Genomic DNA, 230,686 nt, shown 5'->3' on the forward strand with positions numbered 1-230,686 from the left:
GTTCAGCTGGTTTAGATGGTTCTACTGGAGCAGCAGGTTCTTTCGTTCCTACTTCAATGATTTTATCAACTGCATCAACCTTGTCTGTTGAAACGACTTTACGTTCTTTTTCAACTCCGTCAACAATGACAATTTTTACAACTGTTGTGATGCGACCAGCTTTCCCTTCCTGGACAACTTTTTCTTTACCTTTTTCAAGGTCAGCGTTGTCACGACGGACAGTCTTGTATGGAACAACTTCTACTTTTGTTTCTTCTTTTTCGACTACCTTAGATTCTGGTTTAGATGGTTCTACTGGAGCAGCAGGTTCTTTCGTTCCCACTTCAATGATTTTATCAACTGCATCAACCTTGTCTGTTGAAACGACTTTACGTTCTTTTTCAACTCCGTCAACAATAACAATTTTTACAACTGTTGTGATGCTTCCAGCTTTTCCTTCTTGGACAACTTTTTCTTTACCTTTTTCAAGGTCAGCATTGTCACGACGGACAGTCTTATATGGAACAACTTCTACTTTAGTTTCTTCTTTTTCGACTACCTTAGATTCTGGTTTAGATGGTTCTACTGGCTTAGCTGGATCAGCTGGTTTAGATGGGTCAGCTGGAGCCGCAGGTTCTTTCGTTCCCACTTCAATAATTTCATCTACTGCATCAACTTTATTAGTCGAAACAACCTTACGTTCTGTCTCTTTACCATCAACAATAACTACGTGTTCTACTGTTGTGACGCTACCATCTTTACCTTTTTGAACAACGTTTTCTTTACCTTTTTCAAGCTCAGCGTTGTCACGACGGACAGTCTTATATGGAACAACTTCTACTTTAGTTTCATCTTTTTCGACAACCGTAGGTTTTGGTTTTTCTGCTTGTTTTTCAACTAGAGCAGATTTAGCTGTCTCTACTGCTTTAATAGCTGCAGTTAGATCTGTCACCGTCTGGTCAACTTTTGGCTGATCTACACTTGTATCTACTTTAACTGCTTCAGCTTTAGCTGTTTCAGTAGTTAGGGCTGTCAAAGCTTTTTGATATGCTGCAACACTATCTTCTGTTTTATTACTTGTATCAGCCGGTTTAAGAGTTTCTAGAGCTTTAGTAATTGCTGCTTCAAGAAGGGCCTTTTTAACTTCAGGTTTTGGAGTTGGTGCTGGTGTGTCGTTTGACTCAGCAATCGCTACCTCAGTCAAAGGAAGTCGTGTGATAGATTTGTCATCATAAGTGATGATTGCATTTGTTTGATCATACGAAATTGATGGTGACAGTGGAGCAAGATTGAAATGATCTTCTATTAATGAAGAAATCTTAGCTTGGTCATCAGAAGTCAAGCTTGCAAAACTCTTCACTTTAATTTTTGAAGCTTCTGGAACTTTATCATTAAAAGTTCCATCTCCAGCTAGTTCCTTAGCTTGTGATTCGACCAAACCTTTAACTGCATCTTTAAGGCCTTTATGTGATTTGCTGAGTGCAGCTGTTGCATCAGTATAAGTAGTTCGGTAATTAACTTCTGTATACATTTCTTTAAAACGGTTATTTATTGCACGTTTTTGTTCTTGCGTTACAACGTTATAGTTAATATCCTTACGAATTTCAGGAGGGAGGAGTTCTGCCATTTCTTTTCGAAGGCTTTCAGATTTTCCTTGAATTTCTTCAGCCTTTTGCACTGCTTGTTCTGCAGCTGGAATAGAAGCTTCTGCAACTTTTACTGTTTCTGTATATTTTTGGAAACTATCTTGAGTGTAGTCGTTAGGATTACGAACAACTTCTTTTTCTGATTTAATTTCAGCAATTTGTTCATTTACTTGATTGATTGCTGGAGTAGGGTTGTCAAAGAAATCCAACATTACTTTGACGTTAGTTTCGTTACCGAGAACTTCCTCTCCCATAACAGTAGGTTCTTCAGCTTGAACTGTTTGAGCTGCTAAACCAAACACAGAGGCTCCAACTACTACGGAAGCAGCTCCAACTGAAAATTTACGAATAGAGAAATGATCTTTTTTCTCTTTATTATTTGCCATTATAGACTCCTTCTAATTTAATTCCTTCATAATCTCTCTGATTACGCGTGTTCCTTTTTTAAAGACATCTAATAGTACTTCAAAATCATACGGTGTTACTTGAGTTACATAGCGAGCAAAGATACGGTTATCAACATCAAGAACTAGATAATAATACAGACCATGAGTACGATTGAGTTCATTAATTTTTTCAAGTACCTCAGCGCGACTATTTTGATCATCTACTACGGTTAGATTATTAAAAATAATTTGTGCCGCACCAGATTCACTAGCATTTTCCAACCAAAAAGCAAAATCAACTAACTGTTCCTCTGAAACAGATAAACGCCCCTTGTAGATTGTACCGTCTTCACGTTCAACCTTTTGGAGTTGTATTCGCCGCTTTCTAAGTAAGTCTTGAAAAGCAGTATTGATGTTAGCCATACGCCTCCCTTTCTAGAATGAATCCATAGTAAATACAGGTGGTTCCTTCATATCAATTGCAACATTATTAGTATCTGGAGTCAAGTAGGCAACTTTAGACTTTTCATTTTGAAGAGTATTTACTGGAATTGGATCTTCATTAGTAAGAATACGTCCTACACCATCGATACGTTCATGACTCATTGTAAGAAGATCGTCAATAATATGACCAACATGATGAACACCACCTGTATCGATATTATCGATCATGTTGATTTGATTTTCAAGAAGTTGTTTAAGTTCATGTTTAATGTACTCAGTACGGTTCATGATATCTTGTTTAGTAGCTTCAAGATGCTCAAGTTCTTCTTCTGATTTTTCGATACGATTATTAACTTCATTAACAAGTTGTTCAGAATGAACTTCTGCCTCGGAAACAATACCAATTGAAACACGTTTAGCTTCTACGATAGCCTCTGAAATCAATTGTTCTTTATTCTTAAGATCTTCAATAGTTTGAAGCAACTGTGAGTTACGAATTTCCAACTCACGAACTTGTGATTTAAATTCATTAATCACAGCATGTACTGATGAGCGCGAATATCCGAAAAATAGAGATTTTTTAAGTTTTCTCATATAAAACTCCTCCAAAAAGATATAAATTTTATTGTTCGCTAAACAAGACAGACCAGGACTCCGGTGACAGACTTCACCTATTCTCTTTTATTTAACGTACTTTACTAAATAGTATTATATGTCTTTAATTTCATTTGTCAAGCAATTTTACCCCTAAAAACCTTAATTTTTAACGTTTTTTTTACTTATCCACACGTTTTCCACAAGAGGTGTGTATAAAGGTATTGTTATACACAGAAATCGAACTTATTATAATATTTTTTCCACAAAAATCCGCTTTTTTAATTTGCTTAATTTTGATTTCTAAAACCAAATTTTTAAAATTTTGTACCTAAGGTACATAAAATGTATTTACGGTCGCAGTTAGTGTTTATTTTTATCTTTCTATTTACTGTGATTTCATATAATTTTTTCTTTTATAAACCTTTACCTTCAATATTTTACAGAGATTTGTTTTAATTTTTAAGTTCCCAATTTATAAAACTCTTCTATTATATGTACACATATTTCGAATTTTTAAATTATAAAAAAAGCGAGAATATTCCCGCTCTTTTTACTTCCCTGATTTAAAAGCATCTACCATCACTTGAAATTCTTCGTTTGATAGTGTAATTCCCTTACCCATTTTCGTATGATCAGGACTCCAACTACGAATATCAAACTTAGCTGGTGCACCATTAAAGCTAACACGATTGATCTCTTTTGTCCACCCTTTTTCATTTTCAGATAGAGTCAAAAGATGTTCTTCAATTTCAAATGTAAATTCTGCCATAATTTCTCCTTATTTTGTCTTCAATTAGTTATTCGAAAAATATTGTAGATTTATTAAAATTTGTATATAATATATAATAATGGTAGGAAAGAAGGGAGTCTCTCATGAAACTTTTAATGAAACAAGTAGTTGAAAAAGTCAAAAGCTTCCTTGATGGACGTGATGAACCCATCTCAAGCACATCAGATCCATTAATTGAGGCCATTCAAAAAGCCCTTCAGAAAAAAACTGCAGTCCATATTATTTTTTCTGAAACAAGCTTTACTGGTGATATCATCAAGTACGATACAGAGCGCCAGCAACTGATTGTCAAAAATTTTACTAAAAACATGTCACGGATTATCCGGATTTCTGATATTCGGAGAATTAGCTTTGTTCCCACAACCGTTCAGACAGCTCAAAAAAACCGGTTTAAGAAAGAGTGAGATGCTTCTATCATCTCACTCTTTTTTATAATTAGCGGATTTGCTCAAAATGAAGGTGTACCGCAATATGGTCTCCATAACCACTTCTCTCCAAATCACGTTGCAAACGATAAGAGATATAGTGTTCCGCAATTGTAATATAGCCAGCACCTAGCAAACGATGCTCTACCATTGATTGGATCATGCTGATGGTTGCGCGCTCTACCTTTGCTTCTTCAAGGTCCAAAACAACTTTCTTAGTAACTTGAGCTAAATTTTGACGCAAATCATCCGTCAAAACGTAAACTGTTTGAGCTGCTTTAAGGATAGCTTGATAAATTTTATCTGGATCAAAATCTGCGACTTGTCCATCACGTTTAATTACTTGCATAAGATTCTCCTTTATTGGTTATTGTTTTTAATTTCTATTAGCATTTTTTCTGCTTCTACTGTTAATTCATAATCTTTCAGCAAATCAGGTCTACGTTCATAAGTTTTTTTGAGACTTTCATATAGTCGCCATTGTCGAATCTTCTCATGGTGACCACTCATAAGTACATCTGGAACTACCATTCCACGATAATCATAAGGACGCGTGTATTGAGGATATTCCAGAAGACCTGATGAAAAACTATCATCTTGATGACTAGATTCTTTACCAATCACTTCTGGAATCAATCGAACCGTCGCATCAATCATAGTCATTGCTGCCAGCTCTCCACCAGTCAGGACGTAATCACCAAGGGAAATCTCATCTGTCACCAAAGTTTTAATCCGTTCATCATAGCCCTCGTAGTGACCACAGATAAAGATAAGCTCTTCTTCCTGGGCCAAATCTTCGGCATAGGCTTGGTCAAATTTCTTACCCGCAGGATCCAAAAGAATCACGCGCGGATTTTTCTTTTCAATGGCATCAAAGGCATCAAAGATTGGTTGCGCCCGTAACAGCATTCCTTGACCACCACCGTAAGGTTCATCATCGACATGGCGAGCTTTTTCTGCATATTCCCGAAAATTATGGTACTGAATATCTAAAAGTCCCTTTTCACGTGCTTTCCCAACGATGGAATGTTCTAAAGGTGAGAACATCTCTGGAAAGAGGGTTAAAATATCAATCTTCATCGTCTAACCCTTCTAATAGTTCAACATCCACACGGTTATTAGGAATATCAACATTGAGAACAACAGGTGGGATATAAGGTAAGAGCAAGTCACGTTTGCCTTTTCGCTTGACCACCCAAACATCATTAGCTCCTGGTTGAAGGATTTCCTTAATGGTGCCGATTAGCTGACCGTTTTCATATACCTCTAATCCAATAATCTCATGGTAGTAAAACTCACCTTCATCAAGATCATTGAGATTTTCTTCAGCAACCTTTAGACTAAAGCCCTTGAATTTTTCAATATCATTGATATGGTACATATCTTTGAATTTGACAATATCAAAATTCTTTTGCTTACGGTGGCTGGCAATAACCACTGTCCGAACAAACTGATCTTTTTCATCAAACAAGGCTAACTCTGCACCTTTTTTAAAGCGTTCTTCAGAAAAATCTGTCACAGACAAGACCCGCATTTCACCTTGCAAACCCTGCGTATTGACGATTTTCCCAACATTAAAGTAGTTCATCTTGTCTCCTGTATATCTTTCTTCCTTTATTCTATCATGTTAGAGGGATTTTCACAAGTTGAATAGGTCCTATCTTACAAGGCTACTACTTCTTCAAAAAAATCACCAACTATCTGATTAAACTCTTTAGGATGGTCATTCATCGGTTGGTGTTTGCTATCTGAAATCGTTACTTGACGCGCATTGGGATTAAGAGCAATGATACCATCATAGATTATTTTTAGGTGTTTGGGAAAATCATTTTCGCCTCTTACTAAAAGCATGGGAGGATTTCCTTGATATCCTTCTATCTCATGGACTGCCAAGAAACCTGTGATTCCAAGGTTCAAAAAAACATCTCTCCCAGTCTCTATAATGGCAGTCTTGACTAATTCTCTTGTGATAGGATTATCTGTACACATTTTTGAGTTCTTATCTGCAATCACCTTCCAAGGAATCGTTTTATACATAAGAGAACTATATTTGATTCGACCTCTTTCTTTATCTGATAGGTAACGATGCTGTCCCCAACTATCTACCATGGCCAAGGCTAGGACTCTTTCTGGATGGCGATAGGTGTACTCTTGAAGTGGATTTCCTCCCCAAGAATGACCAACCAATATCACCTTATCCAACTGGAAATAGGACAAAATAGCATCTACATCTTGAACAGCGCCTTCCAAGTCGGGAAGGCCAACTTTCATAGGTGATTCACCCTGCCCTCGAACATTGACAAAGTAAAGGTCAAATCCATCAAAAGCATCATACTGGTGGGCCCACATCTGACTACGGCCACAAGCTCCATGATAGAAAATAATGTGGCCTTTATTTGCGTTCCCAGGACGATGATAAACAACCAAATCACAATCTAATACTGGTATAATGTGGCGTACCAAAGTCTCAGGTTTTCTGTTATAAAAAGCAATAGCTTCAGCAATATCATTTGGCTTCATTTCTACACTCTCTCTTCTTTATCCTAATATCATTCTTTTTATCTATTTTATCATGCTATATTAAAATCATGGTTTTCCAAGCCTAATTTCATTAAAAATTTTGAATTTTCTGCATTATTTAGATAAAGAAAAAGACTGCTAAGCAATCTTTACTTTTTTCTCATCAGATTCATGCCTAAAATTCCAGCAATAATCATGGATGCACCAAGCAAGTGATAACTATAAATTGGCTCCTGCAGAATTACCGCTCCTGCTACAATGGTTAAAACAGTTCCTAGATTTCCAAAAACACTAACTGTTGATGCTCCTAGTCTAACAATAGCATAAATAGATAAAGCCGCTGTTACGATTGAGGCTAGAATTCCTAAATAGAGGATAGAAAAGATATAGCTAACATGACCAAGGGGTTCAAAGTAACCCATTGGATTGCCACTAGAGATGTGATAAAAGAGACTTAAGCTATTAAAAGCAATAAAGCCGACTAGAATCACAACTACAGTCAGGTCCATAACCTTGTACTGGCCTCCCTTGTACTTGCTAAGGATATTATTAATGGCATTTGAGAAGACAGATCCAAGCATCAAGACATAGCCAAAGATAGCTGTCCCTGCATCGAAATTAGCACCCTTACTAAGGAAAATATAAACAACCCCTGCAACAGAAAGAAAAAGAAAGAACTTCTGAACCATCGTGGTTTTTTCCTTTAAAAAAATAGAGGCCAAAATGAGGGTAATGATGGGCACCAGGGCTTGAAAAATTCCAGCTTCGGAGGATGAGATATACTGGAGAGCAAAAGATTGGAACATGAAAAAGAGAAGGGGATAAAAGATGCTCATTGGTAGAATAGAAAGAATGTCCTCTTTTGAAAGCTTTACCTGAATCAGTTTGCTTTGCTGCAATATGAATAGCACAATAGCTGCGACTGTATAGCGATGGGCTAAGTTGGTCAAAGGACTAGCGTAGCCTAAGGCAAGCTTGGTAAATAGAAAAGAAAAACCGATAATTGTAGAAAAAGCTAAGGCAGCCAAATAGGCTTTTGTTTTTTCGTTCATAAATTATAACTCCCTTTAGTTATAAAATCTATAGCCTAAGTGTTAGACTTATTTAGATGAATAGTTACTATGGCTTTATGATGGATTCTTCTTTAAAAAACCTTCTAAATCATTCTCGTGGTGGTACTTGATGGCAGCCTTCTTGTCTTTTTCAAAGATGGTTCTTGTCAAGTCAATGTCATTAATCGCTACAATTGCAACTGTATAGTGTATGATATCAGCAAGTTCTCTAGCTAGCTCATCATTTGAGTCTTGAACCCCTGCTTTTCGCCCAGAACGTCCATTCAAAGCTTCAGCTACTTCTCCGACTTCTTCCACTAGCTTGATAAAGAGGTCTTCTTCTGTTCTAGACTCTTGGTAATGGTCTAGTAAATAGTCTTGTAATTGTCTAAACGTTAAATCTTTCATTCTCTTATCCTTACAAAAAAAACGAGACTTAAGTCCCGCTCTTTTTATTTTTCATCGATAACGATTCTTACTTTTTTGTCTTCAGTTGGGACAGAGTAGACAATCGTTCTTATCGCTGAGATAGTGCGACCTTTACGTCCAATCACACGACCTACATCACTCTGGTTAAGGTTCAAATGGTACTCCAAAAATTCTGGTGTATCTTCGATCTTGATAGTTAAGGCTTCTGGTTGTGAAATCAAAGGTTTCACAATTGCAATAATGAGATTTTCAATCGTATCCATCTGTCAACCTACTTTAAACTTATTTTGAGAATTTAGAATCGTGGAATTTCTTCAATACGCCTTCTTTTGAAAGGATGTTGCGAACTGTATCTGAAGGTTGAGCTCCATCAGCCAACCATGCCAAAATACGGTCTTCTTTCAAAGTTACTTGATTTTCTTCAACAAGTGGGTTGTAAGTTCCAACTGTTTCGATGAAACGTCCATCACGTGGTGAACGTGAATCTGCTACGTTAATACGGTAGAAAGGTTTTTTCTTAGAACCCATACGAGTCAAACGGATTTTAACTGCCATTTTTAATATCTCTTTTCTTTAATTTTTTATTTTGGTGAAATAGCTAGGCTATTTAGCACATGTTCTATTATAGCAGATTTCTGAACGGTGTCAAGAAAAAAACTTGACAGACATTAAAAATTTTTTAATTTTTTCTTCGATATACTACCATCACCATTTACATTTGAAATCCTCTCCCTTTTAGGGTACAATGATAGAAATGATTTTTGAGAGGAATACAATGAAAAAATTAGCTACTCTTCTTTTAGTCTCTACTTTTGCTCTTGCTGGTTGTACTAATATCCAGCGTGCGCTTCGAGGAGATGAATATGTTGATACCAAGATTGCTGAAGAAAAACGTTCAAAAGACGCAACTAAAGCAGCTGAGGAACTAAAGGATGCCTTAACAAACGAAAACGCCATTTTCCCACAATTATCGAAAGAGGTTGCTGAGGATGAGGCGGAAGTCGTTCTCCATACGAGTCAAGGAAATATCCGTATCAAGCTATTTCCTAAGTTGGCTCCACTTGCAGTTGAGAACTTCCTCACTCATGCAAAAGAAGGCTATTATAACGGCGTTACCTTCCATCGTGTAATTGATGGATTCATGATCCAAACTGGTGACCCAAAAGGGGATGGTACTGGTGGCCAATCCATCTGGCATGACAAGGATAAAACAAAGGATGCAGGAACTGGTTTCAAAAATGAAATCTCCCCTTATCTGTATAATATCCGTGGTTCTCTAGCCATGGCCAATACAGGGCAACCAAATTCCAACGGTAGCCAATTCTTTATCAACCAAAGTACAACAGACTATTCTGCTAAACTTCCTACAAGTAGTTATCCTAAGAAAATTATCGAAGCCTACAAAGAAGGTGGAAATCCAACTCTTGATGGAAAACACCCAGTATTTGGTCAAGTAATCGATGGTATGGATATTGTCGATAGCATTGCCAAGGCTGAAAAAGACGAGAAAGACAAGCCAACCACAGCCATTACGATTGATAGCATTGAAATTGTAAAGGATTTTGATTTCAGTAAGAATTAAAATACCGGAAATATAAAGGAGATTAGAAAATGATTATTTTTTGGGGTTCTAAAGGTTATACAAAAGAATTGGGACATACTCAATCCAGCATCGAATGTGGACATTGCAGTAATATTGAACCATGGGAAATTGTAGAGACCGGCCGTAAGTTCACACTCTACTGGATTCCGCTCTTCCCATATGGAAAATCTTACTATGTTTCTTGTCCGATTTGCCAATATGGACGTGAAATTGAAAAATCTGAAATTGAACAATATCAGAATTATTAAAAAGATAGGTCATGAGACCTATCTTTTTTTATTTAAGTCAAATTATTGAAATCCCAGATTTGGTCCATCCAGCCTTCATAGAAGTCTGGTTCGTGGCAAACCATAAGGATAGATCCTTTATATTCTTTCAGAGCTCGTTTGAGCTCATCCTTAGCATCCACATCCAAGTGGTTGGTAGGTTCGTCTAGAACAAGGACATTATTCTCACGATTCATCAAGAGACAGAAACGAACCTTGGCTTGTTCCCCACCTGATAAGACTTGAATTTGGCTTTCGATGTGCTTAGTCGTCAAGCCACAGCGAGCAAGGGCTGCACGGACTTCTGCTTGGTTGAGAGCTGGAAAGGCATTCCAAACAGCTTCTAAAGGTGTCTGACGATTGCCGCCTTCCACTTCTTGCTCAAAGTAGCCAAGTTCTAGATAATCACCTCGTTCAACTTCACCAGCAATTGGCGGGATAATCCCCAAAAGAGACTTCAAGAGGGTTGTTTTACCAATACCATTGGCACCAATAATGGCAACCTTCTGATTGCGTTCAAAGGTAAGATTTAAGGGCTTTGTAAGTGGGCGGTCGTAACCAATCTGCAAGTCCTTAGCTTGGAAGATAAAGCGTCCAGGTGTACGAGCTGGTTTAAAATCAAAGGACGGCTTTGGTTTCTCACTTTGAAGCTCGATAATGTCCATCTTATCCAATTTCTTCTGACGAGACATGGCCATGTTACGAGTTGCTACACGCGCCTTATTACGGGCTACGAAATCCTTGAGGTCAGCAATTTCCTTCTGTTGACGTTCATAGGCTGCCTCTAGCTGCGATTTCTTCATGGCATAGACTTCTTGGAACTGGTAGTAATCTCCAGAATAACGAGTTAACTGTTGATTTTCAACGTGATATACGATATTGATCACATCATTGAGGAATGGAATATCGTGCGAAATAAGGACAAAGGCATTCTCATAGTTCTGCAGATAACGCTTGAGCCAGTCAATATGCTCAGCATCCAAATAGTTGGTTGGCTCATCCAAAAGCAAGATATCTGGCTTTTCAAGAAGAAGTTTGGCTAAAAGTACCTTGGTTCTTTGTCCACCTGACAAGGCTGTTACGTCTGTATCCATACCATAATCCATAACACCAAGAGCACGAGCAACTTCGTCAATCTTGGCATCCAAGGTATAGAAATCACGACTTTCCAAACGGTCTTGAAGTTCGCCGACTTCTTCCATCAATGCCTCGATATCAGCTCCCTCTTCTGCCATTTCCATATAGAGTTCATTGATACGTGCTTCGGCCTTAAATAACTCATCAAAAGCAGTACGAAGGACATCACGCACAGTTTGACCTTCTTTTAACACAGCGTGCTGGTCCAGATAACCAGCTGTTACATATTTTGACCATTCCACCTTACCTTCATCAGGTAACATTTTACCAGTTACGATGCTCATGAAGGTTGATTTTCCTTCACCATTAGCACCAACTAGTCCGATGTGTTCACCCTTGAGGAGACGGAAGGACACGTCTTCAAAAATCGCACGGTCACCAAAACCGTGACTCAAATTTTTAACTTCTAAGATACTCATTTTAATTCCTTATCTTGTTTTTATGTAGTAGTTTATAGAGGACCCAGGCTAGGTAGCCACCTAAAGTATTGGTCCATAAATCATCAATCTCAAAGACCCGATTGAAATCAAAGAAAAAGTCTAAAACTAGCTGTGTGCACTCGATGCTTAAGCTCAATAAAAAGCTTAACAAAATCACTCTCTTCGTTTTTCTTAATCTAGGATTGAGATAGAGAAGCTGGAAAATTAAAGGGAAGAGCAAGAGGACATTTAAAGCGTTTTGCAAAAAAATCCAAAACAGTTGTATAGGGCTGGTTACTTCTCCCAGGTTCCACAAAGAGTTAAAAGGCGTCAAAAGAAAAACCAGGCGTCCAATAGTTTGAATACCTGGAGTTTCCACTCCTGTAGGAAGTTGAGGCTGGGGAGTAAAACAAAAACAGACGATACAAAGACTGTATAACACGATTCCCAGGCTTAGTAATTTTTTTTGATTCATCTTATGGATTTACTTCAGCTACTGCTTTTTGGCGATCACGTTTCATGGTATTTGAACGCAATTGTCCGCATGCGGCATCGATATCTGTACCATGTTCTTGACGAACAACACAGTTGACGCCTTTTTTCTTGAGCGTATCATAGAAGGCCATCACACGATCTTTGGGACTACGGCTATACTGGTCGTGCTCACTGACCGGGTTATAAGGAATCAAGTTAACATAGGACAATTTCTTAATGTTTTTCAGCAATTCTGCCAACTCAAGCGCTTGTTCAACTCCATCATTGACTTCATTAAGCATGATATACTCAAAAGTTACACGGCGGTTGGTTGTTTCGATGTAATACTCAATCGCTGCAAAGAGTTTTTCAATCGGAAAGGCACGGTTAATCTTCATGATGCTTGACCGCAGTTCATTATTCGGAGCATGAAGTGAGACAGCAAGGTTGACCTGTACTCCTTCATTTGCAAAATCACGAATCTTATGAGCCAAGCCAGAAGTTGATACAGTGATATGACGAGCACCGATAGCCATTCCCTTGTCATCATTGATGGTACGGATAAAGTTCAAAACATTAATGTAGTTATCAAATGGTTCTCCAATACCCATAACAACGATATGGCTAACACGTTCATCTTGTCCACGTTCGTCAAAATATTTTTGAACAAGCATAATTTGAGCCACAATTTCTCCGTTATTGAGGTCACGTTGCTTCTTGATCAAGCCTGATGCACAGAAGGTACAACCAATATTGCAGCCTACCTGAGTGGTTACACAAACTGACAAACCGTAGTGCTGGCGCATCAGTACAGTCTCAATCAACATACCGTCTGGCAACTCAAAGAGGTACTTCACAGTACCATCGGCTGACTCTTGAACGATACGTTGTTTCAAAGGATTAACCACAAACTGCTCGTTGAGTTTGGCAATCAAATCCTTAGATAAGTTAGTCATTTCTTCAAATGTCTGAACACGTTTACGGTAGAGCCACTCCCAAATCTGATCAGCTCGGAATTTCTTTTCTCCTTGCTCTAAGACCCATTCTTGCATGCCTTGGCGGGTTAAACTATAAATTGATGGTTTCATGTTATCTCCTTAGTATTCGCTCATTTCTGACGAATAACGAAATGACGCTCTTCCTTAGCTTCTTTTTGAGGTTTTTGCTCTTTTCGACGACGTCTATTTCTCTTTTCTGTATGATTTTTTTTCTTGTTTTGGGAAGGTTTCTTGCCTCTTCGAGAGTCTTTTTCTTCCTCTTTTTTGCGAATCTTCTGGTCGAAAGATGCTCGTTTAGGAGTCTCATTTTCTAAGACAAAGTAGGCACAACCATAGCTACAATACTCGAGTAGGTAATCTTGTAAACGACTGATTTTCTCCAAGGATTCTTCAGCTCGTTCATTTTTGTAGAATCCTCGCAAGCGCAACTGTTCATTACTCCAGTCCCCTACAATATAATCATACTTGTTTAGAACTTCCGAAAAGCGTTGAGTAAAAGCTGTTGCATCAAAGGCTTCCTTACTATTTTCAACCAAGTTGAAGGTGAAACCTTCAGCCTCGACTTTATCTCCAGATAGATGAAATTCTGGACCAGGGAATTTATTGTAATTGTATAATTCAGGTGCAATTTCTTTACGCATAATATTCCTTTTTAACGTTTACTTAATACTCTATTTTACCATATTTTTGCCATATTTACAGCTTTTGATTTAAAATGAAAAAAGTCTGACGATTTCACCCTTTAATTCTAAAAGACACAACTGTACTAAAAAGAAAAAACTGGGAAAACCCAGTTTTTAGTGATTATAGGTAAAGAAATTTGAATAGCGCAATTGCTGTAATAGCAGCAACAATCGGTGCAACTACTGGTACCCATGCATACCACCATTTTGAATCACCCTTGTGTTGACCAAGGATTGATTTAGGAAGTACTGCGTGAAGAAGACGTGGTCCAAAGTCACGAGCTGGGTTCAAACCTGGTCCTGAAGGTCCTCCAAGTGAAGTAACCAAAGCCATTACCAAGAAACCAAGTGCCAAGTGTGCAACAGCTGAAGAACCATTTGTTGATTGTGCAAAAATATTGTGGATAGCATTTTTAACATCTGATTCTGCGATTTTTTGACCTGCTAATGTAGCTTGCTGAACTTGTTGTTGAACTGTAGATTCTGCGACAGCTTTAAGTTCCGCACCAAAATGTAGTTTTGTCAAACCAAGAGCTGCAAAGAAAAGAACAAATGAACCGACGAACTCATTGATAAATCCGTTAACTGTTGCTGCATAGCGTGATTCTTTTGTACCATGGTCCAAACTTGAAATAGTTGAGAAAGATCCCAAAATGTTATTTGGGTTTTCAGTTTGCAAGTAGTATGGACGGTGAGTTGCAACAACCAAGGCTTGTCCGAAGATTGCTCCCAAAACTTGAGCAATGATGTAAAATGGTACTTGCCCCCATTCAAAGAGACCGCTAACTGCAAGTCCAAGAGTGAAGGCTGGGTTGATGTGGTTACCAGAAACGTTACCAAACATCAAAGCTGGGATCATAACCCCCATACCGTAACCAACAGCGATAACGAGCCAGCCACTTTGGTGACCTTTCGTACCTTTAAGTTCAACGTTGGCAACTGCACCATTACCTAAGATAATCAAGATGGCTGTTCCCAAAAATTCAGTGGCATATTTGACTGCCCATGTGAAATCCATTGATAGATTCTCCTTAATATTTTTTAGACAATCCCTATTCTATCAATTTTTAAACCTTTTAGCAACAGATTTTCTAAAAGAAACCTATGGAAAACGCTTTTATTTAGGGCTTTAAAAAAAGAGAGTGGGACAGAAATCGGTAATTCGTTAGAATTCAATTTCGTCGTCCCACCTCCGCACAGTTGAGTAGGGCTGTAAAAGCTAATGAAATCAGCGAAGTAGAGCCCACTCAACCACTGCGTCTTGCTCGACAATCCAAAGAAAATTGAGAGGCTAGGACTTTTGTCCCAGCCTCTTCATATCCTATTACTGGCGCTGACCAAAATCTTTAATCATCTGTTCCATTTCTTCACGACTTGGAGTTGTTAGCATATAGAGATAGTCTCCCTGCAACTCAGCAAAGGCCGCTGGCATGATTTTTTTGACCTTAAACTGCTGACCGTATTTTGCAAGCAAGTCTTTTTCTGAGTAAAGGTAGTTAGCATTAGCACGACGAGAAGTTGCTAGACAATACTGGGTTTCAAATGGAGACTCTGGGAAGGGTTCACCCGCAACAATAGCAGCATAGCCCTTGTACAAATCTAAAGAATGAGCATAGTTATAGACATCAATAGTGAAACCACCTGCAGGACGGTTATTGTACTCGATGGCAATATAATCATCACCCTCACGGAAGAACTCGATATGGAAAAAACGCTCTTTCATGCCAAATTCCTTGACGATTGCCTCACCGTACTTGCGAAGTTTTGGATCCATTTCCTTAAGAATATAGTAAGAATTATCCATCTTGTAGAGCATCAAATCTAAAGGAGTGTAGGCATAATCAAATGTTGTCGAGAAGACAATATTTCCCTCTCTATCTACCAAACCATCGAAGGTACAGATTTCACTAGAGGTAACAAATTTTTCAAAGAAATAAATGGTTGAGTGGTCCCATTCTTGCTTGAACTTGTTCACATCTTTCTGACTTTCTAGCTTAAAGGTAGCTGCTGCTCCCACTCCATTGTCAGGTTTTGCAATCATCGGAAGTCCAATTTCTTTCACAGCTTTGTCAACATCTGCTTCTGTTTCAATGACAGCACCTGGAACAACTGGTACCCCAGCTTTTTGGAAGAGTTTTTTCATCTCAGACTTGAACTTGGTCTTCTTGAGGTCTTCTGGTTTGGTACCAAAAACATGAAACTGTTCACGAAGAGCAGCATCCAACTCTAGCCAGTATTCATTATGAGATTCGATGCGGTCAATTGGACCATGCTTATAGAAAAGAAAGGCAACTGCACGTTTAACCTCATCGATATTTTCGAGATTATCAACTCGGAAGTACTCCGTCAAGCTATTGCGCAATGGTTCGTCTAGCTGTTCGTAGGGTTCTTGCCCAATCCCTAGAACTGTGATTCCTTTATTGGCTAACTCAATACTAAATTGCTGAAAATTTTGTGGGTAATAGGGTGAAATTACAAGATAATTCATAAGCAACTCCTTTTATAGACTCATGTGACCGAGGAAATAAGGCATTTGTTTGCGCCACCATTCCCAGTCATGGGCAACATCGTGCCCCCATTCTGCAAACCAGGCAGGAATTTGTTTTTGGTCAAAGGCTTCTTTTAACTTGTAGTAAGAAGGAAGGCCATCCTGTTCCCAAGCACCTAGTCCAGTACAAATCACAATCTCAGCCTGACGATAACGGTCAATAAACCAACCATCATTTTGATTCCAGATGTAGTCTACTGGTGAATTTTGATAGATAGCATCATCATTATAGTAGTCACCTACAAAGAAACGTGCATCATAAACACCACTGAGGGCAATTACCTTGGTAAAGACGTCTGGATGTTGGAGGAAGAAATTCAAAGCATGATAGGCTCCCATAGAGCATCCTGTTGTCATCATACCGTCAAACCAGCCTGTCTTGTGCTTGATAAAAGGAATAGCTTCTTCAATCACATATCGTTCATAGGCACGGTGCATCTCAGCTTGATCATGACTATTTTTCCAAGTCGCAAGCCAGCTCTCACTATCTACACTTGAAAGGGTAAAGAACTGCACGCGCCCTTCTTCAATGAAAGATGCACAAGCATCGATCATTCCAAAATCATAGTACTCATTATGGCTACCACCTGAAGAAGCAAAGACAACAACTGGGATACCTCCATGTCCGTATCGATTAACGTACATTTCACGATTTAGATGGCCACTCCAGTGGCTAAGATGTTCAATATGCATATCCTGTCTCCTTTATACTAATTACCAATTTTCTGCAAAAAAGCGTAGGCAAGCTGGAAGATTTTCTGCCCATGGAATTTCATGGTGGATAGCCCCAGCCTGAACCTTGAGTGAAAGATTTTCTAACTGTACTCCTCCTGCTATCAAATCATGATAATAGCGAAGAGAAGAGTCAATATAGGCCTGCTTAATATTACCAGCCATGAGGGTCTTGTCTGTGTCGTCTGCTTCTTCCGTACCAACATAGATAAAAACACGCTGGTCAGGCAATAGTTTTTTTCGCTCGATATAGCGATCAAAGGCTTCTTGGTGAAGCCAATTAGCAGATGAAAAGACACCTAAGCACCCAATCTGGTCTTGATACTCCAAGCCAATAAACTGAGTAATATTGCCACCTAGAGAAGAGCCAATCATAGCAGTGTGCTTGCGGTCAGACTTTGTACGATAGTTTTCATCGATAAAGGGTTTGACCACTTCCATAACAAACTCAGCATACTCGACTCCCTTACCACCAAATTGTTGACCAGGAATATTAGACTCTTGGAATTTCCATGCCGCATACTCATTCATCCGTCCAAATCCATCATTGTCAATAGCCACGATTATCATACGGCTGATATCAGGATTTCGCTTGATGGCAGGAATAATCTTCCAGGAATGTCCAACGTAAGATTCCTTACTATAAAAGACATTTTGTCCATCGTGGAAATAGACAACTGGGTAAGTTCGATCCGTGTCTTTCTCATAGTTTTTAGGAAGAAGTACACGTACCCGTCGCTCCTTACCTGTGTAGGGAACCACTAATTTATGCTCTCGCATTTTCAGGTAAAAGTAGGATTGATTCATTGTCAGAAAACTCTCTATATTCAAAATTTTATCTTATTATAGCACAAAAATAGAAAAAAGTCGGTTTTCGTCCAAATTTAGGATAAAAACTAACTTTTTTTCTGAGGAATTTCAGTTTCTTCACATTAAAGAAGATCTTCAATTAATTCATCGACAGCATCTTTTTCGGCTTGCGGTGTGATTTCTGTTATCATAATTCCTGCTACTGCTCGCTCAACCAATCCTTCAACATCCATACGTGTTTCATACTGTTCAGCATTCTTAATTTTAGGATTTGTTTTAGGACGGTCAGGCGCAAAAATCGTACAGCAGTCTTCAAAAGGTTGGATAGAAATTTCAAAGGTATCAATTTCCTGAGCAATATCTATGATTTCCAACTTATCCATAGTTACAACTGGACGGATAATTGGTGTATTGGTCACGGCATTGATAGCCTGCATACTTTCTAAGGTTTGGCTAGCCACCTGACCAAGACTTTCACCATTGATGATGACCAAACCTTTTCTCACTTCACGGATACGGTCGGTAATCCGCATCATAAAGCGACGAGTCAGAGTCATGAGGTAAGCTTCTGGGGCCTTAGCCTTAATCTCTTCTTGAATCTCCGTGAATGGCACTTCGATAAACTGGATATTCCCACCGAACTTAGTCAATTTACGGGTCAAATCCTGCGCTTTCTTAAGGGCACCTGGACTAGTATACGGTGGGCTAGCAAAGTGAACAGCCTCAATATCCACACCACGTTTTAGTGCAAGATAACCTGCTACAGGAGAGTCAATCCCCCCTGACAACATGAGCATACCTTTCCCAGAAGTACCAACTGGCAAACCACCAGCCCCACGAATGGTCTCATAGGAAAGATAAGCCGCCTCTTCACGAATCTCCACTTGAAGATTGATATCGGGATTTTTCATCTGGGCTTGTACATTTGGAATGGCGTCAAAAACAGCACCACCAAGAACTTGATTAAGTTCTCGACTATCCAGTTCAAAGTTGTGATCACTACGTTTGCTAGAGATCTTAAAGGTCATTCCTTCCTTATAAATGTCCTGCATAATCTCTTGGACAGCAGATTTAAGAACTTCTACAGATTTTTCAACCTTATACACTGGAGAAAAGTTTTGAATCCCGAAAACCTGTTTGAGAGACTCAGCTACTGCTGCATAGTCGGCTCCATTAAGATAAGCATGGGCACGGTCGCGATCAGCAGTTACCTTGATTTGAGGATAGATGGACAAGACATCTGAGATATTATTACGAAGTTTATTGATGAAACGCATACGGTTTTTACCTTTGGTTGAAAGTTCCCCGTAGCGAATCATAATTTCTGAATATTGCATGAATACTCCTATCTTACTTTTCTAGTTTGATTGTAAATTAATTTTAGCTTAGTCAAAAATTGTTCAACTTGACTCATGTCATTTTCTAGGTCTAGGCTGACGCGGACTGCTGACTGGGCCTTATCTTTTTCAACCCCCATAGCAATCAGAGTTCCAGCAGGTTTTCCTGCTTTGGATGAGCAAGCAGAGGTTGTGGAAATGAAAATATCATAGTCTTCAAATGCATGAACGATGACTTCACCACGGACACCCTTAATCCCAAAGGTCAGAATATGAGGGGCAAAATCCTCCTCTCCTGAGAAGACAAAAATATCAGGATATTCAAGAAGGGCTTGCCGAATGACTGCCTTCATCTGACTTGTTTTGCTTGTAAACAAATCCAGTTTTTCCATGGCCAAACGTAAGGCCTTGGCTGTCGCAGCAATACCTGCTACATTCTCAGTTGTTGAACGATAGTCACGTTCTTGCCCACCACCAGTTAATAGGGGCATAATCTTCTTACCTGACTTGATATAGACAAAGCCAACACCACGAACTCCGTGGAATTTATGGCTAGAGAAGGTCGCAAAATCCACTCGATCAGTCAAATACTTTTCTGCCGGAATCTTAGCTAAAGCTTGAACCGCATCAACATGGAAGGAAATCGTTGGCTTATCTGCCAAAAGTTCTGAAATAGCTTCAATAGGCTGGATTGAGCCAATTTCATTGTTAACCGCCATAATAGAAATAAGTGTGGTATCAGGCCGGAGTAGATTTGCTAAAGCAGCTACATCTACAAATCCTTTTTTATCTACTGGTGCAAAATCCACCTCAAATCCTTGAGTCTTCAGCCAGAGAGCTGACTCCTTGACTGCTGGATGCTCAATGTCAGACACAATAATGTGTTTACCAAATTGCGATTTTTCAAAAGCGACACCTTTGATAACCCAGTTATCTCCTTCGGTACCACCAGATGTAAAGAAGATTTCGTCACTTTTCTTACCAATTAAATCCGCTATCTGCTGTCGAGAAGCTTCTAAAATTCTGGTAGATTGGTCGCCCAATCGATGGAGACTGGAAGGATTTCCAATAATTTTTGCAGACACCTGCATATAGGTTTCAAGTGCTTCTGGATAAGGCTTTGTTGTAGCCGAATTATCAAAGTAAATCATGGGTTCTCACGCTTTCTAAAATCACTCCTTCTATTGTATCACGAAACAGTTCAGGCGACAAGAAAGGCCGTTCAGCTTCATTTAAGTTTTTTTTAAAGTTTTTCGGTATAATGAAGCATAGTAAAGGAGAGATATTATGTCTAATTACCGTAGAAGATCTAAACCTAAAAGTGACCATATCAAAAAAGGATTTACTGTCTTTCAAAAAACCATCGCGACTATCGCTAGTATTTTAGGTTTGATTACTGCTAGTATTACTATCATGAATGCTTTTGATAAAAATAAAAAAGAAACTCCATCTCAAACGACCACTATCATCAAAGAAGTCCAAAAAGAAAGTTCAGGAGAAAATAATAGCCCTACCCAAAATCAAAACAAGGGGCAGGAAGTAACCCAGAAAGAGGAAGCTCAAACCACTGAAACCAAAGCAAATGCTAATAGTGATGAAAAATCTTCAAAAACTGAACAAAACGAAACTTCTCCATCTAATAATCAAGCCGTAGATACCGAAAGTGAAGCTAGTAATGGAGCATCCTAAGCCTATTAGCTGATACCTTAGATAAGAATAAGAAAAACCAGGAACTTTTGTTCCTGGTTTTTTATCGCAAACAGAAAGTTTTGAATGTACTTATTTCTGTTTCTAGTAATGGTTCTTAGTCTCTTTTACCTTTTTTGATAAAAGCTGCAGATGCAAGTAAACCAAGACTACCTAACAAGGCTAAACCAACTGAATGTTGTTCACCTGTAGCTGGAAGTTGTTCTTTAACTTCAGGTGTTGATTCTTGTAGTTTTTCTTGTTCTGAAGGTTGATTAGTAACAGTTGGTACTGGTTTTTGCTCCTCTGATGGAGTTACAGATTCAGCTACAGTCTTATAGACAATTGCGTAAGCAGTCAAGTCAGTTGTTGTAAATTCAACCTTACCATCTCGGACAGTGTAAGCTAGTTCTTGCAATTCGTTAGTTGCAGTGATTGCGTAAACTGTTTCTACTTCCTTAGCTAGAGGCAATCGAACAATAACTACACTACCTGGTTTAACAACTTTCCCCTTATCATCCTTAAGTTGAAGATGATAGATATCATATGTCTTACCAGCCAATTCCTTGTTAACTTCTGACTTGCTTTCTACTCGAACAGCAGTTCCAAGATCTTTGCTTCTTCCGATAATCTCTACCTTACCAGTTTCATCCAATAAGGACTTCAACTTGTCTTCTGATGGTTTTTCTTGAGTATCCGGATTTGAAACAGATCCTGTATATTCGGGAACTTCAGTCTTAGTTGCTTCAGCCGCATTAACACCACCCTTGAACTCTGGTACTTCTACTACTGGAGCTGGCTCGTCACCTACTGTGCCAATAACTCCTGTATATTCTGGTACTTCTACTACTGGAGCTGGCTCATCACCCGCTGTGCCGATAACGCCTGTGTATTCTGGTACTTCTACTACTGGAGCTGGCTCATCACCTGCTGTGCCGATAACGCCTGTGTATTCTGGTACTTCTACTACTGGTGCTGGTTCATCACCTGCTGTGCCAATAACTCCTGTGTATTCTGGTACTTCTACTACTGGAGCTGGTTCATCACCTGCTGTGCCGATAACGCCTGTGTATTCTGGTACTTCTACTACTGGTGCTGGCTCATCACCTGCTGTACCAATAACTCCTGTGTATTCTGGTACTTCTACTACTGGAGCTGGCTCATCACCTGCTGTGCTGATAACGCCTGTGTATTCTGGTACTTCATTTACTGCCCCTTCAGCACCATTTACGCCACCTGTAAACTCTGGTACTTCTACTACTGGAGCCGGTTCATCACCCTTGCTAGTTGTAGGTGCAGGTGTTTCTGGTTCTTCTGTGATTTCTTGATAGAAAGTTGTCAACTCATAGAATTCTGGCTTGCCACCTTCCCAAGTGATTTTCACATCTAGCAATGGTGCACCTTCTTTAATAGCAAATGTCTGGAAGCTTGACTTGATTTCGCCTAAATCCGTCCATGTATCTGCCTTGCCTTCTTTAAGAGTACGTGCGAGCACACGAGCTTTTACTCCTTGAGGAAGACTTGAAACAAGTCGAATATGGTTAGCATCTGTTGGTTCTGACAAGTGGTATACAAGTTCACCCTGTTCTTTTTCAGCTTTATAGCTAGTTAAAACTTTACCATCTACCAAGTTAGTGTAGAGGTTACCTTGGCTCTCACCACTGTTTCCTTCTACAGTTGGATCATTGATTGGTTTCACAAATTCACCATCATTGATTACCAACTCTGTGAATCCTACAAAGCGAGCATCGTAGTCAGCAGTAAATAGAACACGCAGATAGTTAGCTTTAACTGGACTTGTTAGTTCTCCTTCGATGTAACGATTTCCTGGCATCTTAGAATCATGTGTCCATCCATCTGTTAAGGAATCATCACGAGTTTCATTGGCAACGCCGTCACCAACAGTGACAACATCTGTCCAAGTCTTACCATCTTGACTAACTTGAATCTTACCATCACGGAGATAGTTTTGAGTACCATCTTGGATGTAAGCTCGAATCTTCTTGATTTCACGTTGGCTACCAAGTTTAAGAGTGATGTGACCATCTTTACGAGCATAGTCTGAGAACTCTACAAAGTTGTTATAGACACCGTCAAACAATTGATCTAAGTTCTTGAGCTTACGAACATCGTTAGTACCATAGTAAGGGTTGATGCCCAATGAAGTTGAATCAAGTGTAGTTGCCTGTACTTCTTTTGTTTGAACAAGAAGAGATGTTGCTGTTACCGCTTGCTCTTGATCAGTTTTATTGACCAAACGAACATAACGCACTAATGACTTGTCAGTCAATTGATCAGCTGGATACCATTCTTGCGCATTTGCAGAGTACTCCAAGTTGAGAGATGGATTTTCGATACCGATAGCTTGAATACTTTCTGCTTGATGGAGTCGATCCAACTTCATACCCAAGTAGCTATTAGCTGGAAGCTTAGTTCCACTTGGAATTTGCATGTCATAACGACCAAGGCTATCATAAACTGGAGTTGACTTCAAGCTTTCAACATTTGTATCAGTTAATTCGCTGTTACCTGAACGTGTTTCAACTGAGAAGTCTCCGATACGCCACCATAGATTGATATCCTTAGTGTTACGAACACGAACGTAGCGGGCTGTGATTGGTGTTTCGATTTCTTTGGTTTGTTCACCAGTCAAGCGATCCAATTCTTGCCATGAGCTACCATCTGTAGAATACTCAAGAACACCTTCTGCTAGTTTATCACCTGAACCTTGGTGGAGACGAACTTTCGTAATCGGTTTAACTTCACCTAAATCAAGTTGTACCCATCCATTAGCTGGAGTTGTATCTGTTCGATCAGCATTTGCAAGCATTGCTTCAGTATTATCACGTCCGTCTGTAATCTGACCAACTGTTGTGTTGTACTTATACATAAGATTTGGACTGATAGTCACAGTAGCTGACTGTTTAGCACGAGTAACTTCTACAGGACGGTTAACAGCAATTTCTCTTACAGCGAACCAAGTATTAGCTCGATCAGAAGTCGCAATCATTCGAACTGCTTTGGCATTGATATTGAGATTTTCAAATTTAAGCAGTGGCTCATTACCAGTGTAACTTGGTTCTGAAAGTGTTACCCACTCATCATTTTCATTGAGATACTCAACCTTAGCATTGTTAAAGGTATCGCGTGGATTTGCTTGTGTTCCCATTGCAAATGTCAAGTTTTGAATTGGAACAGCTTTATTAAATTTCAAACCAATATAGTCACCAGTTTGAATACTGTTTGGTGATTTGATAAGGGCATGTGTTCCTAAATCTCCATCCGTTACTTCAGCTAGTCCACCTTCGACACCTGTACGGTTAGTGATAAAAGTACTAATCACTTGGTCAGGATGCAAGGCTTTTTGAACTTCTGTTGCAAGGATTTCACGAAGTCCAAGCAAGAATGGACGAATATGTTGTACACCCAACTCAGCTCTTTCATCATGGTCAACATAGTGGAAGGTATAAGTTTGTGATTGTTCGTAGAGTTTCAAGCCCTTATAGTAACTATCCCAAAGTTTTGCAGAATCGTTCTTTTCGATAGCTTCTGTACCATCAAGAAGAGCTGCTAGAGCATCCATTTGATCGATGGTATTATCCAACCAATAGTGGATTTGAGCACGCATCTTTTCATCACCAGATGCTTTATAAAGTTGTGCTGCAGCTTTTAGTTTAGCAAATTCTGCACGCAATTCTTCACGTTCTGCACTGATATCTTGGCCTGCTTTCAACTTAGACATGAAGGCTGCCAATTTCGGTGCGAGTTCCACAGATTCTTCCAATTTCACAACACGACCATCCATGTTTTGGTTGATCATATGTTTACCAAGTTCACGGAAGGCAACTGATGCTTCGCTATCTGTAAATTTACCAGTTTCAACAAAGTTGAAGGCGATGTCATTTACTCTCTTAGCTTCTTCTTCAGATTTCCATTGTTTCCATGCGTACTGAGCTGCAGAGAAGAGGGCAATCTTAGAAGGCTCAGATTGTTGCATTGGATTCAACATGATACCTGATAGGAGTGTCGGATCCACGTTTGGATGAAGGAATTTCTCACCGCCACCCAAAATCAAGTGTTGTTTAGAGTTATCTGTAACTGGCCAGTTTACCCATAGAGAAACTGGGCGGTAGGTCTTACCTCCTGCAGTTAGGTTGTTCTTAAGATTTTCAAGGAATCTTTCTGATACTTCACCCCAAATCTTACCACCAGTCAATGTCATTGATGCTGAAGTTGGAAGATTTTCATTTAGAGATTTCAACTCATCTTCACGACCATTACCCCAATACTGACCTGGGACAAAGATCATTTCCTTACGAAGACCTACATAAGTTGCTTGTTTTTCAGTCAACCAGTCTGTCATGTCCTTCATCAAGCGGTTGTAGCTATTGTAGCCACCAACTGGACTAGGAGCATCATCAGCTAGGATACCAAACTCGCGTACACCTGCATCCATCAACTGAGTAAATTTAGCTTTAATCGTATCTAAATCTTGTTGATATTGCGCATCATTACCAAAACGGATACGATCGTTCATGAATGGATGGATTGTCCATACATAACGAGTCTTATTTTGGTTCCCGACACGAGCCAATTCACGGATTTCAGCTAATTTTTCTTCTGGATAAAGTTCACGCCATTTCTTGTTATGGTATGGATCATCTTTCGGTGCAAAGAAGTATTGAGTTAACTTCAAGTCACCACCATAGCGCATGAGTTCAGCACGATCAGCATTAGACCATGGGTTTCCATAGTAACCTTCGATAAAGCCACGGTTCTTAATCTCAGCAAAGTCTTCAACTGTTACATTACGCAAGACTGGAGCTTCGCTTTCATTAAGCATGTGTTTGAGAGTCGTCAAACCATAGAAGACAGCATCTGTATCCTTACCGACGATAGAGATTGTATTGTTCTTGATTGACAAGGCATAGGCATCAATCTTATCAAAGAGTCCTTGAGAAATTCCAGACACTTCTTTTTCAGCCTGTGAATTTTGACCATGAACACCAAGGTAGATGTTGGTAGCACCTGCCACTGCTGTTTGACTACTTGTGTAAGAGATTTGATGATCTTGTAGGACACTCTTCAAGCGGTTACGAGTATAGATATCTAATTGGTCACCCATCACAAGGTTCACTTGTTTATGGAGTTTTGTGACACCCTCACCATAGGTTACTTTTTGTGGAATTGGGAAGACCTTGTACTCTTTCTTGAGGTAATCTTGGCTTTGGGCTGCAGCTGCAACAGCTTCATCACTAGCAGGTTTCGTTGCTACAAAGCTATCAGCTAGTTCAGTCGTTCCATCACCTTTTTCCTCAACTTTTGGTTTTTCTGGAGTCTCTGGTGTTTCTGGAGTCTCTGGTGTAGCTGGATTTTCTACTTCACTATCAGAAAGTGGCTTGAGAAGTTGAATTTCAGCAGCGCTTCCAAACCCACCAACACCTGCTAGAACTTTTAATTCTACCTTGTCAGTTTCAATTGCTGCAAAGTTAACTGTCTTCTCTTTGGAATTGTTTTCCCAAGTTCCTGAAGCAACTTTGACCATTTGTCCATCTTTTTGAGCGTAGATTTCGTAAGAAGTTACGACACCATTTCCGCCTCCTGGACGTGGAAGATAGGTTAAACCATTTACTTTTTCAGCCGCTTTCAAGTTCATTGCAACGGTGAATGGCGCTTGATCTCCAGACCATTTTGAATGCCAGAAGGTATTTGGATCATTATCAAAGGCTTTTTCTACAGGACCTTCTGCATCTGTTCCAGGTAATTGTTGGCTAGTAGCAGAAACTGTAAATTTATCATTTGGAATCAAACGTGGGTTTACGAATGGTTCATTTGATAACTCAGCACTATGCAAGATTCCTTTGAAACCACCGATTGTTTCAAGCGGTAGTACCAAACTGTTGTGGGCAAAACGTGGATAAGCAGGATTTGCAATACGTTCAACCTTTTCACCATCTACATAAACTTCTGTTACTTGTGGTTTGGTTACAACAGAAATTTGATAGCGTTTATTCTTTTCAAGTTTCTTGTTGAATTGAATATGGAATTGTTCAAATTTATAAGCGAGGTAGCCATCCTTATCCGCAAGATAAAGTTGGTTGTCTCCACTAGTTGAGAAGGTTTGTTGACCATCACCAGTTACAGTAACATCCAATTTCAAGACATGACTCGGACCAACATCACCAACAAGACCTTCGATAGTGCTATCTTTTTCGAAGTTCAAACCTGCTTCAGACTTCTGTACTTTCTTAGCAAGATAATCTTTGATAGTTTCTGGTTTAATGTTGAATAGGTCGCTTTCTTCTACTGTCTTATCTGGATTTGATTGCGGTGCATAAATACTAGTTGGCTGGATACGTTCTGCATAGGTCTTAGCTGCACGATCTGAACCCCAAGTGCGTTCTGCAGTTGATTGCATACTCTTGAAGAAGCGTTTAAAGATATCATATGAAGTTAAACCAGTTTCATGGAGGTCAATGTTGTCATTCCAAACTGCATGACCACCACCGATGATATTTGGATTAGATGCTTCTAAGCGTGGTCCTCCACCTGTTGAGAAGTCATTTGGTGTCCAGCGATTGTATTGAGTTTCGTAGTTAGCATAATCGCCATAACCACCTTGACTGTTGCTTCCGCTTGGGACACTATAGGTTGGAATATCTGTGATATTGATAATCTTGGCACCCTGAGCAATTGCAGCCGCTGGACGTTGCCAACCAATACTCCAAATATCAACTTCTACTCCATTCCAATCAACTGGCGTTGTACCAGGCTTAGCACTAAGTGAGCCCCAAATACGAGGTGTATAACCTTTTCCTTTGATGTACTGAATCATATCGTTGACGTAGCGACGATAGCTTTCTCTACTGCCGTAGTACTCATCAGTTCCGATATGAACTGTTGAGACACCATGAAGTGGTGCATTTTCTCCATCGAGCAATTTATCATAGACTGATTTAACAAAAGCAAGAGTTTCTTCGTACTTATTATCCAAGTCCAACATAGCAACACGTTCTACATTGTGCTTACCTCTATAATCGCTCAGACTACCTTTATACATAAGGTCTGGACGAACTTTAACAAAGGACAAAGCGTGACCTGGTGTGTCAATCTCAGGAACAAGATTGATATGCAAAGCTTTAGCCAACTTGATAATCTGTTGCATTTCTTCCTTAGTATAATGCTGGTCTGATGTTAATTTTTCACCATTTTCTCCGACAACATCAGTTTCCACACGGAAACCTGTCTTGGCATTTTTAAGAACATAATCCAGTTCCTCTTGTTGACTAAGATGTTTTCCTTCCAAGTGTTTTTCTAGGAAGATATAGTTATCATTAAGGTGCAACTGCAAGTCATTCATCTTGTAGTAAGCCATGTTGAGCATGATGTCTACAAGCGTATCATAAGGGATAAACTTACGACCTGTGTCTAGCATAAAGCCACGGTGGCTGAAGCTTGGGAAGTCACGGATTTCACCGTTCTGTAGGTCATTTTCTCCCATTTGAAGAAGAGTACGAGTTGCGTAAAATGCACCTGCATTAGTCGCTGCTTCTACTGTGATAACTCCATCTTTAATGGTGATACCATAGCCTTCTTTACCATAGCCCTTGTCTTCAACCTTTTTAAATTCAATTCGGTTTTGAGCTGATTGATCACCTGTAGCGATTTCTAGCCCTCGACTTTCAAGGTCAGTTTGGTAGAATTTAGCTTCTTGACCAAATCCAGAATCTCCGACAGAAATAACCGTATCAGAAGTTATAGAAGTTTTACCTTCAGTTCCATACCACTGTTGAACTGCTGGTGCAACAGCTGGTTTGGTTCCAACACCTTCATCTGCGTGCAAACCTTTAATAAGAACTTCAAATTCTTTTGTGAAGGTATGGCTATCCTTAATCTGTTGAACCATAACTTTCACACGTTGGTCTGTTAATGGTGTATAAATTTTATTATTTAGATCAACAACACCCTGTTTGTTGCTACCAATCAAGCTAACTTGACCAGGCAATTTAGGTAAAACGAGTGATTTCCCATTTTCAGCAACTTCGAGTTCAGTTACTTGGCGAATATCTGTTGGTTTGCTTGCATCTGGAATGTTTGAATACGCACGAATCTCTTGGATACCAACGTTTTTCCAGTTCATAGTGCCAGCTTGATAGTCAGTAATTTCAAGTTTAAGGTACTTAGCATGGATAGCTTCTTTTAAGTCAACCTTCTCATCAAGAACGGGCTCTCCAGTACGCTGATGAGCCAACTTCCATTCTCCAGGACCTGATCCATTCACATTATCTTGACCAGCATAATAAAGATTCCAAGATTTGATGTTTGGATCATTTCGTTCACCACGAACACGACGGTCCCAATCAATCTCCACATGCTTAATTACAGTTGTCTTTTCAAGCTTAAATTCGATTGTTGGTTTCTCAACGTTTTGGTCAGTAGCCCAACGAGTATCAGGTTTTCCGTCAATTGCCTTTTCTGCTGTAAATGGTGTATTGGCTTCATGGTTTGAAGCTGTAGCAGAAGCTTTTTCCAAATGATTGACATCTGGTGTATCTACTACATCTTTAGTCGCAGGAGTTTCAGCTGGTTTAGCCTCAGAAACTGGTTCCACTTTAGGATTTGTAGATGGTTTTGAAGCCACTTCTTCCTTAGGAGTAGGAGTTTCAGCTGGTTTTGGAATAGTTGCTTCAGGTTGTCTTTCAGATTCAGCTGGTTGATCCTCAGCTTGTCCTGTAGCAGCCGCTGCCTCTGCTTTTTGAATAGCTTCAGCTAAATCTGCCGGCAGCTTATCCATTGGCTGAACTTGAGTAACTACTCCCTCTGTTTCTGTAGGCCCCTCTGCTTCTGCAGCTTGAACCATGCCAGCACCAAAGATGCTAGCTCCAATCATTACAGAAGCTGCACCAATTGTGAATTTACGTATACTATAGTGACACCGTTTTTCAAAAAGATGTTTTCCCATTTTTCATCTATTTCCTTTCATGCACTTACCAAAGTAAGCGTTCTCATTCCCCTTTTAAAAAGAGAGGACCAAGAGGTCCTCTCCAGGTGTTCGTTTTCTCCATCACTTCTAGTTAGGAGTTCGAGTTTTCGTTGACGAAATCTCTTTTATATTTTATTCTTTTTTCCCTTTTGCAAGAAATAGAGCAGAGATTGCTAGACTGAGGCTGGCAAGGAAGAAGAGATGCTCTGACTTGCTAGTACCAGTTTCTGGGAGCTTAGCCTTCGTTTCTTCTTTGGTTACTTCTTCCTTAATCCCTAGTTTAGAAGCATCAACTGATTTCTGATTAAGTTCTTGTACTACTGTATTCTGTGGTTTATGATCTAGTTTCTCTGTTGATGGAGTCTGTGGTTTATGATCCAGTTTCTCTGTTGATGGAGTCTGTGGTTTATGATCCAGTTTCTCTGTTGATGGAGTCTGTGGTTTATGATCCAGTTTCTCTGTTGATGGAGTCTGTGGCTTAGAAACTTGTTTATAAACTACTGCATATTGTCCTAGCTGACTAGTTGTGAATTCAACTGTACCATGACCATTTGTAAAGCTTACTGCCTTACCTGATGCTGTATAGTATACTCCAGATACTTGACCAGATACTGGTACTCTAACGAGTACTGCACCTTTCGGTTGAACCTTATGGTTATCTTTATCTAGCAAATGGAGAGCATAAGCATCAAATTTCACACCTTGTAAACTTTGATCCGTTACTTTTTGTACTTTAAGATTTAAATCTGTGGTCAGATCTCTTGATAGTCCTGCAACTACAACTCCTGTAGTTTTATCTGATAAGATCCGAACATTTTCAGTTGGTTTTTCTACTGTAGGTGCTGGTTCGTCGCCTGCTGTGCCAATTGCTCCTGTGTACTCTGGGACTTCTACTACTGGGGCTGGCTCATCGCCTGCTGTTCCAATTGCTCCTGTGTACTCTGAAACTTCTACTACTGGGGCTGGCTCATCACCTGCTGTGCCAATTGCTCCTGTGTACTCTGGTAATTCTACTACTGGTGCCGGCTCATTACCTGCTGTACCAATTGCTCCTGTGTACTCTGGAACTTCTACTACTGGTGCTGGTTCGTCGCCTGCTGTTCCAATTGTTCCTGTGTACTCTGGAACTTCTACTACTGGGGCTGGCTCATCACCTGCTGTTCCAATTGCTCCTGTGTACTCTGGAACCTCTACTACTGGAGCTGGCTCATCACCTGCTGTTCCAATCGGACCTGTGTATTCTGGGACTTCTACTGTTGGTGCTGGTTCGTCACCCTTACTTGTTATTGGAGCATCAGGTTTAGCGGCTTGGTCTTTCAATTGACCCAAATAATCTGCAAAGTATTCAAGCATTCTATTAGTCAATAGGTGATTGTCAGTTGCATATTTCATGCTAGCAACAACACTTGCCACTTCTTCTTGATTGCTCTTATCAGTCAATTTTTGAGCTTTGCCCAAGGCTGCTTCATATGCTGATGTATCAAGACCTGCTTCAGCAACTTGCGGACGAGCAAAGATCAATTCTGCAGCTGATTGATATTGGTTGCCACCATCTCCATAAGTTCTTGTTCCAGTTAGGACAATCTTCTTAGCTTTGATAGTCTTACCAAAGTCGATATCTTTTGGCTTGTTATTGTCTGCCCAATTAGTTGCATTGAAGGTATGTTCCTTACCTGTTTCATCAGTTACTACAAGAGTCACGTCTCTCAAGTTACCATTTGAACCTGAACCACGTGGAACATAACGGAAACCTGTAATTTCAGTTGGTTCTTTCAAGACCATTGTTGCTGGCTTGCCAACATCTCCTCCGCTCCATGATGTATGCCATAGGCTAGACAAGTTACCGTCAAAGGCATTTTCAATACCTTCGCCAGCCTGAGCAGGAGCTGAAAGACTTGCAAAGTCATCTGCTACAAGAGCTATTTTCTTCAAGACTAAAGCATCTTTCAAAGCATTAACCTTAGCGATTTCTGCTTTAGCTTCTTCTACACTAATGTCATCGTCTGATTGACTAAGATTGAAGACCGCTTCTTTCAGAGCATCCATAGACTCTTGGGTATAGTTGGTCATTGCAACTGTTGGAAGATAGTTCTTGACAGCATTTTCTGTCATCATCTTACCAGTCAAGACAATTTCTTCAATTTGAAGTCTATCCATCATGAAGTCATTGTAACCACGGAAGTTAGCATTACCACCAGAATCTCCACGAGTATTACTTGCATTACCTGTAGAGTAGATACCTACCCAAGTATCGCCAGTTTCAGCACCTGTCACAAGGAAGGTTGCACGTTTCGCTTTTTGAGAATCTGTCCATGAGTTTGGTAATTCATGCATTTCGAGATCGCTTGCTTGGCTACCACGACGACCAGATTGGAATTCTCCCTTACCTACAACAAATGCGTAAGTATTATCTGATCCAGCTTCGTAGTCAAATGTGATACGGTAGGTCTTACCTGCTTCGAAGCGGAAGTTTTGTGGAATTGTTTGGTAAACCAAGTTACGACGGCTAACGAGACCGTTTGTCTTGAGTGACCAATTTCCTTCGATAACATCATCAACTTTCTTGCCGTTCCAGTCACGTTGTGTGTATGGAGCATGTTTTTCAGACAAGTGAGTACGGTTGTCTTCAACACCTTCGATTCCACCAATGACAAATGGGAAGATACCTTGTCCAACATTTTCAAAGTCTTGTTTGAAGACGCCTGTTGCAGTATCGTGACCATCACCATACATAGCAGAGTCATTTTCGAAGGTACGGATTTCGTCGAAGTAAGTTGCTTCATCTCCTGCTTCACGACTCAAGGTCAAGGTTACATTTGATACATCTGAACCTGTTGTGAAGAAGGCATACATGTTTTGGAAGTAACTTGTATCATTAACAGTTGCGTTGTCACGACGAGTGTTATGAGCGTATGCTTTAACATAGTTGAGGGCGAGTGACTTGTTCGTGTAGTTGGTCACTTCTTTCTCACCAGTATTAACTGTAATACTTGCTTTAGCATCACTACGGTTATCCACACCGACATAGACTGCATATTTAGTATTTGGTTTCAAGCCAGTCAATTTTTGAGTGAGACTAACTTTTTCTTTATTGCCTTGGATACGAAGCATTTGGTTGGCACCTTGAGACTTCACGATTTCAGCCTTAGATGCATCACCTGTAATCTTCCAATGATCCAAAGATTCGCTGTTAAATCCTTGGTCATAGATATGCATTCCTTCACTCCATGACATTTCAGGATTTGTTTGTTTAGAACGATAAAGAACATAAGGTTGGTTTGCTAGGAGATCAAGAGTAATCTTACCATCTTTGACAGCTACTTCTTGTTCTTCAGTCTTACCTTGGTCTGTTAGTTTGTAAAGGTAAACTTTGCCATTTGCCCAGTCGCTAGGAAGTGTCCAAGTTGTTGCACCTTTTTCAGTGTTGAAATAGTACATTTTTTCCTTGTCGCCAGTTAGCTTGTTACCATTTGCATCCCAATTCCAAGGTGTCAAGTAGGCTGAACCATCTTGAATCACACGATCGTTGAGTGTAACAATTCGTTCACGGTATTGTGGGCTATTAACATCATTAGATTTACGAGTAACAACTACCTTGTTGTTAGCCTCATCGACCAATTCAACCTTCATCTCAGGTGTCCACTTGTAGGTGCCACCATTGTCAGTCATGGTTACTGGTTTACCATTTTCCCATTTGCTAACAGTGAAGTGTTGGAAGTACTTGGTCATCACATCATGAGCAAACAAGTTAGTTACATAACCATTATAGTCGCTACGGCCTTGCCATCCTTCAAAGTCCTTCATGCTGTATCCGCCTAGAAGTGGGTAGTTAGCCGCACCTCCGTAGCTTCTGTAATCACCAACCCAAGCATCTTTTTGGTGGTTACGGATAAAGCGAGTGATGGCACTGTTGATACCTTTATTCGTATAGCCACCATAAGTCAAGTCAGCTGCCCAGTGATGGAAGGTAGAGTCATACTCACCACCATGGCCCCACTCAATTGCAAAGCGCCAACCTTGTTTGTTGATTTCTTTTGCAAGAACGTGAGTTGCCCAAGCACCGTTGTCACCTGATTGGCCGTTACCCCAAACGTCGACATAAACGAAGTCTAGGCCTTCACCCAATTCTTTCTTCAATTCTTCCCAACGTGCTAAACGTCCATGAGCTAAGTCATAAGCTGCATCGATATTGATACCTTGATCAATCCAGTTCCAACCGTAGCTATAGCTACCGTCAGCGTTTTTACGAAGGATATTTTCATTGAAGTATTTTGATTCAGGATAAGTTTCTGAAGCATTGACGTGGATACCGAGATGGGCACCATATTTCTTAGCTTTTTCAATAAGAGCTTTAAAGTCTTCTGTACCACCGATACGTTTACCGATATCTGCGTAGTTCAAGTGACCTGAGTCATGTCCTTCACTACCGTAACCTTTAAGGAGGACACCCTGACCAAGACCATCTGTATGGAGGTTAATCTTCTTGATACCATCCAAGGTCATGAGGAATGGGTTTTGTGCTTGTGAACCAAAGTTCATGGCGATACGGTAGGCTGTAATATTTTTAACTTTTTCCCAACCTTGAGGGTTGTTCATGATGCTACGGTATGCAATCGCACCATCTTGCCAGTCTACTTTATTATCAGCATTGGCATCTTCTGTGATGACAACTTTAGCACTTGGAAGTTCCTTAGTATATGCTGGGAAGACAATACCATTGTGAGCTTTTTCCCACTGCCATTCAGAGCTATGAATTTCAACGTAGTTGGCATTACCAATAGTATTCTTGTAAGCTGTCAAACGTGTCCAATCGTAAGAACCACCACCGTAGCTGTTTTGTGAGTTGCTCCATACACCAGCAGCAAGTTTATCTGTTGAAACAAATCCATACATGTAACCTTTTGCCAAATCTTTCATTGGATTTGTTACTTCGATATGGTCGTCACCACTTACGTGAGTATTGTTTGACATGGTTGCCCCATCAAACTTAGCTCCTGCTTGATCGCTTGATACAGATACCAAGGCATTTCCTAGGAAGCTGATTGAAGAAAGTAGTTTGCGTTCATCATCAATCTTCTGTCCTGGTGTTACCTGGTTATGGTTGACAATCTTAGTTACATCAAAGTGAAGTTGATTGTCCACCACTTGCAAACGAACGGTCATATCTGCATTGATGAGGTTCTCCGCATCACGGAGTTTCATTTCATACTCAGCAGTTGTTGCATTAATCTTCTTATAAGTAACTTCAGGAGTTACTGCATGTTTATTGATGAGGACTTTGTTTATTTGTTGAACTTGACCCGGAAGCTTGTTGCCATTTAGGACGTATTCTTTAATACGTGGGAAGGCTTGGTCAATAACTGCTTTCAATACTGTAGATTCGATCGTGTCATATTTGACTTTACTATCATCTACTGTATCGCCTTTTTCTTTTTCAGCAGCCTCTTGGTCGTTTTTCACACCTTCTTGGTTATCCGTTTTAACGTTTACAATAGTTCTCTCACTACCATTGTAAGTACCAGCTTTAAGAACAATATTCTTCTCATCTTTTAGTTTGTCATTAACTGCAGATGGCAAGGTAACTGTGTCGAAGAGTTTGACATCATTGTTGGTTGCATTGAGTTGTCCGTCTGATTTAAGACTGACCGTCAAGTGGTTGACAGAACCATTTACCGGTGCTGCAACACGACCACCTTGGTACCAAAGTCCACTGCCGTTTGTCTTGTATTCCCAGAACCATCCACCTTGGTCATAACCTACAAAAACGTTGTTATCGGTATCTTTAAATTTCATGAAGACACCAAAGCGAGATTTGCCTGTTTCAGACTCTTCTTTGAAGGTCAAATCAACTGTGGCGTTTCCATTTTCATCAACTGTCAAACCTTCTTTTTCAAACAAGGCTGGTTTTTTACCATTGTCATTTTGAGCAGTTGACGCTAGTTGGTTGTATCGAACTCCATTTTCTTCACGGATCGTTACAGTTCCCTGTTGTTCTTTATTTTCAACAGTTTTCCACTCTGGAGTCACTTCTTTTGATTCAGCCGGTTTAGTTTCTGCTGGTTTGTTCTCAGCTGGTTTTTCTTCTTTCGGCTTATCTTCTTTTGGTTTCTCGTCCTTGTCTTCAACTTGTTTATCAAGTGCATCTAGACCTGCTGGTTTTGTTGTTTCAATGCCCTTAATATAGTTTTGAATCCACTCAAGCTGAGCTGGTGAGAAGAGAATCCCTCCACTGCGGCTTCCAACAACACCATTTTGGTGGATACCAATCAATTTTCCATTTTCATCGAAAATTCCGCCACCACTTGCACCAGGCTCACTTCCTTGATAACTGATCCCACGAACACCCTCACCGTGATTATTGATGTCTTCAACTGTAGTATTTAAGATTGGAGACAGTTTTCCAGTTGGATAACCAAAAACGTGTACCTTATCTCCAACCTTAGTAGTTGCAGGTTTGTCAGTCACTTCAACAGGAGCGTTAGCAAGAGGAGAACGAAGCTTAACGATGGCCAAGTCATTCTTATAACCTTTTAGGAAGCCTTCACGGTCCCAGTGTTTAACGTCATTCTTACTGAATTTAACATCAGGCGCTCCTTCGTAAGAAACTGAATAAACATCATCATCACTCTCAATATTATCAGCTACCTTGCGATTGTTTCCGTCTGGAACATCTTTGATAAAGTTATGAGAAACAGATAAAACTAGATTTTCACCAATGACAATACCGCTACCGACACCAGCTGCACTTTGAATTTTAACAGTCGCCCCATAGTTCAATTCGCCATTTTTTGTTTTAGCGACATCTTCTGGAACTAAACTTGTATCGTCTTTTTCTAAGTCTTCTTTCGAAGCAGTACGGCCACCTTCTTCAGCCTTGTTAAGTTTTTCACGTAAGTCTTCTGGAAGGGCATCCGAAGTTGCCGCTGCTTCTTTTTCTTTCTCGAGTAATTCTTCTTCTGTTTTTGGTCCTTCAGTTACTTCAGGAGAACCTTGGTCTTCACCAGGTTTTGGCGCCTCAAACTCACGTCCATCATTTTCATTTGCGTTAGCAAGAGCTGCGGTCAAATCTGCTGGCATATTTGCTGTTGAACCTGTTTGCGCAGAATCTGCAAGAACAGTGCTAGTTCCAAAGAAAGCTGCACCAATCATGACAGAAGCAACCCCTAATGAAAATTTCCGAATACTATATTTGCAACGTTTTTCAAATAATCTTTTATCCATCGGTTTTTTTGTTCCTTTCAGTTTACAAAGTAAGCGTTTGCATTTTCGTTTAAAAAAATAACCTCCTCTATTTTTTACACTCCCTTATAAACATATAATTTTTTCTATACTAGCTTAATATATCAAAAAAGGGTAAAAAAATCAATACTTTAACAGGTAAAACTAGTAAAAGTAAAATCCAATTTCCTGGCTAGTCTGAAAAGAATTTCAGCAAACCTTATTTCTAGCATTTTAGCAACCAAAAAGAAACTTTATCAAGAAAGTTAAACCACCTTAGTCTAGCTTTTCAATAAAGTTTCTATGCATTTTTATACTGTTTTTACGTTTTTTATTGTTGTAAGACTTTTCGAGGTTTTGTCCCTTCAGCAGGTCCAATAACACCTGCCATCTCTAATTCTTCCATCAATCGAGTCGCTCGGTTAAAACCAACAGATAGACGACGTTGGATCATGGATGCACTTGCTTTTTGAGTTTCAATAACCAAAGCCTTGGCTTCTTCAAAGAGTGGATCCCCACCTTCATCGCCAGAGCCAGAATCACCATCTGACTCAGAAACTTCTCCAGGATCAAAACTGTCATCATAATCAGCATCTGCTTGAGCCTTAATGAAGCTAACAATACGTTCCACATCATCATCAGAGATAAAGGAACCTTGCAAGCGAACAGGATGGTTTTCATCAATTGGCTTAAAGAGCATATCCCCTCGACCAAGCAATTTCTCAGCACCATTTTCATCCAAAATCGTACGTGAATCTGTTCCAGATGAAACAGCAAAGGCTACACGGGAAGGAACATTGGCCTTAATCAAACCTGAGATAACATCCACTGAGGGTCGCTGAGTTGCAAGAATCATGTGAATACCAGCCGCACGCGCCTTTTGTCCGAGTCGGATAATGGCATCTTCTACTTCTTTGCTAGCTACCATCATCAAATCTGCCAACTCATCAACAATCACGACAATTAAAGGTAGAGGCACTTGTTTGTACTCTAACTGAGCGTTAAATTCTTCAACCTTAGCATTAAAGCCAGCGATATTACGGACACCAACTTTTGCAAACAGCTCGTAGCGGTTTTCCATTTCATCTACGACTTTTTGAAGAGCTTTACTTGCCTTGCGAGGATTGGTCACAACTGGAATCAAGAGATGGGGAATATCATTGTAGACCGACAACTCAACCATCTTAGGATCCACCATCATAAATTTGACTTGGTCTGGGCGAGCCTTCATCAGAATACTTGCGATAATACCATTAACTGCAACAGATTTACCAGAACCTGTAGACCCAGCTACAAGTAAGTGAGGCATTTTAGCCAAGTCAAAACTACGAGCTGTTCCGTTAACGGCCTTCCCAAGAGGGATTTCTAGAAGGTTTTCAGGCTTAGTTTGAGACTGTTCCCATAGTTCTCGGAAGGAAACTGTTGCGATTTCTGAGTTTGGAACTTCTATACCGACTAGCGACTTTCCGGGAATCGGTGCTTCAATACGGACATCCTTAGCAGCCAAGGCCAGAGCCAAGTCGTCTGCTAGATTGGAAATACGATTAACACGAACACCAACTGCTGGTTTAACCTCATACTTGGTCACCGATGGACCGATTTCAGCACGTTCAACCGTTACCTTGATACCGAAACTAGCAAAAGTTTCTTCCAAAATCTTGATATTCTCTCTAACAATTTTCTTTTCTTTAGACTGATCTTTTGGTTTATCAGGTGCAAAGAGTTGCAAGGTTGGGAGCTTATATTCCAAGGCCTTTTTAGCAGAAAAATCTACTTCAACATCCTCATCTTCTGCATAATCAGCGCTCTGAGGAATATCACCTACTTGAGGATAATCATAGTCCGCTTGCGGGAGAATAATCTCAGGTTCCACCCATTCTTCCTCAGGAAGCGGTGGAAAATCTTGCAGGGCTTCTTCTGAAAGAATCTCACCTGTTTCCATATCAATTGGAGGTAAACTCAATGCTTCTTGTTCTTCTTGTTCTCTCAGCAATCTTTCTTGCTCTTCTGCTTCTTTACGAGCTTTTTCCTCCTCGCGTTTGATGAAGCGTTCTTGTTTTCTCTGCTCGCGTCGTTCCATCCATAGGTTCATGCGAGTTGCAAGGAAATCAGCAATGTCATAGATAGACCAAGGACTAACCAATAGCATTCCGATTAAGATAAAGATAGCACCTATAAAGTAAGTTCCAATATTTGAAAATAGAAATGCTATCGGAATGTAAAGACCTACCCCTAACAAACCTCCACCAGCAAAACTAGTCACTTGAAAGCTGGTTAAATCTTTATAGATTTGACCAATCGTTCCTTGAAAGACCGCTGAAGCCAAGCTATATTTCCAAACTAGATAGGCTTCAAAAATGAGGAGTAAGCCTGCAAAAATAAAGAAGAAGCCTGCTAGCAAGCCTTCTTGCTTATGTATCCATTTAAAGAAGAATAGATAGATGATTAGAGAAAAAATTGCTAGATAAGCTAGACTACCCACAAGTAAGCGGATTAGATTGTAAATACTGATTCCTACAGCTCCCCATTTAAGAGCAGCAAAAATCAAGAAAATAGCCAGTACTAACGAAATTAACATCCGCTGAATAGCTTTCTTTCTTTCTATTTCTGCTTTAGACGGTCTCCGTCTATTTTTATTTGTATTCTTATTTGCCATGTTTCCATTATAACATATTTCATAAACTTTTCGAGGGATTAAAAAAATGACTGCCCACTTCCGTGTTCAGTCATTTGAATATGTTTGTGATTATTTTTCTATAGGTTTACGTAGGTAACCGTAAACTACACCACTGACAAGTGCTCCTACCAAGACAGATACAAGATAGAGAAGAGCGTTTGAAGTAAGGGCGATAACGAAGATCCCTCCGTGAGGAGCCATGAGCTTGATACCTGTAAGACCAACGAGTCCACCTGCTACTGCAGATCCAAGGATAAAGCTTGGGATAGCACGAGCTGGGTCTGCTGCACCAAATGGTATAGCACCTTCAGTGATGAATGACAAGCCCATAACGATGTTCGTCAAACCAGAGTTGCGTTCTTCTTTGGTAAATTTATTCTTGAAGAGAAGTGTTGCGATAAAGATGGCAAGTGGTGGAACCATTCCTCCAGCCATAACCGCTGCCATGGCTACTGAACCACCAGTAGCTACAGTTGCTGCAAGCGTACCAGTACCAAAGACGTAAGCTGCTTTATTGACAGGGCCACCCATATCGACAGCCATCATTCCTCCAAGGACGATACCTAGAAGGACTGCTGATCCACCTTCAAGACCAGCAAGGAAGTTGTTCATACCAGTGTTGATTGCGGCCATTGGGATATTAACAGCTAACATGACAAAGCCTGTCAAGATTGTTCCAAAAAGTGGCAAGAGAAGGATTGATTTAGCACCTTCAAGGGAGCGAGGAACCTTCACGTATTTCTTAACCAAGAGCACCAAGGCACCTGCGATAAATCCACCTACGAGGGCTCCAAGGAAACCTGATGATACTCCTGCAAGAGCTGAAGTTGCTTCACCACCCTGAGCGTAAGGAATTTTACCAAAGGCATAACCTTCTTTAGCGATAGCACCAGCTACGAAACCGGCTACCAAACCTGGTTTTTCAGCGATTGAGTAAGCAACATATCCTGCAAATACTGGAAGCATCAAACCAAAGGCTGCACCACCAATTTTCATGAACATAGAAGCTAGCTCATGGTAAGAACCAAGATTTCCGAGGCTATCGTTTGGCACACCCATAGCACCATCAATCAAGAAGGCAAGAGCAATCATGATACCACCACCGATAACGAATGGCAACATTTGAGATACACCACTCATCAAGTGTTTGTAGAAAGCACCACCGATACTTTGTTTTTCGTTAGACGCTGTTGAAGCTTTTGCTCCGTTAGCAGCATGATAAACTTCAGCATTTCCAGAAAGAGCCAAGTTGATCAACTCTTCTGTCTTACGAATACCGTCTGCAACTGGACGATTCACCAATGGTTTACCATCGAAACGATCCATCTCAACTGCTTTATCTGCAGCGATGATAACAGCTTTGGCATTGCGGATATCTTCTGCTGTCAATTTGTTGCCAACACCACTTGCACCGTTGGTTTCAACCTTGATACCAACACCCATTTCCGCAGCCACTTTTTGAAGAGCTTCTTGGGCCATGTATGTGTGGGCAATTCCTGTTGTACAAGCTGTAACTGCTACGATAAAATCACCAGATTCATTTGCAGGAGTTTGAACTGGTTCTTGAGCTTTTTCTGAAGCTTGGTCAAAGAGGTCAATGACTTGATCAGCTGATGTTACTTGACGAAGTTTATCAGCAAATCCGTCTTTCATCAAATATTGAGACAATTCTGCCAAGGCAGCCAAGTGAGTATCATTGGCACCTTCTGGAGCAGCAATCATAAAGAAGAGGTCAGTTGGTTGTCCATCTAAACTTTCGTAGTCAACACCCTTGTTTGATTTAGCAAAGAGAACAGTCGCTTCTTTAACAGCAGCATTTTTACTGTGAGGCATTGCGATACCGTCACCCAATCCTGTAGAAGTCAAAGCTTCACGTGCCAAGATTCCTTCTTTAAAGGTTTCAAAATCTGTCATGTATCCGTGTTCAACCAAGCTATGAATCATTTCTTCGATAGCTGCTGTTTTTTCAGTTGCTTGCAAATCAAGCAACATGACATCTTTTCTCAATAAATCTTGAATTTTCATCTTTTTTCTACCTCAACTTTTTCATAAGTTTCTTTAATAAATGCTGCAGTTGCTAAATCATCTGAAAATGTAGTTGCTGTTCCACAAGCCACTCCCCATTTGAAGGCTTCTACTGCGTTTTTTGATTTGACAAACTCACCAGCAAATCCAGCAACCATCGAGTCACCAGCACCCACTGAGTTTTTAACTGTTCCCTTAATCGGTTTAGCAAAGTAAGCTCCCTCAGATGTGACAAGAAGTGCACCGTCTCCAGCCATAGAGATGATGACGTTTTGAGCACCCTTAGCCAATAACTCTCGAGCGTATTTCTCTATTTCATCAAGGCTTTCTAGCTTGACTCCAAAGATAGCTCCCAGTTCATGATTATTTGGTTTGACCAAAAGTGGTTGATAATCCAAACTATCAATTAAGGTTTGACCTTCAAAGTCACAGACTACTTGAGCGCCTGTCTGACGCGTCAAAGCAATTAATTCTTTGTAAATAACATTACCCAAGTTTTTTGCACTCGAACCTGCAAAGACAACTGTATCTTCTGCTGTTAAACTAGAAAGAATGGCTTTTAACTCTTCAAGTTGCTCTGGTTCAACAGTAGGACCTGTCCCATTGATTTCTGTTTCTTGGTCGGCTTTAATCTTAACATTGATACGCGTATCTTCTGCCACTTGGACAAATTGCGTTTCAATTTGTTCTTCAGCTAAAGTATCTGTGATAAATTTTCCAGTAAAGCCTCCAATGAAACCCGTCGCTGTATTTGGAATATCCAAACGCTTCAAGACACGGCTAACATTGATACCTTTACCACCAGCAAACTTATCATCACTGTCCATACGATTGACACTACCAACTTCCACTTTGTCCAAACGGACAATGTAGTCTATAGATGGATTGAGTGTGACTGTATAAATCATACTTCTATTACCTCCGTTTTCTCTTTGATAGCTGGCAAGAGCTCGTGACCCTTGCTTGTAATGACAATAGCACGTTTTATAGGAGCTACCTTAGCAAAACAAGACTGACCAATCTTGGATGAATCTGCTAGAACATATGTCTGTTTAGCATTTTCTAAGATAGCACGCTTGACGGCGCCCTCCTCCATATCTGGAGTTGTAAAGTAACCTTCATCTACACCATTCATTCCAATAAAGGCACGATCAAAGTGCAGTTGGTTAATCTGATTGAGAGCTACTCCTCCGATACTGGCATCTGTTGTCATTTTAACTCCACCACCGATAATGACTGTTGGGATTTGCTTATCCACTAATTGAACCGCATGGTGAATGGAATTGGTTACCACTGTAATGTCTTTTCGCTCCAATTCTTTAATGAGAAAGGCTGTCGTACTTCCTGCATCCACAAAGATAACATCTTTTTCTTTGATGAGAGAAGCTGCTTTTTGAGCAATCAACTTTTTCTCTTGAAGGTTTTTGACAGATTTTTCTTGAATGGTTTCTTCTTCTTGCAAGGAGTGAGGCAGCTCTGCTCCTCCATGCACTCGACGAAGTTTATTTTCAGACTCCAATTCATCTAAATCGCGTCTAACTGTTGATTCTGAAGTATCTAACAAGCCTACCAATTTCTCAAGTGAGACGATTTTATGCTGTTTCAATTCTTCTAAAATCACCTGTTTTCGTTCACTTTTTAGCACTAGTTTACCTCCTGTTAACGATTACAATATTCATTCTATCATAAAAAAGAACAAAGTCAAGCATTTTTTATCATTTTCTTTCACTTTCTATCATTTTCTTTTTCTAAAAATTTATTTGCAAGAAAGAAGGCTTTATGGTAGACTAGGTTAGTAAACAATGGAAGATTACTCAAGAGGCTTAAGAGGCCGTGTTGGAAACGCGGTAGGCGTGTTAAAGCGTGCGTGGGTTCGAATCCCATGTCTTCCGTTTATTTTCAAAAAAGATACCCAAGAAATCTTGGGTATCTTTTTTCTTATATGTTTGTTTTCTAACTTGGGTGAATTTCTTAGAAAATATCAAATAACAATTTCACATTGAGAATTGTTAAGATAATGGAAACGATATAACCAAGAATAGTATTCCATTTAGCATTGGTAAATTCTCCCATTAGTGACTTCTTAGAAGTTAGATAAATCAAAGGGAAGATTGAAAACGGAAGAGCGATTGAAAGAAAGACCTGCGAATAGACCAATAACTGATCCAAGGTTTTTTCCTGATGACCAAACAGAACCGCTACAATCATGACAGGCAACAAGGCAAAGAGACGAGTTGCCAAACGAATGAACCATTGAGGTAATCTCATATGCAAGAAACCTTCCATAACGATTTGTCCAGTCAAGGTACCCGTAATTGTCGAATTTTGACCACTGGCTAATAAAGCCAAGGCAAACAAGGTTGATAAGGTCGAGCTAGCTATAGCTCCTGCAATAGTAGAATCCTGCAAGGCATTATACATTTGAGAGAAGGCAGAAATCTCGGATGCATGGCCGAAAAAGAGAGCCGCCCCGAGAATTAATAGAAGGGAGTTAACCACAAAGGCCAAGGATAATTGGAGATTTGAATCCCAGGTCATAAAGCGCACCGCTTTTCGAACATCATCCTTGTCATTGTGATTGATTCTCCGAGTTTGAGACAAGGAAGAATGCAAATAGAGGTTATGAGGCATAACCGTCGCACCTACAATCCCCAGAGCTAAAGTTAATTGACTTTCATGTCCTGGCAAAGGACTCTCAAATAAGGTCGAATTGGGTAAATAACCCTCAGCGATTCCTTGGAAACTTGGATTTGATAAAGCTACCAGATAAGTAAAGATTGCTAAAATCGTTAAAATCAGTGTTGTAACGATAGCTTCAATCTTCTTAAAGCCAAATTTCATCAAAAGCAATAAGAGAAAGACATCTAGAACCGTCAAAAGGATGGCTATCATAATCGGAATCTTAAAGAGAAGATTGAGAGCAATCGCTGAACCTAGAACTTCTGCCAGATCTGTCGCCATCAAGGCTAATTCTAAAATCACCCATAGACTATAACGAAGCCATTTGGGTGAATGATGAGCCGTTGCTTGAGCCAGGTCCATCTGGGTTACAATACCAAGCTTTCCTGCCATCTGCTGAAGTTGCATAGCAATGAGAGATGAAATCAAGATAACAAACAAGAGACTATACTTATAGGAAGCACCACCGACTACACTGGTAATCCAGTTTCCTGGATCCATATAACCAACTGCGACAAGAGCACCCGGACCTAAAAAGGCCTTTAAATTTTGCCAGAAATGATTGTTATTTGGAGTATCGATAGATTGATTAATCTCAGAGAGTGACACTTTTTTATGAGAAGACATAGATACTTACCTCTTTCTAAACCTACTTTTTCATTATTTTCTATTAGAGAAAAATAAGATTGACTTTAAACTATTAAAACAATGAAAACTATATGAAAAACATTTAGTTTTTTCATTATTTTTCTTAAGGCACCTTAATTATAACAGAAAATATGATAAAAACTTAAGAAAATTCAGGACTTGATTTAATATTTAGGATACAACAAAATGTTGTATTCTTTTTTTGCAAAAGAATACCAAAGAATAAAATAAAAAACGTTGTAAAAACAACGTTTTAGAAAGATTTACAAAACAATGTAAATTATCAATGGAGCCGGTGGGAGTCGAACCCACGTCCAAACACCTGCTAACATATTTGTCTACAACCATAGGTTATGTATTGTTTTAACAATCCCTCGACACATAACTCAAGCCTAGGAACTGCGAGTCTATAAATCTCTTACCAAACTGCTAGACAAAGCTTGATCGTATCTCGCTAATAATAAGACCCATCATCAGACACGAGCAATCCGAATCGGGTCACGCCTGCTGGTTTTTAGGCAGCTAGAGCGTAAGAAGTGTTATTTTTTGCAGTTATATTTAACTGAGCGTTTACGTCGCCACACGGGTTGCAAAATATGCCTCATAATGCCTGTCGAATCCGTAACGACCCCAAAAGACAGTAAAACCATTATACCTTATCTCAGTTAAAAAAGCAAAAGTCATTATAAACACTAATAAGAAAATTTCGGCTGATAGAAATATAGTCTACTTAATCATTACAACCTTGTTTAAGCCAGTCTTCTAAAACTTGATAGACTCCTGCTTGACTATTAGATGGTGCCAAGTCTGTTGCAGCAGCCTTAGCCTTATCATCCGCATTTTCCATAGCATATGCAATTCCAGCCAGTTCTAGCATCTCGACATCATTTTCACTATCACCAAAAGCCATGATTTCTTGAGATTTTATATCCCAACGTTTGAGTAGTTCTTGTAAGCCCCAAGCCTTATGAATACCCTCTTGCAAAATATCGATACAGCCGTAACCACTAGAAACTGCCTGAACATGCCCATTAAAAAGTTGATTGATTTCTTGCAAAACTGTGTCAGAACGTTCCTCTCCGATCACCAAACTCATTTTTAAAACACCGCCAAACAAATCAGTTTGGAGCTCGTCTACAAAATTCATTCGCTTGTATAAAAGCTCAATCATCTCAGGTGTCATAAATTTGTCCAGTTCAGTAAAGACGGTACCCTTTTTCACAAAGCCACCATTCATACTAGTCACCACAAACTGGTCTTGACATTCTCGACCCTTGAAAAATTTTAAAGCCTTATCAACCACCTGGTCATCCCAAGTATGATACTGGATAAGCTGGTCATTTTCAAATATCCGAGCACCATTGGCAACGATAAGAACTACCCGATCCGTTAAGTGCCCCAGCAATTGTCTCACACGATGGATTTCGTTTCCAGTCGCAATAACAAACCGAATATTCCTTTCCTCCAGCTGATCTAAAATCTTTTCTAAACGCGGTAAATCAACTTGTCCTTTGGGATCCAACAAGGTTCCATCCATATCTGTTGCAATTAGTTTTATCGTCATCTTGTCTCCTTCTAGCTAAAGCTACTACCACTTCAAGCCTACATGTTCATTCATTTCTCTATATGCAGTGTCAATCCGTACCTTGGTTTCTTCATCTAACATGTCACGGTGAGTACCACCCTCGATGAAATCCTCCAAGATATAAGTCTGATATAGATAATTTGGATAACCTTCTGGTGAATAGGTTCCCTTATGTATACGATTAACCCAAGTTGGATGAGCTTGCGCTGTAACAATAATAGTTTTACCAGTTTCTTTCTTAATGCTTACGTCCATGAGAAGTCCACGCTCAGTCCATTTAGCGTTCGCCACATCTTGCATGGTTTCGATTCGTTGATTGGATAAGAAATTTCCCATAGAGTAAATAATGAGTTTTTTGTCCCCATCTTTTTCAACGGTTTCAGAAGGTTCAACAACGTGAGGATGACCTCCAAAGATAATATCAGCACCCCAATCAATCATCTTGTGATAGAGAACTTTTTGCTCTTCAGTCGGATCTAACTGGTATTCAACTCCCATCTGTGGCATGACAATGGTAATATCAGCTTCTTTTTCCGCACGCTCGATCTCTGCTTTCATCTTGACTTCATCCAAGTCAGACAAGTAATGATTGTAGTCTTCTTTAGAAATAGATTCCTCAATTCCATTGAAGCCGTATGAATAGGCTAAAAGAGCGATTTTGATACCATTAACTTCCTTAATCACTATTGGCGACTTGTCGCGAGATTTATGCGTATAAACACCAATTGGGGTTATACCAGCATTTTCGATAGTATCTACCGTTGAAATAAGACCACTTAACTGTGAATCAAGGATATGATTATGAGCCAGATCCAAAACATGATAACCAGCATCTTTGATGGCATCCATGACTTGAGGCGGAGCATTAAATAGTGGATATCCTGCCAGATAATGGTCTGGGCTTATAGTTCCTTCGAAATCACCGATAACCAAGTCTGCTTTTTTAAACCAGGGTTTAACGTATTCATAATTTTCATAAAAATCATAAGTCCCATCCTCTTTTTTGGCTGACATGTATACTATATCATGATAAAGCAAGTCACCATGAGCCATAATACGGGCAGTAGATTCCTGTTCTCCTTCTTTACTTTTCGTCTGCGGGCTAGACTCTTGGTGTGAGACACTTGGGTTACTACTTGTAAAGAAAATTCCTTGGAGACTTTCTGCAAATAAGGTTAGAGACATGGAGATTGCGACTACCGTCAATAAGACTACTATAAAAGTTGCATTCGTCCATTTGCGATAGTTCCTAAAAAATCTAACAGGGCCTAACTTTAGGAGAAAGCCTGATTGCTTTTTTCTTCTTCTACTACGTTTTTCCATCTGATTCCTCCTTACTTTTTTATGTAAGTCTTCTTTTTCTATTATACCATAGACAAGCTTGTATTTCATCTGAGGCTTGATAAATGGACAAACTTCTCTACTTTCTTTCTAAGGCTTTTTGTGTTATGATTGAATGGTAAGAAAAGGAGAGAGAACATGTCTGCTATAGAACGTATTACCAAAGCCGCTCATTTAATTGATATGAAGGATATTATTCGCGAGGGGAATCCTACTCTTCGAGCCGTTGCTGAAGAAGTTACTTTCCCACTTAGTGATCAGGATATCATTCTAGGAGAAAAGATGATGCAATTCCTCAAACATTCTCAAGACCCCGTTATGGCTGAAAAACTAGGACTTCGTGGTGGAGTTGGTCTTGCTGCTCCTCAATTGGATATCTCAAAACGCATCATCGCTGTTTTGGTACCTAACATTACCGAAGAAGGGGAAACTCCTCAGGAAGCCTACGATTTACAAGCCATTATGTACAATCCAAAAATTGTATCCCACTCAGTTCAAGATGCTGCTCTTGGTGAGGGAGAAGGGTGCTTGTCCGTCGACCGTAATGTCCCAGGCTATGTCATTCGACATGCCCGAGTTACAGTTGACTACTTTGACAAGAATGGTGAAAAGCACCGCATTAAGCTTAAAGGCTACAACTCGATTGTTGTCCAACATGAGATTGACCACATCAATGGCATTATGTTCTACGATCGTATCAATGAAAAAGACCCATTTGCCATCAAAGATGGTCTCCTCATTCTCGAATAAAGCAAATCCCGTTATAAGACGGGATTTTATGTTATAATAAACTCATGAAAACAAACGATATTGTCTATGGCGTACATGCCGTTACCGAAGCCCTCCTTGCAAATACTGGAAACAAACTCTATGTCCAAGAGGATCTAAGAGGTAAAAATGTTGAAAAAGTGAAGGAACTAGCTACTGAAAAGAAAGTTTCTATTTCTTGGACCTCGAAAAAATCCCTCTCAGAGATGACTGAAGGTGCTGTCCACCAAGGTTTTGTATTGCGTGTTTCTGAATTTGCCTATACAGAATTGGAACAGATTCTATCAAAGACCAGACAAGAGGAGAATCCTCTGCTATTGATTTTAGATGGCCTAACAGATCCTCATAATCTAGGTTCTATTTTGAGAACAGCTGATGCCACTAATGTCTCAGGGGTTATCATTCCCAAACACCGTGCTGTCGGTGTGACACCTGTTGTTGCCAAGACTGCGACAGGGGCCATTGAACATGTCCCAATCGCTCGTGTGACTAATCTCAGCCAAACCTTGGATAAATTGAAAGATGAAGGATTCTGGACTTTTGGAACTGATATGAACGGCACTCCATGCCACAAATGGAATACCAAAGGAAAAATCGCCCTTATCATCGGTAATGAAGGAAAAGGTATCTCAAGTAATATAAAAAAACAAGTGGATGAAATGATTACCATCCCTATGAATGGTCACGTCCAAAGCCTCAATGCCAGTGTTGCTGCTGCCATTCTCATGTACGAAGTCTTTCGAAATCGTCTATAAGAAAAAGTTTCCAATCAATGATTGGAAACTTTTTTAACTGTGTTCTGTAATATATTTATAGGCTTCTTGACCTGCAATAGCGCCATCTCCTACAGCTGTTGTAATCTGACGAAGATCTTTTTGACGTACATCTCCAACTGCAAAGATACCTGCACGAGCTGTTTTCATATTATTGTCTGTCACAATCCAACCTGCCTCATCTTGGATTTGCAAGTCTTTAGCAAAATCACTAACAGGATCTAAACCGACATAGACAAAGACACCGCCAAAAGCTTGATTTGTCACTTGACCAGTCTTAACATTTTCAATCAAAACTGACTCTACGCGGTTTTCACCCTTAATTTCTTTGACGACAGAATCCCATATGAATTTGATTTTTTCATTAGCAAAGGCACGGTCCTGTAAAACTTTTTGAGCACGAAGTTCATCACGACGGTGAACGATGGTTACAGATTTAGCAAATTGTGTCAAAAATATAGCTTCTTCAACTGCTGAGTCTCCGCCACCTACGACTAGCAAGTCTTGGTCACGGAAGAATGCACCATCACAGACTGCACAGTAAGAAACTCCTCGGCTATTGAGTTCTTCCTCACCTGGAACTCCCAAAAGACGATGTTTTGATCCTGTTGCTACAATAACTGTACGGGTTTCAAAAACTTGGTCATCAGTTATTATCTTCTTAATGCCTCCATGGTCCTCAATATTTTCTACCAAACCATACAGATGTTCAACTCCAAGATTTTCCAATGGCTCAAACATCTTTTCAGCCAACTCAGGTCCACTTATATTGGTATAACCTGGGTAGTTTTCAATATCAGAAGTATTATTCATCTGACCGCCAGGAAGACCACCTTCGAGTAAAGCAACTTTGAGATTGCTACGTGCCGCATACAAAGCAGCAGTCATGCCCGCAGGTCCTGCACCAATAATAATAGTATCGTACATTGTTTTTCCTTCTTTCTCGTTGTAACTATCTTTAGTCTAACTAATTACCTGGAATTTGGCAAGTATCAAGCCTTTAGGACAATCAAGATGCTCATTGTCGCAAAGGATAATACTGGAACTATCAAAACTCCAATCATGATCATATCATACAAGTGGGCTTGACGAGCCTTGGCTGTTTTATCAACACCTACAAGAGCTCTTAGACCGATCCAAAAACCTAAGCCGAGCAAAACAAGTAGCATTGTGATAACTAAACTCTCCAGATACAAGGCAAATATTTGTAGGAGCATGCTCTCTCTCATTTCTAACAATTTTAAAGACTAAACCCAGCTAGCTTGGCCAACTGAGTTTTTCTTATCTTCTATTATATCAAATATAGGTCCGTTTGTAACTAGCAAAGAATTCTTTTGTTCGTTCTTCTTTAGGATGATTGATAATTTCATCTGGTGTTCCTGATTCAATGATTTTTCCTTTGTCCAAAAACAAAACCTTATCAGCTACCTGAGAAACAAAAGACATATCGTGACTGACTAAAATCATAGTCTGACCAGATTTGGCTGCATCAGCAATGGACTTCTCAACTTCACCGACCAATTCAGGGTCGAGAGCTGACGTTGGTTCATCTAAGAGTAAGACATCTGGCTTCATAGCTAGGGCACGCGCCAAGGCAACCCTTTGTTTTTGACCACCTGATAAATGACGTGGATAATGTTGCTCACGGTCAGACAATCCAACCTTGGCTAGTTCTTCCTTGGCAATTTTAGTTGCTTCTCCATCGGATAATTTCTTAACGACAAGCAAACCTTCCTTGACATTATCCAGAGCAGTTCTACGTTCAAATAGGTTGAACTGCTGGAAAACCATGGATAATTTACGACGTAGAGTCAAGATTTCCTCTTGACTAATCTTTGAAAAATCAACTGCAAAATCATCAATCTGAATAGAACCACTATCAGGAGTTTCAAGGTAGTTGAGACTACGTAAAAAAGTTGATTTCCCAGCCCCTGAAGAACCAATCAAGGCAACGACTTCTCCTTTTTGAATATCTAAGTTCAGATGGTCTAAAACGGTTTGACCTGAAAAGGATTTGCTTAAATTTGAAATTTTAATCATTAGCGAAGCTCTCCTTTCACATCTGTCTCAACATTATCTGGTGCTGTAATAGCCATTTTTCTTTCAATGAAACGGCCAAGATTTTCAATAACGATATTTACCACCCAGTAGACAAGGGCAACTGAGATGAAACGTTCAAAGTAACGATAGTCTGCACCACCCAAAATCTGAGCTTGAGCAAAGACTTCTACAACACCTGCACTAAAGGCTAGAGAAGTTCCTTTTGTCAACCCTATTAAAGAATTAATCAAGGTTGGTGTTGCCACAACCGCCGCATTTGGAATGATCACTCGACGATAAACTTGTCCACGAGTCATGCCAAGACTTCGAGCTGCCTCAATCTCCCCAGGGTTGACTGAAAGGATAGCTGCACGGATGGTTTCACTAGCATAGGCTGCTTCGTTAAAAGCAAATGCTACAATCGCAAATGTTGCTGCAGGAATAGCATTAATGTTCAGAGAAGTTCCCCATTGTTGATTCAAGGCTTTCAGAGCTAGTGGAATCCCGTAATAAGTCAACATCAGTTGGACTAAAATTGGGGTTCCTTTTAGGAAACTAACAAAAAAGGCTTGTAATGGGTATATAAATCTAACTCGGTTGATTTTCACGATAGCAAAGATTAGGGCTAGCATGATACCAAAAAGGGCACCAAATACCGTCAACATCAATGTTGTAGGTAATTGCTGTACAATTCTTGGAATCCCATCAAAAACCGAACGCCAACTAAAAAGTTTGCCATCTGGGATATATTGCATCAAATTTTGATACCAATCAGATGCTAAAATCGTTGTAACATTCATAGAAACATCCTCTCAAGATAATGATTCATTCTATCATACTTATGCTCTAATTAAAAATATTTGCTACGAGCATATCAGACTTCATCTACCTTCTAGTTTATCATACTTTAAAAGTGGGAGGTTATATATTTTATCTATCAAGGAGATAGAAAAAAACTAATTCAAATCCAAGTCCTTGTATGTCTTACGGTAGCCAATTTGTTTTACAAGACCATTTTCAACTAGTATTGGACGTTTTAACAGCATACCATCACTGGCCAAGAGTTTGGCTGCTTCTTTGTTTGACAATGTTCCAACCTTATCTTTCAATCCGAGTTCACGATATTTGATACCACTAGTATTGAAAAATTGCTTCAATTCAAATCCCGAAGTTTCGAGCCAGTTTAAAATGACCTTTTCACTCGGAGTCTCTTCAACGATATGAACGTCTTTATATTCTAGTCCAAGTTGATCTAATTCTTTCTTAGCTTTTTTACAAGTTGTACATTTTGGATATTCGATAAATTCTAACATTTTTTCTCTTTCTATTTTTTATTTTCTTGATAACTTGCACCTTCATGCCTCAAGAGCCAAGCCTTCTTTTCGAGTCCCCAAGCATAACCTGTCAGACGTCCTCCAGCACCTAGCACACGGTGACAAGGTACAAGGATAGACCAGGGATTGCGACCTACTGCTCCTCCGACTGCTTGAGCAGAAGCCACCTGCAAGTCCTTAGCTATTTGCCCATAAGTAACTGTCTGACCAAAAGGAATTCCTCGCAAGTAGTTCCAGACTCTTTTTTCAAAGTCACTACCGACAGGAGCTAAAGGTAATCCAGATAAGTCTTGATCTTGCCCCTTAAAATAAGTCTCTAAATAGGAAGTAATTTGATTTAAAATGGGATGACTTTCAACAACAGTCACATCATTTTCAGATAATCCCTTCTCAAAATCGCTCTCTTCTTCAATCCATATCCCAAACAAATAGTGGTCATCTGCTACCAGAGATAGGGGGCCAATCGGTGACTTGTATAGTATCTTTGCATACTTCTTAGGCATTTGATTTTAATTTTTGATAGGCCAAGCGTTCCCCGTCTACTGGAACTTTACCAACCTGTTTGAATCCAAGTTTTTCAAAGATATGCTGCATGGCTATGTTTTTAGCGTGTGTATCTGAACGAAAATCTAGGTAATCGAAGCCTTCAATCAAGCCTTCTAAAAAGGTCTGAGCAACACCTTGACCTTGCGCGTCTCTAGCAACAGCAATACGGTGAAATACTAAGTATTCTGCTTCATTTCCCTCCCAGTTGCCATCATAAATTGCTTCATAAGCTTTTTCTGGGCTTTTAGTCACTGCTGCATAGGCTAAGAGGTCACCTTCGTCTAGGGCTACATAAGCTTGACCAGAGATGATATCTTCAATAATGATATCTGCATCTGGGTAGCCGTTTTGCCACTGAGTGCTACCAGCTTCTGCCAAATATTTCTTGGCTCCCTCAATCACTTGCATAATTGCATCAACTTCGTTTGGAAAGGCTAAGCGAATCTCCATCATTCATCCTCTTTTCATACTATTTCTCTCATCATAGCATAAATTATTTCTTTCTACAAGCACTTGAAACTTGACTTTCTATTTTTGTTATTCTATAATCTAGTTATTAAAACTAGATAAAAAGGAGTTAGAAATGAATTTTAGTTTTTCCTACCCAAAATGGGAAGAAATTCCAAATATCGACCTTTACCTAGACCAAGTCTTACTTTATGTCAATAAAGTATGTGAACCTATCTCATCAAAATCTGACAAAGGCCTAACTGCTTCTATGGTCAATAACTATGTGAAACACGGCTACCTGACAAAACCTGATAAGAAAAAATACCAACGCCAGCAAATTGCCCGCTTGATCGCCATTACAACGCTTAAGTCTGTCTTTTCTATTCAAGAGATTGCTCAAACACTCAATACTCTGCAAACTGAGACTAACTCAGAGCAACTCTATAACGCTTTTGTAAACTATATGAACGAAGGGATTGACCCAGAAAATTCCATTATTCAAAGTAGTTGTCAAACTATTAAACTCTATCATCAAACTTTGGCTCTCATTAAGACGGAATAGAAGGAGGAAAATCAATGAATACCAGCTTAAAACTTAGTAAAAGACTCAGTTTCGGAGAGGAAGTTGCCAACAGTGTAACCCATGCTGTAGGGGCCTTTATCATGCTCATTCTACTTCCCATTTCATCAACTTATAGTTATGAGGTACATGGTCTCTTATCATCTATCGGTGTCTCCATTTTCATCATCAGTCTTTTTCTCATGTTTCTTTCTTCTACCATTTATCATTCCATGGCCTATGGGTCAACACATAAGTATGTGCTCCGTATCATCGATCACTCCATGATTTATGTTGCCATCGCAGGTTCCTATACCCCGGTGGTTTTAACCCTGATGAATAATTGGTTTGGTTATCTCATTATTGCTATCCAATGGGGGACAACTATTTTCGGTATTCTTTATAAAATCTTTGCCAAGAAGGTCAATGAAAAATTCAGCCTCATCCTTTACCTCATCATGGGATGGCTTGTATTGGCTATCTTACCAGCAATCATCAGTCAGACAAGTTCAATGTTTTGGAGTCTTATGGTTTCAGGAGGTCTGTGTTACACCGTAGGAGCAGGATTCTACGCCAAGAAAAAACCATACTTCCACATGATTTGGCATCTCTTCATTCTAGCAGCCTCTACTCTCCAATACATTGCTATTGTTTATTACATGTAAAAAAGAAGGTGGGAAAAATCCCAACCTCTTTTTTTATTTACACAAATTGATAAAGTACTGATGCAGACGAAGATCATTTGTCAATTCAGGATGAAAGGAGGTTACCAGCATATTTTTTTCTTGTGCCGCAACGATTTGATTGTTCACAATCGCTAGAACATCAACATCCTCAGCAACACTACTGATAATTGGACCTCGGATAAAGGTCATTGGAATTTTACCAACGCCCTTGCAGTCAGCTTCTGTATAAAAGCTTCCTAGCTGACGTCCATAGGCATTGCGCTCTACTACTATATCCATGGTCGCTAGATGGATTTTCTCTTGAGAAGTGATTTGTTTTGCTAGCAAAATTAAACCCGCACAAGTTCCAAAGACTGGTAAACCATTGAGAATAGCCTCTCTTATAGGAAGTAGCATCTGCTGATCTCGCAACAGTTTCCCCATGGCCGTTGACTCACCTCCTGGCAAAATCAAACCTGATAGCTCACTTCGATGTTGCTGAAAATCTTCTAGGTTTCGCAGTTCAATACTTTCAACTCCTAGTTGAGCAAGCATTTTCTCGTGTTCTACAAAGGCACCTTGCAAGGCCAAGATTCCGATTTTCATCTATTTTCCTCGCTCCGCCATGAGAATTTGGATTTCATTCTCATTGATACCAACCATGGCTTCTCCCAAGTCTTCCGAGATTTGAGCCAGAATTTGAGGATTCTGATAGTTGGTAACAGCCTTGACAATTGCTGCTGCACGTTTAACAGGATCACCTGACTTGAAAATTCCTGAGCCAACAAACACACCTTCTGCACCTAGCTGCATCATAAGAGCAGCGTCCGCTGGTGTTGCAACGCCTCCAGCTGCAAAGTTAACAACTGGTAATTTTCCATTTTCGTGGACATATTGAACTAATTCTACAGGTACTTGGAGTTCTTTTGCAGCAACATATAACTCGTCCTCACGGAGGTTTTGAATGCGGCGGATTTCTTGATTCATCATACGCATATGACGAACCGCCTGAACAATATCTCCTGTTCCTGGTTCTCCTTTTGTACGGATCATAGAAGCTCCTTCAGCGATACGGCGCAAGGCTTCTCCTAGGTCTTTAGCACCACAAACAAAAGGAACTTGAAATTCTTTCTTGTCCACATGGAAACGATCGTCAGCTGGAGATAGAACTTCGCTCTCATCAATATAGTCAATCTCGATAGCTTCTAAAATCTGAGCTTCAACAAAATGCCCAATTCGAACCTTAGCCATAACTGGAATGCTGACTGCTTCTTGGATTTCCTTAATCATCTTTGGATCACTCATGCGAGAGACACCACCCGCTGCACGAATATCAGCTGGGATTCGTTCCAAAGCCATAACTGCTGCCGCACCTGCAGCCTCAGCAATTCTTGCCTGTTCAGGATTTTGAACATCCATGATGACGCCACCCTTAAGCATCTGTGCTAAATTCTTATTTAATTCATAACGATTTTCAGTCATTTTTTTCATCCTCAATAGTTGTATTGGTAGCTACAGTTTTATTGTAAGGTATAAAAGACTTCATAACAAGATAAAATAAATCGATTTGTCCGGGTACAATTATCACTAACAAAAAAAGCACCCGCATAGGGGTACTTTTTATTTCTTTGATCTTTTAATGCTTTTCACTAGATAAAATAGATATCCTGAAATCATATAAGCAACAAAGATAGTTGCTGCCCATTTAAAGACAAAGCCCCAACCATGTTTTGTAGCATTTAAAAAGAAATAAGGGAAGGGACTATCCTTAGCATTAGGGACATCCATCTTTAGAACAAAACCGTTTAAAAGGGCAAAAATCATATAAAGCAAAGGAAGGCTAGTCCAAAGCATGGGATCAACTAACTTATATTGACGACTCTTATCAAAAATAATTGTATCTGCTAAAAACCAGAGAGGGACAATATAATGGCAAAGGAAATTTTCCAAACGGTAAAAATCTGTCGTCAAAGGAGCTAGCATGAAATGATAGATGACACAAGTAATCATAATACTCATAGTGACGCCACCTTTGAGACGTAGAATACCAGGACTCTGCCAACTATCACCTCCACTACGCATCTTTAACAAAAGATAAGCTGTAAAAAGTACAACCAAAAGGTTAGAAAGTACTGTATAGTAAAGCAACATCCCTAAACCACCGCGTTTGGTGATCTCCAAGTATACACCGGTAAAGGCTGCTATAAATAAAAAGATACGACTATAAAATATTACTTTTTCATTTTTAATCATGATTAAATCTTCTTCACAAATTCTGATTTTAGCTTCATAGCTCCAAACCCATCAATCTTACAGTCGATGTTATGGTCACCCTCAACGATACGAATATTCTTAACACGTGTCCCTTGTTTGAGATCTTTTGGAGCACCCTTAACCTTTAGATCTTTGATTAAAGTTACTGTGTCTCCATCAGCTAATTTATTACCATTAGCATCAATAGCGACGACACCATCTTCTACTTCCGCTTGGTCAGCTGGATTCCACTCGTAGGCACACTCTGGGCAGATGAGCAAGGTACCATCTTCATATACATATTCTGAATTACATTTTGGGCAATTTGGTAAATTATTCATATTATCTCCTAAAAAAATGATTGTTTGAATGTCAAATTTTATTAACAGGACCTATTATACCTTAAAATCAGACATTTGACAAATAGCAATAAAAACCGATTAACCAAGATTTTGGTTAATCAGTTATAAATTCTGATTATAAATGTTTTTGAGCTTCTAGCTTAATCTTGTCAACAACCTCTTGAATGCTCAGTCCAGTTGTATCCAAGTAAATAGCGTCTTCAGCTTGTTTGAGTGGTGACGTAGCTCGATGACTATCCTTGTAATCACGCGCCGCAATCTCCTCTTTCAAGGTTTCCAAATCAGTTTCAATGCCCTTAGCAAGATTTTCCTTGTAACGACGTTCTGCACGCTCGTCCACTGATGCCACGAGAAAAATTTTCAGTTCAGCCTTTGGTAAAACTACAGTACCGATATCGCGCCCGTCCATAACAATGCCACCTTGTTGAGCAATTTCTTGTTGGAGAGCGACCAATTTTTCACGAACTGCAGGAACTGCTGCAAAAGAAGAAACTGCATTGGTCACAGTATTTTCTCTAATAGGATGGCTGACATCCACATCTCCTACATAGACAAGCTGTTGTCCATCCTCAGAACGCCCAAAACTAATCGGATATTGATCCAATAAATCAAGAACTTGAGAAGCTTCTTCTGGACTAATTTGGTGCTGCAAGGCAATGTAGGTTGCCGCTCGATACATAGCCCCTGTGTCTAGATAGGTATAACCTAAGTCCTTAGCAATTATTTTAGCTACAGTACTTTTTCCACTTGAAGCCGGACCATCAATCGCAATCTGAATTGTTTTCATCTTTGCTCCTATCTTGTTTTAAGAACATCACCAGGATTTGCAAACCAAGATCCCGTAGACATATGAGAAGGATTTAAAGCTTCAAGCTGAGCAATAGAGATTCCAGCACGAGCTGCAATAGCTGCTTCCCCTTCTCCCGCTAAAACAGTAATTGTTCCTTCGGCATCGGTATGTTCTTCTGTACGCGTTTTTTCAGTAGTCTCGGCAACAGTAGTTTCTGTCACTGATGTACTAGTAGTCGTAGTAACTTCCTCAACTTTTGGAGCTGAAGCATCATAGAAATCTTTCAAAGATGCTGTTCGATCACTACCTCCTGATGATAAATAAACCAATACAACAATCATCCCAAGAACAATTACAAAGAAAATGGCTGCCAAAATTGTTAAAATACGGTTTGCGATAACTCCCGTTCCTTTTTTATTGCGATTTCGACGCTCTGTTCTTGTCTCTTCTTCTTGATTTTCATAAATATCTTCTTGCCATGGTTCTTTTTCCATACCCTACTCCTTGAGTTTTTCTTATTTTCTTATTACAATATAAATATGAAAATCACACTTATACCTGAACGTTGCATAGCTTGTGGGCTATGCCAGACTTATTCTGAAATATTCGATTACCATGATAATGGAATCGTCCGTTTTTATGATAATCCTGACCAGTTAGAGAAAGAAGTTTCTATAACTGATGACCTACTAGAGGCTGTTAAAAACTGCCCTACACGTGCACTAATTAAAGATTAATTCTTATTATTTGTGGAGAAACACTGTCTTTATTCCACTCCCTCTAGTTTAGCATATTTTTCTAGAAAATTATAGTATTTTGAGAGACAATTTATCAATTTTTCTTTAGACTTTCTTGCCCCTTAAAAGAAAGAGTTGCTTTTTCTTCTAGTGAACCAAAAACCAAAAAAAGAGGAGATTCTTCCTCTTTTTTTCATCTTGTTTTCAGGATTCTAGTCTTCAAAACCATTTGGATGTTGACTTTGCCAACGCCATGCATCTTCACACATTTCAGTAATACCAAGTCCTGCTTCCCATCCTAGTTCTTCCTTAGCTTTTGCTGGGTCTGAGTAGCAAGCTGCGATATCACCAGGACGGCGTTCAACAATGCGGTAAGGAATTGGGTGTCCGACTGCTTTTTCCATATTTTGGATAATTTCAAGAACTGAGTAGCCTTTTCCTGTACCAAGGTTATAGATATTGAGTCCTGAGCCTTTTTGAAGCTTCTTAAGGGCTGCAACGTGTCCTTTGGCTAAATCAACGACGTGGATATAGTCACGAACACCTGTTCCATCTTCTGTATCGTAATCATCTCCAAAGACTTGAACTTGTTCCAACTTACCAACTGCGACTTGTGTTACATATGGAAGAAGGTTATTTGGAATACCGTTTGGATTTTCACCCAAATCACCGCTCTCATGGGCACCGATTGGGTTGAAGTAACGCAGTAAAACAACGTTCCACTCTGAATCTGCTTTATAGATATCTGTTAAGATTTCTTCCAACATGAGCTTAGTACGACCATATGGGTTGGTAGCTGAAAGTGGGAAATCTTCTAGGATTGGGACAGTATGAGGATCTCCGTACACTGTCGCTGAAGAACTGAAGATGATATTCTTGCAGTTATTTTCTTCCATTGCTTTCAAAAGGCTCACTGTACCAGCAATGTTGTTATCATAGTAGGCAAGTGGGATACGTGTTGACTCACCAACTGCCTTCAAACCTGCAAAATGGATGACTCCTGTAGGTTCTTCCTGTTTGAAAATATCACGAAGCGTATCCGTGTCTCGGATATCAGCTTCATAAAAAGGAATCTCTACTCCGGTGATTCTTTCTACTACTTCTAGGCTTTTACGGCTACTGTTGACTAAGTTATCTACGACAACAACTTGATGACCAGCTTGGACCAGTTCAATGACAGTGTGAGTACCGATAAATCCTGCACCACCTGTTACCAAAATCTTTTCTTGCATATTTTTTCCTCAATTCTTTACTTGTTTTTCCTATTTTACCATTTTTACAAGGGGATGTCATTTGCAATCCCAATATCTTCGTAAAAAGGAAGTAAAAGCAAATCTTTCCCTATTTTTGTTTAACATATTTATCAATCGGGTAATCATTTGGCTCTAGCTTTCCAGTTCTTCCTTGAATTAATTCAGCCAAATGATAACCAATAAGTGGACCAGTTGTAAGACCCGATGAGCCCAATCCACTTGCTGCATAAACTCCTGTCAGACCTGGAACCTGTCCAAAGAATGGAGAGAAATCACTGGTATAGGCTCGGATTCCAACACGTTCCCCAGCAGAAACTGCTTCTGCCAATACTGGATAGTTAGGCAAGACTGCTTCTACCATTTGATGGAGCAAATTTTCATCGACCGTCAGATCAAATCCTTTGTCATTTTCATGAGTAGCACCTAAGGATAATTTACCACCAGCAAAAGGAATCAAATCCCATTCACCTTCAGGCATCACAACTGGAAAGTCAGCCATATCTTGGCTTACTTGATAGTCTCGCAGTTGTCCCTTTTGTGGACGGACATCTACCTGATAGCCTAGTGGTTCCAAAATTTGACTCAACCATGCTCCAGTCGCTAAAATTACATAATCGTATACACTATCGCCAATCTGGTAACCCAATGCTAAGGGTGTCAGACTGACCTTTTCGCTAACTACTTTAACTTGACTCGCTTCTAGTAGACGTGACACCAAGACTTGCCCATCCACCCGAGCTCCACCAGAAGCATAAAGTAATCTCTCAAATCCCTCTAGACCAGGAAATAAGTTACTTGCAGTCGCTTGATCTAAAATGGCTAATTCCCCAATCAAGGGAGATTCATCTTTACGTTGCAAGGCTAGTTTATAGAATTCCTCTAGTTTGGATTCATCTTTTTTAAGAAGAAAGACTCCTGAACGCTGGTAAAAATCAACTTTTTGACCGGATTTCTCTAAGTCAGCTAATAAATCCACATAGAAGTCTGCTCCCAAGCGTGCCATCTTGTACCAAGCTTTATTACGACGTTTAGAAAACCAGGGACTGATGATTCCCGCTGCCGCCTTGGTCGCCTGTCCTAGTCCATGGTCAAAGACAGTTACTTCCACATCAACTTCTTTTGAAAGATAGTAGGCAGCCGTTGCCCCTACAATTCCTGCCCCTACAATGGCAACTTTTTTCATACTTACACCTTCTAACTAGATGTGGTGGAATGGATTTGTGGACGCTTGACTTGCGATAACTTCTAGCGACCAAGCATTTTCTTTCTGCCATTCGTTCAAGAGCGCTGCTATTTTTTGAACAAAGAGAATTTCAATATAATGCCCAGGGTCCAGAGCTAACAGGCCATCTGATAGCATGTCCTGAGCAGTATGGTAATAAATATCACCAGTGATATAGACATGAACTCCTTTAGCTAAAGCATCTTGATAGAATGATTGACCACTTCCACCACAAATGGCAACTCTAGAAATTTCTTTTTTCAAATCACTCTCTTGATAATGGACCATCCGCAGACTATCAAGGGCAAAGACTTCCTTAACCCGACTAGCAAATGTTTCAAAGGTTTGAGGTCGGATACTTCCGATACGCCCAATGCCTCGTTCAGGACCTGTTTCCTGCAGATAAGTTGTATTCTCAATACCTAACATCTGGCAGAACCAGTCATTGAGGCCATTTTCAACAATATCAATATTGGTGTGACTGACGTAGACTGCTATATCATGCTTAATCAAATCAATGTAAATCTGATTTTGGGGACGGCTGGCTACCAAGTCCTTGATAGGACGGAAGATAGGCGCGTGTTTGACGATAATAAGATCCACATCTTTTTCAATAGCTTCAGTCACTGTTTCCTCACGAATATCAAGGGCAACCATAACCCTTTTAATATCCTTGTCTAAGGTACCTATTTGCAGTCCCCGACTATCTCCTTCCATTGAAAATTCCTGGGGGCAAAAGGCTTCATAGCGTTTAATCACTTCACTTGCTTGCATGGAGAACCTCCTTAATTGCTTGAATTTTATCAATCAGAATCTGACGCTCCGCCAGATTTTTTTCTGGGATTTGATCGAGTGCATACTCTAGTTTCCCAGCTTCTTTTTGCCATTTTTCTACAAATACTGGACTAGCTTCTTGTGATAGGAAAGGCCCAAAACGAACTTCACTAGCTGATAGGTTCATGGTCCCAGCTTCAACAACTATGATTTCATAATATTTTCCTGCTTCCTCTAGGATACTCTCAGCAACAATCTGGAAACCGTGGGCTTGTAGCCAAACCCGCAACTCATCTTCGCGATTGTTGGGTTGAAGAATCAAGCGATTCACACTAGATAGCTTGTCCAAACCTTCTTCCAATATAGTAGCGATTAAGCGCCCCCCCATCCCTGCGATGGTAATAGTTGATACTTGGTCAGTTTCCTCAAAGGCTGCTAAGCCATTAGCTAATCTAACTTGAATTTTATCTACCAAGCCGTGGGTTTCAACATTTTTTACGGCAGATTGATAGGGACCTACTACCACTTCACCAGCTATGGCACGTTCAATTTTTCCACTTTCTACCAACTCAATGGGTAGATAAGCGTGGTCACTCCCCACATCTAATAAAATAGCTCCTTGAGGAACAAAAGAAGCTACTATACTCAATCTTTTTGAAATCATCTTCTCTCACTTTCAACGTAACTTTAACTCTTATTATACCATATTTTAAGCTTCAATCTTTAGCAAAAAAGACCGCAATCAAAGGATTGCAGTCTTGCATTATTTCCGAATTGGATAACGATTTGAAAGAATAAATAAAATGATAAAAATAGCCATCATGGTCAGATAAACCGGGACAGTTTTAGCTGTTAAACTTGAAATTTCCAAGAGTTTTTGAGTGGTTGGGAATAGAGCTGTCGCAACAAAACCTCCAACTGACCAAACGATTAAGAGTATTCGCCAGATATTGAATGGCAGACAAGCTCTGACTACTGACATAAAACCAATTGATGCTAGTAAATAATAGAGTAGGGTTCCTGTCTCGACTTCTGACCAGCCTTGGCTAGACCCAAAAATTTTCACAAATAAAACACTAAAGACTACCATAAGGGCACTTGGTAGCGCACGAAGCATAGATTTTCTGAGGAAATCTTGCTCAACAGGTTTGATATTGCGCTCAAAGGTTAGCACAAATGGAGGGAAACCTTCTACAAACTGGTCAATCATAGTAATCTGAATCGGGATAAATGGGAAAATCAAAATCCATTCAGTTCGCCCCAACAGGGCACTGGCAATACAAATAATGGACAACAAGAATGAATAGATGGTCTTAATCAAGAAAATCGGCGCAATGTGGGCTATATTATTGACCACACGACGACCTTCGAAGAGAATCTCAGGAACATCATTGAAGTCTGAGTTCAAAAGGACCAAATTTGCAATCTGACGAGTCGCTGGGTCTCCTTCAGCCATCACAATCGAACAGTCAGCCTCACGAAGGGCAAGAATATCATTAACACCATCTCCCGTCATAGCTGTTGTATGTCCTGCTTTTTTCAGAGTTTGAATGATTAATTTCTTTTGATAAGGGGACACTCGACCGAAAATCGCAGTCTCCTCAGCCATAGCAATCAATTCTTCATCCGTAATTTTTGAACAGTCGACATAGCTCTCATAATCTACAAAACCAGCTTTCTGAGCAATACTTGATACCGTGACAGGATTATCTCCAGAGATGATCTTGAGACCTACTTCTTGTGAACGGAGATAGTCTAGGGTTTCTGCTGCTCCCTCTCGAATAGGATCTAATATTTCAAGAAGGGCCAAGGCTTGAATATCAGATGGTTTCTGAGGTTTGGCATAGTCTAATTTTTCTTGACTAAGAGCCAAAACTAAGACCCGTGAACCACGTTCTAAGCCTGCTCTTGCTTCTTTCACTTCTTGGTCTAGCAACATTTCTGGAGCACCAAGGAAAATAGTCCCAAGCCCCTCCATCTCCATAGCACCCCACTTACGGTCACTTGAGAAAGGGATACTAGACAAGACGGTATAACTTGCTTGACCTTGAAAACCTTGGCGAATGGCTTGGGCAGTTGGATTTTTATCCTGGCTGTTTGCCATATAGCTCGTTAATATGCTAGCAATAGCACTCTCATCATAAGTCTCTGTTAAAGGGATTAGAGTATCTACCTTCATTTTCCCTTGGGTAATGGTACCTGTCTTATCCAGACAGAGCATATCCACACGGGCCAAAGTTTCGACAGAATACATTTCTTGTACCAGAACCTTCTTTAGCCCCAGTTTGATAACAGCTGTCAAAAGAGAGGTGATGGTTAGGAGGGCAATTCCCTTAGGCAACATCCCCAAAAGAGCTGTAGATGAATTAACTACAGATGACTTTAGTGGTAACTCCTTTAAAATTAAGGCTTCTAGTAAAAGTGCCACACCAAAAGGAATAATAATTTTTCCGGTAAAACCGGCTAAACTATCTAGCGATTTCATAATCCGAGAATTGATTGGTTTAACCGTCTTGGCCTCTAACATAAGCTTGGCAGCATAATTATCTGCTCCAACATGATTGACCTTGGCAAGTACAGAACCACTGGCGAGAAAACTCCCTGATAAGAGTACGGCCTCAACTTCCTTTTGGACCAAATCACTCTCACCAGTCAGCATAGCTTCATTGACTTCTGCAAAACCTTCTAGAACGATAGCGTCACTGGGAATCTGTTCACCAGCCGACAAGCAAATAATATCATCCAAAACGAGCTCTTCAGGATCCAGAGCTATTTCTTGGCCGTCCCGGATAGTTTTTACCTTTTCCTTGGTTAGGAGATTGAGCTTATCAACCATATGCTTGGCGCGGAGCTCCGTCACAATCCCAGAAAAAGCATTAAAACAGATAACCGCAAAGAAAACTAGATTACTCCAAGCCTGTACAAAGGCTAGAGCAAGAGCAATGGCAAAGTTCAAGGCATTAAAGAGGGTAAAGACATTTCGTTTGATAATTTGCCAAGTGCTGGTACTGGCTGAGGCTTTAAAATCATTAACCTGGCCTTGTGCTTGGCGTTCCCTAACTTGAGATTGGGTTAATCCCATTAATTTATTTTTTTCCATAAATTCTATCATATCATTTTTTTAAGAATTATTCTATTTTATCCCCAATACCCAATCTTCTCCTCATAAAAATGTTTGCCTGTCAAGCCCTGATAAGGTATAATAATAGAAAGCAAACTGAAGGAGACATCATGTTTTATACTTATCTACGTGGGCTGGTTATATTGATTCTCTGGTCAATCAACGGTAACGCCCATTATCACAATACCGATAAAATCCCTAATCAAGATGAAAACTATATTCTAGTAGCTCCCCATCGTACTTGGTGGGACCCTGTCTACATGGCCTTTGCAACCAAACCCAAACAGTTCATTTTTATGGCTAAAAAGGAGCTATTTTCAAATCGTATCTTTGGCTGGTGGATTCGTATGTGTGGTGCTTTTCCTATTGATAGGGAAAATCCCAGTGCTTCAGCTATCAAATATCCAATCAACGTCCTCAAAAAAAGCGATCGCTCTCTCATTATGTTCCCAAGCGGTAGTCGTCATTCTAATGATGTCAAAGGTGGGGTAGCTCTGATTGCTAAAATGGCCAAGGTCCGTATCATGCCTGTCACTTATACTGGTCCTATGACTTTAAAAGGCCTTATCAGTCGAGAACGTGTTGATATGAATTTTGGAAATCCTATTGATATCTCTGATATAAAGAAAATGAATGATGAAGGGATTGAAATAGTAGCAGACCGTATCCAGTCAGAATTTCAACGTTTGGACGAAGAAACTAAGCAATGGCATACCGATACAAAACCAAATCCTCTCTGGTGGTTTATCCGTATCCCTGCCCTTATCCTAGCTATTATCATTGGTATCCTTACCATTATTTTTAGCTTTATCGCAAGCTTCATTTGGAATCCAGATAAAAAACGTGAAAAACTTCAACAGAATTAAAAGAGCTCAAGGTATCAACCTTGAGTTTTCTATTTTAGCTCTCGCATGATTTTTAAAACCTGTATCTTATTGACAAAATTATCTATCTATAGTATACTTTTTAGGTAAGCTGATTTAGCTCAGTAGGCAGAGCGCATCCATGGTAAGGATGAGGTCGCCGGTTCGATCCCGGCAATTAGCATCATCTATCCGCCCCTGATTTAGGGGCGGATTTTTCTTGACATTTTCTTGACCTTATAGTAGAATAGTCTCTGCGATGAGTCGATAAGTAGCGATAGCTACTATTGAGCATAAGGAGGTCATAACGCAGGAGCGGACCTTGAGAAATTGTGTGAACCGATTTCTCACATGGAGATGCCTCTCAGGCTTTCTGGTTTTACCAGAAAGTTTTTTTATTGTCTTAAAATCTCCTTCAATCAACCATTGAGCTAACAAGGATTCTTAATAAAAAAAACCTATCACATCAAGTGATAGATTTTTTACTTTTAGATTAACGTACTGTACGGATACGCATTGTGTTTGTACGAACAGCTTCACCAAGAGGCACACCTGCAACAATAATCATATCATCACCAGATTGAACCAAACCTTGTTCAACAGCAATTTTCTCAGCAAGATCAAACATGTCGTCAGTGTTTGATGGACGGTCAGTAGTTACAGGAATAACACCCCAGTTCAACATCAATCCACGTTGTGTCAATTCGTCAAATGTGATAGCTAAGATATCAGCATCAGGACGATATTTAGAAATCAAACGAGCTGTGTGACCTGTCTTAGTAATGGTTACAATCAATTTGATGTTCATTGAACTTGTTGCATCTTTAACAGCTGATGCCATAACTTCTGTCTTAGAGTTACGTTTAAATGAATGTGAATCTAAACGACCATACTCTTTAAGAAGAGCTTGAGCATTCTTGTCAATGGTAGCCATTGTTGTTACAGACTCAAGTGGGTATTTACCATTTGCAGACTCACCTGAAAGCATTGTAGCGTCAGTTCCGTCAATAACAGCGTTAAATACGTCTGATACTTCTGAACGAGTTGCACGTGGTTTTTCAGTCATTGTTTCAAGCATGTTGGTTGCAGTGATAACCACTTTACCAGCAGCATTCACTTTAGTGATGATTATTTTTTGGTAAACTGGAACCATTTCGAATGGCACTTCGATACCCATGTCACCACGAGCGATCATGATACCATCAGCAGCTTCAATGATTTCGTCCAAGTTATCGATACCTTGTTGGTTTTCAATTTTAGCGAACAATTGAACGTGACCGTTACCAGTTTCTTCACAGATAGCACGAACTTCGTCAACGTCTTTTGCAGTACGTACGAATGAAATCGCGATGAAGTTGATACCTTGTTCCAAACCGAAGCGGATATCAGCATTATCACGTTCAGCAAGTGCTGGGAAAGGAATTTTAGTGTTTGGGATGTTCACACCTTTCTGCTTAGCAATAATACCGTCATTTTCAACAACTACTTCAAATTCACGAGTTTCATCGTCTTTAGCGAAAATACGAAGACCCAATTTACCATCGTCAACTAAGACTTGATGACCAACTTCAACATCATCGTAGATATCAAGACCACCAGCAACGTTCAAAGCAATGACTTCACGAGTTGATTTGATTCCTTGTTTAGTAGCAACACGGATCTTTTCACCAGTCTTGTATGAGTACTCTTTAGCATCGCCTTCGAACAATTCAGTACGGATTTCTGGACCTTTAGTATCGAGAAGGAAACCAACTTTTTTACCTGCAAGTTTTTCTGCGAGTTTAACAGTTGCCATACGGTCACCTTGTTCTTGGTGGTCACCGTGTGAGAAGTTGAAACGGAAAGTGTTTGCTCCAGCTTCGATCAATTGAGCAATGTTTTGTGCTGATGCTTCAACATCTAATTTTTCACCCCAGTATCCATCATCACCAAATTTTTTACCACCACGGATTTCTACCGCAGGACCTAAGGTTGCAACGATTTTTACACGTTTGTTCATGATTTTGTGACTCCTTTATATAATTCGACCTTTTATGGTCATTTTACCAGATTAGTTAAAGTTGATTATGACAAGCTCTTGTTCAAGCCAGATAGTTCAACATCAGCTTTATGAGGGTTATTAACAACAATCTTACCGTCTGATGTCAAGCTGAACAAAGCACCTTCTTCTGCTGTTCCAAGAATTGGATTTTCAACCATTTTCTCGTTACGAATACCGACAGCAACACCACCGATTCCTTGTTTAAGGAGTTTAACAGCGTGTGCGCCCATACGAGATGCCAATACACGGTCACGAGCAGTTGGTGAACCGCCACGTTGGATGTGACCAAGTTCTGTGACACGAAGGTCACTTGTATCGCCAGCTTCTTTTAGTTTTTGACCAAATTCAGCTGCTGACATGACACCTTCTGCTAAGACAATAATGTTGTGTTTTTTACCGTGTTCATATCCAGCTTTGATGCTTGCTACGATATCTTCAAATTTGAAGCCTTCTTCAGGGATGATGATTTCGTCAGCACCTGTTGCAATACCTGCCCAAAGAGCGATATCACCTGCGTTACGTCCCATTACTTCAACAACGAAAGTACGACGGTGACTTGATGATGTATCACGAATCTTATCGATTGCATCCATAGCAGTTGTTACTGCAGTGTCAAATCCGATTGTAAAGTCAGTACCTACGATATCGTTATCGATTGTTCCAGGAAGTCCGATAGCAGGGAATCCATGCTCAGTCAGGCGCATTGCTCCATGGTAAGAACCGTCTCCACCAATAACAACAACACCTTCAATTCCGTGTTTCTTCAACTGCTCGATACCTTTAAGTTGACCTTCAAGTTGTGCAAACTCAGGATAACGAGCTGAGTGTAAGAAAGTACCACCACGTGAAATGATATCTCCAACTGAAGCAGCCGTAAGTGGATAAATTTTACCAGCAACCATACCAGCATATCCATCATAAATACCAAATACTTCCATGCCTTCTGAGATTGCTTGACGAACTACCGCACGGATGGCAGCATTCATTCCTGGGGCATCTCCTCCACTTGTTAAAACAGCAATACGTTTCATCTAGTTTTTGCTCCTTTTTTCTTTTAACATTCTTTCTGATTATATCATAATTAGAATGAAAATTCTCTTATTTTCCGTAATTTTTAGTGATAAATCGTTTTCATAACAATCTCTTTCAAAGATTCCTGTAAAGCTAAGTCTTTAGCAACAAAATAGCCTGAAGCTAAAATAGTTTGTTGTTCTTTTTGGTAGCGAATTACAACAGGGATCTTCCCTTTATATTGATTTAAAATTTCATAAATCTCTTGATCATGATCATGGTTTTCTACCTGAATCCAGAAGCGTTCACTTACCGCTTCTTTCAAATCGTTTAAAATTAACTGGAGACGACCGTCTCTTTCTTGAACCTTCCCGTTTATATAATAAAATTTTCCTTCATGTAAATCGTCTTTCAGTTGACGATATTGATTTGCAAATACAGTGACTTCAATTTTGGTCTTACTATCACTAACTTTTAGGAAAGCCATATTTTCCCCATTTTTGGTACGAATCACACGAATGGACTGTATCTCAACTAAGACCGTAGTTACCTGTCCTTCGGACAACTCAGTCAAGCTGGTAATTGGATACAAGGCATTCTTGGCTAAAACTAAAAGAGGATGCTGGCTGATCCCTACTCCGAGCCATTCTTGTTCTTTCTGGAACTTTTCAGCTTCTGTGTAGTCTTCCGTCTGTGTCCAGCTGTAACTGCTATCTGCAAATAGACTACCTAATTCCTCTACAAAGACAAATAAAGTTGGTAAGTTGTCGAGTATTTTTTTTCGATTTTTCTCAAAACTATCAAAGAGACCAATCTCAACTAGAGGGGTTAAAAGACTTAATTTTTGATAGTTTTGGGGTAAGCAGGTAATGAAGTCTTCTACATTTTTAAATGGACGATTATCCAAAATCCAGTAAGCAAAATCACGAGGTATTCCTTTAATAGTCTTTAAACCTAAGTGGATGGTCGTATCTGCCAACTTATCCTGATATGGCACTGTATTGATAGACAACGGAGCAATCTTAAAGCCCATTTCAAGTGCATCAACAATGTAGTCATTACTTGAATAGTTTAGCATAACTTGATAAAAGACAGCTGGATAATGGGTCTTGAAATATGCCAGTTGAAAAGCCAAAGCAGCATAGGCATAGGCATGGGAACGGTTAAAGCCATAACCCGCAAATTTCTCCATTACAGCAAAGACTTCTTGAGCTTGTTCTTGTCCGTGCCCTTTTTCGAGTGCACCTTGAATGAAACTATCTTGCATTTGATGCATCTCAGCTGCATTCTTTTTCCCCATGGCCCGTCGTAAAATATCGGCCTTACCAAGACTAAAACCAGCATAACGCTGAGCTACTTGCATAACTTGTTCTTGATAAAGCATGATGCCATAGGTTGGGGCTAAAATATCTTCTAGCACAGGATCAAGCACGGTCACTTTTTCTTTGCCATGTTTTCTGCCCACAAAGTTATCTATATAGTCACTCGCACCTGGTCGGTTCAAGGAAGTCGTCGCCACTACTTCTTCAAAGTTTTGTGGCTTCACTCGTTTCAATAAGCGTATAGCTCCAGGTTGCTCAAACTGAAAGATTCCCTTGGTCTTACCAGCTGCAAAGAGTGCTAAGGTTGCCTTATCTTCAAGATCAATATCCCCAATTCTTAGTGAAATACCTTGAGTTTCATATAAGAGCTCCTGCATTTTTTGAGCGAATGTTAAGTTTCGTAGACCCAAGAAATCCATCTTGAGCAAGCCATTTCCTTCAACTCCATGCGCATCATATTGGGTAATCAGCATATCCTCTCCATACTTGAGAGGAATGTAGTCTGTTAGATTTTTATCACTAATAACGACTCCAGCAGCATGAATGGAAGTCTGTCGTGGATAGCCTTCTATCTTTTTGGCAATAGAGAAGGCCTTTTGATACTCAATCTTACTTTGAATGAGTTGTCTAAAGCCTAGATTTCCTTCATAGGCTGTCGTCAGAGTATCTTTAGGACCAATTTTTTTGGTTATGGATGTCAACTCATACTCGGGAACACCATACCGTTTAAAAACATCTCGGATAGCCTGTTTGGCACCAAAAGTCGAGTAGGTGACTATCTGAGCAGCGTGAATACTACCATAACGGTCACGAACATAGCGGATAAATTCAGGACGATAGATATCTGGAATATCAATATCAATATCTGGCATGGTGTAACGTTCACGATTCAAGAAACGCTCAAAGATAAGATTTTTAGCTACAGGATCAATACCAGTGATATCTAAGGCATAGGCCACTAGACTTCCAACTGCAGATCCACGTCCCATCCCCATATAATATCCTTGAGAACGACCGAAACGTAAGAGGTCCCAGACAACCAAGAAATAGTCATCGAATCCCATATCATGAATCACTGATAACTCTTCTTCTAAACGAGCCTGATAAACCTGATTCCATAATCCTTTCTGTTCCAATCCCTGAATCGCTCTTCCCCGAAGTTCTTCAACAGCGGGTCTCTCTGGATTAAAACGTGGAAGCTTGAGACTACTATCAATCTCGTAGGAAGTTTCCTTAATCAATCTTGCAAGGTTATCCAGTGCAATTGGGAACTTCTCTAGAAAAAACTGTTCAAGACGGTCAGCCGGTAAAAATAAGCCCTGTTGAGATTGAACATCAACCTCTCTCAAAGTCACGTTCTCTTTAATCGATTTAAGCATCTGTAGAACTTCTAAATCCTCAGACTCGAAAGAGTTAACACGATAAAGAGGGAGAATGGGGTGAGAAAAATTCGACTGAGGAGTATCTGGATACACTCCGATATAGTAGTTATGCCCTAAGTCCAAGGAATCAATTTCAGGATAGTAAGGAACAATGACACCAATATCTTCAAGGTAGGAAGAGAAATCAGCCCATTCTTTTTTACCTGTCATCTTCAGAGATGATATCTTCATAAGGTTTCGATAACCATGGTTTGACAGGGCTAGAAAACGTAGATTAAACACATCTTCTTTATGATGAACTGTCATTTCAAGACCTAGGAGTGGTTGAATACCTTGTTTTTGACATTCTGTAATAAAGTAATAAGCTCCATAAAGATTATCAACATCCATCATCCCAAGTGATGAATAACCATATTCTTTTCCTAAAGCAACATACTTTTCAATAGAAACCATACTTTCCATAAAACTGTAGACTGTTTTTGTATCTAGTTGAGCAATCACTCTTTATCACCTCCCTTAATCTCTTTATATTATACCATTTTAGAAAATAGAAACACAATTTCTTTACAAGGACCAAGATAAAAACCACAGCCAGTGAAAAGCTGTGGTTTTAAAATTTCTTCTAAAAATGTCTAAAGCATATACTCGTCTAAAGCAGATACTCGTCTCAAGCTTCCTCAACTTATTTATCCCTATCTTTCGTTAAAAATATCCCGATTAGAACTAGAACTAGTGAGAGAAAAGGGAAGACTCTAAAAATCTGCCAATCCGGATCGAATGCTAAGAGTCCGGAAAGCAAATAAAATCCTGCACTCGTATACAAGACAGTTTTACTTACTTTATTTATTCCTACCCCGGTTAAGACAGTTGCTATGGTGTAAGCAATTAAATTAGGTCCTAAAAAAATCAAGAATACAATTCCCCATGGAGCAGTATATAAAGCAAGAGATATAAATAGGAGAATATAGCTAAGTGCCAAATAAAATGAGAAAGATAGAAGAGTCGAAGGTTTCTTAACTGCTTTTGGACCATTCTTCATATCTTCCACTGAATTATTTTCTACAATTAGTTTATCTTCTTTGTTTAGCTCTACATTTGGATTTTGATCTGACATTTTTTCTCCCACTAATTTGTTAAGTTATTTTTATTATATCCCAATTTGTCACATTAAGCTAGATAGAAAAAGCCATCTATGTTAGTCTCAGATAAACTCTCACATTTGTCTGAAAGAAACTAACATAAATGACCTACACTACTCCGTATCAAGTTTTTCTGAGTCAGGTGAAATTGTCTAACTCAATTTGACAAATGAGGAGTTTTTATTATTTTTCACGAATCACTTCTACCTTGTATCCATCTGGATCTTTGACAAAGTAATAGTTTGGTTGTGTTCCTGGAAGTCCATTTGGATTTGTCACTTCGTAACCCTTGTCGCTATGTTCTTTATGAAGAGCCTCAAGGTCAGGTGTGCTTAGAGCGATGTGAGCAAAACCGTCACCTACAACATAAGGTCCATGATCGTAGTTGTAAGTCAACTCCAATTCATAATCATCACCATCAAGACCTAGATAAACAATGGTAAAAGCGTGTTCTGGGAAGTCCAGACGACGCAATTCCTTAAATCCAAAAGCATCTTGATAAAAAGCAATTGATTTTTCAAGATTTTCTACTCGCAAGCAAGTGTGTAACATTTTTGAAGCCATTTTTTCTCCTTTGTTTAAAAAAGACTGGGACAAATTTGCACCAGTCTTGTGAATAATTATTTACCAAGTTTTGCTTTAGCTGCATCTGCAAGAGCTGTGAAAGCTACTGCATCGTTAACAGCCAAGTCAGCAAGCATTTTACGGTTAACTTCGATCTCAGCCAATTTCAAACCATGCATCAATTGTGAGTATGAAAGTCCGTTCATACGAGCTGCCGCATTGATACGTGTGATCCACAATTTGCGGAAGTCACGTTTCTTTTGACGACGGTCACGGTATGCATAGTAGTAAGAGTTCATTACTTGTTCTTTTGCAGTACGGAACAAGATATGTTTAGCTCCATAGTAACCTTTTGCTAATTTTAAAATACGTTTACGACGTTTGCGTGATACAACGCCACCTTTAACACGTGCCATTTATATTTCCTCCAATATTTCCTAGAATTGTTAACTTACAAATACGCGATTATTTCAAGCGAGTAAGCATTGCTTTGATACGTTTGAAATCTCCTGAATGCACCATAGATGCTTTACGAAGATGACGACGTTGTTTCTTAGTTTTTCCGTGGAAACGGTGAGAAGTGTAAGCACGGAAACGTTTAAGTCCACCAGAACCTGTACGTTTGAAACGTTTAGCTGATGCGCGGTGTGTTTTTTGTTTTGGCATGATATTTTCTCCTTTTTTTAACTTTCTGACAGATTATTTCTTGTCAGTTGCTGGGGCCAACTGCATGAACATTTGACGACCATCCATTTTAGCACGTTGTTCGATGATAGCAATATCTTGAGTTGCTTCAGCGAAATCGGCTAAAACTTTTGCTCCAATCTCTTTATGGGTAATCATACGTCCCTTAAAGCGAATGGAAACCTTCACTTTGTTCCCTTTTTCAAGGAACTTGCGAGCACTGCGAAGTTTCGTATCGAAATCACCCTTATCAATAACTGGGCTCAATCGAACTTCTTTCACGGTCACAACGCTTTGTTTTTTGCGTTGTTCTTTTTGTTTCTTCTGGTACTCAAATTTGAACTTACCGTAGTCCATAATTTTCGCAACAGGAGGTTTAGCTTGAGGTTGAATGAGAACCAAGTCCACATTAGCGTCGTCCGCAAGTGCTTGCGCTTCACCAAGTGGTTTGATACCCAATTGTTCGCCCTCAAGACCGATTAAGCGAACTTCACGTACACGAATTTCATCATTGATGAATAAGTCTTGCTTTGCTATGGTTTTCACCTCTTTTTTTATTTTAGAGAAAAACAAGAGCGGACTTGCTAACGCAAATCCGCTCTACATGATTATAGTTCATTTCTGAAACTTGATCTGTAGGGGCCAGACAACGTTAGTCGCAAGGCGAGAAGTTCTCACTTCTGCTTTTCTCATCCCTAATATGATACCAAGTTTTCGTCTTCCTGTCAAGAGTAAAATTGTTTTTTTCTTAACTTTTGATTATTGATGTTGCGAGTAATAAATTCCGTGTGGTTTCAATCGAGTATTCAATAGCTCTGATACAGTCACGAAACTATAGCCTTGTCCCTGTAAATATTCAATTACTTTTGGTAGCGAATTAACTGATGGCTGATGGATATCATGCATGAGGATGATAGATCCATCACTCGTTTGATGTTGGATTTCTGTCAGAATCGCTGCTTCATTTTTACTCTTCCAGTCCAAACTATCAACATTCCACATGATAAAGCTCAAATCAAGGCTATTACGAATATCATCTGAGATTGCACCGTATGGTGGACGCATCAATTTAGAGCTTTTTCCAAGAACTTTTGTAATAGCGTCTTCGGTATCTGTGAGCTGTTTCTTAGCATCTTCCAATGACAGTTTCGTTAAAATTGGATGATTCCAACTATGATTTCCAACTTCATGACCTTCAGACTGCATACGTTTGAGAATTGCTTCATTTCCAGCGATGTTTTTGCCTTGGACAAAGAAAGTTGCATTAATCTTGTATTTAGCCAAGATATCCAATGCCTGTGGTGTTGTATTTCCGTCCGGTCCATCATCAAAGGTAAGAGCTACTACTTTTTTATTTTTCTCAGCCTGAGCCTTCTTATAAAGTTCTTCATCCTTTTCAGTTAAATAGGACGATTGGATAACATCAAAGAAGTCTGAAATTGGCAAAGCTATTTCTTCTAAACCCTGTGTTTGTTTTAGCGGAAAAACAATCAGTTGGCTATCCTTGTAGTCAAATTTCCAGCTTGATAAGTCCGTAGCAGAATAATCTGCGATAAGCTGATCAATTGATGCTTGCTCTCGTTTACTATCTGTAAGGTTAGATTTGATTTCTTCAAGGAGCGTTTCTTTTCCCTTGCTAGCATCTGAAAAGACCTGATCCAAGGTAAAAATACTTCCATCTTCTTTGAGATAAAACTTGTCTAGCGTAGTATTTTCCAATTCAACAAGGTTAGAGTTAGTCAAATCATAGGCTTGTTTTTTGACACTTCTATTTTCTACACCCTTGAAGGACGTTTCTCCTTTTTCAGAGTAATAAAAAATCAGATGTTCTTTCCCTTCTACCTTGTCAGTAACATCTTTGAGAATAGCATCTCTTACAGAAGTGATGACATTTTCCCCAGCCATGGGGTAATATGCGATAATCTCTGTTTTATCTTTACGGAAATGGTTTTTCTGACTTCCTTGGGAGAAGGCATCTTCTTTTTCTTTTTTAAGAGCTTCTATTTTTTCCTCAAAAACTTTTTTATTTGTTACCTTATAAGTTATGATGCCTTGCAAAGCCACCATTGTAAAAAAAAGCAAAGCCACTATTATCCATAAATTTCTTTGCTTCTTGTCTTCAACTGTTTTACGTCTTTTTCTATTTCTTGTCATAGTCATATCATATCAAATATAAACTATAATTTCAATGAATAATTGAGGAATCATTTCTTAAATAGGTAAAGAAAAGTAAAAACCCTAGAAGTATCTAGGGTTTTCATCTTATTAAAAACGAATCATTTCTCTTGTTTTTTCATAAGATGTGACAAAACGATCAGTCACACCTGGCTCAGCCAATTCTAAAGCTTGAGATATTTTCTCGAAAGAAGCTTGATAGTCATAGGCTGTTTCAAAAATGTTTAACGCTTCATGGAAAGCTTCTTGGATACGATCATCAAATGATCTGTAACGGTTAGAATATTGAAGCAATTGCTCAGTTAAAGTCGCATTCTGAACAATACTGTATGTTTCAGTTTCTAAAAGATCCATATCGCTTGAAGCAATTTCTAAAATACGATTCACAGATTCAATATTTACTTTAGTTTGCTCCAATTCTGCGATTAAATCTTCCGTACTATGACTTGCGTCAAAGAAGAGTTTTAAGAATTTTTGTGGAATTCCTGGAAGATTTCTCTTCTCCATGTATCGCTTAATGGTATGCAATCGATTCACATAGACATTCGCTTTTTGGCGAGCATTGACATCGTCTTTTTCAATCTGAACTAAACGTTCGCTAACACCAATTTGATCATCTTCAATATCCTTCAAAGCAGACTGAAGACTCTCCAAACGTTCCTGTAAAACAGAGTATGGTTCTGATATTTCAGTTTGATCACTTGTCAACTCTTGAATGGTTGTATTCAAAGCAGCAATGTCTGCTTGAAGACGACGAACACGATTAACATCACTTTCCGAAATCAAGTATGTCTTACCGAGACGTTCCATGTCTTTAACCAAAACCTGATTATTCTCTTTCATATGTTTGAGGTAACTTGGAAGAGTTGCCATTAATTTTTCAAAAGCTTTTTCAGAAGCAATTTCACGTGTGAAAATATCGTAGAGAGCATTAATTTCTTCTTGGATTTGTTCATTTTCATACTCTGCATTATCCAATTCTAGTGTACGAATGTTCTCTTGATTCTTTTTCAAACTCTCATACAAAAGCTGTAGTCTAGATTCAATATCTGTCTCCACAAAATGATAATTGGCATCCAAAAGTTTACGGTAACCTGCTTCTAAATCTTCCAATTGATCTGGTAATTCAGTAGTAAGTTTAGTCACAATAGCTGGAATTCTTTCCACAATATGCGTCAACGCAAGAATATGGTTTTCAGTCTCATCCAAAATACCTGCTGCTTCAACTGGATCTCCTGATGAATTCAAAGTTACAAATTGTGAGAATTCAGATTGAATATGTTCTAGTTGCTTCTCTATCTCAGGTAAGGATTGACCAAATAGTTCAGAATTCTCTGCAACAGTATGTTGTAGTTTTTCAAATAAGTCTAGGGCATGGAGAACACGGCCACTATTTTTTGATTCTTGTTTTTCTAAGTCAGCCAAGGCATTTCGAATCTCTGCAATATCTTCTTCAACGAGCCCAATCTGACTTTCAATTTGATCAATTTGATGTTGGGCTTTCAAGAAACGGAAAGTGTTATTGTAACCCTCAGCTTCAAAGAGATTATTTTCAATATCTGCAAAAGAATTAAGGGATAAATCTACCCATTTTTGATTCCATTCACGAAAGGCCACTTGACTTTGACCAATCAAGTGCATATTTTTAACAGCTTCAACCTCATCATTAACAGGAAGGTTGTATAGTTCTTCTTTTCTTTGCTCTAAAACTTCAAGTCTGTTTCCATTGCGTTTGCGCAGGAAAACCGCCATTACATAAGCAATAATTAGCAGGGCAGCAACTGCTATCAAAGCAATAATCAATTGATTATTAGACATATCAAACTCCTTTTATACTTGACACAATTGTCATGATTATATCATATTTTTTCAATACTGGGAACTACTTTCCACAACTTTATACATCTAGATTACTGTAGACAGCATTTTCCTCAATGAACTCACGACGTGGTTCTACACGATCACCCATCAACATATCGAAGATTTTATCTGCTTCTGCTGCATCATCTACTGAAACTCGAGCCATGAGACGATATTCTGGATTCATAGTCGTTTCCCATAACTGATGATCATCCATCTCTCCAAGACCTTTATAGCGCTGAATAGTTGGTTTTGAGCGGCCCTCACTGTAGCGGGCCAATGCTTCTTGTAGTTGTTTTTCTTGATCAGCTCCAGGTTGGATGTATTCTTTAATCTCGCTACCAACTTTCACACCATAAATAGGTGGTTGAGCGATATAAACATAACCTGCCTCTAGAACGGGTTTCATATAGCGATAAATCAGAGTTAACAATAGTGTACGAATGTGAGCACCATCGACGTCGGCATCGGTCATAATTACTAGTTTTTGGTAACGGGCCTTGCTGACATCAAATTCTGCTCCAAATCCTGTTCCCATAGCTGTAAATAAGCTACGGATTTCTTCGTTAGCCAGAATTTTCTCCATGCTAGCCTTCTCTACGTTCAAGATTTTACCACGAATCGGTAAGATAGCTTGGAATTCACGGTCACGTCCTGATTTTGCAGAACCTCCCGCTGAGTCTCCTTCGACAATAAACAACTCAGTTTCAGCTGGATTGTTCGAAGAACAGTCTGCCAATTTACCAGGTAGATTAGAGATTTCTAAACCTGATTTCTTACGAGTTACTTCTCGTGCTCGTTTGGCTGCTACACGAGCCTTAGCTGCCAAGATTCCCTTTTCTACAATCCGTTTAGCAATCTGGGGATTCTCCATTAAAAAGTCTGAGAAAGCTTCACTGAAAAGGCGATTAGTAATCTTAACGACTTCACTGTTCCCAAGCTTGGTCTTGGTCTGCCCTTCAAACTGTGGATTTGGATGCTTAACAGAGATAACGGCAGTCAAACCTTCACGAACATCCTCACCAGTTAGATTATCCTCGTTATCTTTAAGGAGTTTGTTTTTACGAGCATAATCATTGATCACACGAGTTAGGGCTGTACGGAAACCTTGTTCGTGGGTTCCACCTTCATGGGTATGAATGTTGTTAGCAAAACTCATGACATTTTCATGGTAGCCAGTAGTATATTGCATGGCAACTTCTACAGTGATGTCATCCATTTCTCCGTCTGTGTAGATTGGATTTTCAAAAATAACATCCTTATTCTCGTTGATGTACTCAACATAACTAGCAATTCCACCCTCGTAATGGTAATGTTTAGTTTGCTCTTGACCATCACGTTTATCTGTGATAGAAATTTGAAGACCACGATTGAGGAAGGCAAGTTCCTGCACCCGTTTATTTAGTCTATCAAAGTCAAACTCAGTCGTTTCTGTGAAAATCTCTGGATCTGGAGTGAAGTGAACAGTTGTTCCTGTGCGGTCAGTATCTCCAACAACCTCAAGGTCAGCTACGACATGACCACGACGGTATTCTTGGTAATGGATTTTCCCGTTCTTATGAACATGGACATCCAATTGAGTTGAAAGGGCATTTACAACTGAAGAGCCTACTCCGTGCAATCCACCTGAAACCTTGTAACCGCCACCGCCGAATTTCCCTCCGGCGTGAAGGACGGTAAAGACAGTCTCTACAGCAGGGCGACCAGTTTTTTCTTGGATATCAACTGGAATCCCACGACCATCATCGACAACTGTGATTGAATTGTCTGGTTCGATAAAGACTTCAATATGGCTAGCAAATCCCGCCAAAGCTTCATCGATGGAATTATCGACAATTTCCCAAACCAGGTGGTGAAGGCCTTCTTTGGCAGTCGATCCAATATACATCCCTGGACGCATACGGACGGCTTCTAGACCTTCTAAAACTTGAATTTGACTGGCATCATAATCTTGTGCCTGTTGGTTTTTAATTTCTTCTGTCATTTTTTTCCTTTTTCTTACAATTCTAATACTTGTTTCAATGTCACGACATCTTTGAACAGATGGGTATCTAGGCCTGCAGCTTGTCCTGCTTCCACATCTATCGACCTATCACCAATCACGATTCCAGAGTTGATGTGATAGTTGTCTTTTAGATAGATCAGGGATTCTGGGTTTGGCTTTCTCTTGAAGCCTGAACTTGCCGTAATGACTTGAGTAAAGTATACGGCAATTCCTGTTTTTTCAAGAATCTCTATCACCTGATTATTTCTATGAGAAACTAAAAAGTTACGACCACCCTTATTTGAAATTTTTTCCAGTAAGGCAGGGATGCCTTCAAATAAGACTGGGTGTTGAAGTTCAAGAGCTTCATTCTCTTTATACCTTTCAAGGAAATGTTCGATGTCTGGTGCAAATTTCTTAACTGCAAACTCTGTTGAAACCTTTAGAGCTTCATAGACACTATCATGTTCTTGAATAATCCCAAATTCTTTCAATGTTGCTACAAAAGCACCTGTAGAAATTTCGTAATTATCCAAAAGAGTGCCACCTAAATCCCAGATGTAATCGTGATATTTCATACCCTTCATTATAGCATTTTTTTAAGAAAAAAGCGATGTTTACCTTACTTTTGCCCATAAAAAAGAGAAGAATCTTGTTATTCACTTAAGATTCTTCTCAAATCATTTATTATTTTTCAAAAAGGTCTTGATAAAGCATGGTTTCTCGTAAACTTTTAGCGTCGCCTCCTAGCTTATCAACCAGCTCATAAGCAAAGGCCAAAGCTGTAGCGGGACCACGACTGGTAATGATGTTACCATCTACTACAACTGCTTCCTTGTGATAGTTCCCGTCAAGAATTTGTTCTTGGACACCATCGTAACAAGTGAAGTCTTTACCATCTAAAAGACCTGCTTGGTTAAGGACAATTGGTGCTGCACAGATGGCAGCTAGTCTCTTACCTTGCTCATTAAAGCGTTGCAATTCTGCAATTAAAAGGTCATTATCTCGAAGATTAGCTGACCCTGGCATCCCTCCAGGAAGGACAATCACATCATAGTCCGATAAATCTCCATCGAAAACTTTATCCGCAACTACTTGAATCGCGTGAGAACCTGTCACCTTTTCAGCAAAACCAATCATATCACAGCTAATACTTGCTCGACGCAAAACATCCACTACTGTTAAGGCTTCGATTTCCTCAAAACCATCTGCTAACATAAGTGCTACTTGAGTCATTTTTTGTCCTCCTTATTTTACTTTTTTTAAGACAACTTTTTTACGTTTAGACCTTGTGTGCCCACTCTTCTCATCAGCTAAATGTGTTTGGTAACTCATGGACAAGAGCAATCCAACACCAATCAAGTTACTGATAATAGCTGAGCCCCCTTGAGAAATAAAAGGTAGGGGAATCCCTGTAAGTGGAAGGAGACCCGTCACCGCACCAATATTTTCAAAAATATGGAAGAGTAACATCATGATAAAACCTGTAGAAATATAGGTGTAAAATTGATTATTTGATTTGAGAGTAATTTTAAGCATGCGATAAATTAACAGTAGATAGAGAGCAACCACGGCCACAGAACCGATAAAGCCAAAATCCTCTGCAATGACCGTGAAAATCATATCACTTTCTCGGACTGGAATGAGGAGATTTGATACATTAAATCCTTGACCAAACAAACCACCACTACCAATAGCAATTTGCCCTTGAGCCTGCTGATAGGTCGTTGTCTGAGCATAATCAAAAGGATTGAGCCAGGCCAAGATACGATTGATCTGATAGGTCGGCATGCCTAAATTATGTAGAAATGCTCGTCCATCTTTGGTGATGAAAATTGCCAAAAATCCAGCAATTGCTGAAGAGGCTACTACGAAAATTGGAACGATAATCTTCCAAGATACTCCTGATAGCAAAACTAATCCTGCAAAGATAGCAATAAATACCAAGGCTGTCCCCAGGTCACTTTGTAACGCTAGCAAGACCAATACGGGAATTGTAAAGAGAGTCATCCACATAATCAAGAGAAAGTCTAAACCTATGGTTCGTTGTTTTTCTTTTTGTTTAGTTGTAAAAGTAACAATGACATAGGCCAGCATTAAAATATAAGATATCTTCATAAATTCAGATGGTTGAAAGAGCGTAACTCCTCCGATAGATACCCAGTTTTTAGCTCCCGTTACTGCAACTAAACTAGGGTTATAAAAAACTAGAGGTAAAACCATCAGAATCAAACCAAGGGCATAGAGATAAGGGGTGGATTGCCATAAAAATTTTGTGTTAAAGAACATGACGACAAAACTGATGACAATTCCTAGAGCTATCCATGCTAATTGCTGTCCTAAAATGGACCAGACATTATGAGGATAATCGTGACTAACCGCGATATAGATGGATACTACACCAATGACCAGCAAACAAAATACTGGTAAAATCAAACTATAATCGACCCGAGAGTCGAGAGAACGTTTCATATAGGTCTCCTCATTCTTTCTACTATTCTTCTATGATTTCTTAAAAAATGTTTTAATTTTACTGATGACTTGGTCTTGATTGACTTCTCTCAAGCGGCAATTTTGTGATAAAGAACGTGCTATTTGCTTGCCATAACGCTTGGTCACCATGCGACTGTCCAAAATTAGAACACTGGAACTTTGATGAGAATTTCTCAGGGCTCGACCCATTGCTTGCTTGAGGCGGATAATCGCCATCGGCAACTGGTAATCATAAAACGGATTTTTGCCTTCAAGCCGTAATTCTTGGTTCATTTTTTTTGTGAATGGGTCTTCGGGGTTCTGGAAAGGTAGACGAGTCACCACTTCAATCACACGAGGATGACTTGAAAAATCGACTCCCTCCCAAAAACTTCCTGCTCCAAGCAAGAGTTCTCGTTCACCTTTTTCAAAACGTCTTTTCAGCTGAGCTGGTTCACCATGCTTATATTGCGCTAGATGGGGGAATGTTAAAGAGTCTGATACACTTAATAACAGCTCCTTAGACGTAAATAAAACCAAGACAGGTTCCTTGACAAGCATGAGTTCTTCTATCAGTTGAACAAGAGCCTGAGCATACTCTTCTTGAGATGTTTCCGTTACTAAAGGAAAATCTTTAAGGACTAAGATTTCTTGCTTCTCTTGAAATGTTTCAACCATCTTATCAAAGGCTACATCTGGAAATCCTAATAATTCTGGTAAGGAAACCCTGCTACTAATTTCCAAGGTAGCGGATACACCGATCAACTGACTCTTTTCTGGAAAAATCTGAGAAAAGAGAAGACGTTGATTGCGACTAGAGGAAATGATAACCTTTTTACTAGATAAGTCTGAAGCTGAGAGCCAAAATTCTCCATCAGCTGAGAAAAATCTCTTGTACTCATCGAAAGCTTGCAGTTCTAGCTCAGTGAAATCCTGCTTAAGCTGTGTCATTGTACTTGTAGGACAGATTCTGCGCTTACCAGATAAAAATTGTTCTAGCAAGTGAGAAAGTTCAAAGCGAATACTCTCTATCAAGCGTCTTTGAAGCATTTCCTCTGTATCAAGCAAAGCTTGATCTAGTTGGTCCAGCAAATCTGTTAGAGAATAAGATTTCTGGGACAAATTCTCCAAGGTCAAGAGCATTTTTTGCGCCTCATCCATAATCAAGAGTCGCCCTTCCAACAAACTTGGATCATCTTCCAAGCGGGTAACGAGGTAGGCATGATTAGTCACCAGAAGTTGACAAGTCCGAGCTTTTTTCTGGCCTCGTCTCCAAAAATCTTCTAACCAAAAAAGTGAGGTTTTAGGAAGATTTCCATCATGGATAAGCTTGGGCAAAAACTGCTGGTAACGATAAAGTTGGCCAATTTCATCCAAATCACCTGTTTCTGTCTCAGTCAGCCAGACCAAGAGTTGCATCTTAAAAAGGGTATAAAGTCTATTGGACTCTTCTTCCAGCAAGGCTGCATGAAAAGCATCCAGTTTCAGATAGTTCTGAGGTCCTTTAAGGCTATGAACGGAAAGATGAAAGACTTCTTCTAACCTTCGAGCCTCCTCTTGTATCACCTGATTTTGAAGGATTTTAGTCGGAACACTGAGTAGAATTCCCCCTTCATTCTCAAGTGACAAGGCCGGTAGCAGGTAACCATAGGTTTTCCCAATTCCTGTTTGAGCCTGAATAAAGGAAATGGCTTCCCCTTGTAAAAACTCTTGAACCTTTTGGGCAAATTCTTCTTGTTGACTTCTCTCTTCCAAACCTAGCAAGGCAATATTAGTTTGGAAATCTTTTGAGAGTTTGCGTGGAGAAAGGACAGGCTTTTCTTTTCTCAAAAATAAACCTTGCACTTCTACCAAATCATGCTCAACGAGGAGAGACTGCTTCTGATAAACTTCCTCGATGACTAGGTAAGATTCATAGAGTAAGCTGTCTGATAAACTCAATAAGCGCTCCAACAACCCTTTTGGCAGTCCAAACATCTTTTGTCTCATACAAAGAAAGAGTTCTGCTGTTGCTTGGGCATCAGATAGAGCTGAATGGGCTTGCTCTAGAGGAATCCCCAACTCTTGGCAAAGAATGCCGAGATTATACTTCTCAAGCTGAGGGTAAAATACTTGAGCCAACTCCACTGTATCGATACGAGGCGTTCGCAATTCATAACCCTCAAAAAAGAGGAACTCTGCCAACAAATTAGCATCGAATTGAACATTGTGCGCAACAAAAATACCGTCTTTGACCAGTTCAAAAATTTTTTCAGCCACCTGAGAAAACTCTGGAGCCTTTGCCAAACGTTTATCAGTCAAACCCGTTAATTCTTTGATATGAGAATCCAAGTGTTCATGAGGGTTGACATCAGTCGCATACTGCTCAACAATCTCACCATCTTCAATGACTACAATTCCCACTTGGATGATTTTTGCCTTGCTTCCGGTACTTGTTGCTTCTAAATCTACAACTACGTACCGATCATTTCTAAAATTCATCACTAAAAATTATATCAAAATTTGCACCATTTGACACCCCTGAACTTTATTTGAAGAGTCAAGTTTCTTGCAAGATTCGAAAAAAAAATGATTGAATTGAATTGTAGAAAAGGAGGGAACTCATGAACCCATTAGATTTGTTTAACCAAGTAAAAGAACTCATTGAGAACAAAGATTTTTCTGCAGCAAAAACTTTTGTTGAAGAAAACAAGGATCAACTCGGTGAGTACCTAAGCCAAGCACAAGCTTTGGTTTCAGGCTCAGAAGGACTTGACGGTCTTGTAGATAAGGTCAAAGGTCTCTTCTAATCATCAAAAGACACCTGAAAAATCAGGTGTCTTTTTGTATTTTTTTCATGAATGCAGGAATATGTTGACTAATCGTGGTTGGCAGAACTACAAAGTTGTCCTCAGCTAGTTCTTGGGCAATTGCTGAATGTAGATAGGTCGCTACCGTCACTCTTTCATAGAGATTTGCTTGGAGAAATTGCCCTGCAAAGCCAGCAATCATCCCAGCCAGAGTATCACCCATTCCCCCAGTCGCCTGATAAGGACCACCAACACTCAACTGATAACAATCAGCTTGACCAGCTTGCCAAATTCGAGTAGCAGGACCTTTTTGAACAAGAATCGTTCCTGAAGGAAATTTCTTCAAAGCCTCTCCTGTTTCATCGCTTCCATGGGAATCCAAATCTAATCCTGACAAGACTTGCCATTCCCTTTGGTGTGGCGTTAGAACAAGCTTAGCTTTAGGAAATTTCATCCCCCTCTTAGCAAAAATAGAAAGGGCACCACCATCTAGTATGAGGGTCTGGTCTTGGTCTAAATGATCAAAAACTGTTTGGAGAAGCTGTTCTCCACGCTCATCATCCACTAGTCCAGGGCCAACTAAGACAACATTCGCTTTCTCTAACTGTTGCTCCAGTAATTGCTTATCGTCAAGAGCAAAACCCATAGCCTCAGGCAGATGGCTATGTAGAGCTGTAATATTTTCTTTATCCGTTGCTACAGTTAGCAAGCCTGATCCGCTATTTACAGCTGCCAAAGCCGACATAATAATAGCTCCCCCATAGGGATAAGTCCCTCCAATCAAGAGAAGACGACCGTAGTCTCCCTTATGACTAGAACGAGGACGCTCGATGATTACCTTTTTCAGTAGAGCTTGATCAATGACTTTCATAAGCTACTCCTTCATGCTTTCTCTTACTTTCATTATACTACAAAAAAATAAAGAAAAACATCAATTGAAATAAGTATCTTTACAGCAAATGAAAAGTCGAGATATCACTATCTCAACCATTTTTCATCATAAACTTAATTTCTATCCAGCGTTCTTAAAGCAGCCTGATAAGTCTGCTCCATCAGCATGGTAATGGTCATTGGACCAACTCCACCAGGTACAGGGGTGATATGACTAGCAATTGGTGCAACAGCATCGTAATCAACATCTCCACAGAGCTTGCCATTTTCATCTCGGTTCATCCCTACATCAATGACAACTGCACCTGGTTTGACAAAGTCAGCAGTCACAAATTTGGCGCGACCGATAGCTACGACCAAAATATCGGCTTTAGAAGCTACTTGGGCTAAATTATGGGTGCGAGAGTGGGTCAAGGTTACAGTTGCATTTTTAGCCAACAGTAACTGAGCCATGGGTTTCCCAACAATATTTGAACGACCAATTACGACAGCATTTTTACCTTCTAAGTCAATCCCATATTCATGAAACATTTCCATAATTCCAGCTGGAGTTGAAGGAATCATAACTGGGTGACCAGACCAGAGGCGTCCCATGTTGAGAGGATGGAAACCATCCACATCCTTTTCAGGGTCAATAGCTAGTAAAACAGCTTCTTCATCGATGTGTTTTGGTAATGGAAGCTGAACCAAAATCCCATGCCATGCTGGATCTTGATTGTATTTAGCGATTAATTCTAACAATTCCTCTTGAGTAATGGTCTCTGGAACTCGCACGACTTCACTTTGGAAGCCTGCAGCGATGGCAGAACGCTCCTTGTTGCGTACGTAAACTTGGCTTGCTGGATTTTCTCCGACTAAAATAACGACCAATCCTGGAACCAAACTTGTCTCTTCCTTTAATTTGGCTGTTTTTTCAGCCAACTGTCCTTGTAGCTTTGTTGCTAAAGCCTTTCCATCAATCATCTGTGTCATGTATTTTCTCTTTTCTAACAAATATTCTCTATTATAACAAAAAATCGTTCTGCATTCTAACACTTCTTACCTAAGATACCCTATAGTCTGAAACTATAAGAAAAAGCTCACTTGGAGCTTTTCATGATATTCTTACAAAACCTTACTCAAGAAATCCTTGGTTCTTTGTTCTTGGGTTTGTTCAAAGACTTGCTCTGGAGTTCCGTCTTCAACAACAACACCATCAGCCATAAAGATGACACGATCTGCTACTTCACGCGCAAAGCCCATTTCATGCGTTACGATAACCATGGTCATTCCTGACTGAGCAAGTTCTTGCATAACTGCTAGTACTTCTCCTACCATTTCAGGGTCTAGGGCAGAAGTCGGTTCATCAAATAGTAGGACATCTGGTTCCATAGCAAGACCACGCGCAATAGCGATACGCTGTTGCTGACCGCCCGACAAGCTTTGAGGATAAGCATCTGCCTTATCTGGCAAACCAACCTTTTCCAAGAGCTCATGGGCTCTCTTCTCAGCAACTGCCTTACTTTCGCCTTTTGTCTTAATAGGAGAGAGTGTAATATTTTCCATTACCGTCATATTTGGGAAGAGATTGAATTGTTGGAAAACCATTCCCATCTTTTCACGCATGGCAAAGAGGTCATTTTTCTTATCGGTAATGTCGACACCTTCAAAGATAACCTTTCCTTTAGTAGCTTCTTCGAGGAGATTCATCGAACGAAGGAGGGTTGACTTACCGCTACCAGAAGGTCCGATAATCACCACTACTTCCCCTTTTTTAATTTCAAGATCAATTCCTTTTAAAACTTCATTTTTCCCAAAGTTTTTATGAAGGTTTTCAATTTTTATAAGTGTTTCAGTCATTATTTCTTATCTCCTTGTCCCATACGATTTTCAAAAGCTTTCAAGGCCAGTGTCAAGATAGAGGTCATAATCAAGTAGTAAAAGGCTGCAAATAAGAGCGGTGTTAAAGGTAGGTATGTGGTTGTTGATACTGTAGTAGCTCCATTCCACAACTCCATAACCCCGATAGCTGACAAGAGCGAGCTATCTTTGATAATAGTGATAAACTCATTTCCTAGAGAAGGTAAGATATTTTTGATAGCCTGGGGTAAAATGACATAGCGCATGGCATTCTTAGGGCGAATACCTAGTGAATAAGCTGCTTCTAATTGTCCCTTTGGTACTGCATTAATCCCAGCACGAACTGTTTCTGATACATAGGCACCACTATTCATAGAAATAATCAAAATCCCTGGAATCAAGCGAGTCAGATCAACATCTAAGATCCCAATTTGAATAGTCGGAGCACTAATATGCATCAAGGCAAATGCAATCATAATCTGCACCATCATCGGAGTCCCACGGAAGACCCAGATATATAGATTAGCAAACCAGGCAAGTGGTTTAATCTTTGAACGTTGTGCAAAGGCCAATAGCACTCCTAGAATGGTCCCCAAGAAGACCACCAAGATAGATATGATAATTGTTACAACGGCACCATAGTTAAAATATGGTAGATATTTCGGTAAAAAAGAAAAATTCATGGATACTCTACTTTCTGTTTTTAATATTTAAACTTAAAACTTGTATAAGGATAACATATATTGCATAAAAATTCAACATTTTCTCCTAATATTTTCAATAAATTTTCAAAGACGATAGAAATAGCGAGAAATCTTAGTTTTTTTCTAGTCAAGTAGAGTCTGTTTATGGTAAAATAGTAAAGATAAGAAATGGAGGAGAATCAAAATGGAATCACATTTGGTTAGAATCATCAATCGCTTAGAAGCAATGACTAAAGATGGTGGTAACTTGAAACGTAACTTTGAGCGCGAAGGAGTTGTTGTCGCAGAGGTTGCTTTTAACCACGACGAAGAAAACGGACCACTCTTTACACTTCGTGACGTTGAAGCTCGTGAAACATATACATTTGATAGCATCGACCTCATTGCGATGGAAATCTACGAACTTTTATACTAATTGTTGAATAAATGCCGGAGAAGTCTCCTGCTTTGACCAATGAAAATCCTTTTTGCATGACAAATAGGATTTTTCTTTTTATCCCTATATTTCATTTACAAAACTCTATTATCATGAGTTCTAAGACTCAATCTTTTTACTTGCTTTCCCCTTCAATCATGATATAATGAGACTAAAGAACTTTGACTATTTTTGACCTTTCTGTTTTAGTCAAAGCCAAGAAAGAAACGAGGTAGTGGTATGCTCTGTCAAAATTGTAAAATAAACGACTCAACGATCCATCTTTACACCAATCTTAATGGGCAACAAAAGCAAATCGATCTTTGCCAAAATTGCTACAAAATTATCAAAACAGATCCAAACAATAGCTTATTCAAAGGAATTACAGATTTAAACAATCGTGACTTTGACCCCTTTGGAGATTTCTTTAACGATCTGAATAACTTTAGACCTTCTTCCAATAATAATGTTCCTCCAACCCAGTCAGGTGGTGGATATGGTGGCAATGGTGGTTTTGGTTCCCAAAATCGCGGACCAGCTCAAACACCTCCTCCTAGTCAAGAAAAAGGACTCTTGGATGAGTACGGTATCAACATAACTGAGATTGCCCGCCGTGGAAATGTCGATCCTGTTATCGGTCGCGACGAAGAAATTATCCGTGTCATTGAAATTCTCAACCGTAGAACCAAAAACAATCCCGTCCTTATCGGAGAGCCTGGTGTTGGTAAGACAGCAGTTGTCGAAGGCCTCGCTCAAAAAATTGTAGATGGTGATGTTCCCCACAAACTTCAAGGGAAAGAAGTCATTCGTTTAGACGTTGTTAGCCTTGTCCAAGGTACAGGAATTCGTGGACAATTTGAAGAGCGCATGCAAAAACTCATGGAAGAAATTCGTGAGCGCAAAGATGTCATCCTCTTTATTGACGAAATTCACGAGATTGTCGGTGCAGGTTCTGCCGGAGATGGCAATATGGATGCAGGCAATATTCTGAAACCTGCCCTTTCTCGTGGAGAACTTCAACTAGTTGGTGCTACTACCCTCAATGAATACCGCATCATTGAAAAAGACGCCGCCCTTGAGCGCCGTATGCAACCTGTTAAAGTTGATGAACCGACTGTGGAAGAGACTATTATTATCCTCAAAGGTATCCAAAAGAAATACGAAGATTACCACCACGTTCATTATACAGATGCTGCTATCGAAGCTGCTGCTACTCTTTCTAACCGCTACATCCAAGATCGTTTCTTGCCCGATAAGGCTATTGACCTCCTAGATGAGGCTGGTTCAAAAATGAACTTAACCTTGAATTTTGTGGATCCAAAGGTTATCGACCAACGCTTAATCGAGGCAGAAAATCTCAAGGCCCAAGCAACTCGAGATGAAGATTTTGAAAAAGCAGCTTACTTCCGTGACCAGATTGCTAAATATAAGGAAATGCAAAAGACCAAGGTAACGGATCAGGATACCCCGATTATCAGCGAAAAGACGATTGAACACATTATTGAACAAAAGACTAATATTCCAGTTGGTGATTTGAAAGAAAAAGAACAGTCTCAACTCATCAACCTAGCAGACGACCTCAAGGCTCATGTCATTGGTCAAGATGATGCAGTTGATAAGATTGCTAAGGCTATCCGCCGTAACCGTGTTGGACTAGGTACTCCAAACCGTCCAATCGGTAGCTTCCTCTTTGTTGGTCCTACTGGTGTCGGTAAGACAGAACTTTCTAAACAACTAGCTATTGAGCTTTTTGGTTCTGCTGATAGCATGATTCGCTTTGATATGAGCGAATACATGGAAAAACATAGCGTTGCCAAACTCGTCGGTGCCCCTCCAGGATACGTAGGTTATGATGAAGCAGGTCAGTTGACTGAGAAAGTTCGTCGTAATCCTTATTCACTTATTTTACTAGACGAAGTTGAAAAGGCCCATCCAGATGTCATGCATATGTTCCTTCAAGTATTGGATGATGGCCGTTTAACGGATGGTCAAGGACGCACTGTTAGCTTCAAAGATGCCATTATAATCATGACCTCAAATGCTGGAACTGGAAAGGCTGAAGCTAGCGTGGGATTTGGAGCTGCTAGAGAAGGACGTACCAACTCCGTTCTTGGAGAACTGGGTAACTTCTTTAGTCCTGAATTTATGAACCGCTTTGATGGAATTATCGAGTTTAAAGCTCTCAGTAAGGAAAATCTCCTTCAAATCGTTGATCTCATGCTAGAAGACGTTAACAAACGTTTATCTAGCAATAATATTTCACTAGAGGTTAGTGATAAAGCCAAGGAAAAATTGGTTGATTTGGGATATGATCCAAAAATGGGGGCTCGTCCACTTCGTAGAACCATTCAAGACTACATCGAAGACGCTATTACAGACTTCTATCTTGAAAATCCAAATGAAAAAGAGCTGAAAGCTGTCATGACAAGCAATGGAAAAATCATTATTAAATCTAAAAACAAACTTGAAAAAGTAGAGTCTACAGACTAATCCATACAGAAGAATGTTCTTACTTGACAGTAGGAACATTCTTTACTATTATAGAAAGAAAACGCAATCATGAAGGAGATAGCTATGGCAAATCCAACCTTTGGAGAGAAAAAAGAGGGAGTAAGCTACAAAACTAGATACGGTGTCTATGCTGTCATACCTGATTCAGCTAAAGAAAAGATTATCCTGGTTCAAGCTCCAAATGGTGCTTGGTTCTTACCAGGTGGAGAGATTGAAGCGGGCGAAGATCATTTTGAAGCCCTCAAGCGAGAATTGATTGAAGAATTAGGATTTACAGCCGAGATTGGTCAATATTATGGCCAAGCAGACGAATACTTCTACTCTAGCCATCGTGATACCTACTACTACAATCCTGCCTATTTATATGAAGCTACTTCTTATCAAGAAACCCAAAAACCTCTAGAAGACTTTAATAACCTAGCTTGGTTCCCTATAGAGGAAGCTATAGAAAATCTTAAACGTGGCAGTCATAAATGGGCGATTGAATCCTGGAAAAAACAACATCAAATTTAGGTTAACTTTTCCAATTTTCCCAAAAAGTGCTATAATAGACATAGAAAAACAGGAGAAAAATTTATGAAGCTTATCAATACTACTAATTCCCATTCTCGTCTTGTTAAAAGCCAACTAGAAAGTACTGATGCAACTCTTGTAGAAGTTTATTCTGCAGGAAATACCGATGTCATTTTCACTCAGGCTCCGCTTCATTATGAAATCCTCATTTCCAATAAACATCGGGCTATTCGTGAAAAAGAAGTCGAGAAAATTCAAGAGTTTTTTATGAATCGAAAAATTGATAAACAAATTATTGACGAGGCTAATATCAAAACTCTCTATTCAGATAAATTGATTGAAATATCAATTCCTACAAAATAAAAAGATTGGTCCTTAAACCAATCTTTTTTATGTTACTTAACTGCTTCTTTCAAGGCTTCTACCTTATCCAAGCGTTCCCATGGAAGATCAATATCTGTACGTCCCATATGTCCATAAGCCGCTGTTTGACGGTAGATTGGACGTTTGAGGTCAAGCATTTGGATGATTCCTGCAGGACGAAGGTCAAAGATTTGACGCGCTGCTTTTTCAAGCTTACTTTCAGCTACTGTACCAGTACCGAAGGTATCGATACGGACAGATACCGGTTGAGCTACACCGATAGCGTAGGCCAATTGCACTTCTGCTTTCTTAGCAAGACCTGCAGCAACAATGTTTTTAGCAATGTAGCGAGCTGCATAAGAAGCTGAGCGGTCAACCTTAGTGGCATCCTTACCAGAGAAGGCACCACCACCATGACGTGAATAACCACCATAAGTATCCACGATAATCTTACGACCCGTCAAACCTGAGTCTCCTTGAGGTCCTCCGATAACGAAACGACCTGTTGGATTGATGAAGAATTTAGTCTCATCGTCAAGATACGAAGCTGGAATCACTTCTTTGATGACCTTGTTGATTACATCTTCATGGATTTGTTCATTGCTGACTTCTGGATCGTGTTGAGTTGAAATAACGACAGTGTCCACACGCACTGGTTGGTCATTTTCATCATATTCAACAGTAACTTGAGATTTAGCGTCTGGACGAAGGTAGCTAATTTCACCAGACTTACGTAGCTCTGCCAAGCGACGAACCAACTTGTGGCTGAGTGAGATTGGCAATGGCATAAGTTCTTCAGTCTCATCAACTGCAAAACCAAACATGAGACCTTGGTCTCCAGCCCCAATCAAATCAAGTGGATCTTGATCCACATTTCCACGAACTTCTAAGGCTTCATTAACCCCTTGAGCGATATCTGGTGATTGTTCTACCAAGGATGGGTGTACTCCTACCGTCTCCGCAGAAAAACCGTACTCTGTATTGGTATAACCGATTTCTGCAATAGTATCACGAACCACTCGGTTAATATCGACATAAGCATTGGTTGAAATTTCACCGAAAACATGTACTGAACCAGTATAAACAGCTGTTTCAGCAGCAACGTGCGCTTCTGGATCTTGCTCTAAAATAGCATCCAAGATAGCATCTGAAATTTGGTCTGCAATCTTATCTGGATGCCCCTCAGATACAGATTCAGACGTGAATAATTTACGTTCTGACATAAAAATGTCCCCCCTTAAAAAATATTCGTTATAGAGTTACAAAGAACTGGTAGGAAGAGTATTTACAATCAATCCCACCACCTTATCGGGACCATATAACCTAACTATTATAACACGAATCTTTAAAAAAAACTCGTATGATTACTATTTTTCTTACTAAGAAAATGTTTTCTAATCTTAACCAAATAAAAACTCTTAAAGTAGATGAGTTTCTATTTTAAGAGTGATGTTATAAACTAATTATTTTCTAGATAAAATTCAAACCGTTCTCCGACGTATTGGCTCTTTACATACTCAAAAGCCGTTCCGTCATCAAAGTAAGAAACCTGAGTCAAACCTAAAATAGCATGCCCTTTTTCAACTTCTAGGTAATGAGCTATCTTTTCTTTGGCTAAACGTGCGTATATGGTCTGGTGAGATTTACCAATTCGATAACCATGCTCTTGCAAGGTTTGAAAGAAGTGCTTGGTTACTTCTTCTTTTTTGAAATTTTTGATAAATTTCTCAGGAATAGAAGCAACTTCATAGACAACAGGAACCTTATCAGCATAGCGAACACGTTCCATACGAATGATATTGTCAGTTGGCAGTATACCTAGTTTAGCCACTTCTTGCTCATTAGGGATTGTCCGACGGTAGGAAATCAAGTGACTAGATGGAGTTTTTCCTTGAGCTTTAACAATCTCTGTAAAACTGGTTGTCCCTCGCATTTTTTCTTGAACACGTGTACTTGAAACAAAGGTCCCACTACCTACACGTCGTTCCAAAACTCCTTCTTCAACCAAGAGAGAGATTGCTTGACGCAAGGTCATGCGGCTAACGGCAAATTCTTCTGCTAAATCTCGCTCGCTTGGAAGTCTTTCCCCAATTTTCCAACTTCCCTCATCAATGTCTTTCTTGATTTGGTCGTGGATTTTCATATAAGCTGGTAACATGCTTGATCACTTCTTTTCTTTATTTTTTCCATTGTACCGTAACTCATAGGGAAAAGTCAAACCGCACTTGTTTAGTTGGTAATTCTAACCCTTTTATGATAGAATATTCAAGAAGATATTTCTTTGAAGAAAGGGAAAAGATGAGCAACATTTCAACTGATTTACAAGATGTCGAAAAGATCATCGTACTGGACTATGGTAGCCAGTACAACCAACTTATCTCACGTCGTATCCGTGAGATTGGTGTCTTTTCAGAACTAAAAAGTCACAAGATTTCGGCTGCTGAAGTACGTGCAATCAATCCTATCGGAATCGTGCTTTCAGGTGGTCCAAACTCTGTTTATGAAGATGGATCTTTTGATATTGATCCAGAAATTTTTGAATTAGGAATTCCAATTTTAGGAATCTGCTACGGTATGCAGCTAATTACCCACAAGCTTGGTGGGAAGGTTGTTCCTGCAGGAGACGCTGGAAATCGTGAATACGGTCAATCAACACTGACTCATACCGAGTCTCCGCTATTTGCTGGTACTCCAGATGAGCAGCTTGTCTTGATGAGCCACGGGGATGCTGTTACAGAAATTCCTGCTGACTTTGTTCGTACTGGAACTTCTGCAGACTGTCCTTATGCATCTATTGAAAACCCTGATAAGAAAATCTACGGTATCCAATTCCACCCAGAGGTTCGCCACTCAGTTCACGGTTATGATATTTTGCGTAACTTTGCTTTGAATATCTGTGGTGCAAAAGGCGACTGGACTATGGATAACTTCATCGAGATGCAAATCAAACAAATCCGTGAAAAAGTTGGAGACAAACGTGTTCTCCTCGGACTTTCTGGTGGTGTTGACTCTTCTGTAGTTGGAGTTCTTCTCCAAAAAGCTATTGGAGATCAATTGATCTGTATCTTTGTAGACCACGGTCTTCTCCGTAAAGGGGAAGCTGACCAAGTTATGGATATGCTTGGTGGTAAGTTTGGTCTCAATATCGTTAAAGCAGATGCTGCCAAACGTTTCCTTGATAAATTGGCTGGTGTTTCTGACCCTGAACAAAAACGTAAGATTATCGGTAACGAGTTTGTTTATGTCTTTGATGACGAAGCAAGCAAACTAACAGACGTGAAATTCCTTGCTCAAGGAACACTTTATACAGACGTCATCGAGTCTGGTACGGATACTGCTCAAACTATCAAGTCTCACCACAACGTTGGTGGACTTCCAGAAGACATGCAGTTTGAACTGATCGAGCCGCTCAACACTCTTTACAAGGACGAAGTTCGTGCACTTGGTACTGAACTTGGTATGCCAGACCACATCGTATGGCGCCAACCATTCCCAGGTCCAGGTCTTGCTATCCGTGTCATGGGAGAAATCACTGAAGAAAAACTTGAAACTGTTCGTGAGTCAGATGCTATCCTTCGTGAAGAAATCGCTAAAGCTGGCCTTGACCGCGACATCTGGCAATATTTCACTGTTAACACTGGCGTTCGTTCAGTTGGTGTTATGGGCGACGGTCGTACTTATGACTACACCATTGCCATCCGAGCTATCACTTCTATCGATGGTATGACAGCTGACTTCGCCAAGATTCCTTGGGAAGTTCTCCAGAAAATCTCAGTTCGTATCGTAAACGAAGTTGATCACGTCAACCGCATCGTCTACGATATTACAAGTAAACCACCTGCAACTGTTGAGTGGGAGTAAAGTTTCCTATAAAATAATAAATAATACTGCTGAAGCATGGACTACAGTGGTATTATTTTTTATAATTTCAATATTAGGAAAATTTCTCGACTCTCAACTCTTCTTTTTAAATCCTTGAAACCATGCTATAATATAGTAAGTATAGCTCCAATAACCTAATGATAAAGATTTCTTACATCATCCGTAAGTGTTATTCTACTCTGATTCATATTATAATGAAAGTAACAAAATATGGAGGTGTTTCACATGGAAACAATTTTACGAGTAGAATCATTAAAAAAGCATTATGGAAAAGAGCCGAATATCACCAAAGCCTTGAACGGTATATCTTTTCAAGTTGTCAAAGGTGAGTTCTTAGGGATTATGGGGAGCAGTGGTTCTGGGAAAACAACCCTTCTCAACTGTCTCGCTACTATCATCAAACCAACTGACGGCTCCATTCAAATGCAAGAAAAAGATTTAGGTCAGTTAAAAGGTAGTCAGTTAGCTGATTATCGTGGCAAGGAAATTGGTTACCTCTTTCAAAATTTTGAGCTTTTGGACAATCTGACAGCCAAAGAAAATATTTTACTCCCCTTGTCTTTGCACAAGGTCGATGAGAACGAAAGCAAGGTTCGGTTAGAATTGCTTTCCCAATATCTAGATATTTCTGAACTTCTGGATAAGTTCCCATCTCAATTATCAGGTGGTCAACGGCAAAGGGTAGCTGCTGCGCGTGCCTTGATTTTAGATCCTAAGATTGTTTTTGCAGATGAGCCCACAGGAGCTTTGGATTCAAAAAATGCGACCATTTTGATGCAAAAATTATCCGAAATGAATCAAGTGGAAGAAACCACCATTCTCATGGTGACCCACGATTCAGTCGCTGCCAGCTTTTGCAACCGCATCTTGTTTATCCAAGACGGAAAACTATTCCATGAAATTCGACGCGATTATCCAAGAGAAAGTCAAGAAGATTTTTACCACAGAATACTAAAGGTCATGTCTGCACTGGCTGGAGGTGATGGCAATGTTTTCTAAATTAGTCTCAAGAAATAGCAAGAGGGATCGAAAGAATAATGGCTTGTATTTCAGTTCCATGGTTCTTTCTATTATCTCCTTTTACATCATCCTTTCTTTGTCCCATCAAGATGTGATGATCTTTCTCAAACAAATAGAGAGTGACGCTGTAAATAAACTCTTTAGCATGATTCCCATTCTTTATGTAGCAACACTCTTTATTCTCTTTTTTCTAGTCTACTTCGCAAGCAGTATGCAGATGGAAAGGAGAAAACATGAATTTGGTGTCTATCTAACGCTAGGGATGCGAAGAAGCAAACTGTTCTTGCTACTTCTGCTCGAGGATTTGAGAAACAGTGTCCTTGCCCTTGGAATAGGCCTTCCTATTTCCATCTTGATTTCAGAACTGATTAGCCTAATAACCGCTAAAATTGTTGGGCTAGGAATTATTGAACATCAATTCTCTCTATCTACTACAGCTCTATTCTATACAATCATCGGTTTCCTAGCCGTAAAATTAGCTGTCTTTATCCTTTTAAGTGCAAAAACAGCTAATAAGGAAATCGGAGATCTGCTTGCCTATTCTCCTTCTGGTATGAAGAAACTACTCCCCAAGGGTGTGTATCTTCTTGCTTCCGTCTTCGGAATTTTGCTTCTAGGAACAGCCTATTACTTGGGTATGAGTGGGCGAGCTTGGGAAAGTGTCATAACTATGGGCATCACTGTTCTCTTGGGGACTCTCGGAACCATCCTACTCTTCTTTGGTATGCGTTTGTTTATAGACTTTTTGGTCAAGCTTAGAAGCAATCGAAAACTCCACACCTATAATTTTAGACAGATTCAGGAATTAGTTATCCAGCGCTCAACTATACTGGCTATCTGCTCCCTCTTAATCTTCTCTGCCTTGTGCCTCTTTGGAGCAGGTGTTGCCATTGCAAGTGGCAATTCAGGCAATCATACCCACGTTTTGGATTATACATTTAGAGATAGCAAGCAGGAAACAGATGAAAATCTTGATATGAATACAGTTAAAAAAGAGCTTGAAGCTGCTGGACTGGCATCACAGTTTTCAAAGATTCTACAAATCAAAGTGGGCGAACCGAAAGAACACAAATCCGTGTCCTTTGAACAGTTCATCAAGGTATTGAAAGAGCAAAAAGACAGCAAGAACAAGGAAATTTTGCTCCATAAATTTAAACAGTCTACTACTTCCCACCTCATACCAGTTTCTGAATACAATGAGCTTAGAAAGGCTGCCAGTCTCCCTCCTCTAGAATTAACTAGTAAGGAAGCTTACTTGTATATGGGGAAAGATTTCCTCCCAGATGAGAGTCTCGTCAACTCTGTCCTAAAGACAAACCCTCAAATCAAAGTCATGGGAAATGATATAAAATTGATTGGCGAAGTACAGTCTTTACCGATTGTAACAGATCGTGAAATCACCCTCTCTGTTGCCCTCATAGTCACAGATGAAGTCTTTATGAACTATACAGACGGTCACTATTCGAACTATGTCAGCGGTATCTTGGCTCCTGAGCTAATCAAGGAAAAAGGCCTGATGAAAGCTATCTCAGATACCAATGAAAAGCTAAATCAAACCTCTCTTGGTTATGAAAGCTATATACAAAATATGGGAAGACAATTATTTTACATTATCTCTGCCAGCTATATCACCATCTATCTGGCTATCATCTTCCTTGTTGTCGCAAATACAATCATCGGCGTTCAATTTTTGATGGGGCAGAGACAAACCTACAGACGATACCAAACCTTAATTCATCTCGGGGCCAACTATGAAACTCTTTGTGAATCGTCAGAAAAGCAAGTCAACTGGTATTTCGGTCTGCCAATAGCCCTTGCACTTATTAGTAGTAGTTTCGGTGTGAGCTCCCTCCTCACAGGAATAGTACCCGTTAGTGCAAGAATGGCTATGGGGCAGAAATTTATCACAGCCATGCTGATAGTACTGCTCTTAGCTGGATTTGAAGTCATCTATATAAAAATTGTAAAGAAAAATAGCAACAAGTACTTATTGTCCTTAATAGAACCCAAAAGAGACGAATAAGGTAGAATAAAATAAGAAAAGGAGGAGCTGATATGAAACATATTCTGGTTATTGAAGATGAAGCCTTGATTCGAGATGAAATTGTTATTTTGTTAGAGAAAGCGGGTTATCAAGTTGATAAGTTGACTGACTTCAAAGATACAAGCCAGCAAGTATTGCAATACGATACGGATTTAATCATACTGGATTTGAATTTACCAGGAGAAACAGGTTTTCAAATTTGTAAAAATCTCAAGTCCAAACGCTCTGTGCCCATATTGGTTCTCACCTCCCGTGAACAACTAAAAGATGAGATTTACGCCCTAAAATTAGGGGCTGACGAGTACTTAACAAAACCTTTCAAGAAAGAAAGATTCTTGGCTCGTATAGAAAACATCTTGAAACGCTATGAAGGTAGACAAAATTTGCTTGAAAAAGATAATTTCCTGCTGGATAGAAATACCTATACTCTTTATATCAACGGACATTCGATTTTACTCCCTCAAAATCAAGGGAAATTGTTAGAAACCTTATTAGTGACAACTGATTCTGTCGTCACAAAAGAAGAACTAAGCATGAAACTGTGGAATACAACTGAGTTCATTGATGAAAATGCCCTACAAGTAAACATTGCAAGGCTGAAAAAGGTGATGAAACAGGCTGGCATTGCCCTTAAAGTCAAGTCCGTCAGAGGTATTGGTTACAAGCTAGAAGAGGTAAGTCCAGATGAAACATAATCTAAAATATCTAGCTAGTTATCTGCCTTGGTTACTTGTTCTCTTAGCATTTGATCTATTTACAGCTGTCCTGCTTTGGCTTTCAGATGTGAGAATGTTTCAAGCTCTCATCCTGCTCTATCTTTTAGCTACAGTCCTGCTCTTTTTTATCCTATCACTCCTACTTATAAGAAAAGAAAGAAAAAAATTAGATGCTTATAAAGCCTTCATAGCCAATCCTAAGATAGATACGGAACTGGAATTATTGCGTTTATCAAGTGCCTCAGAGAAAGAAAGCATTGAAAAAATAGCAGATACACTTTATCAAAAGCAGGCTCAAATAGGAAAACTCAACTCATTACTAGCCGAGTACGAGGACTATGTTGAAAAATGGGCGCATGAGATTAAACTTCCTTTATCGCTTCTTTCCCTCCTTTTAGACAATCAAAGTGACCAACTACCTGAGGATACTGCTTTTAAATTGGACTATGTGAAAAATCAAATCCAAGGAAATGTATCACAGATCTTATTCTACTACAGGGTGAAAAGTGAGAAAAATGATTTTCTATTTGAAGACCTTGACCTAAAAGAGTGTATCCAAGATCTTTTGGAGAACTTTGATCCCTTGCTCAAAGAAAAGAATTTTACGATTAAGTTAGAGAACATACAAGGAATCTGCTACACCGATCAACGCAGTTTTGGATTTATCCTGTCTCAAATACTAGCCAACGCCCTTAAATATAGCTCTGACAAACCAGAACTCAAGATTTCTATGTCAAGTGACAAGGGGCGCAAAACCCTGATTATTAGGGATAATGGGTGTGGAGTTAAAGCTTGCGACCTCCCTCATATCTTTGAAAAAGGATTTACAGGTGATTCAGGAGAGACAAGGAAAAAATCAACAGGCATGGGTCTCTATCTTGTCAAACAATTAGCAGATGCTTTAAAAATCGACATCGTAGTAAAATCCGAATGGATGCATGGATTTGAAATCTCTCTTTCTATTTCGTAATTTTTCGATTAAGAAAATTGCCTACTCATAGAAAGCACATATTTTATACCAAAAAGGAAAGCTGTACTGACCCCAAAAAGTTGGACAAATAATTATTGAAAGGATTTAGTTCTGTATTGCACAGGGCTAAGTCCTTTTAGTTTGACTTTAATTCGTTGGTTGTTTTAGTTCTGGAGAATAATAACGATTCATCCCTTTCTTGACGATATCTATGCCATAACGGTCAATTAATTTCATCATGTACTTTAGACCAGAAACATCCACACCAAATCTTTTCGAAAGCTGTTTGAAGCTTTGTCCTTGCTTTCTTAGTTCATAAATCTGAACTTTATCTTCATAATTCAATTTCATAATAAAACACCTCAAAAGTTAGTTTTTTTCTGTCTAACTTTTGGGGTGCAGTTCAAATTTCTGACGGTATTTTAATATTTCATGATGATTCTTACCAGAAAAACTTTCGATAAATTCTAGCAATCGTTAAAAGGATAACGTAAAGTATACCTAAGATGGTTAAAACTATTTTTCCAGTACTCAATTCTGAACCGATGACCAATATATGAAAGAGAGGAGCGAGACCGGTACACACATATATCAAATAAGCAATAACATTTATTCACCAATCCCAGCAATAAAGTCTTTAAAATCTTTTATTTAACTTCTCCTACAATCTACTTTTAATTTAAGTATATTATAAACTTCAGAAAATTAAAAGAATGTTCTGATTAAATGATCATTTTAACAATATCATATACTAATGAATTCTGACAATTCCGATGTAGAACTATAAAAAAACAGTAAAACCACTTGGTTCTACTGTTTCATTTTTAAAATGTTTGACGCTTGGCTTTACGTTCTGCACGTCCACGGGCACGACTTTCTGCGCGTTTGGTTTTACGGCGTTTTTCATCGACAGCCCACTGGATTTTCTTTTTATAGCCTGGTTTCACTTTTTTCTTTTTCTTTTTAACCAAGCCAATCATTTCGATATCCAGTTTTTCCTGTTTTTTCTCACGATTGGCACGACGGTCACGGTCATAAGTGTCTTGGAATTCTCCATCTTTAACCACCTTAGGTACAAACTTAATTCCTAATTTCTCCAACTCACGGATATCAGAGTCATCGCTTGGTTGATAAAGGGTAATGGCTGTACCTGGTAGACCATTACGTCCAGTTCGTCCGACACGGTGAACAAAGAAGGACAAGTCTTGTGGAATAGCATCATTGATAACGTGGCTGACACCCTCAATATCAATCCCACGCGCTGCCAAGTCAGTTGCTACAATATATTCAAAATCAAGATTTTTGACCTGATTCATGATGCGCTTGCGTTCACGGGGTGCAATATCCCCATGAATCTTAGCGACCTTCAAGCCTTGAGCAACTAAGTAAGAGTGCAATTCATCCGCACGGGTCTTAGTATTGACAAAAATCATTGCCAGATAAGGTTGCATAGCCTGCGTTAGTTCATAGATTTGAGCATTCTTATCACGTCCCTTGGTCGAAATCAACCAGTTATCAATGGTGTCAGAGATAACTGTTTTTGTCTTGATCTTCTCCATAACAGGATTTGACAAATATTTTTTCAAGAAAGGTTGCAATTTTTGCGGAATAGTCGCTGAAAAGACCATGAACTGCAAGTCCTTAGGAAGACTTCCTGCAATCTTATCAACCGTCTCCAAGAATCCCATATCCAAGGTCATGTCGGCTTCATCGACTACAAAAGTCTTAGCCTTGTGAATAGCTAGGTCTCCAGATTTTACTAAATCATAAATACGACCTGGCGTCCCAATGACAATATGAGGCTGATTGCTTGCTAATTTATCAATCTGACGTGCCTTGTCTGTTCCACCAACATAGTTAACGACACGTACTTCTACATCCGAATGAGCTGCAATCTGACGTGCCGCTTGGTAAATCTGCGTTGCCAACTCACGACTTGGAGCTGTGATAACTGCCTGCACGCTATCATTCTCTTCATCCAATTGTTGGAAAATCGGTAACAAGAAAGTATGAGTCTTCCCTGAACCTGTTTTGGATTCACCAACCAAGTCGCGACCTGCAAGGACAATGGGAATCAGCTTATCCTGCACCTCTGTTGGAGTTGTAAACTTCAACTCCTCCAAGGCTTCCACAATATATTTTTTAAACTTAAATTTCGTAAATGACATAATATCCTCGATTCTATCTATCTTATAATTATACCATATTTTCATCCATTACTGTAGCATTGTCATTTAGACCAATTAAGATAAAGTGACAAAAATAAAAAAGCCCTCTGAATCTAGAGAGCTGATTTGAGCTCGGGCTAAAATCCTAGTGAAAAAGATGAAACTCCTTGTGTTTATCGAACACTGTGTCCTTTCCCTATTTTCATACGCATTTTTTACGCCCTTAGCATCATGATACTTGCTGGATAAAACGTTTATAGACTAGACGGCGAGCTGAAGATTGAACAAAAATTTTAGTGAGAGAAAAAAACTCCCCGAAGGGAGATCATTCTGGTTTATTTTACCTTACAGTGCTAGGAACCATAACCGGAGATAATATTTGAGTATATCGAGGTAAGGTGACAAAAATAAAAAGCTACTCAATCGAGTAGCCTTATTCCAAGATATGCTCAATTGAACACGGCCTAAGCACTTGGCAAAAAGCAAAAAGCCCTCTGAAGTCAGAGAGCTTGATTCTTGCTGGATAAAACGTTTTGAGACTAGGCGGCGAGCCGAAGATTGTTCAAAAATGTTAGTGAAACAAAAAATCTCCTCGAAGGGAGATCATTCTGGTTTATTTTACCTTACAGTGCTAGGAACCGTAACCGAAGATTATACTTGAGTATATCGAGGTAAGGTGACAACGCAATGTAAGTGGAAAATAAAGCAGATTAGCGACGAAGTCCAAGAGAGTTGATTAACTCACGGTAACGGTTAACGTCGTTTTTACGCAAGTATGCAAGCAAGTTACGACGGCGACCGATTTTCTTCATCAACCCACGGTAAGTAGCGTGGTCTTTTTTGTGTTGTTTGATGTGTTCGTTAAGGTGGTTGATTTCCCAAGTAAGGACAGCAACTTGAACCTCTACTGAACCTGTATCACCTTCGTGACGTGCATATTGTGCAATGATTTCATTTTTTTTCTCTTTTGAGATTGCCATGATGTTTCTCCTTTTTATTTGGCTTCATCCGAGTGACAGGTTGGCATGCCTGTAACCAAGAAGAAGTTATTTGTCTTTACGACATTTCCTATTCTACCAATAACTAAGTTCTTTGTCAACTGATTTACTATTCTTACCACAAATGTGCTATAATAGTTATAGGAAGGATATCTAAGGAGACAACTTGAAAAGAGAGGTGATTACCATGCGCAAATTCTCGCAATATCTCCCCTACTATCTGGTCATATTTTTCTTTTATTGGCCACTTTATGAGCTGTTATTATGGACTATTACTGAAAACTATATCTTGAAGGAGCTCACCATCGGCAACGTTATTATCTTCTCTCCACTGGTGACTTTCATAGTATCACTATTCTACTCTTATCGTTTCAAGTTCTCAGTTTGGTGGTTAATTGGAGTTGGATTGCTCTTTTGCTTTACCATCATTACTTTCGGAGAATTTATCCTTCTCTACCTCCTAGCCTATGAAATCTTTGCCCTTGCGGGTATGGCTGTCGGTGTCGCTATTAAGAATCTAGTGCAAAAACTTAAAAACAAAAAACTTTCACAAAAACCTTGAAAAATCTCGCAATCATGCTATAATAATGCATAGAGACAAGTCACTTAGACCCTTTCTACCAGAGAGTGCGTGGTTGCTGAGAACGCATAGGAAGACTATACTGATACTACTCTACTGACTTTTATGCAAACATAAAACGGTGGCCACGTTAGAGCCAATCAGAGGTGTCCCTCTTTTTTGAGGAACATAAATGAAGGTGGAACCACGTTGCGACGTCCTTTTTAGGATGTCGCTTTTTGTTTTTCTTGATTTAAGACTGCAAAATAGGGCAACACTTCTGCTTTATAAATAATGGATAACCAATATAAGGAGAACATCATGATTAACATTACTTTCCCAGATGGCGCTGTTCGTGAATTCGAATCTGGCGTTACAACTTTTGAAATTGCTCAATCCATCAGCAATTCCCTAGCTAAAAAAGCCTTGGCTGGTAAATTCAACGGCAAACTCATCGACACTACTCGTACAATCACTGAAGACGGAAGCATCGAAATTGTGACACCTGATCACGAAGATGCATTGGACATCTTGCGTCACTCAGCTGCTCACTTGTTTGCACAAGCAGCTCGTCGCCTTTTCCCAGACATTCACTTGGGTGTTGGTCCAGCTATCGAAGATGGTTTCTACTACGATACTGATAACCAAGCTGGTCAAATCTCTAACGAAGATCTTCCTCGTATCGAAGAAGAAATGCAAAAAATCGTTAAAGAAAACTTCCCATCTATTCGCGAGGAAGTGACAAAAGACGAGGCGCGTGAAATCTTCAAGAACGACCCATATAAATTGGAATTGATCGAAGAGCACTCAGAAGACGAGGGTGGCTTGACCATCTACCGTCAAGGTGAGTATGTAGACCTCTGTCGTGGCCCTCACGTCCCTTCAACAGGCCGCATCCAAATCTTCCACCTTCTCCACGTAGCTGGTGCTTACTGGCGTGGAAATAGCGATAACGCTATGATGCAACGTATCTACGGTACAGCTTGGTTCGACAAGAAAGACTTGAAGAACTACCTTCAAATGCGTGAAGAAGCTAAAGAACGTGACCACCGTAAACTTGGTAAAGAGCTTGACCTCTTTATGATTTCTCAAGAAGTTGGTCAAGGTCTTCCATTCTGGTTGCCAAATGGTGCGACAATCCGTCGTGAGTTGGAGCGCTACATCGTCGATAAAGAGTTGGCTTCTGGCTACCAACACGTTTACACTCCACCACTTGCTTCAGTTGAGCTCTACAAGACTTCTGGTCACTGGGATCATTACCAAGAAGACATGTTCCCAACTATGGACATGGGGGACGGTGAAGAATTCGTTCTTCGTCCAATGAACTGTCCACACCACATCCAAGTCTTCAAGCACCATGTTCACTCATACCGTGAATTGCCAATCCGTATCGCTGAAATCGGGATGATGCACCGTTACGAAAAATCTGGAGCTCTCACTGGTCTTCAACGTGTGCGTGAAATGTCTCTCAACGACGGTCACCTCTTTGTAACTCCTGAACAAATCCAAGAAGAATTCCAACGTGCTCTTCAGTTGATCATCGATGTTTATGAAGACTTCAACTTGACTGAATACCGCTTCCGCCTCTCTCTTCGTGACCCTCAAGATACTCATAAGTACTTTGATAACGATGAAATGTGGGAAAATGCTCAAACCATGCTTCGTGCTGCCCTTGATGAGATGGGTGTTGACTACTTTGAAGCTGAAGGTGAAGCAGCCTTCTACGGACCAAAATTGGATATCCAGGTTAAGACTGCCCTTGGAAAAGAAGAAACCCTCTCTACGATTCAGCTTGACTTCTTGCTTCCAGAACGCTTCGACCTTAAATACATCGGAGCTGATGGTGAAGAACATCGCCCAGTTATGATCCACCGTGGGGTTATCTCAACTATGGAACGCTTCACAGCGATTTTGATTGAGAACTACAAGGGTGCCTTCCCAACATGGCTAGCACCACACCAAGTAACCCTCATCCCAGTTTCTAACGAGAAACATGTGGACTACGCTTGGGAAGTGGCTAAGAAACTCCGTGACCGTGGCGTCCGTGCTGATGTGGATGAACGTAATGAAAAAATGCAATTCAAGATTCGCGCTTCTCAAACTCAAAAGATTCCTTACCAATTAATCGTTGGTGACAAGGAAATGGAAGAGAAGGCTGTAAACGTTCGCCGTTATGGTCAAAAAGAAACTGAAACTATGCCAGTAGATGCATTTGTAGAATTGATTCTTGCAGACATTGCTAACAAATCTCGTGTTGAGAAATAAACCATTTAACCTGGAACAAAATCTCAGCCACCTAAAAAGCAACAACTATTTCAGTTGTTGCTTTTTTATATTTTGATTATGCTGAGCTAATAGTGATTGGTCAAACCATCACAAATGGTAGCCTCGTCAACAATTCTTTCTATCCACTAATTTTTGGGTGTAGGATATCCTCCCAAGATTTGCTTCCATGAGTTAGATAAGTTGACTATCCTCAATCCTTGTCTGCTTCATTTTCTTTTACGAGATCGTTTTGTGAATCTTTTTCAGAGAGTTTTTGATCAATATACTTGTCAATGTTTTCATAAAATTCCTTGGTCGCTTCACTATCTAATGTTGGCGAGTTCTGAACTTGATTCACTTTCAATTGAACAGATTGAATACCGTAAGAGGCTTGTTTTTGGTGGAGTGTTTCTAATTCTTCTTCTGAAATCGGATCTCCAACAACCGTCAAGACCAATTCATTGTTACTTGACTTGTAGACTTGATTAATAACCGTATAATTGGCGAACTCTTTTCCTACAAACTGTTTGATCCCTTCTTTGCGCGCTTGTTCTATTGTCAGAGTAACTGCCGAATAGCTAGCTGGAAGAATCAACAATACAATCAAAGATATCAAGCCAATTCTCATTTTAATGCTCAGCTCTTTAAATGAAGTTAAAGGAGATTTTCTCATCAAAATTCTTGTTCCAACAATGTTGGCTAGCATGATAAAGACACAGTTGATCAAGAAAAGATAGAGAGCCCCCAATAAAAATCGTACATTCCCATTAGCTAAACCATAGCCAGCAGTACAGATAGGCGGCATCAGAGCTGTAGCAATGGCTACTCCTGGCACGATATTGTTTGCTTCTTTTTTCCTTGAACCGATCACACCAGCAATCCCACCAGCAATAGCAATGAGGACATCCCAAATGGTTGGAGAGGTTCGTGCAATCAACTCGCTACTTGCATAAGACAAGGGAGAAATCCAGAAATACAGAGTCGAGACAAGCAAACTGACCAACACTTGAGTCAATAAAACCTCTAGAGATTGCTTGATTAAACGCGTATCAAAAATAGCTAAACCGAATCCCAGTCCAACAATCGGTGTCATGAGAGGTGAAATCAACATGGCTCCTATAATGACAGCTGTTGAATTCATATTTAGTCCGATAGAGGCAATAAAAATTGCACACATCAAAATCGCTGTATCTCTCAATCGAACATGAAGGTCATCATATAATTTCTCACGGTATTCACGTGTTGAATAGTTTCCGGACATTGGTTACTCCTTTTATTTCATATAATCTTGTTTCTGCATGGATGATAGTAGAGAGACATCTGTCCAAACTGACATATTTTTAATTCTCACCTGTCATTCTTTTGAACATTATCTTTTAACTATCCATCAGTCCATCCTTGATATTATATCAAAAATTATACAACCTTTCTTTGAAGAACTCAATCAATTTAGAAGATAGAGAACGGAAAAAATTCTGGTCACCTTTTTCTAAGAACAAAAAACTGCATCTCCTATATAAGAAGATGCAGTTTAATGATTAAGCATGATGAGTGAGTCTGGTTTTCCAATTTTGCATCATGCAAATCGCCCATACTGTTGCGATCCCCTAGGTAAGCCCGCAAATTATGGCTACTAAGATAGGTATCCAATATAATCTAGGATTCCTCTGTCAAAATAACTTTCAGACTTTACATTACATCCTTTATTTTTATATTTGAACAATCTTACGATAACTTCTTGAAGTAATCATAAAGATTAGGACATAGACTAAAGCAAAGATACCACAAATGGAAAGAGTTACGCTTAACATCATGGCTGTATCCACAACCCCAATGACCTTAAGAATCAAACTTAGCATATGATAGGCAAATGCCAAGTGTAGGAAAGCAAATATTACAGGGAGGAAGAAAACAGTCAAGACTTGCTTGTTAATAGTTTGTTTGATTTGTTTTTGATCCAAGCCCACTTTTTGCAGGATGACAAAACGTTCACGGTCTTCATAACCTTCTGAGATTTGTTTATAGTAGATGACCAGAACAGTTCCGACCATAAAGATAATGGATAGGAAAATACCGATAAAGAAAACACCACCAAAGAGGGCACTCATCTGAGCACTAGCATCTGATAGATTACTACCATAAACATAGCTACCTTCAGTGTTTAATTGAGCATTAAACTTTTGTAGATATTTTTCATACTCGTCAGCGACCTTGAGTTGTTCTTCTTCGCTGGCATTTACATTCATGCCACCGTAAAACTGATTATAGATAGCCGAATCTGGGAATTGATCCAAAAAGGCTTGTAAATCAGGCACAACAAGGTAATTGTAATCAGCAGTCAAAATATTAAACTGATTTGGGACATGGTTGACAATGAAATCTTTATTAAATTCTTCTTTTACAGAAAATTGATGGTCATTTAGAGTTAGAGCTTTCTGTTCTTTAACTCCCTCATTCTTTGCAAAGAGTCCGACCTCATTTCCTGATAGAGACAGTTTTTGACCAGTCATATTTTCATAATCTTTTTGGTCAAATACCATGAAAACTGTTGTGGGTTGGACACGGTTTTGTCCTTTTTCAAAAATGGTTAACTTAGTTCCTTCTTGGTTCGCAACACCAAAGTAAGTATAACGAAGCACTTCTTTCTCTTTAATCGTATAACCTTTGTCACTTGCAAACTGGCTCAAGAGTTTGTCCAAATCTTCTTTATCAACATTTTGCCCTGAAACCCCAAAATCATGAGGATTTAGAACTTTTTTAAAGCTTTCTGAGGCATTGAAAATGCTTGTCGCTGCTGACATGGTTACCAAAACCATGGTTGACAAAATTGCGATAGTTGCCAGTCCAACCGCATTTTTCTTCATACGGAAAATCAAGTTGGACACTGAGATGAGATTATTTGGTTGGTAATAGTATTTTTTATTTTTCTTTAAGATTTGAAGGAAAACTGTAATCCCTGCATTAAACAAGAGATAGGTCCCAAAGATAACTAGTAAAACAGCTAGGAAGAAAGTTGTGAGAGCTGTAAGGGGATCTTTTACCGTAAGGGCAAGATAATAGCCAATCCCTAAACTAATAGAACCAAGAATAGTTTGGAGAGGTAGGAAACGACCTTTTTTCTCACCACTAGCTTTCTCACGTGAGAGCTGGAGGGCATTCATGCGGGCGATTCGAAGGGCATTTAGGAACATGAGACCTAGGAAAATCAAGCCAAAAACAACAAGTACTGTAATGACAACTTTCATCTGGAAGGTAGCGACCAGTTCAACCTTTAATTTCATCAGTTTGAGCAAGAAAGCGAAAATCAGATTGTCAAAGAGGGCACCAATACCAATCCCAGCAGTGACTGTTACTAGCCCAAATATCAAGAGTTCCTTAAAAGTCATACTAATCAGATGGCGCTTCTCCAAGCCCAACATGCCATAAATTCCTAGTTCCTTAGAACGATTTTTCATGACAAAACTATTGGCATAGAGGACGATAATGGCTGACGCAAGGGTGACGACAAACATACCAAATCCAAGAGTAGCTTGAATCGTTTCACCTCCACGGATTTCCGCAATCTTGGGATTGAAGGTCAGAGAGTAAAAGAGATAGCTGATAGTGACTGCTAAGAGAACAGCCAGTGCAAAGGGATAATAGAGTTTGTGGTTTTTGATTAAGTTGGATATGGCCAACTTATTGGTTAATCGAAACATACTAGTTCACCTCACTTGCCATAACAGTCAAGGTGTCAGAGATTTCTTGGAACATCTGACGATCCGTCTTTTCACCACGGTAAATTTGATTATAGAGAATACCGTCCTTGATGAAAAGAACACGTTTTGCACGGCTGGCCGCAGCTGTCGAGTGGGTTACCATGAGAATGGTTTGCCCTTGTTCGTTGATCTGATCAAAGATATCAAGGAGGGCTGCAGATGATTTAGAGTCTAGGGCACCTGTTGGCTCGTCCGCAAGGAGAATTTCTGGTTCTGTGATGATAGCTCGTGCAACTGCAACCCGTTGTTTTTGCCCTCCAGAGATTTCATAAGGGTACTTCTCCTGCAATTGGTTGATGCCAAGATTTTCGGCCGTCACGACCAATTTTTTCATCATTTCTGTAATAGGCTTTCTAGACAATACCAAAGGGAGTAAGATATTGTCTTTAACAGAAAGCGTATCTAACAAATTGAAGTCTTGGAAGACAAAGCCTAACTTTTCACGACGGAAGCTTGATGCTTCAGAATTTTTAATGGTAGCTGTGTCAGTTCCATTTAGGAAGACCTGTCCACGCGTTGGCTTGTCAAGCATAGCTAGAATATTGAGTAGGGTTGATTTACCGGATCCAGACTCACCCATGATAGCAACGTAGTCGCCTTTTTCAACGGTAAAGTGAATATCTTTCAGGGCTTCTACTTGGTTGCCTTGAAAGCGAGTTTTATAAATCTTTTGAACGTGTTTTACATCTAATAGTGTCATGATAATCTCCTTCTTAATATCCCATTAATTGAAACTGAGCCTGCATCATTTGAATGCCGAGCTCAACTCGCTCGATATCCTTTAGACTCGGTTTACTTGTTTGTTTCTTTTGTAAAATATTTTTCATAGTTTCGCTCCTTTATCTTTATGATATAAAGTGTACTCTAAAAAAAGAGTTGGTTCCATAACATAACCTTACAAATGGAGCTTTAATCTTACATTTTTGTAAGATTACATTTTTTATCTAATTGAAGCCTTTTTTCTCACAATATCAAGGTCTAAAGAAGAGCTTGAAAGGTTTCTTCCAAGCTCTTCACAATTCTTTTCATTCAATCAGTAAATTCACTTCAGAGAATTTAATCCTCACCGTTGTTCCTTGACCAAGTTCAGATTCGATACGGATTTGATGACCTAATTCTTGGCTAATTTTCTGGGTTAAATAGAGACCAAGTCCAGATGACTGCTGGGTCATTCGACCATTATATCCTGAAAATCCACGTTCAAAGACTCGCAACCGATCACTGTTTTTGATACCAATCCCAGTATCCTTGATGCAAAGTTCTTGACCGTCCATGTAGACTTCAATCCCACCTTCATTTGTGTACTTAAGGCTATTTGACAGGATTTGTTCAATGACCACCAACAACCATTTTTTATCCGTCACAATGCTTCTATCCAAGTCATGCATATTAATACTTAGGCTTTTCTGGATAAAGAAAATTGCATATTTACGAATGACTTCCTTGACCAGATCTTCTATATTTTCTTTTTTCAAAACTAAATCATCATGGAAGCTTTCTAAGCGTAGGTATTGCAAAACCAAGTTGGTATAAGAATCAATTTTGAAAATTTCTTGTTCCAATTGTCGCTTAAGCTCTCGTTCAGAAACTTCTGCCACTAATAGACGGATTGCTGCTATGGGGGTCTTGATTTGATGCACCCACAAGGTATAGTAGTCTAGTAAATCTGTTAGCTTGCTTTCCGCTTCTGATTTCTTTTGATAAAGCTCAGCTTCGCGTTCGTCCAATTTTTCTGCTAGAGCACATTCCAAAGGAGATTTTGGTTCTCTTTCAGAATAAAGCATTTCCTTACGATAAACTTCTGCTTCTACTAGGATATCCCAGATGAAAAATAAAAGGGTTAGAAAACTACAAAGCAGAAAGAAGTAAAGAAAGTAAGAACCTAGATTTGTAAATAAAATGTGAAAGGCGAGGGCAAGGCAGCTAATCAAAAAAATGAAGACTAGAAGTCGAATCCGTGAGTGAAGATAGGCTAGAAAAAATTGTCTCCAATTAAGCATGTTTTAACCCGTATCCTATCCCTTTCTTAGTTTCAATAAATCCTACCAAACCTTGCTCTTCCAACTTTTTACGCAAGCGCGCAACATTAACAGAAAGAGTATTATCGTCGATGAAAAAGTCACTATTCCAGAGTTCTCGCATCAGATCATCACGCGCCACGATATTACCTGCATGTTCAAATAAGACACGCAGGATTTGAAATTCATTCTTTGTTAAACTGATAGTTTTTCCATTGACATGCACATCCATCGACTTGGTATTGAGGATAACTCCTGCATACTCCAAGAGACTTTCATCCCGCCCAAATTCATAAGAGCGGCGCAATAATCCCTGTACCTTAGCTAAAAGGACCTGCTGGTCAAAAGGCTTGGTCACAAAATCGTCAGCTCCCATATTAATAGCCATCACGATATCCATAGCCTGGTCTCTCGAAGACAGAAACATAATGGGAACTTTTGAAATCTTACGGATTTCCTGGCACCAATGATAACCATTAAACAAGGGAAGACCAATATCCATCAGGACCAGATGAGGCTCAGATTGAGCAAATAGCGTTAGAACTTCCATAAAGTCTTCTACCATAACTACTTCAAAACCCCATTCGGAGAGCATTTTCCCAACTTGTTGACGGATTACTGGATCATCTTCTACTAGTAAAATCTTGTGCATGCGCTCCTCCTTTACTCTTGTTCAAAAATCAAAAACCTTAATAAAAAATCTATGAATTAGTAACTCAACTATTTGGCTATTTATCTTTCAAATCCAGATTCGGAAACGAAAGCTAAATAAAGAATAATCCCATTGATATCATACCTTATTTTTAACTATAGTTCCAGCCTTATCCTATATTTTCCTTTTGTGCTCATTTAGTTAGCGTTTCTTTAACTTATTTAATAGATCTAGCCTTCTTATTGACAAGCTAGCCATGATTTGTTAAAATATGAATGAACGAATAGGTTTATTCATTCATAAAGCAAAGGAGGTTAAATCATATTGGACAAAAAACAATCTTTAAAGACAGCAGCCTATGAAGTTTTTTCGAAAAAAGGTTACAAGGCAACAGGAATTTCAGAAATTGCTAGGCAAGCTGGTGTTGCAGTTGGTTCTTTTTATAACTATTACGAGAGTAAAGAAGCCATTTTTCTAGACATCTATATAGATGAAAACAACCGTGTTCGCCAAGCTATGATCGAAGAACTGGATTGGGAAATTGACATGATCGACCTCATTGGTCAACTATTTGCTCAGTCTAGAACTCTCGTTTCTTCCAATAAAATCCTTGCAGAATGGTACAATCCTGCCATCGCAGATGAGTTGCACAGTTACTATTCCTCGGAAGAAGGCAAAGTCGCAAATCCTTTTCATCAATTTCTAGTAAAAACTTTTACAAATCGTATGCAGGCTGAAGGGTACTCGCCAGAAAAGATTCAAGATATTTTACAGGTTTATAATCTGTTTTACTATATGGATATGCATATCACGGAAAAAGATTTTCCAAATATTGGCAAAACTGTTGAAATACTTGCAACCAACTTCATTAAAGGAGTTCTAAAATAAAGAATGGATTTCTTTATTTTTTGAAAATATATGAATGAATTTTTTTGTAGTTCATTCATAAAATTAAGAACAGGAGTCATAAAAAATGAAAAGAGGTAAAAAAATGTTTATTATCATTCTATCAACACTTGGAGCGCTATGTATTATAACTTGGGGTGCCATCGCTTATCTTGGACGAAGCCAGACATTATCGATAAAATCCATCGAAAACCCCAGCGGAGATCTATATTTAATTCATATCACAAAACCGAGTCATCAAATCTGGAAAGCTGGGGCTTATGCTAAGTTTACACTCCCTGATACCTCGTCTACTGCTAGTAAATATGAAGCTAAGGGAGAGCAAACCAGTCGATGGCTAACCATTGCCTCCACACCTGATGAAGATGAAATTCTCATTTTGACTCATAATAGCGGTAGTAACTTTAAGAACACCTTAACACATTTACCGGCTGGCAGTGAGATTGAGATGAGTTGGCTGGATTCCTCTTTGACTGTTAAAGATACGAATAAGCCACTAGTTTGCTTTGCATCTGATGTCGGCATTTCTGCTCTACGCCCTCTTATCAAAGAATGGGCTGGTAAATGTCCGATTATTCTCAACCATTTTGATAAAGGAGTTACTATTTTCGATAATGAGATGAAAGAACTTGCTCAAAAAACACCGAATTTCACTTATAAAACTAGCGATGAACTTTCTCAAAGTCAAGAATTTTTAAAACGTGCTATTGATGAATACGGCAATCAAGCCAGCTATCTCATCACAGGTCAGCCTGATGATGTAAATGAGATGAAGAATTTTCTAAAAGAAAATGGGATTGATAGCAAAAATATACAAGTAAGCTCGTTTAGAGGTTTGAAATAGGAGCAATCTATCTTCTATGTATTTCAATCAAACCCTAGTAGGTCATTCGAACAAGCCCACTAGCTAATTCTAGGTAAATGTGATAGAATAAACATAGAGAAGGAGCTTTTATGGCCAATATTTTTGACTATCTTACCTATGTTCAATACGATTCTTTTTACGATATTCCCTTAAATGAACTGGATGTACTTGCTTTGACAGAGCTGACTTATCTTCCTTTTGATAACTTATTAGACCAATCCGTCAATCGTTTAAGCGATGTCGCAACACGTGTCCCACGAGAAAGCACCATGTTGACCAATAAAGAACGTCTACAACTCTTAGACCAACTCTCCCAACACAAGCGTTTTAAAAATAGCAAGCTTTCTAACTTCGTTAATGATATTGATGTGGAACTCCAAAAACAATTCGCTGCGATGACCTATCGTCTGAATCTAGATACCTATCTGATTGTCTTTCGTGGCACAGACGATAGTATTATTGGCTGGAAGGAAGATTTCCATATGACCTATATGAAGGAAATTCCTGCCCAAAAACATGCTCTTGAATACTTGGAGGATTTCTTTAAACAATATCCAAAGCAAGAAGTAATCATTGCCGGACATTCTAAAGGTGGTAATCTAGCTGTCTATGCTGCCAGTCAAATCCAACCTGATTTGCAGGAAAAAATATCTGCTGTTTATACCTACGATGCTCCTGGTTTGCAGGCTCATCTGACTGAAACCAGCGGCTATCAGGAAGTAATCCCAAAAATTCACCGTTATGTCCCCCAGGGATCCGTCATTGGAATGATGCTTGAAGTTCCTGATACTCCTATTGTTGTGCGCAGTCTGGCCTTAGGTGGTATCGCCCAACACAATACTTTCAGCTGGCAAACTGAAGGAACTCACTTTGTCCAACTAGAGGAAATTAGTAGAGAAAGTCTACAAATCAAAGACACTCTAAAGGAATGGATGAACAGTGTCCCGGATGAAGAACTAGAGCTCTATTTCAATCTCTTCTTTGGAACTATTTTAGAGTCTGGGATCAATTCTATCAATGATTTATCTTCTACCGGTGCTATCGAACACATTCATCAACTGGTTTCCCAAGCTCAAACACTAGAGCCCGAGCAAGTCGAAATCTTAAGAAACCTGACACAACTCCTACTGGATGCCCGCTTCCAAGCTTGGAAAAATCATTTTTAATGAGTTAAAAGTCCCTTCCTTTATGGAGGGACTTTCTTGATTGTTCCTATTTGTTCCTAATTTTTCTCTTCTGTGTTATACTAGTAGCAGTATATTCTATGAGATTGGAGAACTTATGAAAATTCACAGAACCGTGAATCCTGTTGCTTATGAAAACACCTACTACATTGAAGGTGAGAATCACCTAATCGTGGTTGATCCTGGTAGCCATTGGGCTGAGATTCGTAGCGTTATTGAGACCATTAACAAACCTATCTGCGCTATTCTCCTGACCCATACCCACTATGATCATATCTTAAGTCTAGATTTGGTTAGAGATACTTTTGGAAATCCTCCAGTCTATGTAGCAGAGAGTGAAGCTTCTTGGCTCTATACTCCTGTTGACAACCTTTCAGGACTCCCTCGACACGATGATATGGCGGATGTCATCTGCAAACCAGCTGAACACACTTATGTCTTTCATGAAGAATACCAGATTGAAGAATTCCGCTTCACAGTCTTACCTACGCCAGGCCACTCTATCGGCGGAGTTTCATTGGTTTTCCCAGATGGACACTTGGTCTTAACCGGAGATACGCTCTTCCGTGAAACAATTGGCCGTGATGACCTCCCGACAGGTAGTTTGGAGCAAATGCTTGACAGTATTCGCAATCAGCTATTCACCCTACCAAACTATGATGTTTACCCAGGTCATGGACCTGCTACGACTATCGCCCACGAAAAAACTTTTAATCCATTTTTCTAGCAAGCAAAAAACCAAGGATAGCTTCCTTGGTTTTTGTGTACTGCTATTCAATTCTCCATTCTTTGATCTTAGAATTTAACCTAGTATTGAATTTCATTTAATTCTAGTTGACTGGCTCAAATACTTTCCAATCAAATTTAGCTAAATCAAGTTCATTAGATGAAATCTCTAAGACTTGCTCTGCTTTTTCATTGCCACCAATTTGAATAGTTGCTTCTTTCACCTTCTGCACTCCATTTTTATCAAATGAATATAGAGCCAGGTTCATTTCTGGATGAGTTGAATGCCAGTCTGCATAACAGACTTGACCATTTTCGTAAATGACAAATCCTGAGCGAAAACCACCTGCAGAAGGTATATAAGCTGTGTGAAGTAAGTTAGTCTTTTGATTTTCCAAATAATAAATGGCTGATACAAATTTTTCATCTCCAATAAGCAACTCGTATTGACCATCCTTGTTCAAATCAACAAGGGCATATTTAAAGTCCGGTGCTTTTCGATCCATTCGCGAGAAAATCATGTCATATTCCTCTGAAGCAATATTATTTTGTTTGATCTCCTCTGCGAGATCTTTTCTATTACCTTGTTTTAAAAGCTCTGTATAGTGATTATAGCGTTTAATCACATCTTTATACAAATCTCGACCAGTTTCCTTCTTATTTTCAGCAGTCGATTGTGATGCCTTGGTTGACGATTCACTTGTATTTCCAGTCTTTGCTTCTGTTGATGCACTAGTCTTATCGTCTTTGGAAACAGATGATAGTGCAGATGACGGTTCTGTACTGCTATTATTTTTATTGAGTGCACAAGATGCCAAAACTGAAATCAAAAGAATAGCTGAAAGTATCATTAAAAATTTCTTCATGTTAACCTCGATAGCATTTCATTTTCTGATTGATAAACTTCAAAAACGAGTCATTAACACTAAGTTATACTTGGTTAAGGAATCACTTTACCAAATAATCACACGGTCTTCTGGTGCACGCCACATTCCGTCGCCTTCTTTGACATCATAGGTTGTAAAGAAGTCATCAAAGTTTGGCACTTGGACGTTAACACGGAGTTTAGCTGGGGCGTGCACATCAACGCTGGCCATGAGTTTCATCAACTCTGGGCGACCTTTCATACGCCAGATACGAGCAAAGTTATGGAAGAACTCTTCAGCTGAGAAGTCTGGCTCTCTCTTAGCAGCTTCTAGCGCTGCAGCGATTCCTCCAAGGTCAGCAACGTTTTCGGATACAGTTAGTTTCCCATTGATTTTTGCACCGTAAGATTCTTGACCATCAAACTGGTCGATAACCTTCTGCGTTTTCTCTTTAAAGGCAGCATAGTCGCTCTCAGTCCACCAATCCTTGAGACTTCCATTTTCATCAAAGGAAGCTCCATTTGTGTCAAAAGCATGAGAAATCTCGTGGGCAATAACCGCACCAATACCACCGTAGTTGGCAGAAGACGACTGATGCAAGTCATAGAATGGAGCCTGTAAAATAGCAGCTGGGAAGACAATCAAGTTCTTTTGTGGATTGTAGTAGGCATTCACCATATGAGCAGGCATTCCCCACTCCTTATAGTCAACTGGCTGGTTCCACTTGCTCCAGCTGTGCTTGATTTCAACACGCGCAAAGGCTAGAGCATTCTCAAAGAGACTAGCAGATTCATCCACTACCTTGTCCTTATAGCGAGCTGGCAGTTCTTCTGGATAACCAATATAAGGCTTGATGACATTGAGTTTGACGATAGCTTTTTCTCGAGTTTCAGGAGTCAGCCAGTCATTTTTAGCCAAACGTTCCTTATAAACGTCAATCATGGTCGCTACTTTTTTCTCTACGTCTGCCTTGGCTTCTGGAGAGAATTTTTCGTGGGCATACCAAAGACCAAGGGCTTGTTTGAATGGTCCTTGAGCTAAGTGGTAAGCTGCCTTGCGTTTGTCTTGAGCCTCTGGAACTCCTGAAAGAGCTCGTCCGTAGGCACCTGACAAGATACGAATCTCATCTGTCAAATAGCTCGTTGAAAGATTGACTACACCTAAGATCAAGCCTGCCTTGAGCAAAGGCCAAGCTTCTTCACTATAGAATTGCTCTGCTGCTTGCCAGAAACGTTCTTCATCTACGATAATCTTGTCTGGTGTTTGTCCAATCACCGCTTGGAAAAAATCATCTAAAGGAAGTGCAGGAGCAAACTTTTTGAAATCTTCATAAGAATATGGATGGTAGAGTTTAGCATATTCTGAACTTTCTTCATTAGAGAGGACTACTGCTGCGATACGGCGGTCCAATTCCAATCGTTTCTCTAGCAAGTCTTCGATTTCTTCATCTGAGAAGTTATAGGCTTTGAGGAGATTAGAAGTACTTTCTTTCCAAAGATTCAATAATTCCTCACGCTGAGGATGGTCTTCCGCATAGTAGGTTGTGTCAGGCAAGATAGTTCCTGGAGCACTAGCCCAGAGAACATTGGTTCTAGCATCCATAAAGTCTGGTGATACTCCAAATGGAAGGAAGTTTGGTTTACCAGCTAATTCAAATGCTGCTAGTTTACTTGCGAAATCCGCAAAACTTTCTAAATTCTGGTATTCCTTCAATAAAGGAAGGACTGGTTCAATTCCATCTGCTTCTCGCTTATCGAAATCTCTGACCATACTATGGTACTTGACAAAATTTGCCAAGATAGCATCTTCTGGCACATCTTCTCCTGCCAACCATTTGTCAGTCGTCGTTAGCATCAACTCTTCAATTTCTTCGTCAAGGTCGATAAAACCACCTGTTCTCGATTTATCGGCTGGAATAACAGCAGTCTTTTCCCACTCACCATTTATAGCATCATAAAAATCATCTTGATAACGTGTCATCTTGTTCTCGCTTTCCTATTTTCACTTATTCCTAGCTTAGCAAAAATCCCTGGGGAATGCAATTAAAAATACCGTCTTCTCCTGATTGTTTTCTAGTTAATATTTTAAATATTTACAAAAATTAACTTGACTTAATTTTTATTTTAATGTATATTAAAAGATAGGAGGAATATAACTGTATGATACGTATCGAAAACCTCAGTGTCTCCTACAAAGAAACGTTGGCACTAAAGGATATTTCACTAGTGCTCCAAGGACCAACGATTACCGGAATTATTGGTCCAAACGGCGCTGGGAAATCAACATTATTAAAAGGTATGCTGGGAATTATCCCACATCAAGGTCAGGCATTTCTCGATGACAAGGAAGTTAAAAAATCCTTACATCGAATCGCCTATGTCGAACAAAAAATCAATATCGACTACAACTTTCCCATCAAGGTCAAGGAATGCGTCTCGTTAGGACTATTTCCCTCTATTCCTCTCTTTCGAAGTTTAAATGCTAAACATTGGAAGAAAGTGCAAGAGGCCCTTGAAATCGTCGACCTAGCTGACTACGCTGAACGTCAAATCAGTCAACTCTCTGGAGGTCAGTTCCAGCGGGTCTTGATTGCCAGATGTTTGGTGCAGGAAGCCGACTATATCCTCTTAGATGAACCCTTTGTGGGGATTGACTCAGTCAGTGAAGAGATTATCATGAATACGCTGAGAGATCTGAAAAAAGCTGGGAAGACGGTTCTCATCGTCCACCACGACCTCAGCAAGGTTCCCAACTACTTCGATCAAGTCTTGCTTGTCAATCGAGAAGTGATTGCTTTTGGTCCGACCAAAGAAACCTTTACCCAAGCCAATCTCAAAGAAGCTTACGGTAATCGACTCTTTTTCAATGGAGGTGACCTATGATTGCAGAATTTATAGATGGATTGCAAAAATTCCATTTCTTACAAAATGCCTTGATAACAGCTATTGTTATCGGGGTCGTAGCTGGAGCTGTAGGATGTTTCATCATTCTACGTGGGATGTCACTCATGGGAGATGCCATTTCACATGCTGTGTTACCAGGTGTAGCCCTCTCCTTCATCTTGGGCATTGACTTCTTTATCGGAGCCATTGTCTTTGGACTGCTAGCTGCTATCATCATTACCTACATCAAGGGAAACTCGATTGTCAAAAGCGATACCGCCATCGGCATTACCTTTTCTTCTTTCTTAGCCCTCGGTATCATCTTGATTAGTGTCGCTAAAAGTTCAACTGACCTTTTCCATATCCTTTTTGGTAATATTCTTGCTGTTCAAGATACAGATATGTTTATTACTATGGGTGTAGGGGCAGCCATTCTCTTGTTAATCTGGATTTTCTTCAAGCAACTCTTGATAACGTCCTTTGATGAACTCTTGGCTAAAGCCATGGGAATGCCTGTCAATTTCTATCACTACTTACTCATGGTACTCCTAACTCTGGTGTCTGTGACAGCAATGCAAAGTGTCGGAACTATCCTGATTGTAGCCATGCTGATTACCCCAGCTGCAACTGCTTATCTGTATGCTAATAGCCTGAAAAGTATGATTTTCCTTTCCTCAACCTTTGGAGCTACAGCTTCAGTTTTGGGACTCTTTATCGGCTATAGCTTTAACGTTGCGGCAGGTTCTAGTATCGTGCTCACAGCTGCTAGTTTCTTTCTCATTAGCTTCTTTATCGCTCCAAAACAACGATATTTGAAACTGAAAAATAAACATTTGTTAAAATAAGGGGCAAAACCCCAATAAATTGGAGGATCTAATGAAAAAATTAGGTACATTACTCGTTCTCTTTCTTTCCGTCATTGCTCTTGTAGCATGTGCTAGTGGAAAAAAAGATGCAGCTTCTGGTCAAAAACTAAAAGTTGTTGCCACAAACTCAATCATCGCTGATATTACTAAAAATATTGCTGGTGACAAGATTGATCTTCACAGTATCGTTCCTGTTGGTCAAGACCCACACGAATACGAACCACTACCTGAAGACGTCAAGAAAACTTCTCAAGCTGATTTGATTTTCTATAACGGTATCAACCTTGAAACAGGTGGAAATGCTTGGTTTACAAAATTGGTAGAAAATGCCAAGAAAACTGAAAACAAAGACTACTTTGCAGTCAGCGAAGGCGTTGATGTTATCTACCTTGAAGGTCAAAACGAAAAAGGCAAAGAAGACCCACACGCTTGGCTCAACCTTGAAAATGGGATCATCTTTGCTAAAAACATCGCAAAACAATTGAGCGCTAAAGACCCTAGCAACAAAGAATTTTACGAAAAAAATCTCAAAGAATATACTGATAAGCTAGACAAACTTGACAAGGAAGCTAAAGCTAAATTCGACAATATTCCTGCTGAGAAAAAACTCATCGTAACCAGTGAAGGATGCTTCAAATACTTCTCTAAAGCCTACGGTGTCCCAAGTGCCTATATTTGGGAAATCAATACTGAAGAAGAAGGAACTCCTGACCAAATCAAGACCTTGGTTGAAAAACTTCGCCAAATGAAAGTCCCATCACTATTTGTTGAGTCCAGTGTCGATGATCGTCCAATGAAGACTGTTTCACAAGACACAAACATCCCAATCTACGCACAAATCTTTACTGACTCTATCGCAGAACAAGGTAAAGAAGGCGACAGCTACTACAACATGATGAAATACAACCTTGACAAGATTGCTGAAGGATTGGCAAAATAAACATTTAAAAAACGTCGTTCTCACGGAATTGGCGTTTTTTTGATTCAAATTCCGGTCAAATTATTGGGAAAATCTGACGTTTCAATGTAAAATGAAAGAAAAAAGATTGGAGTAGCTTATGACTACATTCCTTGGAAATCCTGTGACTTTTACAGGAAAACAACTACAAGTAGGAGACAAGGCTCTTGACTTCTCTCTAACAACAACTGACCTTTCTAAAAAATCACTATCAGACTTTGATGGAAAGAAAAAGATTTTAAGTGTGGTTCCTTCTATCGATACTGGAATTTGTTCCCTTCAAACTCGTCGATTCAATGAAGAACTGGCTAGCTTAGACAATACTGTAGTCCTAACCGTATCTATGGACCTTCCATTTGCTCAAAAACGCTGGTGCGGTGCAGAAGGAATTGAAAATGCCATCATGCTATCAGACTATTTCGACCACTCCTTTGGGCGCGATTATGCCCTCTTAATCAATGAATGGCATCTGCTTGCTCGAGCCGTTTTTGTTCTCGATGCCAATAATACCATCCGCTACGTCGAATACGTGGATAATATTAATTCTGAACCCGACTTTGAAGCAGCAATTTCTGCTGCTAAAGCTCTCAACTAGAGAAAGCTATCTCTCTATATAGCAGAAAGCTAGAGAAATCTGGCTTTTTTTGATATACTAGTTACAGATAATAAACAAGGAAAAAGCAATGACCCCAAACAAAGAAGATTACTTAAAATGTATTTATGAGATTGGCATGGAAGTTCCTAAAATCACCAACAAAGAAATTGCTGCTCGGATGCAGGTATCTCCTCCGGCGGTAACTGAAATGATCAAGCGCATGCAATCTGAAAATCTCATTCTAAAGAATAAAGAAAATGGCTATTTGCTGACAGACATTGGTTTGAGACTAGTTTCTGAGCTTTATCGCAAACACCGCCTTATTGAGGTATTCTTAGTTCACCATCTAGACTATACCAGCAATCAGATCCACGAAGAAGCTGAAGTGCTAGAACATACTGTATCAGACCTTTTTGTGGAGAGATTAGAAAGTATGTTAGGTTTTCCAAAGACCTGTCCCCATGGTGGTACTATTCCTGCCAAGGGTGAACTTCTGGTTGAGATCAATAACCTGCCACTTTCTGATATCAAAGAAGCAGGAAGCTACCTTCTCACAAGAGTCCATGATAGCTTTGAACTTCTTCAATATTTGGAAAAACATGGCATCCATATTGGAGACCAACTTCAAGTCAAACAGTTTGATGGCTTCAGTAATACTTTTACTCTGATTCACAACCATGAAGAACTTCAAGTCAGTCTCGAAATCGCTAAGCAACTCTATGTTGAAAAAATGAACTGACCCTCCTTATCCCCAGAAGCTTTGTCTTTTAGGGATTTTATAGATGAGAAAAACCAAGCTTGTATGCTTGGTTTTTCTTATTTATTCTTGGTATCGAGGATGATGGTTACTGGACCATCATTGATCAGTTCCACCTGCATATCAGCTCCGAAGACACCTGTCTCAACAGGAACTTCCTTGGCTAGTTCTCGATTTAAGTCTTGGTAAAAAGCCTCAGCCATATCAGGTTTGGCAGCACCTGTAAACGCTGGTCGATTGCCCTTCTTTGTATCTGCAAAAAGAGTGAATTGAGAGATAGAGAGGATTTCCCCCTCAATATCCTTGACTGACAGGTTCATCTTTCCCTCTGCATCCGAAAATATACGCATATTGACGAGCTTTCTCACCGCATAGTCTAGATCTTCTGCTTGGTCTTCAGGACCAACTCCCACTAGAAGTAATAAACCTTGCTTGATTTGGCTATAAACTTGCCCCTCAATGGAGACCTGAGCTTGTTTGACTCGCTGAACAACGATTTTCATAAAAATCCTTTCTAGACCTATCGAGCCAACTTAACCATTTGTACGTTTGACTGAGTAAACTTCTGGTACACTCTTAATCTTATCAACTACTGTTGTCAGAGTTGAAAGGTTTGAAATTCCAAAAGAAACGTGAATATTTGCAAATTTCATATCCTTGGTAGGCTGGGCGTTTACAGTAGAGATGTTTTTGGTCGTATTTGACAAGACCTGTAACACATCATTCAAAAGACCTGTACGATTGAGACCGTAGATATCAATGTGGGCGATATATTCTTTACTTGAGAATTGATCTTCCCACTCAACATCTAAAAGACGCTGCTCATAGTTTTCCTGCGAACGAAGGTTCATACAGTCAACACGGTGGATGGCAACTCCTCGACCTTTAGTAATATAACCAACGATATCATCACCTGGAACAGGATTACAACATTTGGCAATCCGGACCAAGAGACCAGAAGCACCCTGGATGACAACCCCACCCTCATGCTTCACCTTAAGCGTATCCTTGTTCTCTACCTTGACTTCGCCGCCCTTAACCAGCTCTTCTGCTTCTGCCTTAGCTTTAGCACGCTCTTCTTCACGGCGTTCTTTTTCAGTTAAGCGATTAAAGACGGTGATAGCACCAATTTCTCCAAAACCAATCGCAGCAAAGAGAGATTCTTCTGTCTTGTAGCTAGTTTTTTGGAGAACCTCATCCATGTGTCGCTTATCCATGAATTTATTAGCCACATAGCCATGTTCTTGAAACTGACTGATGAGCATTTCACGGCCTTTATTGATCGATAATTCTTTATCTTGATTTTTAAAGAACTGACGAATCTTATTCCGAGCCTTGCTGGTCTTGACCATGGTAAGCCAGTCACGACTTGGTCCAAAGGAATTTGGATTGGTAATAATTTCAACCTGGTCGCCTGTTTTCAGTTTTGTAGTTAAAGGAACCATACGTCCATTAACCTTGGCACCTGTTGCTTTTTCACCAATTTTGGTATGAATTTCATAGGCAAAGTCAATAGGTCCAGAGTCTTTTGGAAGTGAACGAACAGCTCCATCTGGAGTAAAGACGTAGATTTCTTCTGCTAGGTAATTTTCTTTGACCGTTTCTACGAAATCTTTAGCATCATTGGACTGATCTTGGAGTTCCATCATCTCCTTAATCCAGTTCATACCAATGGCAGATTCTTTATTGTTAACCTGCCCCTTGATTCCTTTTTTATAAGCCCAGTGAGCCGCAACCCCGTACTCAGCAACCTCGTGCATTTCCTTGGTACGAATCTGGAATTCAATAGGGCCTTTTGGTCCATAAACAGTGGTGTGGATAGATTGGTAACCATTAGCCTTTCGGTTAGCAATATAATCCTTAAAACGACCAGGCATTGGTTTCCAAAGTTCATGAACATAACCCAACATGGCATAGACATCACTATGAGTCTCTAAGATACAGCGAATGGCAATCAGGTCATAGATTTCCTCGAAACGCTTTTTCTTATCTTGCATCTTACGATAGATAGAGTAGATATGCTTTGGACGACCGTAGATTTTTCCTGTGAGATTTCGCTCAGAAGTATATTCCTCCAACTTGGTCACAACTTCATCGACAAGTTCTTCCCGCTCTCTACGCTTCTCCTTCATCATATGGGTAATCTTGTAAAATTCTGTTGGATTGAGATAACGGAATGATAAGTCCTCAAGCTCCCACTTAACACTTGAAATCCCTAGTCGGTGAGCAAGCGGAGCATAGATTTCCATGGTTTCTCTAGAAATTCGTTCCTGCTTATCTTTACGGAGGTGATGGAGAGTTCTCATGTTATGCAAACGGTCAGACAGCTTAACCAAGATAACACGGATATCCTCTGACATAGCCATAAGCATCTTGCGGTGGTTTTCTGCCAGCTGCTCTTCGATAGACTTGTACTCGACCTTCCCTAATTTAGTAACCCCATCAACGATAATGCGAACATCATGACCAAAAACTCTCTCTAAATCATCCAAACTAGCATCTGTGTCTTCGACAACATCATGCAAAAAACCACAGGCAACTGTGACAGCATCTAGCTTGAGTTTAGCTAATATTCCCGCTACCTGAATAGGGTGGATGATGTAGGGTTCGCCAGATTTACGATACTGACCACTGTGGCATTCAACAGCATAAACCAAGGCCTTATGCACAAAAGCCACATCTTCCTTCAATAAATATTTTTGTGTTAAAGCGACGACTTCATCGCCTGAATAAATTACTTCTTTGGGCATGCATACTCTCCAGTTCTTCCTACCATTTTATCACTTTTTCGACAATAAGAAAACTAGAAGAACCTAGAGCTTTATAAGAAAAACACTGCTAGAAGATTTCTAGCAGTGTTTGATCATTTCTTATGTCTTAGTGTACTGTTTTTTCAGTTTCTACATCGAAGAAGTGTGCTTTGTTTAGGTCAAATCCAAGTTCAACTGTTGCACCTGCTTGCAAGTAGTCACGAGCGTCAACTTTGGCAACAAACTCGTCTTTACCAACTTGGCAGTAGAGGTGAGATTCAGAACCAAGCAACTCTGATACAGAGATAGTTGCTTTAACAACTGATTCTGGGAATGTTTCAAGGAAAGCAGGCTCAGCGTTCACGTCTTCTGGACGGATACCGAAGATCAATTCTTTACCTTCATAACCTTTTTCACGAAGAACTTTCAAAGCGCCTTCTGGAACTTTCAAGTTAAAGCCGTCACCAACGATGCGGTCACCGTTCAATTTAACGTTGATGAAGTTCATAGCTGGGCTTCCGATGAATCCTGCTACGAATTTGTTAACTGGGTTTTTGTAAACTTCTTGAGGAGTACCGATTTGTTCAACACGTCCGATAGTACCTGTTCCAGCAGGGTTCTTAGTAGCTGACATGATAACGATACGGTCTGCAAGTGTCATCGCTTCAGTTTGGTCGTGAGTTACGTAGATAGTTGTAGCTCCGATACGACGGTGGATTTTAGCAATTTCAGCACGCATTGATACACGAAGTTTGGCATCCAAGTTTGACAAAGGCTCGTCCATCAAGAATACTTTTGCATCACGGACGATCGCACGACCCATGGCAACACGTTGACGTTGACCACCAGAAAGGTCAGCAGGTTTACGTTCCAAGAATTCTTTCAATCCAAGGATTTCAGCTGCTTCTTGTACACGTTTGTCGATATCCTCTTTACTGTATTTACGCAATTTCAAACCGAAAGCCATGTTGTCGTATACAGTCATGTGTGGGTAAAGAGCGTAGTTTTGGAATACCATGGCGATATCACGGTCTTTTGGAGCTACGTCGTTGACAACCACACCATCGATAGATGCAGTACCTTCTGTGATGTCTTCAAGACCTGCAATCATACGGAGAGTAGTTGATTTACCACATCCTGAAGGTCCTACGAAAACGATAAATTCTTTGTCTTTGATGTCCAAGTTAAAGTCTTCAACTGAATAGTGTTCGCTGTTTGGATATTTTTTGTAAATATTTTTAAGATTTAATTCTACCATTGTGGAGAACTCCTTTTTCTTTTTTGATAGTTTTATTATATATGAAAACGCTTTACCATTCTATGGCAAGTTGACCAAAAAACAAAAAAAGTTCTGTGCAACTTGCACAAAACTTTATAGGATATCTGGTAAGATGAGTTGATAACAGAGTGTTAAATCCGTCAAATCCTTTAATTGAAGCCCTGTTAATTCTTCCCATTTATCAATCTTGTACTGGAGAGAATTACGATGCAAATAGAGCTGCTGAGCTGTTTTTGTCAGTACCGCACTATTGTCCCAAAGAGACAAAATAATTTCCTGAATCTGGTCTTGGTCCTGAATCAACTGACGAAGGTAGTCCTTGATAATTCTATGGTCAACCTGTTTTTCTCCAAGTCTCCATAGATAGAGTTGAGAAAAAGTCTGAACCCCTTGATGACCTTGACGCCACCAAGTCTTAAAGAGCTCACGCTCAGCCTTGATCAATTCTGATAAGGATTGGTGGGTATTCTGTGACCAGACCTGCCCCAACATAATCGACAGACGAAGTCCAAAGTCATACTCAACCGCTTCGAGAGTATCTGATAAAATCGAACGAACAGAGATATACTTATCCTGCTGGAGAACAAAGAGATAATCCTGAGCCCCCACCTGAATCGTAGTCAAGTAATTTGGAAACAGGGTTCGCATCATGTCTAACCAAGAAGACAGATTCTCCTGTTGGAAATAAGACAGGTGGCAATATACAAGCTGTATTTTCTTGAAAGTTTGAGGCGCTTGGCCCTTACCTTCAATCAAATGGCTATACCAAGGATTGAGCGAGATAGTTTGTTCCTGCTGGGTTAAGAGAGAAACCAATTGTTTTTCACGTTCACTCAGACTAGCTTCCTCCAGCAAAAGCCACTGATTATTTGGCAAAGATAGGCAAAGATAACCTTCTTTGTCTACTGGCTGATCTAAGATTTTACCATCTGGAAACCAATCTAGTAGTTCTTTTGCAATCATGTGCTATTCCTCCACTTTTTGGATGCACCAAGAGATCAAAGCTTCTAATCGCTCCACATTGTCTGTCATATGGAGATAGCCCATAACTGCTTCAAATCCTGTAGACATACGGTAGGTTACTACATCTGCGTTCTTTGCCTTGGTATGACTATTGGTGTTACGCCCTCGTTTATAGATTTCTTCTTCTTTCTCAGTCAGGACTTGCTCCTCCAACATCAGTGAAATCAAACGAGCCTGAGCCTTGGCTGAAACATACTTGGTAGCCTCTTGGTGGAGTTTATTGGGCTTGGTCATGCCTTTGAGGATGAGATGACGACGAATATACATAGAATACACCGCATCTCCTTCAAAAGCTAGGGCAATCCCGTTAATGAGATTGACATCAATCACGTGTCCACCTCACTCCATCCTTGGTATCCAGTAGCTTAATCCCTTGATCAGCTAGTTGGTCACGGATTTGGTCAGCTGTCGCAAAATCACGATTGGCACGCGCTTCTTGACGTTTTTGAATCAAGGCTTCAATCTCTTCATCCAAAACTTCCTCGACAAAAACAATACCAAAGACCTCTAACATAGCTGCAAGAGCTTCCTTAACCACTGCATCATAGTTACCTGAGTTGATCCATTTGGCCATTTCAAAGACGACTGTGATACCATTTGCAGTATTGAAATCCTCATCCATTGCAGCTACAAACTTATCTTTAAAGGCTTGTAACTCACCCGCATCTACCGTTCCAGAAAATGGTTGCTCGTAGGTGTTCTTTAAATATTTAAGATTGGTCTCGGCATCACGCACAGCCTTTTCCGTAAAGTTGATAGGTTTGCGGTAATGTTGAGTCGCAAAGAAGAAACGAAGCACTTGACCGTCGATAGTTTTGAGGGCATCATGTACCGTAATGAAGTTCCCCAAAGACTTGGACATCTTGACATTGTCGATGTTGACAAAGCCATTGTGCATCCAGTAGTTGGCAAAGGTCTTACCTGTCTTGGCTTCTGACTGGGCAATTTCGTTGGTGTGGTGTGGAAACTCAAGGTCAGCTCCACCACCGTGAATATCGATGGTATCGCCTAAAATCTCAGTAGACATGACCGAACACTCGATGTGCCAGCCTGGACGACCATGACCCCAAGGGCTGTCCCAAGAAATCTCTCCTGGTTTGGCAGCTTTCCAAAGGGCAAAGTCCACAGGATTTTCCTTACGAGCCGTTTCTTCATCTGTGCGACCTGAAGCTCCTAACTCCAAGTCTTCTAAGCTTTTATTGGCCAACTTAGCATAGTTATGGGATTTTTCCACACGGAAATAGACATCGCCCTGACTCTCATAGGCATAGCCTTTTTCAATCAGGTCTTCCACAAAACGGATGATGTCAGCCATAAACTCGACTACTCGTGGATGACGGGTAGCAGGCTTGACGCCCAAGGCCGTAACATCCTCACGAAATGCAGCGATATACTTGTCAGCTACTTCTTGAGGTGTGATGCCTTCTTCTTTAGCACGGTTGATAATCTTATCATCCACATCGGTGAAGTTAGAAATATAGGCAACCTCATAGCCACGATACTCAAAGTAGCGACGAATGGTATCGAAAGCTACTGTCGAACGGGCATTCCCCACGTGGATATAGTTGTAGACGGTTGGCCCACAGACATACATCTTAACCTTACCGTCCTCGATTGGGACAAATTCTCGCAAATCACGAGACATGGTGTCGTAAATTTTAATCATGCGGTCAACTCCCTTCTCTATTTCTGACTTTTTCGGCTGAAAACCAGCTCTGCAAAAGGGCCAAATTGTCTGAGGCTGTCCAGTTGGTAAAAGCGCTGCCCTTCCTCTTGGGTAAAGAGGGGAACCCCCTTTCCCAGGATAAGGGGCGCTATCTGAATAATAAGGTGGTCGAAAAGATCCGCATCCAAGAGTGGTCCTACCAAGGAATTACCACCAATCACAAAGACATTTTTGCCTTTGTCAATCTGGTGAACAAAGTCTACCACATCCCCAGCTACTGGCTGGTAATTGCTGACAGGCAGGTGACTATCATGCGTAAAGACATAGTTTTCCGTAGCTTGATAAAAACTTTCTACATCTTGCAAATCTTGGATTTCCTCAAAGGTCCGCTTGCCCATGATGGTGATATCCATTTGCCTGTAAAAGTCATCATAGCCTGTATCCTCTACAGAACCAAGCTGACGCAGCCAGTCTATCCTGTGCTGGCTGTCTGCCAAGTAGCCATCCATGGTGATACAGCCGTAAAAATATACTGCCATTCTTGTAGTTTCCTTTCTAGTTCTGCTTCGCCTTCACTTAGCGGGATAGACCCAGATGATTAGACCAAAGCTAATCAAAGTATTCAGCAAAATCCTTGCTGGACAAGAAAAATAAGCCAGACAACAGTAATTCCAATTCGTACCTATTAGTAGAGAGTAGTTTCAATCCAAATCTCTAGCAATTACTAATGCTATCTCAAAGAAAGTCATAGCATCCGCTTTTCTATCCTCGCGTCTAGCATCCCATTCGTGATTTTGATGGTCGACATAGTCAGCTGTGTAAAAAAATTGATAGACATTGGCTAGTCGATATCGGGCCCAGGCCATGATAGCTGAAGCTTCCATATCTACAACTCTAGCTCCTGCTGCTAGTCTTCGTTTGACCTTAGCAGCTGTCTCACGATAGAAGGCATCTGTGGTCCAAGACTTTGTTCGAATATGCTCAATGCCAGCTTTATCCAAGGCTTTTTCCATAGTTAAGAGTAGTGATTGCTCATAGGCTATTTCATCACTTGCTGGAGCATAGTGATAACTAGTACCTTCATCACGTAAAGCCGAGCTTGGTAGGATAATCTTATCTGCTTGAATAGACTGGTCTAGAACTCCGCAAGATCCTAAAATGATAAAGTTCTTAAATCCTCTTGCTTTAAGTTCTTCTAAGAGTCCAACAACCATTGGAGCTCCAATAAGAGCCATAGCAACTGCTACCTTACTCTCATCTTTTTCATAGATATACCATGGCAGTTTACCATTTAGATTGGTAAGATAGCCACCTTCGTAGACACCATCTATCTGCTTTACTCGTTCAAGGATTTCTCCATTAAAAGACAAGATAATGGTATCACAGATTTCTCCACCACTAAGGAGGCTTCGATCAGTTGGCTCGATAACAGCAGGTACATTTTCAAATTCTTCTAATAGCATTTATTACTCTTTCGCATTCAGATAAACCACCTGGGTCTGTTTAACAAAGCCAATCTTTTCATACAAACGTTTGGCACCTACATTGCTATCTTCTACTGCAATTTGGAACTCCTTATCATTTTGCTCAATGAGTTGGTTGACGAGGGATTTTGCTAGATAGCTTCCGTAGCCTTGCCCACGTTCAAGCTCAGCTATTGCTAAACCGTAGAAGTAATTGGTATTACTCGATAAATCAACTGTACAAGTTCCAATAACCTGACCGTTTTTTAATAAAATATATAGGCGACTTTCTGGATCTTTCAGAGCTTTAGCGACATATCTATCCACAACTTCTTTAGATTCATGTTCCTCTGAAAATACCTGAAATTTTAACTGACTAATTTGATCCTGATAGGAATGATCTGCTAACAAAACGTCCAGATTGGAAAGTTTTGCTAACGGATAAGGTCTTCTATCCTTACCTAACCAAGTTTCTGTCTCTTCATCCTCAACCAGTCCCCAGTTGCTAATAAAATCAAGATGGCAGTCTAGAAAAATACGCTCTGTCTGAAAAGTGACTGAATGAATCGGAAAAGAAGCTGTTTCTCTCTCAAAACTAGTAAACAATGCACGCGCAATTCCTTGACGGCGATGATCTGGATGAACCAGTATCGTCACTTCCACATCTTGATCATCTGCATAAACCGTTAATAGGCCAACAAGTTCGCCTTTTTCGTAATAAAGGAAAAAGGCGGGCATGTTTGGGTCAAAATTAAGCATGTTAGAGAGATAGGGATCACGATAGGTATCGTCATAGTTTTGGCAACAGTTAATTAGTTTTTTCGCCTCAGATAGCTCCTCTTGACTTAACTTGTTTCTTGCTTGAATCATATAGGTATCCTCTACAAACCAGACGACCTGTGACTGGCATCTCTCGCCTGCTCAAGTTTATTGACGTAGTATTCACGTTTTTCTTCAACTTCATGAATAGTTAGCTCATCTTTTTGCCCATGAACGCGAACAATCTTGGCTGGAATACCGACAACTGTTACATCACTAGGTACATCTGCCACAACAACCGCTGCAGCACCGACCTTGGCATTTTCACCGATTTCAACGGGTCCAATGACTTGGGCATGAGCAGAGATGAGAACACCTTTACGAATAGTCGGATGGCGTTTGCCACAATCCTTCCCAGTCCCACCAAGGGTTACCCCATGATAGAGGAGTACTCCCTTTTCAACGACAGCCGTCTCTCCAATCACGAGACCTCCCCCATGATCGATAAAAACACCTGAATCGATCTGAGCGCCCGGATGGATCTCAATCTGAGTCCAGAAGCGCCAAAACTGACTGTGCATCCGAGCCAAGAGTTTAAAGCCGTGCTTCCAGAGAAAATGAGAGAGACGGTGGGCAGCCAAGGCCTTAACTCCAGGGTAAGTCAGTAAGACTTCCAGGGTGTTACGAGCTGCTGGATCATTTTCTTTTACAATATCAATGGTTTCACGCCACCATCCCATACATTTCTCCTTTCTTATTCTGAATCTTTTGGTTTATGAGTAAATTCTTTCTTTGGTTTGTGGTCCTTGTGATGACGTGGACGGTGCTGTCTTTCTGACTTCTCACCCTTTTCATCATGTTCAGGTTTTGGTGGACGAGGCAAGAGTGCCTTCATAGAAGCATCCACACGTCCTTTTTCATCAATCTTGATGACCTTAACATCGACTTCATCACCGATGGCTACCAAGTCTTCGACATTATTGGTACGAGTCCAAGCCATTTCAGAGATGTGTACAAGGGCATCTGTCTTGTCAAAGAGATTGACAAAGGCACCAAATTTCTCGATACGAACTACCTTAGCATGATAAACTTCGTCCACTTTTGCTTCACGAACCAAACCAGCAATAATCTCTTTAGCACGGTTGATGGCATCTTGGTCGCTAGAGTAGATAGACACGTTACCTTCTTCGTCAATATCAATCTTAACGCCAGTTTCAGCGATGATCTTGTCGATAGTTTCTCCACCCTTACCGATAACAATCTTAATCTTGTCCACATCAATCTTGATGGTATCAATTTTCGGAGCAGTTGGAGCCAATTCTGGACGAACTTCTGGAATAGTTGCTTCAATGACATCAAGGATTTCAAAACGAGCTTTCTTAGCTTGTGCAAGAGCTTCAGTCAAGATTTCTGCTGTAATCCCTTGGATCTTGATATCCATCTGAAGGGCCGTAATCCCTTCACGAGTCCCTGCAACCTTGAAGTCCATATCTCCAAAGTGGTCTTCCAAACCTTGGATGTCTGTCAATACTGTGTAGTTGTTTCCATCAGAAATGAGACCCATAGCAATACCTGCTACTGGTGCCTTGATTGGCACACCACCAGCCATAAGGGCAAGAGTTCCCGCACAGATAGAGGCTTGAGATGAAGAACCGTTTGATTCCAAGACTTCTGCTACCAAACGAATCGCATATGGGAATTCTTCCAAGCTTGGCAATACTTGAGCAAGGGCACGTTCACCAAGGGCACCGTGTCCGATTTCACGACGACCAGGCGCACCGTAACGGCCAGTTTCCCCTACAGAGTATTGTGGGAAGTTATAGTGGTGCATAAAGCGTTTCTTGTACTCTGGGTCCAAGCCATCAATGATTTGAGCTTCACCCATTGGAGCCAAGGTTAAGATAGAAAGAGCCTGAGTTTGTCCTCGAGTAAAAAGACCTGAACCGTGCACACGAGGAAGGAAGTCAACAACCGCATCCAAAGGACGGATTTCATCGACCTTACGACCATCAGGACGAACCTTGTCTTCTGTGATCAAACGGCGCACTTCAGCATGTTCCATTTGTTCCAAGATTTCAGCCACATCACGCATGATACGGTCAAATTCTTCGTGGTCCGCATATTTTTCTTGGTAAACTGCAGTTACTTGATCTTTTATCGCTTGAGTCGTAGCTTCACGAGCCAATTTTTCTTCTACTTGGACCGCTTTTTGAAGGTCACTGTTGTAGGCCGCAATGATTTCGGCTTGCAATTCCTCATCTACATGAAGCAATTCAACTACTGCTTTTTCCTTACCTACCGCCGCAACGATCTCTTCTTGGAAGGCAATCAATTCTTTGACAGCTTCGTGTCCTTTAAGAAGAGCTTGTAGCATGATTTCTTCTGATAATTCTTTAGCACCAGACTCTACCATGTTGATAGCGTGCTTAGTACCGGCTACTGTCAATTCAAGAAGAGAGCGCTCTGCTTGTTCTTGACTTGGGTTGATGATGATTTCACCATCTACATAACCTACTTGCACCCCAGCGATTGGTCCGTCAAATGGAATATCTGAGATAGAGAGGGCCAATGATGAACCAAACATAGCTGCCATCGGTGCAGAAGCATTTTCATCGTAAGAAAGAACCGTATTGATAACTTGAACTTCATTACGGAAGCCTTCCGCAAACATTGGACGGATTGGACGGTCAATCAAACGCGCTGTCAAAGTCGCATCTGTCGAAGGGCGTCCCTCACGTTTCATAAAGCCACCAGGAACTTTCCCAGCCGCATACATTTTTTCTTCGTAGTTAACTTGGAGTGGGAAGAAATCCCCAGTTGCCATTTTCTTAGACATCACGGCTGCTGTCAAGACAGTTGACTCACCATAACGAACGACAACTGAACCATTTGCTTGCTTAGCAACCTGACCAGTCTCTACGATCAACTCACGACCCGCAAAAGTCGTTTGAAACACATATTTTGTCATGTTAATCCCCTTTGGATTGGTAATATTATACGCCTTGCCTACAAAAATCAGGATACAAAGGGCGTTAAGAATCCCGTATGAAAATAGGAGATTGACGCAGTGTGCGATGCACACCAGGAAATCTATCTTTTTCACTAGGGATTTAGCCCGTGTTCAACTCCGAAATTACTTTAGTTCTGATTCTTTAACTTACATCTCTTTGACATAAGATTAAGACTGCTTAAATATCGTTTATACCCTCATCTTTGTATCAAGTACGTACAGAGTCTATTTTATCATATTTTTCTTAAAAAGTGCTGGCTTTTCTATTAAAAAGGAACCATTCCTCCATGAAAAGAAGAATGGTTTGCTTTTTATTATCCTAAAGATTGGTGGTTAAACAAGGCATGGGTTGCTTGATGAATATATTGGGCAGTTTCTGCATTGTTCATAGTGTAGAGATGCACACCTGCAACGTCTTGCGTTACCAAGTCCACGATTTGGTCTACGGCATAGGCAAGTCCTGCTGCTCTGAGTGACTCAGGGTCATTCTCATACTTGTCCAAGATAGACTTAAACTTACGTGGGAGATGGATATTCTCACAAGTCTTCAAGAGTCGAAGAGCTTGGTTACGGTTAAGGATTGGCATAATCCCTGCATGAATCGGCACATCAATTCCAGCCAAGGTACACTTATCTTGGAAATCGTAGAAACGCTCATTATCAAAGAAAAGTTGCGTTACTAGACTAGAGCATCCTGCATCCACTTTTTTCTTGAGATTTTGGATATCTGAGATTTGATTTGGCGAGTCTGGATGTCCTTCAGGATAACAAGCACCAATGATATCAAAGTGTGGGGCCTGTTCCTTGATGAACTCAATCAAGTCTGTTGCATAACGGAAATCCTTCTGTGGCTCAACTCCTGGAATGATATCTCCACGAAGGGCCAAAATCTTCTGTACGCCAACCTTGTCCAAATCTCTAATGGTTTCAGCAACCTTATCCTTGGTCAAGTAAATGGCTGGCAAGTGAGCAATGGTCTTAATATTCAAGTCATTTTGAATATAGTCAGCCAAACGAACCGTCGTCTCTTTGATATTAAATTTATTATTACTTGCAGTCACACTGATGAAGTGTGGTGCTAAATCCTGCATATTTTGGAGTGCAGAAATAATTTTATCATTGCCTACTTCTGGGTTTGGAGGGAAAACTTCAAATGAGAGGGACGGTGTTTGACGTGACATATGTATGAACCTTTTCTAGTTGATTTCTTACCGATCAACCGTGTAGGGAGAATTGTCTTTTCTTACAATTTCTCACGCGCAGCTTTAGCAGCTTCTACAAGGCGGATCAAGCTTTCTTTCGTTTCTGGGATACCACGTGTTTTCAAACCACAGTCAGGGTTGATCCATACTTTCTTGCTTGGAACTTTCGCAAGGATGGCTTCGATTGTGTGGTCGATTTCGCCTTCATTAGGCACACGAGGAGAGTGGATATCGTAAACTCCAGGACCCACTTCTGTCTGGAAGTTTTGAGCTTTGAGTTCGTCCAAGATTTCAAGGTTTGAACGGCTAGCTTCAAATGAGATAACATCCGCATCCATATTGTCGATAGCTTTGATGATATCTGTAAATTCTGAGTAACACATGTGAGTGTGAATTTGAGTATCTGGCGCTACTGTTGAGTGTACCAAGCGGAAGGCTGGAATAGCCCAGTCAAGGTAATCTTCGTACCAGTCGCTACGACGGAGTGGCAATTTCTCACGAAGAGCAGCCTCGTCGATTTGGATAATCTTCACGCCTGCAGCTTCAAGGTCAAGAACTTCATCCTTGATTGCAAGAGCGATTTGAAGAGTGGAATCCTTGATAGAGAGGTCTTCACGTGGGAATGACCAGTTAAGGATGGTAACAGGTCCAGTCAACATACCTTTAACAGGTTTGTCAGTACGGCTTTGTGCGTAGCTAGACCATTTCACAGTGATTGGGTTGAGACGAGTAACATCGCCCCAGATGATTGGTGGTTTAACCCCACGCATACCGTATGATTGTACCCAACCATTCTTAGAGAAGAGGTAACCTGACAAGTTTTGACCGAAGTACTCAACCATGTCATTACGCTCGAATTCACCGTGTACAAGCACGTCAAATCCAACTTCTTCTTGCCATTTGATCCATTCGTCGATTTGCTCTGCTAAGAACTTGTCATAGTCTTCTGCTGACAACTCACCTTTACGGAAGGCCAAACGTTTAGCACGAACTTCCTTAGTTTGAGGGAATGAACCAATAGTTGTTGTTGGAAGGGCTGGAAGTTTGAAGGCATCTTCTTGGATAGCTTCACGCTCAGCAAAGGCTGGCAAACGAGTGTAGTCTGCATCTGTCAATCCAGCGATACGAGCACGAAGTTCCGCATTTTCACCAACACGTTCAGTCGCAAAGAGTTCTTTGTTAGCTGCAAGAGCTTCTGCACCCTGACCGTTACGGATATCATCCAAGTCACGGATCTCATCCAATTTTTCAACTGCAAATGCAAAGTGGTTCAAGATAGCTGGTTCAAATTCTTCATTAGCAGTTGTAAATGGCACATGAAGAAGTGAGCATGAGCTTGTCAAGACAATGTTTTCAGCTGGGATTTGCTCAAGAACAGCCAAGCTCTTTTCGTAGTTATTGCGCCAGATGTTCTTACCATTGACAATACCTGCATAAAGAGTCTTGTCAGCTGGGAAGCCACCTTTAACGAGTTCAAGAGTTTTCTTACCTTCAACGAAGTCAAGACCGATAGCATCTACTGGCAAGTTCACAAGGTCAGCGTAAACGTCACGAACGTCACCGAAGTATGTTTGAAGCAAAACTTCAAGACCTTTTTTGTCATCCAAGAGTTTGTTGTAGAGGTTCAAGAAGAGTGCTTTTTCCTCTTCTGTCAAGTCTTTGACAAGAGCAGCTTCGTCCAATTGGATACGAGTTGCACCTAGTTCAGCCAATTTTGCAAATACGTCTTGATAAGCAGCCACTAAGCTATCTACGAAATCTTCTGCTTTCACGCCTTCTTCAAAGTCTGACAATTGAAGGAAAGTGAATGGTCCTACAAGGACTGGACGAGTGTTAAGGCCAAGTTCTTTGGCTTCTTGGAACTCATCAAAGATCTTGTGACCAGCCAATTTTACTTGAGTGTCTTTTTCAAATTTAGGAACGATGTAGTGGTAGTTAGTGTTGAACCATTTTTTCATCGGAAGGGCACGAACGTCCCCTTTTTCACCTTGGTAACCACGAGCCAAAGCAAAGTAACGTTCAAGATCAGATAATTCTAGGTTTTGTACTGATGCAGGAACTACGTTGAAAAGGAAAGCTGCATCTAGGAAGTTATCATAGTGAGAAAAGTCATTTGATGGGATTTCAGTGATGCCTTTTTCTTTGACGATGTTCCAGTGTTTTGCACGCAATTCTTTAGCCGCAGCCAATAGTTCTTCTGCTGAGATTTCTTTTCTAAAGTATTTTTCAGTTGTAAATTTTAATTCGCGGAATTCACCCAAACGAGGGAATCCGATAATAGTAGTTGACATGTTTTGTCCTCCAAAAATTGTTGTTGAAACTATCTTAACAGAAAAGAAATCATCTGTATAATTGTAAAAAATTAGGCTTTGATATAGTTTGAAACTATATCGTTTTTTAAAGGACAAAAAAAGATTTGGAGAAAATTTCCCAAATCCTTTGATAGATATAGATTAGTAACCTTTCAAGGTTGCTAGTTCTTCGCAAAAAAATAGTGAACTGACAACTACCTATGGCTTGGTATTAGAAAAGACTATAGCTCTTTTTCTTCATTTTGATATTCCCCTTGAAAAGTGCGGACGGGAGGTAAAATTATCCGGTGGATGATTTTAACAAACCAAGTAATTTCATCCCTATCAACCTTTTTCCTGTTCAAGTGGAACGACTGCTAGTGTCTTTCCTAAACTGGCTAAAACTTTTAAGACCGTATCTAACTGAGGACTAGTCTTACCGGTTTCCATTCTAGCTATGACAGGCTGGCTCACTCCACTGAGTTCTTCTAGCTTTTTCTGACTAATTCCTTGCTCACGTCTAGCCTCAATCAATTCACTCATGATTGCCACCCTCATATCACTTTCAAGGATTTCCTCCTTGGTGAAGAGTTGAGACCGGACATCCTTCCAGTTACTTCCAATAGCACTATTCTTCATCACTTAATCCTCTTTCTTTTAAGTCCTTCAGCTCACGCTTGGCTTTTTAAATTATAACTTAAAAGTTATTAAAAGTAAATCCAAATACTTATAAAAAGAAGACCTTAGAATCATTCTAAAGGTTTCATTTTTATTATTCGAAAAAATTACGAAAAGAGTTATAAATTTAAGAAAATCCTTACTATTACTCCAGCTCTATCCCCTTGTCACGGAGATTAGCCAGACACTCTTCATAGTAGGCATGGTCATGCTCACTATAGATAGGACTTTTCAGCTTTTCCTCTGCTAAGTCTTGATAAGGAGGGCAGGTCTTGCCGCGGTAGTTCTTGTCTAGCCATTCCGGACTGACCTTGTATCCACGACGCGCCATCTCCTCCATGATCAAACGATGATAGGCATAGAGACGATAGGGCGAGTGGGTAAAGACATAGTCAACCGTCGCATGCTTTCTACCCCAGCCATTGCCACGCAGAGCGCAACACTCTCGATGCTGCCCCAAGAGCTGAGGACGCGGAAGCTGTGAAATCAAAGCCTCATGCCAAAGTCTCATGGGAGTCTCCTTTCAGCAAAGTCGAATGTTGCAAGTAGGTATTTGGATAGCGATCAAGCAACTCTCGAGTCTTAGCAATCAAGTCTTCCTTGGAAGCTTGAGCAAAGCGGTAGCGATCCAGCAAGAGCATATAGTCCTTGCGCTCGTCAAGACTGGCTTGCTTTTTAAAATAGCCCCAAATATGCTGGAAGGCATTGCAAACCTGACCCCTGTGTTCTGGAATCTGGCAGGCACGGTCAATCATCTCTTGAACCTGACTCACCTCCACCACCTCTTGCTTGAGATACTGGCGAATGTCCTTGTAAATATTGCTGGAATGGCTCAAAACAAGGTATTTGTTTTCCGCCCAGAGTTGCTGACAAAGGGCACGTTGGTTGTTATTATTCATATGTAACATTATACCATGATTGAGGCAAAAAACACCTTTTCTACTTCAAAGCACTTTTGACCTTCTTCTTGGTGATGATGCGGTCATTTTTGTTGGCTAGGGATTTGAGTCGGGCTTCGAGTAAGACTTTTCTGCCCGCTTCGTTACGGGTGTAGACTAGCTGGTACTCACCTAGCTGAGGTGCGACGGCATTTTGGAATAGCTGGGCATCTTCCTTGCGTTTTTCAAAGAGGCTCGGAACTACAAAATATTTGGACTGACCTGCTGGTGCTTTTTGAGCGACTAAGAGGTAGCGTTGATTGTCCACTGGGGCAAAGAATTCTCCCAAGACCTTTGAAAAGAGTTCCTTGTCTCGCATACTGCCACCTTTTAGATAGGCAAAGACGTTAAAACTGTCCTTGTCCTCATCGACCTGCACGCGCGACTGGTCATCAGACAAATGCCCGGCAGTCACCATGACCTTGCGAATAGCTTCACCGATCTGGCGCAAGCGTTTATAAGGACTCTTGTAGCTGTAATAGCGAAAGGCTGTAATAGCTAGGAAGAGGAAACAAAGACCTGTCAGCCATGGCAAGGCAAAGAAGGTTAATCGAACGACATAGGCTAGGAGACTAATGGCAAATACCATCAGAGCATAGCGAAGGCACCTTTCAGCATCCGCTAGAGCAAGCAGAGGGATTCGTTTGCTGTCGGTCGCCACTTCATTGACAATCTCAATCTTATCTGCAACAATGAGAGATTCCTGCCATTTTTTTCGTAGGGAGGCGCGATCCTTGGATAGTTCCATGATCTTCTCGTTATAGTCTTCGAGTTTCTTTTTCTTAAATGGGAACTCAGGAAAGTTCAAGCGATCCAGACCTGTTTCAATGGTATCTTCCTTATAGGACAAGCCAAGGAAATGGTCCATACGACGGGCAAGGGTTTGTAGGTCCTGATATGGATTGAGGTCTTGTTCTTCTTGATCCTCCTTAGAAAAGGCTGGATTTTTGTACGGTTTGATGGCTACTAGATGCCAGATATTGCTGGTCTTATCTGGATGTCCTGGCCAGATACGGATGGCACGGCCCCGCATTTGATTGCTGAGCATAAAGCTTCCGACAAAACTTCCGAGGATGAGAGAGTTGACGCAAGGGGCATCCCATCCTTCTCCCAAGAGAGACTTGGTTCCGACCAAGACTTGGATAGAACCACGTTGGAAAAGCTCGGTCACTGCTGCGACCATCCCCTTAAAGCTGGATGGAAAGCCTACTTGGAGATAGGACTCTTGATCAAGCTTTCCAATGGCAGAGAAGCTTAAGCTAGTGTTTGGGATGAGTGCTTGAAGTTCAGCCTTGACACTGGCAGGTATGATCACGACACTACCAGAAAGGACTGCTATCGGGACAGACAAGCCTTGCTTTTGTGCACTTCTGCGAATAGTTTCAAAGTAAGGGAGGACACCTAATTGAGTGATTGGTGCTTGGTCATCTCCCAGATAACTGGCAAAGTCCTTGCGAATATAGTCTGCCAAGACCAACTGTCTCAAGTCCTTTCCTAGACTAGCATATTCGGTTTCAAAGATAGATGCAATCCCAGCTAGTTTTCCTAGAGATTGGTTGAGAATTTGGTCATTGGCCTTGGATTTGACCAAGAAGACCTGACGTTTTTCAATCAACCCTCTTGATTTCAGTTCTGCTTCTATCTTTTTCCTTGTCTCCTGCGGATCCTCATACCAGTCAGGAGTCTGATAGAGAAGGCCTTGCAAGAGGACTTCGAGCCAATAGTAATTAAGGGAAGGCAAGCCCTCAGCACCTAGTAAATCTCGTAGATACTTGGGAATTTCCTGTTTTTGAGCCTGTAGATAAATGAGGAGCGCTGAGAAATACTTGGGATCCTCAAGGAGCATATTCGCAGAAATTTCCCCTTTGAGAACCTTGGAACTCCGAATCAACTCTTGGAAGTCAGGATTAACAACTAGTTGGCTGACATACTGCCACTTGGTGTCTTCAAACTCTTCCAAGCGCTTGTCCTCTTCCTTAGTCGGAAAACAGATATAGACAAAGTCCTGATGAGGGCAAAGAGTGTCTTCCTTGACCAGTTCTGGGACTGTGATTTCTTGGTCAATCTCGCCACACATCTGGAGATAGCGATCCCAGAGTTCTGGTTCACTGTCATAAGGCGGTGTTGCAGTGAGAGAGATAACTTGCAGTTGCTGATAGTTTTTACGGAAGTCTTCTAGACTTTTCCACCATTCATTTCTCAAGTGATGGCATTCATCTAGACAGAGGGTTTCGACACCCCTTTCCTTGAGTCTGGCAAGCAGGTCAAAGCCTACAAAATCCTCAACCTCGCCATTATCTTCTTGAGATTGGACCTGTTGCATAGCACTGTGAAAAGCTTGGTAGGTAGCGATGGTGATTTGCTTCATGTCCTTGAGATTTTGAGACACGAGACTTGTGACCTGGTTTTCATCCTCTAAAAAGGCTTGGCGAATCCTATCCACCCATTGTTCCCGGATGGTCACCGTCGGTACCAAAACGAGGGCAGGCTTATCAAAGCGAGCAATCAACTCGATTCCTATAGTTGTTTTCCCTGAACCTGGCGCTGCAACCAAGTGGACATGACCATCTGCTTGGTATTCTTGGAAATTGTCCAATACCTGTTTTTGGTAATTGCGCCAGGTGCCATTAAACTTCAATCCTAACATGATATTCCTCATTCTAAGCTGTCATTTTCTTATTCCCATTTTACCATACTTGAGGCAAAGTCACACGAAGTATCCCGTGTGGTCTTTCTTCCCAAAATATGGTATAGTAGAATCATACTATTAGCGAGGAGTTTACATGTCATCCGATAAACAAATGAAAGCTGTCTCTCCCCTGCTGCAGCAAGTTATTAATATCTCATCTATAGCAGGCGGTGTCGGTACCTTGATTTTCTGTATCTGGGCCTATCAAGCGGGGATCTTGCAATCAAAAGAGACCCTATCTGAATTTATCCAACAGGCTGGTGTCTGGGGGCCACCGTTCTTTATCTTTTTACAGATTTTACAGACAGTTGTTCCCATTATCCCTGGTGCTCTGACATCTGTTGCGGGTGTTTTCATCTATGGGCATATCGTGGGTACTATCTATAACTACATTGGTATCGTCATTGGTTGTGCCATTATCTTTTACCTAGTAAGACTCTATGGTGCGCCTTTTGTCCAATCAGTCGTCAGCAAACGAACCTACGACAAATATATCGGCTGGTTAGACAAGGGCAATCGCTTTGACCGTTTCTTTATCTTTATGATGATCTGGCCTATCAGCCCTGCCGACTTTCTCTGCATGCTGGCTGCCCTGACCAAAATGAGCTTCAAACGCTACATAACTATCATCATCTTGACAAAGCCTTTCACCTTAGTTGTTTATACCTATGGCTTGACTTATATCATCGATATTTTTTGGCAGATGCTTTCTAATAAATAAAAAAACTCAAGGAACTTACATCCTTGAGTTTTTTGTTAAACTTCTTTTTTCAATAAAATAGAAACAATGACTGATGTTGCAATCATCCATGCTCCTAGGATAATAAAGGTCATTCGACCATCCATAGTCACCAAGACAATCCCTGAAAGAACGAAGGGTGTTAATGATGCTCCAAAAGAACATCCCAAAACAGCAAATGAAGTTGCTTTATTGAGGAGTTTTGCAGGAATTCGCTCAGATATCAACTGAAAGACTGTCGTCAGAGCGATACTATAGGCAAATCCTCCCAGGATAGAACCTGCAACCACCACCCAGAGTGATTGGGAAAGAGCAATGATGATTTGCCCTATCCCAAAAGTGACACCAGCGACCAATAGAAGTCTTTCCTTGAAGGTCGAGATCAGGAAAGAAAAGCTGATTCCAGCTAGAATTCCAATCAACTGCATGGCGCTCAAGACCAAGCTAGACAGCTGAGCATCTCCAAAACCTGCCTCGATCATGAGACTAGGGATACGGAAGGTGATAGCTGTGTTGGTACAAACGATGACGGATGCTGCAATGGCTAAAAAGAAAATCAGGCGTTTCATAGATGGAGTCAGCTGCTCTGCCACTTCACTTTTATGCATAGCATGGTGGTCCTCGCCATGTCCATAAGGAACAAAGAGGAGAAAGAGCACCAAAACTACCAAACCAGCCGCATAGACCAAAAAGCTAGCTGTCCAGCCAAATGCTAATAGTTGACCAACTGCTAAGGTTAAGATGGATGCTCCTACGACTTCGGCTGACCCACGAAAACCAAGCATCTGGATGCGGGTCTTTCCATGGTAACGTTCACTGATGATGGAGATAGCCTTGGCATTGAGCATGCCGACACCAAGCCCGAAAAGTAGGCGAGTCGCAAAGACAAAATAGTAACCCTGATACCAGAAAGGCGCAGTCCCGCTAATCGATAAAATCAAGAGCCCCAAGGTTAATTGGAGGCGTTCAGGAAAGAGGCGTTCTAGCACTCCATTTAGGAGAAGCATAGTCATAATCCCAAAGGAAGGGAGACTGACCAAGAGCTCTACTTGACCTGTCGAATAGCCCTGATAATAGTCAAACATGGCTGGCAGAGCACTAGAGATTGAAAACGACGTAATCAATACTAGTGACAGGGAGAGAATACTCGCCTTTTCTAAAAATTGTTTCATATTGTCCTCATATTTCATTTAGGTAGCAAGAACTTATCCAAAATAACTGTTTTTGATGAGGCATATAGGATATGTCTACTACAGCTCTTCTTTAACTTTTACGCTAAGTTCTCTTATCAAAAAGGTCCTTTCTTATCATACACTGTTTCTAGCGAATTGGCAAGCAGCTGATAGCCGGCTGAGACATAAAAAAAGGAAGCATCCGGCCTAGTTGGCTAAGATAGCTCCACTTTTTTATTGATTCATTTTTTAATCTTAAATCTTCAAGAATCGACGCATAGAGATTCCTGAACCAAGTGATCCGATACAGATCCCAATTACAAACAAGAGACCAATCATCAAAGGAATAAAGGTATCTGGTGTAATCAGAGATAAATTCTGTCCGACCAAGGATGGGTTAACAGATTGGAAAACTCTATTATAGACAAAGTAAACCAAGACTGAAGGTAAAGCAGCTCCTAATAGTCCGATAAAGGCACCTTCTAGTAAGAAAGGTCCACGGATATAGCTGTTTTTCGCTCCTACCAAACGCATGATTTGGATTTCACGGCTACGAGAAATAATGGTGATACGAATGGTATTTGAAATCAAGAATACTGCAATGAAAATCAAGAGACCTGCAATGACCAAGCCCCAAACACGAATGAATGATGCTAGGTTAAAGAGACGTTCTGTGTTGGCACCACCGTCTTGAACTTCAGAGACACCCTCAATCTTTTTAGCTTCAGCAGCTACAGTCTTTACATCACTAGGTGTATTGGTATCTACAATATAGGCATCATGAAGGGGATTGGCATCTCCTTCAAAGACCTTCCATTCTTCCCCCATGGTTTCAGTCAGCTTGTCATACTGTTCTTCCTTGCTTGAGAAAGTAACATTCTTGACAGCTGGCATGGATTTAAGGGCATCATAGACCTTGTGATAGTCATTATTGGTAACGGTCTGTCCTTCTTTTACAATGGTTTCACTATTGTCTTCAACGTCCTTACGGATATAGACCATTACACGGACATTATTTTCAATATCGGTGGCCAATTTTGCAGTATTAAAGATAACTGAGGCAAAAACAGCAACCAAGGTTAAAGTGATCATTACTGAACTGACAGCAGCAATAGTCATCCATCCATTACGCTTTAAACTTTTTAAAGCTTCTAATAGATGGCGGAAAAATCTACTAATCATCGTATCCGTACTCTCCTTTCGCTTCGTCACGAACCACGCGACCATTTTCAATGGCGATAACGCGGTGGCGTAGGGTATTTACGATTTGGCTGTTGTGGGTCGCCATCAAAACTGTCGTACCTTGAAGATTAATTCGTTCCAAGAGGTTCATGATTTCCCATGAATTATCTGGGTCCAAGTTCCCTGTTGGTTCGTCGGCAATCAAAACTTTTGGATTGTTGACGATGGCACGGGCAATGGCAATACGCTGTTGCTCCCCACCCGAAAGTTCATTTGGGAAGGAACGAACCTTGTGTTTCAAACCAACAAGATCCAAGACTTCCATAACACGTTTTTTGATATTGCGACGGCTTTCACCAACTACTTCCATTGCATAGGCAATGTTCTCATAAACAGTTTTCTTTGGCAAAAGTTTGTAGTCCTGAAAGACTACGCCGACGTTTCTACGCAAAAGCGGAATATCTTTCTTTTTAATCTTTACTAGGTTGAAACCTGCGACTTGCAAGCTTCCTTTGTCGATTTTTACCTCACGATACAAGGAACGAATAAAAGTTGATTTCCCTGCACCAGAAGGTCCTACGATATATGCAAACTCTCCTGCATCAATACTTACAGTAACGCCACGTAGGGCAGTTGTCCCGTTGTCATACTTTTTGACAACATCTCTCATTTCAATGATTGACATGTGACTTCCTTTCTATTAACTAATACGCCATTTGAGGTAGGCATCGATGAAACCATCTAGGTCACCATCCATGACCTTGTCCACTTGGGCAACTTCAAAGCTAGTACGATGGTCTTTGACCATGGTATAAGGGGTAAATACATAGGAGCGGATTTGGCTTCCCCATGTGATTTCTTTTTTCTCTCCCTTAAGTGAGTCAACCTCAGCAGCTTTCTTTTCCTGCTCCATCTGATAGAGTTTCGCCTGAAGCATCTTCATTGCACGGTCACGGTTACCGTACTGGGTACGGTCAACAGTTGATGCTACGACAATACCTGTCGGAATGTGGGTCAAACGGACACCAGTCGAAACCTTGTTGACGTTTTGTCCACCTGCACCACCTGAACGGAAAGTATCCATCTTGATATCATCCTCTCGGATGTCTACTTCGATAGTATCATCCAATTCTGGCATAACTTCTACAGAAGTAAAAGAGGTATGACGGCGTTTAGCTGAGTCAAATGGAGAGATTCGTACCAAACGGTGAACTCCCATCTCTGACTTGAGGAGACCATAGGCATTTGGTCCTTCGAATGACAGGGTCACTGACTTGATTCCCGCTTCATCACCAGCTTGATAATCCAAGACCTCAACCTTGAAGCCTTTGGCATTTCCATAGCGAGTGTACATACGAAGGAGCATATCGCCCCAATCTTGAGCCTCTGTACCCCCAGATCCTGGATGGATCTCAAGAATAGCATTATTATGGTCATAAGGCTCTGACAAAAGAAGGGTCATCTCATAGCTAGTCATCATTTGATCTAAAGCTCCTAGCTGCTCGACTAACTCATCACGGACAGATTCATCTTCTGCCAAAAAATCTAGTAAGATTTCTACTTCATCCTGCAACTCTTCCATCTTGTGGAAGGTGTTGTAGGTGTTTTTTAGTTCGTTTAATTCTTGCGATGTTTTTTGGGCCGCAATATTATCGTTCCAAAAATCAGGTTCTGTCATTTTGTTTTCCAAAATGGCAATGTCTTCTTCTAACCTTTCGAGGTCAAAGAGACCCCCTGAAAGAAGCTAATTTTTCACGATTTGCGTCAATCTTTTGACGAATTTCTGAAATGTCCATAAATACTCCTTTTTTGTATCGTTTTATTATACCATAAATTTTTTTATTTATCTAATCAGCTTTTTTAAAAAATTTTTCCAAAAGATTTAGCTTTGGAGTAAAACAAGCAATTTCATAGAAAAAATATAAAATCTCATGAGAAAAATCTCATGAGATTTTGAGAATTTATGCTAAATTTTACAAGTTAACAGTCAGTACTTGTCCGTCCTTTACGACTTGTTCTCCACCAATATAGACATCTGAAACGTCACTAGATTTAACAGCATATACTAGGTGAGACAGCATATTTTCTTGTGGTTGGAGATGGATTTTGCCTTGGGGTTGAATGACGAGAAAATCAGCCTGTTTGCCGACTTCCAAACTTCCAATCTCAGCTGCCATTCCCAATACCTTGGCTCCTTCAATGGTCAGGGCCTTGAGGGCAGTTTCGATTGGAAATTGGCTAGCATCTCCACTCTTCATCTTCTGTAAGAGTGCTGCCGTCCGCCCTTCCTCAAACATATCCAGGTTATTGTTAGAAGCAACTGAATCAGTCGCAATACCAACTGCTACTCCTGCTTTTTGAAGTTGGACGACTGGTGCAATGCCTGAAGCTAGTTTGAGGTTACTGATAGGATTGTGGGCAATAGTGACTTGCGAATCTGCTAAGCGCTCAATCTCTCCTTCATGTAACTCCACACCATGGGCAAAAACAGCTTTATGATCTAAATAGCCAAGCTCATCTAGAAAGGCTAATGGGCGTTTGCCATAGCGTTTCAGGATAATGCCTGACTCTTCCTGTGTTTCTGCAACATGGATATGAAGAGGAATGTTTTCTTCTTTTGCTAGCTCAAGACTTGCCTCCAGCAAATCTCGACCACAACTGTAGGGCGAATGTGGAGCCACCATCACCTTAAACTTGGGGTCTTGGTAGCCTTTGATTGTATCAATGATAGCTCGAGTTCTAGCGATAATCTCCTTCGTAGTCTCAGCTTCTGAAGAAAAGAGGGTCGGAGAAAAATAGCAACGCATTTTGGATGCCTTGACTGCCTCATAAATCTCCGCTATATCCACTCCATTAGGATTGTACATATCATTGAAAGTTGTCGTTCCTGACTGGAGCATCTCTGTTAGAGCCTCTTTGACAGCCTTTGTAGTCATCTCTGGTGTGAATTCTGCTTCTGCTGGCCAGATATAGTCCTCCAGCCATTCGTGGAGATTGCTATCATCACGAATGCCTCTCAAGCCTGTCATGGCAGAGTGAGTATGGCAGTTAACCAAGCCCGGCATGATCCAAGCACCTTGATAGTCTATCACTTGCTCAGCTTGCTCTAATATCTCTTTATTCTCTGGACCGACATAGACGATTTGGGATTCTTTGACAGCTAAAATCCCATCTAGATAGACATGGAAATCTTGGTCACAAGACACGATATTTACACGCTGATAGACTTTCATGAGGCTTCTCCTTTTCTAAAGACAATTTACATATCACAATTTTTCTAGCTATTGTAACAAAAAAGTCACCCGAAGGCAACTTTTCTTGTTTGTTCATTGGCATTATAATGGCTTTCCCATTTATTCTGGGCTAAAAGCTGCTGCTTGCTGCATTTGATAGTATTTGCCTTTTCTCGCCATGAGTTCCTCATGATTGCCATGTTCGACAATATCTCCATCCACCAAGACAAGAATCAAATCAGCATCTTGAATGGTCGATAAACGGTGGGCGATGATAAAGCTTGTCCGTCCTTTCATGAGTTTGGCAAAGGCGTCCTGAACCAGCACCTCTGTCCGGGTATCGATGGATGAAGTCGCCTCGTCTAAGATCAGAATCTTAGGAATGGCTAGAAAGACGCGGGCAATGGTTAAAAGCTGAGCCTGACCAACAGACAAGGATTCCCCTGCATTTTCAAGCTTGGTATCATATCCCTGTGGCAATTGTTGGATAAAGAAATCCGCATTTGCTGACTTGGCTGCTGCAATGACCTGCTCTCGGCTAGCATCAGGATTGCCAAAGGCAATATTGTCATGAATGGTTCCCTGCTTGAGCCAAGTTTCTTGAAGTACCATTCCAAACTGCTGTCTCAATGATGCTCGGGTATAATCATAAATCGAGCGACCGTCTAGCAAAATATCTCCGGAGTTAATAGGATAAAATCGCATGAGGAGATTGATAAGGGTTGACTTACCAGCACCCGTTGGCCCTACAATAGCAACCTTACTACCAGCTGGAATATCAATAGACAGATCCTTAATCAAGATCTTTTCAGGATTGTAGCCAAAAGAAACATGCTTAAAGGAGATGGCACCCTTGACCTGTTCACTTGTCAATTCTTCCTGACCAGTTTCTGTAATCTCCGGACTTTCTAACACAGCATAAACACGTTCTGCACAAGCTAAGGCGCTTTGCAACTCGGCTAAGACTGATGAAATATCGTTAAAAGGCTTAGTGTACTGCTGTACATAGTTCAAAAAGGTCACTAAACGCCCAACCGTCAAAGTTGAACCCGCCATGATGCGCAAGGCTCCAACACCAGCTAGTAGGGCATAAATGAGGGCATTGACAAAACGGCTGGAAGGATTGACTGTCGATGAATAAAAGATAGCCGACTGAGAATAACCTGCGTAGTTGTCATTTGCCTCATGAAGTTTCTCGATAAATTCTTCCTGAGCATTGAAGGACTGGATAATGTTCTGTTGGGTGAGCGATTCTTCTATCAGCTGAGTTTGAAGCCCCCTAGTCTCTGTCTGCTTTTGAAAGAGATGATAGGATTTCTTAGCGATAAAGCGTGAAATGACCATAGATAGAGGTGTTAAGAGCAGAACCAAGAGCGTCATCAAGAGATGAATTTGGAGCATAGCAAGGATGGTGACCAAAATCATCAAAACTCCTATGAAAAATTGGTTGAAAATCATATTCAGTCCCGCTGACAACTGTTCAATATCTGTCGTCACACGACTGACCATTTCTCCGCTCCCCTGTCTGTCTACCAAGGCAATCGGGAGACGATGGAGTTTTTCAATGATTTTTTCACGTAAATCTCTGGTGTAGGAGAAAATCAGTCGATTATAGAGGAGGGGATTGGCCCATTGTACCAGTGTATTTCCTATAACCACCAATATCATCTGGAGGAAAATCTGCCAAAATACCTGAGATGAGCCCGTCACTAAGACTTGGTCGATCACCTGTCCTATCAAGATTGGTAGATAAATAGACAGGGCTACCTGGGCAATGGTTCCTAAGAAAGCTAGGAAAAGAAGGACGGGATGACTTGCTAAATCTTTTGCTAAACGTTTGAGGGTTTGTCTTGCATGTTTACCTTTCATTCTAGTCCTCCTTTCCATGTTGGGATGCATTGATTTCACGATAGACTTGACTAGTCTTCATCAATTCCTCATGATTTCCAAGCGCTAATTGCTGACCTTTTTCTAAAAGGAGAATCTGGTCTGCAATCTTCAAGGTCGAAGTGCGTTGGGAAATCAAAATCAAGCTGGTGTTTGGCAAGTTTTCCTGAACAGCCTTTAGAAGATTGGACTCGGTAATGATATCAAGGGCTGAAGTCGCATCATCCAAGATGAGAAATGGTGCTCGATGCAAAACTGCTCGGGCAATTGATAAGCGTTGTTTTTGTCCACCTGAAAAATTACGACCGCCTGCTTGGACTTCTGCATCCAGCTGACCTTCCTTTTCACTGACAAAGTCCTTGGCCTGAGCAATTTCTAAAGCCTTCCAGAGTTCTTGGTCTGAAACAGTCTCTTCCATACCCAAAGTTAAGTTGGAGCGGATTGTCCCTTTAAAGAGTTCAACCTTTTGAGGAACATAGGCTATCCAGGACCGCCATTGAGCAAGATTTTGAGGACTATTCCCAGCCTGATAGAAGGCCACTGTTCCTTTATCTGGTTTGTACAAACCAAGTAAAACCTGTACCAATGTTGACTTACCAGATCCAGTCCCACCTATAATTCCAAGGATTTCCCCTTGTTGCACATCAAAAGAAAGATTTCTCAAGGATGGTTGAGCTGCATCTGGGTAGGTAAAACTCAAGTCTTGGACGTGTAAAACTTGATTTCCAGATGCTTTTCCTACATGAATCTCAGAATGAATATCTTCAGGTTCTTCAGCGAAGACTTCCCCAATCCGCTTGGCAGATATATAAGACTGGTTGAGTGAATTGATTAGCATGGCTAGTTTGATCAACTCTACCAAGATTTGCAGGAGATAGTTGATTAAGGCAATCAAAGCACCCTGACTGAGGAGTCCACCTTGGATAGAAAGGTAACCATTCCAGATAATCACCAGCAAGGTCCCATTGACAATCAAATAGGTCAAGGGGGTCAAGAGACTAGACCAGTAGCCTGTTTTCATTTGGATAGCCGTATAGATTTGGTTGAGTACTTGGAAATTCTCGATTTCTCGTTTTTCTTGACCAAAGGCTCGAATCACGCGCATCCCTTGTAGTTGTTGACGTGTTTCCTGAACCAGCTGGTCTGTTTTCTTCCTCAAACTGCTGTAAAGAGGATTGACCAGACGTGATAAAACGACAATGATAAAGGTCAAAATGGCAACCATGACCAAAAACCATAGAGTCAATTCAGGCGAGAGTCGATAAGCCATGAAAATGGCACCAAAAACAATAATAGGCGCCCTTAAAAATAAGCGCAAGAATTGATTGATTCCCGTTTGAATCTGATAGGTATCTGAAGTCAAACGCGTTACCAAACTCGAAGTCGTTAAATGGTCTCTAGTATCCTTGGGTAGTGAGAGAATATGACGATAGAGATCATTGGTCAACTCTTTAGCAAATCCAACCGCTGCCTTGGCTGAGTAAAACTGGGCAACTAAGGCTACTAGGACACCGATGACCGCAAAAACAAAGAGGAGACTCATTTGCATCCAAAGATGTCCTTGATCTTTTTGAGGGATAGATTGGTCGACAATCCGAGCTATCACCATGGGAACCAAGAGTTCAAAAACGGCTTCTAGCAACTTAAACAAGGGTGCTAGGAAAGACTCCTTGAGGTAGGGTTTAAAGTAAGAAAGTAATTGTTTCATATGTCCCTTCTATTTACAAAATGAAGAAGGTGGAAACCCACCATCTTTTTACTTGTTCAAATATGGAAGTAAGTAGCCATAGCCAGCCTCTTCCATTTCATCCTTAGCGATAAAACGTAAGGATGCAGAATTGATACAGTAACGGAGACCACCTAGTTCACGAGGACCATCGGTAAAGACATGTCCCAAGTGAGCATTTCCTGAACGTGAACGAACTTCAATTCGCTCCATCCCGTGACTCAAGTCTTGATAGTAGTGGATAAGCTCTTTAGAGATTGGACGGCTAAAACTTGGCCAACCACAGCCTGAGGCAAACTTATCCTTGGCAAAGAAGAGGGGCTCACCAGTCGTGATATCGACATAAATTCCTTCCTCAAAAGTTTGGTCATAAGCATTAGTAAAAGGAGCTTCCGTCGCAGCTTCTTGCGTAACTCGGTAGGACTCTTCTGACAAATTTTTTCGTAAAACTGCCTGACTAGGCTTTTCGTAGTTGGCAGCGTCTATCAGTGGTTTCTCAGCATCTCTCACATCAATGTGGCAATAGCCACCAGGATTTTTCTTGAGATAGTCTTGGTGATAGTCTTCAGCCAAGATATAGTGACGTAGTTTCTCCACTTCTACTGCAATTTTACGACCGATGAGGAGTTCTTGTTCACGAACTACTGTATTGATAGTCGGTAAATCCTCTTCATCTTTGTAATAAATCCCTGTGCGGTATTGACGACCACGGTCATTCCCTTGTTGGTTGACAGATAGAGGATCAATGACTCGGAAATAATAGAGTAAAATCTCACGGAGCGAGACTGCCTTTTCATCATAAATGATTTGCACAGTCTCGGCATGATCTGTTTCTTTAATCAATTGATAATTGGTGGTTTCTACTTGACCATTAGCATAACCAACACTTGTTTGCAGCACTCCAGAAATACGGGAAAAGTATTCCTCTAAGCCCCAAAAACAACCACCTGCTAAATATATTTCTGCCATTTCATCCTCCTTGACCGTCCAGCGGCCGACAAAACTGGGAATCATTTCATATCCCATGTTTCATTTTCAAAAAAAGGACAGGAAGCCCTCTAATAGAGAGTTTCCCCATCCTATTGTTCTGTTTATCTTGCTTCGACGCGAACGCCTTGTGTATCTACTTGCAAATCATGAAGCTTACCTTTGAAAGGTTGCTTTTCAAGCTCTGCCTTAATCTTAGGCATCTTGTCAGGATCAGCCAAGACCATAACAGTCGGACCAGCACCAGACAAGTAGGTTGCATAAGCACCATTTCTCTTAGCAACTTTCTTGATCGTCGCAAATTCTCGCACCAAATCTTGGCGGTAACGCTCGTGGAAAAGATCACTCTCAATAGCTTGTCCTGCTTTGACCATGTCTCCAGTCAGCAAGGCTGCAATCGCTACATTGGCGATAGAACTTGCTGCAACAGCTTCTTTATAAGATAGTTTCTTAGGCAGGACGCCTCGACTATCTCGAGTGCGTAGCTCATAATTAGGGATATAGGCTAGAAAGGCACATTCTGGGAAAGGAGCTACAATTGCAGACACCTGATCTCCAACTGAGCTAGCAATGACCAGATTTCCATAAATGGCTGGTGCAACATTATCAGGATGCCCTTCAATCTTAGTAGCCAATTCCAGTTTTTCCTGGTCTGTCATCTTTAACTTACCTAGTTGATTGGCTAATTCAATCCCAGCCACAATGACAGAACTAGATGAACCCAAACCACGAGCCAAAGGAACATCGCTCGTCATTTTCAAGCGTCTTGGTTGCAGATTGGGAATGATTTGTAGGGCAATCTTGAGCAAAAGATTACGCTCATCATGGGGAATCCACTTGCCAATCTGATGTTCAATCAACCATTCATCTCGTTCTTCACAGACCTCAATTTGAAGATACTTGGTAACAGCTACTCCGACCGAGTCAAAACCTGGTCCGATATTTGCGCTGGTTGCAGGTACAATAATCTTCATCTTAATCTCCTAAAACTTTGAAGGTATTGAGAAGTTCAAACTCAGCTACTGCTTGCAAGGCTGCTGTAATATTCTCCAGTTGAGCCTTGTTGATTTTATGAGTGATGATGACAACACGAGCCTTGCCTTCTTGCTTACCATCTTGAAGGATTTGCTTGAAGGAAATATCTTCTGCGTTAAAGAGCTCAGCCAATTTCAAGACTTGTCCTTTTGAGTCTGGAGCCAAGATTGAGAAATAGTAGTTAGCTTTGACATCTTCTGGCTTAGCCAAGACTACTGGACGGCTGTATTCATTAAAGGCTTTTCCAATTGTTCCATCATTCAGACGACGAACGATGCGGGCAATATCAGCCACAACACTTGTTGCAGTTGGTTTTTGACCAGCACCTGGTCCATAGTACATAGACTCCCCGATACCGATAGACTCTACAAAGACTGCATTCATAACACCATTAACACTCGCAAGTGGATGTTCTTTAGGAAGGAATGTTGGCGTAACCTCAGCAGCAATACCAGATGCCGTTTCTTCAACAGAACCAACCAATTTGACTACGTAACCAAGTTCTTGAGCTACTGCTACATCTTCTGGAGTAATGTTGCGAATTCCTTGGTGGCCTACATCTTCAAACTTAACATTCATTCCAAATGCAAACTGGCTGAGGATAACCATCTTGTAGGCTGCATCAATTCCGTCAACGTCATTGGTAGGGTCGCTTTCAGCAAAGCCAAGTCGTTGGGCTTCTGCCAAAGCATCTTCATAAGACCAGCCTTCTGTTACCATTTTGGTCATCATGAAGTTAGATGTTCCGTTCACAACACCAAGAACACGTGTGATTTTGTCTGATGCTAGTGAGTTGACCAGGGTACGAAGGATTGGGATTCCTCCTGCAACAGCTGCTTCATAGTATAGGGCAACATTGTGAGCTTTGGCTACCTCAAGTAATTCTGCACCATGGACTGCTAAAAGATCCTTGTTAGCTGTCACGACGTGTTTCCCTGCTTCTAAAGCACGAGTGATAAATGTTTTAGCAGGTTCGATACGACCCATCAACTCAACAACGATCGTGATGTCTTTGTCTGACAAGATTTCATCGATATTTGTTACAAAATTAAAATCATTACCTGCTTCAAGCAAGCGGGCTTTCTCTTGATCGTCTTTGACCAAAACTTTAGCTACTTCAATTTCTGACTGAGCTGCTTGAACAATTTTTTCTTTATTTTCCTTTAGCAAGAATGGTACCCCACTGGCTACTGTACCAAATCCAAGTAAAGCAATCTTAACTGACATATTTGTCTCCTTGAAATTTTCTAATAGTCCTATTATACCAAAATTGTGAGAAAATTCCTACCATTCTGAACTAAAAATAGGAGCACCAAATCACAAAAAGAGGCTGGGACAAAAGTTCTAGCCTCTCAATCGCCTTTGGATTGTCGAGCAAGACGCAGTGGTTGAGTGGGCTCTAACTACGCTGATTTCATCAGCTTTTACAGCCCTACTCAACTGTGCGGAGGTGGGACGACGAAATCGAATTCTAACGAATTAACGATTTCTGTCCCACTCTCTCTATTTTCAATCTATTTTACAAAGGCCAATTCCTTATCACTAGACAAGTCTTCTCGATAATTGAAACCTGCAAAACTAAGATCTTTAATCACTTCAACCGAAGTTACCTGATCTTTCATCAAGGCTGTTAAGAAGGCCCCTCTAGCTTTTTTAGAAATGGTTGAGTGGATTTTTAGTTTTCCATCTCTTTCTTCCATAAACTTAAAGGTCACCATTTTCTCACGGATTTCTTTAGGAAAGACAGTTTCAAACTCTGAAGACAAGAGAGAAAAGATTAACTCCTGATCCTTCATCGACTCCTCATATGCAGCCTGCCAATGATTTTTTAGGCTTTTGCCAGCGACTTTAAGCTTCATCAAAAAGTCCAGTCTGTGAGGCGCAATCGGTTCAAAGGCTGGAATCACACCATAGAGAGCTGATGTTATCATGAGGTGTTTCTCCAGATATGTTTGCTCCGCCTTGGTGAGATCGTCCCGTTTGATGTTGCGATACATGAGTCCATCAAAGAGGTGCAAGGCTGGATAGTTTATCGCAGTTCCATTTTCTAAGGCATGAATATGGTCGTACTCCTCTTGCGTTTTTTCAGCGGATATTTTGTAAAAGTTCTCCAGCTCTTGGGAAGAATATCTAGACAATTCATCCAGCACTACCTGACTTTCAGGACACAAAGGTTTAGCCTCTAAACTAGGGATTTCGGTATTCATTTCTTTTGCGGTTGGGATTAGAATTTTCATAGTGTTAGTGTAGCATATTTTTTTAGGACTACCAAGGATTTGAGCTTAAATAATACGACCTTCCAAATGATCCAATTCATGCTGACAAATCTGAGCAGGAAATCCTGTCAGGGTAATGGTTTGCTCTTGCCAATTGATGTCTCTATAGCTTACTGTAATTGTCTCATACCTAGTTGTCGGTCTTACACCTGCCAAAGACAAACAACCTTCCTCTGTTTCGTATGAGCCTTCAAAAGATTGGAGAACTGGATTAAACATAACCATGGGAATCATTCCGATATTAAAAATAATGACGCGTTTTTGTACTCCAATCATATTAGCCGCTAGTCCAACACAGGTTTCTCGGTTAGCCAATAGGGTATCCTGCAAATCCTTTGCTAGGGGTAAATCTTCCTGACTAGCAGGCTGGGATACCTGCGACAAAAACAAGATATCTTTTACAATTTTCTTTTCCAAGATTCTTTCCTCCATACCATATCAGTCTACTTGATTATAGCACAAAATTATACTCTTCGAAAATCAAATTTAAACCACGTCAGCTTCACCTTGCCGTACTCAAGTACAGTCTGCGGCTCTCTTCCTAGTTTACTCTTTGATTTTCATTGAGTATTATTTTAGTTTATATTTACATAAAAACAAAAAGCCATCCGAAGATGACTTTTCATAATTGTTTAAATAGCGTTTTTATCTTTTCCAAGCGCTCGTTGGACTGCTTTAACAATCTCAACAAGGACCACTATCATAAGTGCTCCTACGGCAACAACCATCCATTGAGCCAAGCTCAAGTTTGAAACGTGGAAGAGATTATTAAATCCAGGAACCAAAATTGTCACCACAAAGAGGACAAAGGCAACTGGGATAGACCAGTTAAAGGTCTTGTTTGTAAAGAGTCCCACTTTAAAGATTGATTGGTAAACCGACTTAACGTTAAAGGCATGGAGCAATTGGATCAAACCGAGAGTTGCAAAAGCCATGGTAAGGGCATCCGCATGGATTTCAGTATGACTTTGGTGCTCTGGGAAGAGAAGAGCCCAACCATAAACACCTAAAACTAGCATCGTTTGGAAGATCCCTTGATAAATGATTGCTCCGAAGACACCACCATCAAAGAAGTTAGACTTACGCCCACGAGGTTTGTGAGTCATGACGCCTGGCTCAGCTGGTTCCACACCAAGGGCGATGGCTGGTAGCGTATCTGTTACCAGGTTAATCCATAGCAAATGCACCGGTTGAAGCACATCCCAACCTAACAATGTTGCAAAGAAGATGGTGAAAACTTCAGCCATATTGGCAGACAAGAGGTATTGGATTGATTTTTGGATATTTGAGAAGACCTTACGTCCTTCTTCTACCGCTACGATAATGGTTGCAAAGTTATCATCAGCAAGGACCATATCAGAAGCTCCTTTAGAAACTTCTGTACCTGTAATCCCCATACCGATACCGATGTCAGCTGTCTTAAGTGAAGGCGCATCGTTGACCCCATCACCCGTCATAGCGACAACCTTACCTTCATTTTGCCAAGCTTTAACGATACGAACCTTGTGTTCAGGAGATACACGCGCGTATACAGAGTATTGCTTGAAGACTTTTTGGAATTCCTCATCAGTGAGTTCATTCAACTCAGCACCCGTGAAGACATGGTTTTCTGTATCATTTGGATCGATGATACCGAGACGTTTAGCGATAGCTTCCGCTGTATCTTGGTGGTCACCAGTGATCATAATCGGACGGATACCTGCTTCTTTAGCGACACGTACAGCTTCCGCAGCTTCTGGACGCTCAGGGTCAATCATGCCGACCAAACCAGAGAAAATAAGGTCAGATTCAACAATTTCAGATTCCAAGGTTGGAATTTCGTTACTTGTCTTGTAAGCCATCATCAAGACACGAAGGGCTTGTTTAGCCAAGTCTTTGTTGGTTGCAAGGATGGCATTTTTATCTTCTTCTGTGATTGGGCGAACTTCCCCATTGACTTCGATACGAGTCACACGCTTGAGTAATTGGTCAGGTGCACCCTTGACAGCGATAAAGTAAGAACCGTCAGATTCCTTATGGATAGTCGACATAAGCTTACGGTCTGAGTCAAATGGTAATTCAGCAACACGTGGCTCATCCTTCAAGACTTCACGCACATCAAAGTTGTGGTCCAAACCAAACTGTACAAGAGCAGTTTCAGTTGGGTCACCGATCAATTTGCCAGATGGGTCTACCTTGGTATCGTTGGCAAAGTTCATGACACGAAGGGTATTGTTGCTAGCCGCAATTTCTGTTGCAGAGCTTTGCAATTGACCGTTGGTATAAACTTTTTCAACCGTCATTTGGTTCATGGTCAAAGTACCTGTTTTATCAGATGCGATGATTTCTGTTGAACCAAGCGTTTCAACCGCTGGCAATTTACGGACAATCGAATTACGTTTTGCAAGGGTTGTAGTTCCCAAAGATAGAACGATGGTTACAATAGCAGGAAGCCCTTCTGGAATAGCTGCAACCGCAAGGGCAACCGCCACCATCAAGCCTTCTAATGGATGTTCGCCACGAACAAAGACACCAACCAAGAAGGTAATCACTGCAATCACAATGATTAAGTAAGTCAAGGCCTTAGATAATTGTTCCAAGCTTTGCTTCAACGGTGTTTCTGTTTCGTCTGCGTTGGCCAACATGTCCGCAATCTTACCAACTTCTGTGTACATACCAGTGTTGGTCACGACACCAATACCACGACCGTATGTTACGTTTGAGTTTTGGTAACCCATGTTAACACGATCCCCGATACCAGCATCTGCTTCAACAAGTCCTGTCACATCTTTTTCAACTGGCACAGACTCCCCTGTAAGAGCTGCTTCTTCTATTTTAAGAGAAGCTGCTTCAAACAAACGCATATCTGCAGGCACGACATCTCCCGCTTCAAGCAAGACGATATCCCCAGGGACCAATTCTTTTGAGTCAATCTCAATAACATGATCATCACGACGAACACGAGCCATCGGGCTAGACATATTTTTCAGAGCTTCAATGGCTGCTTCTGCTTGCCCTTCTTGGTAAACTCCAAAGGCAGCATTCAAGACAACAACGGCCAAGATGATAATGGCATCCGTTAGACCGTCCATTCCTTCTGTAATCACAGAAAGTGCCGCTGCCGCAAGCAAGATGATAATCATCAAATCCTTAAATTGATCAAGGAATTTAGCTAATAGGCTACGTTTTTCGCCCTCTTCTAACTCATTTCGACCATAAGTCGCTAAGCGTTCTTGAGCTTGAGCCGTTGACAAACCTTCGATAGATGAGTCCAAGTTCTTTAGGACTTCTTCTGAGGTCTGTGTGTAAAACAAGTCTTTATTTTGTTCTTTTGACAAAACAGTCTCCTCCTTTTTGGCCTCTTTTTACAAAAAAAGAGACCTGTTTTTTTAAAAAAACAAGTCTCGCTGTTTAATATAGTGCCGGAAATAAATCGTAATGACGACACTATCGCGGTTTCCCGCCAGCTACTCCCTTGAGTAGTTCTATTATATCAGAATTTCAAAAGTTTTCAAGTCTTGAGGTGGGGTTACTCATCACTCTCATCATAGGTGCGGTCGCTGATAATATATCTTGGACGTTGTTTCGTTTCTAGATAGATTTTTCCGATATATTCCCCAATTACACCAAGACTAATGAGTTGAACCCCGCCTAATAAACTGACAATAGAATACGTACTGGCCCATCCAGCTACTACATTACCAACAAATTTGCTCCACAAAACCCAGATGATCAACAAAAAACTAAAAAGTGAAGTCATAACTCCCAAGCTAGTAATCAAGCGAATAGGTTTAATAGATAGGCTAGTAATACCATCCATTGCTAGACCAAGCATTTTAGAAAGTGGATAGTGACTTTCTCCAGCAATTCGTTCATGACGTTTATAAGTCACGTAGGAATACTTAAATCCTACAAGAGGCATAATACCTCGAAGAAATAAGTTTACTTCTTTAAATTTAGCAAGTTCATGAATAAAGCGTTTGGAGACTAAACGATAATCCGCATGATTAAAGACAACGTCCGCTCCAAAAAGATGCATCACTTTATAGAATCCTTCAGCCGTAATACGTTTAAAAGCCGAATCTGTATCTCGATTATCTCGAACGCCGTAGACTATCTCTGAACCTGACTTATATTCAGCAATCATCTGATTCATACAATGAATATCGTCTTGACCATCTGCATCAATGGTAATCACGATATCCGCAAATTCTGCAGCTTCGTACATCCCAGCAAGAACACTACTTTGATGACCACGATTTCGACTTTGAGAAATACCTACAACAAATGGATTCGATGAAGCATATTCTTGGATAAGTTCCCAAGTTTTATCCTTACTGCCGTCATTTACATACATCACCTTACTATTGGGATGAATCTCTTGATTTTTTACCAATTCCTCAATTTTCCCAACAAACATTGGATTTGTGTGAGGCAACACTTGCTCTTCGTTATAACATGGAATCACGATATATAAAATCGGATTATTTCTACTCATTTTTGACTCCTAACCTTTTAATCCCAAAGGGAAAGTTTGTCCCTCTAAATACTCTGACAATCAATTCACACCCTACTAGAGTCAATATTGTCACAACACTTGTTGTAACGTAGCCATTCACAAAAATACCGGTGTATCTAGTAGATAATTGTAAAACTAATTTTTCTACCAATACTAAAACAATCGGGGCATGGACACCATAGTAAATCAAGGTTCTTTGACCGATTGATTTCAAGAGAGTCATTTCAGGAATTGATTTAAAGAATATGAGGGTGGACCATATACCTGAAATTGCAGCAATGTAAAACAAGAGATGGTTTCCAATCTGTTGATAGTAGAGATCAACAATCTGTTTCCCACTCCAATGATAGTTCAACCTACCAACAAATATAGTTAGCAATAAGGCAAGCGGCAAATAATAAATTGCAAAAAACTTTTCCAGCTGAGGTAAATATTTCCTCACTCCGACACCTAGAAGAGTGAAGACAACGGCTACAGGGACTAGGTCAATATTCCAGATAAGATAAAAATTCCAAGTATAGATTTTTTGTCCTAAAAAGACTAGAAGCAAGAGTGATACAAGAATCAAAAGCCATTGGATAGTGGTCCATTTTTTTCTGAGAATAAAGTAACTAAAAACATGTGCTAAAAACATGACATTCAGAAACCATAACTGAAAATAAACATGCAAGCGGTCTGACAACAATAACTGTTTAGTAAAATGAATAAGATTAAAACTAAACACTTGTTCAGGATACATGACAAAGAGTTGAAAGAGAAAAACAAAAATATTCAGGCAAAAAAAGGGAAGGACCAGACTTTTCACCTTGCTAAGAAAATATTCCTTAAATGTTTTGTATTTAGTGACATTTAAAGTAAAACCTGACAAGAAGAAAAATAAGGGAATATGAAAAACATAGAGGAGTATTTTTGCACGAAGAGGTACAAAACTGCTATGCCCGATAATAACAAGTATGATTGCTAGACCCTTAGCCATATCTAGGTAGCCTATTCGCTTTTTCATCCTATCTCCCTTCTCCTGTTCTTAGTCGATAAAGATTCATATCAGAAGTAACCACCTCAACTTTTTCAAAATAAACATCTTTCTGGTAATGTTCTTTCATTATTTTCTTGACTTGAACCATCTTTCCTGAAGAAGGTGACCAAAAGAATAGGATATTCTCCTTATCTATAGCAGAAGAAAGAAGATTACTAGGCTCCTCAACATTATACTTTTTCATTAATTGATAATAATGTGGCGAAAAAGTTTGCCAGTTACCTAAGGTTGTTGTATTTTCAATCAACTGATCAGGCTTCCTTCTAATCGTAGCTAAGCTCGGTTGGGAATTGACAAGTGTTCCATAACCGCCAAAAACAAGCAATTTATCAGAATGTTTTTCCACTACATCATGATACTCTGATACCATGGATGATTGAATGATTGGGAACCAGTAAAGTTCTTGTCCCACACTATTTACCCAGGCCATACTCGTCAGCATTCCTACAAATTGTAGACTATAAAAAACTCCCCTTTTCTTCAACAGTTTGCGCTTAGTGTAAAATAAAGGAGCATAGTAGATAAAAAATATTAAAAAGCTAATGATAATTGGGATATAGACACGTTCTACTACTCTCTGCCTAACAAATAGTGCACCGATTAGTACAAATGGAACAAGCGGGAGTACCCAGCCATAGACTTTCTTAGGCTTGAAGAACAAAAACCAGCCAACCATAACAAGAAGAAAGGTTGTCAAAATAATGTTTTGGAAATAATCTGACATCATCTGAAGCACATTAAAGGAGTACTTTTCAGAGAAAGAACGTACCGATTGAATTTTTGTTAACAGCTCATTGTTCAAAGCATCTTTTTCTGCAAACAACCAGTAGGTTGAAGCAGATAAGTCGTTTTCACTGACCCCCAATTCCTGAAATTCCTTGGCATGCTTCTCATAATCAATCGCAGGGAAATCTCTCAAATTGGTACTTAGAGTATTCCAAGTTAGGTATTCTCGAACATCTGGTCTCATTAAGGTATAAATTTTATTGGAAGCAAAGATAAGTAAAATGACAGCAGATAACAAGAATAATTCTTTTTTCTTTTTTCCTTTGATAACTTCAAAAGCTAGGAAGGGGAGTAAAAGCAATAATAAACTGGCAATAATTTGTGGCCTAATCGACAACCCTATTACAGACAAGAGCATTCCCGTTAGGTATTTTCTATCAAATAATAATAGTATAGCTGCTGTCGATAACAAGTAAGCAATTACGGAAAACGAGAAATACTTCATTAAAACCATTTGAAGTAACATTACTAAGGGAAGTAAGAAATAATATTTCTTTCTAAAAAAGAACTCCAAATAGATGCTAAAACTCAAGCAAAAACTGAGAGCTAAAAAAATAAAATAAATATTCCAATTTGTAAATAATTGTTGAAGAAATACTAAAGCAGATGATAACAAAATTCCAATATAGGGAAGCAACATATTATCACCAGATAATATGGTTTGATTGACCATGATATCATCAACCACTGGATAATCAAACCCCTTAACTACTCTATATCCATAAAAAATAAGAAATGGTAGCAACAGCAAACCAATTCGAAACACTCTATCTATGATTTGTTTATGGTTCATCAAAAACTCTTTCTAAAATAAATATTACTTTATCATTCTATCATATTTCAAAATAAAAATCTGTTGATTTCTGAATAAATACCCTAATAGCTATTTGAATTTTCCTTGGAAAACCAGTATAATGAAAGAATACTAAAATGCTAGAAGGGGAGTTAGATGAATCAATCGGTTTCAAACTTAAAATTAGCAGAGCGTGGTGCCATTATCAGCATCTTGACCTATCTATTCTTGTCTGCAGCTAAGCTAGCGACCGGACACCTCCTCCATTCATCCAGTTTGGTGGCAGATGGTTTTAACAACGTTTCAGATATCGTTGGAAACGTGGCCCTTCTCATCGGGATTCGTTTAGCTCGCCAACCGGCAGATAGAGATCATCGCTTCGGCCACTGGAAAATAGAGGATTTGGCAAGTCTCATCACTTCCATCATCATGTTTTACGTTGGCTTTGATGTTCTACGTGACACCATTCAAAAGATACTCAGCCGAGAACAAACGGTCATTGACCCACTTGGGGCGACTCTGGGAGTCTTCTCTGCTATCATCATGTTCGCCGTTTATCTCTACAATACCCATCTGAGTAAGCAAGCTAAATCAAAGGCCCTCAAGGCAGCGGCTAAGGATAATTTATCAGATGCGGTAACATCTCTTGGAACTTCTATTGCTATCCTGGCTAGTAGCTTCAACTATCCAATCGTGGATAAGTTGGTCGCTATTATCATTACCTTCTTTATTCTTAAAACTGCTTATGATATCTTTATCGAGTCATCCTTCAGCCTTTCTGATGGTTTTGATGAACACTTGCTAGAAGATTATCAAAAAGCTATCATGGAAATCCCTAAGATTAGCAAGGTCAAATCACAACGCGGTCGTACTTACGGTAGCAATATCTATCTGGATATCACACTTGAGATGAACCCAGATCTTTCTGTTTTTGAGAGTCACGAAATTGCGGACCAGGTTGAATCTATGCTGACCGAACGCTTTGGTGTCTTTGACACCGATATCCACATCGAGCCAGCACCGATTCCTGAGGATGAAATCCTAGATAATGTCTATAAAAAATTGCTCATGAGAGAGCAATTAATCGACCAAGGAAATCAACTGGAAGAGTTACTGGCTGAGGATTTTATTTATATCCGCCAAGATGGACAAGAACTAGACAAGGGAGCCTATAAGGCTGAAAAAGAATTGACCTCTGCTATCAAGGAGCTTCATTTAACCTCTATCAGCCAAAAGACTAAACTCATCCGCTATCAGATTGGTGATACTATTCATACAAGTATCTGGCGCAGACACGAAACTTGGCAAAATATATTCCATCAGGAAACGAAGATTGAAAAAGACTAAAGAAAGAGGCCGGGATAAATCCCGACCTCATTTTTTTGCTTATTTTGCTACACTCTTAGCAAGAACGAAGTTTCCAAGTGTCGCTGAACCATTACCAGCAACAGCTGGTGTTACGATATAGTCACGCACATCTGGAACTGGTAGGTAACCATTGAGAAGAGCTGTGAATTTCTCACGGACACGATCAAGCATATGTTGTTGAGCCATAACCCCACCACCAAAGACGATGACATCTGGACGGAAAGTTACAGTCGCATTCACTGCGGCTTGAGCAATGTAGTAGGCTTGAACATCCCAGACAGAGTTGTTCAGTTCAATGTTTTCCCCACGAACACCTGTACGAGCTTCCAAACTTGGACCAGCTGCATAACCTTCCAAACATCCATTATGGAAAGGACAAACACCTTTAAATTCTTTCTCAATATCCATTGGGTGTCTAGCCACATAATAATGACCCATCTCAGGGTGACCAACACCGCCAATAAACTCTCCACGTTGGATAACACCTGCACCGATTCCTGTACCGATTGTGTAATAAACCAAGTTTTCGATACGACCGCCTGCATTATTACGAGCAACCACTTCACCGTATGCAGAACTATTTACGTCTGTCGTGAAATACATAGGCACGTTTAGAGCGCGACGAAGTGCACCAAGCAAGTCGACATTTGCCCAGTTAGGTTTTGGAGTTGTTGTGATAAACCCGTAAGTTTTTGAATTTTTATCGATATCGATTGGACCAAATGAACCAATCGCAAGTCCTACAAGATTGTCGAATTTTGAGAAGAACTCGATGGTTTTATCGATTGTTTCAATAGGTGTTGTTGTAGGAAATTGTACCTTTTCTACAACATTATAGTTTTCATCTCCGACAGCACAGACAAATTTTGTACCGCCTGCTTCCAAGCTTCCGTATAGTTTTGTCATGATAAACCTCTTGTATTTATTTTTCTTTATTATAGCATATTCCCATAAGGAAAATTACTCTATATTTTAGTTTTTTCTCTGTAAATTTAATCATTCAAGCAAAAACGAACAAACATGACATTTGTTCGTTTTCTTGATTTATTAAGCTTTAACTTCGATGATCGCGTCACCCTTAGCAACTGATCCAGAAGCAACTGGATTTACTGAAGCAAAGTCCGCAGTGTTTGTTACGATAACCATAGTTGTGTTATCAAGGCCTGCAACAGCAATCTTAGCTGAGTCAAATGTTCCAAGAACATCTCCAGCTTTAACCTTATCACCTTGATTAACTTTTTGGTTGAAACCTTCACCGTTCATTGACACAGTGTCGATACCAACGTGGATCAAGATTTCAGCACCGTTAGCTGTTCTCAATCCATAAGCATGGCCAGTCGGGAAGACGATTGTCACTTCAGCATCAGCTGGTGCATAAACAACATCTTGGCTAGGTTTCACAGCAATACCTTGTCCCATAGCTCCGCTTGAGAAGACTGGGTCATTCACATTTGAAAGAGCAACAACATCACCAACGATTGGAGTTTGGATAACACCTTCGCTAAGTGAAACAAGATTACCAGTTACTGCTTCTTCTGTTAAACGGTCAGTTTCAGCTTCAGAAATTGCTCCTGAAACTTCTTCTACTTCATCTTCGTAACCAAACATGTAAGTAAGAGCAAAACCAAGTGCAAATGATACAGCTACCATAAGAAGGTATTGTAGAAGTTGTCCATTACCAATGTAAAGCATTGTACCTGGGATGATTGTGATACCATTACCAGTACCAGCAAGTCCTAGGATTGAAGCAAGTCCACCACCGACTGCACCAGCAATCAATGAAAGGAAGAATGGTTTACGGTAACGCAAGTTAACCCCGAAGATAGCTGGCTCAGTAATACCAAGGAAGGCAGATAGAGCAGCTGGGAAAGCAAGAGTTTTAAGTTTTGGATTTTTAGTTTTCACACCAACGGCAACAGTTGCAGCACCTTGAGCAGTCATAGCTGCAGTAATGATAGCGTTGAATGGGTTAGCATGGTCAGCAGCAAGCAATTGAACTTCAAGCAAGTTGAAGATGTGGTGAACACCTGATACGACGATCAATTGGTGAACTCCACCGATTAAGAAACCACCAAGACCGAACGGCAAGTTAAGGAGTGCTTTTGTTCCAAGAAGAATGTAGTTTTCAACAACGTGGAAGACTGGTCCGATGATAAACAAACCAAGAATTGACATTACCAAAAGTGTTACGAATGGTGTTACCAAGAGGTCAAGAACGTCTGGAACAACCTTACGAACAGCTTTTTCAAATTTAGCTCCGACAACCCCGATGATGAAGGCTGGAAGAACTGAACCTTGCAAACCTACAACTGGGATAAATCCGAAGAACTGCATTGCAGTTACTTCACCACCAGAAGCAACAGCCCAGGCATTTGGAAGTGAGCCAGATACGAGCATCATACCAAGAACGATACCAACGGCTGGATTACCACCGAATACGCGGAATGTTGACCAAACAACCAAACCTGGCAAGATAATAAAGGCTGTATCAGTCAAGATTTGAGTATAAGTTGTCACATCTTCTGGAAGTGTCATCCCAAGAGCAGTCAAGAGACCACGAACACCCATGAAGAGACCAGTTGCTACGATAACTGGAATGATTGGAACAAAAACGTCACCGAATGTACGGATAGCACGTTGGAACCAATTTCCTTGTTTTGCAGCTTCTGCTTTCATATCTTCTTTAGAAGATGTTGGCAAACCAAGAGCCACGACCTCATCGTACATCTTGTTTACTGTACCTGTACCAAAGATGATTTGGTACTGACCAGAGTTAAAGAAAGCACCTTGAACTTTTTCCAAGTTCTCGATAGCATCCTTATTAATTTTTGCTTCATCTTTTACCATCACACGGAGGCGAGTCGCACAGTGAGCTACACTGTTGACGTTCTCACGTCCACCCAAGGCTTCGATGACTTTTTTTGCAATTTCTGTATTGGTCATTTGCAAAAATCTCCTTATAAAATTTTGTTCTTGTTTGAAAGCGATTTTACTCGCCCTACGAGTATTATTTTATCATCTTTCAAAAATATGTCAAGCGTTTTACAGAAAAAGTTTTTTGATTATTAAAATTTTTGATAGTTTTTGCTACTTTCTTGATAAAATTCTCTCAAAAACGCCTGTTTTTATGTGTATTTTTTCAAAAACTTTCATATTTTCATTGATTTTCATAAAAATAGATTCCTAATCATCTGTCAATCGTTTGACATTTTTTTCTTAAATTCGATATAAAAGACTTGCTTTTTTATGAGGAAACGTTTACTATTAAGATAGTAGAAATTTTGGAAGGAAGATAACATGAAATGGACAACTGAACGTCGCTACAGACGTTATGAAGATTGGACTCAAGAAGAAATCAAACAAATTCAAGAAAATATGGCTCAGTCTCCATGGCATACAAGCTATCACATCGAACCCAAGCAAGGTCTTTTAAATGATCCAAATGGTTTTTCATATTTTGATGGCAAGTGGGTTGTCTTTTACCAAAACTTCCCTTTCGGAGCAGCTCATGGGTTAAAATCTTGGGTTCAGCTTGAAAGTGACGATTTGGTGCACTTTAAAGAAACTGGTGTCAAGATTATGCCTGATACTCCACTCGATAGCCACGGTGCTTACTCAGGATCTGCTATGCAGTTTGGGGATCAATTGTTCTTATTTTATACAGGTAATGTTCGTGATGAAAATTGGATTCGCCATCCTTACCAGATTGGTGCCTTAGTGGACAAGGATGGAAAGATTGAAAAGATTGACAAAATCTTGATTGACCAACCTGCTGATGCTACTGACCACTTCCGTGATCCACAGATTTTTAACTTTAAAGGACAATACTACGCTATCGTTGGTGGTCAGGACTTGGAGAAAAAAGGATTTGTCCGTCTCTATAAGGCTATCGATAATGATTATACAAACTGGCAAGCAGTCGGAGACCTTGACTTCAACAATGACCGCACTGCTTATATGATGGAGTGCCCTAATCTAGTCTTCATCAAGGAACAACCTGTCCTTCTCTACTGCCCACAAGGTTTGGATAAAAATGTTCTTGACTATGACAATATCTATCCAAATATGTATAAAATCGGCGCTTCTTTTGATCCCGAAAACGCTCGTATGGTAGATGTGTCTGAACTTCACAATCTTGATTATGGATTTGAAGCCTATGCTACTCAAGCCTTCAATGCCCCTGATGGACGTGCCCTAGCAGTTAGCTGGCTTGGGTTACCAGATGTTTCTTATCCATCTGACCGTTTCGAACATCAGGGAACCTTCTCACTAGTCAAGGAACTGACCATTAATGACGGCAAACTTTATCAATACCCTGTAGCTGCAATCAAGGAACTTCGAGTATCAGAAGAAAAATTATCAAATCGCTCTGAAACTAAAAATAGTTATGAACTTGAGCTTAACTTAGAAGCCGATAGCCAAAGCGAAATTGTCCTTTTTGCTGATAAAGATGGCAAGGGGCTATCTATCAATTTTGACCTTGTCAATGGCCAAATAACCGTTGATCGTAGTCAAGCAGGTGAGCAATATGCTCAAGAATTTGGAACTACTCGCTCTTGCTCAGTTACTAATCAAGCAACTACTGTCAATATCTTCATTGACAATTCAGTCTTTGAAATTTTCATCAATAAAGGAGAAAAAGTATTTTCTGGTCGCGTATTCCCAGATAAGGATCAAAATGGAATCCTTATCAAATATGGAAACCCAACTGGAACATACTACGAATTAGAATATGGTCGCAAAACTAACTGATGTTGCAAAATTAGCTGGCGTCAGCCCTACTACTGTTTCACGTGTCATCAACAAAAAGGGTTATCTTTCAGAAAAAACCATTCAAAAAGTAAATGATGCTATGCGTGAGCTGGGCTATAAACCCAACAACCTAGCTCGAAGTCTTCAAGGAAAATCAGCCAAGTTAATCGGTTTGATTTTCCCCAAAATTAGCCATGTTTTCTATGCAGAGTTAATTGATAAATTAGAGCACGAACTCTTCAAAAAAGGCTACAAGACTATTATTTGTAATAGCGAGCACGATTCTGAAAAGGAACGTGAATACATCGAAATGTTGGAAGCCAATCAGGTGGACGGTATCATTTCAGGAAGTCATAACTTAGGTATCGAAGACTACAATCGTGTGACTGCTCCTATCATTTCCTTTGACCGTAACCTGTCTCCAGATATCCCTGTCGTTTCTTCTGACAACTATGCTGGCGGAGTCCTAGCAGCTCAGACCTTGGCTAAAACTGGAGCCAAATCTATTATTATGATTACAGGTAATGACAACTCCAATTCCCCAACTGGACTTCGTCATGCAGGTTTCGCTTCTATCTTACCAAAGGCTCCTATTATCAATATTTCCAGTGACTTTTCACCCCTTCGAAAAGAAATGGAAATAAAAAATATCTTAACCAAACAAAAACCCGACGCCATCTTTGCATCGGATGATTTGACAGCTATCCTCATTATCAAGATCGCCCAGGAGCTCGGTCTGTCAGTTCCTGACCAGCTAAAGGTGATTGGCTATGACGGGACTTATTTTATCGAGAATTACTACCCTCACCTCACTACCATTAAACAACCTATGGAAGAAATTGCTCGCCTGACAGTTGATTTACTTTTACAAAAAATTGAAGGTAAAGAGGTTGCTACTACTGGCTATTTCTTACCAGTTAGCCTTCTACCAGGAAAAAGCGTTTAATAACACCAAAAAACTCAGACTTGAAGTCTGAGTTTTTATTATGAACGTAAAATTTCTAATATACTTTTAGCTTTTTCTAAGTTAAAGGTTTTTTCAGCAATCAAACCTTCTACTAGCTTTGGTACTTCTGCTTCTTTGGCTCCTGCCAAGAGGGCTAAGGATTTGGCTTGCAGTTTCATGTGACCTTGCTGAATACCAGCACCAACTAAAGCCTTGAGAGCTGCAAAGTTCTGAGCCAAGCCCATGGATACAATGATTGAGGCTAATTCTTTGGCTGAAGGATGACCTAAAAGTTCATGACTGAGGACAACACGAGGATTGAGACCAATGGATCCACCCTTAGTCGCGACTGGCATCGGCAGGGTCATTTCTCCAATCAGTTCCTCCTTCTCTGAGTCTAATGTCCAGAGACTAAGTCCTCGATAAAGGCCATCACGACTAGCATAGGCATGTGCTCCTGCTTCAATGGCGCGCCAGTCATTTCCAGTCGCAATCAAAAGAGCATCAATTCCATTAAAGATTCCCTTATTGTGGGTAGCTGCTCGATAAGGATCAGCTTGGGCAAAGTGACTCGCTAACACAATCTTCTCCGCCAATTCACGAGCTTGATCATTTTGTGGACTCAAGTAGCGAAGGGCAATGCGACAAGTTGCAGTCACCAAAGACTCCGTAGCATAGTTTGACAAAATTCCCATGAGACTTTGTCCCTGACTCAAGTTTTCCAAACGAGGTTTTAAGGCTTCAAGCATGGTATTGAGCATATTGGCTCCCATTGCCTCTTGAGTATCGACATGCAGATAAACAACCAGAAAGTCTGTTTGGCCTGAGAATTGCTCAACTCGTAAGTCCCGCGCACCACCACCACGTTTGACGATAGACGGATAAGCTTGATTGGCCAGTTTAAGCAGTTCTTCTTTTTGGCTGAGGATAACTTGGCGAGCTTCTTCTCTATCAGGCACTTGATAAAGAGCAACCTGACCAATCATTTGGCGCTCATGAACTTGAGCTGTGAATCCGCCTGCTCTACTAATAACTTTACAAGCAAAACTGGCTGCCGCAACCACTGAAGGTTCTTCTGTTACATAAGGAACTGTGTAGGTTTGACCATTTACAAGAACCTCAGGCACAATGGAGTAGGGAAGCGAAAAAGTTCCAAGAACATTTTCACTCAGTTGATCTGCGATTTGAACACTTAGATTCTCGTTTTTCTCAAGCCCTTCTTGAAGCTCTTGAGAGAGTATAATTGAATCTTTCAGTAGTTCGAGACGTTCAGGATATGTTTTTTTTGAAAATCCACTCCAATTAATCTTCATCATTTTTCAACCTTGCTATAATAACGGTGATGTTCTACAATTTCAATCAAGGCGTATTCTTGATCTTCATATCCTGTAAATTGGGTAGAACCTGAAGGATTCAGATTAGCCTCTTCATAGAAGACTTTTTCGTATTCTTCTACCGTAAGAGGCTTCCGACGGTCCAGTACTTGCGCCCGTTCCTTGTCCAAATACTGCTCATAGCCTTCAACTAATTGAACACTAAAGAACTCTGATACAGCGCCACTTCCGTAGCTATAGAGAGCAATCTTATCTCCCGCTTTAAGCGTGTCAGCATTTTCTAGTAGAGAAAGCAGGCCAAGAAATAGTGAGCCTGTATATATATTTCCAACTCGATTGCTGTAGATAATTGAAGCATCAAAGTGTTGTTGCAAGAGTTCTTGCTTTTCTTGAGAAAGACTCTTATCTAGGATTTTTCTAAACCCTTTAAGGGCAAGTTTTGGATAAGGCAGATGGAAACAAACTGCCACAAAATCATCTAGGGTCCAGTTATAACGTTTCTTGTACTCTTCCCAGTTCGTTTCTAAGCAGTCTAGATATTGCTGGGTCGAATAAACACCATTTACAAAAGGCGTTGTAGAATAGTTTGGACGCCAAAAATCATTGATATTTCTGGTTTGGGCTACATTGTCATCATTAAAGCTCAAGATTCTAGGATTTTGCGTGATAAGCATGGCAATGCTTCCTGAACCTTGGGTTGGCTCACCTGGTGCATTGATACCATATTTGGCAATATCACTAGCTAGAACCAAGACTTTTGATTTCGGTGAATTTTCAACATGAAGCTTGGCATAATGAAGAGCAGCTGTAGCTCCATAGCAGGCTTCTTTGATCTCAAAACTGCGGGCAAAAGGCTGAATGCCTAATAAACCATGAACAAAGACAGCCGCGGCCTTACTCTGGTCGATACCAGATTCGGTCGCAACGATAACCATATCGATTTCCTGCTTTTCTTCTTCCGTAAGGATAGAATTTCCGGCGCTTGCTGCAAGGGTCACGATGTCCTCAGTCAAAGGAGCGATACTAATCTCCTCAAGCAAAAGTCCTTTATTAAATTTATCGGGGTCAACTCCCCTTGCTGTTGCTAAGTCTTGTAATTTCAAGACATATTGACTGGTCGCAAAACCAATCTTATCAATACCGATTGTCATATTTACCTCTGTTTTAAATCATTCATTGTAAAAAATCGTTCAAGTCTATTTTATCACAAATAAGAGTAAAAGATAAAAAAAAGCCCTAATCTTAATAAGCAAATATTGGACTAAACTTCAAAAATACTGGAATTACAAACTCGTCCTCTCCAAACAACAAATAAAATAGAACCTTATGCGGTTCTATTTTTCTTGAGGTAATAATAGAATTTGAGGACAACTGTTCCACTTGCCATACCGATAGAAATAACCAGAGCTAGCATAACTACCAAGCTAGCACCTGCAAGAGCACGATTATAATCTCCATTTACGAAGAAAGACGTTGTTCGGTAGGATAAATATCCTGGAACCAGGGGAGCTAAAATAGCAAGAGTAAAAACTACTGCAGGAGTTTTATATAAAATACTCATAATCTGACTGACACAAGAACCAATTACTGCAGCAATAAAGGTTGCCAGAATAACATTTGTCGGCTCCTTAAGGGCTAAATAAAGGAGCCAGACTGCCATCCCTAAAATACCTCCAGGAATCAGCATGGAACGTTGTACATTTAAAACTATTAGGAAAGTAATGATGGCAAGTAAACTAGCAAGAGCTTGCAAAAAGAAAGTCATTAGTGTCATATTAATTCATTAATACCAGGGCTACAGAAGTTCCAGCCCCCAAGGCAAGGGTAACGAGCAGAGATTCAAACATCTTGCTCATACCAGAGTTGATGTGGTTGGTCATGATATCACGCACGGCATTGGTTAAAGCAATCCCAGGTACAAAAGGCATCACAGCCCCTGCTATAATTAAGTCAGCCGTTGAAGGCAAACCAGAATAACGAGCCCAAACTTGTGCTATCAAACCAAAAACCAAGGCACCTGCAAATGCAGTCATAAAGGGGATGCGAATCAATTTTTCTACATAGAGGGAAAATGTGAACCCAAATAAGGTAGCGACCCCTGCTCCAAGTGCATCATAAAAATTTCCACCAAACATAATTGAGAAAAATGGCGCACTTAGGGTTGCAGCAATAGTTAATTGGACCTTTGTATAGGGCGACGGCTTATCGTTCAAGGCCTTCAACTGGATGAAGGCTGTTTCCAAATCAAGCTGACCTGCGACAATCTGTCGCGAAATCTGATTGACATCGCAAACCTTCTCGATATTATAAGAAGAAGAAGTGACCCGCTTCATACGAGAAATATTGGTGTTTTCAATTGAGAAAAACACAGCTGCTGGCATGGCTAAAACATTGCAATCCATTATCCCTTGTGAATGAGCAATACGAATCATGGTATCTTCAACACGATGAATTTCCGATCCATTTCTCAACAAAATGGTCCCTGCAAGCATAATAACATCAATCACTGCATTCATTTTTTTGGATTCTTCCATGTTTCCCTCCCTTATAAGCTCCTTTTATTTTATCACAAATTCGGAGGAAAAAAAATCTTTGTCACAAAAACTGTGACAAAGATTTTTTAGTTTCCAACGTTTTGATTTTCTGAGGGATTCTGAGGCGATTGTGTTGTCTGTGGAGCTGTATCCACTCGATTAGTGTTGTTCTGTGAAGGAACTGTTGTAGTCGTTGTCGTTGTTTTAGGTTTATAAATTGTAATTTTAATACGTGTAGTATTAAGATCAACTGACTCGCCCAGTTTCGGACTTTGATCTAACACTATCCCTTCAACAGTTCCTTCTGGAGCTGTTGACACTTCCACTACTTCAATATTGGCCTCTTTAACACCAACAATTTGAATCAAGTTATTCTTAGTAAATTCTAAACTTGATCCAATATAACCAGGCATTGGAACAGTTACTACCTTCTTAGCAACAGTCAGAACAATTTGTGTCGCCTTACTGAGATCATAAGTAGCCCCTTCAGACAGACTTTGTCTCAAAATAGTACCTGGCTCCATTTCAGTAGATTCTTCTTCAATCTTAATAAGATTTTCAGGAACTTTTTTCTCCTTGAGTTCAGCAATCACATCTGTTGATTTTCGGCCAATGTAATTACCAATCACAAAGGATTGTTGGCCAGAAGAGATAATGAGGTTAACTTTAGTTCCTTCTTTTCGAGATGAACCTGCATCTGGATCCGTTCGAATGACACGACCTGTTTCAACAGTATCACTTGATTCTGTCTTTTCTTCACCAATTTCAAAATTGGCCTTCTTCAGATTTTCTTTAGCTTCTGCCACTGTTTGTCCAGCTACTTTTGGAATAGCAACAGTGGCCGGAGTATTAGACACAATCCAAAGTAGAGAAGCTAAAACTAGGACAAAACTTGCCAATAGAACTAGATAACGTGCTTTGAAGCGACGTTTCTTTGCTGGTTTTGTAGCGGCTGCTTTACTCACTGCCTCTTGAGTTGTTTTTACCGTTTGAGGACGCTCTGCTTGCTGTTGAACCTTTGCACTTGCTATTAAAGTTGACTGAGGAATCTTTGGCAAAGTTTTAGTATCTACCTTACTGGTATCATCAAAGACTCTCTTAGATTCATTTCGTCTATTATGCGAAAGACTGCTTAGTAAGTCAACGTACATCTCAGAGACAGATTGATAACGATCTGTTAACTTTTTAGCCGTCGCTTTAATGACCACATTCTCCAGAGATTGTGGTACAGATGGATTTTCAGCAATAACTGAAGGCAGAGGTTTTTGGAAATGCTGAAGAGCAATAGTCACAGCACTATCTCCATCATAAGGGATATGCCCCGTTAACATTTCAAAGAAAATAATCCCCATGGCATAAATATCACTCTGAACTGTAGCTTTGGAGCCACGTGCTTGCTCAGGTGATAGATAATGAACCGAACCCAGCATCGAATTTGTTTGCGTCAAGCTAGTTTCCGCAAAAGCCACGGCAATCCCAAAGTCAGTAACTTTAGCAGTTCCATCTGGAGTTAGGAGAATATTTTGAGGTTTTAAGTCACGGTGAACAATTCCCTTGGCATGCGCCAAACGCATGGCTAATAGAATTTGTCCCATGATACGCACAGCTTCCTCGTTTGATAGAGGATGGTGTTCCTTGATATAGCGTTTGAGATCGAGCCCAGCTACATATTCCATAGCTAGATATTGTTGACCATCCTCTTCGCCAATATCTGTTATCCGAACGATATGGGGATGATCCAAGTCTGCCATAGCTCGCGCTTCACGTTGAAAACGCGCCACGGCGATAGGATCCGTTTGGTAGTTGGTCCTCAGGACCTTTACAGCTACCTCTTCCCCGTCTAAAATCAAATCCTTGGCCAGGTAGACATCTGCCATACCTCCGCGACCAATTTGTTTGACAATGCGATACCGTCCGGCAAAAATCTTGCCGATCTGGATCATACTGCCGCCTCCTCCTTAATCGAAACAAGGGCTACTGTAATGTTATCAAGGCCACCAGCATTGTTAGCAAAACGAATCAAAGTTGCTGCTTTGTCTTCAAGCGAAATATCACTAGTTACAATATCAGAAATTTCACTACCTGAAATCATATTGGTCAAACCATCACTATTGAGGAGGATGTAATCTCCCTCTTCAAGACTAATAATCCCCATATCTGGTTGAATCTCGTCTTTTTGACCGATAGATTGAGTGATAATATTCTTTTGTGGATGAGCTTCTGCTTCCTCTACTGTTAATTGTCCTGCCTTAAGCAATTCATTAACCAAGGAATGGTCGCTGGTCATTAGTCGGTATTCTTCTCCACGAATCAAAGCAATACGTGAATCACCGATATGAGCATAAATCGCTTGATTATCAATGATTGCAAGGGCTTCAAGAGTTGTTCCCATGCCTCTATAGGCTTCATCACGACCTAGTTGGTAAATCTTTTGATTTTCGATTTCTAGGTGATGGGCAAACCATTCACGAACTTCATTGACTGTCTCAATTTGGGTATCTACCCAAGCCGCACCTAAATCTGTTACAGCCATCTCACTAGCAATATTACCTGCACGATGACCTCCCATTCCATCAGCTAAAAGGATCATAGTGCGTCCAGCTCGGTTGACAAAGTGATTGACATAGTCTTGGTTATTTGTACGTTTCTGACCAACATCTGTTAATAATGCTATTTCCATTGTGTCAGTTCCTTCCTAATCAGATATCTTACGAAATTGGCTAATGAAGAATCCATCACTTCCATACAGTTCTGGAGTAATGAGTATACAACCATCTTTTAAGATATCCTTGCATTCATGTTCTAGTTTAACCTGCTCAAACTCAGGGTGTCTTTCTAAAAATGTCTGAACGACTTGAAAGTTCTCCTCAGAGACGATAGTACAGGTACTATAGGTTATTATACCACCTTTTCGTAGCGTTTGACAAACACTATCTAATATTTCCAGCTGAATTTCCTGTAATGACATAAAATCTGCTGTTTCTTTGTTATATTTGATATCTGGTTTTCGACGTAAGAGTCCGATTCCAGAACAAGGAGCATCCACTAGAATCTTATCAAATTGATCCTTGCCGTATAACTCATGCACTTTTCTGGCGTCCATTTTTTGTGTTTGTACACGGTCTGCTACGCCTAAACGCTGGGCATTTTCTCGAATCAAATTGAGTTTATGGTCGTAGAGATCCAGAGCTGTTACCTGACCTGTCGTTAGATAAGATGCTATATGGGCTGTTTTCCCACCTGGAGCTGCACAGGCATCCAAAACCTGCTCCTCTCCTTGTAGCTCTAGTGTTGGAGCAACCAGTTGACTAGACTCATCCTGAATGGTAATGGCACCCTCTGCAAACAAGTCATGACTAGCAAAATGCCCCTGCTCCTTGACCAGACCAGAAGCTGATAAAGCAGAATCACTTGCATTAAGCAGAGCTTTAATTTCCTCTTTTCGGCTCAAATCTGTCACACGTATACTGGCTTTGTTACGTTGCAAAAGACTTTCAAAAATCGCTTGCGCTCGCTCTTCTCCATACTCTTCCTTGAGCTTAGAAACTAACCACACTGGCATAGAGTAGGCGATAGAATCACGCTTGTTCTTACGTTTGATAGAGGCAATATCTGGCAAACCTTCTCGCAAGATACGACGAAGGACTGCATTGACCAGTTTTTCGCTACCTTTTTTACGAGTTTTTGCTAATTCTACTGCTTCATTGACCACTGCATGGTCAGGCACCTTATCTAGATACTGGATCTGATAGAGACTCATGAGAAGCAAAACATAGAGCCAGTTGTCTAGCTTGTCTCTATCCTCAATAAAGTGCGATAAGTACCATTCCAAAGTTAGTTTACGGGCTACGGTTCCATAAACAAGCTCTGTCACCAAACCTTTGTCAGTTGCTGACAGTTGACTTCCCTTGAGGTGTTTATTTAAGGCGATATTGGAGTAGGCTTGATTGACAAAGACATCCTCTAGCACCTTTAAGGCTAAGCTTCTAGCCGTTTCTACTTTAGTTACCAAATCGTTCTCCTACAGCCAAACTTCGTCCAACACCGTTGAGGAAAGAAGCAATGTCCATTTTAGGTTTTCCTGCTGGTTGAACCTGTTTGAGAGACAGGGCTCCTTCTGCTGTTGCGACAATCAATTCTTTCTTACCGATAGAGAGTATCTCACCCGGATTACCCTGACCTTCTACAGGCAGAGCTTCATAGATTTTGAAGCGTTCTCCCTTGAGGAAGGTATGAGCAACTGGCCATGGATTCATCCCACGGATTTGGTTGAAAAGTTGACGATTGGTCTTGTTCCAGTCCAGTTTTTCCTCCTCAGGTTTGATATTTGGTGAGAAAGTTACTTGGCTTGGGTCTTGTGGTTGAGGCTGAATTTCACCAGCTATATAAGCAGGTAGAGTATCCAAAAGCAAATCACGCCCAACAATGGCCAATTTTTCAAACAAAGTTCCAACATTATCCTCATCAGTAATGGGAATACTACGACGGGAAATCATATCTCCTGCGTCCATCTCCTTAACCATCTCCATAATGGTCACTCCTGCCTCCTCATCACCCTGAATCAAGGCATAATGGATAGGAGCACCACCACGGTGTTTAGGAAGGAGGGATGCATGAACGTTGACTGCAAAATTCATGCTATCAAGAAGCTTACTTGGGAGAAATTGTCCAAAAGCTGCAGTCACAATCCCGTCAGCACCCAAATTCATGATAGCTTCCATTTCTGGACTACCCGATAATTTTTCTGGTTGGTAGATAGGAAGTCCTGCCTCTTTGGCAGCTTGTTTGACTGAGGTTTCCTGGATAACTTTTTTACGTCCAACCGCGCGGTCTGGCTGAGTTACAACAGCTACAATTTCATAGCGACCATCTGTCAAAAGGCCTTTTAAAACGGTCGCTGAAAACTCGGGGGTCCCCATAAAGATTAGTTTTGTCATCTTTTCTCCTTCTATAAAAATTGCTGCGGTTCGTGGTCAATACTGAGACGAAGTTCGCTATTTTCCCGTTCTTGTGTCAAGGCCAAGACCTGGTTAAGGGTTGGACCCAGCTCATCTTCTAAACGGTATTTAATTAAAATCTGATAATGATAGAGGTTATGAGTACGAGCGATAGGTTTTGGCGTTGGTCCAAGGATGATACTAGCATCCGACAAACCTGACCGCAATATTTCCATGACTTCATAAGCTCTTCTAAGAACCTCTTCTTCTTTCTTATGAGACAAGGTAATTCCAATTGTGAAATAATAAGGTGGATAACCCAACTGACGTCTGATGCCCATTTCATAGGCATAAAAGCCTTCATAGTCCTGATCCTTGGCAAAGCGAATAGCATAGTGCTGAGGATTGTATGACTGGATCAATACCTGCCCAGCTTTTTCAGCTCTTCCTGCTCGTCCTGCCACCTGGGTCAAGAGTTGGAAAGTTCTCTCAGAAGAACGGAAATCAGGCAGGTTCAAGGCTGTGTCCGCATTGAGAACACCAACCAAGGTCACATTTGGAAAATCCAAGCCCTTGGCAATCATCTGGGTTCCTAGCAATATGTCCGCTTCACCATTGCCAAATTGTTCAAGTAAAGCTTGGTGACTGCCCTTTTTACGAGTTGTATCCACATCCATGCGTAGAATGCGTGCCTCTGGAAAGAGTTCAGCTAGCTCATCGTAGGCTTTCTGAGTTCCTGTTCCATAGTAACGAATACTGCGACTCTGACAGTTTGGACAGACATGAGGAATCTCCTTCGTAAAACCACAATAATGACAGTTCATAGTCTTGGTATCCATGTGTAGCGTCAAGGAAATATCACAGTTTGGACAGGTATCAACAGTCCCACATTCCCGACACATGACAAAACTAGAATAGCCACGGCGGTTGAGCATGAGAACCACTTGCTCTTTTTTATCCAGTCGATCTTGTATTGCCTCAATCAGAGGTGGTGTAAAGTTTGACGTTTCATTTTGCCCAATGTAATCACGGAAGTCAATCAGTTGAACCTCAGGAATACTTGCTAAAGGATTGGCCCGTTGCGTCAGGCGTAGATGTTGATAAACACCCTTACCAGCACGCGCACGACTTTCTAAACTCGGCGTTGCAGAACCAAGGACTAATGCTGCTTGATTGTACTGTGCTCGTAAAAGAGCCACATCCCTAGCATGATAACGCGGATTGCTATCTTGCTTGTAGCTGGCCTCATGCTCTTCATCGATAATGATAACACCTAGATTTTTTAAAGGTGCAAAAATAGCAGACCTGGCCCCTACAACTACTTGAGCATCTCCACGCTCCACCTTGCGCCACTCATCATACTTTTCACCATTGGACAAACCCGAATGGAGGATGGCAACTTGCTCACCAAAACGAGCAATAAAGCGCTCTGTCATTTGGGGTGTCAGAGAGATCTCTGGTACAAGAACAATCGCTGTTTTTCCCATATCCAAGGCACCTTGGATAATCTGCAAGTAAACCTCAGTTTTCCCACTTCCTGTAATTCCTTGAAGGAGAAAGGGAGGGTGTTGCTTCCCTATCGCGCCAGCAACCGCCTCACAGGCTACTTTTTGCTCTGGGTTTAACTCTAAGGCTTGATTTGACTCGATTCCTTCAAAGTAAGCAGCTGAACGTTGAACTTCCTTCTGAAGAATCATCAAAGCACCCTGTTCCACAAAGAAGTTAACTTGTTCCCGTGAGTAATGTTCTAACAAAGTAGCCAAAGGAGTGCTTTCTGGATGTGCTAATAAATAATCTCGCAGTTCCAATTTCTTCTTAGCACGGTTGGAGATTTCTAGCTTTTCTAATTTGTCAAGATTCACTTGAATCCAAGACTGCGTTTTAACTTTCTTCTGATCCACAGCCTGATACTCTAGCTTCAAGATCCCTTTTCGGGTCAATCGCATCATCTCAGCCTGCTTTTCTAGGTCGAGAGATGAAAAGGCTAGAGATTCTTGCGAACCGAATAAACGCTCCTTGTCCTCCTGACTCAAGCCTTCCAGAGGATAGAGGATTTTATCATAGCTAGAATTCAAAAATCCTGGAAGCATAGCTTTTAGAATAGAAATCTTGTATGAAAAAACTGACTTACGTAGTTCTTCAGCCAACCAGAGTTGTTCCTCCGTTAAGACAGGAGAAAAGTCCAGTACCTCAGCAATTTCTTTCAAGTCTTCATCTGCCATTTCCGATTCTTGTTCCATTCCAAGAACAATTCCCTGAATCAAGCGATTGGCCTTCCCAAAAGGCACATGAACTCGCATACCAACTTCCAGCATGTCTGCAAATTCCTCAGGGACCTTGTAACTGTATGGTTGATCCGTCTGCATCAAGGGAACATCCACAATGGTTTTTGCAATAGCCATATCCTCACCTCCTTCTTTACTTAAATCGTTTCAATTGATTGAGTATTCTTGCAATAGAAAAAATAAGATTGAGTCCCCCCAACCTTAAATTTTTTCACCTTCTTCTTTTTCTTTCGCGATTTGCTCTTTGATTTTCTTTTCTTCTTCTTCTCTCAAGCGTCTTTCTTCTTCGATTCGACGACGAACAGCTTCGCGTTTTCCTTCTGGATCAGGGTGGATGGTTACATTTCCTGATTCAATTTCTTCCAAAGCACGAAGAGTCGATTTTTCAGACTTAAATTCTTGTGTTGGAGTCGCACCCGCTTCTAATTCGTGGGCACGTTTTGCTTCCAAAATTACGAGTGAATATTTTGATGGGACCTTGTCAAGCAAGGTATCAATAGAGGGTTTTAACATCATTTGTTTGTACCTGTTTTCTAAATTTTATCGAATAATCGAAGACTTTGGCAACATGTCTTGATAATGACCGATAACACGATCTACGCGGAAGTGCTCTGCTTCAATCACGCGTTTCACACGCTCTGCAGCTAAAGGAACATGATCATTGACAATAGCATAGTCATACTCACGCATCAAAGCAATTTCTTCCTTGGCTTTTTCGATACGCTGGGCAATGACTTCTGCACTGTCTGTACCACGGCCAACAAGACGATCTTGTAGTTCTTCCAAATCTGGTGGTGTCAAAAAGATAAAGACTGCATCTGGAACTTTTTTCTTAACCTGAAGAGCTCCCTGTACTTCAATTTCAAGGAAGACATCGATTCCCTTATCAAGTGTTTCGTTGACATAAGTCAGAGGAGTTCCATAGTAGTTCCCAACATACTCTGCATACTCTAACATTTGTCCTTGACGAATCAACTCTTCAAATTCTTCACGAGTACGGAAGAAATAGTCAACTCCATCAACTTCACCTGGACGTTGCGCCCGTGTCGTCATAGATACTGAATATTGAAATTGATTTTCAGAACTCTCAAAAATTTCTCTTCTAACCGTTCCTTTCCCAACTCCAGAAGGGCCTGAAAAAACGATTAGTAAGCCTCGGTCTGCCATTATGTCTCCTTTATATAGTTTGTGAAATGACTCGAAAATTTCTGCAAGATGATATGTTTAAAGCCACTTCTGCTAACTACAATCTTTCTATCTAGTGTAACAAAAAAGCAGTAATTTTTCAACTGCTCTTTCTTATTTATTTTGCATAGTCAACTGCACGCAGTTCACGAATCACGGTTACCTTGATATTTCCTGGATACTCAAGATTGTTCTCAATTTTCTCACGAACTTTGTGAGCCAAGATTGTGACTTTGTCGTCCTTGATTTGTCCTGGATTTACCATGATACGGATTTCACGACCCGCTTGAAGGGCAAAGCTATTTTGAACACCTTCAAAGCTGTTAGCAATTTCCTCTAGATCATGGAGACGTTTGATGTAGCTTTCAAGCGACTCGCTACGAGCTCCTGGACGGGCAGCACTCAGGGCATCCGCTGCAGCAACGATAACTGCAATCACACTTTCAGGTTCTACATCTCCGTGGTGGCTAGCAATGGTATTAATCACAACTGGGTGTTCCTTGTACTTGCGAGCCAATTCAGTACCGATCTCAACGTGGCTACCTTCCACCTCACGGTCAATGGCTTTACCGATATCGTGAAGGAATCCTGCACGACGAGCGAGAGCCGCATTTTCACCAAGTTCACTAGCCATGATACCAGCCAACTTAGCGACCTCAATCGAGTGACGCAAGACATTTTGTCCGTATGACGTACGGAACTGCAAGCGTCCCATAATCTTCATCAAGTCTGGGTGGAGGTTTGGTGCCCCAATTTCATAAGCAGCAGCTTCACCATACTCACGAATCTTATTATCAATCTCTAGGCGATTTTTCTCAACCAACTCTTCGATACGAGCTGGGTGAATACGACCATCCTTAAGTAAGATTTCCATAGTCATACGGGCAATCTCACGACGGATTGGATCAAATCCTGACAAGGTTACCACTTCTGGAGTATCATCAATAATAACATCAACCCCTGTCAAACTTTCAAAGGTTCGAATATTACGACCTTCACGACCGATAATACGACCCTTCATGGTATCATCAGGCAGATGCACCGTAGAGTTAGTAGACTCAGCTACATAATCACCAGCAATTCTCTGCATGGCTTGAGCCAAGATATCCTTGGCTAACTTATCTGAACGTTCCTTAACTTCTTGTTCTGCCTCACGAATGCGACTAGCAATTTCTTTCGTTAAGTTTTCCTCTGTCTGAGCTAAGATAATATCTCTTGCTTCCGTCTGTGTCAGAGTACCAATACGTTCCAGTTCAGCTTCTTTTTGTCTTTCGACTTCCTCTAGTTGTTCTTCACGTGCATCAAGGTTTTTTGCTCTATCAGAAATACTTTGTTCTTTTTGTTCAAGAGTTTTTTCTTTGTTCGTTAAATTATCATCTTTACGATCAAGACTGCTGGCACGTTCAGTCAAACGACTTTCGATTTGCTTGAGTTCTTGACGTTCAGACTTAAATTCAGCGTCCACTTCTTCACGGTATTTTCTGGCTTCCTCTTTAGCCTCCAATAGTGCTTCTTTTTTAAGAGACTTGCTTTCACTCTTAGCTTCATTGATTAATAAATCCGCTTCGCGCTCAGCTTGTCCTCGTAAATTAGTTGCTTCTTGTTCAGCATTTAAAAGCATCAACTCTGCAGCCTCTTGTGATGATTTCATCTTGACTGAGATGCTGACATATCCAATGACTAAACCAATGATGACGGCAAAAACAACAATCGCAATTGCCATGATTTCCATGTTTTTACCTCAATTTATTTGTTTATCTGAATGATTTACATTCTTTTACATTCTACCATAAAAAAGGAATTTAAACAAACCTAAAATGGAATATGGACTAGTGAATTTTTTTAAAACTCTAAAATTTCCAAGTAACAGTGCTACTACTAAAAAGTACAGTTTTTAGTTGATTTAAAAAGTCTACCTCTCAGTAGACTTAGTAATGATCCTTAAAAGATAAGAAAGCCACGCTATCTCCATCCATCATATAGATAATGCGATTTTCTGCGTCAATACGCCGTGACCACGCTCCTTGGTAGTCATATTTGAGTGGTTCTGGTTTACCAATTCCTGTAAATGGATCACGTTGAATATCCTTAATTAGTTTGTTGATTCTTTTTAATATTTTCTTATCTTGATTTTGCCAATAGCAATAATCTGCCCAGGCATCTGCTGTAAACTTGAGTAGCATCCATCACTCCTCAATCACATGCACCTGAGTGTGTCCCGCACGAACTTGGGACATTCCTCGCAAGACTTTGTCAGAAAGTTCCTTATTCTGAGCAATTCTCAAAGTTTCCTGAATACTGTCCCACTCGCTCTTTGAAAGAACTACAATGTCCTCATCTGGATTTTTATTGACCACCGTCAAAGGCTCAAACTCATCATTTACCTTCTTCATGTAGTCCTTTAAATGATTTCGGAATGTTGAGTAAAGAACTGCTTCCATAACCATACCTCGTTTTACCTCTTTTCCATTATTATACATCAAAAGAAAGAAATTGTCAGGAACTTGTACAAGATTTTTCTTTTCTATCTATTTATTCGAAAAAATAACTTAAAAAGCCTACCTCACAGTAGACTTAGTTCGATTCGATTCTGATTGGCACTCTGCCAAAATTTTGTTCTGCTATACTAGGGTATCCCAGTTGATAAATTTGATCTGCCTTTTGGGTTATGGCATCCCAGGGTTCTTTACCGATTCGGCTGACGAGATTGACCTGCTCCTTGAGAGCTTTAAGGTGTTGTCTGCCTTTTTCGGTAAAACCAAGGACGTGAATACCTTCTGGCAAGTCACTTTCTCTAGCCTGCACCAAGATATAGGTCAAGAGGCGTCTCACACGCGCCTTGGTGTACCGTTTGGTAGCCACTAACTCAACCAATTCCTCAATAGACTGGGCTGTTTTGATGGCTTCCTTGATGCGCACTGCCATTTCTTGATTGACCTGATAGATGGTGGTTAGGTCTGGATTCGACAAGATTTGATAGCGTAAGAGTTGAAAAAAATCTTCCCAGCTCACTTTATTAGCACCTTTAAAGACATCAACAGAAGGCATAAAGCGTTCTAAGAAATCTTGGTCTGATCGATGCTGACGGATGGCTGTTGCCGATGCAAAGTCCACATCCTTGTCCACAGAATGGTATCCAGCTCCCTGACGCTTAATTGGATGAAGGTTGATATCTCTCCCAGCAACTGCCTTGGCGTAGGCGAGAGCTAAGACATGATTGGGCGTATCACCCGAAAAATCAAGACCTGCAAATTCCTTCCACATGGCTTGGGTTTTCTGAGGGTAGGAGAGGGAATCAGGTAGATTATCCACAAAATTCTCCATCTCTTGACCACGCTCTGCGTATAAGTTAGCAATTTTCTGGTAATCTAGAACTTCCTCTGTCCCAAAGGAAAGGGTATCTATGCCCAAACGAGCCAAGAGTTCAACAGCACCTTGACCGAAAAAATCTGCTGCTTGAACACTGACTAAAAAAGGCAATTCGACCACCAAGTCTGCCCCATTCTCCAGTGCCATCTGGGATCGAGTCCACTTATCTACAATAGCAGGCTCTCCACGCTGCATGAAATTTCCAGACATGGCAATAATCTTCAGCCCATCCGCCTGTTCTAGCAGGTATTTGTGGCCATTATGAAAGGGATTGAACTCTGCAATAATACCTGTGATGGTCATGATGTTCTCCTACTTCTGTGCCACAAAAAACCAACGGGTGCTCGTTTCTGTAGACTCCTTGTCCTCAAAGTCTGCATAAAGTTTGAAGGATTTAAAACCAGCCTGTTCCAGCAAAATATCATAGGTCAAGATTTCGTATGTACGCTCCTCATGTACTTCATCGTGGCGACTAAAGGAACCGTCCGCTTCCTTGATAAAGAAAGTCAGTTCATGCACGATGGAGTGAGGAGCATCGTCCTCATAGGTATCCCAAAGCATGGCAAAGTCTTCCGCATTTTCATGGTAAGAATAGCCTGGGAAGACCTCATCTGTCTGGTAAGTCGAATGCACATCAAAGATAAAAACACCATCTTCATTGAGGGCATTATAGACTTCCTTAAAGACATCCCCTACTTCCACCTCATCCTGCATGTAGCAGATTGAGTCCGAGTAACATGTGACAAAATCATATTTCCCTGCCTTGGACAAGTCCAACATATTGCCTTCCATAAAATCAATCTTTTGCTTGGCTGATGCCGCTCTCTTCTCAGCAATCTTCAACATGTCCGCGCTCAAGTCCAGTCCAGTTACATCAAAACCTGCTTGAGAAAAGCGAACAGACTGAATCCCTGTTCCACAAGCCAGCTCCAAGAGTTTCTTTCTCTCCTTAGTCTTGGGCAAATGACGGAGGGAAAAATCCGTCCATTTATCGTATAAAGTATCGTCCATGACCGCATCATAAACAGCTGCAAAAGTTTCATAAGTCGCCATAATTAAGATACAAAGAGCGTTAAAAGCGAAGAGAAAATAGGTATCTTTCTGCTGTATCATCAGATACAAACTAAGCTAATCTTTTTCTCACAGTTTTTAGCTCGTGTTCAGTTTCAACATTACCAAACACGACGCCCTTACCTTTCTAACAATTTTCTTCTAAAATAAGCAAATAAAACCCAGTTGACTACAACTGAGTTCATCTCCTATGCTAAGGCTTCTGAAATATCTACTGAAACAGCCTCATGCCATAGTTTTTCTAGGTTATAGTGGGTACGCATTTCTTCTGAAAAGATATGCACAACGACTCCACCAAGGTCAAGTAAGACCCAGCCTCCAGCTGCATCGCCTTCGACATGGCTACCTTTAAAGCCCGCTTGGGCTACTTTTTCACGGATATTTTCAGCGATAGCATCCAACTGACGGCTATTCATAGAGCTAGTGATAACAAAGTAATCTGTCACACTGGTCAATTCTTGTACGTCAAGTGCGAGGATATCCTCCGCACGTTTCTCATCAGCCGCTTTCACGACTAGTTCTAGTAATTCTTTTTCGTTCATTTAGTCCTCTTTCAAATAGTGCACAAAGGCGTTATAGGTTTCAAGGGTTTGGGGATAGATAGGAAATCCTTGGTGAGCCAAATGTTCTACAGTGCGAGCTGTTTCATAAGCTACTGCCTTATTGAGTGACAAACTTGCAATCTCACGCGCCTGGTCCACTCCCGGAAAAGCACGATTATGCTCGATGTAGTCTGCGACGTAGATAACCTTATCAAGGTCCGTCATCTGACCAGCTCCAACTGTATGAATTTCGATAGCCCGTAAAATTTCAGGATCTTGCAAGTTCAAATCTTCCTGAATCTTGTAAATGCCGACCATGCCATGCCAGACATTATTACCCCAGTTTTTAAGGTCTGGATCTAGTTGATATCGGTCAATCAAGTCTAAAAACTCTTGATCTGATAGCTTTTTAGCATAGTCATGAAGGAGACCTGCCAAACCAGCTTTCTCAACATCCACACCAAAGCACTGAGCTAATTCTATGGCTGCACGCTCTACACCCAGACAATGGGTTAGACGTTTTTCAGGTAGGAGCTCTGCCATTTTTTCCAATAATTCTTCACGCGAACAGTTGATATAGTCTTGGTATGCCATCAGTAAAGCTCTTCTTTCTCAATATAGTCTAGCACTGGTTTTGGCAAGAGAAAGTTAGGTGTGCGACCTTGGGCGATGAAATCACGTACCATACTGGATGAAATATCCATGAGAGGCACATCCACCCAGATGACTGGATAAGAAGTCCCAGCCTTGTATCGTGGTCGCTGAACTCCTACAAACTGAACTAGTTCCACCAACTCATCAATTCTATACCACTTAGGCAGATAATCTACCATATCTGCACCGATAATGAAATAGTAATCTGTATCTGGATTCTTCTCTGTCAAAATCTTCATGGTGTCGTAGGTGTAGGAAATACCCTTACGCTCTAGCTCAATAGTCTCAATAGCTAAACCTTCGATTCCATCAATTGCCAATTCAAGCATCTTGAGTCGGTGGTGTTCAGAAATGGTTTCCTTTTTGTCTACGTGAGGTGGTTGATATTCAGGCATGAGCAGAACCTGATCCAATCCCAACTGTTGGCGCACTTGGTCTGCGACGATAAGGTGGGCATTGTGAACAGGGTTAAAATTTCCCCCCAAGATACCGACTTGTTTGCGTTTTTTATCCTTTATTTCTGGCTCTAACTCCACTTTTGTAAAGGGAGTTAATAATTCGATTGCCATAGGCTAATCTCCTTTATTCTTCTGTAAAAACAGTTTTTTGGAGTATATTTTTAGATTTCTTTAACTTTTTTAGAAATCTTACGATTTTCTTTCTTGCTTGATTGTTTATACAAAATCAAGATACGGCCGATTTTTTGGACTGTATCCACACCGATTTCTTCTTCCAAGATTTCAGCTACTTCGTGGATGTTTTCATCTGTATTTTGTAAGAGTGTAACCTTGATCAATTCACGAGCATCAAGTGCCTGACGAACGCTGGTTTTGATTTGGTCGTTGAGTCCATTTTTCCCGATTTGGATGATTGGTTTGAGGGTGTGTGCCTGGCTGTTGAGGAAGGCACGTTGTTTCGATGTTAATGACATAATTTCTTCCTTTTTTGATAGTTATTTTAGGTGGTGGGGGACGGTCGGAACTAATTTCCAAAAGATTTCATCTTTGAAAAATGGATTTCCTGACCTCACAATTGAGCCTAGGTCTCAATTGTGCCCCTTGCCAATCTATGGATTGGCAATCACACCACGGCAATAACTATCTTTTTATGAGCTCACTTTGTTCGCTCAGTGATTTTAGTTTAAATAATTGCTTTTCGTGTGACGACTGCGACGCCTTCTGGTGCCCAGACGGCTACTTTGGCAGTTCCTGTTACACGGATCCAGCCTAGTCCTGAAATAACTAGGTCTGTCTTGTCCTTGATAGTAAAGACATGTTGGACCAGTTTTGGAAAGTCTTCTTTTTCCTTGCTATTCGGTGGTGTAAGGAGGGTTCCAAGGTGCTTGTCGTAAAAGTCACTAGCTCCTTCAAGCTTGGTACGATGAAGTTTGAGTTCATTATCAAAGAAAGCTGTGAAACCTTGCTTTTCTCCTGCGATGAAGTCAAAGCGTCCTAAACCTCCTAAAAAGAGAGTTTGCTCAGGATTGAGCTGGTAGGTTTTAGGTTTGATTTCCTTTTTAGGACTGACATACTTGAGGTTTTTAGCCGTCAAGTAGTGGGCCATCTGATGACGATGGATAATTCCCGGTGTATCATAGATATAAGAACCATCATCAAGTGGAATCTCAATCTTATCTAGGGTTGTCCCTGGGAAGCGTGACGTCGTAATGACATTCTGGCCACCCGTGATTTCTTGGATGATGGCATTGATAAGAGTTGATTTCCCAACGTTAGTCACCCCAACTACGTAGACGTCACGCCCCTTACGGTAGTGCTCGATCTTGTCAATGACTTCCTTGATGGCATGCTTGTTTTGGGCTGAAGTCAGGACGACATCGACAGGACGAAGTCCCTCTTCGTGGGCACGTTCCATGAGCCACTGGCTAATCTTACCAGGTTTAACTGACTTAGGCAGGATATCTTTTTTATTCCCAACCAAGAGCACATCGTTGCCCGATACAAAACGTGGCAAACCTGGGATGACAGAACCATTAAAGTCAAAGATATCAATGACATTGACCACCAAGGCATCACTGTCTCCAACTTCGTGCAAGAGTTTGAGGAAATCATCATCCGTCAACTGGACATCTGTGATTTCATTGTAATGACGAAGACGGAAACAACGTTGGCAATAAACTTCACCAGTCTCCAAACCTTTTTCAAGTGCTGACTGAGGCGTAAAACCAAGACCAGTCTTATCTGTCGTCTGAATGGTTGTTCCACAGCCAATACAGAGAATTTCTTCCATAGTTAGATTCCTTTTTTATATGTGATAGGCCCGTACTTTTCAGTTATTTGTTTCATGACACGGCGCTCACGAGTGCGGTTAATCTTCGTTTTGATAGAGTCATGCTGGACCAAGGGTTTGACCAAAATCGAACGAATCCCTGCTCGGTGAGCCGCTCGAATATCCGTCATGAGCTGATCTCCAACCATGACCACTTCGTTTTTCTCATAGTGGAATTCCTTCATGGCGCGGTCAATCCCGAAAGTAAAGGGCTTCATAGCCCAATAAACATAGTCAATCCCAAATTTTTCAACTGCACGTTGAACTCGTTTTTTAGAGTTATTGGACACTACGATAATACGAATACCAGCATCACGAAGGTCATGTAACCACTGCTTCATTTCTGGAGTCCCATCAGGGTTATTCCAAGCAATCAGAGTGTTGTCCAAATCCACCAAAACAGCTTTTATTCCCTGTTTTTGCAGGCTTTCTACTGTCAAATCATAAACTGCTTCTACAGCAAAGTCTGGCATGTAGTTTTCAATCACCATTTTGGCTCCTTTTCTTAACTTATTTTTGCAATTTTTTTGAGAAAATGGGATAGAACAAGCCACAGGACAGCACTAGCCAAAGTAATATAAATCCATGCATGCTTATCCTCCATAAATGGAAGAGGAACATTCATCCCGAAAAATCCTGTGATAACCGCAAGCACGGCCAATAAAACTGAAATGATGGTCAAGGTTGTCAAGTTATCGTTCAGATTATTGTTTAGGATGTTGTTGTAAGACCCTGACAGTTGTTGAAGAACTTGAGAAATCAAATCTGTCATAGATACCAACTGATGAGCCTCAATCATAGCATCATCAAACTGTTCTTTTTCAATTTCATCCAAACGACGATAGAGGGCATGCCCTTGGATATGTTCCAGTAAGATACGGTTTTGTTTGGCTGCTGCCGTTAGATAAACCATACCTGTCTCCAAGTCGGAGAGGGCAAAGAGATTTTTCTTGGTTGTTCTCTGACGAAGTAAGCCGTTGACTTCATCTTTACTCTTATCCATCTTTTCAATAATTGGATAATAGGCGTTACTAATGATTTCTAGACTAGCAAAGAGAAATTTGTAAATGGACAGAGACTCATGACTATCCAGATAAGCTAACATCTGATCAATGACATAAGCATTCTTATGGTTGCTGATGGTAATCATTCGTTGTCTTTCGACGATAAAGGTCATAGGAATGGCTTCATAGTACTCCTTGTCCTTTTCTAAGTCCAGAACATTGTAGATAAAGGTCACTGTGCCATTCTCACGGTTATAATCCATGTGGGCTCGTTCGTTTCTATCCAGCGCATATTCGATGGTTTCTTTATCCAATCCGTAGATTTCAGATAAATCTTCAAGATTTTTGATGATTTCCACATCTAGATTAATCCAGGTGCAACCATTTCCTAATTGCTTATCTAAAAACATCGTTTCTCCTTTACCAAACTCTTTCTATTGTACCACAAATCAAGTAAAATTTCAGTTCTACTCTTCTCTTGAAAAATTGCTAACCACAGTAATATTACGGTTGGGAACAAAGTGGAGAGCCTGGTCTTCACCTCTGAGTTGAGTTGTTCGAATTCCGACACTAACTACTTTTCCCGATACAGTAATAGGACCATTTGTCAAAACAACCTCATCTCCTACATCCAACTGGCGTTCAAAGAGGATGAAAAAGCCATTGATAACATCAGACAGGAAACCTTGGGCTCCCATACCAATAGCCACCCCAGCAATTCCTGCACCTGCAAGCAAGCTAGAGACAGGTAAACCTAGAATGGATAAAATACAGTAAATCAAAAAGAAATAAAGTGTATAGTTAAAAATGTTTTCAAGCAAACGAGAAATGGTCTTTTGTCTACCTGCATCTCTATTTGAAAATTTAAGTGAGGGTTTAACAATCTTTCGTACAGCGACATGGAGGAACTTTTTAGCTATGTAAAATAGAAGAATGAGAAGTAAAAGAGATATCACCTTAGTCAAGAGATTCTCTAAAACAGTTGTTAAATCTAGTTTATCCAGATAACGTTGAAAAAATTCTTGCATACAAAACTCCTTTTATCAATTATACCATAAAACGGTGTCTGAACCAGTTTGATAAATATTCATTCTGCCTATACTATTATTAGATTCACTTGATTTCAAAACATATTTATACTATAATCAAACCACTACATGGAGAACAAATTATTTTCTCAATAATTCTATTGGAATAGACCTTTCTACCTTACCTACTACTACTAAAACTTTAAAGCATTTATCTCAAGGAAATATTCGATGTCTATCACTCAACGTACTTTAAAACTTGTTTTGGCAACCTGCTTTGCCTGTTTTCTTGCCTACTTTTTTGATCTATCCTCAGCTGTTTCAGCTGGAATCATTGCTATTTTGAGTCTCTCTGATACACGAAGAAGCACTATCAAACTAGCTCGCAATAGACTTTTTTCAACCTTGCTTGCTCTGACAATCGGTGTTATTGCCTTTCAACTAACTGGTTATCATATTTGGAGCTTCGGACTTTATCTTGCTGTATATGTGCCTCTTGCCTATAAATTCGGCTGGGAAATTGGCATAACGCCTAGTAGCGTCCTAGTTAGTCACCTTTTAGTCCAGCAATCTACCTCTCCTGAGCTCTTGTTGAACGAAATGCTACTTTTCCTCATCGGTACCAGTTTTGCTCTTCTAGTCAATCTTTATATGCCTTCACGTCAAAAAGAGATTCAGCTTTATCATAGTCTTGTAGAAGAAAAACTAAGAGACGTTTTTCTACGCCTAGCCTATTATCTAAAAAAAGGAGATGGACGTAATCAAGCTCAACTAGTCAACGAACTTGACCAACTATTGGAGGAAGCCCTCAAACTAGTTTATCTGGACCATTCTGATCATCTTTTTCATCAAACAGACTACCATATCCACTACTTTGAAATGCGCCAAAGACAAACCCGCATTTTAAGAAATATGACCGATCAGATTAACACCTGCCAACTAGCTGCTAGTGAGAGTTTAATTGTCGCTCAGCTCTTTTCAAAAACAGCTAGTCAACTGAGTCAATCCAATCCAGCCTATAACTTGTTGGAAGATATCGAGAAATACCTACAGGTATTTCGCCATCGTTCACTACCTAAAACAAGAGAAGAATTTGAGACAAGGGCTACCCTATTACAACTCTTTCGTGAATTAGAACACTTTATTCAAATAAAAGTAAACTTTTACCAACGCTATGCGAAAAACGAGAATAATTTTTCATAAGCAAAACACCTTTCTTCTAGTAAGAAAGGTGTTTTAGTATTTGATAGTTTTGAAAGAGTATAGGTAGCTATTTCTTTCCAACTGACATAAGGCTAATATCTCTCAAACTGAAGTAAGTCAAAGCAATCATACCCAAAGCAATTAAAATTTCTGCTGGTAGCTGGAAAAGTTGCAAGCCTGATAAGAGCAACAGAATTATCAAGGCCACAAGACCGAAAACCAATATCACAATATTGACCGTTCCTTTGATGCTTTGAGGTGTCGCAAATATATAGAGGAGTAATAAGAGTATCCCTATGATTAAATAGACCATCTTTATCTCTTTCTAGCTCTTATTCAGCTGATTTTTTCTTTTTGTTTGCTTTTTCACGCTCTGCCTTGTTAAGGATTTGTTTACGCAAACGAATAGATTCAGGCGTTACTTCCATATACTCATCGTCATTCAAGAACTCAAGTGATTCTTCAAGTGTCAAGATACGAGGAGTTTTGATAACCGCTGTTTGGTCCTTAGTAGCAGAACGAACGTTAGTCATTTGTTTTGCTTTCGTGATATTAACAGTCAAGTCATTTTCACGAGAGTTTTCACCGATGATCATTCCTTCGTAAACCTCGGTACCTGGGTTGACAAAGATAGTTCCACGTTCTTCAATAGACATGATTGAGTAGGTTGTTGCTTTACCAGCATCGATAGAAACAAGGGCACCACGGTGACGTCCACCAATTTCCCCTGGAATCAATGGCAAGTATTGATCGAAGGTATGGTTCATGATCCCGTAACCACGAGTCATTGACAAGAACTCAGTTGAGTATCCGATCAAACCACGCGCAGGAACTAGGAAGACCAAACGAGTTTGACCATTACCTGTTGCAATCATATCCAACATTTCACCCTTACGCTCAGAAAGGCTTTGGATAACAGAACCTTGGTATTCTTCTGGAGTATCGATTTGCACGCGCTCAAATGGCTCACACTTCACACCATCGATTTCTTTAACGATAACTTCTGGACGAGATACTTGAAGCTCATAACCTTCACGACGCATGGTTTCGATAAGAATGGACAAGTGCAATTCTCCACGACCTGAAACAGTCCATTTATCTGGTGAGTCCGTTGGGTCAACACGAAGGGAAACGTCTGTTTGCAATTCTGCCTGCAAGCGTTCTTCCACCTTACGAGAAGTCACCCATTTACCTTCGCGACCAGCAAATGGTGAGTTGTTAACCAAGAAGGTCATTTGAAGAGTAGGTTCGTCGATGTGAAGAACTGGAAGAGCTTCAACTGCATCTGTTGGAGTGATTGTTTCCCCAACGAAGATGTCTTCCATACCTGATACGGCAATCAAGTCACCAGCCTTAGCTTCTTGGATTTCACGACGTTCCAAACCAAAGAAACCAAAGAGTTTTGTAACACGGAAGTTCTTGGTTGTACCATCCAATTTAGAAAGGGTAACTTGGTCTCCGACCTTAACAGTACCACGGAAGATACGTCCGATACCGATACGACCAACGAAGTCATTGTAGTCCAAAAGAGATACTTGGAATTGAAGTGGCTCATCTGAGTTATCTACCGGAGCTGGAATGTGTTCGATAATGGTATCAAAGATTGGTGCCATTGTCTTTTCTTGGTCGGCTGGATCATCTGATAATGAAGATGTTCCGTTGATTGCTGAAGCATAAACTACTGGGAAGTCAAGCTGATCATCATCTGCACCAAGCTCGATGAAGAGTTCCAAAACTTCATCCACTACTTCTGCTGGACGAGCTGATGGTTTGTCGATTTTATTGATAACAACGATTGGGACAAGGTCTTGTTCCAAAGCTTTTTTCAATACGAAACGAGTTTGAGGCATTGTACCTTCGTAAGAATCCACTACCAAGACTACACCGTCAACCATTTTCATGATACGTTCAACTTCTCCACCGAAGTCCGCGTGTCCTGGTGTGTCCATGATATTGATACGAGTTCCGTTATAGGCAACTGCTGTATTCTTCGCAAGGATGGTAATTCCACGCTCTTTTTCAATATCGTTTGAGTCCATTGCACGTTCAGCTAATTCTGTACGTGCATCAAGAGTTGATGATTGTTTCAACAATTCATCAACAAGGGTTGTTTTTCCGTGGTCAACGTGGGCAATAATTGCTACGTTGCGGATATCTTCTCTTAATTTTGTCATAATTTCCTCTGTTATATTCAAAAATTTATTATCTAACTGAACGATTATACCACAATTTTAGGCAAATGACTTAACTCAAGTAAGTGTAAATGTTTTCAAAAACTTTTCTTCCCATACCTTTTCTTTTCAAAAATGGCATCTTGTGATAAGATAGGCAGGTATGCGTTTAGATAAATTATTAGCCCAGGAAAAAATCAGTCGGAAAACCATGAAACAGGCTCTTCTCAAAAAAGAAATCTTAGTAGATGGACAAGTTGCGATTTCCCTTGCACAGAATGTTGATACGGGATTACAAGAGTTGATTTTTCAGGATAGAAAAATCCAAGGATATGAGCACATCTACCTCATGCTCCATAAGCCAAATGGTGTCGTGACAGCAAGTAAGGACAAGGATCTGCCAACAGTCATGGACTTGCTACCTCAACCTCTCCAGTCGAATCAGCTCTATGCAATTGGTCGACTAGATCGAGACACAACAGGTCTTCTCCTCTTGACAGATAATGGCCCCCTTGGTTTTCAACTCCTCCATCCTCAATATCATGTGGATAAAACTTACCAAGTTGAGGTCAATGGACCGCTCTCATTCGACCACATCCAACAGTTCAAAGATGGGATTGTCTTTTTAGATGGAACAGTCTGCAAACCTGCCAAACTAAAAATTCTATCCGTAAGCTCAACAGAGAGCCGTGCCTCCATCACCATCTCAGAAGGAAAGTTTCATCAAGTCAAAAAAATGTTCCTCTCAGTCGGTGTCAAAGTCACTGCCCTAAAACGAGTTCAGTTCGGGGATTTTACATTAGATTCAGAGCTAGTAGAAGGTCAATACCGGTCCTTGAACCAAGAGGAACTACAAATCATTAAAAACTACTTAACGAAAAGTGGATAAAACAAAAAAAGCTTTAAACATAAAGCTTTTTTTGATTCTTGCTTAGCTATAAAATAAAGCGATACCCACAATCCAGTTAAGGACAGAAACTACAATCCCTACGATATTGAGAATTTTTTCTGTCTTATAATCTAGGCTAGACTCTTTTTGACTTGAATTAGCCATTACTAGTCCAACGATACCTAGAATCAGTCCTACTATTGGAGATAGCAATCCAAGGACGATAGATAGAATACCTAAAATAAATGGGTGTTTTTTCTTTTCTTGTGTATCCATATTATAAAACTCCTTAATTTTTTTACAAATTAATTATACCATAATACGCTAGCTTTATCTATCATTCGACAGATTTTTACATAAGATTAGCTAGTCTTGACCTTTCCTGTCCAAGAATCCAGTCCATAAGAAAGGATATAAATATCTGAAAAGCCTTGTTTTTTCAAGAAAATCGCTGCATTGGTAACACGTTGCGCACGTTGGTTTTCATAAAGAAGAACAGGCTTATCCTTACGAAGAGCCGCAAGGCTTGTCTTCAATTGATTTGAAGGAATGTTACGAGCACCAAGGATATGTTTTCTATGGAAGTCTGCTGGATCACGCAAGTCAATTAACTGACCTGTACGAATTAAAGACTCAAACTCTGCATTGTCAACAATTTTTGCTGCACGACGAATACGAAGATAATTGTATCCCATCCATACTAACATCGCCACTATAAGTCCCCATAATACCCAAGTTATCATAATACCTAATCTCCATTTTTTTCTAAATAGTCTAATTCTATCTTGTGCTCTCTGCGAAGAACAGCCTCTGCTTCTATATAATCCAGCTTATCCATCAAGCCAGCATCATAGATTCGAGATAGTTCAATCTTCATTAATTCAATGTCATAAAGACGTTTGCCCATATAGACAAGAATGCCGAACTGTTTAAGAAATTGCTGCACATCGTAGAGTGTTTTCATAGCTTTCATTTTAGCAAAAAATCAGAGTTTTTTCAATAGTTCCCTTGGAGGATTGCTCTTTTTACTATTATCTAGCTTTCTTCACACTATGACAAAGAAGAAAGCCTACTGTCATTCCAACGATATTTTGCACAAGATTTGGGACGATTTCTGGTATGGCTGCTCCCCAACCATTCATCCAAGCCGATGCAAAAGCGTAACCTGCCACCATGATGATGGTTGCCAAGACTAATCCTAGCCACTGCCATTTCCCTTTAACACCTGCCAAATATCCCTGCGAACCATGGAAAATCAAGCTGAAGAACATCCACTGGGGGTAACCTGAAATCAGGTCAATTAGAAATCCCGCTAATCCTCCGACAACAGCTCCTTCGCGACTCCCAAAGTAAATGGCCGTAAAGAATATTCCCGCATCCAAAAGTGTTAGAAATCCTGTTGGTGTTGGGATTTTTACGAAATAGCCCAAAACTACGGATAGAGCTGCTAGGATGGATACTAGGGCGATTTTACTTGTTTTTGTTTGCTTCATATTGTCTTACTCCATACTGATCTGCTTGTGCAATGGCACGGTAAACAAAGGCTTTGGAACTTTCAATTGCTGGTAAGAGCTCCTCTCCCTTGACTAACTGGCTGGCAATGCTTGATGCAAAGGTACATCCTGCACCAGCATTTTGTCCTTGAATGACTGAATTTTCAAGAATGGTAAAGTTCTTTCCATTATAAAATACATCTAATGCCTTATCTTGACTGAGGCGATTCCCACCTTTAATAATGACTGCTGGTGCACCCAAGTCATATAACTTTTGAGCTGCAGCCTTCATATCATCCAAGGTTTCAATCTTTTGACCTGCTAGCAATTCTGCCTCAGGTAGATTGGGTGTAATTACAGTCACATAAGGGAAAAAGCGAATCAACTCTTGACAGAGCTCGCTGACAGCAACATCATGCGTTTCCTTACAAACGAGAACTGGATCCAATACCACTGGAACTCCTTTACGTTCCTTGATAAAGTTAAGAGCTTTCTCAGCAACACCAACAGTCGGTAAGAGACCAATCTTAATCCCTCCAAAGTCTACGCTCTTCAGACTATCCAACTGTTGTTGGAAAATAGTCTCATCTGTTGGGAAGACCTCAAAACCATTTTCCGTCAAAGCAGTCAAACAAGTCATAGCTACAAAACCATGCAAACCATTTAAAGTATAGGTCGCAAGGTCAGCAGCTAGTCCACCACCACTAAAAATATCATTTCCTGAAAGTGCTAAAATACGATTATTCTTCATAACGAATCTCCTTCAAATACAAACCATTGGGTGCTGCAGTCGGACCTGCCAACTGTCTGTCTTTTTTCTCCAAAATCAGGTCAATCTGCTCAATGGGCATCCGATTGTTGCCAATTTTTAGCAAGGTCCCAACCATATTTCGAATCTGCTTATAGAGGAAGCCGTTGCCAGAGAAAGTAAAGGTCAAAAATTGACCGGTCTCATCAACCCTAAGACTGGCTTCCGTAATCGTTCTCACCTTGTCCTCCACACTTGTTCCGGCAGCAGTAAAACCGGTAAAATCATGGGTTCCTTCTAATTTCTTTACAGCCTTTTGCATGCGTTCCACATCTAGTGGATAGGGATAGTGGGTGGCATAATGACGTCTCATAGGATTTTTAGGACGCCCTCTATCCACGATAAACTCATAGGTCTTGCTATGCTTGGCATAACGGCAATGAAAATCATCAGCCACTATCTCAATCGAAATCACATCGATATCTTCAGGACTTTGAGTATCGAGAGCGAAGCGAAGCTTTTCCTCATTCATCTGATAGGGAAGATCAAAGTGGATAACCTGCCCTAGAGCATGAACACCACTATCCGTTCGCCCTGCACCATGGATGGTAATGGGCTGCCCTTTATTTAATTTGGTTAAAGTTTTTTCAATTTCCTCTTGGACACTACGCGCGTGTGGTTGCCGCTGAAAACCAGCAAAGGCGTAGCCATCATAGGAAATGATTGCTTTATATCTAGTCATGTATCTATTTTATCAAGAAAATTTCTCTGCAACAAGTTTGAAAACTGAAAATTGTACGGGTACAGTTCTCGGTATCATCTAGTCCTTACCTATATTTTCTCATCATATATTTTTGTTCTGGAATTTCAATGGTTTGAACGATTTCAAATCCTTCTTTTTGGTAAAGATTGTAAGCTCTTTGATTTGCCTCGAAGACATTTAGAGAAATAGTATCTATGTCTTCATTTTCAAAGGCCAAACTAACAAATTTCCTTAAAGCCTGGCTACCTAAGCCTTGCCCCTGTTTCTGGGGATTGATAAAAAATCTCCCGATATGAAGATTCCTGTCTTCTAGCCTGATTTTCTGGATAAGCCCCACAAACTCTTGTCCATCAAAGATTGAAAAGATTCCTTCCAAATCTTGCAAGACTTGTATTGTCAAGGGAAAAGGAATCATTGTTCCCATCCATTGCTTCTGAAAACTTTCTCCCAAAGCATTAGACCAATGACAAATGAGTTGGGCATTTTCTATCTGAAGTCCTTTTTCAAAGTGAATTTTCATATTTGCTCCTAAAACTTCTCCTACATCCAACTATTATACTCTTTCTCTTATTTTTTCCGAATAAATAAGTATGATTCATCTTTATTTTTTTCTTGTTGGAGCTATTCTTGCTTCCTTTCTAGGCTTGGTCATTGACCGCTTCCCTGAGAAATCCATCGTTTTTCCAGCTAGTCACTGTGATTCTTGTCAGACTCGTTTGAGACCACTGGATTTGATTCCAATTATTTCTCAAGTAGTCTATCGCTTTCGCTGTCGCTACTGCAAGTCAAACTATCCTGTCTGGTATGCTTTCTTTGAGTTGTCTTTGGGACTGCTCTTTCTAGCTTTCTCTTGGGAATTTCTAACCTTAGGACAACTTATTCTGATAACTGCTGGCTTGACCTTAGGTATCTATGATATCCAGCATCAAGAATATCCCTTGCTAGTCTGGCTGACCTTTCACCTAATCCTCTTGGTTTGCTGTGGTTGGAATCTAGTTATGATTTTCTTCCTTATCCTGGGAATTTTGACTCACTTTATCGATATCCGCATAGGTGCAGGGGATTTTCTCTTTCTAGCATCTTGTGCGCTTATCTTTAGTCTGACAGAATTACTAATTTTGATACAGTTCGCTTCTACAACTGGCATTCTAGCTTTTCTCCTGCAAAAGAAAAAGGAAAGACTCCCATTCGTGCCTTTCCTCTTATTTGCTACCTGTATGATTATTTTGGGTAAGCTTTTGCTTTTAGGATAGTCAGGCCCTCTATGAGGGCTTTTATTTTGTCATCCTATTCCTTAGATAGCCTTCTCAATAAAGTTTCGTATGGTGGTCAAGCCATCTGGCGTGCCGATACTTTCTGGATGGTATTGGAAAGCATAGATAGGGAGCTTCTTGTGTTGAAATCCCATGATGACTTGGTCATCCATCGAACGAGCCGTAACTTCAAAGTCTGCAGGTAAATCCTCCACCATAAGACTATGGTAACGCATGACTGAACAGTTATTCTCTATCCCATGATAGAGGATGGATGGAGCTTCAAATTGGAGCTGACTTTGTTTACCATGCATGACCTTTGGAGCCAAACCTAGTTTTCCACCAAAAGCCTCTGCAATAGCCTGATGTCCCAAGCAAATCCCCAAAATTGGCTTTTCCCCAGCAAAATCTCGAATCATATCCTCCATTTTCCCAGCATCAGCTGGCCAACCAGGTCCTGGCGAAAAGACAAGAGCACTTGCCTTTTCTGCTACTTGATAGAGACGAGGATCGTCATTTCGCAAGACCTCAACAGGAGAAAAAGTTCCGATATATTGTGCTAGATTGTAGGTAAAAGAATCATAATTATCAATCAATAAAATCACAATTTTCTCCCTTTAATCTTGGAATGATTAGTTATTCTTAGCTTCAAGGTAGTCAGCAATAGCAGCTACGTCCTTGTCTCCACGACCTGAGACATTGATAATGATAATCTCATCCTTACTTAGTTTTGGAGCACGTTTAACTGCTTCTGCAATAGCGTGTGAGCTTTCGATCGCCGGGATAATTCCTTCTGTTTTACTTAATAAAAGTAAGGCTTGAACAGCTTCTTCGTCTGTCGCTGCTACATATTCTACTCGACCAGAGTCTTTAAAGTAGGCATGTTCTGGACCAACCCCTGGATAGTCCAAACCTGCTGAAATAGAGTAGACTGGAGCAAGTTCCCCATCTTCCTTAAAGACTGCATAGGTCTTCATACCATCAACAATTCCGACGCTACCCTTGGTCATAGTTGCTGCGTGCATGTCTGTATCAAGTCCATGACCAGCAGCTTCTACTCCAACCAATTTTACTTCTTCATCAGCTACATACTGTGAAAAGGCACCGATGGCATTAGAACCACCACCTACACAGGCAATAACGTAGTCTGGCAGTCGTCCTTCTTTGTCCAAGATTTGACGACGTGATTCTTCACTGATGACTTTTTGGAATTCATGAACAATCGTTGGATAAGGGTGAGGTCCCACAGCAGAACCTAAAACGTAGAAGGCTTCAAGGTCATTCATCCATGCTCCAAAGGCTGCATCAACCGCATCTTTGAGGGTACGAGTGCCAGTTTCAACTGCGTGAACAGTTGCTCCCATCATCTCCATGCGGAAGACATTGAGACGTTGACGCTCCACATCTTCTGCCCCCATATAGACATCACATGCCATACCAAATTTAGCCGCGGCTGCAGCTGTCGCAACACCGTGTTGGCCAGCTCCTGTCTCAGCAATGACACGCTTTTTACCCATTCGTTTTGCTAGAAGGATTTGACCCAAAACATTATTAAGTTTGTGAGATCCAAGGTGGTTAAGGTCTTCACGCTTGAGATAAATCTTAGCTCCGCCTAGGTGTTCTGTCAAGCTCTCTGCATAATATAACGGTGTCTCACGACCTGAATAATCCTTCAAGTAATGACGAAACTCAGCTAAAAACTCTGGATCATCCTTGTACTTATCAAAAGTCACTTCTAATTCATCTAACAAAGCCTGAATCGGCTCAGGTACAAAACTACCACCAAATTGTCCAAAATATCCTTTAGTTGTCATAAAATTTTCCTCTTTTCTATCATTTAAAAATATGAAAAAGCCCACACACGGAATCTACTTCCATGTGAGGGCGTTCGTAACGCGGTACCACCTCAATTGTAAAGAGACTATCCCCTTTACATCTCTGCCTTGTCTAACAACAAGTTGCACTGTAAGGTGTGCGCACCGAATTTTCATTGTTTCAAATTCATTTTTTCAAATCAGCCCAATTTCACTATTTTCAACCACCTGTTCGCAGCAACCACAGGCTCCCTGAAGATCTAAAATAATTACTTTTCTGATTTGTTGAAATTATTATATGTCATTATCTATTCTTTGTCAATGATTTTTAAACGATTATTTTGAAGAAGCAAAAATTTCTTCAGAAACTTTAACAAAAGTCTCAATGATATAGTCTACTTCTTCATCCGTTAATTTCGTGTGAAGCGGTAATGTAATTTCATTTTCAAAGAAAGCATAAGCTCGCGGATAATCTGCCATGTCAAAGCCAAGATTCTTATAGGCTGTCAAAAGCGGAAGCGGTTTGTAGTGAACGTTACTTGCGATTCCAGCTTTGGCCAATTCTTGGATAATTTGATTGCGCTCTTCGAGGCTCGCACCTTCTACATGGGTAATGTAAAGGTGACGACAAGATTCAACAGTATCTGTCTCATGAGCCAATGGGTGAATACGAGTTCCTGCAAATCCACGGTCATAGCGATCCACGATCTCCTTACGACGTTGTAATAAAGCAGGATAACGGTCCAACTGAGCCAGACCAAGCGAAGCCATGATATCCGTCATATTGCACTTGTAGGCTGGTGTTACGATATCGTATTCCCATGAACCTAGTTGCATCTTGGCAAGGGCATCCTTAGTTTGACCATGAAGAGAAAGAATCTGGAATTCCTTATACATTTCTTCATCGTCAATAGCTGGATTTGCTTTCCAGGTCGCACTTCCCCCCTCAGCAGTTGTAAAGTTCTTGACTGCGTGGAAAGAGAATGAAGTAAAGTCAGCGATTGAACCGGCTGGTTGTCCCTTGTAGGTTGAACCTAAAGCATGGGCACTATCAGAGACAATCACGATACGGTTAAAGGCTTTTTGCCACTTGCTAGCCGCTGTAAAGAGGTCACGTTTCTTTTCTATAACTTGGAACAAACAGTCATAGTCACAGATAATCCCTGCAAGTTCAACTGGGATGATGACTTTAGTCTTCTCAGTAATAGATTGTTCAAGCTTGTCATAGTCCATCTCAAAGGTATCAGCTTGGATATCAACCATCACTGGTGTAGCACCAACGTGAGTGATGACACTACATGATGCTGTATAAGTCATAGCTGGAACGATGACCTCATCGCCAGGTCCTACTTCAAGCACGCGCAAGATCAATTCAAGAGCTGCTGTTGCAGAGTTGAGGCAGACTGTTTTAGGTGTCTGAGTATAGAGAGATAAACGACGTTCTAATTCTTTTGTCTTAGGACCTGTTGTAATCCATCCTGAACGGAGGGTATCAGCTACTTCAGCAATTTCAGCTTCGGTAATATCAGGTGGTGAAAATGGAATATTGTAATTTGGCATTGATTTACTCCTTTAACTTGTGGCTACTTTATTTTAAAACTTCAACGACCGTCTGCAACATGATTTTGATATCACCTATGAAACTAAAATCACGCAGATAGGCTAGGTTAAAGTGCATTTTCTCTGGAAGAACTCTTTCTACATAAACCTGATCAACTGTCATACCTTTTGCCGTCATTTGACTGATAATAGTATCCTCGTCCTTATAGTTGATACTAGCAAGGGACGTAATCCCCGCCGGCAGTAACAAGGTCGCCATCATCTCAGGACTGTATTGCTCAGTGTAGCGTGGTACTTCAGGTCGTGTTCCTACAAAGGACATCTCTCCTTTGAGGACATTGACCAATTGTGGCAATTCATCCAAACGAACACGTCGAATGAAATTTCCAACTTTTGTGATGCGACTGTCATTGGCAGAAGTTACTAGGCTTCCCTTTTTATCCGCATCTGTCACCATGGTCCGGAACTTCCAAATCTTGAAATGTCTGTTGTACTGGGTTACCCGTTCTTGCTTGTAAATAACAGGCCCCTTACTATCGAGTTTGATCCAGATACTTAGAACAATAAATAAGGGTGAGGTCAAGAACAATAGGACCAAGGCTAGTAAGAAATCCAAACAACGCTTGAGGACCAGACTTCCTTTTCTTTGAGAGACTAGCTGGTAGTAGGGTTTAACCTCGCTTAATTGCATCTCGAGGGGTAGTTCATCCCATTTCAGCATGCATATTCTCCTCTGTTTTTAGTATAGTAAAATTTATCAATATCCTTCATTATACCACAAATTAGATAGCTAGGTGAAAGAAATCTAGCATTTTAAATCTTCCTTTTAAGATAAGGCTCCTGCTTGTAAGCTATACATCTTGTGATAAGTTCCACCTAAAGCCAAGAGTTCCTCGTGTGTGCCGCTCTCGATAATTCGTCCCTTGTCTAGAACATAGATACAATTAGCATCTTGGATGGTAGAAAGACGATGGGCGATGGCAATGGTTGTCCGCCCTTTTCGCATCTTTTCCAAGGAATTCTGAACCAGAGTCTCTGTTTCCGAATCAATATTGGCTGTCGCTTCATCCAAAATCAAGATTTTAGGCTGACTGGCGACTGTTCTGGCAAAGGCAAGAAGTTGACGTTGACCAGTTGAAAAGCTAGAACCTCTCTCTGAGACAGGAGAGTCGTAGCCTTGAGGCAATTCTTGAATAAAAGCATCTGCATCCACAAACTCTGCTGCCGCCTTAACTTCCTCATCGCTAATTTCTTGGTACATGGCGATATTAGACTTGATAGTTCCATGATAGAGGAAGGGTTCCTGCAAGACAAGACCCATGTTTTTTCTTAGTTCTTGATGGCTATAGTTACGAATATCTACATTATCAATCAAAACCCGTCCTGACTGAAATTCGTAAAAACGCATCAGGACATTGATAATAGAGGACTTCCCTGAACCTGTATGTCCCACAAAGGCAATGGTTTCCCCCTTCTTGACTGAAAAGGAAATATCGTCCAAAATTTGATTTACTCCATCATAGGAAAAACACACGTGCTCAAAACGAATATTTCCTTCTCTGATTGCTAGCTCACTGTCAGCTTGGACAGGTTCATAATTGCTTTGATCAATCAGTGCAAAGACTCGCCCTGCTGATACCATCGAAGTCTGAAGAATTGAGAAGTTTTGTGTGACCTCTATCAAAGGATCAAAGAGACGATTGATATACTGGATAAAAGCATACATGGTACCTGCTGTCATCCCGATATAGAGGCCTCTATAGCCGAAATAGGCCATGAGAACTGCATAACCTAAGAGCTTCAACAAACTCATGGCAGGACGTAAAAAGAGGGCGTCCAAGGCTACTGAACGGTTGGCATAAACGTAGTGTTCTTCATTAATCTCATCAAATTCTTCCTGCAGGCGTTTTTCTTGATTAAAGGCTTGAATAATTCGAATACCTTCAATACTTTCTGCCAACTTGCTATTTATATCTGACAAAAAGCTTCTCGTTTTTTCGATGATTTTAACTGATTTTTTTCGGTAGAGATTAACCAAGATAAAAATCAAAGGTAGAAAGAGAAGAATCAGACCTGTCAGACGAAAATCCAGGACCATCATTGTATAAAGGGTTGTCACAAAAATAAAAATCGCTGAAATAAAGCTAGACAAAAGTCCTGAAAACATATCACTGATGGTCTCTGTATCATTGGTCAATCGTGAAACGATAGAACCTGAAGGTGTCTTGTCAAAATAAGACATGCCTAGTCTTTCCATATTGGCAAAGGCATCTCTGCGAATGTCTCTAACAATGCTATAAGATACACGCGCAAAAAGTAGATTACCAATATATTGAATCAGAGTTTGTAGGATATAAAGACCATAGTAGGCTATCAAAACAGTAACAGCAAACTGACTCAGATTCCCCAGATACTGGTCGATAAAGTGTGAAGCAACCAGAGGAATGATACTCTTGATAACCGTTGTTGCTAGGAGAAATGATAGGGCTAGCAGGGTTAAGAGGCTATAGGGCTTGAGATAACCAAGCAATCGTTTCAATACAGCCCATTGTTCTTGTTTATTCCGCATCTTCTTCTCCTTTCATTTCTAACTGTTGAGACTGGTAGGTTTGGGCATACCAACCATCCAAGGCTAGTAAGTCCTCATGAGTCCCACGTTCGATAATCTGTCCATTTTGCATAACCAAGATCAAATCAGCGTGGACAACTGCACTGAGGCGATGGGCTGAGATAATCGTTGTTTTGTTTTCGCGAGTGGCTTTAAGATTATCAATAATAGCATATTCGGTCTTGGCATCTACAGCCGATAAGGAGTCATCTAAAATTAAGATATCAGGATTTAAAATCATAGCACGGGCCATAGCAAGACGTTGCTTTTGACCACCAGACAAACTAACTCCCTTTTCACCGATAATCGTATCGAATCCCTGAGGCATATCCAAAATATCATGATAAACTTGGGCTAATTTTGTCGCATATTCAACGTCAGATAGAGACAAGTCAGGATTACCAAAACGAACATTTTCTAAAATAGAACTAGCAAAAAGAAACTGGTCTTGAGGAACATAGCCCATGAGACCTCTAAGGTCGCTCAGACGATAGTCTCGTATATCATGCCCATTGAGATAGATGCCTCCTTGATTGACATCGTACTCTCGTAAGAGTAGCTTCATTAGCGATGTCTTACCTGAACCAGTCTGTCCTACCAAGCCCAGTGTTTGTCCCTTTTCTAGACTAAAGTGAATCCCATGAAGAGTTTCTTCATTTTCATATGAAAAACTATCGATTGCATACTCCAAACGTCCATTTTCAATCTTTGAAATTGGAACTTCTGGATCTTTAACGGGCGACTCTTGAGACAAGAGATTTTCAATACGCCGGTATGAAACCTTCCCTCTTTGAGTGATATTAAAGAGAAAACCAATCGCCATCAAGGGCCATACTAGCATATCCAAGTAGGAGATAAAAGTGACTAGATTACCGACAGTGACATTTCCTTCTTGAACCATGAAAGAACCAACCAAAAGTGTTAAAACATAAGATAAGCCAACAAAGAGCAAAACCATTGGATCAAACAAGCTGTCGTATTTCATGGTTTGCAAGTTCTTTTGAAAGGTTAGTTGATTGACTTCTTGAAAAGCATCCAATTCATGGGCTTGATAGCCGAAAGACTTGGTCACCTTAATACCTGATACTGATTCCTGAACCTTGTTGTTAAGTTCAGAAAAAGCTTCCTGAGATTCGTTAAATGCTTTATGGGTCTTTCTTCCCAGACGACTGGTCGCCATAGCCATAAAGGGCAGGGGTAAAATAGCTACCAAGGTCATTTGCCAAGAAATACTAAACAACATTGTTAATAAGGTAACAAGTGCAGTGATTGAAGCATCAACGGCTGACATAACTCCTCCACCTGCCAGACGGGTTAGGGCATTGATATCATTGGTCGCGTGCGCCATCAAATCTCCAGTTCTATAGGTCTGGTAAAAAGCGGGAGACATCTTTGAAAAATGTTCAAAGAGACGAGAACGCATGATTTGTCCTAAACGATAGGAAGTTCCTAAGATATACATGCGCCAAACATAGCGCAGATAGTACATCCCAAAGGCTGCTAGGAGCAGATATAGGAGATTCAGTAAAAGTTCTGGCTGAGTCAAATTTCCCAGAGTAATGGCATCAATGACATGGCCCATCACCATGGGAGGAATGAGGTTGAGAACAGCTACCAGACTAAGAGCAATAATCCCAACTAGATAACGGCGTTTTTCTAATTTAAAAAACCACCATAGTTTTTGAATGATGAACATAAGTTTCCTTTCTAATTGAAAAGGGAAACCTGAGGCATGAACCCCAGGTTTTCTTTATTCATAACTTACAACAAATACTTTTCCTTTATCGTACGCTCCGATAAAGATATTCATTGGAGTAAAATCCTCTTCCTTTTACTCGCTTTCTATAAATTACTCCTTATTATAAACGAAAGAGGGTGTTTTTTCAAACCATACGTTGGGGAAATAGGCCTTTTTTTGGTATAATATAGTCAATAATCTGAATGAAAAAGGAAGTAATATGAAACTTATCTCATGGAATATTGATTCCCTCAATGCTGCACTCACGAGCGACTCTGCGCGTGCGAAATTGTCACAAGATGTCCTACAAACCTTGGTAGCCGAAGACGCTGATATCATCGCCATCCAAGAAACCAAGCTTTCAACTACAGGGCCTACTAAAAAACATCTCGAAGTGTTAGAAGAACTCTTCCCTGGATATGAAAATACTTGGCGCTCTTCTCAAGAGCCTGCTCGTAAAGGCTATGCTGGGACCATGTTCCTATATAAGAAAGAACTGACTCCAACTATTAGCTTCCCGGAAATCGGTGCTCCTTCTACCATGGACTCTGAAGGCCGCATCATCACTCTAGAATTTGATACATTTTTCGTAACTCAAGTTTACACACCAAACGCTGGTGATGGACTCAAACGCTTGGAAGAACGTCAAGTCTGGGATGTCAAATATGCAGAGTACTTGGCTCAACTAGACAAGCAAAAACCTGTCCTAGCAACAGGAGACTACAATGTTGCCCACAAGGAAATTGACCTTGCCAACCCCGCCAGCAACCGCCGTTCACCAGGATTTACAGACGAAGAACGTGAAGGATTTACAAACCTTTTAGCCAAAGGATTTACAGACACCTTCCGCCATATCCATGGCGATGTACCAGAACGCTATACTTGGTGGGCACAACGCAGCAAGACTTCAAAAATCAACAACACAGGCTGGAGAATCGACTACTGGCTCACAAGTAACCGTGTGGCAGACAAGGTTACCAAGTCAGACATGATTGACTCAGGCGCACGCCAAGACCATACACCGATTGTCTTGGAGATTGATTTCTAAGGAGAAAACGAATGGACTATCAAGCTGTCATCCCTGAATTTGTCGTATCGGATATCGAGAAATCGCGTCACTTCTACTGCGACTTATTGAGATTCTCTGTCGAATACGAGCGTCCAGAGGAAAAATTTCTCTTCCTTTCGCTTGAAGACTGCCAACTTATGCTAGAAGAAGGCAATGCAGAAGAATTATCCCAACTGACTTATCCTTTCGGGCGTGGTGTCAATATCTCCTTTGGCATAAAGGATGTTCCTCGACTCTATCAGAAAGTAATCGAGTCTAACTATCCTATTCATCGTCCTTTGACTAAAAGAGAATTTCGAGTTGGTGAACAATATATCTATCCTCATGAATTTGCAGTTTTAGACCCAGATGGCTATTTTTTAAGATTTAGTGAATAGGATAATAAAGTATTAGAGTGGGAAAGTAATAAAAAAGAGGCATGTGCCTCTTTTTCTTATTTCTTTTGTCACTTACCTAATTTTAAAGTTCAACAAGTCTATTGTCGAAACAATTCAGATAAAAATCCTTCTCTCAACATTTCTAAGTTAAACACATTAGTAATATGACTAAATGCTTCTGCTAATGGTAAGTGTGCAGTTTTCCATCCTTGACCATCCGTAACCCATACAAATTCAACAGCATCATCTGATGTGACCACGAATTGACTAAGTTCAGTAAATTCACCAGCTACTGCTTTTAATTTACTTCCTCCTCCACCATAGTAATTTGTTTCAATCAGCCAAACCTTATGTTTTTCTCGGGAATAAACTGCAACATCAAATCTTCTCTCAGATTTATCAACAGGTACTTTAATTCCCCACTTATCCTTAATAAATTGGGCTGTAGCTTGAGATTTCCATTCCAATTTTTGTTCCTGAGAAATTTTTGCTACATGTCTCTCTAAAATCCCCTCCATGGTTGTTCCACTTCGGTTTTTTCGTGCATTGCTATCTAATCCAGTCTCTACTCCATAAACATAATCAACTAATGAACGATTAGCATGTTGTTGTAAAAAATTTAATAAACCAGATTGCTCGATAAATTTCAAGTAATCATCTATTCTACTAGTGTCTATCGTTTTGAAATCCAATTGCTCAAAAGACATATTATCATCATTGTCTATTGTAAGAATATCTAAAACTCTATCACGACTTGCGATTAAGCTAGGAATAGCTTTTAACAAATTAGGTTGTTTAGTGAATAAACGTAAAGCTTCTGAATAAATATCATCTTTACCAATTAAGTAGTTCAAAGTATTCAATTCTAATTCATACTTCTTTGTCTCACGGTCAACTTTATTCCAATTCACATAATACTCTGGAGTTCTATTGGTAATTGATAATGATTCTAAGAAAATCGTTAACCTTTCTTGTGGGGATTTTATTAAATAATTTTTAAAATTCATAATTAATTTTCCTCTTGTTTAGGTAATGGTAAGCCAATCGCATCTAATGGAATATAATTAAAATAATATTTACATCCAACACTAATAATATAATCTAAAGTATCTTTATAGCGTGGATTTTTAAACCAATCTTTATCTAATAGGTATGAATAACTGACCTCCTTATTTAAAGGAGAAAATAGTTTTTTATATTGTTTTAATTTAAAATCACATGTTTGTAACTTTTCGTCAACACTGCCACCTTGATTTTGTGTCTTTTTCTCAACTATATAAACTGTATTTTTACTAACTACAAAAATTGCTTCATCAGGTAACAATTGAGCGGATATAATTTTTGTATAATCAAATCCATCAATTTCATCAAAGTAGCGATAGAGACCAGTTTTTTGGAAAATCTGTCCAACTTCGTCTCCTAAAAATTTTATACTCCATCTAAAAGGTTTCGAACGCAATTTGGTTCCTTTGATGATTTTCGTTTTTCCTCCTTGTTCCGTCCTTTTAGTATCATAGTCAATATTCTCAATACTGTAGCCATCTTGACTAGCCAAAAATGTAGGGAAATCCGTTTGTATTTCAAAAGCTAAACCTGTTTTAGTGTTTGCTCCTCCAATGCCACCCTTTTTCATTGTGTATATTCCAACCTCTTCTTTGCAATTTTTAAATATTCTTTTTCAGCATCGATACCTATAAATCTTCTACCTAAGCGTTTAGCAACTACTCCAGTTGTTCCACTTCCTACAAACGGGTCTAAAATATAGTCCCCTTCTTTAGTAGAAGCCAAAATTATACGTTCCAATAAATATTCTGGTTTTTGTGTTGGATGCTTGCCAGCCCATTTCTCAGCTTTTTTCGTCAAGGCTCCTATCCAAACATCTTTCATTTGCTTACCATCATTTAGCTCTTTCATCAAATCGTAATTGTAATAATGACGAGCTTTTTTATCATTTTTTCTTGCCCATAAAATAGTTTCAGTAGAATGAGTAAAATAACGACAAGATAAATTGGGTGCAGGGTTTGTTTTCTGCCAAGTAATATTATTTAGAATTTTAAAACCTTCTTGCTCTAATGCCATTCCAACTGAGTAAATATTATGCAAACTCCCTGAAATCCATATAGTCCCATTAGGCTTCAAAACTTCTTTTGCTAAACGAATCCATTTGCGGTTGAACTCATGCTTTTCTTCAAATGAAGAAATTTTGTCCCAATCTCCTTTATCAACAGAGACAACTTGTCCACCAGAGTTAGAAATTCCACCATTACTTAAAAAATAAGGTGGATCTGCAAAAATCATATCCATACTTTCTGGTTTCATCTTGGATAGAAATTTGAACGTATCTGCATGGACAAGAATCATCTTGTTTTTATTGTAGTATGGTTTTGTCATAAGGACACCTCCATACTTATATTCGTTATTTTTCATAATTTGTGACTATAATTTCAGAAATTTTTCCTCTACTTGAAGACTTAGCACCATTCGTTCGTGTTGCATCAACATAATGAATATTGAAATCTTGGTACAATTCCTCTACTAAAGGACTCGATGAATTTGATAACATGACATAAGCTCCCTTTTCACTTAGTTTCTTAAATACATCTCTTAATCTAACTTGGTCATCATAGGAAAACCCTTCATGAGTATAAGATGTGAAGGCACTCGTCTCAGATAATGGAATATAAGGCGGATCAAAATAAATAAAATCCCCTTTTTGTACATCTAAAAGCGCGTCCTCAAAATCTCCCGCTCGAATTTCTATCTGATTACTCCTTAGGTAAGTTGAAATAGCAGAAATCAACTCTTCATCAACAATCTTAGGACTCTTATATTTACCGTATGGTACATTGAATTGATTTTTAGAATTCACTCGATATAAGCCATTAAAATCTACTCTAAGCATATACAAAACACGTGCTGCTCTTTGGACATCAGACATTTTGTTTATTCTATCATCACGATCAACTGAACGTAATTCTAAGTAATATTCCTTAGAATTATTTTCTTTATGAACTTTTAGCAATTCAATTAGTTCATTAGGATTTTCCTTGATTTGTTGATAACAGTTTATCAACTCAGCATTATAATCATTGATAACTGCCTTTTTAGGAGCTAAATCAAAAAATAAAGCACCTCCGCCAATAAATGGTTCATAATAATGATTATACGACTCAGGCATTAACTTTTTAATTGTCGGTAAAAGTTGACGTTTCCCACCTGTCCATTTAGTAAATGGTTGTAGAGTCAATTTATTCGGTTGTTCTAATTTCATACTTATTATTATACCACATAAAAGTTATCAAAAGCCTTGTATTTTACTCCCCTTGCAGAGATTTTTAGGTTTCAACGTTATTGAATATGAATATTATAAAAAGAGCAGGATAATTTTCCTGCTCTTCTTTTTTTTCTTTCTAGATTCGAATCTGTCTGTCTTCTGACCGCTCACCTGTTATAAACATGGTAAAGGTTGCTTTGCAGACATTTTTTCCATCTTGGTTGATGAGGTCTACATCGACGACACAGGTGGTGCGTCCTTTATGGACACATTCTCCCTTGATGGTCAATTCATCTCCGAGATATCCTGCTTTTAAGTAATTGATGGAAGACTGTAAGGTTACAACATCTAAATCAAGAGAAATAACGACTAAGCCACTGATTTGGTCACACAGAGTATAAAGATAACCTCCGTGAGCATTGCCGTAATAGTTAAGAGAAGACTTCACGACCTTGGTAGTTACGGTGACACGTCCATCTCTCATCTCCTTGATTTCATAATTTTCAAATGCTGATATGGCATCAAAGTGAAAATCCTTCATACATTCCTCCTAGTCTTTCAAACGCTATCATACTACTTTTTATACTAGTATGCAAGAGGAAGGTCCTGACACTATGGCATAAGTCCAACATGATTTACAAAACGCATAAAGGCTGCTTGTCCCTCTTCTGTTTGCTTGTAAACACCTGCATCTTCGAGGACTCGGGCAAAAATCTTCCCGACAGACTCTTTAACGATTTCAAGAGCTTGATTTTTGTCTCTTAAGTCTGGATGTCTTTCTTTCAACTCATCTGCCCATTCTTGGTGATAAGTTGAAACTGAGACATCCTCTCCGACTAGGTAAGCTGCCACCTGCTCTACTTCTTCCTTCAAGCGTGGTGGCAAGATTGCCAAGCCCATGACCTCTATCAAGCCGATATTTTCCTTCTTGATATGTTGGACGTCCTTATGAGGATGGTAGATGCCATCTGGATGCTCTACTGAGGTTTGATTGTCCCTCAAGACCAAGTCTAACTCAAATTGTCCATCTCGTTTACGGGCTATTGGTGTGATGGTATGGTGCGGTGTCCCGTCACTTTCTGCCAAGACCTGCACACTTGGATCTGAGTATTGTCGCCAAGCCAGCAAGATTTTATCCGCTAGCTCTGTCAAATCTTCTGCTGAATCTGAAGTCAATCGAATGACTGACATAGGCCACTGAACAATCCCTGCTTTAACCGTTTTAAAACCTGCAAAGGTAAAGCTTTTCTGAATAGAAGCCACTTCCATTGGGAATACATGGCGCCCACCTTGGTAATGATCATGGGTCAGGATGGAGCCACCCACGATTGGCAAATCAGCATTTGAACCAGCAAAGTAGCCAGGAAACTGCTCCACAATGGCTAACAAACGTTCAAAACTTTTGCGACTGATGGCCATAGGACGGTGTTGGCTATCTAGGAAAATACAGTGCTCATTAAAGTAAGCGTAAGGCGAATACTGGAAGCCCCACTCCTGACCAGAAATATCAAAACGTATAATACGATGGTTGCTTCTAGCTGGATGATTGACACGACCATGATAGCCTTCATTTTCCATACAGAGCTGACATTGAGGATAGTTACTCGACTTGACCAACTTAGCTGCCGCTATCTCTTTTGGATCCTTTTCAGGCTTAGAGAGATTGATGGTAATCTCTAGTTCACCGTAGTCAGATGGTACACGATAAGCAATATTCTTTGCGATAGCCTTTAGTTTGATGTAGTCATTCTTCTGACTGAGTTGGTAGAAGTTTGCAATTGCCTGCTCTGGTGACTGGGCATAGGTATCCCAAAAATCACGATTAACCTGACTTGGACAAGGTGTTACCAAATCCATGAGGTCAGCACCGAGAATTTCGCGCGCAGCCTGACTATCTTCAATCGTTTCCAATCGAACGGCTTCCTCGACAAGCTGATCTTTTAGTTCAATCAAATCATCTTGGTCAGTCTCAACTTCAAGAACTCCATCTCCCACCAGTGCTAAAACACGATTGGTTAGATAGATCCGATCCAACTCTTCAAAGCTACTTTCTGCAATGACTTTGGTCACAAAATTTTCTACTAAGGTCACTAAATAACCTCCTTCTGACTATTCTAGGATGCGAGTTCCACCTGCCACTTCAGCGATATAGAAGCTTGGAGCGTAGCCAACGATTTCTTCATAGTGCTTGCCTACAGCTTCTTTAAAGGACTCAACCGCATCCTTTTGAACCAAGGCAATCGCACAACCACCAAAACCTGCTCCTGTCATACGAGCACCAAGAACACCTTCTTGAGCCCAAGCTGTATGAACAAGGGTATCTAATTCCAAGCCAGTTACTTCGTAATCGTGCTCAAGTGAAACATGAGAAGCATTCATCAAACGACCAAACTTGTCTAAATCTCCTGCTTGAAGAGCGGCTTGTGCTTTAAGGGTTCGTTGATTTTCAAGAACGGCGTGGCGAGCACGTTTCAAACGATTTTCGTCTTTGATCAGATAGCTGTATTCGTCAAAAGCCCACTCGTCCAATTCACCTAAAGTCTGGATTTCCAAAGCAACTTGGAGTTCTTCCACTGCTTTTTCACACTCAGCGCGGCGTTCATTGTATTTAGAATCCGCAAGTTCACGGCGTTTGTTAGTGTTCATGATAACAACAACATTGTCCTTCAAATCAAGAGGAACCAAGTCGTATTCTAGAGTATTGGTATCTAAGTAAATAGCACGTTGGTCTGCCCCCATACCGATAGCAAATTGATCCATGATACCAGAGTTAACACCGATAAAGTTGTTCTCTGTCAATTTCCCGATTTTTACTAAATCTAAACGGTCCAATTTTAGGTCAAAGAGGTATTCTGCCACGACACCTGTCAAAAGCTCTAAGGATGCAGATGAAGACAAACCAGCACCATTTGGAATATTCCCATAGACATAGAAATCAAACCCTTTATCAATCACATGACCAGCTTCTTGCAAGAAATGTAGGACACCTTTTGGATAGTTGGTCCAGTCATGTTCCTTCTCAAATTTGAGGTTAGCTAGAGGAACTTCGATGATTCCCTTATCTTCAAAGTTAGCTGAGTAGAAACGCAAAACTTGGTCTTCACGTTTGCGAGCTGCCCCGTAAGTACCTAGTGAGATAGCAGCTGGAAAAACATGACCTCCATTATAGTCTGTATGTTCACCAATTAAATTGATTCGACCCGGTGAAAAGAAGGTTTGATCTGCTTCTTGGCCAAAAACAGCCAAAAAATCTTTACGGAGTGCTTCAGTAGTAAGATGTTGTGTCATAATGATTCTCCTTTGTCCATTTTTAGGTAAAAATTCCTAAAATGTAATCGTTTTCTTCTATTGTACCCAAGGTTTTTACTTTGGTCAACAATTTTACCAATATTTTACTAAACTATGAGTAAAATTATAGAAAAATATGTTATAATAACCTAAAAAGGAGGGTAATTATGGCTACACTAAAAGATATTGCCCAGTTAGCTTCTGTCTCCATTGCGACTGTATCCCGTGTCCTCAATCGCGATCAGAGTTTGTCCGTAACCGAGGAAACTAGACATCGTATCTTAACAGTTGCTGAAGAATTGGGTTACACCAAGCATCTCAAAACTGGTGAATCGCATAAATTAAAACAAAAAATTGCCATCATCCAATGGGTAAGCGAACAAGGTGAATTGGAAGATCTCTATTACTACCAGATTCGTCTAGGGATTGAAAAAAGAGCCCAAGAGTTAGACTATGAAATCTTGCGCTATTTTAATGACCAGCCCTTTACCCTTAGCGAGGAAGTCATTGGTATTCTCTGTATCGGAAAATTTAGCCAGACTCAAATTGCTTCTTTTGAGGAATACCAAAAACCCCTGGTCTTTCTGGATAGTGACACTTTAGCCCTAGGGCATACCTGCGTCATTACGGATTTTTACAATGCTGTTAAACAGGTTATAGACTTTTTCACTAGCCAAGGATTCGATAAGATTGGTATCCTCTCAGGTCTTGAAGTTACGACCGATGAAGAAGAACTGATCCAGGACAAACGCTTAGAAAACTATAAAGCTTATATGCAAGAAAAAGGTATTTACCGTGAGGAACTTGTCTTTCAAGGGAACTTTAGTGCCCAGTCAGGTTATGACTTGATGAAAGAAGCCATTGAAACCTTAGGTGATAATCTTCCTGCAGCTTTTTTTGCAGCTAGTGATAGTTTAGCTATTGGTGCCCTTCGTGCCTTGCAAGAAGCTGGAATGCACCTACCTGAGCGTGTGAGTTTGATTTCCTTCAATGATACCATCCTCACCAAGCAAGTCTTTCCCCCTCTCTCTAGTATCACCGTCTACACCGAAGAAATGGGGCGCACTGGTATGGATATTCTTAATAAAGAAGTTCTCCACGGTCGTAAAATCCCTAGCCTAACTATGCTTGGAACTAGATTGACTTTACGAGAAAGTACCTAGATCAAAATAAAAAAACGACTAAAGAGTTCTAGAACTCTTTAGCCGTTTTTTTAGTCAATGACAATGATAGATTTAATAGCCTTACGCTCATCCATATCCTTATAGGCTTGGTCGATCTCTTCCAAACTATAAGAATGTGTGAACACACGACCTGGATTTATGTCTCCATCAAGGACAGCCTTGAGTAAGAACTGTTTGTCATAGGTAGTAACAGAAGCTGCTCCACCTGCTACAGAGATGTTTTGGGCAAAGGTCGAACCAAGAGCACGGTTATTGTAGTGAGGTACTCCGACAAATCCCATACGACCACCATTGTGGAGAACACCCAAAGCCTGATCAATAGCTGCTTCTGTCCCAACGCACTCAAGAGCAGCATCTGCACCTCCACCAAGTATTTCTCGAACCTTAGCAATGCCTTCTTCACCACGTTCTTCTACGACTGCAGTCGCCCCAGATGCCAAGGCCATTTCCTGACGATCCTTGTAACGGCTCATGAGCACGATTTGTGAGGCTCCACACATTTTAGCTGCGATGACTGCACATTGCCCAACTGCTCCATCTCCAATAACTACAACCTTGTCTCCAGGTTTCACATGTGCTACACGCGCCGCATGGTAGCCTGTAGGCATGACATCAGCTAGGCTAAGCAAGGATTTTAGCATAGCTTCTGTATAGTCTGAAGGTTGGCCTGGGATTTTTATTAATGACCAATTCGCACAATGGAAGCGAATATACTCTGCTTGAACACCGTGAGACCAATTGCTATTTCCTAAATGACGATCACAAGTACCATCAAAGCCAGCATGGCAGGCATCACATTCACCACAACCATGTGTAAAAGGGGCAATGACAAAGTCTCCAGGTTTTACTGTTGTAATGGCATCTCCAGTTTCCTCTACAATTCCAATCGCCTCGTGACCACTGTTTAAACGGCCTTCTTTGATATTGGGATTGCGATAAGTCCACAAATCTGAACCACAAACACAGGTTCTCACGATACGGATAATTACATCGTCTGGCGCTTGAATTTGTGGACAATCCACTTGAACAAGACCAACATGTCCTGCCTTACTATAAACTGCTGATTTCATAAAAATAATCCTCTCTGTTTCTTACTAACTCTAGTATACACTTTTATAGTTCATTTTGTAAGAGGAAAACTTCCGAAGGAAACTTTTAATCGAACATCCCACTAATTAATGATAATAGAATTAGACTAGCTTAAAAAAGATAAGAATCTTTCCGCTGTTTCAGGTTCTTGATGATCATGGAAGAGAGTACTTGCTTGGTCCAATCCTTCTATGCTCTTCATTTCATCTTCTGTTAACTCAAAGTCAAAAATATCAAAATTCTCTTGCATCCGTTCTTTACAAACAGACTTAGGAATGACAACAACATCACTTTGGATCAAGAATCGTAGAGCTACCTGAGCTACTGATTTTCCATGTTTTTCTCCAATTTCCTTCAACAAAGGAGTATTAAAGAAGTCATTTTTTCCTTCCGCAAAAGGCCCCCAAGATTCAATTTGACAATTGTATTTTTCCAAATACTTTTTGGCTTCTTTTTGTTGCTGAAATACGTGAGTTTCTATCTGGTTGATAGCAGGTTTAATTTCCACAAAATAGTGAAGATCAATAAATCGATTAGGTGAAAAGTTAGATACACCGATGGCACGAACCTTCCCAGCTCTATAAGCTTCTTCCATGGCTCTGTATGTGCCATAGTAATCACCGAAAGGTTGGTGAACCAACAAAAGATCAATATAATTTGTTTGTAGTTTTTTCAAGGATTCTTCAATCTAAGCCTTGGCCTTTTCATAGCCAGCATTCGAAATCCAAATCTTTGTCGTAATGAAGAATTCTTCACGCGGAAGACCCGATTCCAAGATAGCTTCCCCAACACCTGCTTCATTGCCATAGATTTGAGCGGTATCAAAAGAACGATATCCAATCTCGATAGCATCAAGAACTGCTCGCTTTGTTTCATTTACTGGAGTCTGAAAGATCCCAAATCCTACTTGAGGCATTTTGACATTGTTGTTTAAGGTTTTGTAATACATATTTTCCCCTACTTCTTTTATTACTTTTAGTTTACACTCATTTTACCTATTTGTATACAAGCAAATGAAAAATAGTATCAACCTTTCCAAAACTTCTCTAGTGTTCGTGAGCTTTTATGCCTTCAATATCTTCAAGGCATCGTTTGTGTTGGGCATGATTCATTGGACTACTATCCACTTCAATAGTAATATTGTGAACTCCATTTTGTCTTAAAAAATAGCGTACATCTTCTTTACTATCTTCCATGCGCATCCAATCCTCTATACATAAGTGAACGATAGCATTATTTTCTAGGCCATCCATGGACCATATATTCAATTGGTTGATACTTTTGACATTTTCAACTGATAATAAATCCTGCTCTAGCTTTTCGCTATCGAGCCCCTCAGGAACTGCATCTAGGAATATCTTAAGACTAGACCAAAAACGAGGGATAGCTTTCCAGAGTATAAAGCTAGAAATTAAAAGGGATAGAAGTGGATCGAGGATGTACCAATCCGTTAGGTACAAGACCCCTGATACCACAATAACAGCTAGCCAACCTAAAATATCCTCCAGAAAATGAAGACTGAGAATGGACTCATTTTTAGTCTTTCCTTTTCGAACAATGAGACTAGCCAGTAAATTTATAATAATAGCAATAATTCCTAATACAAGCATTCCTTGATAATCTACTACTTCTGGTTTTATCAAGCGAGGAATATTCTCTATAATCATCATGAATGATCCTGTCAAAAGTATTACGGATGTCAGTATGGCTCCTAGAAGACTAAATCGTTTATAACCAAGAGTATAGCGCTTATCCTCCTGACGATTAGAGACTGTTTCTAGACAAGCAGATAAACCAATCGCAAGAGCATCGCCCAAATCATGAACAGCATCTGCTAGAACTGAACTAGAATTAAAAATACTTCCGAAAATAAACTCTAGCACTGAAAAACTCAAATTTAAGAAAAAAGCTACCCTTACAGCATGTTTTGTCTTCATATTCCTCATTCCTTTGTTATAATAGATTCATGAACATCTTGTTCATTATTATTATCCAATAAAACTCAATGAAAGGACAGAAGCAAACCGTTCTCTTTGTACAATACTGAACAGTTTGTTCAAAGTGTCCATATGATTACTCAAGATCGTCGCATCACCAAGACTCGAAAAGCTATCTATGCTGCTTTTTTACAATTACTAAATCAAAAAAACTTTGAAACGATTACCGTTCAGGAGATAATAGACATAGCAGATGTTGGTCGTTCCACCTTTTATAGCCATTATGAAAGTAAAGAATTACTCCTAGACGAGCTCTGCCGTTATCTCTTCCATCATCTTTTTGAACGTGAGGAAAATATAACTACAGAAGCTTATTTGGCTCATATCTTTTTGCATTTTAAGAAAAATCAAGACCATATCACCAGCCTCCTTTTCTCAAAAAATGACTACTTCCTCCGTCAATTACAGAAAGAATTGGAACACCATGTTTATCCCATGGTCGCAAAGGACTTACAAGTTTCCTATCCTAATATTCCTGCTTCCTATCTCAAGCATTTTGTCGTAACTAACTTTATCGAAACACTAACCTGGTGGCTCAAAAAAGGGAAATCTTATAAGGAAGACCAAGTAGTTGGATTTTATTTGGATGTTTTAGCTATGAACTCCCGATAACTTTCATTTTAGCTAGATAGACACTTTTAACAAGTCTCACTAAAGCATTAAGATTACACTAGCAATCTTGCTAACACTCATACTCATTTTGTTCTAATAGCAAAACCCATCTTTTTTAAAAGAAAGATGGGTTTTATGTTAGTATAAAGTCTTTTTACTTTTATTTTTGAAGAATTCCTTCTTGAAGGAGAAACACACGCGCTACTTCTTCAGCTGATTGGCCTTCCACACCAACCTGGTAGTTCATCTGACTCATCTGGCTCTCGGTGATTTTACCAGCTAGTTTATTGAGTACTGCTTCCAATTCTGGATGCTTCTTAAGTAATTCTTCTTTCATCAGTGGCGCTCCTTGATAAGGCGGAAAGAGTTGTTTATCATCCTCCAAAACCACTAAATCATAGCGAGCAATTTCAGCATCTGTTGAGTAAGCATCTGTAATTTGAATGTCCCCTGACTGGATTGCTTGGTAGCGAAGAGCTGGCTCCATGGTTGCCACATTGAGATTCAATCCATAAACAGACTGCAAGCCCTTGTTTCCATCCTCACGGTCGTTAAACTCCAGAGTGAATCCTGCCTTCAGTTTATCTTGAACTCCCTTAAGATCAGAAATAGTCTTCAAATTATATTCTTTCGCAATACTTTTTGGAACTGCAATCGCAAAGGTGTTTTGATAAGCCATATGATTCAGCAAGACTAGATTATCCTGTTTCTTAATCCCATCACGCGCTACTTCGAAAACTTCTTCAGAGTCATTGCTCACTTTAGGAGCTGGCTGCAAGAGAGAACCTGTAATAGTCCCTGTAAATTCTGGATAGATATCAATGTCCCCTTTTTTCAGCGCTTGATAAAGGAAATCTGTCTTCCCAAAGTTAGGCTTGACCGTCACCGTCATATCCGTATTTTCCTCAATGAGAAGCTTGTACATATTCATGAGAATCTCAGGTTCAGGTCCCAACTTCCCAGCTATAACCAGATTTTCTTTCTCTTTATTTGGAATCATGCTTGGAACATAACTAACTCCCAAACCAAGGACCATGACAGCAAAGGTCGAAACAATCGTACGCAACTTTGCCTTTTCCAAGTATTTGAGAATGACATTAAAGAGAATGGCCAAGATGGCTGATGAGATTGCTCCGATTAAAATGAGACTAGCATTCCGACGGTCAATTCCCAAAAGGATAAAGGAGCCCAATCCACCAGCTCCCACAAGAGCTGCTAGAGTCGCTGTCCCAATGATCATAACGGTCGCTGTTCGAACCCCCGATACAATGACAGGCATGGCAAGTGGAATTTCAAACTTCTTGAGTCGCTCCCACTTGGTCATTCCAAAAGCAATTCCTGCCTCCTCAAGACTAGGATCAATGCCATTCAGAGCTGTGATTGTATTTTCTAAAATCGGGAAAATAGCGTAAATGACAAGGGCTGTGAGGACTGGTAAGGTGCCAATCCCCATGAAAGGAATAAAGAGCCCCAACAAAGCCATTGAGGGAATAGTCTGGAAGATACCCGCAACTTGTAGCACCCAGTTCGCAGCTTTTTTGTGGCTATTTAGATAAACCGCAAGTGGAATGGTCAGAAAAATAGCAACCAATAAGGTCAAAAGAGACAATTGCAAGTGTTGTCCAAGGGCCGTTAACCATTCCCCAAAACGCTCTTGAAATGTTGAAATCAAATTAGACATGAAGGCTACCTCCAAACAAGTTTGCTACAAAGTCTGTCGCAGGCGCTTGTAAAATTGTTTCAGGTTCTGCCACCTGACGAATTTCTCCATCCTGTAAAACTGCAATTCGATCCCCTAATTTTAAGGCCTCATCCGTATCATGTGTTACGAAGATGGTCGTCATGCCGAATTCTTTATGTAATGCCTTGGTCAATTCTTGCAACTGCTTGCGAGAGATGGCATCCAAGGCTGAAAAAGGTTCGTCCATCAATAAAATCTTTGGTTCCCCAATGATAGCTCGCACAATGCCAATCCGCTGTTGCTCTCCACCCGATAATTCACTAGGCATACGCTTTGCATACTCTGTAGCAGGCAGACCCACCTTGTCCAAGAGTTCTTCTGTTTTAGAGGCTATTTGTTCCTTACTCCAGCCCTTCATCTCTGGAATTAAAGCAATATTTTCCGCAACTGTCAAGTTAGGAAATAGTGCAATAGCTTGAAGGACATAGCCGGTACTGAGACGTAACTCCCGTTCATCATAGTCCTTGATGCGTTTCCCATCCATGTAGATATTGCCATCTGTCGGTTCCAAAAGACGGTTAATCATCTTGAGCATGGTGGTCTTTCCAGAACCTGAAGGACCAACAAGAACCATAAATTCTCCATCTTCGATACGAAGATTGACATCACTAAGGACATCTTTTTCGGTGTAGCGCAGGACTACATTTTTGTATTCAATCATGTTTTTCCTCAATAAGTTTTCTGTCTCTAAGAATATCCAATAGGCTGCTTGCTGGATGCCCTAGAACTTTTTCGATATCTGCTGAAACCCCAGCTTGTTCCCCAGATTTAATCGCTGTATAGGTACTGACCCAAGCATCGTACTCCCAGTTTTGTGCTGGCCATTTTTTCCGAGACTCATAAGCTTCTTCTACTGATTCATCTATATACGTAATGTCCTTACCGGTATTTTTTGAGAGAAGCTCTACGATTTCTTCCATAGAAAGATCCTCTGGTCCTGTTAGATTCAAGGTTTGATTTTCCCACTCCTTAGGATTTAAAAGAATCTCTGCTGCAACCCTAGATGAGTCCTTACGGGCAACAGCTGATACCAGGCCACTGCCAGCCGGACCACGAATTTCTCCATTTTCAAGTGCAATATCAATCAAGAAGTCCAAGTAAAAATTATCTCTCAAAAAAGTATAGGTGAACCCTAACTCCTTGATATAGGCTTCCGTCTGGGCATGATCTCGAGACAAAGTGAAAGTTGCCTTCTCATCTGCCCCATAAAAGGAGGTATAGACGATATGCTCTACTCCTGCTAGCTTTGCAGCATCTAAAAAGTCCTTGTGCTCCTTGATACGCTCTGGATTTTCCCGAGCAGAAACCATCAACAAGATATCAATACCCTTCAAGGCCTCAACCACCTCTGGTGAATTGGCATACACCATTCTACGGATTTCCGCAGACGCATAGATCTTTGCACGCTCTGGGCTTCGTGCTAAATGGACGGAAGCAATTCCTTTTTGATCTATAAGATTCGCCACATAGGAACCTAATTTCCCTGTTACACCTGTTATTCCAATCATAACTTTTACTCCCTTTCCCTACATGTCATTTTCTTTAGCCTTTAAATTTGAAATAATTCGCTCTTGATAAGCTTCAAATTCCTGGATTTCTTGATCCGAAAATCCTTGGTAGAAAATCTCCCCCAGTTCTTTACTGACACGGTCTCCAATCTCTTTTTGCGCCCAACCCAATTCTGTCAAACAAACAAATTTTCTTCTCTTATCTTGAGTGCAAGCTTTTACAGTAACCAATCCCTGGTCTTCTAACTTCTTAATCATGCTTGTTAGGGTATTGTTGGCTAATCCAGAAGCTAGAGCGATATCCGTAGCAGTTGCCCGACCATCCTCTTTTTGCCAAAGCACTGTTAAGATCTTACCTTGTTCACTACGGTATTGAGCATCTGGTTCCTTGCTCAATAGTTTTTGAAAGATACGCCCATTCAACAAGCGAATCTGTAAAGCTTGATAGCCACCTAACATCTTGTCCATTTTGTCTCCTTTTTGTTCTATATCGAACTTTCTATATTCTACCTCTTTCCATTTTATCTGTCAATTATTTCGATATAGAAATACTAAAAAACTTCCTACAAAAAAGTAGAAAGTTATCATTTTTATAAAATTAAACATGAATCACATCTGAAGCATTCCTCTTAAAGAAAGTACTATGGGCTAGATAAGGACCATACTTAGAATTTTGACTATAAACCAACCATAAAGGAAGAATAAAAACTTTTATAAAGTAGAGTAAGCAAAAAAGTAAAAAAGAACTAAAACTAAGATTATTTAAATCAAAAAAATAAAGATAAAAGATAATTGAAGTATTTAATAGGATATTAAATACCGTAGCAAAACTAGCTGATAAGATATTCGTCTTAATCTGAGAATTAAATAGTTTGACAACAAATAAAGCTAATATAGAAGTGTTATAAATACAAATTGGCTTGTAGTCATGACGATAGAAAACTAAACATTTATGATTATAAAAAATAAGCCCTCTGCTAAAATTACTCGCTTTGTTAAGCCAAACATAGGAAACTCCACTGATATCTCTCCAAGGAACAAATAAATCTAATCTTCTAAGGTAAATTCCATCCTGTGTAATACAAAATTTCCAAGGAGAAAGAAAATTAATACCAATGCCAACTAAAATTAATAAAAGAAGGGAATAAACTAACTGTGTTTGATCAAAGCTAAAAGCGTAATCAAATATAGTAATTGATTGAATTCCTCGCCCAGCAATTTGATTAACAACCAAAAAATATAAAATAACTATAAATATAACAATTCTATAGTAAATACTATGAAACCTCACACTTTTTAGCATAAATCATATTCTCCTAAATTATACAATCATCATCAAATAATACTTTATAATTTATATAACACTAGTATACCATTAAATACTCAAAGAGTATGAAATGATAGAAAGAGATATTAAAAAATAGAGCTTAGCCCAAGCTAAACTCTTTTACTTTTAATCTTCTTCTACCAAACGTTTAAACTCTGCTTGGATTTCTGTATTTTCTGTCGGTTTTAAGTACATGACCCCACCATTAGTTGTTGGCGAATGAAAGACAATAGCTTCTCCTGTGTTGGTTATAGCAAAGTAATAGCTATGAATATCTGGAAATTTATCCCAATTACTGTAGCGTTCCACAATTCGGTACTGAGCAGTTCCTAAACCCGTATCTGAATACTCTGCATTCATTTTTTCACTCGGACCATTCCCAAATGTATAGAGATTATCTGGACCAACATCTCCACCAGCAATCCCTTTTTTATAATTCGGTTGACCTAATCTCTCTCCCCATCCTTTTATAAACAATTCAAGCTTTGCAGATTTTTCTGAAGTCCAAGGTGCTTTTTGTTCTGAAACACTTTTCGAAGTTGGAAATTCTTGCCAATCAAGTTGACTAAACTCCATCAATTCAGATGAAGCCTTCCCAAAAGTATCATGTAAGTTGTTATTTCCAGGGATTCTAACTTCCTTTTCTTGAATCTTACTAGCTACTTCTTGATTTGAATTAAGGCGATAAAGGACACCGATTCCATCACCACTACCAGAGGACCAACTTAATTCAAGAATATCTCCTCCCTTATAAATGTTCATAGCATTTCTTGCACCACCATGACCTGCAACGAATCCTTCAGCTAAAAGTACAGGTTTCTCATTCTCTAAATAATATAGACCTGTTAGGAAATAACTACCATCTAACTGCTCGACACCAACTAATAATTCCTCAACTCCATCCTCATTAAGATCAAGATATACATAGCGCATTTTATCAGCCTGAAAAACAGCAGTTTCAAGAGCCCAACTATTTATTGGACGTTTAGTTACCTTGAGACTTTCATATAGATTCATAATTGCAGAAGTATCTTTAGATGTAGATAGGATTTTTTCGTAATCATCAAAAACAGGTTTGTAAAAACTTCTATAATCTTTTTGAACAACTTCAACAGATGTAGTAGTGGTAGATGAAACTTTATTAGACACTGTAGAAGACTCATTACTACAAGCACCAGTAAGTAGAGTAAATGCCAGAAGACTAAGTAGAACAATTAATTTTTTTATTTTCATAATAAACTCCTTAATGGAAAAAAATGATAAACATTAATCCTACAAGTATTATATCAGAAACAAAAAGAAAATATAGATAGTAAAATTTAAAGAATATAAAAAAAGAGCTATAAAGCTCTTTAATGACGGAGAATAAGGGATTCGAACCCTTGCGCCAGTTACCCGACCTAACGATTTAGCAAACCGTCCTCTTCAGCCTCTTGAGTAATTCTCCTATTAATGGGCACGAGTGGACTCGAACCACCGACCTCACGCTTATCAGGCGTGCGCTCTAACCACCTGAGCTACGCGCCCAAGTTAAAAAACTTGGTAAAATGAACTAAGTTCAAAGCGGGTGACGAGAATCGAACTCGCGACAACAGCTTGGAAGGCTGTAGTTTTACCACTAAACTACACCCGCATTGATAAGAAAA

The 230,686-nt window shown here is 40.1% G+C and carries 211 protein-coding genes, 5 tRNA genes, 1 other RNA gene, 3 pseudogenes and 2 other annotated features; of the genes and pseudogenes, 44 read left to right on the forward strand and 176 right to left on the reverse strand.

Translation table 11 applies throughout. The features are described 5' to 3' along the window. The 4 genes from QM941_RS06845 to QM941_RS06860 form a co-directional block, all read right to left on the reverse strand. The coding region (locus QM941_RS06845; protein ID WP_414339902.1) for a G5 domain-containing protein at positions 1 to 2,011 on the reverse strand (2,011 nt) is incomplete at its 3' end. Positions 2,012 to 2,023: 12 nt separating this feature from the next. Continuing rightward, positions 2,024 to 2,434: a hypothetical protein gene (locus QM941_RS06850; protein ID WP_414339903.1), complete on the reverse strand. Its 411-nt coding sequence runs from the start codon at positions 2,432 to 2,434 to the stop codon at positions 2,024 to 2,026. A 12-nt stretch (positions 2,435 to 2,446) separates the two neighbouring features. Next, complete coding sequence (locus QM941_RS06855) at positions 2,447 to 3,049, reverse strand: hypothetical protein (RefSeq protein WP_414339904.1); 603 nt, start codon at positions 3,047 to 3,049, stop codon at positions 2,447 to 2,449. A gap of 553 nt (positions 3,050 to 3,602) precedes the next feature. Continuing rightward, a complete protein-coding gene (locus QM941_RS06860; RefSeq protein ID WP_414339905.1) occupies positions 3,603 to 3,821 on the reverse strand; it encodes a YdbC family protein in 219 nt (72 codons plus the stop codon). A 104-nt stretch (positions 3,822 to 3,925) separates the two neighbouring features. Between QM941_RS06860 and QM941_RS06865 the strand changes: the two genes are divergently transcribed. Next, entirely contained in the window at positions 3,926 to 4,246 is a 321-nt protein-coding gene (locus QM941_RS06865; RefSeq protein WP_414339906.1) for a hypothetical protein, read from the forward strand. A 31-nt stretch (positions 4,247 to 4,277) separates the two neighbouring features. Here QM941_RS06865 and QM941_RS06870 read toward each other — a convergent pair whose 3' ends face one another. The 8 genes from QM941_RS06870 to rpsP form a co-directional block, all read right to left on the reverse strand. Beyond that, entirely contained in the window at positions 4,278 to 4,616 is a 339-nt protein-coding gene (locus QM941_RS06870; protein WP_004253071.1) for an ATP cone domain-containing protein, read from the reverse strand. An 11-nt stretch (positions 4,617 to 4,627) separates the two neighbouring features. After that, on the reverse strand, positions 4,628 to 5,347 hold the full coding sequence (gene trmD / locus QM941_RS06875; protein ID WP_414339907.1) for a tRNA (guanosine(37)-N1)-methyltransferase TrmD: 720 nt from the start codon (positions 5,345 to 5,347) through the stop codon (positions 4,628 to 4,630). Next, a complete protein-coding gene (gene rimM, locus QM941_RS06880; RefSeq protein WP_414339908.1) occupies positions 5,337 to 5,855 on the reverse strand; it encodes a ribosome maturation factor RimM in 519 nt (172 codons plus the stop codon). The genes trmD and rimM overlap by 11 nt, the downstream gene beginning before the upstream one ends. 74 nt (positions 5,856 to 5,929) lie before the next feature. Continuing rightward, on the reverse strand, positions 5,930 to 6,787 hold the full coding sequence (locus tag QM941_RS06885; RefSeq protein WP_414339909.1) for an alpha/beta fold hydrolase: 858 nt from the start codon (positions 6,785 to 6,787) through the stop codon (positions 5,930 to 5,932). Positions 6,788 to 6,936: 149 nt separating this feature from the next. Continuing rightward, positions 6,937 to 7,839 carry a DMT family transporter gene (locus QM941_RS06890; RefSeq protein WP_414339910.1) on the reverse strand — a complete coding sequence of 301 codons (903 nt, stop codon included), beginning with the start codon at positions 7,837 to 7,839 and terminating at the stop codon, positions 6,937 to 6,939. A 75-nt stretch (positions 7,840 to 7,914) separates the two neighbouring features. Continuing rightward, positions 7,915 to 8,247, reverse strand: coding sequence for a MazG nucleotide pyrophosphohydrolase domain-containing protein (locus QM941_RS06895; RefSeq protein ID WP_414339911.1), 333 nt, complete (start codon positions 8,245 to 8,247; stop codon positions 7,915 to 7,917). 44 nt (positions 8,248 to 8,291) lie between these two features. Beyond that, positions 8,292 to 8,531 carry an RNA-binding protein KphA gene (kphA, locus tag QM941_RS06900; RefSeq protein WP_061862910.1) on the reverse strand — a complete coding sequence of 80 codons (240 nt, stop codon included), beginning with the start codon at positions 8,529 to 8,531 and terminating at the stop codon, positions 8,292 to 8,294. 19 nt (positions 8,532 to 8,550) lie between these two features. Then, positions 8,551 to 8,823, reverse strand: a complete 273-nt coding sequence (rpsP, locus tag QM941_RS06905; protein ID WP_004253064.1) for a 30S ribosomal protein S16 — start codon at positions 8,821 to 8,823, stop codon at positions 8,551 to 8,553. Between the two features lie 220 nt (positions 8,824 to 9,043). Between rpsP and QM941_RS06910 the strand changes: the two genes are divergently transcribed. Then, positions 9,044 to 9,850 carry a peptidylprolyl isomerase gene (locus QM941_RS06910; RefSeq protein WP_223339328.1) on the forward strand — a complete coding sequence of 269 codons (807 nt, stop codon included), beginning with the start codon at positions 9,044 to 9,046 and terminating at the stop codon, positions 9,848 to 9,850. 29 nt (positions 9,851 to 9,879) lie between these two features. Beyond that, positions 9,880 to 10,119, forward strand: coding sequence for a zinc-ribbon domain-containing protein (locus QM941_RS06915; RefSeq protein WP_153014384.1), 240 nt, complete (start codon positions 9,880 to 9,882; stop codon positions 10,117 to 10,119). 32 nt (positions 10,120 to 10,151) lie between these two features. Here QM941_RS06915 and abc-f read toward each other — a convergent pair whose 3' ends face one another. The 10 genes from abc-f to QM941_RS06965 form a co-directional block, all read right to left on the reverse strand. Further along, the gene (abc-f, locus tag QM941_RS06920; protein ID WP_061862908.1) at positions 10,152 to 11,693 is read right to left on the reverse strand and encodes a ribosomal protection-like ABC-F family protein; all 1,542 of its coding nucleotides are present in this window, start codon (positions 11,691 to 11,693) and stop codon (positions 10,152 to 10,154) included. Between the two features lies 1 nt (position 11,694). Further along, positions 11,695 to 12,168, reverse strand: coding sequence for a VanZ family protein (locus tag QM941_RS06925; RefSeq protein WP_414339912.1), 474 nt, complete (start codon positions 12,166 to 12,168; stop codon positions 11,695 to 11,697). 1 nt (position 12,169) lies between these two features. After that, positions 12,170 to 13,255 (reverse strand): 23S rRNA (adenine(2503)-C(2))-methyltransferase RlmN, encoded by a 1,086-nt coding sequence (gene rlmN, locus QM941_RS06930; RefSeq protein ID WP_414339913.1) that lies wholly within the window; start codon positions 13,253 to 13,255, stop codon positions 12,170 to 12,172. Between the two features lie 20 nt (positions 13,256 to 13,275). Further along, entirely contained in the window at positions 13,276 to 13,806 is a 531-nt protein-coding gene (locus QM941_RS06935) for a YutD family protein (RefSeq protein WP_414339914.1), read from the reverse strand. Positions 13,807 to 13,969: 163 nt separating this feature from the next. Then, positions 13,970 to 14,866, reverse strand: a complete 897-nt coding sequence (gene gla / locus QM941_RS06940) for an aquaglyceroporin Gla (RefSeq protein WP_414339915.1) — start codon at positions 14,864 to 14,866, stop codon at positions 13,970 to 13,972. Positions 14,867 to 15,172: 306 nt separating this feature from the next. After that, entirely contained in the window at positions 15,173 to 16,336 is a 1,164-nt protein-coding gene (locus QM941_RS06945; RefSeq protein ID WP_414339916.1) for an ATP-grasp domain-containing protein, read from the reverse strand. Positions 16,337 to 16,348: 12 nt separating this feature from the next. Then, positions 16,349 to 17,089 (reverse strand): esterase family protein, encoded by a 741-nt coding sequence (locus QM941_RS06950; protein WP_075567841.1) that lies wholly within the window; start codon positions 17,087 to 17,089, stop codon positions 16,349 to 16,351. 21 nt (positions 17,090 to 17,110) lie between these two features. Beyond that, positions 17,111 to 17,935, reverse strand: a complete 825-nt coding sequence (locus QM941_RS06955) for an alpha/beta hydrolase (protein WP_414339917.1) — start codon at positions 17,933 to 17,935, stop codon at positions 17,111 to 17,113. Positions 17,936 to 18,060: 125 nt separating this feature from the next. Then, complete coding sequence (gene thiI, locus QM941_RS06960) at positions 18,061 to 19,275, reverse strand: tRNA uracil 4-sulfurtransferase ThiI (protein ID WP_414339918.1); 1,215 nt, start codon at positions 19,273 to 19,275, stop codon at positions 18,061 to 18,063. Between the two features lie 8 nt (positions 19,276 to 19,283). After that, on the reverse strand, positions 19,284 to 20,426 hold the full coding sequence (locus QM941_RS06965; protein ID WP_414339919.1) for a cysteine desulfurase family protein: 1,143 nt from the start codon (positions 20,424 to 20,426) through the stop codon (positions 19,284 to 19,286). A 136-nt stretch (positions 20,427 to 20,562) separates the two neighbouring features. Here QM941_RS06965 and QM941_RS06970 point away from each other — a divergent pair, with 136 nt between their 5' ends. Continuing rightward, positions 20,563 to 20,964 carry a DUF6556 family protein gene (locus QM941_RS06970; protein ID WP_414339920.1) on the forward strand — a complete coding sequence of 134 codons (402 nt, stop codon included), beginning with the start codon at positions 20,563 to 20,565 and terminating at the stop codon, positions 20,962 to 20,964. Positions 20,965 to 21,079: 115 nt separating this feature from the next. Here QM941_RS06970 and QM941_RS06975 read toward each other — a convergent pair whose 3' ends face one another. The 6 genes from QM941_RS06975 to QM941_RS07000 all read right to left on the reverse strand — a co-directional run bounded on the left by QM941_RS06975 (position 21,080) and on the right by QM941_RS07000 (position 43,509). Then, positions 21,080 to 29,923, reverse strand: a complete 8,844-nt coding sequence (locus QM941_RS06975) for an SIALI-17 repeat-containing surface protein (RefSeq protein WP_414339921.1) — start codon at positions 29,921 to 29,923, stop codon at positions 21,080 to 21,082. 153 nt (positions 29,924 to 30,076) lie between these two features. Continuing rightward, positions 30,077 to 37,165 (reverse strand): SpGH101 family endo-alpha-N-acetylgalactosaminidase, encoded by a 7,089-nt coding sequence (locus QM941_RS06980; protein ID WP_414339922.1) that lies wholly within the window; start codon positions 37,163 to 37,165, stop codon positions 30,077 to 30,079. 328 nt (positions 37,166 to 37,493) lie between these two features. Next, a complete protein-coding gene (locus QM941_RS06985; protein ID WP_414339923.1) occupies positions 37,494 to 39,818 on the reverse strand; it encodes a DNA translocase FtsK in 2,325 nt (774 codons plus the stop codon). A 90-nt stretch (positions 39,819 to 39,908) separates the two neighbouring features. Further along, entirely contained in the window at positions 39,909 to 41,864 is a 1,956-nt protein-coding gene (locus tag QM941_RS06990) for a fructose-specific PTS transporter subunit EIIC (RefSeq protein WP_414339924.1), read from the reverse strand. Then, positions 41,861 to 42,772: a 1-phosphofructokinase gene (pfkB, locus tag QM941_RS06995; protein ID WP_414339925.1), complete on the reverse strand. Its 912-nt coding sequence runs from the start codon at positions 42,770 to 42,772 to the stop codon at positions 41,861 to 41,863. Before pfkB ends, QM941_RS06990 begins: the two co-directional genes overlap by 4 nt. Beyond that, the gene (locus QM941_RS07000) at positions 42,769 to 43,509 is read right to left on the reverse strand and encodes a DeoR/GlpR family DNA-binding transcription regulator (RefSeq protein WP_414339926.1); all 741 of its coding nucleotides are present in this window, start codon (positions 43,507 to 43,509) and stop codon (positions 42,769 to 42,771) included. Before QM941_RS07000 ends, pfkB begins: the two co-directional genes overlap by 4 nt. Before the next feature lie 159 nt (positions 43,510 to 43,668). Here QM941_RS07000 and QM941_RS07005 point away from each other — a divergent pair. Further along, positions 43,669 to 43,756 (forward strand) — tRNA-Ser (locus QM941_RS07005). Between the two features lie 79 nt (positions 43,757 to 43,835). Here QM941_RS07005 and QM941_RS07010 read toward each other — a convergent pair. The 4 genes from QM941_RS07010 to QM941_RS07025 all read right to left on the reverse strand — a co-directional run bounded on the left by QM941_RS07010 (position 43,836) and on the right by QM941_RS07025 (position 48,099). Further along, a complete protein-coding gene (locus tag QM941_RS07010; protein WP_414339927.1) occupies positions 43,836 to 45,170 on the reverse strand; it encodes an Nramp family divalent metal transporter in 1,335 nt (444 codons plus the stop codon). A gap of 305 nt (positions 45,171 to 45,475) precedes the next feature. Further along, positions 45,476 to 45,823, reverse strand: a transfer-messenger RNA (tmRNA) gene (ssrA, locus tag QM941_RS07015). 98 nt (positions 45,824 to 45,921) lie between these two features. Next, positions 45,922 to 46,755: an HAD family hydrolase gene (locus QM941_RS07020; RefSeq protein WP_414339928.1), complete on the reverse strand. Its 834-nt coding sequence runs from the start codon at positions 46,753 to 46,755 to the stop codon at positions 45,922 to 45,924. Between the two features lie 24 nt (positions 46,756 to 46,779). Beyond that, positions 46,780 to 48,099 carry a CapA family protein gene (locus QM941_RS07025; RefSeq protein WP_414339929.1) on the reverse strand — a complete coding sequence of 440 codons (1,320 nt, stop codon included), beginning with the start codon at positions 48,097 to 48,099 and terminating at the stop codon, positions 46,780 to 46,782. 156 nt (positions 48,100 to 48,255) lie between these two features. On the opposite strand from QM941_RS07025, the gene def reads away from it, so the two are divergent. After that, on the forward strand, positions 48,256 to 48,867 hold the full coding sequence (gene def, locus QM941_RS07030; RefSeq protein WP_414339930.1) for a peptide deformylase: 612 nt from the start codon (positions 48,256 to 48,258) through the stop codon (positions 48,865 to 48,867). A gap of 44 nt (positions 48,868 to 48,911) precedes the next feature. Further along, complete coding sequence (rlmB, locus tag QM941_RS07035; RefSeq protein ID WP_414339931.1) at positions 48,912 to 49,640, forward strand: 23S rRNA (guanosine(2251)-2'-O)-methyltransferase RlmB; 729 nt, start codon at positions 48,912 to 48,914, stop codon at positions 49,638 to 49,640. A 33-nt stretch (positions 49,641 to 49,673) separates the two neighbouring features. On the opposite strand, the gene trxB is transcribed toward rlmB, so the two are convergent. The 7 genes from trxB to QM941_RS07070 all read right to left on the reverse strand — a co-directional run bounded on the left by trxB (position 49,674) and on the right by QM941_RS07070 (position 54,028). Beyond that, the gene (gene trxB, locus QM941_RS07040; RefSeq protein ID WP_414339932.1) at positions 49,674 to 50,585 is read right to left on the reverse strand and encodes a thioredoxin-disulfide reductase; all 912 of its coding nucleotides are present in this window, start codon (positions 50,583 to 50,585) and stop codon (positions 49,674 to 49,676) included. 65 nt (positions 50,586 to 50,650) lie between these two features. Continuing rightward, positions 50,651 to 50,875 carry a DUF4059 family protein gene (locus QM941_RS07045; RefSeq protein WP_414339933.1) on the reverse strand — a complete coding sequence of 75 codons (225 nt, stop codon included), beginning with the start codon at positions 50,873 to 50,875 and terminating at the stop codon, positions 50,651 to 50,653. Between the two features lie 79 nt (positions 50,876 to 50,954). After that, positions 50,955 to 51,698: an amino acid ABC transporter ATP-binding protein gene (locus QM941_RS07050; protein WP_414339934.1), complete on the reverse strand. Its 744-nt coding sequence runs from the start codon at positions 51,696 to 51,698 to the stop codon at positions 50,955 to 50,957. Beyond that, a complete protein-coding gene (locus QM941_RS07055; RefSeq protein ID WP_414339935.1) occupies positions 51,698 to 52,498 on the reverse strand; it encodes an amino acid ABC transporter permease in 801 nt (266 codons plus the stop codon). Before QM941_RS07055 ends, QM941_RS07050 begins: the two co-directional genes overlap by 1 nt. A gap of 156 nt (positions 52,499 to 52,654) precedes the next feature. Further along, the gene (locus tag QM941_RS07060; RefSeq protein WP_045615511.1) at positions 52,655 to 53,011 is read right to left on the reverse strand and encodes a Spx/MgsR family RNA polymerase-binding regulatory protein; all 357 of its coding nucleotides are present in this window, start codon (positions 53,009 to 53,011) and stop codon (positions 52,655 to 52,657) included. 11 nt (positions 53,012 to 53,022) lie between these two features. Further along, the gene (locus QM941_RS07065) at positions 53,023 to 53,535 is read right to left on the reverse strand and encodes a methylated-DNA--[protein]-cysteine S-methyltransferase (RefSeq protein ID WP_414339936.1); all 513 of its coding nucleotides are present in this window, start codon (positions 53,533 to 53,535) and stop codon (positions 53,023 to 53,025) included. Continuing rightward, positions 53,528 to 54,028, reverse strand: coding sequence for an N-acetyltransferase family protein (locus QM941_RS07070; RefSeq protein ID WP_414340074.1), 501 nt, complete (start codon positions 54,026 to 54,028; stop codon positions 53,528 to 53,530). Before QM941_RS07070 ends, QM941_RS07065 begins: the two co-directional genes overlap by 8 nt. Positions 54,029 to 54,161: 133 nt before the next feature. Between QM941_RS07070 and QM941_RS07075 the strand changes: the two genes are divergently transcribed. Beyond that, positions 54,162 to 54,590 (forward strand): DUF1836 domain-containing protein, encoded by a 429-nt coding sequence (locus tag QM941_RS07075; RefSeq protein ID WP_414339937.1) that lies wholly within the window; start codon positions 54,162 to 54,164, stop codon positions 54,588 to 54,590. Positions 54,591 to 54,604: 14 nt separating this feature from the next. After that, positions 54,605 to 55,252, forward strand: coding sequence for a PAQR family membrane homeostasis protein TrhA (gene trhA, locus QM941_RS07080; RefSeq protein WP_414339938.1), 648 nt, complete (start codon positions 54,605 to 54,607; stop codon positions 55,250 to 55,252). A 33-nt stretch (positions 55,253 to 55,285) separates the two neighbouring features. On the opposite strand, the gene pdxT is transcribed toward trhA, so the two are convergent. From pdxT to QM941_RS07110, 6 genes are all read right to left on the reverse strand, one after another. Then, positions 55,286 to 55,858, reverse strand: coding sequence for a pyridoxal 5'-phosphate synthase glutaminase subunit PdxT (pdxT, locus tag QM941_RS07085; protein WP_414339939.1), 573 nt, complete (start codon positions 55,856 to 55,858; stop codon positions 55,286 to 55,288). Next, positions 55,859 to 56,734, reverse strand: a complete 876-nt coding sequence (gene pdxS / locus QM941_RS07090; RefSeq protein ID WP_004253907.1) for a pyridoxal 5'-phosphate synthase lyase subunit PdxS — start codon at positions 56,732 to 56,734, stop codon at positions 55,859 to 55,861. A gap of 138 nt (positions 56,735 to 56,872) precedes the next feature. Next, the gene (locus tag QM941_RS07095) at positions 56,873 to 57,505 is read right to left on the reverse strand and encodes a Pr6Pr family membrane protein (protein WP_414339940.1); all 633 of its coding nucleotides are present in this window, start codon (positions 57,503 to 57,505) and stop codon (positions 56,873 to 56,875) included. Positions 57,506 to 57,507: 2 nt separating this feature from the next. Then, positions 57,508 to 57,846, reverse strand: coding sequence for a zinc ribbon domain-containing protein YjdM (locus QM941_RS07100; RefSeq protein WP_414339941.1), 339 nt, complete (start codon positions 57,844 to 57,846; stop codon positions 57,508 to 57,510). Between the two features lie 136 nt (positions 57,847 to 57,982). Further along, the gene (gene cmk / locus QM941_RS07105; protein WP_414339942.1) at positions 57,983 to 58,654 is read right to left on the reverse strand and encodes a (d)CMP kinase; all 672 of its coding nucleotides are present in this window, start codon (positions 58,652 to 58,654) and stop codon (positions 57,983 to 57,985) included. 8 nt (positions 58,655 to 58,662) lie between these two features. Next, a complete protein-coding gene (locus QM941_RS07110) occupies positions 58,663 to 59,151 on the reverse strand; it encodes an SAG1386/EF1546 family surface-associated protein (RefSeq protein ID WP_414339943.1) in 489 nt (162 codons plus the stop codon). Positions 59,152 to 59,196: 45 nt separating this feature from the next. On the opposite strand from QM941_RS07110, the gene QM941_RS07115 reads away from it, so the two are divergent. Beyond that, on the forward strand, positions 59,197 to 59,394 hold the full coding sequence (locus QM941_RS07115; protein WP_414339944.1) for a ferredoxin: 198 nt from the start codon (positions 59,197 to 59,199) through the stop codon (positions 59,392 to 59,394). A gap of 212 nt (positions 59,395 to 59,606) precedes the next feature. Here the strand turns inward: QM941_RS07115 and galE are convergent, their stop codons facing one another. The 5 genes from galE to QM941_RS07140 form a co-directional block, all read right to left on the reverse strand. Further along, entirely contained in the window at positions 59,607 to 60,626 is a 1,020-nt protein-coding gene (gene galE / locus QM941_RS07120) for a UDP-glucose 4-epimerase GalE (RefSeq protein WP_414339945.1), read from the reverse strand. Positions 60,627 to 60,735: 109 nt separating this feature from the next. Further along, a complete protein-coding gene (locus QM941_RS07125) occupies positions 60,736 to 61,830 on the reverse strand; it encodes an NAD(P)/FAD-dependent oxidoreductase (protein WP_414339946.1) in 1,095 nt (364 codons plus the stop codon). Positions 61,831 to 61,845: 15 nt separating this feature from the next. Then, a complete protein-coding gene (locus QM941_RS07130) occupies positions 61,846 to 62,643 on the reverse strand; it encodes a Nif3-like dinuclear metal center hexameric protein (RefSeq protein WP_414339947.1) in 798 nt (265 codons plus the stop codon). Continuing rightward, positions 62,630 to 63,307 carry a tRNA (adenine(22)-N(1))-methyltransferase gene (locus tag QM941_RS07135; protein ID WP_414339948.1) on the reverse strand — a complete coding sequence of 226 codons (678 nt, stop codon included), beginning with the start codon at positions 63,305 to 63,307 and terminating at the stop codon, positions 62,630 to 62,632. Before QM941_RS07135 ends, QM941_RS07130 begins: the two co-directional genes overlap by 14 nt. Positions 63,308 to 63,406: 99 nt before the next feature. Further along, entirely contained in the window at positions 63,407 to 65,743 is a 2,337-nt protein-coding gene (locus tag QM941_RS07140) for a cation-translocating P-type ATPase (RefSeq protein WP_414339949.1), read from the reverse strand. A 131-nt stretch (positions 65,744 to 65,874) separates the two neighbouring features. Here QM941_RS07140 and QM941_RS07145 point away from each other — a divergent pair, with 131 nt between their 5' ends. Both QM941_RS07145 and QM941_RS07150 read left to right on the forward strand, forming a co-directional pair. Next, positions 65,875 to 66,630, forward strand: a complete 756-nt coding sequence (locus QM941_RS07145) for a lysophospholipid acyltransferase family protein (RefSeq protein ID WP_414339950.1) — start codon at positions 65,875 to 65,877, stop codon at positions 66,628 to 66,630. A 108-nt stretch (positions 66,631 to 66,738) separates the two neighbouring features. Further along, positions 66,739 to 66,811: transfer RNA gene (locus QM941_RS07150), tRNA-Thr, on the forward strand. Between the two features lie 309 nt (positions 66,812 to 67,120). Here QM941_RS07150 and pyk read toward each other — a convergent pair. From pyk to QM941_RS07225, 15 genes are all read right to left on the reverse strand, one after another. Next, positions 67,121 to 68,626 (reverse strand): pyruvate kinase, encoded by a 1,506-nt coding sequence (pyk, locus tag QM941_RS07155; protein ID WP_414339951.1) that lies wholly within the window; start codon positions 68,624 to 68,626, stop codon positions 67,121 to 67,123. Positions 68,627 to 68,691: 65 nt separating this feature from the next. Continuing rightward, a complete protein-coding gene (gene pfkA / locus QM941_RS07160) occupies positions 68,692 to 69,699 on the reverse strand; it encodes a 6-phosphofructokinase (RefSeq protein WP_414339952.1) in 1,008 nt (335 codons plus the stop codon). 83 nt (positions 69,700 to 69,782) lie between these two features. Next, positions 69,783 to 72,884 carry a DNA polymerase III subunit alpha gene (locus QM941_RS07165; RefSeq protein ID WP_414339953.1) on the reverse strand — a complete coding sequence of 1,034 codons (3,102 nt, stop codon included), beginning with the start codon at positions 72,882 to 72,884 and terminating at the stop codon, positions 69,783 to 69,785. 181 nt (positions 72,885 to 73,065) lie between these two features. Further along, entirely contained in the window at positions 73,066 to 73,497 is a 432-nt protein-coding gene (locus tag QM941_RS07170) for a hypothetical protein (RefSeq protein ID WP_414339954.1), read from the reverse strand. 208 nt (positions 73,498 to 73,705) lie between these two features. Further along, on the reverse strand, positions 73,706 to 74,086 hold the full coding sequence (locus QM941_RS07175) for a VOC family protein (protein WP_004253875.1): 381 nt from the start codon (positions 74,084 to 74,086) through the stop codon (positions 73,706 to 73,708). A gap of 56 nt (positions 74,087 to 74,142) precedes the next feature. Further along, positions 74,143 to 74,502, reverse strand: a complete 360-nt coding sequence (gene rplT / locus QM941_RS07180) for a 50S ribosomal protein L20 (RefSeq protein ID WP_000124836.1) — start codon at positions 74,500 to 74,502, stop codon at positions 74,143 to 74,145. A 49-nt stretch (positions 74,503 to 74,551) separates the two neighbouring features. Continuing rightward, positions 74,552 to 74,752, reverse strand: coding sequence for a 50S ribosomal protein L35 (rpmI, locus tag QM941_RS07185; RefSeq protein ID WP_001125942.1), 201 nt, complete (start codon positions 74,750 to 74,752; stop codon positions 74,552 to 74,554). A gap of 33 nt (positions 74,753 to 74,785) precedes the next feature. Beyond that, a complete protein-coding gene (gene infC / locus QM941_RS07190) occupies positions 74,786 to 75,316 on the reverse strand; it encodes a translation initiation factor IF-3 (RefSeq protein ID WP_004253871.1) in 531 nt (176 codons plus the stop codon). Positions 75,317 to 75,331: 15 nt separating this feature from the next. Beyond that, positions 75,332 to 75,462: a sequence feature (ribosomal protein L20 leader region), on the reverse strand. Between the two features lie 67 nt (positions 75,463 to 75,529). After that, positions 75,530 to 76,924 (reverse strand): peptidoglycan-N-acetylglucosamine deacetylase PgdA, encoded by a 1,395-nt coding sequence (gene pgdA / locus QM941_RS07195; protein ID WP_414339955.1) that lies wholly within the window; start codon positions 76,922 to 76,924, stop codon positions 75,530 to 75,532. Positions 76,925 to 77,035: 111 nt separating this feature from the next. After that, positions 77,036 to 78,763, reverse strand: coding sequence for a septation ring formation regulator EzrA (gene ezrA / locus QM941_RS07200; protein WP_414339956.1), 1,728 nt, complete (start codon positions 78,761 to 78,763; stop codon positions 77,036 to 77,038). A gap of 79 nt (positions 78,764 to 78,842) precedes the next feature. Further along, a complete protein-coding gene (gene gyrB / locus QM941_RS07205; protein ID WP_414339957.1) occupies positions 78,843 to 80,789 on the reverse strand; it encodes a DNA topoisomerase (ATP-hydrolyzing) subunit B in 1,947 nt (648 codons plus the stop codon). Positions 80,790 to 80,803: 14 nt separating this feature from the next. Continuing rightward, a complete protein-coding gene (locus tag QM941_RS07210; RefSeq protein ID WP_414339958.1) occupies positions 80,804 to 81,367 on the reverse strand; it encodes an HAD-IA family hydrolase in 564 nt (187 codons plus the stop codon). 109 nt (positions 81,368 to 81,476) lie between these two features. Continuing rightward, complete coding sequence (locus tag QM941_RS07215; RefSeq protein ID WP_414339959.1) at positions 81,477 to 82,025, reverse strand: DJ-1 family glyoxalase III; 549 nt, start codon at positions 82,023 to 82,025, stop codon at positions 81,477 to 81,479. Positions 82,026 to 82,037: 12 nt separating this feature from the next. Further along, entirely contained in the window at positions 82,038 to 83,261 is a 1,224-nt protein-coding gene (locus tag QM941_RS07220; RefSeq protein ID WP_414339960.1) for an FtsW/RodA/SpoVE family cell cycle protein, read from the reverse strand. 30 nt (positions 83,262 to 83,291) lie between these two features. Then, positions 83,292 to 85,742 (reverse strand): bifunctional DnaQ family exonuclease/ATP-dependent helicase, encoded by a 2,451-nt coding sequence (locus QM941_RS07225; RefSeq protein ID WP_414339961.1) that lies wholly within the window; start codon positions 85,740 to 85,742, stop codon positions 83,292 to 83,294. A gap of 122 nt (positions 85,743 to 85,864) precedes the next feature. On the opposite strand from QM941_RS07225, the gene QM941_RS07230 reads away from it, so the two are divergent. Then, a complete protein-coding gene (locus QM941_RS07230) occupies positions 85,865 to 86,050 on the forward strand; it encodes a hypothetical protein (protein ID WP_006148859.1) in 186 nt (61 codons plus the stop codon). 22 nt (positions 86,051 to 86,072) lie between these two features. Here the strand turns inward: QM941_RS07230 and QM941_RS07235 are convergent, their stop codons facing one another. The 4 genes from QM941_RS07235 to QM941_RS07250 form a co-directional block, all read right to left on the reverse strand. Beyond that, positions 86,073 to 86,921: an NAD(P)H-hydrate dehydratase gene (locus QM941_RS07235; protein WP_414339962.1), complete on the reverse strand. Its 849-nt coding sequence runs from the start codon at positions 86,919 to 86,921 to the stop codon at positions 86,073 to 86,075. A 134-nt stretch (positions 86,922 to 87,055) separates the two neighbouring features. Beyond that, on the reverse strand, positions 87,056 to 87,913 hold the full coding sequence (locus QM941_RS07240; protein ID WP_414339963.1) for a bifunctional methylenetetrahydrofolate dehydrogenase/methenyltetrahydrofolate cyclohydrolase: 858 nt from the start codon (positions 87,911 to 87,913) through the stop codon (positions 87,056 to 87,058). Between the two features lie 132 nt (positions 87,914 to 88,045). Next, on the reverse strand, positions 88,046 to 88,780 hold the full coding sequence (locus tag QM941_RS07245) for an amino acid ABC transporter ATP-binding protein (RefSeq protein WP_414339964.1): 735 nt from the start codon (positions 88,778 to 88,780) through the stop codon (positions 88,046 to 88,048). Further along, positions 88,780 to 89,463 (reverse strand): amino acid ABC transporter permease, encoded by a 684-nt coding sequence (locus tag QM941_RS07250; protein WP_004253828.1) that lies wholly within the window; start codon positions 89,461 to 89,463, stop codon positions 88,780 to 88,782. The genes QM941_RS07245 and QM941_RS07250 overlap by 1 nt, the downstream gene beginning before the upstream one ends. Before the next feature lie 205 nt (positions 89,464 to 89,668). On the opposite strand from QM941_RS07250, the gene QM941_RS07255 reads away from it, so the two are divergent. The 4 genes from QM941_RS07255 to QM941_RS07270 all read left to right on the forward strand — a co-directional run bounded on the left by QM941_RS07255 (position 89,669) and on the right by QM941_RS07270 (position 93,286). Next, positions 89,669 to 89,899 (forward strand): DUF1797 family protein, encoded by a 231-nt coding sequence (locus QM941_RS07255; protein WP_004253825.1) that lies wholly within the window; start codon positions 89,669 to 89,671, stop codon positions 89,897 to 89,899. A 240-nt stretch (positions 89,900 to 90,139) separates the two neighbouring features. Further along, complete coding sequence (locus tag QM941_RS07260; RefSeq protein WP_414339965.1) at positions 90,140 to 92,389, forward strand: AAA family ATPase; 2,250 nt, start codon at positions 90,140 to 90,142, stop codon at positions 92,387 to 92,389. A gap of 84 nt (positions 92,390 to 92,473) precedes the next feature. Continuing rightward, positions 92,474 to 92,923, forward strand: a complete 450-nt coding sequence (locus tag QM941_RS07265; RefSeq protein ID WP_414339966.1) for an NUDIX hydrolase — start codon at positions 92,474 to 92,476, stop codon at positions 92,921 to 92,923. Positions 92,924 to 92,986: 63 nt separating this feature from the next. Further along, positions 92,987 to 93,286 carry a DUF1827 family protein gene (locus QM941_RS07270; RefSeq protein WP_414339967.1) on the forward strand — a complete coding sequence of 100 codons (300 nt, stop codon included), beginning with the start codon at positions 92,987 to 92,989 and terminating at the stop codon, positions 93,284 to 93,286. A gap of 32 nt (positions 93,287 to 93,318) precedes the next feature. Here QM941_RS07270 and metK read toward each other — a convergent pair whose 3' ends face one another. Together metK and QM941_RS07280 are read right to left on the reverse strand one after the other, a co-directional pair. Continuing rightward, positions 93,319 to 94,509: a methionine adenosyltransferase gene (gene metK, locus QM941_RS07275; RefSeq protein WP_414339968.1), complete on the reverse strand. Its 1,191-nt coding sequence runs from the start codon at positions 94,507 to 94,509 to the stop codon at positions 93,319 to 93,321. A gap of 236 nt (positions 94,510 to 94,745) precedes the next feature. Continuing rightward, the gene (locus QM941_RS07280) at positions 94,746 to 95,444 is read right to left on the reverse strand and encodes a GntR family transcriptional regulator (protein ID WP_414258855.1); all 699 of its coding nucleotides are present in this window, start codon (positions 95,442 to 95,444) and stop codon (positions 94,746 to 94,748) included. A 140-nt stretch (positions 95,445 to 95,584) separates the two neighbouring features. On the opposite strand from QM941_RS07280, the gene guaA reads away from it, so the two are divergent. The 5 genes from guaA to QM941_RS07305 all read left to right on the forward strand — a co-directional run bounded on the left by guaA (position 95,585) and on the right by QM941_RS07305 (position 101,918). Further along, entirely contained in the window at positions 95,585 to 97,147 is a 1,563-nt protein-coding gene (gene guaA / locus QM941_RS07285; RefSeq protein WP_414339969.1) for a glutamine-hydrolyzing GMP synthase, read from the forward strand. A gap of 246 nt (positions 97,148 to 97,393) precedes the next feature. Continuing rightward, positions 97,394 to 98,167 (forward strand): ABC transporter ATP-binding protein, encoded by a 774-nt coding sequence (locus tag QM941_RS07290; RefSeq protein ID WP_414339970.1) that lies wholly within the window; start codon positions 97,394 to 97,396, stop codon positions 98,165 to 98,167. Further along, complete coding sequence (locus QM941_RS07295; RefSeq protein ID WP_414339971.1) at positions 98,157 to 100,211, forward strand: FtsX-like permease family protein; 2,055 nt, start codon at positions 98,157 to 98,159, stop codon at positions 100,209 to 100,211. The genes QM941_RS07290 and QM941_RS07295 overlap by 11 nt, the downstream gene beginning before the upstream one ends. A gap of 32 nt (positions 100,212 to 100,243) precedes the next feature. Then, positions 100,244 to 100,927 carry a response regulator transcription factor gene (locus QM941_RS07300; protein WP_414339972.1) on the forward strand — a complete coding sequence of 228 codons (684 nt, stop codon included), beginning with the start codon at positions 100,244 to 100,246 and terminating at the stop codon, positions 100,925 to 100,927. Next, positions 100,917 to 101,918 carry a sensor histidine kinase gene (locus tag QM941_RS07305; RefSeq protein ID WP_414339973.1) on the forward strand — a complete coding sequence of 334 codons (1,002 nt, stop codon included), beginning with the start codon at positions 100,917 to 100,919 and terminating at the stop codon, positions 101,916 to 101,918. Before QM941_RS07300 ends, QM941_RS07305 begins: the two co-directional genes overlap by 11 nt. 92 nt (positions 101,919 to 102,010) lie before the next feature. On the opposite strand, the gene QM941_RS07310 is transcribed toward QM941_RS07305, so the two are convergent. The 5 genes and pseudogenes from QM941_RS07310 to rpsO all read right to left on the reverse strand — a co-directional run bounded on the left by QM941_RS07310 (position 102,011) and on the right by rpsO (position 105,066). Continuing rightward, positions 102,011 to 102,070, reverse strand: coding sequence for an IS3 family transposase (locus tag QM941_RS07310; protein WP_223311177.1), 60 nt, complete (start codon positions 102,068 to 102,070; stop codon positions 102,011 to 102,013). A gap of 7 nt (positions 102,071 to 102,077) precedes the next feature. After that, positions 102,078 to 102,269 (reverse strand): annotated as a pseudogene (locus QM941_RS07315) (helix-turn-helix domain-containing protein); the annotation flags it as partial. Between the two features lie 91 nt (positions 102,270 to 102,360). Beyond that, positions 102,361 to 102,569 (reverse strand): annotated as a pseudogene (locus QM941_RS07320) (hypothetical protein). A gap of 173 nt (positions 102,570 to 102,742) precedes the next feature. Continuing rightward, positions 102,743 to 104,086: a DEAD/DEAH box helicase gene (locus tag QM941_RS07325; protein ID WP_414339974.1), complete on the reverse strand. Its 1,344-nt coding sequence runs from the start codon at positions 104,084 to 104,086 to the stop codon at positions 102,743 to 102,745. A 710-nt stretch (positions 104,087 to 104,796) separates the two neighbouring features. Further along, positions 104,797 to 105,066, reverse strand: a complete 270-nt coding sequence (gene rpsO / locus QM941_RS07330; RefSeq protein ID WP_001018251.1) for a 30S ribosomal protein S15 — start codon at positions 105,064 to 105,066, stop codon at positions 104,797 to 104,799. Between the two features lie 205 nt (positions 105,067 to 105,271). Between rpsO and QM941_RS07335 the strand changes: the two genes are divergently transcribed. Continuing rightward, positions 105,272 to 105,646, forward strand: a complete 375-nt coding sequence (locus QM941_RS07335) for a hypothetical protein (protein WP_414340075.1) — start codon at positions 105,272 to 105,274, stop codon at positions 105,644 to 105,646. Positions 105,647 to 105,964: 318 nt separating this feature from the next. After that, positions 105,965 to 107,908: a threonine--tRNA ligase gene (gene thrS, locus QM941_RS07340; RefSeq protein ID WP_414339975.1), complete on the forward strand. Its 1,944-nt coding sequence runs from the start codon at positions 105,965 to 105,967 to the stop codon at positions 107,906 to 107,908. Between the two features lie 211 nt (positions 107,909 to 108,119). Here thrS and QM941_RS07345 read toward each other — a convergent pair whose 3' ends face one another. The 5 genes from QM941_RS07345 to QM941_RS07365 all read right to left on the reverse strand — a co-directional run bounded on the left by QM941_RS07345 (position 108,120) and on the right by QM941_RS07365 (position 114,336). Next, on the reverse strand, positions 108,120 to 109,169 hold the full coding sequence (locus QM941_RS07345) for a DUF389 domain-containing protein (RefSeq protein ID WP_247943612.1): 1,050 nt from the start codon (positions 109,167 to 109,169) through the stop codon (positions 108,120 to 108,122). A gap of 448 nt (positions 109,170 to 109,617) precedes the next feature. After that, positions 109,618 to 111,606, reverse strand: coding sequence for an ABC transporter permease (locus QM941_RS07350; RefSeq protein WP_414339976.1), 1,989 nt, complete (start codon positions 111,604 to 111,606; stop codon positions 109,618 to 109,620). Between the two features lies 1 nt (position 111,607). After that, positions 111,608 to 112,366, reverse strand: a complete 759-nt coding sequence (locus tag QM941_RS07355; protein ID WP_006152604.1) for an ABC transporter ATP-binding protein — start codon at positions 112,364 to 112,366, stop codon at positions 111,608 to 111,610. A gap of 325 nt (positions 112,367 to 112,691) precedes the next feature. Continuing rightward, a complete protein-coding gene (locus tag QM941_RS07360) occupies positions 112,692 to 113,666 on the reverse strand; it encodes a sensor histidine kinase (protein WP_414339977.1) in 975 nt (324 codons plus the stop codon). Then, the gene (locus QM941_RS07365; RefSeq protein ID WP_414339978.1) at positions 113,659 to 114,336 is read right to left on the reverse strand and encodes a response regulator transcription factor; all 678 of its coding nucleotides are present in this window, start codon (positions 114,334 to 114,336) and stop codon (positions 113,659 to 113,661) included. Before QM941_RS07365 ends, QM941_RS07360 begins: the two co-directional genes overlap by 8 nt. Before the next feature lie 318 nt (positions 114,337 to 114,654). Here QM941_RS07365 and QM941_RS07370 point away from each other — a divergent pair, with 318 nt between their 5' ends. The 4 genes from QM941_RS07370 (at position 114,655) to QM941_RS07385 (ending at position 118,018) form a co-directional block, all read left to right on the forward strand. Further along, positions 114,655 to 115,224 (forward strand): TetR/AcrR family transcriptional regulator, encoded by a 570-nt coding sequence (locus QM941_RS07370; RefSeq protein ID WP_414340076.1) that lies wholly within the window; start codon positions 114,655 to 114,657, stop codon positions 115,222 to 115,224. Positions 115,225 to 115,309: 85 nt separating this feature from the next. Then, entirely contained in the window at positions 115,310 to 116,086 is a 777-nt protein-coding gene (locus tag QM941_RS07375; RefSeq protein ID WP_414339979.1) for a ferredoxin reductase, read from the forward strand. Positions 116,087 to 116,196: 110 nt separating this feature from the next. Next, positions 116,197 to 117,273 (forward strand): DUF2974 domain-containing protein, encoded by a 1,077-nt coding sequence (locus QM941_RS07380; RefSeq protein WP_414339980.1) that lies wholly within the window; start codon positions 116,197 to 116,199, stop codon positions 117,271 to 117,273. A gap of 115 nt (positions 117,274 to 117,388) precedes the next feature. Next, positions 117,389 to 118,018: an MBL fold metallo-hydrolase gene (locus QM941_RS07385; RefSeq protein ID WP_414339981.1), complete on the forward strand. Its 630-nt coding sequence runs from the start codon at positions 117,389 to 117,391 to the stop codon at positions 118,016 to 118,018. Between the two features lie 103 nt (positions 118,019 to 118,121). Here the strand turns inward: QM941_RS07385 and QM941_RS07390 are convergent, their stop codons facing one another. Then, entirely contained in the window at positions 118,122 to 118,883 is a 762-nt protein-coding gene (locus QM941_RS07390) for a hypothetical protein (RefSeq protein ID WP_414339982.1), read from the reverse strand. Between the two features lie 87 nt (positions 118,884 to 118,970). Further along, positions 118,971 to 120,863, reverse strand: coding sequence for a M13 family metallopeptidase (locus QM941_RS07395; protein ID WP_414339983.1), 1,893 nt, complete (start codon positions 120,861 to 120,863; stop codon positions 118,971 to 118,973). A 179-nt stretch (positions 120,864 to 121,042) separates the two neighbouring features. Between QM941_RS07395 and QM941_RS07400 the strand changes: the two genes are divergently transcribed. From QM941_RS07400 to QM941_RS07420, 5 genes are all read left to right on the forward strand, one after another. Then, positions 121,043 to 121,765 carry a metal ABC transporter ATP-binding protein gene (locus tag QM941_RS07400; protein ID WP_075228047.1) on the forward strand — a complete coding sequence of 241 codons (723 nt, stop codon included), beginning with the start codon at positions 121,043 to 121,045 and terminating at the stop codon, positions 121,763 to 121,765. Continuing rightward, positions 121,762 to 122,610, forward strand: a complete 849-nt coding sequence (locus QM941_RS07405; RefSeq protein ID WP_006148893.1) for a metal ABC transporter permease — start codon at positions 121,762 to 121,764, stop codon at positions 122,608 to 122,610. Before QM941_RS07400 ends, QM941_RS07405 begins: the two co-directional genes overlap by 4 nt. A 31-nt stretch (positions 122,611 to 122,641) precedes the next feature. Continuing rightward, positions 122,642 to 123,571: a metal ABC transporter substrate-binding lipoprotein/adhesin PsaA gene (psaA, locus tag QM941_RS07410; protein ID WP_254730474.1), complete on the forward strand. Its 930-nt coding sequence runs from the start codon at positions 122,642 to 122,644 to the stop codon at positions 123,569 to 123,571. 118 nt (positions 123,572 to 123,689) lie between these two features. Beyond that, complete coding sequence (tpx, locus tag QM941_RS07415) at positions 123,690 to 124,184, forward strand: thiol peroxidase (RefSeq protein WP_414339984.1); 495 nt, start codon at positions 123,690 to 123,692, stop codon at positions 124,182 to 124,184. Between the two features lie 88 nt (positions 124,185 to 124,272). Beyond that, the gene (locus QM941_RS07420) at positions 124,273 to 124,923 is read left to right on the forward strand and encodes a metal-dependent transcriptional regulator (RefSeq protein ID WP_414339985.1); all 651 of its coding nucleotides are present in this window, start codon (positions 124,273 to 124,275) and stop codon (positions 124,921 to 124,923) included. Between the two features lie 77 nt (positions 124,924 to 125,000). On the opposite strand, the gene dtd is transcribed toward QM941_RS07420, so the two are convergent. The 17 genes from dtd to QM941_RS07505 all read right to left on the reverse strand — a co-directional run bounded on the left by dtd (position 125,001) and on the right by QM941_RS07505 (position 144,647). Further along, positions 125,001 to 125,444: a D-aminoacyl-tRNA deacylase gene (dtd, locus tag QM941_RS07425; protein WP_414339986.1), complete on the reverse strand. Its 444-nt coding sequence runs from the start codon at positions 125,442 to 125,444 to the stop codon at positions 125,001 to 125,003. 30 nt (positions 125,445 to 125,474) lie between these two features. After that, positions 125,475 to 127,691, reverse strand: coding sequence for a RelA/SpoT family protein (locus tag QM941_RS07430; RefSeq protein ID WP_414339987.1), 2,217 nt, complete (start codon positions 127,689 to 127,691; stop codon positions 125,475 to 125,477). A gap of 127 nt (positions 127,692 to 127,818) precedes the next feature. Continuing rightward, on the reverse strand, positions 127,819 to 128,949 hold the full coding sequence (locus tag QM941_RS07435) for an ABC transporter ATP-binding protein (protein WP_414339988.1): 1,131 nt from the start codon (positions 128,947 to 128,949) through the stop codon (positions 127,819 to 127,821). A gap of 114 nt (positions 128,950 to 129,063) precedes the next feature. Further along, positions 129,064 to 129,933: a helix-turn-helix domain-containing protein gene (locus QM941_RS07440; protein WP_414339989.1), complete on the reverse strand. Its 870-nt coding sequence runs from the start codon at positions 129,931 to 129,933 to the stop codon at positions 129,064 to 129,066. 3 nt (positions 129,934 to 129,936) lie between these two features. Next, complete coding sequence (locus tag QM941_RS07445) at positions 129,937 to 130,323, reverse strand: Mini-ribonuclease 3 (protein ID WP_414339990.1); 387 nt, start codon at positions 130,321 to 130,323, stop codon at positions 129,937 to 129,939. Continuing rightward, complete coding sequence (gene cysS / locus QM941_RS07450; RefSeq protein ID WP_414339991.1) at positions 130,316 to 131,659, reverse strand: cysteine--tRNA ligase; 1,344 nt, start codon at positions 131,657 to 131,659, stop codon at positions 130,316 to 130,318. The genes QM941_RS07445 and cysS overlap by 8 nt, the downstream gene beginning before the upstream one ends. 17 nt (positions 131,660 to 131,676) lie before the next feature. After that, entirely contained in the window at positions 131,677 to 132,198 is a 522-nt protein-coding gene (locus QM941_RS07455; RefSeq protein ID WP_414339992.1) for a dihydrofolate reductase family protein, read from the reverse strand. 162 nt (positions 132,199 to 132,360) lie between these two features. After that, positions 132,361 to 133,122 (reverse strand): nucleoside phosphorylase, encoded by a 762-nt coding sequence (locus QM941_RS07460; RefSeq protein WP_414339993.1) that lies wholly within the window; start codon positions 133,120 to 133,122, stop codon positions 132,361 to 132,363. Positions 133,123 to 133,125: 3 nt separating this feature from the next. After that, entirely contained in the window at positions 133,126 to 133,992 is an 867-nt protein-coding gene (locus tag QM941_RS07465; RefSeq protein ID WP_414339994.1) for a GNAT family N-acetyltransferase, read from the reverse strand. An 11-nt stretch (positions 133,993 to 134,003) separates the two neighbouring features. Then, positions 134,004 to 134,621, reverse strand: a complete 618-nt coding sequence (gene cysE / locus QM941_RS07470; RefSeq protein ID WP_414339995.1) for a serine O-acetyltransferase — start codon at positions 134,619 to 134,621, stop codon at positions 134,004 to 134,006. A 14-nt stretch (positions 134,622 to 134,635) separates the two neighbouring features. Next, the gene (gene pnp, locus QM941_RS07475; RefSeq protein WP_414339996.1) at positions 134,636 to 136,849 is read right to left on the reverse strand and encodes a polyribonucleotide nucleotidyltransferase; all 2,214 of its coding nucleotides are present in this window, start codon (positions 136,847 to 136,849) and stop codon (positions 134,636 to 134,638) included. Between the two features lie 356 nt (positions 136,850 to 137,205). After that, a complete protein-coding gene (gene metF, locus QM941_RS07480; protein WP_414339997.1) occupies positions 137,206 to 138,072 on the reverse strand; it encodes a methylenetetrahydrofolate reductase [NAD(P)H] in 867 nt (288 codons plus the stop codon). A gap of 62 nt (positions 138,073 to 138,134) precedes the next feature. Next, positions 138,135 to 140,384 (reverse strand): 5-methyltetrahydropteroyltriglutamate--homocysteine S-methyltransferase, encoded by a 2,250-nt coding sequence (gene metE, locus QM941_RS07485; protein WP_414339998.1) that lies wholly within the window; start codon positions 140,382 to 140,384, stop codon positions 138,135 to 138,137. Positions 140,385 to 140,729: 345 nt separating this feature from the next. Next, positions 140,730 to 141,023, reverse strand: coding sequence for a helix-turn-helix domain-containing protein (locus QM941_RS07490; protein ID WP_049504013.1), 294 nt, complete (start codon positions 141,021 to 141,023; stop codon positions 140,730 to 140,732). 184 nt (positions 141,024 to 141,207) lie between these two features. Then, positions 141,208 to 141,573, reverse strand: coding sequence for a TIGR02328 family protein (locus QM941_RS07495; RefSeq protein ID WP_414339999.1), 366 nt, complete (start codon positions 141,571 to 141,573; stop codon positions 141,208 to 141,210). Further along, the gene (locus QM941_RS07500; RefSeq protein ID WP_414340000.1) at positions 141,557 to 141,961 is read right to left on the reverse strand and encodes a YbgA family protein; all 405 of its coding nucleotides are present in this window, start codon (positions 141,959 to 141,961) and stop codon (positions 141,557 to 141,559) included. The genes QM941_RS07495 and QM941_RS07500 overlap by 17 nt, the downstream gene beginning before the upstream one ends. 40 nt (positions 141,962 to 142,001) lie before the next feature. After that, positions 142,002 to 144,647 carry a DEAD/DEAH box helicase family protein gene (locus QM941_RS07505; protein ID WP_414340001.1) on the reverse strand — a complete coding sequence of 882 codons (2,646 nt, stop codon included), beginning with the start codon at positions 144,645 to 144,647 and terminating at the stop codon, positions 142,002 to 142,004. Positions 144,648 to 144,783: 136 nt separating this feature from the next. On the opposite strand from QM941_RS07505, the gene QM941_RS07510 reads away from it, so the two are divergent. Then, a complete protein-coding gene (locus QM941_RS07510) occupies positions 144,784 to 145,410 on the forward strand; it encodes a TVP38/TMEM64 family protein (RefSeq protein ID WP_414340002.1) in 627 nt (208 codons plus the stop codon). A gap of 35 nt (positions 145,411 to 145,445) precedes the next feature. Here QM941_RS07510 and QM941_RS07515 read toward each other — a convergent pair whose 3' ends face one another. From QM941_RS07515 to QM941_RS07590, 16 genes are all read right to left on the reverse strand, one after another. Then, positions 145,446 to 146,600: an MFS transporter gene (locus tag QM941_RS07515; protein WP_414340003.1), complete on the reverse strand. Its 1,155-nt coding sequence runs from the start codon at positions 146,598 to 146,600 to the stop codon at positions 145,446 to 145,448. A 255-nt stretch (positions 146,601 to 146,855) separates the two neighbouring features. Next, positions 146,856 to 147,782: a permease-like cell division protein FtsX gene (gene ftsX / locus QM941_RS07520; RefSeq protein WP_414340004.1), complete on the reverse strand. Its 927-nt coding sequence runs from the start codon at positions 147,780 to 147,782 to the stop codon at positions 146,856 to 146,858. After that, positions 147,775 to 148,467, reverse strand: coding sequence for a cell division ATP-binding protein FtsE (gene ftsE / locus QM941_RS07525; RefSeq protein ID WP_061863555.1), 693 nt, complete (start codon positions 148,465 to 148,467; stop codon positions 147,775 to 147,777). Before ftsE ends, ftsX begins: the two co-directional genes overlap by 8 nt. A 15-nt stretch (positions 148,468 to 148,482) precedes the next feature. Continuing rightward, positions 148,483 to 149,578 (reverse strand): peptide chain release factor 2 gene (prfB, locus tag QM941_RS07530; RefSeq protein ID WP_414340005.1). Its coding sequence is split into 2 segments (ribosomal slippage): positions 148,483 to 149,505 and positions 149,507 to 149,578, totalling 1,095 coding nucleotides; the frame shifts between segments, so codons are not numbered across the junction. Positions 149,579 to 149,755: 177 nt separating this feature from the next. Continuing rightward, entirely contained in the window at positions 149,756 to 151,015 is a 1,260-nt protein-coding gene (locus QM941_RS07535; protein WP_414340006.1) for a TRZ/ATZ family protein, read from the reverse strand. 120 nt (positions 151,016 to 151,135) lie between these two features. Beyond that, positions 151,136 to 152,884, reverse strand: a complete 1,749-nt coding sequence (locus tag QM941_RS07540) for an ABC transporter ATP-binding protein (protein ID WP_414340007.1) — start codon at positions 152,882 to 152,884, stop codon at positions 151,136 to 151,138. 1 nt (position 152,885) lies between these two features. Beyond that, positions 152,886 to 154,610 (reverse strand): ABC transporter ATP-binding protein, encoded by a 1,725-nt coding sequence (locus QM941_RS07545; protein WP_414340008.1) that lies wholly within the window; start codon positions 154,608 to 154,610, stop codon positions 152,886 to 152,888. Positions 154,611 to 154,658: 48 nt separating this feature from the next. Then, positions 154,659 to 155,597 (reverse strand): peptide-methionine (R)-S-oxide reductase MsrB, encoded by a 939-nt coding sequence (msrB, locus tag QM941_RS07550; protein WP_414340009.1) that lies wholly within the window; start codon positions 155,595 to 155,597, stop codon positions 154,659 to 154,661. Between the two features lie 122 nt (positions 155,598 to 155,719). Beyond that, positions 155,720 to 156,589, reverse strand: a complete 870-nt coding sequence (thrB, locus tag QM941_RS07555) for a homoserine kinase (protein WP_414340010.1) — start codon at positions 156,587 to 156,589, stop codon at positions 155,720 to 155,722. A 1-nt stretch (position 156,590) separates the two neighbouring features. After that, complete coding sequence (locus QM941_RS07560) at positions 156,591 to 157,877, reverse strand: homoserine dehydrogenase (protein ID WP_414340011.1); 1,287 nt, start codon at positions 157,875 to 157,877, stop codon at positions 156,591 to 156,593. A 287-nt stretch (positions 157,878 to 158,164) separates the two neighbouring features. Continuing rightward, the gene (gene yaaA, locus QM941_RS07565) at positions 158,165 to 158,887 is read right to left on the reverse strand and encodes a peroxide stress protein YaaA (protein WP_414340012.1); all 723 of its coding nucleotides are present in this window, start codon (positions 158,885 to 158,887) and stop codon (positions 158,165 to 158,167) included. Positions 158,888 to 158,932: 45 nt separating this feature from the next. Continuing rightward, positions 158,933 to 159,343 (reverse strand): peptide deformylase, encoded by a 411-nt coding sequence (locus QM941_RS07570; protein WP_075568091.1) that lies wholly within the window; start codon positions 159,341 to 159,343, stop codon positions 158,933 to 158,935. Between the two features lie 215 nt (positions 159,344 to 159,558). Then, a complete protein-coding gene (locus QM941_RS07575; protein WP_414340013.1) occupies positions 159,559 to 162,243 on the reverse strand; it encodes a cation-translocating P-type ATPase in 2,685 nt (894 codons plus the stop codon). A 191-nt stretch (positions 162,244 to 162,434) separates the two neighbouring features. Continuing rightward, the gene (locus tag QM941_RS07580; RefSeq protein WP_414340014.1) at positions 162,435 to 163,403 is read right to left on the reverse strand and encodes a glycosyltransferase family 2 protein; all 969 of its coding nucleotides are present in this window, start codon (positions 163,401 to 163,403) and stop codon (positions 162,435 to 162,437) included. Beyond that, the gene (locus QM941_RS07585) at positions 163,396 to 164,427 is read right to left on the reverse strand and encodes an acyltransferase family protein (protein ID WP_414340015.1); all 1,032 of its coding nucleotides are present in this window, start codon (positions 164,425 to 164,427) and stop codon (positions 163,396 to 163,398) included. Before QM941_RS07585 ends, QM941_RS07580 begins: the two co-directional genes overlap by 8 nt. A 1-nt stretch (position 164,428) precedes the next feature. Beyond that, positions 164,429 to 166,039 (reverse strand): hypothetical protein, encoded by a 1,611-nt coding sequence (locus tag QM941_RS07590; RefSeq protein WP_414340016.1) that lies wholly within the window; start codon positions 166,037 to 166,039, stop codon positions 164,429 to 164,431. 156 nt (positions 166,040 to 166,195) lie between these two features. Between QM941_RS07590 and QM941_RS07595 the strand changes: the two genes are divergently transcribed. Next, positions 166,196 to 167,386 carry a cation diffusion facilitator family transporter gene (locus QM941_RS07595; RefSeq protein WP_414340017.1) on the forward strand — a complete coding sequence of 397 codons (1,191 nt, stop codon included), beginning with the start codon at positions 166,196 to 166,198 and terminating at the stop codon, positions 167,384 to 167,386. A 39-nt stretch (positions 167,387 to 167,425) separates the two neighbouring features. On the opposite strand, the gene scrK is transcribed toward QM941_RS07595, so the two are convergent. Together scrK and QM941_RS07605 are read right to left on the reverse strand one after the other, a co-directional pair. After that, positions 167,426 to 168,313 carry a fructokinase ScrK gene (scrK, locus tag QM941_RS07600; RefSeq protein ID WP_414340018.1) on the reverse strand — a complete coding sequence of 296 codons (888 nt, stop codon included), beginning with the start codon at positions 168,311 to 168,313 and terminating at the stop codon, positions 167,426 to 167,428. A 141-nt stretch (positions 168,314 to 168,454) separates the two neighbouring features. Next, positions 168,455 to 170,350, reverse strand: a complete 1,896-nt coding sequence (locus QM941_RS07605; protein ID WP_414340019.1) for a sucrose-specific PTS transporter subunit IIBC — start codon at positions 170,348 to 170,350, stop codon at positions 168,455 to 168,457. A gap of 354 nt (positions 170,351 to 170,704) precedes the next feature. On the opposite strand from QM941_RS07605, the gene QM941_RS07610 reads away from it, so the two are divergent. After that, complete coding sequence (locus tag QM941_RS07610) at positions 170,705 to 172,159, forward strand: sucrose-6-phosphate hydrolase (protein ID WP_414340020.1); 1,455 nt, start codon at positions 170,705 to 170,707, stop codon at positions 172,157 to 172,159. Continuing rightward, the gene (locus tag QM941_RS07615) at positions 172,140 to 173,105 is read left to right on the forward strand and encodes a LacI family DNA-binding transcriptional regulator (protein WP_414340021.1); all 966 of its coding nucleotides are present in this window, start codon (positions 172,140 to 172,142) and stop codon (positions 173,103 to 173,105) included. The genes QM941_RS07610 and QM941_RS07615 overlap by 20 nt, the downstream gene beginning before the upstream one ends. 38 nt (positions 173,106 to 173,143) lie before the next feature. Here QM941_RS07615 and QM941_RS07620 read toward each other — a convergent pair whose 3' ends face one another. The 24 genes from QM941_RS07620 to QM941_RS07735 all read right to left on the reverse strand — a co-directional run bounded on the left by QM941_RS07620 (position 173,144) and on the right by QM941_RS07735 (position 195,334). Beyond that, a complete protein-coding gene (locus QM941_RS07620; RefSeq protein ID WP_414340077.1) occupies positions 173,144 to 174,418 on the reverse strand; it encodes a hydroxymethylglutaryl-CoA reductase, degradative in 1,275 nt (424 codons plus the stop codon). Then, a complete protein-coding gene (locus tag QM941_RS07625; protein ID WP_414340022.1) occupies positions 174,418 to 175,590 on the reverse strand; it encodes a hydroxymethylglutaryl-CoA synthase in 1,173 nt (390 codons plus the stop codon). The genes QM941_RS07620 and QM941_RS07625 overlap by 1 nt, the downstream gene beginning before the upstream one ends. Before the next feature lie 173 nt (positions 175,591 to 175,763). Then, complete coding sequence (locus QM941_RS07630; RefSeq protein WP_414340023.1) at positions 175,764 to 176,213, reverse strand: threonine/serine exporter family protein; 450 nt, start codon at positions 176,211 to 176,213, stop codon at positions 175,764 to 175,766. Between the two features lies 1 nt (position 176,214). After that, positions 176,215 to 176,973, reverse strand: coding sequence for a threonine/serine exporter family protein (locus QM941_RS07635; RefSeq protein WP_414340024.1), 759 nt, complete (start codon positions 176,971 to 176,973; stop codon positions 176,215 to 176,217). Positions 176,974 to 177,059: 86 nt separating this feature from the next. Beyond that, positions 177,060 to 178,916 (reverse strand): Stk1 family PASTA domain-containing Ser/Thr kinase, encoded by a 1,857-nt coding sequence (gene pknB, locus QM941_RS07640; protein ID WP_414340025.1) that lies wholly within the window; start codon positions 178,914 to 178,916, stop codon positions 177,060 to 177,062. Next, a complete protein-coding gene (locus QM941_RS07645) occupies positions 178,913 to 179,653 on the reverse strand; it encodes a Stp1/IreP family PP2C-type Ser/Thr phosphatase (RefSeq protein ID WP_414340026.1) in 741 nt (246 codons plus the stop codon). Before QM941_RS07645 ends, pknB begins: the two co-directional genes overlap by 4 nt. 15 nt (positions 179,654 to 179,668) lie before the next feature. After that, positions 179,669 to 180,985 (reverse strand): 16S rRNA (cytosine(967)-C(5))-methyltransferase RsmB, encoded by a 1,317-nt coding sequence (rsmB, locus tag QM941_RS07650; protein WP_414340027.1) that lies wholly within the window; start codon positions 180,983 to 180,985, stop codon positions 179,669 to 179,671. Next, positions 180,975 to 181,910 (reverse strand): methionyl-tRNA formyltransferase, encoded by a 936-nt coding sequence (fmt, locus tag QM941_RS07655; RefSeq protein ID WP_414340028.1) that lies wholly within the window; start codon positions 181,908 to 181,910, stop codon positions 180,975 to 180,977. Before fmt ends, rsmB begins: the two co-directional genes overlap by 11 nt. An 11-nt stretch (positions 181,911 to 181,921) precedes the next feature. Then, positions 181,922 to 184,312 carry a primosomal protein N' gene (locus QM941_RS07660; protein WP_414340029.1) on the reverse strand — a complete coding sequence of 797 codons (2,391 nt, stop codon included), beginning with the start codon at positions 184,310 to 184,312 and terminating at the stop codon, positions 181,922 to 181,924. 84 nt (positions 184,313 to 184,396) lie between these two features. Next, positions 184,397 to 184,711, reverse strand: coding sequence for a DNA-directed RNA polymerase subunit omega (gene rpoZ, locus QM941_RS07665; RefSeq protein ID WP_004251389.1), 315 nt, complete (start codon positions 184,709 to 184,711; stop codon positions 184,397 to 184,399). A 24-nt stretch (positions 184,712 to 184,735) separates the two neighbouring features. Beyond that, positions 184,736 to 185,362: a guanylate kinase gene (gene gmk / locus QM941_RS07670; RefSeq protein WP_414340031.1), complete on the reverse strand. Its 627-nt coding sequence runs from the start codon at positions 185,360 to 185,362 to the stop codon at positions 184,736 to 184,738. Between the two features lie 136 nt (positions 185,363 to 185,498). After that, a complete protein-coding gene (locus QM941_RS07675; protein ID WP_414340032.1) occupies positions 185,499 to 187,112 on the reverse strand; it encodes a ribonuclease Y in 1,614 nt (537 codons plus the stop codon). A 196-nt stretch (positions 187,113 to 187,308) separates the two neighbouring features. After that, on the reverse strand, positions 187,309 to 187,563 hold the full coding sequence (locus QM941_RS07680; RefSeq protein WP_414340033.1) for a Txe/YoeB family addiction module toxin: 255 nt from the start codon (positions 187,561 to 187,563) through the stop codon (positions 187,309 to 187,311). A 3-nt stretch (positions 187,564 to 187,566) separates the two neighbouring features. Further along, on the reverse strand, positions 187,567 to 187,821 hold the full coding sequence (locus QM941_RS07685; protein WP_186822552.1) for a type II toxin-antitoxin system Phd/YefM family antitoxin: 255 nt from the start codon (positions 187,819 to 187,821) through the stop codon (positions 187,567 to 187,569). A 133-nt stretch (positions 187,822 to 187,954) separates the two neighbouring features. Next, a complete protein-coding gene (locus QM941_RS07690) occupies positions 187,955 to 189,052 on the reverse strand; it encodes a nucleotidyltransferase (protein ID WP_414340034.1) in 1,098 nt (365 codons plus the stop codon). Positions 189,053 to 189,061: 9 nt separating this feature from the next. Continuing rightward, on the reverse strand, positions 189,062 to 189,802 hold the full coding sequence (locus tag QM941_RS07695; RefSeq protein ID WP_414340078.1) for a class I SAM-dependent DNA methyltransferase: 741 nt from the start codon (positions 189,800 to 189,802) through the stop codon (positions 189,062 to 189,064). A gap of 206 nt (positions 189,803 to 190,008) precedes the next feature. After that, positions 190,009 to 190,362 (reverse strand): ribosome silencing factor, encoded by a 354-nt coding sequence (rsfS, locus tag QM941_RS07700; RefSeq protein WP_414340035.1) that lies wholly within the window; start codon positions 190,360 to 190,362, stop codon positions 190,009 to 190,011. Further along, positions 190,363 to 190,956, reverse strand: a complete 594-nt coding sequence (gene yqeK, locus QM941_RS07705) for a bis(5'-nucleosyl)-tetraphosphatase (symmetrical) YqeK (RefSeq protein WP_414340036.1) — start codon at positions 190,954 to 190,956, stop codon at positions 190,363 to 190,365. It lies immediately after the preceding gene. Further along, entirely contained in the window at positions 190,956 to 191,585 is a 630-nt protein-coding gene (locus QM941_RS07710; RefSeq protein WP_414340037.1) for a nicotinate-nucleotide adenylyltransferase, read from the reverse strand. The genes yqeK and QM941_RS07710 overlap by 1 nt, the downstream gene beginning before the upstream one ends. A gap of 50 nt (positions 191,586 to 191,635) precedes the next feature. Next, positions 191,636 to 191,947: a ribosome assembly RNA-binding protein YhbY gene (gene yhbY, locus QM941_RS07715; RefSeq protein ID WP_000060171.1), complete on the reverse strand. Its 312-nt coding sequence runs from the start codon at positions 191,945 to 191,947 to the stop codon at positions 191,636 to 191,638. A gap of 209 nt (positions 191,948 to 192,156) precedes the next feature. Then, a complete protein-coding gene (yqeH, locus tag QM941_RS07720) occupies positions 192,157 to 193,263 on the reverse strand; it encodes a ribosome biogenesis GTPase YqeH (RefSeq protein WP_414340038.1) in 1,107 nt (368 codons plus the stop codon). A gap of 2 nt (positions 193,264 to 193,265) precedes the next feature. Further along, positions 193,266 to 193,793: a YqeG family HAD IIIA-type phosphatase gene (locus tag QM941_RS07725; protein ID WP_414340039.1), complete on the reverse strand. Its 528-nt coding sequence runs from the start codon at positions 193,791 to 193,793 to the stop codon at positions 193,266 to 193,268. Positions 193,794 to 193,807: 14 nt separating this feature from the next. Next, a complete protein-coding gene (locus QM941_RS07730; protein ID WP_414340040.1) occupies positions 193,808 to 194,716 on the reverse strand; it encodes a magnesium transporter CorA family protein in 909 nt (302 codons plus the stop codon). A 57-nt stretch (positions 194,717 to 194,773) separates the two neighbouring features. Next, a complete protein-coding gene (locus QM941_RS07735; protein WP_414340041.1) occupies positions 194,774 to 195,334 on the reverse strand; it encodes a mechanosensitive ion channel family protein in 561 nt (186 codons plus the stop codon). Between the two features lie 231 nt (positions 195,335 to 195,565). Here QM941_RS07735 and QM941_RS07740 point away from each other — a divergent pair, with 231 nt between their 5' ends. Beyond that, positions 195,566 to 196,537, forward strand: coding sequence for an aromatic acid exporter family protein (locus tag QM941_RS07740; protein ID WP_414340042.1), 972 nt, complete (start codon positions 195,566 to 195,568; stop codon positions 196,535 to 196,537). Between the two features lie 67 nt (positions 196,538 to 196,604). Here the strand turns inward: QM941_RS07740 and QM941_RS07745 are convergent, their stop codons facing one another. Together QM941_RS07745 and typA are read right to left on the reverse strand one after the other, a co-directional pair. After that, positions 196,605 to 196,850 carry a DUF3165 family protein gene (locus QM941_RS07745; RefSeq protein WP_414340043.1) on the reverse strand — a complete coding sequence of 82 codons (246 nt, stop codon included), beginning with the start codon at positions 196,848 to 196,850 and terminating at the stop codon, positions 196,605 to 196,607. A 19-nt stretch (positions 196,851 to 196,869) separates the two neighbouring features. Further along, on the reverse strand, positions 196,870 to 198,711 hold the full coding sequence (typA, locus tag QM941_RS07750; protein WP_414340044.1) for a translational GTPase TypA: 1,842 nt from the start codon (positions 198,709 to 198,711) through the stop codon (positions 196,870 to 196,872). A gap of 160 nt (positions 198,712 to 198,871) precedes the next feature. Here typA and QM941_RS07755 point away from each other — a divergent pair, with 160 nt between their 5' ends. After that, entirely contained in the window at positions 198,872 to 199,597 is a 726-nt protein-coding gene (locus tag QM941_RS07755; RefSeq protein ID WP_414340045.1) for a pseudouridine synthase, read from the forward strand. Between the two features lie 42 nt (positions 199,598 to 199,639). Here QM941_RS07755 and QM941_RS07760 read toward each other — a convergent pair whose 3' ends face one another. The 7 genes from QM941_RS07760 to QM941_RS07790 all read right to left on the reverse strand — a co-directional run bounded on the left by QM941_RS07760 (position 199,640) and on the right by QM941_RS07790 (position 203,121). Further along, positions 199,640 to 199,873, reverse strand: coding sequence for a DUF4190 domain-containing protein (locus QM941_RS07760; protein WP_414340046.1), 234 nt, complete (start codon positions 199,871 to 199,873; stop codon positions 199,640 to 199,642). An 86-nt stretch (positions 199,874 to 199,959) separates the two neighbouring features. Further along, on the reverse strand, positions 199,960 to 200,340 hold the full coding sequence (locus QM941_RS07765; protein WP_075568021.1) for a rhodanese-like domain-containing protein: 381 nt from the start codon (positions 200,338 to 200,340) through the stop codon (positions 199,960 to 199,962). 5 nt (positions 200,341 to 200,345) lie between these two features. Beyond that, positions 200,346 to 200,570, reverse strand: coding sequence for a YqgQ family protein (locus QM941_RS07770; protein WP_075568022.1), 225 nt, complete (start codon positions 200,568 to 200,570; stop codon positions 200,346 to 200,348). Positions 200,571 to 200,628: 58 nt separating this feature from the next. After that, positions 200,629 to 201,090, reverse strand: coding sequence for an ECF transporter S component (locus tag QM941_RS07775; protein WP_075568023.1), 462 nt, complete (start codon positions 201,088 to 201,090; stop codon positions 200,629 to 200,631). Then, the gene (locus QM941_RS07780) at positions 201,068 to 201,841 is read right to left on the reverse strand and encodes a bifunctional hydroxymethylpyrimidine kinase/phosphomethylpyrimidine kinase (protein WP_075568024.1); all 774 of its coding nucleotides are present in this window, start codon (positions 201,839 to 201,841) and stop codon (positions 201,068 to 201,070) included. Before QM941_RS07780 ends, QM941_RS07775 begins: the two co-directional genes overlap by 23 nt. Further along, positions 201,831 to 202,580, reverse strand: coding sequence for a tRNA pseudouridine(38-40) synthase TruA (gene truA, locus QM941_RS07785; RefSeq protein WP_075568025.1), 750 nt, complete (start codon positions 202,578 to 202,580; stop codon positions 201,831 to 201,833). Before truA ends, QM941_RS07780 begins: the two co-directional genes overlap by 11 nt. An 85-nt stretch (positions 202,581 to 202,665) precedes the next feature. Then, positions 202,666 to 203,121 (reverse strand): GNAT family N-acetyltransferase, encoded by a 456-nt coding sequence (locus tag QM941_RS07790; protein WP_414340047.1) that lies wholly within the window; start codon positions 203,119 to 203,121, stop codon positions 202,666 to 202,668. Positions 203,122 to 203,191: 70 nt separating this feature from the next. On the opposite strand from QM941_RS07790, the gene QM941_RS07795 reads away from it, so the two are divergent. Beyond that, positions 203,192 to 203,854 carry a prepilin peptidase gene (locus QM941_RS07795; protein WP_414340048.1) on the forward strand — a complete coding sequence of 221 codons (663 nt, stop codon included), beginning with the start codon at positions 203,192 to 203,194 and terminating at the stop codon, positions 203,852 to 203,854. Between the two features lie 41 nt (positions 203,855 to 203,895). On the opposite strand, the gene QM941_RS07800 is transcribed toward QM941_RS07795, so the two are convergent. The 6 genes from QM941_RS07800 to QM941_RS07825 form a co-directional block, all read right to left on the reverse strand. After that, complete coding sequence (locus QM941_RS07800) at positions 203,896 to 204,459, reverse strand: aminodeoxychorismate/anthranilate synthase component II (protein WP_414340049.1); 564 nt, start codon at positions 204,457 to 204,459, stop codon at positions 203,896 to 203,898. A gap of 27 nt (positions 204,460 to 204,486) precedes the next feature. After that, on the reverse strand, positions 204,487 to 205,668 hold the full coding sequence (gene trpB / locus QM941_RS07805) for a tryptophan synthase subunit beta (RefSeq protein WP_414340050.1): 1,182 nt from the start codon (positions 205,666 to 205,668) through the stop codon (positions 204,487 to 204,489). Between the two features lie 63 nt (positions 205,669 to 205,731). Beyond that, positions 205,732 to 205,963, reverse strand: a binding site (T-box leader). Between the two features lie 41 nt (positions 205,964 to 206,004). Next, entirely contained in the window at positions 206,005 to 207,228 is a 1,224-nt protein-coding gene (locus QM941_RS07810; protein ID WP_414340051.1) for a DegT/DnrJ/EryC1/StrS family aminotransferase, read from the reverse strand. A gap of 28 nt (positions 207,229 to 207,256) precedes the next feature. Further along, positions 207,257 to 207,949 (reverse strand): sugar transferase, encoded by a 693-nt coding sequence (locus QM941_RS07815; protein ID WP_414340052.1) that lies wholly within the window; start codon positions 207,947 to 207,949, stop codon positions 207,257 to 207,259. A gap of 105 nt (positions 207,950 to 208,054) precedes the next feature. Beyond that, a complete protein-coding gene (locus tag QM941_RS07820; RefSeq protein WP_414340053.1) occupies positions 208,055 to 209,797 on the reverse strand; it encodes an ABC transporter ATP-binding protein in 1,743 nt (580 codons plus the stop codon). Beyond that, positions 209,787 to 211,532, reverse strand: a complete 1,746-nt coding sequence (locus tag QM941_RS07825; protein WP_414340054.1) for an ABC transporter ATP-binding protein — start codon at positions 211,530 to 211,532, stop codon at positions 209,787 to 209,789. Before QM941_RS07825 ends, QM941_RS07820 begins: the two co-directional genes overlap by 11 nt. A 262-nt stretch (positions 211,533 to 211,794) precedes the next feature. Here QM941_RS07825 and QM941_RS07830 point away from each other — a divergent pair, with 262 nt between their 5' ends. Further along, positions 211,795 to 212,622 (forward strand): exodeoxyribonuclease III, encoded by an 828-nt coding sequence (locus tag QM941_RS07830; protein WP_414340055.1) that lies wholly within the window; start codon positions 211,795 to 211,797, stop codon positions 212,620 to 212,622. Between the two features lie 11 nt (positions 212,623 to 212,633). Further along, a complete protein-coding gene (locus QM941_RS07835; RefSeq protein ID WP_414340056.1) occupies positions 212,634 to 213,020 on the forward strand; it encodes a bleomycin resistance protein in 387 nt (128 codons plus the stop codon). 98 nt (positions 213,021 to 213,118) lie between these two features. Here the strand turns inward: QM941_RS07835 and QM941_RS07840 are convergent, their stop codons facing one another. The 7 genes from QM941_RS07840 to QM941_RS07870 all read right to left on the reverse strand — a co-directional run bounded on the left by QM941_RS07840 (position 213,119) and on the right by QM941_RS07870 (position 219,582). Next, positions 213,119 to 214,027, reverse strand: a complete 909-nt coding sequence (locus QM941_RS07840; RefSeq protein WP_254804163.1) for a type II restriction endonuclease — start codon at positions 214,025 to 214,027, stop codon at positions 213,119 to 213,121. Positions 214,028 to 214,029: 2 nt separating this feature from the next. Next, positions 214,030 to 214,653, reverse strand: coding sequence for a hypothetical protein (locus tag QM941_RS07845; protein WP_414340057.1), 624 nt, complete (start codon positions 214,651 to 214,653; stop codon positions 214,030 to 214,032). Beyond that, a complete protein-coding gene (locus QM941_RS07850; protein ID WP_414340058.1) occupies positions 214,650 to 215,411 on the reverse strand; it encodes a DNA-methyltransferase in 762 nt (253 codons plus the stop codon). Before QM941_RS07850 ends, QM941_RS07845 begins: the two co-directional genes overlap by 4 nt. A gap of 25 nt (positions 215,412 to 215,436) precedes the next feature. Further along, entirely contained in the window at positions 215,437 to 216,291 is an 855-nt protein-coding gene (locus tag QM941_RS07855; RefSeq protein WP_414340059.1) for a DNA adenine methylase, read from the reverse strand. 139 nt (positions 216,292 to 216,430) lie between these two features. Then, complete coding sequence (locus QM941_RS07860; RefSeq protein WP_006153520.1) at positions 216,431 to 216,835, reverse strand: PaaI family thioesterase; 405 nt, start codon at positions 216,833 to 216,835, stop codon at positions 216,431 to 216,433. A 71-nt stretch (positions 216,836 to 216,906) separates the two neighbouring features. Then, positions 216,907 to 218,385 (reverse strand): UDP-glucose--hexose-1-phosphate uridylyltransferase, encoded by a 1,479-nt coding sequence (locus tag QM941_RS07865; RefSeq protein ID WP_414340061.1) that lies wholly within the window; start codon positions 218,383 to 218,385, stop codon positions 216,907 to 216,909. Positions 218,386 to 218,403: 18 nt separating this feature from the next. Continuing rightward, positions 218,404 to 219,582, reverse strand: a complete 1,179-nt coding sequence (locus QM941_RS07870; RefSeq protein ID WP_414340062.1) for a galactokinase — start codon at positions 219,580 to 219,582, stop codon at positions 218,404 to 218,406. 167 nt (positions 219,583 to 219,749) lie between these two features. On the opposite strand from QM941_RS07870, the gene QM941_RS07875 reads away from it, so the two are divergent. Beyond that, entirely contained in the window at positions 219,750 to 220,745 is a 996-nt protein-coding gene (locus QM941_RS07875) for a LacI family DNA-binding transcriptional regulator (protein WP_414340063.1), read from the forward strand. A 50-nt stretch (positions 220,746 to 220,795) separates the two neighbouring features. Here the strand turns inward: QM941_RS07875 and QM941_RS07880 are convergent, their stop codons facing one another. From QM941_RS07880 to QM941_RS07890, 3 genes and pseudogenes are all read right to left on the reverse strand, one after another. Next, on the reverse strand, positions 220,796 to 221,836 hold the full coding sequence (locus tag QM941_RS07880) for a zinc-binding dehydrogenase (RefSeq protein ID WP_414340064.1): 1,041 nt from the start codon (positions 221,834 to 221,836) through the stop codon (positions 220,796 to 220,798). Positions 221,837 to 221,961: 125 nt separating this feature from the next. After that, positions 221,962 to 222,804 (reverse strand): annotated as a pseudogene (locus tag QM941_RS07885) (aldo/keto reductase). A 97-nt stretch (positions 222,805 to 222,901) separates the two neighbouring features. Continuing rightward, positions 222,902 to 223,792 carry a cation diffusion facilitator family transporter gene (locus QM941_RS07890; RefSeq protein WP_414340065.1) on the reverse strand — a complete coding sequence of 297 codons (891 nt, stop codon included), beginning with the start codon at positions 223,790 to 223,792 and terminating at the stop codon, positions 222,902 to 222,904. A gap of 132 nt (positions 223,793 to 223,924) precedes the next feature. Here QM941_RS07890 and QM941_RS07895 point away from each other — a divergent pair, with 132 nt between their 5' ends. Then, a complete protein-coding gene (locus tag QM941_RS07895; protein WP_414340066.1) occupies positions 223,925 to 224,464 on the forward strand; it encodes a TetR/AcrR family transcriptional regulator in 540 nt (179 codons plus the stop codon). A 160-nt stretch (positions 224,465 to 224,624) separates the two neighbouring features. Here QM941_RS07895 and QM941_RS07900 read toward each other — a convergent pair whose 3' ends face one another. The 9 genes from QM941_RS07900 to QM941_RS07940 form a co-directional block, all read right to left on the reverse strand. Then, a complete protein-coding gene (locus QM941_RS07900) occupies positions 224,625 to 226,145 on the reverse strand; it encodes an ABC transporter permease/substrate-binding protein (protein ID WP_414340067.1) in 1,521 nt (506 codons plus the stop codon). Beyond that, entirely contained in the window at positions 226,138 to 226,866 is a 729-nt protein-coding gene (locus QM941_RS07905) for an ABC transporter ATP-binding protein (RefSeq protein WP_414340069.1), read from the reverse strand. The genes QM941_RS07900 and QM941_RS07905 overlap by 8 nt, the downstream gene beginning before the upstream one ends. Then, positions 226,859 to 227,713, reverse strand: a complete 855-nt coding sequence (locus QM941_RS07910; protein WP_414340070.1) for an SDR family oxidoreductase — start codon at positions 227,711 to 227,713, stop codon at positions 226,859 to 226,861. Before QM941_RS07910 ends, QM941_RS07905 begins: the two co-directional genes overlap by 8 nt. 18 nt (positions 227,714 to 227,731) lie before the next feature. Then, on the reverse strand, positions 227,732 to 228,181 hold the full coding sequence (locus QM941_RS07915) for a MarR family winged helix-turn-helix transcriptional regulator (protein ID WP_414340071.1): 450 nt from the start codon (positions 228,179 to 228,181) through the stop codon (positions 227,732 to 227,734). Positions 228,182 to 228,311: 130 nt separating this feature from the next. Continuing rightward, complete coding sequence (locus QM941_RS07920) at positions 228,312 to 229,016, reverse strand: hypothetical protein (protein WP_414340072.1); 705 nt, start codon at positions 229,014 to 229,016, stop codon at positions 228,312 to 228,314. 150 nt (positions 229,017 to 229,166) lie between these two features. After that, on the reverse strand, positions 229,167 to 230,273 hold the full coding sequence (locus tag QM941_RS07925; RefSeq protein WP_414340073.1) for a DUF4767 domain-containing protein: 1,107 nt from the start codon (positions 230,271 to 230,273) through the stop codon (positions 229,167 to 229,169). A 126-nt stretch (positions 230,274 to 230,399) separates the two neighbouring features. Then, positions 230,400 to 230,487 (reverse strand) — tRNA-Ser (locus tag QM941_RS07930). 6 nt (positions 230,488 to 230,493) lie between these two features. Next, a tRNA-Ile gene (locus tag QM941_RS07935) sits at positions 230,494 to 230,567 on the reverse strand. A 35-nt stretch (positions 230,568 to 230,602) separates the two neighbouring features. Next, positions 230,603 to 230,673, reverse strand: a tRNA-Gly gene (locus QM941_RS07940). Between the last annotated feature and the right edge of the window lie 13 nt (positions 230,674 to 230,686).

The sequence above is a fragment of the Streptococcus timonensis genome (genome assembly GCF_047460355.1).
Lineage (GTDB): Bacteria > Bacillota > Bacilli > Lactobacillales > Streptococcaceae > Streptococcus > Streptococcus timonensis_A.

What these genes read in the sequence shown, in the direction of transcription:
- QM941_RS07010 (WP_414339927.1), bottom strand. Translation starts at nt 45,170, where the DNA reads ATGTCTTCTCATAAAAAAGTGTCACTCTCTGAGATTAATCAATCTATC.
- QM941_RS07610 (WP_414340020.1), top strand. Translation starts at nt 170,705, where the DNA reads ATGAAATGGACAACTGAACGTCGCTACAGACGTTATGAAGATTGGACT.
- QM941_RS07495 (WP_414339999.1), bottom strand. Translation starts at nt 141,573, where the DNA reads ATGAGACTTTGGCATGAGGCTTTGATTTCACAGCTTCCGCGTCCTCAG.
- dtd (WP_414339986.1), bottom strand. Translation starts at nt 125,444, where the DNA reads ATGAAAATCGTTGTTCAGCGAGTCAAACAAGCTCAGGTCTCCATTGAG.
- QM941_RS06860 (WP_414339905.1), bottom strand. Translation starts at nt 3,821, where the DNA reads ATGGCAGAATTTACATTTGAAATTGAAGAACATCTTTTGACTCTATCT.
- QM941_RS06955 (WP_414339917.1), bottom strand. Translation starts at nt 17,935, where the DNA reads ATGAATCAATCCTACTTTTACCTGAAAATGCGAGAGCATAAATTAGTG.
- QM941_RS07270 (WP_414339967.1), top strand. Translation starts at nt 92,987, where the DNA reads ATGAAGCTTATCAATACTACTAATTCCCATTCTCGTCTTGTTAAAAGC.
- QM941_RS07290 (WP_414339970.1), top strand. Translation starts at nt 97,394, where the DNA reads ATGGAAACAATTTTACGAGTAGAATCATTAAAAAAGCATTATGGAAAA.
- QM941_RS06970 (WP_414339920.1), top strand. Translation starts at nt 20,563, where the DNA reads ATGTCTAATTACCGTAGAAGATCTAAACCTAAAAGTGACCATATCAAA.
- QM941_RS07835 (WP_414340056.1), top strand. Translation starts at nt 212,634, where the DNA reads ATGGACTATCAAGCTGTCATCCCTGAATTTGTCGTATCGGATATCGAG.
- QM941_RS07890 (WP_414340065.1), bottom strand. Translation starts at nt 223,792, where the DNA reads ATGAAGACAAAACATGCTGTAAGGGTAGCTTTTTTCTTAAATTTGAGT.
- metK (WP_414339968.1), bottom strand. Translation starts at nt 94,509, where the DNA reads ATGTCAGAACGTAAATTATTCACGTCTGAATCTGTATCTGAGGGGCAT.
- QM941_RS07295 (WP_414339971.1), top strand. Translation starts at nt 98,157, where the DNA reads ATGTTTTCTAAATTAGTCTCAAGAAATAGCAAGAGGGATCGAAAGAAT.
- QM941_RS07840 (WP_254804163.1), bottom strand. Translation starts at nt 214,027, where the DNA reads ATGAATTTTAAAAATTATTTAATAAAATCCCCACAAGAAAGGTTAACG.
- pgdA (WP_414339955.1), bottom strand. Translation starts at nt 76,924, where the DNA reads ATGACAAGAAATAGAAAAAGACGTAAAACAGTTGAAGACAAGAAGCAA.
- QM941_RS07355 (WP_006152604.1), bottom strand. Translation starts at nt 112,366, where the DNA reads ATGACACTATTAGATGTAAAACACGTTCAAAAGATTTATAAAACTCGC.
- QM941_RS07490 (WP_049504013.1), bottom strand. Translation starts at nt 141,023, where the DNA reads ATGAAGAATAGTGCTATTGGAAGTAACTGGAAGGATGTCCGGTCTCAA.
- QM941_RS06980 (WP_414339922.1), bottom strand. Translation starts at nt 37,165, where the DNA reads ATGGATAAAAGATTATTTGAAAAACGTTGCAAATATAGTATTCGGAAA.
- QM941_RS07430 (WP_414339987.1), bottom strand. Translation starts at nt 127,691, where the DNA reads ATGCCCAAAGAAGTAATTTATTCAGGCGATGAAGTCGTCGCTTTAACA.
- QM941_RS07250 (WP_004253828.1), bottom strand. Translation starts at nt 89,463, where the DNA reads ATGAATTTTTCTTTTTTACCGAAATATCTACCATATTTTAACTATGGT.
- QM941_RS07365 (WP_414339978.1), bottom strand. Translation starts at nt 114,336, where the DNA reads ATGCACAAGATTTTACTAGTAGAAGATGATCCAGTAATCCGTCAACAA.
- ftsX (WP_414340004.1), bottom strand. Translation starts at nt 147,782, where the DNA reads ATGATTAGTAGATTTTTCCGCCATCTATTAGAAGCTTTAAAAAGTTTA.
- QM941_RS07070 (WP_414340074.1), bottom strand. Translation starts at nt 54,028, where the DNA reads ATGGAGATTCGCTTAGCCTTTCCAAACGAAGTTGATGCAATTATGCAA.
- QM941_RS07635 (WP_414340024.1), bottom strand. Translation starts at nt 176,973, where the DNA reads ATGGAAGAATCCAAAAAAATGAATGCAGTGATTGATGTTATTATGCTT.
- QM941_RS06915 (WP_153014384.1), top strand. Translation starts at nt 9,880, where the DNA reads ATGATTATTTTTTGGGGTTCTAAAGGTTATACAAAAGAATTGGGACAT.
- thrS (WP_414339975.1), top strand. Translation starts at nt 105,965, where the DNA reads ATGATTAACATTACTTTCCCAGATGGCGCTGTTCGTGAATTCGAATCT.
- QM941_RS07385 (WP_414339981.1), top strand. Translation starts at nt 117,389, where the DNA reads ATGAAAATTCACAGAACCGTGAATCCTGTTGCTTATGAAAACACCTAC.
- QM941_RS07690 (WP_414340034.1), bottom strand. Translation starts at nt 189,052, where the DNA reads ATGACCATCACAGGTATTATTGCAGAGTTCAATCCCTTTCATAATGGC.
- QM941_RS07325 (WP_414339974.1), bottom strand. Translation starts at nt 104,086, where the DNA reads ATGTCATTTACGAAATTTAAGTTTAAAAAATATATTGTGGAAGCCTTG.
- QM941_RS07725 (WP_414340039.1), bottom strand. Translation starts at nt 193,793, where the DNA reads ATGGTGATTGAAAACTACATGCCAGACTTTGCTGTAGAAGCAGTTTAT.
- QM941_RS07685 (WP_186822552.1), bottom strand. Translation starts at nt 187,821, where the DNA reads ATGGAAGCAGTTCTTTACTCAACATTCCGAAATCATTTAAAGGACTAC.
- yqeH (WP_414340038.1), bottom strand. Translation starts at nt 193,263, where the DNA reads ATGGAAGAAATTCTCTGTATTGGCTGTGGAACAACCATTCAGACGACA.
- pfkB (WP_414339925.1), bottom strand. Translation starts at nt 42,772, where the DNA reads ATGATTTATACAGTCACACTCAATCCATCTATAGACTACATTGTCCGT.
- QM941_RS07435 (WP_414339988.1), bottom strand. Translation starts at nt 128,949, where the DNA reads ATGGTAGAATTAAATCTTAAAAATATTTACAAAAAATATCCAAACAGC.
- cysS (WP_414339991.1), bottom strand. Translation starts at nt 131,659, where the DNA reads ATGATTAAAATTTACGACACCATGTCTCGTGATTTGCGAGAATTTGTC.
- QM941_RS07500 (WP_414340000.1), bottom strand. Translation starts at nt 141,961, where the DNA reads ATGAATAATAACAACCAACGTGCCCTTTGTCAGCAACTCTGGGCGGAA.
- QM941_RS07405 (WP_006148893.1), top strand. Translation starts at nt 121,762, where the DNA reads ATGATTGCAGAATTTATAGATGGATTGCAAAAATTCCATTTCTTACAA.
- QM941_RS07515 (WP_414340003.1), bottom strand. Translation starts at nt 146,600, where the DNA reads ATGAAACAATTTTTAGAAAAGGCGAGTATTCTCTCCCTGTCACTAGTA.
- QM941_RS07225 (WP_414339961.1), bottom strand. Translation starts at nt 85,742, where the DNA reads ATGAATTTTAGAAATGATCGGTACGTAGTTGTAGATTTAGAAGCAACA.
- QM941_RS07850 (WP_414340058.1), bottom strand. Translation starts at nt 215,411, where the DNA reads ATGACAAAACCATACTACAATAAAAACAAGATGATTCTTGTCCATGCA.
- def (WP_414339930.1), top strand. Translation starts at nt 48,256, where the DNA reads ATGTCTGCTATAGAACGTATTACCAAAGCCGCTCATTTAATTGATATG.
- QM941_RS07395 (WP_414339983.1), bottom strand. Translation starts at nt 120,863, where the DNA reads ATGACACGTTATCAAGATGATTTTTATGATGCTATAAATGGTGAGTGG.
- QM941_RS07020 (WP_414339928.1), bottom strand. Translation starts at nt 46,755, where the DNA reads ATGACGATAAAACTAATTGCAACAGATATGGATGGAACCTTGTTGGAT.
- QM941_RS07920 (WP_414340072.1), bottom strand. Translation starts at nt 229,016, where the DNA reads ATGCTAAAAAGTGTGAGGTTTCATAGTATTTACTATAGAATTGTTATA.
- trmD (WP_414339907.1), bottom strand. Translation starts at nt 5,347, where the DNA reads ATGAAGATTGATATTTTAACCCTCTTTCCAGAGATGTTCTCACCTTTA.
- QM941_RS07880 (WP_414340064.1), bottom strand. Translation starts at nt 221,836, where the DNA reads ATGAAATCAGCAGTTTATAGTAAGGCAGGACATGTTGGTCTTGTTCAA.
- gyrB (WP_414339957.1), bottom strand. Translation starts at nt 80,789, where the DNA reads ATGACAGAAGAAATTAAAAACCAACAGGCACAAGATTATGATGCCAGT.
- truA (WP_075568025.1), bottom strand. Translation starts at nt 202,580, where the DNA reads ATGACTAGATATAAAGCAATCATTTCCTATGATGGCTACGCCTTTGCT.
- QM941_RS07760 (WP_414340046.1), bottom strand. Translation starts at nt 199,873, where the DNA reads ATGGATACACAAGAAAAGAAAAAACACCCATTTATTTTAGGTATTCTA.
- QM941_RS07605 (WP_414340019.1), bottom strand. Translation starts at nt 170,350, where the DNA reads ATGACCAATACAGAAATTGCAAAAAAAGTCATCGAAGCCTTGGGTGGA.
- QM941_RS07175 (WP_004253875.1), bottom strand. Translation starts at nt 74,086, where the DNA reads ATGGCTTCAAAAATGTTACACACTTGCTTGCGAGTAGAAAATCTTGAA.
- QM941_RS07905 (WP_414340069.1), bottom strand. Translation starts at nt 226,866, where the DNA reads ATGATTGAATACAAAAATGTAGTCCTGCGCTACACCGAAAAAGATGTC.
- QM941_RS07400 (WP_075228047.1), top strand. Translation starts at nt 121,043, where the DNA reads ATGATACGTATCGAAAACCTCAGTGTCTCCTACAAAGAAACGTTGGCA.
- pyk (WP_414339951.1), bottom strand. Translation starts at nt 68,626, where the DNA reads ATGAACAAACGTGTAAAAATCGTTGCAACCTTAGGTCCTGCGGTAGAA.
- QM941_RS07245 (WP_414339964.1), bottom strand. Translation starts at nt 88,780, where the DNA reads ATGACTGAAACACTTATAAAAATTGAAAACCTTCATAAAAACTTTGGG.
- QM941_RS07615 (WP_414340021.1), top strand. Translation starts at nt 172,140, where the DNA reads ATGGTCGCAAAACTAACTGATGTTGCAAAATTAGCTGGCGTCAGCCCT.
- QM941_RS06990 (WP_414339924.1), bottom strand. Translation starts at nt 41,864, where the DNA reads ATGAAAATTCAAGATTTATTGAGAAAAGATGTCATGTTGCTTGATTTG.
- QM941_RS06850 (WP_414339903.1), bottom strand. Translation starts at nt 2,434, where the DNA reads ATGGCTAACATCAATACTGCTTTTCAAGACTTACTTAGAAAGCGGCGA.
- pknB (WP_414340025.1), bottom strand. Translation starts at nt 178,916, where the DNA reads ATGATCCAGATCGGCAAGATTTTTGCCGGACGGTATCGCATTGTCAAA.
- QM941_RS07830 (WP_414340055.1), top strand. Translation starts at nt 211,795, where the DNA reads ATGAAACTTATCTCATGGAATATTGATTCCCTCAATGCTGCACTCACG.
- QM941_RS07820 (WP_414340053.1), bottom strand. Translation starts at nt 209,797, where the DNA reads ATGCGGAATAAACAAGAACAATGGGCTGTATTGAAACGATTGCTTGGT.
- QM941_RS07910 (WP_414340070.1), bottom strand. Translation starts at nt 227,713, where the DNA reads ATGATTGGAATAACAGGTGTAACAGGGAAATTAGGTTCCTATGTGGCG.
- cysE (WP_414339995.1), bottom strand. Translation starts at nt 134,621, where the DNA reads ATGGGATGGTGGCGTGAAACCATTGATATTGTAAAAGAAAATGATCCA.
- QM941_RS07140 (WP_414339949.1), bottom strand. Translation starts at nt 65,743, where the DNA reads ATGGAAAAAAATAAATTAATGGGATTAACCCAATCTCAAGTTAGGGAA.
- QM941_RS07360 (WP_414339977.1), bottom strand. Translation starts at nt 113,666, where the DNA reads ATGCTTAATTGGAGACAATTTTTTCTAGCCTATCTTCACTCACGGATT.
- QM941_RS06910 (WP_223339328.1), top strand. Translation starts at nt 9,044, where the DNA reads ATGAAAAAATTAGCTACTCTTCTTTTAGTCTCTACTTTTGCTCTTGCT.
- QM941_RS07440 (WP_414339989.1), bottom strand. Translation starts at nt 129,933, where the DNA reads ATGATTGCAAAAGAACTACTAGATTGGTTTCCAGATGGTAAAATCTTA.
- QM941_RS07335 (WP_414340075.1), top strand. Translation starts at nt 105,272, where the DNA reads ATGCGCAAATTCTCGCAATATCTCCCCTACTATCTGGTCATATTTTTC.
- QM941_RS07660 (WP_414340029.1), bottom strand. Translation starts at nt 184,312, where the DNA reads ATGGCTATTGCAAAAACCATTGTGGATGTTCCCTTGATGCAGACGGAT.
- QM941_RS07095 (WP_414339940.1), bottom strand. Translation starts at nt 57,505, where the DNA reads ATGATTAAAAATGAAAAAGTAATATTTTATAGTCGTATCTTTTTATTT.
- metF (WP_414339997.1), bottom strand. Translation starts at nt 138,072, where the DNA reads ATGTCACGTCAAACACCGTCCCTCTCATTTGAAGTTTTCCCTCCAAAC.
- QM941_RS07875 (WP_414340063.1), top strand. Translation starts at nt 219,750, where the DNA reads ATGGCTACACTAAAAGATATTGCCCAGTTAGCTTCTGTCTCCATTGCG.
- QM941_RS07545 (WP_414340008.1), bottom strand. Translation starts at nt 154,610, where the DNA reads ATGAAACAATTACTTTCTTACTTTAAACCCTACCTCAAGGAGTCTTTC.
- QM941_RS07770 (WP_075568022.1), bottom strand. Translation starts at nt 200,570, where the DNA reads ATGAAAGCTATGAAAACACTCTACGATGTGCAGCAATTTCTTAAACAG.
- QM941_RS07580 (WP_414340014.1), bottom strand. Translation starts at nt 163,403, where the DNA reads ATGAGTAGAAATAATCCGATTTTATATATCGTGATTCCATGTTATAAC.
- pdxT (WP_414339939.1), bottom strand. Translation starts at nt 55,858, where the DNA reads ATGAAAATCGGAATCTTGGCCTTGCAAGGTGCCTTTGTAGAACACGAG.
- QM941_RS07260 (WP_414339965.1), top strand. Translation starts at nt 90,140, where the DNA reads ATGCTCTGTCAAAATTGTAAAATAAACGACTCAACGATCCATCTTTAC.
- QM941_RS07345 (WP_247943612.1), bottom strand. Translation starts at nt 109,169, where the DNA reads ATGTCCGGAAACTATTCAACACGTGAATACCGTGAGAAATTATATGAT.
- rplT (WP_000124836.1), bottom strand. Translation starts at nt 74,502, where the DNA reads ATGGCACGTGTTAAAGGTGGCGTTGTATCACGCAAACGTCGTAAACGT.
- QM941_RS07630 (WP_414340023.1), bottom strand. Translation starts at nt 176,213, where the DNA reads ATGACACTAATGACTTTCTTTTTGCAAGCTCTTGCTAGTTTACTTGCC.
- QM941_RS06890 (WP_414339910.1), bottom strand. Translation starts at nt 7,839, where the DNA reads ATGAACGAAAAAACAAAAGCCTATTTGGCTGCCTTAGCTTTTTCTACA.
- QM941_RS07210 (WP_414339958.1), bottom strand. Translation starts at nt 81,367, where the DNA reads ATGAAATATCACGATTACATCTGGGATTTAGGTGGCACTCTTTTGGAT.
- QM941_RS07075 (WP_414339937.1), top strand. Translation starts at nt 54,162, where the DNA reads ATGAATTTTAGTTTTTCCTACCCAAAATGGGAAGAAATTCCAAATATC.
- ezrA (WP_414339956.1), bottom strand. Translation starts at nt 78,763, where the DNA reads ATGTCTAATAATCAATTGATTATTGCTTTGATAGCAGTTGCTGCCCTG.
- QM941_RS07765 (WP_075568021.1), bottom strand. Translation starts at nt 200,340, where the DNA reads ATGATAACTTGGGTATTATGGGGACTTATAGTGGCGATGTTAGTATGG.
- QM941_RS07590 (WP_414340016.1), bottom strand. Translation starts at nt 166,039, where the DNA reads ATGAACCATAAACAAATCATAGATAGAGTGTTTCGAATTGGTTTGCTG.
- gla (WP_414339915.1), bottom strand. Translation starts at nt 14,866, where the DNA reads ATGGATTTCACATGGGCAGTCAAATATGCCACTGAATTTTTGGGAACA.
- QM941_RS07825 (WP_414340054.1), bottom strand. Translation starts at nt 211,532, where the DNA reads ATGTTCATCATTCAAAAACTATGGTGGTTTTTTAAATTAGAAAAACGC.
- QM941_RS07115 (WP_414339944.1), top strand. Translation starts at nt 59,197, where the DNA reads ATGAAAATCACACTTATACCTGAACGTTGCATAGCTTGTGGGCTATGC.
- QM941_RS07790 (WP_414340047.1), bottom strand. Translation starts at nt 203,121, where the DNA reads ATGAAAATTCACTTTGAAAAAGGACTTCAGATAGAAAATGCCCAACTC.
- rimM (WP_414339908.1), bottom strand. Translation starts at nt 5,855, where the DNA reads ATGAACTACTTTAATGTTGGGAAAATCGTCAATACGCAGGGTTTGCAA.
- QM941_RS07810 (WP_414340051.1), bottom strand. Translation starts at nt 207,228, where the DNA reads ATGCCAAATTACAATATTCCATTTTCACCACCTGATATTACCGAAGCT.
- QM941_RS07420 (WP_414339985.1), top strand. Translation starts at nt 124,273, where the DNA reads ATGACCCCAAACAAAGAAGATTACTTAAAATGTATTTATGAGATTGGC.
- rpsO (WP_001018251.1), bottom strand. Translation starts at nt 105,066, where the DNA reads ATGGCAATCTCAAAAGAGAAAAAAAATGAAATCATTGCACAATATGCA.
- metE (WP_414339998.1), bottom strand. Translation starts at nt 140,384, where the DNA reads ATGTCAACTACTATTATCGGATTCCCTCGTTTGGGTGAATTCCGCGAA.
- QM941_RS07695 (WP_414340078.1), bottom strand. Translation starts at nt 189,802, where the DNA reads ATGGCGACTTATGAAACTTTTGCAGCTGTTTATGATGCGGTCATGGAC.
- QM941_RS07230 (WP_006148859.1), top strand. Translation starts at nt 85,865, where the DNA reads ATGAACCCATTAGATTTGTTTAACCAAGTAAAAGAACTCATTGAGAAC.
- rsfS (WP_414340035.1), bottom strand. Translation starts at nt 190,362, where the DNA reads ATGAACGAAAAAGAATTACTAGAACTAGTCGTGAAAGCGGCTGATGAG.
- QM941_RS07560 (WP_414340011.1), bottom strand. Translation starts at nt 157,877, where the DNA reads ATGTCAGTTAAGATTGCTTTACTTGGATTTGGTACAGTAGCCAGTGGG.
- QM941_RS07710 (WP_414340037.1), bottom strand. Translation starts at nt 191,585, where the DNA reads ATGGCAATCGAATTATTAACTCCCTTTACAAAAGTGGAGTTAGAGCCA.
- rlmN (WP_414339913.1), bottom strand. Translation starts at nt 13,255, where the DNA reads ATGAAACCATCAATTTATAGTTTAACCCGCCAAGGCATGCAAGAATGG.
- QM941_RS07675 (WP_414340032.1), bottom strand. Translation starts at nt 187,112, where the DNA reads ATGGAAATCATGGCAATTGCGATTGTTGTTTTTGCCGTCATCATTGGT.
- QM941_RS07135 (WP_414339948.1), bottom strand. Translation starts at nt 63,307, where the DNA reads ATGATTTCAAAAAGATTGAGTATAGTAGCTTCTTTTGTTCCTCAAGGA.
- QM941_RS07745 (WP_414340043.1), bottom strand. Translation starts at nt 196,850, where the DNA reads ATGGTCTATTTAATCATAGGGATACTCTTATTACTCCTCTATATATTT.
- QM941_RS06945 (WP_414339916.1), bottom strand. Translation starts at nt 16,336, where the DNA reads ATGAATTATCTTGTAATTTCACCCTATTACCCACAAAATTTTCAGCAA.
- QM941_RS07300 (WP_414339972.1), top strand. Translation starts at nt 100,244, where the DNA reads ATGAAACATATTCTGGTTATTGAAGATGAAGCCTTGATTCGAGATGAA.
- QM941_RS07915 (WP_414340071.1), bottom strand. Translation starts at nt 228,181, where the DNA reads ATGGACAAGATGTTAGGTGGCTATCAAGCTTTACAGATTCGCTTGTTG.
- QM941_RS06870 (WP_004253071.1), bottom strand. Translation starts at nt 4,616, where the DNA reads ATGCAAGTAATTAAACGTGATGGACAAGTCGCAGATTTTGATCCAGAT.
- yqeK (WP_414340036.1), bottom strand. Translation starts at nt 190,956, where the DNA reads ATGGCATACCAAGACTATATCAACTGTTCGCGTGAAGAATTATTGGAA.
- QM941_RS07110 (WP_414339943.1), bottom strand. Translation starts at nt 59,151, where the DNA reads ATGGAAAAAGAACCATGGCAAGAAGATATTTATGAAAATCAAGAAGAA.
- abc-f (WP_061862908.1), bottom strand. Translation starts at nt 11,693, where the DNA reads ATGAGTATCTTAGAAGTTAAAAATTTGAGTCACGGTTTTGGTGACCGT.
- yaaA (WP_414340012.1), bottom strand. Translation starts at nt 158,887, where the DNA reads ATGAAAATTCTAATCCCAACCGCAAAAGAAATGAATACCGAAATCCCT.
- thrB (WP_414340010.1), bottom strand. Translation starts at nt 156,589, where the DNA reads ATGAAGATTATTGTACCTGCAACCAGCGCAAATATCGGACCAGGTTTT.
- QM941_RS06885 (WP_414339909.1), bottom strand. Translation starts at nt 6,787, where the DNA reads ATGAAGCCAAATGATATTGCTGAAGCTATTGCTTTTTATAACAGAAAA.
- QM941_RS07375 (WP_414339979.1), top strand. Translation starts at nt 115,310, where the DNA reads ATGAAAAGAGGTAAAAAAATGTTTATTATCATTCTATCAACACTTGGA.
- QM941_RS07680 (WP_414340033.1), bottom strand. Translation starts at nt 187,563, where the DNA reads ATGCTACTCAAGTTTACAGCAGATGCCTGGGCAGATTATTGCTATTGG.
- ftsE (WP_061863555.1), bottom strand. Translation starts at nt 148,467, where the DNA reads ATGTCAATCATTGAAATGAGAGATGTTGTCAAAAAGTATGACAACGGG.
- QM941_RS07350 (WP_414339976.1), bottom strand. Translation starts at nt 111,606, where the DNA reads ATGTTTCGATTAACCAATAAGTTGGCCATATCCAACTTAATCAAAAAC.
- guaA (WP_414339969.1), top strand. Translation starts at nt 95,585, where the DNA reads ATGAGCAACATTTCAACTGATTTACAAGATGTCGAAAAGATCATCGTA.
- QM941_RS07895 (WP_414340066.1), top strand. Translation starts at nt 223,925, where the DNA reads ATGATTACTCAAGATCGTCGCATCACCAAGACTCGAAAAGCTATCTAT.
- QM941_RS07735 (WP_414340041.1), bottom strand. Translation starts at nt 195,334, where the DNA reads ATGCAAGAATTTTTTCAACGTTATCTGGATAAACTAGATTTAACAACT.
- QM941_RS07100 (WP_414339941.1), bottom strand. Translation starts at nt 57,846, where the DNA reads ATGAATAATTTACCAAATTGCCCAAAATGTAATTCAGAATATGTATAT.
- QM941_RS06925 (WP_414339912.1), bottom strand. Translation starts at nt 12,168, where the DNA reads ATGAATCAAAAAAAATTACTAAGCCTGGGAATCGTGTTATACAGTCTT.
- QM941_RS07130 (WP_414339947.1), bottom strand. Translation starts at nt 62,643, where the DNA reads ATGCAAGCAAGTGAAGTGATTAAACGCTATGAAGCCTTTTGCCCCCAG.
- QM941_RS06950 (WP_075567841.1), bottom strand. Translation starts at nt 17,089, where the DNA reads ATGCATATTGAACATCTTAGCCACTGGAGTGGCCATCTAAATCGTGAA.
- QM941_RS07505 (WP_414340001.1), bottom strand. Translation starts at nt 144,647, where the DNA reads ATGTTAGGATTGAAGTTTAATGGCACCTGGCGCAATTACCAAAAACAG.
- QM941_RS06965 (WP_414339919.1), bottom strand. Translation starts at nt 20,426, where the DNA reads ATGATTTACTTTGATAATTCGGCTACAACAAAGCCTTATCCAGAAGCA.
- pnp (WP_414339996.1), bottom strand. Translation starts at nt 136,849, where the DNA reads ATGACAAAATATGTGTTTCAAACGACTTTTGCGGGTCGTGAGTTGATC.
- QM941_RS07060 (WP_045615511.1), bottom strand. Translation starts at nt 53,011, where the DNA reads ATGTTAGAATTTATCGAATATCCAAAATGTACAACTTGTAAAAAAGCT.
- QM941_RS07860 (WP_006153520.1), bottom strand. Translation starts at nt 216,835, where the DNA reads ATGAAGGATTTTCACTTTGATGCCATATCAGCATTTGAAAATTATGAA.
- QM941_RS07780 (WP_075568024.1), bottom strand. Translation starts at nt 201,841, where the DNA reads ATGAAGAATAATCGTATTTTAGCACTTTCAGGAAATGATATTTTTAGT.
- QM941_RS07585 (WP_414340015.1), bottom strand. Translation starts at nt 164,427, where the DNA reads ATGAAAAAGCGAATAGGCTACCTAGATATGGCTAAGGGTCTAGCAATC.
- QM941_RS07280 (WP_414258855.1), bottom strand. Translation starts at nt 95,444, where the DNA reads ATGTTACCAGCTTATATGAAAATCCACGACCAAATCAAGAAAGACATT.
- QM941_RS07595 (WP_414340017.1), top strand. Translation starts at nt 166,196, where the DNA reads ATGAATCAATCGGTTTCAAACTTAAAATTAGCAGAGCGTGGTGCCATT.
- QM941_RS07870 (WP_414340062.1), bottom strand. Translation starts at nt 219,582, where the DNA reads ATGACACAACATCTTACTACTGAAGCACTCCGTAAAGATTTTTTGGCT.
- QM941_RS06985 (WP_414339923.1), bottom strand. Translation starts at nt 39,818, where the DNA reads ATGGCAAATAAGAATACAAATAAAAATAGACGGAGACCGTCTAAAGCA.
- QM941_RS07645 (WP_414340026.1), bottom strand. Translation starts at nt 179,653, where the DNA reads ATGGAAATAGCATTATTAACAGATGTTGGTCAGAAACGTACAAATAAC.
- QM941_RS07455 (WP_414339992.1), bottom strand. Translation starts at nt 132,198, where the DNA reads ATGGCAGTATATTTTTACGGCTGTATCACCATGGATGGCTACTTGGCA.
- QM941_RS07235 (WP_414339962.1), bottom strand. Translation starts at nt 86,921, where the DNA reads ATGAAAGTCATTGATCAAGCTCTACTGAAAAAGGTAATCATCGAGCGT.
- QM941_RS07255 (WP_004253825.1), top strand. Translation starts at nt 89,669, where the DNA reads ATGGAATCACATTTGGTTAGAATCATCAATCGCTTAGAAGCAATGACT.
- QM941_RS07855 (WP_414340059.1), bottom strand. Translation starts at nt 216,291, where the DNA reads ATGAAATTAGAACAACCGAATAAATTGACTCTACAACCATTTACTAAA.
- QM941_RS07740 (WP_414340042.1), top strand. Translation starts at nt 195,566, where the DNA reads ATGTCTATCACTCAACGTACTTTAAAACTTGTTTTGGCAACCTGCTTT.
- thiI (WP_414339918.1), bottom strand. Translation starts at nt 19,275, where the DNA reads ATGCAATATTCAGAAATTATGATTCGCTACGGGGAACTTTCAACCAAA.
- QM941_RS07620 (WP_414340077.1), bottom strand. Translation starts at nt 174,418, where the DNA reads ATGAAGATTAATTGGAGTGGATTTTCAAAAAAAACATATCCTGAACGT.
- QM941_RS06975 (WP_414339921.1), bottom strand. Translation starts at nt 29,923, where the DNA reads ATGGGAAAACATCTTTTTGAAAAACGGTGTCACTATAGTATACGTAAA.
- QM941_RS07065 (WP_414339936.1), bottom strand. Translation starts at nt 53,535, where the DNA reads ATGCCTAAGAAGTATGCAAAGATACTATACAAGTCACCGATTGGCCCC.
- QM941_RS07815 (WP_414340052.1), bottom strand. Translation starts at nt 207,949, where the DNA reads ATGCTGAAATGGGATGAACTACCCCTCGAGATGCAATTAAGCGAGGTT.
- cmk (WP_414339942.1), bottom strand. Translation starts at nt 58,654, where the DNA reads ATGAAAACAATTCAGATTGCGATTGATGGTCCGGCTTCAAGTGGAAAA.
- QM941_RS07390 (WP_414339982.1), bottom strand. Translation starts at nt 118,883, where the DNA reads ATGAAGAAATTTTTAATGATACTTTCAGCTATTCTTTTGATTTCAGTT.
- QM941_RS07845 (WP_414340057.1), bottom strand. Translation starts at nt 214,653, where the DNA reads ATGAAAAAGGGTGGCATTGGAGGAGCAAACACTAAAACAGGTTTAGCT.
- QM941_RS06855 (WP_414339904.1), bottom strand. Translation starts at nt 3,049, where the DNA reads ATGAGAAAACTTAAAAAATCTCTATTTTTCGGATATTCGCGCTCATCA.
- QM941_RS07050 (WP_414339934.1), bottom strand. Translation starts at nt 51,698, where the DNA reads ATGATTAAAATTTCAAATTTAAGCAAATCCTTTTCAGGTCAAACCGTT.
- rpsP (WP_004253064.1), bottom strand. Translation starts at nt 8,823, where the DNA reads ATGGCAGTTAAAATCCGTTTGACTCGTATGGGTTCTAAGAAAAAACCT.
- QM941_RS06865 (WP_414339906.1), top strand. Translation starts at nt 3,926, where the DNA reads ATGAAACTTTTAATGAAACAAGTAGTTGAAAAAGTCAAAAGCTTCCTT.
- QM941_RS07925 (WP_414340073.1), bottom strand. Translation starts at nt 230,273, where the DNA reads ATGAAAATAAAAAAATTAATTGTTCTACTTAGTCTTCTGGCATTTACT.
- trpB (WP_414340050.1), bottom strand. Translation starts at nt 205,668, where the DNA reads ATGACAACTAAAGGATATTTTGGACAATTTGGTGGTAGTTTTGTACCT.
- QM941_RS07540 (WP_414340007.1), bottom strand. Translation starts at nt 152,884, where the DNA reads ATGAAAGGTAAACATGCAAGACAAACCCTCAAACGTTTAGCAAAAGAT.
- pdxS (WP_004253907.1), bottom strand. Translation starts at nt 56,734, where the DNA reads ATGACTGAAAATCGTTATGAATTAAATAAGAATTTAGCACAGATGCTT.
- QM941_RS07215 (WP_414339959.1), bottom strand. Translation starts at nt 82,025, where the DNA reads ATGACTCAAGTAGCACTTATGTTAGCAGATGGTTTTGAGGAAATCGAA.
- rlmB (WP_414339931.1), top strand. Translation starts at nt 48,912, where the DNA reads ATGAAAACAAACGATATTGTCTATGGCGTACATGCCGTTACCGAAGCC.
- kphA (WP_061862910.1), bottom strand. Translation starts at nt 8,531, where the DNA reads ATGGATACGATTGAAAATCTCATTATTGCAATTGTGAAACCTTTGATT.
- QM941_RS06895 (WP_414339911.1), bottom strand. Translation starts at nt 8,247, where the DNA reads ATGAAAGATTTAACGTTTAGACAATTACAAGACTATTTACTAGACCAT.
- QM941_RS07220 (WP_414339960.1), bottom strand. Translation starts at nt 83,261, where the DNA reads ATGAAACGTTCTCTCGACTCTCGGGTCGATTATAGTTTGATTTTACCA.
- QM941_RS07380 (WP_414339980.1), top strand. Translation starts at nt 116,197, where the DNA reads ATGGCCAATATTTTTGACTATCTTACCTATGTTCAATACGATTCTTTT.
- yhbY (WP_000060171.1), bottom strand. Translation starts at nt 191,947, where the DNA reads ATGTCATTAACATCGAAACAACGTGCCTTCCTCAACAGCCAGGCACAC.
- QM941_RS07755 (WP_414340045.1), top strand. Translation starts at nt 198,872, where the DNA reads ATGCGTTTAGATAAATTATTAGCCCAGGAAAAAATCAGTCGGAAAACC.
- QM941_RS07265 (WP_414339966.1), top strand. Translation starts at nt 92,474, where the DNA reads ATGGCAAATCCAACCTTTGGAGAGAAAAAAGAGGGAGTAAGCTACAAA.
- fmt (WP_414340028.1), bottom strand. Translation starts at nt 181,910, where the DNA reads ATGACAAAACTAATCTTTATGGGGACCCCCGAGTTTTCAGCGACCGTT.
- QM941_RS07055 (WP_414339935.1), bottom strand. Translation starts at nt 52,498, where the DNA reads ATGAATGTTACAACGATTTTAGCATCTGATTGGTATCAAAATTTGATG.
- QM941_RS07625 (WP_414340022.1), bottom strand. Translation starts at nt 175,590, where the DNA reads ATGACAATCGGTATTGATAAGATTGGTTTTGCGACCAGTCAATATGTC.
- QM941_RS07460 (WP_414339993.1), bottom strand. Translation starts at nt 133,122, where the DNA reads ATGCTATTAGAAGAATTTGAAAATGTACCTGCTGTTATCGAGCCAACT.
- QM941_RS07535 (WP_414340006.1), bottom strand. Translation starts at nt 151,015, where the DNA reads ATGAAAGTCTATCAGCGTGTAAATATCGTGTCTTGTGACCAAGATTTC.
- rpmI (WP_001125942.1), bottom strand. Translation starts at nt 74,752, where the DNA reads ATGCCAAAACAAAAAACACACCGCGCATCAGCTAAACGTTTCAAACGT.
- msrB (WP_414340009.1), bottom strand. Translation starts at nt 155,597, where the DNA reads ATGGCAGAAATATATTTAGCAGGTGGTTGTTTTTGGGGCTTAGAGGAA.
- QM941_RS07465 (WP_414339994.1), bottom strand. Translation starts at nt 133,992, where the DNA reads ATGATTCAAGCAAGAAACAAGTTAAGTCAAGAGGAGCTATCTGAGGCG.
- rpoZ (WP_004251389.1), bottom strand. Translation starts at nt 184,711, where the DNA reads ATGATGTTAAAACCCTCTATTGATACCTTGCTTGACAAGGTCCCATCA.
- scrK (WP_414340018.1), bottom strand. Translation starts at nt 168,313, where the DNA reads ATGACAAAACTATACGGAAGCTTGGAAGCAGGCGGTACAAAATTTGTC.
- QM941_RS07145 (WP_414339950.1), top strand. Translation starts at nt 65,875, where the DNA reads ATGTTTTATACTTATCTACGTGGGCTGGTTATATTGATTCTCTGGTCA.
- typA (WP_414340044.1), bottom strand. Translation starts at nt 198,711, where the DNA reads ATGACAAAATTAAGAGAAGATATCCGCAACGTAGCAATTATTGCCCAC.
- tpx (WP_414339984.1), top strand. Translation starts at nt 123,690, where the DNA reads ATGACTACATTCCTTGGAAATCCTGTGACTTTTACAGGAAAACAACTA.
- QM941_RS07900 (WP_414340067.1), bottom strand. Translation starts at nt 226,145, where the DNA reads ATGTCTAATTTGATTTCAACATTTCAAGAGCGTTTTGGGGAATGGTTA.
- QM941_RS07305 (WP_414339973.1), top strand. Translation starts at nt 100,917, where the DNA reads ATGAAACATAATCTAAAATATCTAGCTAGTTATCTGCCTTGGTTACTT.
- trhA (WP_414339938.1), top strand. Translation starts at nt 54,605, where the DNA reads ATGAATACCAGCTTAAAACTTAGTAAAAGACTCAGTTTCGGAGAGGAA.
- QM941_RS07240 (WP_414339963.1), bottom strand. Translation starts at nt 87,913, where the DNA reads ATGACACAGATGATTGATGGAAAGGCTTTAGCAACAAAGCTACAAGGA.
- QM941_RS06935 (WP_414339914.1), bottom strand. Translation starts at nt 13,806, where the DNA reads ATGCGTAAAGAAATTGCACCTGAATTATACAATTACAATAAATTCCCT.
- QM941_RS07025 (WP_414339929.1), bottom strand. Translation starts at nt 48,099, where the DNA reads ATGGAAAAACGTAGTAGAAGAAGAAAAAAGCAATCAGGCTTTCTCCTA.
- galE (WP_414339945.1), bottom strand. Translation starts at nt 60,626, where the DNA reads ATGCAAGAAAAGATTTTGGTAACAGGTGGTGCAGGATTTATCGGTACT.
- QM941_RS07510 (WP_414340002.1), top strand. Translation starts at nt 144,784, where the DNA reads ATGTCATCCGATAAACAAATGAAAGCTGTCTCTCCCCTGCTGCAGCAA.
- pfkA (WP_414339952.1), bottom strand. Translation starts at nt 69,699, where the DNA reads ATGAAACGTATTGCTGTTTTAACAAGTGGAGGAGATGCCCCAGGAATG.
- QM941_RS07730 (WP_414340040.1), bottom strand. Translation starts at nt 194,716, where the DNA reads ATGTTTTTAGATAAGCAATTAGGAAATGGTTGCACCTGGATTAATCTA.
- psaA (WP_254730474.1), top strand. Translation starts at nt 122,642, where the DNA reads ATGAAAAAATTAGGTACATTACTCGTTCTCTTTCTTTCCGTCATTGCT.
- gmk (WP_414340031.1), bottom strand. Translation starts at nt 185,362, where the DNA reads ATGGCAGACCGAGGCTTACTAATCGTTTTTTCAGGCCCTTCTGGAGTT.
- trxB (WP_414339932.1), bottom strand. Translation starts at nt 50,585, where the DNA reads ATGTACGATACTATTATTATTGGTGCAGGACCTGCGGGCATGACTGCT.
- QM941_RS07045 (WP_414339933.1), bottom strand. Translation starts at nt 50,875, where the DNA reads ATGCTCCTACAAATATTTGCCTTGTATCTGGAGAGTTTAGTTATCACA.
- QM941_RS07795 (WP_414340048.1), top strand. Translation starts at nt 203,192, where the DNA reads ATGATTCATCTTTATTTTTTTCTTGTTGGAGCTATTCTTGCTTCCTTT.
- QM941_RS07775 (WP_075568023.1), bottom strand. Translation starts at nt 201,090, where the DNA reads ATGAAGCAAACAAAAACAAGTAAAATCGCCCTAGTATCCATCCTAGCA.
- QM941_RS07170 (WP_414339954.1), bottom strand. Translation starts at nt 73,497, where the DNA reads ATGTCAGATCAAAATCCAAATGTAGAGCTAAACAAAGAAGATAAACTA.
- QM941_RS07125 (WP_414339946.1), bottom strand. Translation starts at nt 61,830, where the DNA reads ATGAAAAAAGTTGCCATTGTAGGGGCAGGAATTGTAGGGGCAACGGCT.